We start from the raw sequence: 230,686 nt of genomic DNA, 5'->3' as shown, positions 1-230,686 counted from the left end.
ATCAGCCTATAATTGATTATCATTGCCATCTGCCGCCAGACCAGATTGCCGACGATATCAACTTTAAAAACATAACTCAGATCTGGCTTTATGGCGATCATTACAAATGGCGCGCCATGCGGGCAAATGGGGTTAATGAAGCCTACATCACCGGTAATAAAACCGACGAGGAAAAATTTACAGCCTGGGCGGCAACTGTACCATATACATTAAGGAACCCGCTATATCACTGGACACACCTCGAGTTACAGCGTTATTTTGGCATTACCGAATTGCTTTCGCCGGCATCTGCACAAAAAATATACGCTCAGTGTAATGAAAAACTGCAATCACCGGAGTTTAGCATCCGTAATATTCTTAAAAATAAAAACGTAGAGGTTGTGGGCACCACGGATGATCCGCTGGATAATCTCAGCCATCATCAGAAGTTAAAACAAGACGATTATAGCGTAAAGGTGTTACCGGCATATCGCCCGGATAAAGCCATGAACGCTGACGATATCGCATCACTTAACAAATACATCGACCAGCTGCAGGTTGTTGCTAATGTAGATATCTCAAACTTTGATGACTATTTAAAAGCACTTAAAAGCCGCCATGATTATTTTGCGGAGAATGGCTGCAAACTATCGGATCACGGTCTGGAGCAGATCTACGCCGAGGATTATACCGATGCGGAGATAGCTGCGATCTTTATTAAGATAAGAAACAATGAAGTGCTATTGCCGCTGGAGATCCTGAAATTCAAATCGGCCATGTTGTATTATTTTGCTATTTGGGATCATGAGAAAGGCTGGGTTCAACAGTTCCACCTTGGAGCGCTGCGCAATAACAATGCCCGTGCTTTAACAAATCTGGGCCCTGATACCGGTTGGGATTCAATCGGTGATTTTACACAGGGCAGGGCGTTATCTAAATTCCTGAACAGGCTGGATACTACCAATCAACTGGCGAAAACGATTATTTATAACCTTAACCCGGCCGATAACGAGCTCTTTGCTACCATGGTAGGCAATTACAATGATGGCTCGGTAGCGGGTAAAATGCAATTTGGTTCGGCATGGTGGTTTTTGGATCAGAAGGATGGCATGATCAAACAGATGAACGCCTTATCAAACATGGGCTTATTAAGCCGCATGGTAGGTATGCTTACCGATTCACGGAGCTTTATGTCGTTCCCGAGACATGAGTATTTCCGCAGGCTGCTTTGTAACCTTTTGGGTGATGATATTGAAAACGGAGAACTGCCAAATGATATTGAATGGACAGGGAAGATCGTGAGTGATATTTGCTATTTTAACGCCAAAAACTATTTCAATTTTTAAATGAGCAATATCGAAAATACAAAGGGGAGCATCCTGTCATTTGGCGAGTTGTTATTACGCATGTGCCCGGACGGTGAAGGTCAATGGCTGGCGAAAAACAAGCTGCCATTTTTCATCGGTGGTGCCGAACTAAACGTTGCCAATGCTTTGGCTTTATGGGAGCAGCCCATAAAATATTTTACCGCCCTGCCCGATAATGCATTGTCAGAACAGATCATCGGTTACCTGCAGGACAAAAACATCGACACATCTGCCATACATAAAAGCGGTAACAGGATAGGGCTTTATTACCTTACCCGTGGTAAAGATGTAAAGAACAATGCCATTGTATATGATCGTGCGGGTTCATCATTTGCAGATCTTAGACCAGGCATGGTTAATTGGGACGCTGTGCTTGAAGGCGTAAGCTGGTTTCATTTCAGCGCTATTTGCCCGGCCCTAAGCCAGCTGGCTGCCGATGTTTGCGAGGAGGTTTTACAGGCGGCAAGCAGGAAACATATCACCATATCCGTCGATCTTAATTATCGCCCCAAATTATGGCAATATGGCAAAAAGCCAGTAGAGATCATGCCGAAACTGGTTCAATATGCTGATATCATAATGGGCAACGTGTGGGCCGAAGAAACTATGTTAGGCATTCCGGTTACGCCGGATATCCACGAGTCGGGACAGCAAAGTATTTACCTGAAAGAAGGACTTTATTCCTCAGAAAAAATAATGGATGCTTACCCGCGTTGCCGTGCCGTTGCAAATACCTTCCGTTTTGATGCCGGTAAAGGTGTTGAATATTATACTTCACTTTTTACGGGAAACCGCTTTTATCACTCGGCAACCTACAATACCGAAACTGTGGTTGATAAAGTAGGCAGTGGCGATTGCTTCATGGCCGGACTTATTTACGGCTTTTACAACAAGCAGGATCCACAGCAATTACTGGATTTTGCTACAGCCGCCGCTTTTGAAAAGCTGTTTATTGAAGGCGACGCGACCACCAAAACAGTTGATGAAATTTATAATGCTATGAAACAATGAGTAAAAAAGATATAGTACTTGATGCCATATTAAAACAGGGAACATTGCCGCTGTTCTTTTACAAAGATCCGGAGGTGAGCCTGCAAATAACCCGTACACTGTATAAAGCTGGGATTAGGGTATTTGAATATACCAACCGCGGCGAAGCGGCCCTCGAAAATTTTAAAGTTTTAAAACAAGCCCTTGCTAACGGTGAAATGCCCGGCTTAGAATTGGGCATAGGCACTATTAAAAGTGTCCAGGAAGCTGAAGCCTTTATTACCGCAGGAGCTGATTTTATTGTGTCGCCAATTGTTAACCCGGAAGTGGGGAAACTAACGGCACGGCATAACCTTTTATGGATTCCGGGTTGTATGACGCCAACCGAGATCTATTTAGCCCAGCAAAATGGCGCAGCTTTAATAAAAATATTCCCGGCCAATATTTTAGGGCCGGAGTTTGTATCCTCTATCAGGGATTTGTTTGCCGGTCAGTTGTTCATGCCAACAGGTGGGGTTGATTTGAACCATGACAGCATCAGTACCTGGTTTAAAGCAGGGGTATGCGCGGTGGGTATGGGCAGTAAGCTCATCAGCAAAAACGTGCTCGAAAACCAGGAGTACGATAAGCTGTATAATGATACCTTGAAGCTGCTGGAGATAGTACAAACCATTAAATAGCCAGTTAACCTAAATTATAATGAGAGAAGAAAAAGTTGGGAACTACCGCTGGGTGATCTGCTCGCTGGTGTTTTTTGCAACAACTGTCAATTACCTTGACAGGGCAGTGATCAGTTTACTTAAGTCAGACCTTACAAAAGAATTTAAATGGAACGATGGTGACTATGCCAATATTGAGATTGCGTTTAAAATAGCGTACTCTATAGGCCTGCTTGCTGCCGGCCGCATCATCGATAAAATAGGAACCAAATTAGGATATTTCCTTTCAACGCTGTTATGGAGTATTTCGGCAGTATGCCACGCATTCGTCGGTAGCACGTTTGGGTTCGGTGTAGTACGTTCGGCATTAGGAATCAGTGAAGCAGGAAACTTCCCCGCAGCAATTAAGACTGTTGCCGAGTGGTTTCCCAAAAAGGAACGAGCTTTTGCAACAGGTATCTTTAACTCGGGTGCAAACGTAGGTGCAATAGTTGCCCCTTTAACAGTTCCGTTTATCGCGGTTACATGGGGATGGAGATGGGCCTTTATCATAACCGGCTCAATAGGTTTTATATGGCTTGTACTATGGCAGGTTATCTACCGCGCGCCTTCTAAACACAGCAAGGTATCAAAGGCCGAGCTTGATTATATTAACAGTGATCACGACAGCCAAGCAGAGATACTGCAACCCGCTGAGCAAAAGAAAATATCATGGGGCAAGCTGTTATCCTTTAAACAAACCTGGGCGTTTGTTATTGGCAAGTTTCTAACGGATCCTATCTGGTGGTTTTACCTGTTTTGGTTACCTGATTTCCTGGAAAGCCAGTATAACTTGAAAGGCACAGCAATAGCTATCCCCGTAGCATTGGTTTACACCATGTCTACTTTCGGTAGTGTTGGTGGCGGCTGGTTGCCCATGAACCTGATTAAAAATAACTGGCCGGTATTTAAAGCACGTAAAACATCCATGTTTATTTATGCGCTGGCGGTAATACCAATCATATTCGCACAAATTCTTGGCGGCATAAATATGTGGCTTGCGGTAATCGTAATCGGGATAGCTGCATCGGCACACCAAGCCTGGAGCGCCAATATTTTCACAACAGTTTCGGATATGTTCCCCAAACGTACAGTTGGTTCGGTAACCGGGTTGGGAGGGATGTTTGGCTCTATCGGCGGAGTATTCTTATCGCTTGCCGTGCAAAAAAACCTGTTTGTATACTACAGGTCTATCCATAAAATTGAGATAGCTTATTACATCATGTTTTTTGTTTGTGGCAGCGCTTACATTTTAGCCTGGCTCATCATGCACTTTTTAGTGCCCAAAATGAAACCGATTGAACTGGACTAAACAATAAGTTCTAAAAGAGAAAGCCGGGTCAAATGATCCGGCTTTCTCTTTTATCAAGCATGACTCGCTGCTTGTTCGGCAAGCTCATCAATCCAGCTTGACAGGTAAGGCTCGGTACCATCAATTCTTATCCATTCGCCATCCTGATCTTTTGCAATCACCAAATGCAGCGTGCCATCTATCGATCTAAATTCAAAGGCTTCTGAGTAATCAGCATGTGTTATTTGTTGGGCTGTGCCGTCAATTTCGCTGTCGGTTCCTGTTAGTGTAGCATCAAATTGCTGTTCCATGGTATCTATAATTTTTAAACTAACACAGTCGAGATAATTTCTGTTTGCATTGAAACTGTTCAGACAGGTATCTTATTTATTTTTAGGCTGATAAAAAATTGTTTTTAAATTTAATCCACCTAAAACTTTTAATATGGGAGTTATGTTTTGTTAACAATTATAAACCATGAACAGAAGGCTCAGTACAAAGTATTTCCAGGTATCGCAAAGGGTATGGGGAACCAAACTATTATTCGTTAACATTTACATGATAGCAAACCGTCCCGGCGCTGCCAAAGGCTGGGTTTTGGTTGATACCGGATTAAAAGGCTCGGCCAAAAAGATCATTGCCATGGCCGAAGAGCTTTTTGGCCCTGGGACGAGACCGGCCGCCATTGTACTTACACACGGACATGCCGACCACGCCGGAGGCCTTGAAGAACTTTTAAAAATCTGGAACGTACCGGTTTATGCCCATGCACTGGAACTCCCATATTTAACGGGTTTATCATCATACCCACCTGCCGATCCTTCATTGAGGGATGGAATGATGAGCCTGCTATCCGCATTTTTCCCCACTGCGCCAATAAACCTCGGTAACAAAGTAACGGTTATTGATATAGAAGAAGGGATTCCGGAACTACCTGAATGGAAGGTAATTCATACTCCCGGTCACACACCCGGACATATTTCTTTGTTTCTGCCGATAAATTCAACCTTGATAGCCGGCGACGCGTTTTCTACCACTAAAGCCGAATCCGCTTTATATTCTTTTAGTTCGCTCAAAAAGCTAACCGGTCCGCCTCGATATTTCACTACCGATTGGGAAGCAGCCGGCCAATCAGTTCGCAGGCTTACTGCGCTTGAACCACGTACGGTAGCGGCCGGCCACGGCCCGGTGATGCGTGGTCATGAGTTGCGCGACGAATTGCATGAACTGGCGGATAATTTTGAGCAGGTAGCAATACCATCTGACGGACGCTATGTTAAGCACCCGGCCGTTGCGGATGAAATGGGCGTAAAATACATCCCTCCATATGTAAGCAGCGGCATTTTAAAAGCGTCCGTTGGTTTAGCGGCAGCACTGGCAACATTTTTTATTATACGCGGATTTCAGGAATAGGATGTAACCATAGCGGTTTGTTTTTACCTTTACCCCGTGGAAAATTTACAACCAGACCCCAAAATTCTCATCGATATAGTGCAAACCCGGATGCCCTACGGTAAATACAAGGGGACTATTATAGCCGATATACCTGTATCATACCTGGAGTGGATGGCGGGCAAAGGTTTTACTAAAGATAAAATGGGGATGTTGCTTTCAACCACATTTGAGATCAAAACTAACGGCTTAAGCGAAATCCTTTTTATGGTGAAAAAATCGCTTATGCAACAGGCAAAAAGGCCCTAAGCTTGTTTACACGGGCGTGACCATCTGCCGGTGTCAATGCATCGTATATTAGTAAATTAATAGTGATATCCATTATGAAAAAGTTGCTTTTATACACTGCAGGCATATTTCTGTTTTTAAGCAGTTGTGCCGATGGACAAGCATCAAAAGGCGATAATTTTGCCGTGTTACCTGCGCCGAAAGCAGGAGAGGCCGTAGCAACCTTTGGAGGCGGCTGTTTCTGGAGTATGAGCGAGGCAATGGCTGAACTAAAGGGCGTTGATAAAGTAATATCCGGCTATGCAGGGGGAACTACCAAAAACCCCACTTATAGGGAAGTATGTTCTGATAACACCAATCACGCAGAAACAGTACAAGTGTATTACGATCCAAAGGTAATCAGCTATGACAACTTAGTTGAAGCATTCTTCTCAGCGCATGATCCAACTACACTTAACCGTCAGGGCCCTGATGAGGGTACGGATTACCGCTCAATAGCTTTTTACCGCAACGACGCGGAAAAAAGCACAATTGAAACAACCATAAAAAAGGTGAATGAATCAAAGCATTACGCCAATCCCGTAGTTACCCAGGTTGTGCCTTTCAAGGTATTTTATCCTGCCGAGAACTATCACCAAGGATATTACCGGTCTCATCCCGATCAGCCTTATATCCTTGCTGTTTCAGAGCCCAAAGTAATAAAGTTTAGAAAAGCCATGAAAGCGGAGCTTAAGCCCGGATTTGCCCCCTAACCGCCTAAAGGGGGGAACAACCCTCTGTTAGTTACCCAAATGTACTCCTTACTCTCCCTTTAGGGTTAGAGTAATATCCAAAAAACGGTTAGTAGGCTTTCAATGGGTGGGATTGTGCGATTCCCTCCCTTGGGAGGGTGTAGGGAGGGGTTTCAGCGAGATGCCTTGCCGTTGCAAAGACGTATAAACCCAGCCCCGCCAACGCGCAATCCTAACGCACCCCTCCCAAGGGAGGGAACCGTCAATTAATAGGTTACTCCCCCTTTTAGAAGCCGGGGGGCTACAAACGATTAAACCAGCCTTTTTTCCAGAATACAAAAACCTGTACCACCGCAATCAGAAGCATAAATACAATAGCATATACATAGCCATGACGCCAGTAAAGCTCGGGCATATTATCCGGAAGGACGTGGCCTTTATCGTCCTGGCGCGAAAAGTTCATGCCGTAAATACCTGCAATAAAGGTTAGCGGAATAAAGATCACCGAAATAATAGTAAGCACCTTCATGATCTCGTTCATCCGGTTGCTCACCATCGATAGATACAGATCAATGATGCTTGATGTTACCTCTTTATAGTTTTCGATAAGATCCATAGCCTGGATGCAGTGATCATATGCATCGCGCAAAAATAATTTAACTTCCGGCGTTATCAGCGGGCTTTCCGACCGGATCATATCATTGATCTTGTCACGCTCGGGCCAGCTGGCGCGGCGTACAACAATAAGCGTACGTTTTAGTTGCTGGGCATCAAACATGATCGTTTTATCGGCACTTTCATAAAGTTTATCTTCAAGCGCGTCCAGATGATCTCCGATTTGCGCCAGCAAAACAAAATAGTTGTCGATTATGGTATCGGTAAGTGCGTAGCACATGTAACCCGGCCCAGCAGTACGAATGGCCCCTTTACCGGCTTTCAACCGGGCCTTTACCGCATCAAAACGATCTGTGTGATCTTCCTCGAAGCTTACAATGATGTTATCTTTAATAATGGCCGAAAACTGGCAGTTGATGATCTCATTCTCTTTATTGAAATGAACTATCCTGCTGGTGCAAAAGGCATAATCATCATACTCATCAAATTTAGGACGTTGATGGGTATTGGCAATATCCTCCAAAACCAAAGAATTGATATTGCAGTGAGACCCAATTTGCTCGATCAGATCGGCATCGCCCAAACCATTTATCTTAATCCAGTGGGTGTGATTATCACATTTGTTGAGTTGTTTTAAGGCCGTTTTTATATCCTTGCCTTCACAAGTTACCAACTCATCCTTATTATACGAATAAACCGAGATTATGGGCTTAAGCGCATCACTGGGTACGTTGATAGTGCCCGGTCGGTCGCCTACATTGCCTGCACGTTTATGTTTTTTAAAGCGTAAACGCTTCAAGTTGCCATTCATTTACAAATAGTTTATGGTTTGCGGCCCCTGGTTAAACAGCAGGTCAATGATGCTCAGGTTTTTCATAAAGCCCTGGCGATCTTCAAATACCTGAAAATATGGTTTCTGCTGCATTTCGCTTTCTTTTTTTGGATGGATAGAAAACCGAAAATCGTGCAGGTTAGGATATTCGGCCTGGTATTCATCCGTAAAATTTAATTCTGTTTTTATTTTGGTGAGCTTTAGCAGCAGGTTTAAAAGCTCCTGATTATAATCAAATAAATAGGTAATTTGTTTTTCATAAAACGGCGCAAAATCGTCTTCATAAAATTCAAAATAAGCCGAGCGGCGATAACAGGCCTGTAAGCTTTGCCAATGCAGGCGCTGCCACATAAAGTCATAGCTTATTTTTACGTCTTTAACTTTCGTATGATTTTTTGAACCTTTAATCACCGGCACTACCAATGCCAGCACACCATCGGGCGAGTAGATATTTGCCCGGTTACGATAAGTTTGTTTAGGAAAATGCTCTTCTCTTTCAATCAGTATATCAGGCTTATACGTATTTATCTGTACAAAATAATCTACCGGTGGAAGATAAAACATCGGTAACACAGCGCCTTTTTCAATCATATATTTTATGTTTGTGCTCGAAATTTGCAAAAATAATGATAAAAAAGGGCTTTACTAACTTAGGTATATTAATTTTATACCTTATATCGCTGCTTCCCTTTTGGCTTTTATACATTTTATCTGATATAGCGTTTGTTTTCGTTTACTACATTGTTAATTACCGACGCGATGTTGTACAGCAAAACCTGCGCAATGCCTTTCCCGAAAAAACAGACCGGGAGCGTCATGATATTGAGCGAAAATACTACCGTTACCTGGCCGACCTGATTGTGGAAACCGTTAAAATGATTACCATATCAGAAAAGCAGATCAGGAAAAGGGTAGTGGCCACTAACTCCGACCTTGTATTTGAATACTTTGCTAAAGGTAAGAGTATTATTGCAGTTGCCGGTCATTATTGCAACTGGGAAATGGCCGCCCTCAATTTTAACTTTGTTACCGATAAAAGGTTCATGATTGTTTACAAACCTTTAAACAACCATACGTTTAATGATTTCTTTATCGAGATCCGGTCGAGGTTTGGCGGACAACCCATAGCAATGAAACAAACCTTGCGCAAAATGATCGAATACCGCAAGGAACTTACTGTTACTGTACTGGTTGGCGATCAAACACCGGTGGCGAGCGATACGCACTATTTCGCTAATTTTTTGAATCAGCCAACTGCTATGTTTTTGGGAATTGAAAAAATTGCTAAAACAATTGATGCAGCTGTTGTTTTTTACGACATGAAAAGGGTAAAGCGCGGGTACTATGAATATACACTCGTTCCGCTTACCGAAACACCAAAAGAAACTGCCGAATACGAAATAACAAATATGCACGTGAAATACCTGGAGGGGATGATTAAAAGAGAACCACAATATTGGTTATGGTCGCACCGGAGATGGAAGTTTAAGCCGGAGGATTTAAATAGATGACCCATACACCTAAAGTTGCTGTAGTTATTTTAAACTGGAATGGCCTAAAATACCTTAAACAATTTCTTCCATCGGTATTATCATCAACATATCCTAACCTGGAGATTGTGATGGGCGACAATGCCTCATCCGATGATTCAGTTGCATTTATGCGCGAAAACCATCCTTCGGTAAGGATCATCCAGAATGATAAGAACTACGGCTTTACAGGCGGTTATAACCGGGTGTTAGCCCAGGTTGATGCAGACTATTATATCCTCCTTAATTCGGACGTTGAAGTTATTCCCGGTTGGATAGAACCAGTTATTGAGCTCATGGAAAGCGACATCTTAATTGCTGCTGCGGCACCTAAAATCAGGTCATATGCTCAAAAAGATTACTTTGAGCATGCCGGTGCTGCCGGTGGTTTTATTGATAAACATGGCTACCCGTTTTGTCGGGGCAGGATCTTTTATGAACTGGAGAAAGATAATGGGCAATATGAGCAATCAGGTGAGGTTTTCTGGGCTTCAGGCGCTTCATTATTTATCAAAAAAAGCATCTGGGATGAGGTTGGGGGCTTTGACGAAAGCTTTTTCGCCCATATGGAAGAAATTGACCTTTGCTGGCGCTTGAAAAATATGGGCTACAAGGTGATGTATTGCGCGCAATCAACCATATACCATGTTGGCGGCGGTACGCTTAATGCCGAAAATCCTTTTAAAACTTACCTCAATTTTAGAAACAACCTGTTTCTTATAAAAAAGAACCTTCCTTTCGGGCGTGCCATCTGGGTGATCTGTATCCGTTTCATGATGGATTTGCTCGCCCTAATCCGTTTTTTAATGGAAGGTAAGCGCAAAGACGCCTGGGCGGTAAGCAGGGCACACCAAAGCTTTGTATTGAGCTTATTTAAGGCGGGAAGTCCGAAAGTCAGGAAGTCCGAAAGTCCGAAAGTTAAGAAGCAAAATACTTCAGGTATATTCAAAGGCAGTATTGTTTGGGCTTTCTTTGTGAAAAAGAAAATCCATTTTACTGATCTTGATCCTTCGGAGTTTTAGTATCGTCTATATCCTTTTGTTCTTCTTCGCCATTGCTTAAACCCGGTGCTTCTATTTTGATAGGAGGTAAGCCTTTAGGCCATATTACCCGCACATCCTGCTGGCGGAATGGTATATCAATACCTTCCCTGTTAAAAGCATCATAAATATTGCCCAATACCCGGCTTTTTAGTCCCAGCCAGGTATTAATATCGGCAGCCCAGAAAAACACCCGGAAATCAACCGAGCTTTCGTTCAGGTTATGCAGAAACACAGATGGTGAAGGCTGGGACATGATATCATCATGGTTGGTCAATACACTCAACAACACACCTTTTACTTTTTCAATATCCGAACCGTATGCTACCCCAATAATTAATTCAACCCGGCGGTTATTATTACTTAAGGTCCAGTTAATTACGTGATGCGAGATCAAGTCGCCATTTGGAATGATCACTTCCGCGCCATCAGCTGTAGCTATCTTGCTGGCACGAATACCGATATCCATTATAGTACCGGAACGACTATCTACTTCGATAATATCCCCAACCTGGATAGGTTTTTCAAAAGCCAATATCAAGCCCGATACCAGGTTGTTTACAATGTTCTGTAAACCAAAACCTATACCTATACCAAAAGCACTGATTATAATGGTGATTTTATCAATTGGCACCCCCGAAGCCGCAACGGCCAGGAAGAAACCTAAAGCTATCACTCCAATACGGATCAGCAGGGTAGAAGTTCGGTTCTTTTTCTTGGCTACATCGATATCATTGGCATGCTTGGCAGCAACATCATATAAATAGCTGATGATCTTTGAAGCGATAGAAGAAAGCCAGATCACAGCCACGAATATGATTACGCTTTGAAAGGTGAATTGCGTATTGGTACCACCTATGCTCCGACTCTTGGTCAGGAAATCGCCCAGGTAGTCAAATACAGTATCTTCAATATTGAGGTTTTGGGTGAGCATAACCAGCCAAAGAATGGTAGCCAGTATACTCAATACGCTTCTGAACTTATTTTGTAATAGTTTATAATCGATGAACGAGGTGAGGTTGTTGCTTTTTTTGCCTGCTTCCAGTTGCAGGAAAAGCGCCTCCATAATGATGTGGACAATGTAATACATTGCCAAGGCAAGCCAAAGATTGTATACTATGCTAACACCAATGATCTTAGCCAGGCTTACACGGCCAAAAACGTTACAAAAAAAGGAAGCACCCTGGAAAAATATAAAAACCTTAAGTATAAAGCTCGTATAGGGCAGATACTCATCCTTAGCCCTGCGCACTTTTGATAAAAACCTGAAACTTATTACCGATGCGGCAAAGCCTAAAATCAAAATAGCAACCCTGTCGAAATTAGTTACCTGAATATAAAGATTGCTCAGGCTGTAAAGGATAGTAATGCCGAATAGCTGCACCATAAAGCGGAACATAGTTGCCGGGCACGATTTTTTCACCATGTACAGTATGGCTATCATCAGGACCAGCAAAAACATTTCCAATACAACCACAGGCGGGTGGTCATAAAAATTAGGAAGCAACGTAAACGTAATGATAAGCGACGATACAAAAGGATGATTTACAACATAACTGGCCTGACTGAAGACGCTTTCGGGCGTATCATTATCACGTAGTATCCTGCGCCTGCTGGCACGTACCCAGGCAAAAAATGCAAATAACAGCACCAAACCTCCAATGTGGATCAGGATATCCCGGCCGATGAAAAAGTTAAAAAGCTTCGCGTTCATGTCGGCGGTAGCTTTGGTAGCTGTGCCAAAATCATTGCCTTCGTCGGCATTCATGTTCCAGATGTTGCTGTACTCCTGCGACATGGCCCTGATGCTGAAATCCCGGATTTTGGTATCAATCTGGTCTTTTAGGTCGAGTATCGAAATATAAACGGCCGAAGTACGGTTTTGAAGCAGCCCTATCTTTACCATCACCTTTTTATTGGTGGTATCCAAACGGTGATATTTACTGTCGATAGCTATTTTCTGAATAAGATAAGTAGTAGCCAGCGAACTATCAGCCGGCAGGATCTTTAAAACACTATCACGGGATATGGCATCAAGATCATTCTGGTTTTGGACAAGTTTGCTATTAATATCAGCAAGCTGCTCCTGCCACAGGTCAAGCTGGTCATCACTGCGGGTAAGCACATCCCTTATGGTATATAAGTACCTCAAGGTACTTGACTTATCGTTATCAATAAGCGATTTAATTAGGGTAACCCGCCTTTCAAATGATGGCAACTTGGTGCTGATATCGGCAGTATCTAACTTTTTTGAAAGATTGCCTTTAATCTGGTTAAAAGCAGATGTATAATATTCAACCTTTTGCAACAGGTTATTTACGGATGTATCAGAGCGTTTAAGCGCCCTCATCATCGAATCACGCGATAGGATAGAAGCGCGAAGCGAATCCCTTACCGAATGTGTTTTTTTCTTTTTGGTTTGAGCAAACGTATTAACACCGGATAACAGTGTAACAAAAAGTAAGGTTAGCGCGGCTACTCTGAATATTTTAGGCATCTGAAACTATAAGCTAAAAGCAATGTTTAAACGCTTTAATTGCAAAAGCGTTTTATCAAAATGATAAAATATTTTTACACTATTTAAGCGTCAGGTTTTCAAGGGCTAAGCGATAGCTATCCATCCCGAAACCAGCAATTACACCGCGACAGTTAGCCGCTATCATTGATTTATGCCTGAACTCTTCGCGCTTGTGAACGTTAGAGATATGCACTTCAATAACCGGTGTGTTGATAGCTGCAATGGCATCAGCAATGGCTATGGAAGTATGAGTATAGGCCCCGGCATTCATCACAATGCCATCATAACTAAAACCAATTTCATGCAGTTTATTTATAATTTCGCCCTCAATGTTACTTTGATAGTAATCAATGGTGATGTTTGCAAAGCGCTGGCGCAGGGTTTCAAGGTAGGTTTCAAAACTGGCATCGCCATAAATTGATTTCTCGCGAACGCCTAACAGGTTCAGATTTGGGCCGTTTATAATTTGTATCTTCATTAGTTCAAACTTAGCTATAAATCATCAAAACTAAAATCAATTGGATTGGCGTTCGGCAATAAAAGGTTTTCAGGCATATTTAAAATTAGAGAAGTCGCTGTCCGATAACTCCATCCAGGCTTATAGCAGGGATATAGAAAAACTATATCAATACTCAGATTCACAGCCTGTTAAATTAAAACCCGAATTAATTACTTTAACTAATTTGCGGGGATTTATAAACTGGATAAACGAGCTGGGCATGATCCCTTCATCACAGGCCAGGATCCTTTCCGGTATCAAAGCCTTTTATAAATACCTGCTGATGGAGGATGTTATCAAGGCCGACCCGTCAGAATTGCTCGAATCACCAAAGATAAGGCGTAAGCTACCGGATACGCTTAGTTATGAAGAGATCAACAAGATCATAGCGGCCTTAGATCTTTCGAAACCCGAGGGCATGCGGAACAAGGCCATCCTGGAAACCCTGTATGGCTCGGGATTACGCGTGTCCGAACTCACCGAGCTCAAACTCTCAAACCTTTATCTTGATATTGAATTTATAAAAGTAACCGGCAAAGGCAATAAGGAGCGGTTGGTACCCATAGGCAGCGAAGCTATAAAAGCGCTTAAACTCTGGATAGAAAATGTACGGGTGCATAACCCTATAAAAAAAGGAGAAGAGGATTACGTTTTCCTGAACCGCCGCGGTACCAGGCTAAGCCGGCAGATCATTTTTTTAACCATCAAGGATTTAGCTGAAATTGTGGGGCTAAAGAAAAAAATCAGTCCTCATACCTTTCGGCATTCCTTTGCAACCCATTTGGTTGAAGGCGGCGCCGATTTACGCGCTGTACAGGAAATGCTGGGCCACGAAAGTATTACTACAACAGAGATCTATACCCATCTGGACAGGGAGTATTTAAAAAGCACGATAAACCAGTTTCACCCCCGCAGTTAATGATCAGATCAGGTATTGGTCAATTACATCCTGCGGGATCTTCGCGCCACGACCGGTTGCCATATCAATCATTACATAATCAAACCAACCATCGCAACAGATCTTTTTAGTGGCTTTATTGGTGATGGTAAACTTTACACGGCAGCCTTTGTCGTCTATACTTTCGATACCGGTTTTCACAACAAAGTGATCGCCCATGGTTAAGGCACGCTTATAATCAACGTGAGCGGTGCGCACCACCCAACCGAAGCCACGTTCCATAAATTTCTCCATGGCCATGCCGTAACAGCGTTCCATTTGATCATATCGTGCAGCCAGTACATAGTCAAAGTATTTACTGTTGTGCACATGCTGAAACATATCTATGTCATCGGGGCGAACGCGAAATTCAGATTCGAAAGTGGAAAGTTGGAGTGGTGTATCCATACAGCAAATATAGTAATCCTATTTAAGCGAAAGGAAAGCTTCCAGTTTCTCATTAAAACTGTTGCCATGGTCACAATTAGTAAAAAACACATAGCCCGATTGCCGGGCTTTATCCATCAAAAAAGCGGATTGAAAGTTGCCGTTATTACCCGAATGGACATAAAAGGTATCTGATTGATTTTGCTCAATTGCTACACCCAATCCCCAGGTTGAATAACCGGCTTTACGGAAATCCACAGGAAGAGGAACATTCAGTTGCGGGCGATACATCTCCCTGATGCTTGCCGGGCTTAACCCTTTATCTTTCATCAATGCTATGATGAATGCAGCGTAGTCCAGGGCGTTAGTATGTAGTGAGGCCGCCGGGTTAAATGTATTTGAATCTATCCCCATAGATGGCAATACCGGCCAGTTTAATCCATTAGCCGGGTCTATGTGTCCGTCCTGGTGCCCCCTCACCTTATGCTTCAGAATATAAGGATTAGCGGTGTACGAACTGTGGGCCATCTGCAGCGGAATAGCCACTTCTTTTTCAAACACAGGCTCCATATTTTGTATTGACAGGTTAAGCAGATGCGCTACCACCTTGCCCAGGTAAAGAAAACCTTCACCCGAATACCCGAACGAAGTGCCCGGTTTAAAATTCAGGTAAAGCGCGCCCGGTTTAACGTGCAATGCAGAATCGGCAGTATTGAAACGCCAGTTCGGAAGCCCCGATTGATGGGAAAGCACCATGCGGGCAGTGATTAACTTGTATCGCTCATCCTGCGCGATATCCGGATAGGGAAGATATTTATACAAAGAGGTATCAAGACTTAATATCCCCCGGTCAACCAATTTCATAACCCAATAGGTAAATACCGGTTTTGAAAGTGATGCCGCCTCAAAAATAGACTGCTCGTCAATCGGTGTTTTTGTTTTAATATCCGTCACCCCAAAAGCACGGTGATAAACAATTTTACCTTTATTAATGAAAGCGATTGATAGCCCCGGAAGTTGAAGCGAATCCATCTGTTTTTGCAGAAAACTATCCATGGCAGCACTACTTATAACCTTTCCGTTTGGAGTTGTTATTTGAGCGTTCAGGCTACTACAAAAGGCGAATGAGGCTAATATGATAAGTAAAAATGAACGGCCGAATTTATGGTACAAGTATTGTATGCTATTTTTCATGGCGGTGTGTGGCATATGCTTTTCAACTAAGACGCAGAGATTAAAGATCTGGTTACAGATTTTAGCATACTTTCGCGACCGTGCAACTACTAAAGCAATAATATCGTAGAACAGGGTAATTTATGGGTAAACATATTGTATTAATAGAAGATGAGGCAGATATCCTTGACTCCACAACCTTATTGCTTGAGCACGCGGGTTTCCGGGTTTCAGGATTTAAAGCTTTTACCACGTTAGAAGAAATAGTTGCCCTGCAGCCTGATTGCTTTTTGCTTGATGAAAACCTGCCCGGCATAAGCGGGCATATCATGTGTATACTGTTTAAATCCAAGCCTCCAACAAAGGATATACCCGTTGTATTGATCTCAGCGAACCCGGCAATCAAACAAATGGCCGCCATTGGCGAAGCAGATGCCTATGTAGGCAAACCTTTTGAAATTAGAGAATTGATAGATGTATTGACGAGAGTGATGGTATAAAACCGGGAGATCTTTCAAATCCTTTATCGGTTATAATAAAAAGAGGCTGTCATTCCAACAGCCTCTTTTTATTATAATAAGTCTATTGATTCACCCGGAATGATTCCCATCCGCCAATAGTGGCACGGTTACAGGTCATGGCCTGTGTGCCATTCTCGCCTGAAATGTACTTGCCATTGCTTCCGCGGAAAGAAACAGTACCATCGGCGTTGCCCACCCAGTCAAACTGTTCCCACGGGCCTACAGATGTGCGGTTACAGTTAATAGCCTGGGTACCATTTTCAGATGATACATATTTACCCGAATTTAACAAGGCAACTTTACCGCTGCCTGCATTAACAATGGTAAATTGTTCCCAACCACCGGCTGTAGGCCGGTTACAGTTCATGGGCTGTGTGCCATTTTCACTGCTTACATAATTGTTATTTGAGCCTTTTAATGTTATAGTTTGCCCGATTGGAGGCGTGCCTGGATTGCTGCCACCCACCACCGGGGCTGTCGGGCGCACGGCAGTAAGCCCTATTTGTCCTTTTAACATCCTGCCGCCATCGCCTGTTAACCGCAGGTAATAATCGGCAGAACAAACGGTACCATCCTCATCCAGCGATAAGAAGTTTGATCCGGCAGGCACAAATGACGAGTTTTCGGAAGTTTTTGCAATCTGGTTGCCTTCATTATACTCATCAAACATGGATATATACAATCCCTGCGCCCCACCACGGATAAGGTTATAAAACTGTGTCCACATCAGGTCGCCGTGTACGCGCTGCCGTAACTGCAGATCGCCGGGCAAAACACAAGGCTGGTAATCAATACCATTGGCATTACAATACGTCTGATCTCCAACCTGTGTATTATTATAAAAGTTGTTAGCCTCAGTTATGGTACCAATCTTACCAATCATCCATGGCGAAATCATATTTAATGCATTAAAGGTTGGCAAAAAGTTAGGCCGTACTTCACTGGCATTAGGGTCGCGCCAATAAGCGGGTACGCCACCTATAACGTAGCACCCCTGGCTTTTAAACCAATTGATCACGTCAAGACAAACCGCTGCCGAAAATGGGTGATTATCATCATTAAAACCAAAACCCCAGATACAAACCACCGGTTTACCATTCTGTTTGGCATAAGCTGATGACGAGGTATAGGCGGACATTTTGGTAGTCCAGTCGGTTTTTATTTCCGATTGCATGTTTGTCCACCCGCCAACATCGTACATGATATAAAATTTACGGCCCGTAGCCTCGGCTGCGGTTTTTACTTTGGCAGTTATGGCATCGCGTACAGGACCTTCACCGCCGGTTGGGTTAAAACGCTGCAGCGCGGCGCAGTCGATATTATTTTGCTGCATCCACTGAAACTGCACATTTACGGTTTGATCATTAAAGGAAGAAAACAGTTTTGCCGGACTGCCGTTATTCAAATTGGCAAAACCGGTTTGATAGGTGCTGGTATACTCCCGTACATCGGGCCATGATTTTACCCCGATATTATTGGCATTAGGGGCCTGGTTATTGGGGTTTGACCAATGCCACCACAAATTAATGGGGGAACCATCGCCAATAGCGGCAAACCAGCCCTGGTAGCCTACGGTGATTTTACCCACAACATCACCGGCAGGTGAAGCGGCTGTTTTTATTTTGGATTGATTGCTATTAGCGTTAGCCGGATTTCCTGCCAGTTCTTTTTTTGAGCAGGCACTTACAAGGCCGATAATAAGCGCACAGCTTAAAACATAAAGTTTTTTTAAGTTCATAAATTCAGATGTAATTGTTTGATAGATTGGTTTGTTAACAGAATACAGGTATAACCTGCCATAAGCCTTAAGGGGGCTTAAAAACGAGTGAACGCATAAATAGCAATATTGGTTTAATGGTTAACCGCAGCCTTATAGGGCAGGCATCGGTTTAATTGGTTGGGAGCAAATAAAGCCTGACACTATTAAAAAATACTTAAAAAAAGCTTAATGATATTAGGTTTCAGTTAAATATTCTTCCAGGTTTTAACCATAGGATATTGCTATAAACAAAAAGCGGACGATCTTTTTGGACCGTCCGCTTTATCATAAAAAAGAAGATTATCTTATTGCCACCACTTAAGCGGGAAAACTATTTTGTCAACCGAGCTGGCTACCATGTCAGGTTTAAACGCGTAATGGCTTAACTGATCTTTGCTGGAAATGCCGGATAAAACCAGGATAGTTTTATATCCCATTTGCACGCCGCCCTGAATATCGGTTTCCATGGTATCGCCAATTACGGTTGTTTCGGCTGTTTCAAGGCCCAGGAATTTTCTCGCCGAACGCATCATCACCGGGCTTGGTTTACCCGTTACAAATGCCTTACGACCGGTTGCTTCCTCAATCATAGCGGTTGTTGCCGCAATACCCAGGTTATTCCATCCCGGTTTTTTAGGAGAAGGGTCCCGGTTGGTTGTTATAAATTTGGCACCAGCCAGGATCATATCAACCGCACGCTGTACCATCTCCAGGGTAAAGTTTCTGCCTTCACCTAAAACAACAAATTCCGGATCGGAGTCAACCAGTGTGATACCATTTTCATGAAGACTGGTCAACAAGCCACCTTCGCCCAATACAAAGGCGGTACCGTTTGGGCTTTGATCGCCCAGGAATTTGCCGGTAGCCATGGCGCTGGTATAAACATGCTTGGTTTCAACAGTTATTCCCAATCTTTTAAGCTTGCGTACAACCTCCAGGCTGGTGCGCTGGCTATTATTGGTCATAAAAGTAAACGGGATATCATTATCAATAAGATGTTTGATGAACTTATCAGCGCCGAATATCAATTCTTCACCGCTGTAAATCACCCCATCCATATCAATCAAAAGGCCTTGTTTCATGGGTATAAAGTATTTTGTTTTTAGATGTGTTAAGCGCCCTCAAAAAAGTCTATCAGGCCACCAAAGTAACTATCATTCCAGCCTTCAACAATGTCGTTATAATCATCGTCGGGTATGTTGGTATGCCTTAGCTCTGCAGATGTGCCATTTTTATCAGCATGCAGTTTGATGGTCACAATAGAGTTATCGCTTTGTCCCTCAAAATACCATTGCTGAACAACCTTTTTATTAGGTTCAAATTCGAGGTTTTTACCTACAATGCTGCCATCCCACATAGAAAATTCGGTGCCGGGTTCGGTAGACATTTGCGCTACTTCGCCAGTCCAAAGTTCGATGGTAATGGGATTAGTGATGGCCATATAGATCTCTTCGGGAGTGGCCGGTATGCTGTAATATTTTTTATAATCTTTCACCCACGCAATTTAGCTGAAAAAAATTAAACCTTCACCGGGCCAATAGGTAAAACAGTTTTTCCGTAAACTTCATTCAGCACATTGGCAATACCGGTATAGATAGCCGAAGCACCGCAAATGATACCTTCATATCCAGCCAGGTGCTTGATGCCTGCGTTTCCGGTAGCATCGCCTGCTACCAGCAGGAAAAACAACACAGTTAACGAAGCAAAAACAAACTGTAATGCACGGTTGAGCTTTAGCGTACCAAAAAACAACAGGAAGGTAAATACACCCCAGATGCTTAGGTAAGCAATCATGGCTCCTTCAGACGGAGCAGTACCCCAGCCAAGCTTAGGCATCACCAGCAAGCCAACTAATGAAAGCCAGAAAAAACCATACGAGGTGAATGCTGTAAGCCCGAAAGTATTATTCTTTTTCGCTTCGATAACACCGGCAATTACCTGTGCCAATCCACCATAAAATATACCCATGGCCAGGATCATGGTATTCATTTCAAAAAAGCCGGCATTGTGAATGTTTAATAAAACGGTTGTCATACCGAAAGCGCACAGGCCAAGCGGCGCCGGATTGGCAATGCCATCCTTCACCGGTACTGGTGTAGTAGGGATCATAATAGGTTTTAGTTTATTTGGTTTGTACCGCAAGCTAACTGATTTATAAATATTAAGCAAGTTTTTCACAACCCTTAACTTACTTTTGCGTTAACTAAATACCTATGCAAAAATTAGTATTAATCCGCCACGGCGAAAGTGTTTTCAATCAGCAAAACCGTTTTACAGGCTGGGAAGATGTCGACCTATCAGACAAAGGGTATGAGCAAGCCCACAACGCCGGAAAAATCCTGAATAAAAATGGCTATAACTTTGATATCGGCTTTACATCGTACCTGAAACGGTCGATCAAGACATTGCATTACATGCTTGAGGAGCTGGATCATCTTTGGATCCCGGTTGAAAAATCATGGCGTTTGAACGAACGCTTTTATGGAGCCTTACAGGGGTTAAATAAAGATGAAACTATTGCCCAATACGGGGAAGAGCAGGTACTAAAATGGCGCCGCGACCCTAATGAACATCCGCCGGCTATAACTAAAGAAGATCCCCGGTACCCGGGCCATGATCTTAGATATAAAGATTTAACCGAGCGTGAATTGCCCTTAACTGAAAACCTTAGTGAAACGATGGATAGGGTGCTGCCGTTTTGGAATGAAAGAATTGTGAGGGCTATGCGGCGCAATCAAAAGGTTATTATAGTGGCGCATGGCAACAGCCTACGGTCGCTGATAAAATATATTGATAATTTAAACGACGAAGAAGTAACTTCCCTGGAAATCCCTACCGCCGTACCCCTGGTTTATGAACTTGATGAGGGTTTGAACAGGATCAGGCATTATTACCTGGAATAATTACCCCCCGGACCTTCATTTCTCTTTTACTTGTGGTACAATTGTTTACCTTGTAAGCCATAAACCAATTAATCCCTAATTAAAGCGAATGAAAAAATCCGACATCTATGAGGTCGCCATTAAAGTATTGGGCATCTACCTGCTGGTAGCCGATATCTCTAAACTTCCGAACCTAATCACTTTTATAGGCAATCATACGGGTTCGCCTGGTGAACAGCCTACCGACCATGAAAATTTAGTACTTGTAAATTCTTTAAACTTTATTTTCCTGATGGTATTGGCTATACTGCTGATTGCCGGCACAAAAAGAATTACCCGCTGGATCACCCGGGAAAGTGATTATAAAGAAAATGCTAAGCTTTTTGCAGAGCGAAATATTATTTACGAAATATCCCTGGTGATAATTGGCGGACTTCTGTTAGTTAGCACCGCGCCTGATTTCTTATATCATATGTATACGCTTATTAATGGTAACGAACAAAGCAACATTATAGCTGAGGGCTCAAAAATATTCATCGGCATAATTACAGTAGCTTTTGCCAAAAGAATAGGAGCGTATTTTGCCAAATGAAATTAACCGGCATGTAACTAAAAAGGCTTCCCGTTTAGAGAAGCCTTTTTATATTAAAACAACCGAAGGAATCTACTAAAAAACTTCAGCTGTCTGTTTAGCTGCCGATGCTAAGCTGACCCCCGTAAGCTGATCGGCAAAGGCTACGAAAGCCTTGCTGTCAGATATACGTTGTTGGTTGGCGATCAGATTTTGTAAATTGATTTTTCCTATAACAAATTTGTAATTACCTGAATAGTAGCGCTCATTAATGTGTTCGAAGTTCAGCGCTTCAACCAGTTCTTCATCATCATAACGCAGATAAACCGTTAATTCAATGTTATTGGTAAAATTAAGATCTGTTTTTTCTTTTGCCTTTTTGTACTCGTACTGGTAATTATAGCGTAAAGCCGCTATATCCGACAGTACAGCAGAGCCGGTAGGGTGGCCACCAGCGCCTTTTCCGAAAAAGAATTGCTGATCGGCAAAAGCTGCCTGTACCGTTACGCCGTTGTATTCGTACTCAACGTTGTATAAAAACTCTTTATCGTTTACAAATTTTGGCAACACGAACAGGGCAACGTTGCGGTCGTCAAGTTCTTTAGCTACAGGCACCAGTTTAATTTTCAGGTTCTTTTCGCGGGCATATTGCAGATCTGCAGCGGCAAGATTCTGGATGCCAAGGTTAAATACCTCATCTGGCTGTACCACTACACCGTAAGCATGGGCAGCCGCGATAACCAGTTTATATTTAGCATCAAACCCGCCAACATCACTGGTTGGATCAGTTTCGGCAAAACCAAGGTCTTGTGCTTGTTTTAAGGCACTGTCATAATCTAAACCTTCAATAAAGCCTTTTGAAAGGATGTAATTTGATGAACCGTTGAAAATACCGCTTATCGAGTGTAATAATTCGTTGTCATAATATTCCTCAAGGTTACGGATGATAGGGATACTGCCGCAAACTGCACCCTCGTATAACAACGATGTTCCATATTGATGCTGGATCTCGATCAGTTCATCCAAATGCAGGGCAATCATTTTTTTACTGGCCGATACTACGTTCTTACCAGATTTTAAGGCCCTTGAAACAATTTCAAAAGCGGCTTCGGTATCATTGATCAACTCAACTATCGTGTTGATCTCCGGGTTATTAAGCAGTTCTTCTTTATCGGTAGTAAATAAATGAGCCGGTAAAGAACGTTTTTTGGTTGGATCTTTAATAGCAAATTTTACTATCTCAATGTTTAGCTTTTTTGTTTTTACGATATCATATAAACCCTGGCCCACAACTCCAAATCCGAAGAGGCCGATATTTAACTTTTTACTCATTACGCTGTACGTTGCAGTTCTATAATTTTTCCTTTCACATCGGTTTTAAAAAACGATGTAAATATGTTTGTTAATGCTTCTGTTTCAATTAAAAATCCGTCGTGCCCATAAAACGAATCCAGTTCGGCAAAGGCAGCTTTCGGGATATGCCTGAAAAGGTATTGTTGCTCCTCAATAGGGAATAACACATCCGATGAAATACCAATAACCAATGTTTTAGCTTTGATCAGGCTCAACGCCTTGTCAACCCCGTTACGGCCACGGCCCACGTTGTGCGAATCCATCACTTTTGTCAGGTACCAATAACTATAGGCATTATAGCGGTTCACCAGTTTCTCGCCCTGGTAGTTTTGGTATGACGATGAGCGAAAGCCATCTTTCACATCGTCGCTTTCTTCCTGCTGGGTGATACCATAGGTTTTATAAGTACGATAGCTTAAAAGCGCGATGCTCCGGGCTGCTTTTAAGCCTTTTTGACCACCTTCCGGCGTGTTACTATAGAAAGTACGGTCGGCAGTGATGGCTAAGCGCTGCGATTCATTAAAGGCAATGCCCCATGGTGAGTGCTTGGCATTGGTAGCAATCAGAATAAGATTTTTGATGCGTTCCGGCTCGATGATTGCCCATTCCATAGCCTGCTGGCCACCTAATGAACCGCCTATCAATACACTGATATTATTGATCTGCAAATGATCGGCAAGCAGTTGGTGTGCCTTTATCATATCCCTTGTAGTAAACTGCGGATAGGATAGGTAATACGGCTGCCCCGTAACCGGGTTAACACTTAGCGGACTTGTGGTACCATAAGGCGAACCCAAAATATTGGCGCAAACTATAAAATGCTCTTCAGGGTTAAAAAAATAACCCTCGCCAATAAGCCCTTTCCACCAGTCAAATACGTCGCTGTTGGCAGTAAGCGCGTGGCATACCCAAACAACGTTATTTTTTTCTTTATTTAACCTTCCATAGGTATGAAAGCCTATCTCTAAACCTTCAATCGCGCGGCCGGATTCAAATTCAAAAGTATCAGTGTATTTAAATATCTCTGCGTTCATTCTTCTATTTGTTATTCCGGGCGCAACCAGATTTTTTCTGGCCGCTGCCCGTAATAACGTTTACTATATCACTTAAAAAAACTATACATTTTTAAACTAACTCACCCTCACTTTGCTTAATTTTTGCAAAAGCTTGTTCAAAATCAGCTTTAATATCATCTATATGCTCAATACCAATGGCTACGCGTAATGATGTCGGCGTAACACCGGCAGATAGCTGCTCTTCATCAGATAATTGCTGATGCGTTGTTGCCGATGGCTGTATGATCAATGTTTTTGCGTCGCCCACGTTAGCTAAATGACTAACCAGTTTCAAATTATTGATTAACTGGCTGGCCTGCGCTTTATCACCTTTGATCTCGAACGATAATACGCCCCCAAAACCATTCTTTAAATATTTTTTTGCAAGGTCGTGGTATGGTGATGATTCCAGTCCCGGGTAATTTACCGTAGCCACTTGAGGATGCTGCTCTAACCATTTGGCCAGCTGCAAAGCATTATCTACATGGCGTTGCACCCTTAATGACAAGGTTTCCAATCCCTGGATATTCAGCCATGAATTAAATGGCGATTGCGATGGGCCAAAATCCCTTAAACCTTCCACACGGGCACGGATGATGAACTGAATGTTACCAAATGGGCCGCCGATGCCAAAAACATCGTTAAATACCAATCCGTGGTAACCTTCAGACGGTTCAGTGAACTGCGGAAATTTGCCGTTACCCCAGTTGTAATTACCGGCATCAATAATAGCGCCGCCAATACTGGTACCATGACCGCCGATCCATTTAGTAGTTGACTCAACAACAACATTAGCGCCATGTTCAATAGGGCGGAAGAGGTAACCACCTGCGCCAAAAGTATTATCGACAATTAAAGGAAGATCATGCCTTTTTGCAACTTCGCTAACCTTTTCAAAATCAGCAATGGTAAATCCAGGATTACCTATCGTCTCCAGGAAGATAGCTTTGGTTTTATCGTCAATAAGTGCTTCGATGTTCGCCGCGGTATCATCTTTGGCAAAACGCACCTCAATACCCAGGCGTTTAAATGCTACTTTAAACTGGTTATAGGTACCGCCATACAGGAAAGGAGAAGTAACAAAGTTATCACCTGCCTGCAGGATGTTATTTAATGCTATAAATTGTGCCGCCTGACCGGATGCTGTAGCCAGAGCAGCAGCGCCGCCCTCTAAAGCCGCAATGCGTTTTTCAAACACATCGGTAGTAGGGTTCATGATGCGGGTATATATATTGCCAAACTCCTTCAGCGCAAACAAATTGGCGCCATGTTCGGCACTGTTAAATACGTATGAAGTGGTTTGGTAAAGTGGTACTGCGCGTGAACCTGTTGTTGGATCAACTTCCTGACCGGCATGTAATTGTAAGGTTTCGAATTTTAAGGTAGACATAGTTGTAATTTTTAATGTGTTTAATTTAGATTTTTTTGTTAAGATGGATTTTGACAAAGCCGGTTTGATAAAACCGGTTTAACATCACACGCTTCTTTTCAGAGAAATGAAAACAGGGGCGTGCTAAGCATCAACAGCAGCAACACATACAAATACAGCCAATAGAGGAGCCAATATGTTGTATGTCACCGTTTAAGGCGTAAAAAGTGTTGTGTTGCGTAAATTTAATTAAACTTTTCATGGTTATAAATTTATATTCCCCGGTGTTATTTGCCGGGACAGGAATTGGCACCTTCTTCAACATTGAAGGGTTGCCAGCGGGTCATTGAGCCTGATCTCTCGCCGCTTCTTTATAAATCAAAACCCGAACTATGTGCGGAGTATTGATCGACGTTGGTATTGCTACCAAATAATGTTCCAAATATAAGGGGTTATTTGGGAATATGCCAAATTTTATTTTAGAAATGAGGTTAAAGGTCAAAGGCGAAAGGTTAAAGGTTTTTGAAATAGGGAATTTTTAACCCGCCTTCATGCTTCTACCTTTTGCCTTTGACCTTTCGCCTTTTACCTCAAGTGGCCTAAAGCGTTAAAGCCTGTTCCATATCAGCTATTAAATCATCTATATGCTCTAAACCAACCGAAACCCTTAGCAGGTTGCGGGGTGTCTTGGTATCCGGCCCTTCAACAGTAGCACGGTGTTCTATCAAACTTTCTACACCACCGAGACTGGTAGCTTTGATAAACAGCTTCAGTTTATTGATGATATTATGCGTGTCGTTTTCATCGCCTTTAATTATAAAGGATAGCATCCCGCCAAAAGCCAGCATCTGATCTTTTGCTATTTCATGTTGTGGATGCGATGATAAACCGGGGTACATAACCTGCTCAACATTAGGATATTGTTCCAAATATTCGGCTAACAACTGTGCGTTTTGTACGTGACCTTTTACGCGGTACGGCAAAGTTTTAATACTGCGTACCAGGTAATAGCAGTCCATAGGCGAGGGGATAGCACCTCCCATTTCCTGTACCTGACGGATCTTTGTCCACCAATCATTTGTTTCGCCTGTAATTAAGGCTCCGCCCATCAAATCGCTGTGGCCGCCAAAATATTTGGTGGCCGAGTGCATTACAATATCTACTCCCAAATCAAGCGGGCGTTGGCAAATTGGTGTTGCAAAGGTATTATCGCACAAAACTTTAATACCTTTTGCTTTGGCTATTGCTACTACTTTTTTTATATCAGTTATCTTAAGCAGCGGGTTTGATGGTGTTTCAATCCAGATCAAGCCTGTTTCGGGTTTAATATGCTGCTGCAATACATCGGTATCGTTTACATCGATAAAATCGAACGTTAATATCCCCGCAAACAGGTTTTTAAGCTGATTACGTAAGCCATGATACATATCATCTGGAGCAATAATATGAGTCCCCGGCTCAAGTGATTGAAATACGGACATCCCAGCCGCGTTGCCCGATGAAAACGAAGCAGCCTCAACGCCGCCCTCCAGTTTGGCCAGTAAATGTTCAAGCGCATGCCTGTTAGGATTGGCTGATCGACTATAGATATAACCTGCCGGGAAACCACCGTCTTCGCCGCGCTCAAACGTGGTTGACATAATAATAGGTTGTATTACGGCCCGTGTTGCTTCATCAACATGGTTACCGGCGTGTATAGCTATCGTTTCTGTTTTCATGGTTCGAAATATGATATCGCCCAAAGTAAAAAAGAATATTTGTTATTAGTTGTAGCGTTTTTTCATTTTTAGCCGAATAGATTATAAAACCTATCCGCATGAAAAGAACCTTTATCCTGATCCTGCTTGTTATAACCGGCTTTACAGCCTGCAAAAAAGATGCAAACGAAACAGCTTACGACAAAAGTTATAAGGTATGGCAAAGCTTTAAAACTGAAAGTAAAAACTCATACAGCTATACGGTTAACGCCGGGTCTGTATTTGGCTACGGCTCCGAAACAAAAATTACTGTGCAAAACGGCGTGGTGGTAGGGAGAGATTTTCTATCATATACTTTAGAGCAAAATCCTAACAGCGCTCCCACTAAAAAAATAAGGGAACAGTGGCAGGAAGATAAAACATCATTGGGGCAACATAATTCAGGTGCCGCATTACTTACGCTTGACCAGATTTATCAAAAAGCCAAAACCGAATGGCTTGCCGCCGATAAGAAAAAGAACACCATTTATTTTGAAACCCAAAATAACGGGATGATATCAGGTGCCAGTTATGCACCTAATGGCTGTCAGGATGATTGTTCGATAGGTATCTCTATAAGCGAGATCAAGGCTCTGTAACTTTAATGTAATTTACCATCAAATTTGGACGATATGTGTCATAACGCATATTACTTTTGTGCTTTTTTGTACATTTGGCCAAATTTATAATGATGCATAATTCAGATAATTTACAGGTATTGCTCCAGGATCCGAATTTATCTGCTGACTTAAAGCACATTGCCCAAAAGGTACTAAATAAACAACGCATCACATTTGATGAAGGCGTTTTGCTTTATGAGCAGGGCGAGCTTGGATATCTTGGCACTTTAGCCAATTACATCCGCGAGGAGCGCCACGGCGATAAAACTTATTTCAATCGTAACTTTCATATTGAGCCAACCAATCTTTGCGTTTATGACTGCAAATTTTGTTCATACTCACGCTTGCTGAAACAAAAATCAGAAGGCTGGGAGTACACCATGGACGAAATGTTTAATATGGTTGCCAAATACGACGGCGAGCCGGTTACCGAGGTTCACATTGTTGGCGGTGTATTGCCCCAATATGACGTGCCTTTTTACCAGGAACTTTTTGCCCGGATCCGGGCCCACAGGCCGGAGTTGCATATAAAAGCGCTTACCCCGGTTGAATACCATTACATTTTCAAAAAAGCCAAAATTGATTATGCCACTGGCATGCGCCTGATGCAGGAAGCCGGCCTGGATTCTATCCCGGGTGGTGGGGCCGAGATCTTTGATCCGGAGATCAGGGACCAGATCTCGAAAGATAAATGTACTGCCGATCAGTGGCTGGCTATTCATGAAGAATGGCATAAGTTGGGCGGCCGTTCAAACGCCACAATGCTTTACGGACATATTGAAGAATACAAGCACCGTGTTGACCATATGGAGCGCCTGCGCCAGTTACAGGATAAAACAGGAGGTTTCCAGACATTTATTCCGCTTAAATTCAGGAATAAAGACAACCAAATGTCGCATGTACCAGAGGTTTCAGTGATTGAGGATTTGCGTAACTACGCTGTAGCCCGTATCTACCTTGACAATTTCGATCATATTAAAGCTTATTGGGCGATGATCAGCCGTACAACCGCGCAGCTTTCGCTTAACTTTGGTGTTGATGATATTGATGGCACATTGGATGATACAACCAAAATCTATTCGATGGCGGGCGCCGAAGAACAACATCCGGGCATGAGCACCAAACAAGTAGTAGAGTTAATTAAACATGTTGGTCGCCAACCAATAGAACGCGATACCTTATATAATGTAATAACTGATTATACCAACTTCGAGTTTGGCGACGAACCGAAACCACAGTATTACAAGTTACCGGTTATTAATTAAGCTTAAAGCCGAAGGCTTAAAGCTGAAAGCAAAACAATAAATATAGCATAGATAAAGCAAAAAAGCTTTAAGCCTTTGGGCTCAAGAAAATGGCACAAAAAACCTTATATATAGTACGCCACGGCCAAACTGAGTTTAATAAACTTGGCATTATTCAAGGCCGCGGAGTTGATACCGATTTAAATAACGAAGGCCGCAAACAGGCCTGCCAGTTTTATGAAGCTTATAAAAACGTTCCGTTTGATAAGATCTATATATCGGCATTAAAGCGTACGCAACAAAGCGTCCAGCCTTTTATTGACCTCGGGCTCCCTTATGAAAAACTTTCGGGTTTGGATGAGCTGGCCTGGGGCGTTCATGAAGGACAAGCACCTACAACTGATAACAAAGCCGCTTTTCTGCAGATTATGCGGGATTGGCTGGATGGCAAGCTGGACAGCAAATTTGAAGGAGGCGAAAGTCCGCGGGAGGTTGAGGTTCGTCAGCGTGAAGCGTTAAAAGTGATCATGAGCCATCCCGAAGAAAAAAACGTGCTGATTTGTATGCATGGGCGTGCCTTACGCCTGTTGCTTTGCATCCTCACCGGTAAGCCTTTATCCGAAATGGATAGCTTCCCACACCAAAACCTGGTATTATATAAGGTAAACTATGATGGCGAAAAATTTGAGATCGCGGATTTCAATAACGCCGAACATCTAAAAAATTCCGAAGAACAGAAATAGCGCATTTGTGAACAAGATCAGAATATCAGCGGTAAGCTACACTAACACCAAACCTTTTTTATACGGCATTCAACATACCGACATCATTAATAAAATTGACCTGAGCCTGGATATCCCTTCAGATTGTGCTCAAAAACTTATCGACGACGTAGTTGATATCGGTCTTATCCCTGTCGCGGCTGCCTTAAGCCTGCCACAATGGGAAATTGTTTCTGATTACTGCATTGGCGCGGTAGGTGCCGTGAACTCAGTTTTCATTTTTAGTAATTGCGATATTAAGAATGTAAAAACCATCCAGCTTGATCCGCAATCGCGCTCATCAAACAACCTGGCCCGTGTGCTTATGAAAAACCGCTGGCAGGTAAATCCGGAACAAGTTATAAATGCACCGGATTACGCCCAGTCAACGGATGAGCATACCGCCTTTGTACAAATTGGCGACCGCACCTTCGGCAAAAAACAACAATATAAATACGTATATGACCTTGCCGAAGAATGGCAAAAATTAACCGGTTTGCCGTTTACTTTTGCAGCCTGGATTGCCAACAAGCCTATCCCGCAGGAGTTTATGGATGAGTTTAACGCTTCGCTGAAATATGGACTTGATCACCGGGAAGACTTGTTTAAGGAACTACCGATGCGTGATGATTTTGACCTGGTTGATTACCTCATGGTTAAAATAGATTATGATTTAACTGAAGATAAGAAGAAAGCTTTGTTCATGTTTCATGATTATATAAAGGCGCTATAATCTCTGAACCGGGATTTGGGCGATTTTTTTAAGATTACAGGACTATTGTTGTTTGATTATGTAATCCTTTAATCACATAAATCCCGGTTCAGACAAAAACAATCTTCCCATCAATTCAATTGCTTATATTAAACACAAAAACGTTTATCTATGAGCAATAACCCCCAACTATTAAAAGGACAAGCAGCTTTAATAACCGGTGCCGATAGTGGCATCGGAAAAGGCGTTGCATTGGCCATGGCCGAAGCAGGCGCCAAATTGCTGATCAATTATGCGCACAACAAAACCGCGGCTGATGATGTAGTCAGCCAGATCAAAGCATCCGGCGGCGAGGCCTTCGCCTTTCAGGCTGATGTGAGCCATGAGGATGAAGTAAAGGCCATGTTTGCCGAAATATTTAAGCAATATGGCACCATCGATATCCTGGTGAATAATGCCGGCTTGCAAAAAGACTCCAAATTTGTTGACATGACACTTGATGACTGGAATAAAGTGATCAGTATAAACCTAACCGGTCAATTCCTTTGCGCCCGGGAAGCAGCAAAAGAATTTATAAAAAGGGGAATTGTTGAGGAGAGAAGTAAAGCAGCCGGCAAGATCATTTGTATGAGCAGTGTGCATGAAGTTATCCCCTGGGCAGGGCACGTGAACTATGCGGCAAGTAAAGGCGGCATCATGATGTTTATGAAAAGCATAGCGCAGGAGCTTGCCCCGCATAAAATCAGGGTCAACGGCATCGGGCCGGGCGCAATTCAAACACCTATTAATAAGGAAGCCTGGGATACCCCCGAAGCGCTGGATAAACTATTGACACTCATTCCATACAACCGGATTGGCCAACCCAATGATATCGGAAAACTGGCAGTTTGGCTGGCTTCAGACGAGTCGGATTACATTACAGGGGTAACAATTTTTGCAGATGGAGGCATGACTTTATACCCTGGATTCGCAGATAATGGCTAAATGACATTTCAATGACAACATAAATCGGTTTAGCAAATCAAAAACGCCATTATTTGGCGTTTTTTCTTTTAGATATTGTAAAATATACACTAAGGTCATTGATAAAATTTAAATTTTGAGGCTATAAAACGCTATAATTATTAAATATTCATAAAAGTTTCAGAAAATTTTAAATATTGATAAGTCTACTGTATTTTTGTTGCAGGATTTAAAATTTAAACGAACATGAAAAAGATATTTTTAACAATAGCAACTGCAGCCTTATTTACCGTTAACGCTTTCGCCGATGGTGGCAAAAAATATGACGGTGGTACCAACGTTTCTTACATCGCTTTACACGGCTTTACTGCTGATTTCGCTGAAGCTACCAACGTTAACTGGACTGTAACTAAAAACGTACAAAAAGCTACCTTCACTGTTGATGGCGTTCAAAAAACTGCTTTCTACAACTTACAAGGTGAATTTTTAGGTACAACTCAACGTGTTGACAACAAAGCTATCCCAGCTAAAGCCCTTAAACAAATCAACAACGAGTACAAAGGTTACGAAGTAGGTGAAGTTATCGTTTACCAGGCTAACACTTCAATCAATGACGCTATCGAGCCAACTTCATACTTTGTTGACTTGAAAAACGACAAACACGAAGTTTTGGTAAGGATCACTCAACAAGCTAACATCGAGTTTTTCCAACAAGTGAAATAATTCCGAAAATTATAACAATTGAAAGCCGTCCTATATATCAGGACGGCTTTTTTTATGTCAAAAAACCACATTTTTACATACAAAAACGCCATTTTTTAAAACAAAAACGCTGTTTTCGCCTTTTAAATATTAATTAATATTTATTAGTATGTCGAAAACAATAATTGTATCAAACCGCTTACCTGTTAAAATTTCCAAAACTGATGGTGCTTACCATTCATCACCAAGCGAGGGAGGCTTAGCAACCGGTTTAGGTTCAATATATAAACAGGGTGATAATGTGTGGATTGGCTGGCCCGGCGTAGAAATAGCCGAGCAGGAAGATAAAGACCAGGTTACAAACGAATTAAAAGATTTAAGCTTAATTCCGGTTTTCTTAGATCAGGAAGAAATTAACCAATACTATGAAGGTTTTAGCAACGAGGTTTTATGGCCCGTTTTTCACTATTACGCTTCAACTTATGCAGCTTACAAACAATCAAATTGGGAATATTACCAGGCTGTAAATAAAAAATTCAGAGATACGATACTCAAGGTAGCCGAACCAGGTGATGTGATCTGGGTGCATGATTATCAGTTACTACTGCTACCTCAGCTTGTACGACAGGAAATGCCGGACGTATCTATCGGCTTTTTTCTGCATATTCCTTTCCCGTCAAATGAAATGTTTCGGTTAATCCCATGGCGTTCTGAATTATTGGAAGGTATGCTTGGAGCCGATCTGATCGGGTTTCACACCTTTGATGATGTTCGCCACTTTTTAGGAGCAGCCACACGCTTGCTGCCGGTGTCATCTAACTCCAACATTATAAGCAATGGAGAGCGTTCAATCGTTGTTGAATCATTCCCGATGGGCATCGACGAAAAAAAATATTCATCGTTGCCTTTACAAGATGAAGTGAAGGAGCAAATTGATTTAATTAAAGAAAATTTCCAGAACAAAAAGCTGATCCTTTCTATCGACAGACTTGACTACAGTAAGGGGATTTTGCAGCGACTTGAGGCGTTCGAGCTATTGCTTGAGCAATGCCCGGAATGTATTGAACATATTACCCTTTACATGATCGTAGTTCCGTCGAGAGATACCGTACCTCAATATGCGCATCTCCGCGATGAGATCGATAAAAAAGTGGGCAAGATCAATGCATTATACCGCACTATGGATTGGAGCCCGATCCATTATTACTATCGCTCGTTCCCAATTGAAACACTATCGGCACTGTATTATTCGGCTGATGTTTGTTTGGTTACGCCAATGCGCGATGGCATGAACCTGGTGAGTAAAGAGTATGTAGCCAGCAGAATAAACAATGATGGTGTATTGATTATGAGCGAGATGGCCGGTTCATCTAAAGAGCTCATCGATGCCATAATTGTAAACCCTAATAATACCGGCGAGGTTTGTCGTGCCATTTTACAGGCCATCAATATGCCGCTTGAAGAGCAGCGCCGCCGCATGATCCCCATGAGGCAGCTTGTTGCTAAATTTAACACATCGCACTGGGTTAAGATTTTTATGGACAAGCTAAAAGAGGTAAAATTGATGCAGCGTTCCATGCAAGCCAGGCACGTAAGCAACACTACCGAACAAAGCATTATTAACCGCTATATCAAAACTAAAAAGCGCATCATCTTTTTAGATTATGATGGCACACTGGTGAACTTCAAATCGAATATCGACCAGGCCAGTCCCGATAGGGAGTTATATAATATCATCAATAAACTTTCGGAAGACCCTGCAAACCAATTAGTTTTAATTAGCGGCCGCAAGCACGAAAACCTCGACGATTGGTTTAAAGACAATGATATCTACCTGATTGCCGAGCATGGATCCTGGTTTAAACAACAAGGAACTTCATGGCATAAAATAGGAGGGTTAAGCGATCAATGGAAACATGATATTTATCCTATACTGGAAACCTATGTCGACCGTACACCAGGCTCATTTATTGAGGAGAAAACATATTCATTAGTTTGGCATTACCGTAAGGCCCAGGCCGGATTGGGAGAGTTGAGGGCCAATGAACTCATGAACAACTTAAAGTATCTTGCAGCCGATAAAGGCTTACAGCTTTTAGCAGGAGATAAAGTACTGGAAGTGAAGAACATGGACATCAACAAAGGCAAGGCAGCTTTAACACTTACAGAAGGTAAGGATTACGATTTTGTTATTGCTTTTGGCGATGATTATACCGATGAAGATATCTTTAAAGCCCTGCCCGAAAGTGCCATTACCATTAAAGTAGGGAGCAATCTGTCTGCAGCAAAATTCTATCTGCGGAACCCAACTGAGGTAAGGAAACTGCTCACCAGCTTTGCAAAATATACCCCAGTGGAAGAAGGAACACAGGTGTAAAACATTATCTTTTTAAAAGAAGCCCTATTGATTGTACAAGTCAATAGGGCTTCTTTATTTGGTAATTAATTTAAGTTCCCCGCCATTGTTGGTGTTGTCACCAAAAGTGTTCGGAAGAAGCAGATCAGTTGAAAATATTGATTTAATTTAAAAGCCATGTCATTGCGAGGAGGAACGACGAAGCAATCTCGTAGCTATACAAATCGGACATGCATTGGCTACGAGATTGCCACGCTGCGCTCAATGACATGGTTTTATTTTTATGTGCTATCAATTTTTCTCGTAAAGGGTCCCAATAAGATCCTAAAACAACACCTTACAAAAATATTGGCCTGTCCAGTTTCATCGCTATCCTGTAGGCGGCATTCATCAAACCTACATGGCTGTAAGCTTGCGGAAAATTGCCCCATTGACTGCCATCTTCCTCATCAACGTCTTCACTGAACAATAGTAAATGATTTGAGTATTGTAGTAAATTACCAAACTCGCGCTGGGCGTCATCTATCCGGCCAACAGTCGCCAAAGCCTCAACATACCAAAAAGCGCAGATAAGGAAAGTGGTTTTAGGCTTACCAAAATCATCGGCGTATAAATACCTGTAGAATAATCCATTAGGCGTCCTTAGTTCTTTTTCTAATGCAGCTAAATGATCCTTGGCTTTTTGCGAAGCCGGGTCGAGATAATTCATCATGATCAGCTGCAATGTGCTGGCGTCAAGGTTACTGCTCCCGGCCGAGTTTGTATAAACCTTACGTACCGGATCGTAACAACTTTCGATATGGGCAGCCGCACGCTCCTTAAGGGAGATAGCCTTATCAATCAATTCCTGATTTTGGATGGTACGGGCCATCTTTTCTGCTGCAGACGCGCCTGCCCATTGAAACAGGTTGCTGTAGCAGTGAATATTAGCCATGTTCCTGAACTCCCAGATGCCAGCATCCTTTTCATCAATAGTGTGCTCTATCTTGCTCAGTAAAAACTCTATCCAGTGCACCGAATCCTTCCGTTCTGAAAAAACAAAGCGATGATCGGTATACAAAGGGAGCAGAGAGATAAGTACCTGGCCATAAATATCATTTTGAATGTGTTCTGACGCCTGATTACCAACCCGCACCGGCTGATTGCCCATATACCCGTCTAATTCATCTAAAATAACCTCCACAAGGTCTTTCTTACCGGTTATGCCATAAAGTGGCTGGTAGCGCTCCATTTCCGAAAAAGTGATATCGGTAACATAACTGAAATACTTTTCCATCTCTTCAAAATGACCGATGTGGTTTAACGCGGTTATCACATAATAGGTATCGCGCAGCCAGCAATAACGATAATCCCAGTTACGGCCGCTTCCAGGCGATTCGGGCAAGCTGGTGGTACTTGCCGCAATGATAGCACCGGTATCTTCGTACTGGTGTATTTTAAGGGCTAAAGCCGAGCGAATAACAAATGGCTGAAAATAAGTAGCTATTGATGAGTGCTTGATCCAGGTTCGCCAATATTGCACTGTTTCAGCTAAGAAACGGTCAGATGTGCTGATGAGCGGGGCTTCAAGGGGCTCCCCGTAGGTCATGGCCAGATATTTGGTTTCATTAAGCACAAAGGCCTGCTCATCAAAAATATAGCTTATCGGTATATTGGTAGTAAGACGAATATTTTCCTCGCCGCCCTGGTATTGAATATGATTGCTGCCACGGTTTACGCTGAGTTTAACCGCGCCATACTCGGACACGGGTTCGCATTTGACGATGATCCTTGGCGAACCTTCAATAACTTCAATTTTCCTGATCAGCATTAAAGGTTTATAGTAACGCTGGTGCTGGTAAAAACGTGGGGCAAAATCGGTTATGCGGTATTTACCTCCACTTGCGGGACTAATTTCGGTGATTAAAACATTGGTATTCTCCAGGTAATGCTGTTCGGTAGTATATTCCCCTTCAGGGCGGATCGAAAACTCGCCGCCTTTTTTCTTGTCCAGCAGTCCCCCGAAAATAAAAGTGCTGTCAAAACGCGGCCAGCAAAGCCAGTCGACATTCGTATTCTTATTAATATGGGCTAAAAAGGCGCAATTGCCAATTATGCCGGTATCATAGGTGTGTTTGCTCATGGATGTAGCTGTTATTTATTTCAAACTTCAACAACACAGCCTTTGTAATGTTGGCGTAAATAATGTGATTATTTAAAGTTTGTTTGCATTTGTTTAGGAATGTATAGTAACTTAGTAGTATTAATCTACAACAAAAATTCTATCAATTATGAGTTTAAGACTGGGCGATAAAGCGCCAAATTTCAAAGCAAAAACATCAGAAGGCGAAATTGATTTTTACGAATATTTAGGTGATAGCTGGGGCGTACTATTTTCGCATCCAGGCGACTATACACCTGTTTGTACAACAGAACTTGGCAAAACCGCAGCGTTAAAAAATGAATTTGAAAAGCGTAACGTTAAAGTTATCGCGCTAAGTGTTGACTCAGTTGAATCGCACCACGGCTGGATTAACGATATCAATGAAACTCAGGGCGTTGAAGTTAACTTCCCGATCATTGCCGATGAAGACCGTAAAATTTCTGAAGCTTATGATATGATCCACCCAAATGCTTCTGTAAATGCAACCGTGCGCTCATTATTTATCATTGGCCCGGATAAAGCAGTTAAGCTGATTATTACTTATCCTGCATCAACCGGCCGTAATTTCCAGGAAATTTTGAGGGTGATAGATTCGCTGCAGTTAACCGCTAATTACAGCGTTGCTACACCGGCCGACTGGAAAGAAGGAGAGGACGTAGTTATAGTACCTGCAATTAAAACCGAAGACATCCCCGCCAAATTTCCAAAGGGTTTTACAGCGGTTAAGCCTTATTTGCGGCTGACACCACAACCAAATAAATAATTTTATTTGGTTTATTTAATAATTTTATATATTTGAGGGAAGCGGGATATCTATTCCTTCTGAACATATAAACCTATTTTATTTTTCAGTTTGGTTTTAGTTGATCTTAACACGAATTTTTTATTACGATTATTATAATTATGAAAACTGGAAAAGTAAAATGGTTTAACACACAGAAGGGTTATGGCTTTATTATTACCGAAGAAGGTAAAGATCTTTTTGTACACTTTAAAGACGTTCAGGGTGGCGTAAATGCCATTAAGGATAACGACAGCGTTACATACGATGTTGAAGAAGGCAGAAAAGGATTACAGGCAGTTAACGTGAAAAAGGTATAAAATATATAAAGCTATTGAACAACATTTACTCTCAGAACCCCTGACCTCACAGGGGTTTTTTTGTGTCGATTTTTTTGCTTTTGTTTATACAAATCTCCTACATTAGCCAACCAATTTTTGCGCTTTATGACTGATACTACCAACGCCAAAACTACAAGGAACGCTATATTCTTAGTACTTGTTGCTTCACTTGGCTATTTTGTTGATATATATGATCTTTTGGTTTTTTCGATAGTACGAATCCCCAGCCTTACAGATATTGGCTTAAACGCGAAGGAAGTAACCGATAAAGGACAATTTATCATAAGCATCCAAATGTTTGGATTATTGCTTGGCGGGATCATATGGGGTATTGTGGGTGATAAGCTGGGGCGTATTAAAGTACTTTTTGGCTCTATATTGCTTTATTCCATCGCCAATTTTGCCAATGGGCTTGTACACGATGTAAATACTTACGCCATCGTTAGGTTTATTGCAGGCCTGGGGCTTGCAGGCGAGCTTGGCGCAGGTATTACTTTAGTTAGTGAAACATTGAGTAAGGAAAACCGTGGTTACGGAACCATGATGGTTGCTGTTATCGGATTGTTTGGGGCCACTGCCGCTTATGCCGTAGCCAAATTTGGCTGGCGCAATGCATACTTTGTAGGCGGTGGGTTAGGAATCTTATTGTTGCTGCTGCGTGTTGGTACTTTTGAATCAGGCATGTTCAAAAATGTTGAGAATAGCAACGTATCCAAAGGCAACATGCTCATGTTATTTACCAGTTGGGAACGGTTAAAAAAATACCTGTATTGTATCCTGATAGGTGCACCGCTTTGGTATGTGGTGGGCGTGCTGATCAGTTTTTCAGATAAGTTTGGTGTCGCGTTAGGCGCTAAAACTATTATCAAACCAGGTGACGGCATATTTTACAGTTATATAGGTATTGCCATTGGCGATATTGTTGCAGGCTTGCTGGCCCAGGTTACCAAGTCGCGGAAATTAACCATGGCTGTGTTTCTAATACTTTCATTGGTAAGTGTGCATTTTTATCTCAGTGACAACGGCATCACTCCGGAACGCTTTGCCCTATTAAGTTTCTTTATGGGTTGTACAGTAGGTTACTGGGCAACTTTTGTAACCATCGCCTCAGAACAGTTTGGTACCAATATCAGATCGACGGTTACCACAACTGTACCCAATTTCGTACGCGGCTCATTAATCCCTATAACCTTAGCATTCAACGCATTTAATGCCAAATATGGTTATATTAAATCCGGATATATCATGATGGGCATACTTACGGTAGTCGCTCTGTTTTCATTAAGCCAGTTAAAGGAAACTTTTGGTAAGGATTTGAATTATGTGGAGATAAGCTAAACCAGCCAGGTGTTCAATTTTTTTAAAAACGTGTGTTCCAAAATGCTCCGTTTATCATAAAGCGAAAAACATATGCATTGACTATCAGCAAGTTGCATTTTTACTGCAAAATCATGAACATATAAAGCACTGACTATCAGATAGTTTATTTTTAGCAGGTGTTCATACATAAAAAAGTTGAACACTTTCTGTTATCGTCTGCTGAATATAGAAGTGTGCATTCCGGCGTTAAAAAAAGCCCATCCACGGCAATTCCCAAAATTCATTACTTTTACAGCCTATGATCAGCAAAGAACAAATAGCCGAAGATTATAAGCAAATACAGGACGAGATCTGCGCCGCGCTTGAAAAGTTAGATGGTGTAGCAAAATTTGAGGAGGAGATTTGGGAGCGTGAGGGTGGAGGTGGAGGCCGTACCCGGGTTATCCAGAATGGTAAGGTCCTTGAAAAAGGAGGTGTTAATTTTTCGGCGGTTCACGGTCATTTACCTGATACCATGAAGCGTGCGCTTCAGGTTGAACAGGATGATTTTTTTGCTACCGGTGTTTCTATTGTGATCCATCCTAATCACCCGCTGGTGCCAATCATCCATATGAACATTCGTTACTTCGAAATGCCATCAACTATGGGCGATAGCCAAAAGCCCGTTCGCTGGTTTGGTGGCGGTATTGATTTAACCCCGCATTACGTATTTGAAGATGATGCCCGCTTTTTCCATAGCGGCTTAAAAACAGTTTGCGATAAGTACTACGAAGATTTTTACCCTCGTTTTAAAAAATGGGCCGATGATTATTTCTTCATCAAACACCGTAACGAAACCCGGGGCATAGGCGGCATATTTTATGACAGGCTCACTGCCAATGATGAATTGAGTTGGGAAGATATCTTCGAGTTCTCTAAATCAGTCGGTCGCTCGTTTGCGCCGCTTTATACAGAGCTTGTAAACCGTAATCGTGATAAATCATTTACTGAAGACCAGCAACTGTTTCAATATCAGCGCCGCAGCCGTTATGCCGAATTCAACCTGGTTTACGATGCAGGTACCAAATTTGGCCTGGAAACCAATGGCAGGATCGAATCGATATTGATGAGCTTGCCACCCACAGCTAAATGGCTTTATGACTACCATCCGGCTGGTGGCAGCGAAGAAGAAAAAACATTATCTTTACTTAAAAAAGGTATAAACTGGGCATAGTTAAAGCTTAGCCCGGTGCAAACATCATCTATGAAAAAACTTTTTTTACCTGCAGGTATAGCGCTGCTATTATGTTCCTTTAATTTGGCCGATAGTCCGCTGAAAGGCAATTGGGAATATCGGGGAGGAAAAATTAACGGCAAGCTTGACGCGGCACCTACAGCTTATAAACTACAACGGATTTATGACGATGAGCATTATAATGCTAAGGTGATGGAAGAGGGCGAAGAGACCGTGGTATATGAAAAAGGCGATTACCAACTCAAGGAAGATACCTGCTTTGAAACGCAAACCTATTGTATGCAGGAGTCAAAACTGCTTAACAAAACCATAAAATACAACTATACAATCAGTAACGACACCCTTAAACTGTTATCGGTTTTGCCCAATGGCAATAAGGTTGAAGATTATTGGGTAAAAGTTAAATAAACCCACATTAAAGTAACAAAATTGTTTGATCTGCGACCATACATTAGCATGGTTTATTGCTACTAAGTTGGCGCAATCCCAAGTATTTTTTTAACTTCGCAGGTCGTTGAAAAATCAATTTTAACACGCAATTATAAGAGAAGGTTCTACAAATAATCAAAAATGGCTGAAGGAACAGAAAACGATAATTCACACGCAGAAGACAGGATAATTTCGATAAATATTGATGAGGAAATGCGATCGGCCTACATTGATTATTCAATGTCGGTGATTGTTTCCAGGGCGTTGCCCGATGTCCGCGATGGACTGAAACCGGTACACAGGCGTGTGCTTTACGGTATGCTTGACCTGGGTTTAACCAATAACAAGCCCTATAAAAAATCCGCCCGTATCGTGGGTGAGGTGATGGGTAAGTATCACCCGCACGGTGATAAATCGGTGTACGACACCATGGTACGTATGGCCCAGGAGTGGAGCTTACGCTACTTACTGGTTGAAGGCCAGGGTAACTACGGTTCTGTTGATGGTGACGAACCGGCGGCAATGCGTTATACAGAAGCAAGATTGCAAAAGCTTGCTGAAGAGATGCTTGCTGACATTAATAAAGACACCATTGATTTCCAGTTAAACTTTGACGACTCGCTGCAGGAACCAACCGTACTGCCATCTAAATTCCCAAACCTTTTGGTTAACGGAGCTTCGGGCATCGCGGTAGGTATGGCTACTAATATGGCTCCGCACAACCTTTCGGAAGTTATTGATGCTACTATGGCATTAATTGATAACCGCCAGATAGAGATTAGCGAGCTAATGAAATATGTAAAAGGTCCCGATTTCCCTACAGGTGGTATTATTTATGGTTACGATGGCCCGCGCGAAGCGCTGGAAACCGGTCGTGGCCGTGTAGTTATCCGCGCCCGTGCCGAGATAGAAACTTATAATGGCGAACGTGAGCGCATTATTGTAAGCGAAATACCTTACCAGGTAAATAAAGCTTTAATGATTGAGCGTACTGCCGAGTTGGTGAACGAAAAGAAACTGGAAGGGATATCGGCCATTCGCGATGAATCAAGCCGCGAAGGTATCCGTGTTGTTTATGAGATTAAACGTGACGCCAACGCAGCTATTGTATTAAACAACCTGTTTAAATATACTGCGCTTCAAACGTCATTCAGTGTAAACAACATCGCCCTGGTTAATGGCCGGCCAATGCTGCTTAACCTGAAGGACCTGATCCATCATTTTGTTGAGCACCGCCATGAGGTTGTTGTGCGCCGTACTAAATTTGAGCTTAACGAAGCCGAAAAACGTGCGCATATCCTTGAAGGTTTATTGATCGCATTAGACCACCTTGACGAGGTTATCCGCCTGATCCGTGCTTCGCAAACACCAGATGAAGCAAGGGAAGGCTTGATGAGCAGCTTTGGTTTAACTGATATCCAGGCACGTGCAATTCTTGATATGACCTTAAGGAGGTTAACAGGACTTGAACGTGATAAGATCAAAGACGAATACGCCGCTTTAATGAAACTTATTGAGCATTTAAAAAACATCCTGAGCGATGAAGGTTTAAGGATGCAGATCATTAAGGATGAGTTGCTTGAAGTCAAAGAAAAATATGGCGATGAGCGCCGCACCGAAATGGTTCACTCTTCTGCCGAAATGCAAACTGAAGACTTCATTGAGGACGAGGACGTAGTAATCACCATCTCACGTGAAGGTTATATCAAACGTACGCCACTTACAGAATACCGCAGACAAAGCAGGGGAGGAAAAGGCGCCATCGGCAGCAACAGCCGTGATGAGGATTTCATTGAGCATTTACTTATTGCCTCAAATCACAATTACATGTTGTTCTTTACCGAGTCGGGACAATGTTTCTGGCTCAGGGTATTTGAAATACCGGAAGGCACACGGACATCAAAAGGCCGTGCAATCCAGAATATCATTAATATCCCTAAAGAAGAGAACATCAAGGCATACATCAAACTGATCTCGCTTAAAGATCAAAACTACCTTGAAAACAACTTCATTATCATGTGTACCAAAAAAGGTACCATCAAGAAAACCTCACTTGAGGCTTACTCGCGTCCGCGTTCAAACGGTATTAACGCGATCAACATCAATGAAGGCGATTCGTTGCTTGAAGCAAGCTTAACCAGCGGAAGCAGCGAGATAGTGATGGCACTTAAATCAGGTCGCGCTATCCGCTTTAACGAATCTACCGTAAGACCGATGGGACGTACCGCTACCGGTGTTCGTGGTATTACGCTTGACGACGAAAACGACGAAGTAGTTGGCATGATAGCTATCGACGATGCCGAAACAACAGTATTGGTGGTATCAGAAAAAGGCTACGGTAAACGTACCGATATTGAAGACTACCGTGTTACAAACCGTGGCGGTAAAGGTGTAAAAACACTTAATATTACTGAAAAAACCGGAAACCTTGTTGCCATAAAAGGTGTTACAGATAAGGAAGACCTGATGATCATCAACAAATCAGGTATTATTATCCGTATAGCTGTAAGCGAATTAAGGGTAATGGGCCGTGCAACACAAGGTGTAAGGCTGATAACGCTTAAAAACAACGATGAGATAGCTTCAGTAGCCAAAATTGAGCACGACGAAGACGAGGAAGTAAAAGAAGGCGATGAAAATGCTGAAGGCTCTGATACCGAAGCCGAAAATACAGGCGACGGTGATACAGCTGAAAATGGCGCGGAACCATCAACTGACAATACAACAGAATAACAAATATGCACTACCGCAAGATCATTTTATCGGTTTTAATTACAAGTTTTACTACAACTTTTGCCTTCGCACAAAAAGAAGCGCTTAAAGTTGTAGTAAATAACCTGGCTTTTTATAAACAGAAAAGCGACCTGAAGTATTTGGCAGCCGCCAAAAAATCTGCAGATAGTTTGATCATTACTAAGTCGGACACGGCTGATATTGAAAAGAACCTTTACAGGGCTATAGTTAATTCAAGTATCCTGTATATCGATTCGTTGAACAAACTTGGAATGCCGGCAGATATGCTTGATAAAACAACCAAACTGGTTGACAGGCTTTCGGGAATGAATAAAATTTTCAAATATCAATCAGAACTTGATTATACCAAGCGGTGCCTGGCAAATGTTTACATACGCAAAGGCTTTGAGGCGGTAAATAATTCGGATTTCCCAAATGCCAAAACTGCATTTGAAAATGCAAAGCGGTATGCTCCGGGGATGAACCAAATCAATACCTACATAGCCTTTGCTAATAACAAGGCCGGCAATTTGCAGGATGCGGCTAAATATTATACAACAATGCTCCAGGTTGATAGTGCCCGCACCGAGTATATCGAAACAGCATCCAATATCTATAAGTCGTTAGGGGATACGACCAAAGCTTTGCAAATCCTTCAAAAGGGAAGAAAGATTTTACCTAATGACAGGTTCTTATTACTTGACGAAGCCAATATCTACAACAATAAGAAAAACTATAAAGCGTTAGAGCCCCTAATTGGCCCTTTACTTGATATTAATGCAAATAACGCCGATATTGCGTTCGTTGCAGCAAATTGCTACGATCATTTAGATAAATTTGATCAGGCAGAATCTCTTTACCTGCACGCGATTGAGTTAAGCGGAACATATTTTGATCCGGTATTTAATTTGGGCTTATTATATTTAAAACAAAGCGCAACCACAAAAGGGGAGAAGAGCATCCAGGACCTGGGCAGGGCGATACAATGGCTTGAAAAGGCTAATGAAATTTCGCCAAACAATGCAAACAGCTTGCAGGCTTTGCAATTGGCATACGCGAAAACTAATAACCAGGATCAGTTAGACAGAATAAACAATAAACTAAAACAGTTAACCAATCAATAATAATCATGAAAATCAAATTTTTGATGGCGGGCCTGTTAGGCTTGGTTTCAGCGACAGCCTTTGCACAAAAAGGTGAATTAAACACGGCAAAAGAAGAATATGAAAAATATTCGGGCTTAAGGGGTCAAGCGGCAATGGCATCAATGGCAGGCAAAAGCCTTACTACTGCAAAAGAGTCAATTGACAAAGCATCAGCCAATGAAAAAACCGCCACATTGCCACTTACTTACGCTGTAAAAGGTTCAATTTATTCAGCGTTAGCTGTTCAGGACACTGTGCCAACTACCTCATTACCATTGTTTACCACTGCTGAAGAAGCTTTAAGAAAAGCTAAAGAAGTTGATACAAAAGGCGAGAACAAGAAAATGATTGATGAGGCGTATTTAAACCTGGCTCAATATCAATTAACTAAAGGTGTTAAAGAATACTCGGCGGGTAAATATGATCTTGCTTACAAATCATTTGACTTTTACCGTACTGTATTGCCCGAAGATACCAATGCTATTTATTACACAGGCCTTGCTGCTGCAAACGGTAAAAATTATCCTGCTGCAATTTCAAACTACAGCAAACTGGTAACCACAAAATATTCAAAAAATGCAGGTGTTTACCTTGATCTTTCTTCATTATACCTTGCAAGCAAAGATACTGCAGGTGCGCTTAAAACCGTATCGGAAGGTGTAAGCAAATATCCTGCAAACAGCGAGCTTCGTAAACGCGAAATTGAAATCAGCCTTCAAACAGGAAAAGAGAAAGAAGTTACCGATAAGATCCAGGCAGCTTTAGCAAATGATCCTAAAAACAAAACTTTGTATTATTACGCTGGCTTAACTTACTCACAAACAGCTGACAACTACGCAAGAGAAGCTGCTGCTACCAAAGATGCTGCTGCAAAAACAAAATTACAGGCATCAAAAGCAGAAGCATATACTAAAGCTGGTGAAATGTATAAAAAAGCTTTAGAAATTGATCCAAACTATTTTGAAGCTAATTTAAATTACGGTTACGTAATACTCAACCCGGCTATTGATGCTTATAACGCTGCTAATAAATTACCGGCCAACAAACAAAAAGAATATGACGCTGCAATTGCTAAAGCTAAAGCTCAGTTTGAGCAAGCTAAACCATATTTAGCAAAAGCTGTAGAACTTCAGCCAAAATCACTTGATGCGTTACAAAATTTAAGAACCTATTATTTAGGTGTTAAAGACGATGCTAACGCTTCAAAATTAAAGGCTCAGATTGATGCATTACCAGCCAATCAATAATCAAACAGATAAGAAATAAAAAGAGGGGCCTTTGAGAAAGGCCTTTCTTTTAAAAACACTATTTAACATAATGTTAATTATGTGAATTTTATTCAAGATGAATTTATAAGACATTCCTGATCCGACGTTTCGCGAGGATTTCACGTGTTCACACCTAAAATTTACACGCATGCACACGTGTGTAAACTAAATGAAATGTAGTTTACAATTTCAGAAGCAATCAGGCACGCGAGGCAATTAATGAATATCAATTAGATATATTTGATATAGCAAAATGCTGTATTAGCCGACTCGCAATTATTGATTTTGATCGAAGCTTAAGTGTAATTTGAAAGCCGTTTTGACATCATAAGCTTTCCCGATTAAACAAATAATGTGAGTCTTATGGCGAAGCACTGTGCAGTTCTCAAAGCAATGCATAACTAATTATTGCATCTAACCGCGATAGCAACAACGGTAACAAGAAAACCAATTATATAAGCCTAAATTATTTTTATTCCCTTTATGATTACAAGCCAGGATTTGATGGTTAGTGTTTGCTGTACTACATACAACCACAAAGATTTTATAGCTCAAACTATTGAAAGCTTTCTGATGCAGGAAACCAATTTTCGGTATGAAATTGTTATTGGCGATGATTGCTCAACAGATGGCACAACTGAAATAGTGAGATCGTACAAAGAAAGATACCCAGATAAAATCAAAATAATCTACCCCGAAAAAAACCGCGGTGCCCATCTGAATACTATTAATAGCTTAAGCGCTTGCGAAGGAAAATATATCGCACTTTGCGATGGCGACGACTATTGGACAAATCCTCAAAAGCTGCAAAAGCAAGTTGATTTTCTGGAAAACAATCCCGAATATGTCATTTGCTGTCATTATACAAGGGTGATTGATATCCATAACAACACGCTTAACGTGGAAGAAAATCCGGTTCCGCTTGAATACACTTATCATGATTTATTGGTTGGCAGACAGGCCGAAACTAAAACAGCAACACTTGTTTACCATAATATCCCTCAAGTGCACGAATTATTCCAGACAAATTGGTATTCGAGCTGTTACGCGGCAGATAAATTCTTCAAACTTTTCGCCACATTCAATACCGGTCGTAAAATATATGTGATGCCCGAGGTGATGAGTTGTTACCGGAATCATGTTGGAGGTGTTTGGAGCATGATCAAAAACGAAGCTCGTATGGAGATGGTTATCAGCGATTTCAATTTGATTATCAGGCGTTTTCATTACCGCGGGATACAAAAGAAAATGCTTCTGCTGTTATATATTAAAAGATATATCCTGTTTGAATTGAGCCGATATCGCTTACGCAAAGCTTTTGATACCGTAAAATATCTGCTTTAAACTAATTTCTTAATTTCCATTTACTGTCACATTAAAACCTGCTTGCGCCCTATTCGGCGCTTGGCCTGGACAAACCTTCTCCTTTTTTTTAAGCACCCCCAGCAGTCATTCACCATGACTGATCGATATACCCCTGCCCTCCCCCGGGCTTGTAATTAATACCCATTACAGACAACTAAAAATCTACACATGAGCTACCAAAATCTCACTATACGCGATAGAAAAGACTGGGACGAATATATTAACCGTTCATATGCGCACGAAGGGTTCCATACCTGGTATTATCATTCTCTAAATACCGAAGGTGAGCCGCTTTTATTTGTTTATGAAGAAAAAGAAATATTTATAGCGTTACCGGTAATTAAAAGAAAGATAGAGAACTCAGTCTATTTCGATATGACTTGTGTGTATGGTTATGCCGGGCCGATATCCAATATTAAGCTTACAGATTTATCAAATATAACCACTACACAGTTTAAAGCTGCGTTTCAAAAATTCATGGACGATGAGTCGTCAGTTTGTATCTTTTCAAGATTGCATCCTTTTCTAAATCAACACTATCTCCTGGAAAATATTGGCGGCATCAAAGATAATGGGACAACATTATATGTAGACCTTGCCATGCCTGTGGAAGATCAGAGAAACGGATATGACAAAAGACTTAGCCGGCAAATAAGAAGCCTGCGAAAAATGGAATACATTATAAAAGAAGCAAATAGCCTTCAGGAAATTGAAGACTTTGCCGAAATGTATTATAAAAACATGGACCGCCTGAATGCTTCAGCCGTTTACTACTTTGATGTTCAACATTTCGTAAATCTTCTTAATGAAGAGTATATGAAAAATAAACTCGTATTAATATATGACGGCCCCAATCTTATGTGCGGCGCAATCATTTTAATATCCGATGAAATTGTCAGAAATCATCTTTCCGCAACGTCACCAAATTATCTGAATATCTCTCCAAGTAAATTATTAACAGATGAAATAAGCCTTATCGGTAGAAGATTAGGTAAAAAAATCTTTCACCTTGGCGGCGGTGTTGGCGGCAAAGAGGATTCTCTGTTCAATTTTAAAAAGCTTTTCTCCACCCTGCAAGTGAAAGACAGGATCTGGTGTTATGTTAATAACGAAGCAGTTTATAATGACCTGGTTGCAAAATCAGGCGTTGATCCTAATGATGAAATTAAATTCTTCCCTCTATATCGTCATCCTAATAGAAAAATACAAGCAACCATTACAGAGCCTGAAACCACCACAATTGAAAACCTTAATTAACTGAGAAATGAAAAATAAGTTTAATTATTCCGATGCGAACCTCGACGTATTTGATCAGGTAATGAATGAATACGGATGGATTATATATGAAGATGCCCTGGATGATGCTTTCGTTAACGAGATAACGGATTCATTAGTGCCTGCGTATGATGTCAGGCGTAAAATTCAAATCGCAAACGGCATAGGCGACAATATGAACGGAACGCTGCACCACCTTGTTGAACGGGAAAGATTTTCGTTGAAGTTTCTTGAACGAAAATACTGTGCGGATCAGATACAACATTTCTTAAAGGGAAATTACATCATAAACTCTTTAGGAGCTGTCATTAACCTAAGAGACGAAAAACCCTATGTACAAAATATCCACAGGGATATCAGGAGTTTTACCGGAGATTTTAAAGTGATGATTCAGATGATGATAACTTTAGATGAGTTCACTCCCGAAAACGGATCAACCTATTTTTTAACAGGATCGCATAAAAGCGAAGAAAAACCGGAGAGTGATTTCTTTTACGCTAATGCGGATCGCGCTAACACAAAAAGAGGCAGTATTATTTTATTCGACTCGAATTTGTGGCATGCTGCCGGTAAGAACTATACTGATGCAACACGACGCACATTAACTATGGCCTTTACTAAGCCCTTCTTTAAACAGCAGCTTGACTATCCAAGATTTTTGGGCTATGATTTTGGGGAAGGATTGAGTGACGACCTCAGACAGATTTTGGGTTATAAATCCCGGGTACCGGAAAACTTAAATGAGTACTATCAGCCTGTTGAAAAAAGAATGTACCAGCCGGGCCAGGGTTAAATTCAATCAAACTCTGCCAATAACTACGTCAATTGTCAATGTTGTTTAATCTTTTGATTTTAAAAACTGCTAAAGCTAACAACGGTATTACACTTGTGTTATCAAAGCAAAAATAAAATCATGAACCTTAAACTTAATGACAAAACAGCGCTGGTAAGCGGATCAACAGCCGGTATTGGTTATGCTATCGCAAAATCTTTAGCCAATGAAGGTGCTGCTGTATATGTAAATGGCCGTAATCAGGCTAAAGTAGATGAAGTTGTTAAAAAGCTAATTACTGAAACTGGCAACGATAAAATTAAAGGTATTGCTGCCGATTTTTCAGATGTCAAGCAAATCGATGCGCTGATAAGCAGCTTACCTGAAGTTGACATCCTTGTAAACAACGTTGGTATTTTTGAGCCTAAACCGTTCAATGAAATTCCAGATGCCGACTGGCTAAGATTTTTTGAAGTTAATGTTTTAAGCGGCATCCGTTTGTCACGCGCTTATTTTGATAAGATGCTTAGCAAAAACTGGGGCCGTATAATTTTTATCTCCAGCGAATCTGCATACCAGATCCCTGAAGAAATGATCCATTACGGAACAACCAAAACCGCGCAAATTGCAGTTGCCCGCGGTTTAGCCGAGCTTACAAAAAACGCAGGCGTTACCGTTAATACTGTTTTACCAGGGCCAACTTTATCTGAAGGTGTTGGCGACTTTGTAGAAGCTTTAGCAAAAGGCCAGGGATTGACTAATGCAGAAGTAGAAAAAGATTTCTTCATCAATGTACGCGGCACTTCCTTATTGAAACGCTTTATCACAACAGATGAAATAGCCAATTTGGTTGCTTATGTGGCAAGCCCGCTGTCTGCTGCAACCAATGGCGCTACTTTGCGGGCCGATGGCGGCGTAATAAAAACGGCTTTCTAAAATTTAAGGTCAGAAACAAGCATAAAAAATCCCGGTTGGTGAAATACCCAACCGGGATTTTTTATGCCTTACCAAATTACATTTTTTTGGTCGTGTCTTTCTTGGTTGTGTCGGTTTTTGTGGTGTCTGTAGCTGCCGGTGCCGGAGCGCTTTGACTTGTTGAATCCATTTTTGTGCTATCAGATCCATCGCCGGCTTTTTTTTCTGAGCTACAGCCGGTTGCAATTGCGCCGACCATTGCCGCGACAAGTGCGAAACTTAAAAATTGCTTTTTCATAGTTATTTTGCTTTAGATTAATTTATTCTGAACCATACTATAAACCAAACTTTGGGCGTATTGTTTACCGCTTATTTTCTATTTTCTCATCTTTTTATTTATGCACATAGGTCCATTTGATCCACAATTAAGGTGCTTTAATTAAATTTTTTCTGATATTTAAGCGCTATGGTAGTATCCGAAGGATTATTAAAATGGATAATGCGCTTATATCCACCTCTCCTTTTCCAACGTATTTGGGTAGTTAAGTTTAACAGTGGCTATCGTGGTGTCCAGGTAAGAATCAGGAAAAGTTTCCTTAACAATAACTACAATAATACAATTTTTGGAGGCACTCTTTTTTCTGCTGCAGATCCTTTTTATCCCCTGCTCTTTCATCAGATATTTAGTCGCAAAGGCTACAAACTCATGGTTTGGTCAAAGTCGGCAACTATACGATACGCAAAACCGGCTGCAACAAATTTGTCATTTAGTATTAACCTGACAGATAATGATATAGCACACGCAGAACATGTTTTAAATACCGAAGGCAAATTTATTCGCTCCTTCCCTATTGACATTTACAATAAAGATGGCGAAATATGCGTATCGCTCATGAACGAGATTTATGTGCGAAACTTAAACTTTATTGATACTACTATATAAATATACTGATGACTGTAATTATGAATGACGAAGCTTTTGAAAAAAAAGGCTTTATGATCTCAACCGATAAAAATCTGCTTAATGTTGATGTTATTTATGATTACCTGAATAATGAATCGTACTGGGCAAAAGGTATTCCGCGACAAAAATTGGCCAGGGCCATCGAAAATTCTATGTGCTTTGGCATCTATCTTAATGGAGAGCAGGCAGGCTTTGCGCGTGTAGTTAGTGATAACGCCACGTTTGCCTATATCTGCGATGTGTTTGTGCTGCCTGCCTATCGTGGTAAAGGCCTTTCTAAATGGCTGGTGCAAACAATTGTTAAACACCCGGATTTAAAGGGCTTAAGAAGATGGTCGTTAGCTACCAAAGATGCCCACAACCTATACAGTCAGTTTGGATTTTCACCAATATCCCGCCCGGAAACCTGGATGGAAATCTTTACACCATATATTAAGCCTCAATAAAAACAAAATGGCTATGATCAAAACAAACGTTAAGAAGCTGATTTTTGATGGAGAAGGCGTAAGTGTCGACTTTAAAAAAACCATAACCAGCTGCGAAAAAATAGCCCGGACAATGGTATCCTTTGCTAATAACAAAGGTGGTAAACTGCTTATTGGCGTAACTGATGATGGCACAATAAAAGGTGTAAAATCTGACGACGAGGAACGGTACATGATTACAAGGGCGGCCCATTTTTTTTCCAGACCGGCACTTGAGCCAGTTTTTGAAGAGGTATATTTTGATGAAAAACTGGTACTTGTTGTAGAAATAGAAGCGAGCGACCTGAAACCTCACTACGCACTTGCCGAAGATGGAAAATGGTGGGCTTATGTACGCGTAAAGGACAAGAGTGTACTGGCCAGTAAAATTGTACTGGAGGTTTTAAAACGTTCGTCCAATGATCAGGGTGTTTTAATTGAATATTCTGACAGCGAGAGAACCTTGCTCGGCCATCTTGAAAAAGTTGGGCGCATCACGATAAAAGAGTGCAGCGAACTCCTTAAGGTCGGTCGCCGTCGTGCTCAGAATGTACTTGTCGATCTGATATTATCCGGCCTGATCAAGATTAACACAACCGAGAAGGAAGAATTTTATACAGCCTGCTGACTTTTGTGTGTTTGTGAATGGTTACTTTTGGGCTCCTGTTGCCTGAGTAATTATGAGATCCGTTTACCAAAAATACAAGCCTTATTATCTCGAAAGCCTTAAGCTGGCTATCCCCGTAATTATATCAAACGTTGGCCATACGGCCGTTCAAATGTCTGATACCATTATTGTGGGCCATTTTGCCGGCACTGTTTCACTCGCCGCGGTATCAATGGTAAACAGCCTGTTTATGGTTCCGCTGGTTATCGGGATGGGGATTTCTTATGGTTTAACTCCGCTTATAGCCCAAAACAACGGGCGCAAAAATCATAAAGAATGTGGGTTGTTGCTTTCCAATAGCTTATTTCTGAATATGCTGAGCGGCGTCATTCTGTTCTGTGGTATTTACTTTGGCACCATGCTGCTTATTGGTCATCTCGACCAATCGCCTGAAGTTGTGAAGGAAGCTAAACCGTATTTATTTCTGCTTAGCTTGTCCCTCATACCCTTGCTTATCTTCAATACTTTTAAACAATTTGCCGAAGGCTTGGGCTTTACCAAGCAAGCCATGATGATATCCATTTGGGGGAACATCATTAATATTTTATTAGGGATAACATTTGTTAAAGGCCTGTTCGGTATACAGCCCATGGGTATCAGAGGTGTTGGTTACAGCACACTTATCGACCGTTGTGTGATGGCCATTGTTATGGCGATTTATATTTTCCGGTCAAAGAATTTTAAAACTTACCTGACGGATTTTGCTGTAAAAAATATAGATAGGATCCGCGGCATTCAGATCATGAAAATTGGTGCGCCTGTTGCTATGCAATACACCTTCGAGATCAGCGCGTTTGGCGGTGCTGCTTTGTTAGTGGGCTCCATTGGCGTTGTTGCGCAGGCTGCACACCAGGTAGCTATAACTATGGCTTCTATGACATATATGATGGCAAGTGGCATTGCGGCAGCTGCGGCTATTAAATCGGGAAATTATTTTGGCGTAAACGATCATCGAAATTTAAGGCTGGCCGCTATTTCCAACTACCATATTGTATTGCTGTTCATGAGCTTTACCGCATTGATATTTGCATTGGCCAGAAATTTTTTACCATGGATAATTACATCAGATAAAGAGGTTATAGCAATTGCATCACAGCTACTTATCATTGCAGCATTATTTCAGTTATTTGACGGCGCACAGGTTGTTGGCCTGGGTGTATTAAGAGGCATGGGCGATGTAAATATCCCAACGGTAATTACCTTTCTGGCTTATTGGGTACTTGGATTACCTATCGGCTATCTGCTTGGCATAAAATTTAACCTGGGAGTTTACGGCGTTTGGTACGGCCTTGTACTTGGCTTAGCGGCAGCATCGATACTGTTGTTTATACGATTTAACCGGCTTAGCAAAAGCCAGAAAATAAAGCCTGCTGTGCCGATAATAGCAAAAGACTAAAAATAAAGATCGATGGCGGCTTTAAAGGTATTGCAGTGTGCGTCTACAATATCTCTTATTTGAGGCGAATAACCACCTCCCATGCTTACCTGTAGCGGGATGCTGTGTTTAATGCATTGTTCAAAAACAAACTGATCGCGGGCCTTGCATGCCTCTTTGCTCAAAGCCAGTTTTCCCAACTTATCGGTAGCCAAAACGTCCACTCCGGAAAGGTAAAAAATGAAGTCCGGCTTTTGTTGTTCAATTAACCGGGGCAAAGTATTTTTAAGAATCTCAAGAAATTCCTCATCGCTTACACCGTCCTGTAGTGGAATGTCCAGATCAGAGCGTTCCTTTCTGTAGGGGAAATTATTAGCCCCATGCATAGAGAATGTGAACACCCTTGGTTCCCTTTCAAAGATCTCGGCGGTGCCATTACCCTGGTGAACATCTAAATCAATTATTAAGATAGATTTAGATAACCCATTATCTAATAAATAATTAGCAGCTATTGCCTGGTCGTTCAATAAACAAAACCCCTCGCCCCAGTTACTGCCTGCATGATGGGTACCACCGGCTACATTAAACGCGACTCCACTCTCAAAAGCATACCGGCAGCCATCAATGGTACCTTTTGCAATCCTGATTTCACGCTCTACCAATCGTGCCGATAAAGGAAAACCTGTACGACGTTGCTCTTTGGGCGGCAGTGTTAAATCCCGCAATTGATGCCAGTAGTTTTCGTGATGGGTACGGATGATGAAATTTTCCTCAAGCACATCCGGCGAAAACAGATTCTCTTTATTGACCACCCCCTCATGCAACAACTGGGCAGGGATCAGCTCGTACTTCAGCATCGGAAAACGATGCCCTTCTGGTAGTGGATGAGCGTAAATTGGGTCGTAGGCTATCTTGAGCATAACGCTTATCCTATCAACTCTCCTATATGCTTTTGAATATTGTCACAAATGCTATCCAAAGGTAAGTCATTAGCATCGCGACCAAAGGGATCTTCAATTTCTTCAGCCAATAACTCAATACTTGCGAAAACAAAAAGCACAAAAGCAATTACGGGGATAATAAAATACTTCAGGTCAAAAGCCCAGGTAAAGGGCAGCGTCATGATATAGGTGAAGATAAACTTCTTAATGAACACATTGTACGAAAACGGAATAGGCGTTTTCTTGATACGCTCACAAGCACCACAAATATCTGTAAAAGAAGTAATTTCGGCAGTTATGCTAAATAATTGCTCCGGATTTATAACACCTTCTTTGTTGAGCCTGTATATGTTTTTGATCATCTCAGATGCAACCTGGTTAGGCACATGCTTTGTAGCGTCGATAGTAATGAACGACTGATCTTCGGGAACATATTCATCCCGTAAATGATCACGCAGTACCCTGGAATACCGAGGAATAGCGTAGTTAAAAAAGGCGAGATCATTTTCGCCTATCAGATGCTTTAACTTGATAGCAAGATTACGACTATTGTTTACCAGGCTCCCCCAGATCTTACGGCCTTCCCACCAACGGTCATAAGCCGAGTTGATCCGAAAAGCGAGCAGCAATGAAAACACGAAACCAATGGTTTGATGAATAAAGATTACCTTCCTGAGTATGCTTGTTTCGGGCAGATGCCAAAAATCAATAATTAAATAAGTGACTACACCAGAGTAAGCACCTACGGCAAGCATCAGTGGGAATAGCTCGCGAAGTGTCTCGGCTTTGTTTATTTTAAAGATGAATGAAAACCATTCCTTGGGATTGTAATAGACCATATTTGCAGGATTTTAAATAGCTTTAAGTGCATCAGCCATCAATCTGGCTGCTTTGTAAACGTCTTCAAATGTATTATAAAGCGGTACAGGGCTCAGGCGGATCACGTCGGGTTCACGCCAATCGCCTATAACACCATTTTGTGAAAGGTAATTAAAAATAACCCTGGCGTTACGCTTGCAAACTACCGAAAGCTGACAACCACGGGCAGCTGGATCAGCAGGCGTAATGATACTGTAAACCTCCTCTTCCTGCTGTTTATTGATCTCATGAATCAAAAACTCCAAATAGGCTGTTAAACGAAGACTTTTTTTGCGCAGGACATCTAACCCACCTGCATCGTCAAAAATAGCCATAGAAGCTTTAAATAGCGCGAGAAGCAAAATCGGCGCGGTACTCACCTGCCATCCGGCAGCGCCCACCTCCGGATCAAAGCCTGGTGCCATTAAAAATTGCTTATCACGGCGATATCCCCACCAACCTGCAAACCTGTTCAGCTCTTTATCGGTAAAATGTTTTTCGTGCACAAAAATACCGCTTATGCCACCAGGCCCTGAGTTCATATACTTGTACGAACACCAGCAGGCAAAATCAACGCCCCAGTCGTGTAGCTGAACAGATACGTTTCCCGCGGCATGAGCCAGGTCAAAACCAGCATAAGCTCCCGCTTCGTGAGCCGCATCCGTTATGGCTTTCAGATCAAAGAACTGACCCGTGTAATAATTGATCCCGCCAAACAGCACTAAAGCGAGTTCATTTTTATTTTGATCAATAACATTTAGAATATCTTCTGTGCTTAAAGTGAGTTCGCCTTCGCGTGGAAAAATTTCGATTATGGCATCTTTGGGATCGTACCCATGAAACCTCACCTGACTTTCCATTGCATACTGATCTGAAGGAAACGCCCCTCCTTCCATGATGATTTTAAAACGTTTATTGTCTGGTTTATAAAAACTTACCATCAATAAATGAAGATTTACTGTAAGTGAATTCATTACAGCAACTTCATTTTCCTGCGCCCCGACAATACGGGCAATTGAACCGGTAAGGGATTTATGATAGTTGAGCCATGGATCGTTGCCCTGAAACCAGCCTTCAACCGCGAGGTTTTTCCAGTTAGCTAACTGATCTGCCAAATATTGCTGTGCCGAGGCCGGCTGCAAACCAAGTGAATTACCGCAAAGGTAAACTGCATCTTCACCGTTATGCTGAGGGAGCAGAAAGCGGTTTCTGAAATCCCTTAACGGATCCTGCTCATCCAGTTGCCGGGCAAATGCCAGATCATTTTGATACTTCATTCGCCAATATTACAAAATTGAAGCTTATTTATTAGGCTTACTCACGTAAACATTCCCTTTTACATAGAAGCGATATGGTAGCAATGCATCTTCTGCCGCATAAGCCACGCCAATACGCGGGCCAGCTTTTATTTGTTCGTCAGGAAAGTGCAAACCACGATCTTCAATCCATATTGTATCGCCTTGCAAACTAAAAGCGTTAATGTTACGTGAAATTCCCAAAGCTTTAGCCACAGATCCGGGGCCAGCGGTAATGTTTGGCTTCAACACCGACATATTGCGCCGTGCCTGCATAGCTTCTATTCCATCAGTTGGCTGAATAGCCCTGATGAGAATAGCCTGTGGGCGCCCTTCAACAGAAGTAACGATATTGAACATTTCATGAATGCCGTAACAGAGATAAACGTAAGCAATGCCGCCCTGCATGAACATGGTTTTAGTCCGGGGCGTAAGGCGATTACCAAAAGCATGCGAAGCTTTATCTACAACACCATTATAGGCCTCTGTTTCAACAATATACCCACCAGTAGTTACACCATCGATACAGGTAAATAAATACTTGCCCAACAAATCTTTACTGATGCTCACAACATCATCACCGAGGTAATAACTTTCAGGTAATTTCATTTTTTCAGGATTCCCTTCAATAAAATATTGATCTCTTTTGCTTTGTCGAAGATCATGATATGCGTGCCGCCTTTAACAATGGTAGCACCTTTTATTCTTTTATAATCAAACACAAGGTCTTTATCGCCGGTGATATGATACAGATTTGGAGGGATAACTTCATTCTTCCAATGCAGAATAGCATACATAGCCCACTTCATAAATACGGGCGATGACTTTCTAAGCATATCGCCAAATAACCATGCATCCTCCTTGCTCATGTGTCCGAACAATGGCTTTACCATACCTCCCATTGAATTGAATACCTTGCCGGGGATAAGTTTGTAAATGGGCAGCGTCCGGAAGAGCTTAAAATACCGTGGAGCTTCGTCACTTGTCTTGATACTGGAGATCAAAATAACCTTTTCAACCGGGATAAGCTTAGCAATTTCTATCGCGACAACTCCGCCCAGAGAGTTACCTATCAGTACCGAATTTTCCTGTATATCATATTGATAAATAAGCTTTTGAGCATAGGTAATTAAAGTGTCATTTAGATCAGGTTCTACCCAATCAACCATAATTACTTCGTGCTCATAACCAAGGCCGATATTATTGTAAACGCGCGTATCCGCACCAAGACCGGCGATAAGGTAGATTCGGCTCATTAAAAATTGATAAGCTTTACAATTTGCCCAAGATACTGCGCGTCGGTTTCATTGAACTGATCGAGTAATTCGCTGTCTACATCAAGCACCGCAACAACACCGTCACCTTTAAATACAGGCACTACGATCTCCGAACGAGAAAGTGAACTACAGGCAATATGCCCTGGGAACGCTTCAACATCGGGCACAACCAATGTTTTTGCCTGTTGCCATGCCGATCCGCAAACACCTTTTCCTAAGCCAATACGGGTACAGGCTACCGGCCCCTGAAACGGTCCCAAAACCAGTTCATTTTCTTTAACCAGGTAAAACCCAACCCAAAACCATTTAAACTGCTCTTTTAAAGCTGCCGCAACGTTAGCCATGTTGGCCACCAGGTCAGACTCGCCGTATAGTAAAGCCTCAATTTGAGGGATAAGCGTAGTATATTGTTCAACTTTATCGGTTGATGTGTTTATTGATAGATCCTCTGCCATGATGCAAACTTAACTATATGGGGTCGAAAGTAAATAAGGCAAATATCATATTTAATGTTTTATTTAGCAGGTGCATGGTTGTTAGTCTCACTATAATCCGCTACCGAAAGCTATTTATTCCCTTCGCCTTGCTGGCCATGGCCATTCACCGCCTGCCCTTGCTGATGCAAAAAGGATGTAGCTTTTACAAATTGCTTGGCTCGGGCAAAAACGGAACTTTCGACCTTGAGCCCGACTGGCAGCAATGGGGCTTATTAGCATGCTGGGATAACCGTGATGATTTTGACGTATTTCACAAACAGTCATTTGTAGCTTCCTGGTGGAAAACATTGGGCACCGAAAGTTGGACAATGCTTTGTATCCCCCTGCAAAGTCATGGAAGCTGGGACGGCAAAGAGCCTTTCGGCAAGCCCGAAACGAGCGATATAAACGGCCCGGTCGCTGTACTTACGCGTGCCACTATCCGCTTTAGCAGATTAAAAAACTTTTGGGCTAACGTTGATACCGTTGCCAATATGATGACGTCAGCTCCTGGCTATGTAAATTCTTTCGGTATAGGTGAAGCTCCGGTATGCCGGCAGGCTACATTTTCTGTTTGGGAAAACCTGGATCACGTAAAAAACTTTGCCTATAAAAGTCCCGAACATGCTGAAGTTATAAAAAAGACAAGAAGTGAGGGCTGGTATAGCGAAGAACTTTTTGCCCGCTTTAAACCGATTGCCAGCTTTGGCACTATTAACGGAAAAGACCCGCTTAATGGCTTACTGAATAAATAAGAAAAACATGAGAATTATCGCAGAACTCCCTCATCCCGATTTTAAAATCTCTATCCTGAATATGAACAATAAGTTTATTGTAAAGGTAGAGCAGGGTTCGCTTGAGCAAAGTTACAAGATCCCTGAAATGGATTTGACCGATGGTGTAAACAGCGTTTTTGAATTGCTCGACGAAGAGTTTCTAAGAAAAATAGCAGCCCGGTTTATTGATATGCGCAACGACTACAAGGATGCATATTTCAGATATAATTACTAAGATAACTTATATAATAATCTAACAGTTAGATACTTATAACTCAAGTCAATCAAAAACAGAATTTAATTTGGCAAACAAAGGATTTAAAACGCTTTTTTCGGCCTGTCTTTTTCGTTTATCTAAATTTAAAATACAATTAAATCAATTCAATATATTGATAATTAGAACACTTATATGATTAAACAAAATTATATTCTGCGGAATTTTTCGCAAAATAAATGAGAACTTAGTCCAATAAAAGGTCACAATACCAAAAACCGGAAGGTTTTGGATCAGCGGCAGCTGCACAGGAATCATCGGCATTTTTAGGGGCGGCGTACTCCTTGAAAACTTTCGCACCCGTTTTATAATTTATCGGTTTGGTGAAAATCGGCCCTTTATAAGTGAAGGTATGGAACTCCCCGTTCTCGCCGCAAACATCAACATCATCGGGTAAAGCATCAATCAATTCGTGGCTTATTTCTTTCCCAACTATCCGCTCCAAACGTTGTTGAGTACAGGCTATAACAGTTCCAAAACCAAGATCCAGAAATTCATTAATCAGTTCGGATGTATCCCTTTTCCATAAAGGGTAAATACCTTTAAGCCCGGCTTCATTCAACCGAGCATCACGATAATCTTTCAGGTCCTGTAAAAATATATCTCCAAAAATGGAATGCGTTATACCCTCGTCTTTAAAACGAGTGAGGTGATAACGCATCACGTCATCATACTCTTTCATCCCCGGCATTTCGGGCAAGCGAATCTGGTATAATGGAATACCGATAGCTTCGGCTTGTTTTATCAGCAGCTCAGTTCTGACGCCGTGCATAGAAATCCTGTCGGCCGCGTCATTGATAGTAGTAACAAGATAAGCAATTTCAAGATCCGGATTCTGCAGGCAGTAGTATAACGCGAGGGCGCTGTCTTTACCGCCACTCCAATTGAAGATGCATTTCATGCTTATTATCTAATTAGTTAATCAGCGACTTTAATCTTTCAATAATTCATCCACCAATGCAGGTACGCCAATTGTTGCCTTTTCCTGGATCTTAATTACTTCACCCCTTACATTTACGGATGGAATATTCGGATCGATAATATATTTCGGAACATCACGATCAATATAACCTATCAGTCCTGCTGCAGGGTAAACGGCCAGTGACGAACCGATGAGGATAAAAATATCAGCACTGGTACAAATCATTGCTGCATGTTCAATCATGGGCACAGGCTCGCCAAACCATACCACATGGGCCCGCAATTGCGAACCTAATTCGCACATTTCACCCATTTTAATCTCCCAGCCATCAATAGGATAAGTCAACTCTGGATTAATGCTTGATTGCGACCGCGTGATGATTCCGTGCAAATGCACAACGGTGGATGACCCGGCCCTTTCATGAAGGTCGTCGATGTTTTGGGTAATGATAGTTACCTTATATTTTTCCTCAAGTGCGGCAAGCGCGTAGTGTGCAGCATTTGGCTTTGCCTCCAGTACTGTTTTGCGCCGCTCGTTATAAAACTGCTGCACCATAACCGGGTTATGTTCCCAGGCTTCGGGCGTGGCCACATCTTGAATGTTATAACCCTCCCATAGGCCGTCGCTATCTCTGAATGTTTTTAAGCCACTCTCCGCGCTAATGCCCGCACCGGTTAATATTACGATATTTTTCATGTTGATTTAAGTAGATGATAATTGCTTAGGTCACAAAAAAAGCGGACTGTTGTTCAACAATCCGCTTTAAATTTAAATGCTTTTATATTATAAAGCCAATTGCTTTTTATCCTGCAGAAAAGTGTACTTACTCTTAGCCAGCTCAAAACTACCGAAAAGTATACCGCTGAACACCAAAGTTCCAAGCGCCATATTTTGCTCAAACGGAATAGCTTTTACCAGCGATTCGCCATAACCAGCTAAGGTATGCGGGTAAAGCGTACCATATAACCATGGCAAATCGGTAATTAACCAGTGAATTAAAACCGCAGCTATCGATGCTAAAAGTACGTTGGCAACATTTACCTTTTCAAGCAAATTACCCACCAGTACCATTAACGCAAAGCACAAATACACCCACTCGGCACCGGAATACCAAAATGTTAGTTTTGAAGTATACAGGTAATTAATCACAATATCAGTTGAGAACAGGGCAAGCAACACCGTTACATAGCCTTTCCATTTTGATTTAAAATAAGCACCGCCAAATAATGCAATTGCACCTACCGGGTTAAAATTGCTCAATTCTTTATACTTAAATGCTAAAAGCCTGAATGCGGCAACAACCAGGATCATCAAAATCAGGATCAGGTTGCGGTTGGTGTTATCTTTTGCGCTCATCGTTTAATATATGGGGTAAAATTACTGATATTCTGTAAATAAAAACAGGGCTATATTATTTGTTTACGAAAACAACGCTTCCAGGGTTAATGCCGGTTGTAAGGTTGTATTCTTTTTTACCGTTTTTATCAAAAGCAAATACCAAACCGTTTGATTTATAATCTTTGGCATCGGTAACAAAAACTTCGCCTGTTTGCGTATCAGCTACTACGGCATAAGCACTGGTAAAGGTTGTGCCGTCGGTAACAAAATTTGACGACAGGGCTTTCAGGTTCTTTACATCGTATGTTTTCACTGTTCCGTCTGAAGCTATATAATAAGCAACATCGCCGTTGATTGAAAACGGACCACCTGCAAAGTCGTTTTTTGATTTAACTACATCTGTTTTGCTATCAATAATAGTCAGCTCAGGATTGGCCGGATATAAATTGTAAGAGTGAACAAAAACATCGCCATAGCTATCAACGCTAACAGCATACGGGTTTACGCCAACCTCAAGGGTTTTGGTAACGGCTAAAGTTGTCAAGTCGATAATTGATACCGTTTTATCTACATCAGGATAGCTTAAACCGCCGCCATTAACCACGTACAATTTGCCATTACTAACAGCCAGTTGCTCAGGGTTGCGGCCAACCGGGATATATTTACTCACTGTAAGCGTCGCAGTATCTAAAACAGCAACATTGTTATCATACAGCGTAACGTACGCATTGCCTTTATAAAAAGCTATTGAGCGTGGCTCGCGCGATGATTTATCTGCGTTTTGAAAAAGTACCTGTTTAATTGATTTTGCTGTTTTAGGATTAACCACCTCAACAGTGCCTGATTTATCCACCACGATATACATTTTGGCACCGTATATTTTAAGGTCGTTAGCTGTATTGCCCAAACCTTTGCCATTAGCCGACTGGAAAATATCGGCGGTTAAACTTTTAGAGGTGTAATCATAATAAGTTAAAGCACTATTTGGCGAACCAAGGTTACCCTGGTCTAAAACGTACAAGCCGGCTCTTTCTGCGGTTGGTTTATCATCGGGTACAACCTTTTTATCCTTATGGCATGATGCCAGGGTAGTAGCAACAGCACAGGCTATAAATAAATGTTGGAGTTTAAGTGATTTCATGTGTTATGTATTAAATAGTAATTTGAAATGTTAATCGGTATGATCTGCCGGGCATTGGGTAGCTGCTTATCACAGCATAGCTTTTATTAAATAGGTTGTTTACTTCAAAAGATGCTGCAACCGGCTTTAATCCCGCCAGGAAATTATACACAAATGAGGCATCGCTTACCGAATACCTGGGCAGATAGTATTCGGGGACGTTATTGCTGTTCTGGTATCTTGATGACGAAAAAATCTCATTATAATATATCCCAAACTGCTTATGCGTGAGTCCGGCATTTAACGCCAGGGTATGTTTTGGGGTATATGGAATCTGTTCCAGATAGTATAAATCTGTTGGATTGGTTACATCAAGCGCCTGTTGATAGGTATAAGCAACACTTAACAAACCTTTCCAATTGTAAAAAGGCTTAAATCCACTTTTTAAGATAACGTCAAGTCCTTTAATATCTACTCTACCTAAGTTAACAACCGAAGGTGTTTCCGGCGATCTTGTCGGGATGTAGGAGATCTTGTCTTTTACATGATTATAATAAGCATCGGCGCTAATGTTGATATAATCAAAAATACCTGTTAGGCTTTTGGTATAAGCTGCACCAATATTATACTGATCTGTGTATTCCGGCTTTAGAGATCGTGGTACAATGGCATAATAATATTGCTCAGCAAAAGTGGTATTGCGGAAGGTACTCTTGTAATAAGCCCTTAAAAGCAGGTTTTGACTTGTAAATGGTTTATATGTAGCGATAACCGCGGGAGTAAATGCCGACCGTGACGCCGCCGCTGGTCCGCTTTTAACCTCGTCATGTATATACGTATTCAGCAAATTAGCTTGCAAACGCCATTTCCCTATATTCAAATCTGTGGCTATAACATTGAATAAACTTGTACGGGTTGGGAAAGCATATTTATAAACATCAGATTGCAGGTTGCTGATATCAGCATCTGAAGAATAAGAGATTTTCCAATCAGACGTTAGATTGTATGCTAATGCTCCCGACAAATAAAAATCGTTTTGGCGATAATGCTCGTCAATTAAGCCACTGTTATTGTAGACACCTGTATCAAGATACCGTACATAGCTATGCGCGTATTTTGCATTAATCAATAACTGCAAACCACTAACCGCCTTATGCAAATAACCCGACTGGATAAAAAAGTCGCGGTTTTGCAGCCTTTGGTTGGTAGGAGCCGCGTAATAAACAACCGGCCCGGGTAATCCCCGCTTTGAATTATAAAAATTAAATTGAAGATTAAATTTATCGCTATCCGATTTTGCCCAGTATAAGCCCCCGTCTGCCTGCTGAACGTGCACATCGCCGTTCTTGCGGGTTGCCAGGGTATCAGAGCCATCGCCGGCCTCTCGATATTTATATCTCCCGTTAGCTTCCTGAACGGAACTGTTTATAACGAATGACCAATATTTGCTGAGCCTCTGCTGCCACTGCAAATAAGGGTTCACCAATCCGAATGAACCGCCTTTAATTCCGGCTATAATATTATAAGGCTTCCGTGCATCTAATACCGGATGGATAGTCCTAATAGCAAGTACATTGGCCGAAGCATAAGCACGGGCCGTTTGCAAAATATCAGTTGGCTGGGCGTTGTATAAAACAATTTCTTCAACATTGTTCAGGTTGAACTTACTCAGATCGATTTGACCATTCTGCGCATCATTAAGCTGCACCCCGTTGTACAAAACTGCCGTATTATCGGCACCAAGACTACGTACCGAAACAGTCTTCAAGCCACCGATGCCACCGTAATCCGAAATATTAACACCGGCGAAATTCCGGATGGCATCAGCCACATTAAATGATGCGGTTCGTTTAAAATCGTTTGTGGATATGGATTGCGCAGGGGCCGAGCTCTGAATTTGAGGAATAGCCGACGATGACACTTTAACCTCATTAAGTTTCTTTGTGGTATCTGATTGGGCCAAAGCCTTGCTGCCTAACGCTACCTGGGTAACTACCAATAACAAACAACCCCCTTTTATAGGTAAGCGTTGTTTGTAAAAAAATACAGGTAAGCGTTTTTTCATATCCGCGACAAAACTCAATTGTTGGAAGATTTTGAAATGAAAACACACCAAATGAAGAGCATTCACATTCAAGCTTCAATCCCCGAAAGCTATGAATAAATATAACGCCTTGGCAGGTCTTCTGACTTACTCCCCATTTTGCCTGGTCTTCCCTCCTGTTTACAGAAAGTGACTTTATAGATTGGCAACGGTTATGGAGCTTACAGCTGCGGGACAGTTACGGACTCACACCGTATTCCCTTTTAATTCATTAAAAAATAGTTTAATGAAACCTAAAGCGCCGTAAAAGTACAATAAGTATCTGTTAACCTCAAACTACATAGTTATATTTAGCAGAATGAAACGTTTCTTCTTTTTACTACTGCTGATGCAGGCTTTTTGCAGCTTTGCCCAACAGCCCGATACCGTTTTTCTAAAAAGCTTGCTAAACAATCATCCCGAGTTATTTTCTGGTATATTAAATCATGGTACGCAAAACGAAGTACAAATTATATATACCCGGATAGACAGGGACAAAAACAATATCCCACACTTTACAACGTATAGCTATCGCCTTAATCCTCATCACTATTTTTACCCCGCCAGCACCGTAAAACTGCCTACAGCCATATTTGCCCTTGAAAAGTTAAATGAGTTAAAAGCAAAAGGTTTAAACCGCAAATCGGTCATGATCACCGATAGTTCATTTGCTGGTCAAACTAAAGTTAAGGTGGATACGTCGTCTTCAACCGGTTTACCCAGTATCGAAAATTATATCAAAAAGATCTTGCTGGTAAGCGATAATGACGCTTATAACCGGCTTTATGAATTTGTTGGCCGGGCAGAGATCAACCAAAAGCTCAAGAAATACAGGCTGAACAATACCCGCATTGTGGGCCGCCTCGCCATTGGCGACGCGGGTGAAAGTACAAGGCACACCAATCCCATAGATTTTTTTCATCACGATAAACTGGTTTATCACAAGCCCGGGCTTTATGATGCTTTAAACTATCCCATGCAATTGGAAAATATGCTGCAGGGCAAAGCTTATTTAGATAGCAGTGACCGGCTGGTTAATAAACCACTTGACTTTTCCGAAAAGAACGTTTATTCCCTTGCCGATCAACAGATGGTTCTTAAACGGCTGCTGTTTCCGGAAACTTTTCCAAAAGCACAACAATTTAATTTAACCGCAGATGATTATCACTTCCTCTATCGCTATATGAGCACCCTCCCCACCGAAAATTTAAAACCTACCTATCATCGGCCCGAATACTTTCCGGCATTTTGTAAGTTTCTATTTTATGGAGGCGATAGTACGGCTGTAATAAATCCGGATATCAGGATCTTTAATAAAGTTGGCGACAGCTATGGTTATGATATTGACAACGCCTATATAGTCGACTTTAAAAACAAGGTGGAGTTTCTGCTCAGCGCGGTTGTGCAGTCAAACGAAGATGGTATATTGAATGATAATAAATATGAGTATGCAACGGTTTGCCTGCCTTTCCTGAAAAACCTTGGACAAGTCATATATCAATATGAATTAAAGCGCCCCAAAAAGCATTTACCCGATTTAACTAAACTTAAATTCAGCTATAGCAATAAGCAATAAAATTCACTTCAGGAAAACTTAGTAGCGCCAAAGGTGTTTTAAAAACGACAATTATTTAAAACCTATGGCAACTACGATAGTAAAATATACCGACAATTATCCCGTACTCTACGGCGATGACCGCATAAACCTGAACTGGCCGGAGCGTTTTACCTCCATAGCCGGTGGAATGAAGCTTGGTTTTTCGGGCTTTAAAAACATCTTTAAAAATCCGCTTGCAAGCATCGTAAAGATTGGAGCGGGTGGATACCTTTTAAACCGTGGCATTACCGGTCATTGCGAACTTTATAAACGTATTGGCAAACTATCAACCAATCCAATAAACGTTAATATCCGGTCGTCATTTACAGTCAATAAACCGAGGGAAAAGGTTTATCAATTTTGGCGCAAACTGGATAATTTACCGCTTTTCATGAAACACCTGGAAAGCGTGGAAGTAATTGATTCAAAATATTCACATTGGACACTCAAATTACCAAAAAATGTGGCTACAGTTAGCTGGCATGCCGAAATTGTGCATGATGAGCCTAACGAAATGATTGGATGGAGCTCACTTTCCGATTCCACGATCAATAACGCAGGTAAGGTTCGCTTTCAGGATACTATAGATGGTCAGGGAACCATTGTCGATGTTGTCATCAGCTATCAGCCGCCTGCTGGTGGTGTAGGCGCGGGCATAGCTAAAATACTAAACCCTGTATTCAAAAATATGGTTGATAAGGATATTCAGAATTTTAAGCAGTATATGGATATCAACAATGATCCCGAAGAATTTGTAAATGTTATTATTGTTGAATAGCGCGTTTATTGCAGCTAATTTTCAGAAAAGCCCGATAATTTTTTAATTATCAGGCTTTTTTATTTTATAACCTGTAATTAAAGCAATCATCTTTCCTTGACAATCCCTGCGACATTTAACATTTACGAAAATCATTTTATAAAGCACCGGTTAATTGTTAACCTACTTATAAAAGTCGGTGGCATGCTATCGCTATAACAACGGTTGATTGTATCATTTTTATCATTATCATTGTTCCTCAAAATATCAACGCCGGATCTTATCAGGTTTTTCAATCAATAACTTCGGGCTCATTGATAATTATAACTATATGAACGTTTTATCAAGGAAGATACTGCTTGCTTTTTTAGCCTTCACCATAATCTTAGTTATTGCGGCTCTTTTTGTAAGGGACAAGATTGCCGAAAGACTGGCCCATACGGCCCAGGTATCGCACCTCATGGATCTTAATAACTCCAGACCGCAACAGGCCCTTTTACTACTTCACCAGGCCGAGGATTTGTTTCAATCATCACTGGTAGATGGCGACCCGGCTAAAAGTAAAGCATATCAGGCGAAGCTTTCATTAGCTTTTGCCGAAATTGATACGCTATTAAATATGCAGCATGATACTGCAAAACTAAATCCGGAGCAGCGTAAACAACTTCACGCATGGCACGATCAAAAAATAAAACTATCTGCCGATCTGCTTTCCGCCCGGCACGATTTTGATTCCCTTTTAACAACCTCTTCTGATCTCGATCTTGCAACCGCTCAAAATAAGCTTGCCGTTAAGAGCAGCCAAAAAGTTCAAAACAGCACGGATACTATTAACCAGCAAGGAAAACTGAAAAGAAAAGGATTTTTTGCCAGGATAAAAGAGGCTATAAAAAACAAAAACGCTTATGCAGGCGGATCCGGAGGTGTTGTTATCAATCACCGTACACGGATTTATGTTGACTCGGTTACCCAAAAGCTTCGTACTAAAGATAAATCAAACTATCTGAATAAGCTGAAGCAATTACAACAAAGCAACTCTAAATTGCAGGAAACACAAAGGCAGCTTATTGCCCTTAACATGCGCATCACGCACAAAATGGAGCAGTTGATCAGTACCATTAAGGATATCAACTATAGCTTAACCGACGCCTTTAAAGGCCTGGCTTTTAACAGCTACCTGGAAACAACAAGCTTACTGAACAAACTTTACCTGAGCGCGCTTTTGTTATTGCTGGCTTTTGCCGTACTACTGATTGTATTTGTTATTAAACTGGGCCAATCTGAAGATCTTTTATTGAAAGAAAACGAACGTGCTGTAATGATAGCGCGCCAAAAAATGGATCTCCTGCTACATATGAGCCATGAAATCCGCAATCCGCTTACTTCTATCAATGGCTTCCTTTATATTTTCAGCAGAACCACGCTTACGCCAAAACAATCGGAAATGCTGGGTACTGTGCGGGCATCATCCGACTTGTTGCTGCAAACCCTTAATGATACGCTTGACGCCGCTAAAATGGAAGGCAGTGAATTGAAAATCCATAACGATCCTTTTTGCCCGGATAAAACATTGAAGGAAGTAATTGAAAGTATGGCATTCAGCGCAGACAAAAAGCAACTGCAATTAAGCTATGATTTCCAGGGTGACCCGGAAGCCGAAGTTTTAGGCGATAGTTTCAGGCTTAAACAGATCATCGTGAACCTTGTAAGCAATGCTATTAAATACACTGAAACAGGTAACGTTAAAATTAATGCTACGCTTAAATTGACTGGTGGTAAAGGCGGGTTAACTGTTAATATTATTGATACAGGAGCCGGTATCAGCCAGGAACAGCAGGTTAACCTGTTTTCAAAATACTATCAAACAAATTCGGCAAAAGGTAATACAGGCACCGGTCTTGGTTTGTATATCTGCAAGCAATTGATCGAACTGCAAAAAGGAAGTATCAGCGTAAAGAGCGACGCCGGCAAAGGAAGTACATTTAGCTTTGAGATTCCCTATGAAAAGTATGAAATTGATTAACCGGTTTTAGGCCCGAAAGCTTTTTAACTTCCAGCCAATTACTAAACATAGCAGGAGACCTAACAGCACCATACCCATACTAAACGGAAAAATATACAACATCCCGAAGTGACTTGCCACACCACCTACTAAAGGCCCGGTAAGACCAAGCGAAATATCCAGGAACAAACCGTAGGCGCCCAACGCAGCTCCTTTGTTTGAGCCTGGCACTAATTTTACAGCCTCCACTCCCAGCGCCGGAAAAACCAGTGAAAAGCCCAAGCCAGTTATGCCCGCGCCTATCAGCGCAACTTCAGGCATATTGGCCAGCCAAAGTACCATTAGCCCTACCGACTCCAATGCTATACACGCTACGGATGTTTTTAAACCTCCGTAATTATCAATTGCTCCGGCAAATATTAAACGGCCAAGGATAAAGAAAACGCTGAATACCGAAAGACAAAGCACCGCGTTAGTCCAGTTAAGATAGGCGTAATAGAGCGTTATAAACGTGGAAATAGTACCGAAACCCAAAGCAGCAAGGGTTAGACAGATGCCGTAGGGCGCAACAGTTTTAAGTACCGAAACGAATGATTTCCGTTGCTCGGAACTTTTGATCAATGCATCGGCCTTTCTTTTGGCCAATAAATAACCGCCAATTCCAAGTATAAAAACTACAATGCTGATACCAGCGATGCCGTAGTTATTATCAAGCAATATGCCTACGGGAGCACCTATTGCAAGCCCTCCGTAACTCGCAATACCATTATAAGATATCGCCTTTGCAGTATTTTGTTCGCCAACTGTGTTGATACTCCAGTTTATCGGGCTTGAGCCTATTAACCCTTCTGCAAAGCCTGTCACAAGTCGTGTAAGTGCTATTAACCCTAAGCATAGTTCGCGATGATCTTTAAATAAAAAGGCGACAAACAAAAACAGGCCACTAATTGCGAAGCCTGCCGTCCCGGAAAGCACAGCCGTTTTTGGGCCCTTTTTATCAATGATATTCCCGGCGTAGCCCCTGAATAAAAAGGTGCTCAGGTATTGCAGGCTGATAACCACACCAGCCATCATAGCATTATAGCCAAACTGATTGTGTATAAAAACCGGAAGCACTCCAAGACTTAATCCAATCGTAAAATATCCGATAAACGTAAACTTAACAAACCCGGCTATTTCTAATGCGATTGATGACGTTCGGTTTTTTATGCTTGACCCTGCTTCCATGCTGCAAAGATAGGCAGTTTAGGCACCCGCTTAAGTGTAAATTATACACTTTACTTTTAATTAACATTTCAACCGATAGCCTATTACTTCAGGCAAAGGATTATTCCTTCAACAACACGCTTGGTTTCTTCCGGATCGCGCACCTGGATACAATCCGCCCCGGTTGTACGAGCCGGGTGGTCATTACCTCCCTCAAACAAAGCATCACCTATAAAAATCATTTGCTTGATGCTGATCTCTAAAGTATGCTGCAACTTATGAATGCCATAAGCTTTGTCAATTCCGGGTTTTGTTATATCAATAGAGGTAGATCCTCCAATTTGTACCGAAAAGCCGGCGAGGGTTTTATCAAGTATGGCTTTAATCTTTTTACGTTTTGCGTATTTGGGGTCCCACTTTTTCTTTTCCTCCAACGGTGCATGCTGGCCTAATGCAGAAAAAGTAATCTGACTGCCGCGATCTTCTATCTGATCGCCCCATGTTTTCCTGAATTTAATCCCGGAGGCATCAATGGCTTCATTTAATTTACTGACAATCTCCTGCCTTTCTGTATCTGTAAAATCTTCTGAATAAAGTTTTTTCCAACTACCTTTTTTATACTGATAATATTTGGTACCACAGGTTGGTAAGATGGACAGGTTTTTAATTGATTTTTTGCCGGGCAGGTTCGACAGTACCTGCTTTTCAAACTGAGGCCAGTCGCCGCCCGATATAATGGCCACTTTTGCAACTTTCATCAAATTGGTCAAAAGCGTGGCCATTTCCTGATCAAGCGCGGCCTTACTTTCGGCAAGGGTGCCGTCCAAATCAAATATGATGAGTTTTTTCATTTCCGGTAGATATCAAACTAATATCCGAACAGCCATCGGCAGCACTTGTTTTATAACAATACTACTATAGGTTACACCAGTATGTCCACTTTAAAGTAAGCTGGCGGTTTTTTACTGTATAAGGAGATGGTGTGGTGTTATCGCCATAAACAATAAACAGGTCAGATGCAGGTTTATAACGCCATTGCAGGCGGGTGTTGATATTGATATTATCTATCTGCTGATTATATTGAACATAGGTGGTAAAATACAAGGTATTGGTGAAAGTAACATCAATCTTCGGGCCTACCAGCCAAAAAGTGTTATGTCCAAAGGGTTGGGGCAACCTTAAGTCATTAAATGAGGTATTGATAGCGATATTTACATAAGGCTGAAAGCGATAGCCTATTAAACTCGTAATGCTGTTACGGGTTCCTTTATCATAATACCCACCATGCGATGCTTCCAGCAAATAGGTAAATACATTTTGCGGCTTGGATACAAACTGAACATCGATAGTATTCCAATTATGTTCGGACCCGGTTGGCAACAGGCCTTTACCTATGTTAGTAGGATCATAAGGTTTTAACAACCTTACATAATCATTTAAGCCTGATACAGATAATGTAGCCCGGTTACGGAAAGTGATCAGGTACGACAGGATACTTTCATTATCTGTACGATGAAACGACTCATCAAAAAAGTAGTTAGAAGTAAGCTGAATGCCATGACTCAGAATATCCCCCTGCTTAGGAAAAAAATTACGAAGTAGCAACGGACTTAACTTGATATAACCAACGCGGGGCACATACCCCACTTCGGCATTATAGTTTTTGCCAACGTATTCTTCCTGCATGTACACCGTCCAGTATTTGCTCAGGTATTGAAAATGATCGGACACTACATAATCATGGCCGCTTACCCCCGGCGTAAACGACTTTAAGGCCAATACCTTACCCGTCCAGATATTGCTGCGGGACGCCAGATTGAACTCCGCGCCTATGTTACGGTTGTAAGCAGCCGATCCTGTATTGGTGCCGGGGATATTAGCTGTAGCATCTTTATTGATAAACAGGAAACCGATATTGGAACGATCAAGCACACGCCTTTGCAATGTGATAATACCATAATTTTCAGGAGCTTGCGATACGCTTCCTGAGCCACCGGTTTGAATATCCATAGCGCCAATACGCCAGTCTTTATCCAGCTTACCTGTCAGCCGCGCGCCAAAATCGATAGGTACATTTAAGCCTATCCGTCGTGAAAAAAACGGGCGGATATCTGAATAACCGAAATTGGCGAACAAATCTCCATTCTCTAAAAAGAACTGCCGTTTTTCGGGAAAGAACAATTCATATCTGTTCAGGTTAATTACCTGCTGATCAACGTCCACCTGCGAAAAATCAGGATTAACCGTTAAATCGAGGTTTAGCGATGGCGTCACCGAGATTTTAGCATCGCCCCCTATCTCGTGTTTATATTCGGTTTTGGTATTGTGCTGATAATCTTTGGATAAGCCAGTAAGCGCATACGGGATTATAGATACATTGCTACTTGCCGTTGGAGGGGCCTCATCCCAAACTAAGGTACCGGTATAGGCCAATGAAGCTGTGGGAAATTGCCTCGGGATTGGTGTCCAGCTCGATTTTTCGGCTGTCTTAAGGTCATTGCGACTAAAATTGATCCCCCACTCCTTGATCCCTTTTTTATAGCGGATACTTTTAAAGGGAATAGAAGCCTCCCAGATCCACTTGTCAGGATAATTTTTCACTGCCGAATACCAGCGGTTATCCCAGCTCAGGTCAACTTTCCCACCCTCGTACATGCTGCCGTCCCATTGCCCTCCTGCAGCATTTGCTCCAAAGCTAAAACCATCGGTTCGGGCATCAAAAGGATCCATGAAAATCAGGAAGTTGTCATTCTTCACAAAATTAAAGTCACGCTTCAGGGATTCAACCATATAGGGACCGGGTACAGAATTATAATTAATGGCTATGATGTACAGGTTTTTATCATCATAAGTCATCCGCACTTCGGTTTTAACGGTAGCCTTGCTGGTATCCATGGGTAGCACCATAAAAAAGTCGCCGGCAGAATCAGCTTGCATCCAGGCCTGCTCATTCATCACCCCATCAACATTAATAGCTGAAGCAGCCCTGCGGATGTGGTACTTATAGCCCGCGTTCTTTTTTTGTGCAGCTGCATAAAAACAGGTAGTTAAGCAAAACACAACAATTAATAACGTTTTTGCGGCAAGCAGACAGGGGTATTTGAAGGGCATTAAGATAAGGGTGTATAAGTTTATTGGTTACGGATTTTAAAACTACATTTTTTCCCCAAGAATCAATGCCATGTATCACATTATTTACGGCCTGGTTTCGTTTCTTGGCGCCGATAATTATATACCTACTAATCCGTATCACCTTTTGTTAAAAATGTATTAACCATCTCCCCTGCCGTTAAAAATCAAATTATTTTCCTACAGGACCACTTTTTTTCGCAATCGATTGCAAAAAAGTTCATAAAACCGCGTTTTTGGGCATTAATACGGCCTTTATTAATGTATTATTTATTTTTTATTAATGCCTGCTTGTTGTTTTGTACCTGAAATTATAAACTAACAACAGTGCTTTTCATCGCATAACCGCAACAAGGCGCTGCTTTAACCAACTCTTTTAAACCATGTATTACTACGACCCCAACCCGCCGTAAGGCCTGCCGCTGCATGCGCTATTTATTACCCTACATGGGTAACGATCAATTTAACCTTAAACAATCATCAAAGAGAGACGATATGAAAAAATATAAATACTTACTTATACTTTTCTTCCTTTTCCCGCTTAGTTTGTTAGCCCAGCAAACTACCATAAACGGAAAAGTAATAGACTTAACCGATGGGTCGACACTTCCGGGGGTAAGTGTAAAAATCAAAGGCACAAATACCGGTGCTATTACAGATGTAGCGGGAAAATTCCAGCTGCAGGTGCCCGGCCCGAACGCAATTCTGCAGGTATCATACATAGGTTATGTAACCCAGGAAATAGCGGTTAAGGATATTAAAGATGGTACCATCGCCTTAAAAACAACCAATAAAAGCCTTGAGGAAGTTGTAGTTGTTGGTTACGGTACGCAAAAGAGGGCCACCATTACAGGTTCAATCGCCACGCTGCAAAGCAAGGAGATCACCACAACCAAAAACGAAAGCGTTATCAATATGCTTACCGGTAAAATACCCGGTGTGCGCATTGTTCAAACTACTGCCGAACCGGGTTCATACGCAAACAACCTGAACATAAGAGGTTATCAAAGCGCTCCTCTGGTTGTTATCGACGGTATCATCGGCGGTGACCAATCAACCATTGGTCGTATGGACCCGAATGAGATTGAAAGCATTTCGGTGTTAAAAGACGCGGCGGCCTCTATTTACGGTATGCGCGCGGCTGGTGGAGCCATCATTATCACCACCAAAAAAGGCGGCAAAAATGGTAAGATCAATATCAATTACTCGGTTAACGACGCGATACAAACCTTTTTGGGCATGCCAGAAGGTGTTGGCGCGGTTGATTATATGTTGCTAACCAACGAAAAAGTAAAACGTGATTTCGCTAATAACTTTGTACACAATGTTACTCCGCAATTCTCCTATGCCGACATTAAACCATGGCTTGATGGCACTTACAAATCAGCCGACTGGATTGGGATGGTTTTCAAGAAAACAGCCAACCAGATACAGCATAACCTGAATATTGACGGAGGTAATGATAAGATCAGCTACTTCTTCAACTTCGGTTATCAGAAGCAGGATGGTGTATTTAAAACCGGTAGTCTGAATTATAATAAATACAACTTCCGTTCAAACGTTACGGCAACCATCACTAAAGGTTTAAGGGCACAGGTATTAACATCGGCCTGGATGGACGAGAAAAACCTTCCTTATACTGATGAATGGACCATTTATAAATATACCTGGAACCAGATCCCAACCCACCAGATCTATGCCAATGACAATCCACTTTATCCGGCTGTAATTGATGATAACATGAACCCCTCTATCATTACAGATGCCAATAAAGTAGGTTCAAAGCGTTTCCGGAACAAAAACATTACCAGTCAGTTAAATTTACAATATGACATCCCTGGAGTAAGCGGTCTTACTGCCAAGGCTTTGTTCAACATTGATTACGGTACTGCAGATAACAATATTGTCAGGAGATCATTCTCCCTGTATACTTACAAAGCCGATAATGATACATACATTCCAAGCTTAGTAAACTCACCTGCCGGTATCACCCGCCAGTATTACACGCACTTAAATACCTTAAGCCAGTTAACATTAAATTACGCGCATACTTTTGCTAAAGATCATAACGTAACCGCGATGGCTACCTATGAGCAAAGCCATGAAACTGCCGATAACTTTAACGCTTACAGGGATATAGAAATCCCGGTTGATTACCTGTTTGGTGGTTTGCAAAACTCTAACATGGCAGGTGGTATGGATCCTAACGCACTGCAAGATCGCGCACACAGAAGTATCATAGGCCGTTTAAATTACGATTACAAAGGTAAATACCTGGCAGAATTCAGTTTCCGCCGTGATGGTAACAACCTTTATAAACCAGGATCTGATCAATGGGGCTTTTTCCCGGGTGGGTCTATCGGCTGGGTTTTAACTAAAGAAAACTTCTTCCGCAGTCTGGTTTCCGAAAATATACTTACAAACTTAAAAATCAGGGCTTCTTATGGTCAAACCGGCGATGAAGCGAATGCTCCTGCATTTAACTATGTAAATGGTTATACCTATCCGGTAAACAGCTACATCTTCGGTTCAAGTGCCGTTAACGGCTCGGCCCCCAAATTGGGTAACGCCGGCTTAACCTGGTCTGTAAATACCATAAAAAACATCGCTGTTGATTTTGGCCTGTTTGGCGGTAAAGTAGACGGTACAATCGAGGTTTTCAGGAACGACAGAACCGGTTTGCCTGCTCAGCCATCAGTTGCATTACCAGGCACCGTAGGTGCGGCTGTACCACAAATCAACTATAATAGCGACAGGGTTCAGGGTTTGGATTTTAACCTGTCATACCGAAATACCTTTGGCCAGGTTGGCTTAAATGTATCTGGTAACATCGGTACAACCCGCTTAAAAGCTTTAAAAGTACTTCGTGGCCAATCAGGTAACGAATACCTGAACTGGAAAGAAAATCAAACCAACAGGTATCAAAACGTATGGTGGGGCCCTGAATATGCAGGCCAGTTTACCTCATACAACCAGATCTACAACTATGGCGTAAATACAGGCGGCGGTAATAACAACACCATCCCTGGCGATTACTACTACAAGGACTGGAACAATGACGGTGTAATTGACGATAAAGACAGTCACCCTATTGCCACCACCGATATCCCGTTGTATAACTACGGCCTTACTATAGGTGTAAGCTACAAAGGCTTTGACCTCAACATGCTTTTGCAGGGAGCCGCAGGCGTTTATGTACAATACGGCGAGCAGTTTGCCGAGCCATTGATGTACAACAGAAGTGCCTTAACCCGCTTCCTGGATAGCTGGCACACGCTTGATCCTTCAGCAAACGTATTTGATCCGAACACGCAATGGGTACCCGGATATTATCCGGCTATGGGTTCTCCATCTGCACAGGGCACAAAGGCCATCCAAAATGCCAGTTACCTGCGTGTTAAAACACTTGAATTAGGTTATTCCCTGTCTCCTGCTGTATTGAAAGCCATTGGGGTTAAAAAATTCAGGGTTTATGTAAACAGCTACAACCTACTAACATTCACCGGATTAAAGAATTACGATCCAGAACACCAGGGACCTAATCCGAGAGATAACAATGATTTCAGCAAAGCCCTTGGCGGTTACACCTACCCAATGAACAGGACCTTTAACCTGGGTGCTAACGTTTCATTTTAAATCATTTAACACATGAAAAAATTACATAAACTCATTATAGCAATTTCTGTCGGTGTAGGTACCTCGGTAACTTCCTGCCAAAAATTAGACATCCCACCTACCAATATTTTTACGCCAAACATTATTTACGATAGCGAGGCTGGCGTTAAATCATTTTTAGCAACCATTTATACCAATTTGCCCATCGAGGATTTCAAATACCGGCCCGACCAAGGATTTAAAACGGGAAGCAACGACTGGGAAAACTTTTATAACTCGGCCTCTGTTACCGGCGAAGAGGTTGGTCCGTTTGGTGGCATGGATATAGGCGGAGGCTTTGGCTACTGGCCATACGGCGACATCAGGAATGTGAACACTCTCATTGCCGAGCTACCCAAACATACGGCAGCCTTAACTCAAAACACAGTAAACGCGCTACTTGGCGAAGCACACTTTTTAAGGGCTTACTATTACTTCGGATTAGCAAAACGCTATGGAGGTGTGCCAATCATTAAAGAACCTCAGGACCCGGCGGCCCCGTTATCTGAATTACAGGTACACCGCGATAAAGAAGAAGCTACCTGGGATTTTATAGGTGCGGAGCTTGACCTGGGGTACCAAATGATGCCCGAAACAAGCGACGCGGGCCGCGCAAACAAATACGCAGCTGCCGCTTTAAAATCAAGGGTAATGTTATATGCGGCTTGTATTGCCAAATATGGTTCAACCAATTTTGTTGACGGTCCGGCACGCGCGCAAGGTTTGGTTGGTATTCCGGGAAGCAAGGCCAACACCTACTTTCAGGCTGCTTATGATGCCGCTAAACTGTTGGATGGTCATTATTCGCTTTATAATGCCAATTCGGATAAGGTACAGAACTATGTAGATCTGTTTTTAAAACCAAGTCCCGAAAACATCTTCATTAAGCAATATTCAATCGCCAATCACACGGCGCATAGCTGGGATGATACCATGTCGCCGCGTTATTTTACAGCCAATGCACTGTCACGCTCATATCCTACGCTTGATCTTGTGCAGTTATGGGGAAATTTGAATGTAACCAATGATGATGGTACACCTAAACGTTTCAATGACCGTGCTGAATTGATGCAAGGCCTGGAGCCAAGGTTAGTGGCAACTATTTACTTTCCGGGCGCTATGTTAAGGGGCTTGATGTTTGATATGCAACGCGGTATTTACCCTTCGTTCAGTGGTACCGCTGCTTCTGAAGTTGCCAAACAACCAAACTCACGCTCCTACATCCTTGCAGGCGATACTAAAACCCTTTACCAGGGCAAGCAGGTTATAGGTTTTACCGGTCCGTGGACTGGTGGTGACGAACTTACCCGTACAGGTTTTTATGTTCGCAAATATGTTGACTATAACAAGCCACAGGCATCTGTTGACCTGAACCGCAGCGAACAACCATGGATTGACCTACGTTACGGGGAGATTCTGCTGAACCGTGCCGAAGCCGCTGTGGAATTAGGCAATAACGGTGATGCCTTAACCTCTATCAACCTGCTCAGAAGCCGTGCCGGTGCAACGCCGTATGGTTCTATCGATCTGGATAAAGTACGCAAAGAGCGCCGTATGGAGCTTGCTTTTGAAAACCAATACTATTGGGATTTAAAAAGATGGCGCATTGCCGATGTGGTACTTGACCGGGCACACTTTAAAGGTTTGATGCCATACTATGTATTAAACGAAAACAAATACATTTTCCTGGCCGAGCCCGAACTGTTTAACAGGGAATACACTTTCCAAAAGCAGTTTTATTATGAGCCTATCCCTGGTGGCGAAATTGGCAAAAACCCTAACCTGCTTCCTAACAACCCTAATTATTAAGAATTTAAAAGTTAAAGATATGAAAAATCTGATTGGTAGAATTTTGGTGGGCATAGCTATACTGGCGAGTTCTGCATGTACAAAAACAGATAACTATGATGGCCCCAATGCTTCGTTGCAAGGCAATATATTATCATCTGAGGGAGGTAACCTGCTTACCTCGGGCGGCAGCACTACTATCAAGCTACAACAAATAGGCTGGACAACGCCGCAAACCATCCCAAGCAAATTTGATGGTACTTATGAGGATAGTAAATTGTTTAAAGGCGGATATAAAATTGTGCCTACCGGTGGTGCATTCTGGCCCGTTACGGATACTGTGACAGTTAACATTGATAAAGGTACCAAACACGACTTTACAGTTACGCCATACATAGTGATCAAAAACTTCACCCATACATTAACCGGTACCACGCTTACCCTCACATTTGATATAGATGCACCTATTATTGCCGGTTTACCAACCATCAAAGATGTGCAGCCATATGTAAATACCACCAAACTGGTAGGTACAGGCGCTTCTATCCGTGACTTTTCGGATGTGAACGCCAAAACCATCAACAAGGCATTTATTGATATGAGCGCTGCCGAAAAATCGATGACACTTACCGTTCCTAATCTTATTCCGGGCCGTACCTTCTTCGTACGTGTGGGTGTGCGTTTAAGTGATAGCTTCAATAGCTCAAATTTTTCGGAGATAGTACAGGTAGATATTCCTAAAAGTTAACCTAAAACCAAAAAGGAAATGAAATTCAATAAAACAATGATGGCTTGCTCCATCCTCATGATAGGCCTGATTGCTGCAGGCTGCAAAAAAGAAAAATATGTATCCCGTGATACTTCATACCTGAAGCCGCCCCCACCGGATACTACTGCTCCGCCTGCAGTAGATCCAACATTGATATCCTTTGACAACGCTGATAAAGCTGATGGCTGGCAAACCGTGGGTACACCCAACATCGCTACCAGCGGACAAAAGGAAGGTGCAGGCTACCTGAAAAATACGATTGCCAACGGCAGCGATTTTATGCAGTTCATCAAAGACCTGTCTACCCCTCTTGATACTAAGCTAACCGGCAATAATGGCCAGTTTAAATTCTGGTGGTATGTATCGGATGTTTCATTGCTGAAAGCCGATGGTTCTATTGAGATCACCAGCTCAGGAAAATCAGATGTCAATGAATCTGCCTGGGATGTAGCCCCTTTAATACCAACACTTAAAAATGGCTGGAACGAAATTGCCCTGAATTTCAGCAAAGCCATCAAAACAAACGATGGCGGCGCCGATTATTCGGCTATCAATCACTTCAGGATCTTCTTTTTTACAACAAGTAAAGATCATGGCGATCTGGTTACCGGGGTCGACGACCTGGTGTTCAGAGCTGCTCCTGCCCCGCCTCCGGTAGTATTTGATAACGCCGATAAGCCGGACGGCTGGCAAACTGTTGGCACACCAACTATAGCTACCAGCGGGCAAAAAGAAGGCACTGGCTATCTGAAAAACACCATTGCCAACGGTAGCGATTTCATGCAGTTCATTAAGGATATCGACCCTCCTGTTAATAGCAGTTTTAGTGCCGCCGATGGCAGGTTCACTTTCTGGTGGTATGTATCTGATGTTTCGTTACTAAAAGCAGACGGTTCTATCGAAATCACCAGCTCTGGTAAATCAGATGATCATGAATCGGCGTGGGATGTAAAAGATTTGATCCCAACGCTAAAAAATGGTTGGAACCAGATCACACTGGATTTTGATAAGTCCATCAAACCCTCTGGTACTGACCCGGGCGCTGATTACACCAAGATCAACCATTTCAGGATCTTTTTCTGGACTCAAAACAAGGATCATGGCGACCTGGTAACCGGTATCGATGATCTGAAGTTCATCTCCAAATAGTTATTCCCCAATCCTAATTAATAAAAGCCGGCTGTTGGTAAAACCTTCGGCCGGCCTTAATAACAGTAATATCATAATGAATTTAATCACTTTATTCAAACCATTAACAATAAAAGCTTTGCCCGCCACGCTTGCCATAGCATTTGTGCTTACCGGAACCAGCTGCACCAAAGCCCAGGAAAAAGCCAAACAACAGGAAAAAGCTGCGACCGATACCACCGGCAACCCATTTATCAGGAGCATGTACACCGCCGATCCGTCCGCGCACGTTTGGGCTGATGGCCGCCTTTATGTTTATGCATCGCACGATATCTTTCCGGCACGCGGCTGCGATCTGATGGACCAATATCATGTTTTTTCGACAGATGATATGGTACACTGGAAAGATCATGGTGAAATACTTCGCGCAGCCCAGGTGCCATGGGGCCGTAAAGAAGGTGGCTTTATGTGGGCTCCTGATTGTGCCTACAAAAACGGCACTTATTACTTTTATTTCCCGCATCCAAGCGATACCAAATGGAACGAGAGCTGGAAAATTGGCGTAGCAACAAGCAAAAGTCCAGCAAGCGGTTTCACTGTTCAGGGCTATATCAAAGGACTTGAATCAATGATAGATCCATGCGTTTTTATTGATGATGATGGTCAGGCATACTTTTATTACGGTGGCGGCGGTACCTGTAAAGGTGGCATGCTAAAAGATAATATGATGGAAATTGACGGCGAAATGAAAACCATGGAAGGCCTTAAAGATTTCCATGAAGCCAGCTGGGTACATAAACGCAACGGCGTTTACTACCTGTCGTACTCAGATAACCATGATGTAAACGGTAAACATAACCGGATGAATTACGCCACCAGTAAAAGCCCCCTTGGCCCCTGGACATATGGCGGCATTTACATGGATCCAACCGATAGTTATACCAATCATGGTTCTATTGTGCAGTACAAAGGTCAATGGTATTCATTCTATCATACCAGCGCGTTATCGCATGAGGATTGGTTAAGGTCTATCAGTGTAGATAAGCTTTACTACAATGCCGATGGTTCCATTAAAATGGTCGAACCTACATCTTTCAAAAAATAGCAAACTATATCATGTTATTAATCAATATTCTATGAAAAATATCATAAGTAAATATCCAACAAATCTTTGCCTTGTTGTAGTCGTGGCGCTGACGTTGAGCTGCTCAAAAAAAGGCGGCAGCGGAGGCGGCGATGTTACACCGGTAGATAAACCCAAAGATACGATAGATCTTACCCCATCGCCGGTTGGCGATGTGGTAGGAAAAGTAATTGTTGGATACCAGGGCTGGTTTGCAGCCATAGGCGACGGATCTCCTATTAACCGTTACTGGCATTGGGCACAAACCTGGGAAGAACAACCGTCGCCAACCAACACGGCCATCAAATCATGGCCCGACGTACGTGACTACACCAAAACCTTCCCCACCAAATATGCCAACCTGAATAACGGTCAACCAGCCAATGTATTTTCATCATTTTCTGATCAGACCATTGATGTACAGTTTAAATGGATGAAACAATATGGCATTGACGGCGCGGCACTGCAACGTTTTAATCCAAGCGGTCTGGAAGGCCCCGTACGCGACGCTATGGCAGCGAAAACCAAAATAGCTGCAGAAGCAAACGGCGTTAAGTTTTACATTATGTACGATATAAGCGGCTGGAAAAACATGCAGTCGGAGATAAAAACCGACTGGACGAGCAAAATGTCGGTTTACACTTCGTCTACAGCCTATGCTAAGCAAAATGGCAAACCTGTTGTATGTATCTGGGGTTTTGGCTTCAGCGATGAAAACCATCCCTTTACCGCCGCTCAATGCCTGGATGTGATTAACTGGTTTAAAAGCAAAGGTTGTTATGTTATCGGAGGCGTTCCTACACACTGGCGTACTGAAGACAGTGATTCGCGACCGGCCTTTTTAAGTGCTTATAGCGCACTTGATATGATCTCGCCCTGGATGGTTGGGCGTATTGGTAATAAAAGCGAATCGGACAATTTTTACGGAACAGTTAACCGCCCGGATGTTGCTTATTGTAAGGCCCATGGTATGGATTATCAGCCATGTATCCTGCCCGGCGACTTGCAGGAACATCAGCGTGTGCACGGCGATTTTATGTGGCGTCAGTTCTTTAACATGAAAAGCGTAGGTGCGCAAGGCCTTTATATTTCCATGTTTGACGAATATAACGAAGGAAACCAGATAGCCAAAACAGCCGAAAGCCAGGATTTTGTACCTGCAGGATCATCGTTTGTTACTTTGGATGAAGACGGAACAGCTTGCTCATCTGATTATTACCTAAGGCTTACCGGCGACGGTGCCAAGATGTTCAAAGGGTTGATCCCCCTTACTCCGACGAGGCCGACGCCTGTTAAGTAGTTAATAGGAACCATATAATCAAAACGGCGTCATTACTTGTTCCTTGTAATGACGCCGTTTTGATTTTTAAATCTTCTTAATTAATTTTCTCCAGCATTTTTATATAGAGCTCTATCCCTTCACGGATCTCATCCACATAAACAAACTCATCGGCAGTATGCGAGCGGGCAGAATCACCGGGGCCCACTTTTATTGATGGGATATCCAGTAATGATTGATCGGAAGTTGTTGGCGAACCGTAAGTGATACGGCCAAGTGATATGCCAGCCTGAACTATTGGATGCTCTTTAGGGATAGATGATGGCTTTAACCTGATAGAGCGTGGTTGTACATCACTTACAACGTGCTCGCGAATAATTTCCAATACTTCCTCATTACGGTAAGCGTCGGTAACACGCACGTCAACAGTGTAAACACAGCTTGCAGGCACAACGTTATGCTGAGAGCCGGCATTGATAATAGTAACCGACATTTTTATCGGCCCAAAAACTTCCGATTCCTTAGGGAACTTAAAGCTGCGGAACCATTCAATATCCGTTAAGGCTTTGTAAATAGCGTTCTCTCCTTCTTCACGCGCGGCATGCCCGGCACGACCGTGAGCAGTACAATCCAATACCATTAACCCACGCTCGGCGATGGCTAACTGCATCAGGGTTGGTTCGCCTACAATACCAAATGATAACTGGCCGAGTTCAGGAATGATCAACTCCAGGCCATTTACACCGGAGATCTCTTCTTCGGCAGTTGTAGCTAAGCAGAAATTATATTTCAGGTTTTCCTTATCATGAAAATACAGGAAAACCGCTATAAGCGATACAAGGCAGCCTCCGGCATCGTTACTGCCAAGACCATATAGTTTACCATCTTCAATTTTGGCATCATAAGGATCGCGCGTATAGCCCGAATTAGGCTTAACCGTATCATGATGTGAATTAAGCAGGATAGTTTCTTTAGCAGGGTCAAAATGTTTATTCCATGCCCAGATGTTATTAAGCTTACGATGAGTAGTTACTCCATGCGATTGCAAAAATTCATTGATCAGATCGGCAGTGCGGTCTTCTTCTTTGCTAAACGATGGAATAGATATCAGTTGTTGCAGTAATGTTACCGCCAGTTGAAATAAATTACTTGTTTCAGTCATAAATTTAAGGGTTGTCCCTCGTGATGAACGGGCAAAATTAATACTTTTTATTAACAAGTGTCAGGATCAGAATTTACAGAACTCAAGAATTAGTAGAATTATTATTTAGAATTCTGTGTTAAACAGTATATAAATATTTAATTAACAATGGGATAATATTTAGTTTACTAAATACCTGTCTTCTATTCCATTTTGTCAATTCTAAAACTCTGTAAATTCTGATTCAGATTACTCATCCTCTATTTTCGAGTGCTTATGCGTATCATTCATGGTAATATACAAAATCAACGACAGTGCAATACAGATAGTTACATACCAGTAAAACCATTGCGCATGATGCTCATTTTTGAACCACAATGCAATATATTCGGCAGTGCCGCCAAACAGCGATACAGCTATTGCATAAGGAAAGCCTACACCCAGTGCGCGCACATTGGCCGGGAACAATTCGGCTTTAACAACGGCATTGATGGACGTATATCCGCTTACTATGATCAGCGCGCAAAGAATAAGTATAAAAGCCCCCCATACATCTTTGGTATGGCTTAACGTTGTCATAATAGGAATAGTGCAAAGTGTTCCCAAAACTCCAAAGCCAATGAGCAAAGGCTTACGGCCAATTTTATCTGACAGTAAACCGAATAAGGGTTGTATCACCATAAATACCGCCAAGGTTAACGTCGAGATTAAAGTAGCGTCGCCTTTACTGAAGCCAGAGGTATTAACCAAAAACTTCTGCATATAAGTAGTGAACGTGTAAAACGCCAATGTACCGCCAATTGTTAATCCAATTACCGTAAATACAGCTTTGGGGTGTTGTGTTAAAGCTTTTATAGTGCCATTCATAGCGTTGGCTTTAGTCCCCTCCTTTTCAAATGAGGATGATTCCTGTAAGCTCCTCCTTAAATACATAGTAGTAACGGCCAGTATCGCTCCTATAAAAAAAGGAATGCGCCAGCCCCAGTCATGCAATTGTTTTTCAGATAAAAACGCCCGTTGTAATAAAACCAGCACACCTAAAGCAAGCAGTTGCCCCATAATGAGCGTCACGTATTGAAAGCTTGAGTAAAAACCACGATGTTTTTTAGTAGCCATTTCGCTCAAATAAGTGGCGCTGGTTCCGTACTCTCCTCCTACGCTCAATCCCTGGATAATACGGGCTAATACCAATAATATTGGCGCCGCAACACCAATTGACTTGTAGCCCGGCGTTATGGCAATTATTAATGAGCCAACGCTCATGAGCAAAACAGAGAATGTAAGTGCTGTTTTACGCCCACGTTTATCGGCAAATGTTCCCATCACCCAGCCACCAATCGGCCGCATCAAAAAGCCGATAGCAAAAATGCCTGCCGTGTTTAAAAGCTGTACCGTTTGGTTATCTGATGGAAAAAAAGCATCCGAAAAATAAAGGGAAAAAGCGGTATAAGCATACCAATCGTACCATTCAACCAAATTACCCAGCGAACATCCAATGATAGATTTAATGCGCCCACCAGTTGTTTGAGGTAATGGTGATTTTATTTCATTCATAGGTTTGGCAGATATTGTTGGTTTCCGTAATATTAGGGATTTTAAAATAGAGCTGCAATACCGGTGTAATAACTATGATATTCAGCCTGGATTAAAAAGCAAATCATAATAATCTAACCCTGTCATTCACAACAATATGCTGTTCACCGAGGATTTTTTGCATTACATCTGGAAGTTCAGGCTTTTTGAACGCGATGACCTAAAGACTACAGATGACGAGGAATTAGAGATTTTCTCTGCCGGATTGCATAATTCCGATTCGGGGCCCGATTTTCATAATGCAAGAATTCGTATTGGCGAAACAGTTTGGGCCGGTAACGTTGAAGTGCACCTCTCCGCATCGGACTGGCAAAAGCACGGTCATACTAATGATGGAGCTTATGAAAATGTGATATTGCATGTGGTGTATCGCAACGATGTGCCGCTGTTTTTAACAAACGGGCGCAAAGTGCCAACGCTCGAACTGCAAAGTCGCATCAGCGAGGAGCTTTATAACAAATACCACAAACTTATTTTCGGCAATCAAACCTTCATACCTTGCGAAGCCGGCATTACTACAGTTGATGGTATCACCATGCAAAACTGGCTTACCCGCGTACTGGTTGAGCGAATGGAAAAACGGTCGGCCAATGTTGCCGATGCCTTGGCGCTTAATAAGGGCGACTGGGAAGAAATCTTCTATCAGTTTCTGGCTGCAAACTTCGGCTTTAAAGTTAACGCGCTACCGTTTGAATTGATGGCAAAATCACTGCCTCAGCTTACCCTCGCCAAAAACAAAAACAATGCGATGCAAATAGAGGCGCTGATATTTGGTCAGGCTGGTTTTTTGGAAGGGGAATTTAAAGATGAATATCCCTTGAAACTTCAAAAGGAATATGAATATCTCCGCAAAAAATATAATCTTAAACCGATAGAGAACCATCTGTGGAAATTTATGCGCTTGAGGCCTCAAAATTTTCCAACCATCAGGCTGGCGCAATTTGCGGCATTAATTGTAAAATCAAACCATTTGCTATCCAAAATATTGGAAATTAAAGAAGTTAAAGCTTTGCGCGGTTTATTTACCGAGATTAAAGTAAACGAATATTGGGAAGATCATTACCGGTTTGACGTACAATCAAAGCCCTCATCAAAAAATATGGGCGATGGCTCTGTCGATATTTTATTGCTCAACACGGTGGCTTTGTTTCTGTTCAGTTACGGTAAACAGCACCAGCAGCAATATTATATTAGCCGTAGTCTTAAATTATTAGAAAATTTACCTGCCGAAAAAAACAATATTATCACTGATTTTGTTAACTTAGGAGTGAAAATAGATACTGCGTTTGAATCACAAGCATTACTTGAGTTAAAAAATAGTTACTGCAACTATAAGAAATGCCTGCAATGCGGCGTTGGTAATAAGATACTAAAACTGGCCTGACACCATGCTACAGCGAATACTAACTTTTTTTGAACGGTACTCTTTTGGTGTATGCACCTATCTTGGCGAACGCTTTAATATTTCGATCTCTAAGATCAGGCTTTTCTTTATATACTCTTCATTTTTGGCTGTCGGTTTCCCGCTGGTATTTTACTTTTTTGCAGGCATAGTGCTTGATATCAGGAATTTCATCAAGCGAAAACATACCGGAGTGGCTGATTTATAATTTGTGTTTGATTTTATTTGCTCAAAGACAAATGTACAACCTGTCCTCCACCCGACGCCAGTATCATATCTAAAATTGACGCTTTAGTAATACGTTTAGTTTCTTTCAGTAAATTATCAGGGTATTGTTCAACATCTTTTGCATCGCTGTATATTTCAGCGTTATAATTGCCGTCCGATAAAAAATCAAGTTTCGGGTTTAACCTTACTCCATCATGGTCAGTTATCGCCCCAATGTACCAATCGGCACCTTTACGACGGGCAATAGCCAAATACTTACCTGCTTTAGCGGCGATAACACGAGTTTCGTCCCAGGTAGTAGGCACCTGCTGTAAAAATTCAAAGCCGGGCTGCCCGATATAAACTTCCGGGGCGTCACAGACCATTCCTAATGCGTTTTCAAGCACCACATACATAGCCAGCATATGGCAGCGGGTACCCAATACATACGGACGCGTGTAATGCACCTTAAAAGTTTTCTTATTGGCAGCATGAAAACCACCAAGATGATAATCAGTAGATCCGGCAAGCATCCGGGTAAATGGTATATTAATATCGGCGTCAGGCGTCACATTGTCATTCCATTTGTCGTTCTCATAGTTTAGCGTTCCTTCTCGCGTAAACTCGTTTGGATAGGTACGACTTAAACCTGTAGGCTTATATGCTCCATGAAACTGAATATGTAGTTTATGTTGGGCCGCTTTCTCCAGGATTTCTGTTTGGATATTCACCATTTCCTGATCATCACGATCCATAAAATCGCACATCAGGCCACTTACACCCCATTTTTCGAGCTGAGTAAATGTTTCATCCAGTTTCGGATACAAAGCCTTCCAGTGTATCCAGACACGAATGCCCACTCCCCTTTTCTTTGCTGAATCACATACAGCCTGCATATCTAAACCAGGCACCGCCTTTGACGGATCGGCATTAGGCCCCGGCTGAAAACCCGCACTATCATTCACATACCATTCATGTAGCCCATATTCAACTACCGAATGATAATCGATACCATATTTAGCGCACCAGTTCACGTAATACATATTGGTTTCGTAATTATTACCTGGAGCAAAAGAAGTATCGGGAATGGCATTGCCATTCCACCATGGGAAAGTAGTTTTACCTGGCTTAATCCATGAAACATCCTTAATTCTGCAGGACGGACTGAGGCTCGTGAGTATATTTGATTCTATAAGCGTTCCAACCCTGTCCCCAATCATCATTACCCTCCATGGACTGCTATGCGGTAAAACTGCTTTTACTTTAATATCAGCCTGCCCCGGTAACGGAGATAACCGGCTTTCCAAAACTCCATTATGCTTGATAAGGTACATGCCTGCATAATCAAGCAAAGCAGCTTCTGTTATGGCCATGTAGTTACCATTTGGAAATTCAAATAGCGTGGGCATGTCCATCAGCGAATCCGCTTTAAGTTCATTCAGTTTTGCCCTGGTATAGATTCCTTCATGAGATGTTGTGTAGTTTTCACGAAACAAGGTAGTCACTTCCGGATTTTGCGTTAAGTTAAATGTATTTAGTTCATCTGTTATCTCTACGCTTTTCAACTGATGCTGTTCGGGTATTATATATCTAAAAGCAATTCCATCATTAAAAACTCTAACCTCGATACTAAGCATTCGTTTGATTCCCGATTGCTCTGTAACGGCAATAACTGTACGGTTGCATTCACTATGTGCCTTACTGGTTTTGCCAATAATGAGGTTATAATCATCTATAAGCCTATCTGTTGTAGAAGCTGATATTACAAGGCTATTTTTAAACAAACCTCCCTGTTTAAAGCTGATATTAAGCCGGGATTTATCGGCCATCAGAATCCCTTTAAATCTTATTTGATAAAAAAGCCCGTTTTGATCAGTATTTAATAAGAATTTGATCTTTCCATCGGGCGAAGAAGTATTGATGAATTTTGCCGCGAATGATGACATAGAAAAAAGCAAAGTCATCACTGTGCATAACAGGCTACGAAAAACTGGCATATATTGAGGGTTTACCTTGGCGGTTAAAAACCTAAATATAAAAAAGTCAGATAGATAAAGCAATTAATCAAACCAGCTTGCCGGTTTTAACTGCGTCCTGCAGGTTGCGTACCTTAAACTTTGGTGTATAACAATATTGGGCAAGTTGCTTAGCCCAGGTGGTTTTGTCGCCAAACATCAGCTTAATAACTTTTACCCGGGTTGAGCCTTTAGGGTAACCGTATTTATACCAGCTGAATTTAGATTGATCTACATTGAACTGTTCGATAAAATCGGCGAGGAAAAGATCTATCTCAATATCAAAAATATCCAGATCAAGATCTATACTGGTATCAAGGTTAAGGCTGTGCGGGTCAACCTTGCGTATCTTATACCTGTTGCAATAATCAACTATAAATTCTTTTAAGGGTGGCAGTATCTCTTCCATTTAAACGAATATTAATTTGACCATTTAAGTTATGAGACGTAGCTTTTGAAATAAGGTTGCATACAAATTTACTTTATTTTCAAATCGCTTAAATTCAATTCGATAGTTAATAAATGTTAAATTTTTATTACTGCTAATGCAGGCTTTATGCCGTTAAAATGAACCTGATGTGCTATAATTGCATCAGGTAAATAATATACTTCAAATGAACCTAAAAGTAATTGCCTTTGATGCCGATGATACCCTTTGGGTAAATGAACCTTACTTTCAAGCTACGGAGGAAAGATTTTGCAGCCTGCTCGAAAACTTTTCGCCCCAGCATACCATTTCCAAAGAACTTTTTAAGGTGGAGGTCGATAACCTGTCGCTTTACGGCTACGGGATAAAAGGCTACATCCTCAGCATGATAGAAGCCGCGCTGAGTATCTCTGAAAAAAACATCAGTGTTGAAGTGGTTGAAACCATTTTGCAATACGGTAAGGATATGCTTAATCAGCCTATAGAGATACTAAACGATGTGGAGCATGTGCTATCTTCTTTAAAAGACCATTACCGGCTGGTTGTTGCCACTAAAGGCGATCTGCTTGACCAGGAGCGTAAGCTCAAAAAATCGGGCCTGGCGCACTACTTTCACCACATCGAGATCATGAGCGACAAAAAAGAGGATGACTACATTAAGCTGATCAAGCACCTTGATATTAATCCCGAAGAATTTATGATGATTGGTAACTCCCTGAAATCTGACGTAATGCCGGTGATCAACATTGGCGGACACGCCGTACACGTTCCGTTTCATACCACATGGGCACATGAACATGTAGAAACCGTTTTAACCCACGAAAACTTCAGGCAGGTTGATAAGATCAGCGAGGTGCTGGAATTTGTTTTAGAGCCAGGAAGTCCGAAAGTCGGCAAGTCCGGAAGTTAATATTGCATGTATAGCAATTTATGAGGTGTTGTCATCTTTCGAACATCCGACTTCCGGACTTTCCCGACCGACTCAAATACTCTTTTCCATCACAATCAGCTCAATATGCTGTTTGGCATCGCCAAAACGGCCGTGCGCATGAAACGGCTGAATCTCACCGGTTGGTTTATAACCGCGGCGTTCATACCAGCTTATCAGTTCAAAACGGGTGCTGATCACGGTCATGGTTAAAGTATCGCAATTATATTTCCGCGCGTAAACCTCGGCTTCTTCAATCAGGGCACGGCCTACTCCTTTATTTTGCAGTAACGGCGACACGCTGAACATACCAACGTACAATTTGGGATGCCTTACCTCAAGATATACCGTACCGGTTATGTATCCGTCTTCATCGGTATGTTTCAGGATGATTGTCTTTTCATCCTGCATATATTGGTTAAGCGTTTCCTCATCAATGCGGAGGCCACCAATCAAATCTGCTTCAGTTGTCCATCCCTGTTTCGAACTTTCGCCGCGGTAAGCACTATTCACCAAAACATTTAGCTCGGGCACATCAACAAGGGTAGCCTGGGTAATAACGGGCATATTATAAAAATTAAGGACGCTAAAGGTAGTACTTGCTAATTTAAATTAAAGAGTTTAAATCATAATTTTAAAGCTTGTGCCTATCCCCAATTCGCTTTTTACCGTTACAGTGCCATTCAGCCTGTCTATAAACTCCCTTACCAATAATAAACCTAAGCCACTACCCTTTTCGTTGTTGGTACCAAGGGTTGAATTATGATCTTCCTTCGCGGCGCTCAAAAGCTTCCCGACTTTCTCCGCATTCATACCAATACCGGTATCTGTTACCTCAATTACCATGTGCTTGTCAACGTAGGTCATGTTCACCGTGATGGAACCGTCTTGAGTATATTTATTAGCGTTGCTTACCAGGTTGCGCAAAACAAATTCAATAGCCTGCATATCTGAATTTACCAGTGTATCTATAAAAACATTGTTCACCAATGTATTATTCTTAGCGTAAGCGTTTAACGATTCCAAGGCAAAAACGCTTTCTACAAGTTGATAAAGGTTAAAGTCAGTATAATTAAAGCGGGCAAACTTCATTTGCAGCTCACCCCAACGTACCACGTTATCAACCATACCAATGGTGTTATCCAGCTGGTCTGATACCATCTCAATCATTTCAGTCGCATCCTCGGTATCAATAATATCAGACTGCTTAAACCCGATTATAGATTTAATAGACGCCAGGGGATTACGCACATCATGTGCTAAGATGGATATAACCGTTTTTTGAGTTTCCGACAAATAATGCAACCGTTTATTCTTGATCCGAAGCTCGGCTATTTTGATAACGTTATCCGCCAGTACTTTAAGGCCAAATTTTTGTAAATCCGTCAACACACGTGGTTCGTTATCAATTACACAAAGCGTACCCAACCTGTTACCGCTGCCTGTTACCAGCGGCATTCCTGCGTAGTACCTGATAGCCGGGAAATCTGTAACCAACGGGTTGTCAAAAAATCTGTTGTCCTGTAAAGTATCTGGGATTTCAAAAAGATGATCCTGTAATATGGCGTGGCTGCAAAAGGAAATCTCCCGATCTGTTTGCGGCGCTTCCAAACCAATGCGGGCTTTAAACCACTGCCGGTCGGAGTCAACAAGACTTATAAGGGAAATTGGCATATCACACAGGACGGATGCGAATTTAACAATGTCATTAAACTCATCTTCCTGTGGCGAATCAAGTAATCCGGTACGGTACAGGTCCTGTAACCTGGCCTCCTCATTTTCGGGCAACCGCGCTTGTAACATCAGTTATATACGTTATATCAGCTAATAAATTAAAAGGCGGATGCTTAGTAAAGATGCAAAAAAAATTAAGCATACAAATAAAACCTACCCATTTTCAGGTAGATTTCTTATAATCCAATACTGTACTTTAAGTATTAATTAAGCGATGCGCATCGATGGAAATTAATTATCCTTAATTTATTCGTAAACACCGGTTACACAATCATCAAATGACGTAAAAAAAGCCATGGTTTTAAAACCAAGCTGTATATTTAGTAGTTAATAACACATCTGTTTATATTATACCCCGCCATGGCTTTTATAGATTATTACAAAGTATTAGAGCTTGATAAAAACGCGTCTGAAAAAGATATAAAAAATGCTTATCGTAAACTGGCCCGCAAGTATCACCCCGATCTAAATCCGAATGATGAAGAGGCCAACAAAAAATTCCAGCAGTTAAACGAGGCCAACGAAGTATTAAGCGATCCGGAAAAGCGAAAGAAATACGATAAATACGGCGAAAACTGGCAGCATGGTGAAGCGTACGAACAACAGGCCCGTCAGCAAGCGGGTGCACAGGGCAGCGGTTACGGTGGCTATAGTGACTTCGGCGGAGCGGAAGGTTTTGGAAGTGCCGAAGGATTTGGAAGCGAGGATTTTTCGGACTTCTTTCAATCGATGTTTGGCGGTGCAGGCGGTTCACGTAGCGGCAGGCAGGCAAAGTACCGCGGACAGGATTATAATGCTTCTTTAAGCTTAAACCTGCGTGATGTTATTGAAACGCACAAACAAACGCTTACTGTTAACGGTAAAAATATCCGCATAACCATACCTGCCGGTGTTGAAAACGGACAAACGATTAAAATAGCTGGGCACGGCTCCCCTGGCGTAAACGGCGGCCCTGCCGGCGATCTTTATATTCAGTTTAACGTTGCCCCCGATCCGGATTTTAAACGCGACGGTAATAATTTATACACCTCACAAAAGCTTGACCTGTACACCGCTGTATTAGGAGGAGAAGTAACAGCAGAAACCTTGACGGGTAAGGTAAAAATTAAAGTAAAGCCCGAAACACAAAATGGTACAAAGGTAAAACTGAAAGGCAAAGGTATGCCTGTATACAAAAAGGACAATGAGTTCGGCGATCTTTACCTTACTTACGATATCCAAACCCCAACCAATCTTACCGAAAAGCAAAAACAGTTATTTGAAGAATTAGCTAAATCTTCAGCCTAAATTAAGAGCATTATGAAAACAGCAGAATTAATAGCAGCAAACGATTTTTGTGTATATCATAATGTTGAATACACTTTTATTACTTCATTACATGAAGCAGGATTGGTTGAGGTTACTATCATTAACGAAACTACCTTCATCCCTCAAACCGAATTACAAAAGCTGGAAAAATTGATAACCCTGCATGAACTGGATATCAATATAGCCGGCATTGAGGCTATCTCCCACCTGCTTGACCGGGTTGAAAAATTACAGCAGGATATGAGGTACCTGAAAAACAGGCTGAGTTTATACGAATAAGCAGTCTTCTATTTAGAAAACAAGCCTTGATGAAATTTACACCAGGTACTTATTCATCATTCGCTCGCTTATGATATTGGCTTCATCAATAACAGTTTCAGGATATCCCATTGACTTAAGTATGGCGATACCATTGGTGCTTTTAAGCAGGCCACGCTTCAGGAGATAGTCAAATACAAGCACACGCCCATCTTTTGAGTCGGTGAACGAGTATACTATAAAATCTTCGTCAAGCAATTCGGCCAGTTCAAGATCGTGGGTAGATACAAACACGAAATTCTGCTTAGCGGTGATATATGACAGTACCGATTTTGCTGCTGCGATACGCTCGATGGTATTGGTACCTCTGAAAATTTCATCGATAATAACCAGGCTTTTTATTTCTTCCTTTTGCGAACTGTTATCGATAATATTTAAAATTGCCGAAGCTTCCGCCTGGAAATAACTTTTTTGCTCGTCGATATTGTCGCCGGTTTTAATACTGGTTTGTATTTTTAGTACAGGTGCTTTGTACACCTTTGCACAACTGGTAAATATCGTTTGTGACAATAGTGTATTTAATGCCAGCGCTTTAATAAAAGTAGTTTTACCCGACATATTTGACCCGGTGATCAACGCTCCCCTATCTGCATCTGTTGTATAAAGGGAATTGGCCACACAGTTTTCTACCAGCGGATGAAAAAGTTCCGTAATTTCAATTTTACCATCAGCACCCGTAAACTCCGGTTTAGCATATACCGGCAAGCCATCTCGTATTGATTGAATGGCTATCAGCGTATCAGCCCAACCAATAAATTTATATACTTCTTTAATATCGTCACGGTATTTACTGATATGTTTTAATGATGAAGTGTAAGTATTGGGCTCAATTACAAAAAGCAATTTAAATAGCTGAAAAGCTGCATACCCAATATCACTTGAGCCACTTATAAAGCTACTTTCTATATCCACAAATTTAAGCGCCCGTTTTAAACCGGTTAAGTTGGTAAGCGATTGTTTTACCCCCGGAACCTGGCCAAACTTTCCGCTTTTTACCAGCGTCACCGCAACTTTATGCATGATCAGCATTTGGGGCAATGATTTGGTATATGTAGAAATTGTTTTTTGACTGGTAAAATGGATCGCGATATTGTAAGCAAACAACAACACTAAAAAGATAAAGCTGAAAATATTGGGGATTACTGCCAGTGATATTAAAGCAGCGATGATCAAGAAGGGAGACATCCTGATGTAAAAATTCATCACCGGGGCAAATACAGGCTTATGTTCTTTCAGAAAAAGATCGGCTATAAAGTAAGCATCCGGACTACTAAGTTTTGACAACTCAACTTCCAGCTTTTCTCTGCCCGGTATGTCTAAATTGAGATCCTCAACACTGTTATCAAGTTCATGTAAGGCATCAATATCGGTTGTTGGATGATGCAGCAAATTATAGAAGTATTGTTTACCTGGTTTACTGTTTGTACGGTCGATATAATTAAAAACACTATTGAGGTCCAAATCGTTAGCTGTCTGGGCCGAGAGCTTATCCTTACTATCTATCGCGTCTAAGTAAATCCTGATCAGGTCAAAGTTACGGCGGGCGTTCACAGGCTTCCCCCACTTACCTTGAACCTTCGCCAACCTCTTTTTTGCCAGTCGTAATTTATTATAATATGACTTGATAAACAGCAACCCGATTATGATAAAAACAACTATTGCAGAAAAGATAAAGTAATACATGCCTTAAAAATATAAATTTTTAATTAAACCTCCCTGCCCGTTAACAGTCATATCTATGTATCGCGATTGAGGTATTAACTAAAATTTATAACCATGAAATTTATCCGATTTTCAATAATAGCTTTAGTAATGGTGTTTTCATTCCAGTTTGCAAAAGCACAAAGTGTATATGTAAGCGCCCATTTTGGACGTCCGTACCACAGGGTAGTTTATACAGATGGATATTACGGAAGGCCTGCTTATTACGGTAGGGATGCATATTACGGGCGTCCTTATTATTACAGGGCAAGATATTATCGATCAGGTTATTATGCACCTGCCTATTACCACAGACATTACAGGGTTCATTCTTATTACAGGCATTGGTAATTTCAAATGCAACATAAAAAGCCTCCGCAAACCGGAGGCATTTTTTTTAATCGTGGCTGGCTGCATCACTGGCCATTTCAATAATTACATTGTCAAGGCGTTCGAGTTCGGCTATCATGTAATCAAGGGTTTCCGTATCGGTGGGATTATCTTTTAATAGATCTGCAAGGCCTTTTAAATTGGCTACCGGGCTCCGCATGTAGTGCGATTGCTTCCATGCCATGTTTTTTATCCGGTTAATGTGATTATGGATCCTTTCGTAGGCAAGCTGCAGGTTATTTTCAATGTTTTTTCTTTCTGTGATGTCATAAAGGGCCATCATCAAACCTAATATATTCTCCTGGCTGTCCTTTATCGGAAAAAGGCGCACATAAAACCAGCATTTTGAGCCGTCAGCCTGCGGGTAATCTACCTCATAGCTTACATTTTGTCCGTTTAAAACCTGCCCGGTAAATTCAAGAAGTTGTGAAAATCGCTCCCTCGGAAAAAAATCGGATAGCTTATTACCATTTTGAGGATCGTGATGAAACTGGCTTTTCACAAATCCAACTGCTTTATGATTAAAAGCCTGCACCTTAAAATCTTTATCAAACAGGGCGTATGCCGTATCGGTGGTGTTTAAAATGGTCTGCAGGTTTGCTTCTGATTTTTGAAGCAATTCTTCCGACCGGAGTTTTTCCGTGATATCATTAGCAATTGAAAGTCGCACTAAACGTCCTTCATAAACTATATCCTGCCCAAAGATCTGCACATTGATCATCGATCCGTCCTTTCTGCGATGCAACGTGGTTATGGTATTGCCCCAATTTGGCGCCGTTTCCGAATAGCCCTTGTACATCGCATCCCATTGTTCGGGAGGCCTCACATCCTTGATGGTCATGCTCAAAAACTCATCAGCCGTATAGCCGTAATGTTTTATTGCTGCATGGTTTACAGCTATGATCGACAGATCGTTTTTGGCAATCATCCACATCGGTAAAGGATTGCTGTCAAAAAGCAACTTATATTTCTGTTCAGATTGTCTTAACTCTTCTTCAATCTTTTTCCGCCCGGTAATATCTATCATCGAACCAATGATTGTTGGCACTTCATCAATCCGCGCCCTTGTTCCGTAAAACTCAATCCAATTATTGGAGCCATCCTTACAACGGCCCATCACCTCGTAATTAACGCTTTCTACTTCACCCGACAGTCTTGCCCTTACATGTTCCAGCACCATATCTTTATGGTGTTCGCTAACGATAACATCAACTGATGAAACACCGATAAGCTCATCCGGTTGATAGCCAAAAACCTGGGCAAACCGCGGGTTAACATAGGTAAAGGTCCCTTTTTGTACAATGTAAACCCCTACCATTGATTTTTCGGCCAGGGTGCGGAATTTAAGTTCGGCTTCCTTAAGCCCGGCCTGCATAATTTTGCGGTTAGTAATATCACGGGCCATAACCAGTACGCTATCCTTTGTAAATCTTTTTACATTGATCTCTACATCAAAAACCTGCCTGTTTTTCCTGATAAACCTGCGCTCACGCATTACGGCTACATGCAAATCGTCCGGGCCAAGCGTTACTGGTTCGGCCTTTAAATTCTCAGGATCGATAATTTGTTCAATCTTAAGCTGCAACAACTCTTCACGACTGTATCCTGTCATCCTGCACATACTCGCGTTCACTTCGGTAAAACGCCCTTCAAAATCAATTACATATATGGCATCAGACGCCTGTTCAATAAGGGAACGATATTTTTCTTCGCTAACTTCGAGTTTAACAACGGTATTAACAAGCTCGGAGGCATGCTGCTGCATCCTTTCGGTGAGGGCATTGTTAAGCTCGATAATCTTATTTTCATTTTCAACCCTCTTTTTTTCAATATAACTTAGCAGCATCAGGGCGAAGCCGGCAACAACTATACTTACCATCAAGTTTAACAACCAACCTGTTAGCAGCCAATTAAAAACAAGCATGATAATCAGGCTTATAATAAAAACAACCTTGTTTTTAAGCGGATAGTTCATTCAAATTCAATAGTAAGCTAATCCCAGGGTAAAACGACTATCTAATTGGTTATAGGTGTATAATTGTAAATTACAACTAATCTATTAAAAATGAGAAGTATCAGTGAAATTATATGAAAATAACGGCAAATATTACGCAATAGGAACACTATTATTGTTACTTAGCTCGGTCTTTAAAAAAAGCGTTTAAAGCCTGCTGCGTAAAATCAGATAGCACCAACTCACCGCTAACTGCAGCACGTTGTTTGAGTAAAACATCCCAATCGGCGGTACCATCCCAAAGTAGCTGTTTTAAAGAACTCAGGGCTTCTGGGTTATAAGAAGCAAGTTTTTGAGCAAGTTCGGATACGGCTGCGTCAAGAGCCGGAAAATCTTCATGAACCTCATGGTATAAACCATTTTGTTTGGCCCATTGCGCCGTTTGAAAATCAGTGGCTTTAATAGTAAGTTGCGAAAATGCGGATAACCCTATTTTACGAATTACCGCCGGTGCTATCACAAACGGCCCTATGCCTATAGTTAGCTCGCTTAACTTTATTGAAGCCGCCTCGCTGGCCAAACAGTAATCTGCCGCGGCGGCAAGGCCAACACCGCCCCCTACAGCCTTGCCTTGCACCCTTGCAATAATTATTTTAGGGCATTTGCGACAGGCGTTTATCACGTTAGAAAAACCTTCGAAAAATAAAGCACCGGTTTCCCTGTCTTTAATCTGTAATAACTCGTCAAAGCTTGCACCTGCGCAAAAAGTGCGGTCGCCACTACTTTTTAATATAACTACTTTTGTTTGCGGATCATTACCTGCACTATGCACGGCATCAGCCAGTTGCTTCAAAAGTGCCGAAGGCAATGAATTTTGTGCAGGATGATAAAAGCTTATGATAGTAATTCCGTCAGGTTCCGTTACAATCGATATATTTCCGTTTTCGGCAGACATAAATTATTAGGTTTTACAGGCAATATACAGAAGTATTTATGTCAAATGCAATTTTAAGCGGGCACAAGCCGAAGCTTACTTTTCGAGCAGAGGCAGTTCAAAATAAAAAGTAGCGCCTTCTCCAAGTTCACTTACTACACCTATGCTCCCTTTATGATTATTAATGATCTCGGCCGAAATATAAAGGCCCATGCCGAGACCGCTCGCCATAAACTTCTTATCCTCAACACGATAAAAGCGTTCAAAAATATGATCTATTTGTTCAGCAGACATCCCTATGCCAAAATCGGTTACAGATACGCGTACTTTTTTGTTGTTTTGCTCTGTTTTAATGATGATCTTTTTGTTATCGGTAGAGTATTTTACCGAATTGTTGATCAGGTTTACCAATACCTGTTCCAGGCGCCCGGCGTTGCCTTCAATAAAAAACTCACTTTTGGATAAATTAATGAACTCAAATTCGGGATAAAGGTGAACCGCGTTTTCCAGGGTTAGACTTATTAACTCGGAAAGATTTACTTCAGCCATGACGTACTCAAGTCGCCCGGCATGTATTTTACTTACGTCAAGCAAATCATTCACAAGGCGTTGAAGCTTATTTAACGCCCCGCTCGCCTTTTCAACGTATTGTTTTATCATTGGAGGTACTTCCTCCCTTTTATAAACCGAAATAAGTTGTAAATAACCTTTTAAACTCGTTAAGGGTGTTTTAAGTTCATGACTGGCAACACCGATAAATTCATCCTTCAGATCAAGTTGTTTTTTCTGCTCTTCAATATCGGTAGCAGTACCCACCCAAAAAAGAATTTCCCCCGTATCATCTCTTAAAGGCACAGCCCTGTTAAGATGCCAGCGATAGGTGTTATCCCAACGCAGATACCTGTTTTCCAGCTCAAATACCTTCCCGGTTTTTAATGAGTCGAGATAAACGTCCAGCGTTCTTTGCAGATCGTCCGGATGCACAATCTGCTGCCAGCCCCAACCCGCGGTTTCCCCATACCTCAGCCCTGTATAATCAAACCAGCGCTGATTATAAAAATTAACCTCCCCGCCGGGCAGATTTGTCCAGGTCATTTGAGGAATGTTGTTGGCAAGCAATTTAAAATGTTCCCTGCTTATCAATAAATCACTGGTGCGCTCTCTAACTGTATCCTCAAGCTCATTATTCAGCCTTTCGGCAATATTCTGGGCTTCTTCCAGTTGATCATTCTTAATTTTCAGTTCCCACTCAGTTTCTTTTTGACTTGTCAGATCGGTTAGGATCAAACTTAACGCTGTTCCCTCGTCAAGATCGAGTGTGGTGCATGATAGCAAACACGGTGTTAACTTACCTTCAAGACTTGATAACAATATTTCGCCTTTACAATCATTGTTCCAACCATCCTTTATTACTTCCTTATATTTTCCGGCCGAAACCTCCGCGATAAAAACATCAAAATGTATACCGATCACTTTCTCAAGTGGCTCATTAACCATACTCGCAAAACGCGAATTACTGTAAAGTATAATACCTTCCCGGTTCAGCGTAACGGCCCCTTCGTTCATTTTTTCAATAAACACACGATAGGTTTGATCAGCCGTTTTTAGCGTATAAAGTTGATGACCTTCATCGCCTTTAACCACAAGCGCGTCAACCTGGCCGCTGCGAATAGCCTCGATGGTGTCATTTGCTTCTTCTAACAGAAAGCGAAGTTCATCATTTTCTGTCTGTAATTGCTCATATGTAGATTTAACTGACTCCATGATTAACTCTCCGAATATATACCAAGCCCCTTCAAAACCTTGGCGGTGTTTGACATATCCCCTATCAGTTTTCGTTCGGTACCGGGAGATTTTTTGATCAGCAGCGGCAGTGCCACAATCTGTTCTGCTTCGGCTATAAGTGGTTGCTGGTATACATCAATTATTTCCAGCTCGTAATTAGCTTTAATATGTTCTTCACAAATGTTTTTAAGGTTGGTAATAGCCCGGATAGAATTAGGCGATGCCCCAATCACAAATAAACGCAATCGAAAAAGCTGGCTATCCCCCTCACTTAAATTATCATCGGCATTTAAAGGCAATTGGTTGTGCTCCGTCATTATATATTTTTTACAGGCCTAATGTTTAATCCCACTAAAACTTTTTCCTCGTTACTTAAATCGCCTATTATTTTGCGAATTGGTTCAGGTACTTTTCTTACCAGCGTAGGTACAGCAAAAATCTGATCACCCTCCGCCAGTTGTGGTTGTTGCAGCAAGTCAATCACTTCAATAACGTATTGACCTTTTAAATGTTCTTCACAATATTTTTTAAGATTTGTGAGGGCCGTAACAGATTTAGCCGTTTTACCTGCTACATATAATCGCAACTCGTATTTTACTACTTCTCCCAGTTCCATTACTTTTTAGTTTTTGCTTTACTTTTGGGCGCATCTACATTTCCGCGACGGATATTAGTTATCTCCTGGCGATTTTTTTCGATGATCTCCTGTTTTAACTCATCTTCAAGGTACATCTTATTGAGCTCTTCCTCTGCCGATTCAAACTCAGCCTGCAGGCTTGCAATTTTTGATTCAAGCATCATACGTTTGCGCAAGATCTCTTTATCTTTCCGGGATACGGCAAAGTCCCTGAGGGCCACTCCTGTTTTCTCTTTTAGTTTTTGTGCTTCACGAGCCGAGCCGGTAAGTACACCTTCCGGACCAAGATAAACATCAACCAAATTTAAGCCATTATCAGTTATTGTAAATTCCCGCACCTGGTTTGAGTGGCTCATACCCCGCGATTTCATAATGTAAAGGCCCCTGTTACGTTCTCCGTTTGATTCAATGTCACGCACAAGCAACCAGGCATCAACTAATGACGAAACACCTTCATCAGTTTGCTCATTAACCACAGTATTTAAACTAAGGGCAGTAAACATAACTGTGATCTGTTCATCCTGTAAAAAATCTATCAGCCTGATGAGCATTGATTTTACCTCACTTACAGAACCTACCGTAATAAGGTTTGTGATAGGATCAAGTATTACCGTTGAAGGCTTAAACCGTTTGATGATCTTATAAATTGCTACAAGATGCATTTCGAGCCCATAAAGTGTAGGGCGCGACGCGTGAAATTCAAGTAAGCCACTATCAACATGTTTTTGCAAGTCTATATTGATGGATTGCATATTACGAAGAATCTGTTTGGGTGACTCTTCGAATGCGAAATAGAGACATTTCTTTTTATTACTGCATACTTCATTGGCAAAACTGGCAGCAATACTTGTTTTACCTGTACCGGCTGTCCCCGAAACCAGGATACTACTACCCTGGAAAAAACCTTTGCCACCAAACATGCTGTCAAGCGAAGGAATACCTGATGAGATCCGTTTTGACGATACTTCCTTTTCAAGTTTTAAAGATGTGACGGGCAATACTGAAATTCCTTCCTCATCTATTAAAAAAGGATACTCATTGGTGCCATGTTGTGAGCCGCGGTATTTGACCACACGCAAGCGCCGGGTTGAAATCTGGTTGATCACCCTATGGTCAAGCAGTATCACACAATCGGAAACATACTCCTCAAGTCCCTGTCGCGTTAACGAAGCTCCTTCTCCCTTTTCACCGGTTATGACTGCAGTTACACCTTTATCTTTTAAGAAATTAAAGAGCCTTCTCAATTCGGCACGCAGTATAACCTGGTTCGATAATCCGGAAAAAAGATTCTCCAGTGTATCTAAAACCACTCGCTTTGCACCTATGCTATCAATAGCATAGCCTAAACGGATAAATAAACCCTCCAGATCATACTCTCCTGTTTCTTCTATCTCGCTCCGGTCTATATGCACATGGTCCAGTCTCAGTTTTTTATTTTCCTGAAGTTTGAATAAATCAAAGCCGAGCGATGCAACATTAGCGGCGAGTTCATCGGCTTTTTCTTCAAAGGCCATAAATACGCCTGGCTCATTAAATTCGGTAGCTCCCCTTATTACAAATTCAAGGGACATAAGTGTTTTACCACAGCCAGCTTCCCCGCATATTAATGTAGGTCTGCCTTTTGGTAAGCCCCCGCCTGTTATCTCATCTAAACCGGTAATGCCCGTAGGGGTTTTAGGCAATTGATCAAATGTTGTTAACTGTTGTTTTTTATGCAATTTGGTCATAAATGCTATTTGTTTTTAAGCTACCTGTCTGCTATAACCATCATGCATACAGGATTTTGTTTTCATAGGTAAGTTAATAGTAATAGCGGTAAAATTGTTTTGCCTTTTTGACTTTCTGCCGGTAAAAATTATGAAACAGTATTGAATTGGTAATGCTAATAATACGGATAAATAAATCTTTATTAAGCGCATCCCAATTAAAACATCCACAACCTACAGCTCTAAAAAAACACAACTAAACATTTACGCAGGTTTTCTGTTTCAATAACTAAAATTCATATCACGGCGGTCTGGATATCGTTCATTGTAACCCGCTCTCAATACAGGGTCTGAGCTTTAGTATTTTCAATCATTATGGATTATATTTATATGTTTTATCTGTGCAATGAATAACCAGGCCGATCTGCATCAACAATTAAACGAAGATATATTCCGTATCCTGATCAGGGAGTCACCTACGCCGGTAGCTTTGTACATGGGCGAAGGCATGGAGATCAGGATAGCCAACAAAGCTATTATTGATATTTGGGGCAAGGGTGACAATGTTGTAGGGCGCACCTACTTCAACCTGTTGCCAGAGCTTGAAGAACAGGGTTTTCACGCGATATTATTAAACGTTTATAAAAGCGGCATCACTTACGAAGGAAAAGAAGAAAAGGTAGACCTTTTGGTTAACAATAAACTTGAAGAGTTTTACTTCAATTTTACTTTTAAACCTTTACGTGATGATAAGGGCGAAGTTTGGGGCGTGCTAAATACTGCCGCGGATGTAACCGAGCTGGTAACTACCCGGCAAAAATTGGCCGAAAGTGAGCAGCGTGTTCAATATGCACTTCAGGCGGCAGAACTGGGCACCTGGGATTTAAACCCCAAACTACAAACCGTAATATGGGATGATCGCTGTAAGGAACTGTGCGGCTTTCGGAAAACCGATGATATAAAATACGCCGACTTATTAAAATTTGTACACCCGGAAGATGCCCAACGACTGCGCACCGCGGTATTGCAGGCATATGATCCTGCGAGTGGTGGTAATTATGACCTTATTGTGCGAACCATTAATGATTTTGGTAATTTAAAATACTGGATACATTTAAAAGGTAAGGCTTATTTTAATGATAACCATGAGCCTATCCGTTTTGCGGGTACGGTACAGGACATCACCCGCGAGATATCAGATAAACAGGAACAACAAAAATTACTCGCGCTGATTGACAATACCGCTGATATAGTGGCTGTAGGAAATATGGACGGTTTTGTTACTTATATCAATAAAACCGGCTACGCAATACTCGGTGTTGAAAACACAAAATCTGTCTTAAAACCAGGCGTTGATTTTTTTATACACGACGAGGCAAACAAAGTAAACAATGATATAATTCCAACAGTACAACAATATGGTAAATGGGAAGGCGAAATGCATTACCGGCATTTTAAAACTGGAGAAAGCATACCGGTTTACGTGAGTTGTTTTAGAATAGATGATCCTTTAAATAACCTGCCTATTGGTATGGCTTCTGTAGCCCGTGACCTGCGCCCGGAAAAGGCCGCGAGGAATGAGCAATATAAATTACTATCGCTCATTAACCACAGTTCGGATTTTGTAAGCCTGTCGGATCTGGATGGCAATGTTACTTATGTAAATACTGCCGGTAGGAAGATGCTGGGGATTGCAGGAATTAAAGAACATCGAAGGCATAATAGCGAATTTATAATGCCCGAAGAGATAGCCAAGCTAAAAGATACGGTGAATACCACCTTAATGAAGCATGGCAAATGGAGCGGGGAAATACATTACCGTCATTTTCAAACCGGAGAGGCCATACCGGTATACGGAACTACTATGCTGGTTTATGATTCTGTAACCGGTGCACCACAGGGCCGGGCTTCAATAGCCCGGGACCTGAGAAGAGAAATTGCTGATAAAAAGGCGCTGACTGATAGTGAGCAATTGCTTAAAAACATCACTAACGCCTCGCCAACGGTGCTGTGGATGGCCGATGCCGAGGGAAATATCACTTACGTAAATCAAACCTGGGTTGACTGGACCGGCATTGAATATGAAAAGCACATGGGAAGTGGGTGGGCCAATGCTATTGTGGAAGAGGACAGGCCGCGTGCTGCCGAAAAGTTTTTATCTGATTTAAGCGCTCGCAGGTTTTACGAAGTTGATTTTAGAATAATCAATAAAGATGGTGAAACAAGATGGTGCATTGCAACCGGCAATCCGCAATATAATGAACAGGGAGAGTTTACAGGTTACATAGGGGCCTGTACCGATGTTACCGATAAGACGGTTGCCGAACGTGAAATAAAATTACGTAACAGAGAGCTAAGTGACCAGATCAGTCAGTTTGAGTTTGTTACCGATTTTATGCCGGTACAACTTTGGACAGCCCGTACCGATGGGGAGCTCGACTATCTAAACAAACGGGCAGTTGATTACTTTGGCATCGCCACAAACAAGATAGCCGGCCCCGATTGGCTTGACGGTATTCATCCTGATGACAGGGCCGGATGTATTGAGGCATGGAATAACGCTGTAAATACCGGCGCTATTTTCCAGTACGAGTTTAGGCTGAAAGATAAAGATGAAAATTATAAATGGCACCTGGTTAGGGCATTGCCTTTTACCATTGACGATAAGATCATTAAATGGTTTGGCACCAATACCGATATTGATGAGCAGAAACAATTACAGCGTCAGAAAGATGATTTCTTGGGCATTGCCAGTCATGAGTTAAAAACACCGGTTACCAGTATAAAAGCTTATGCACAGGTGCTTGGCGCCATGCTTACCCGGGAGGGCGAGCATAAAAAGGCCGAAATGGTGCTCCGGATGGATGCACAGGTAAACCGCCTCACCAACCTCATTGGTGATTTACTTGATGTTACCAAAATAAACTCGGGCAGGTTGCAGTTCAATAAATCATGGTTTGATTTTAATGAAACGGTGCTGGAAACCGTTCAGGACCTGCAGCATACGACTCAAAAACACCAGCTCATACAAAACTTCTCTCAAACAGGTAGTATCTACTCCGATAAAGACCGCATAAGCCAGGTTATTACCAACCTTATCACAAACGCCATTAAGTATTCGCCGCATACCGATAAGATCATCGTTAGCACCCGCCGTGAAAACAATGAGGCTATTGTTTGCGTACAGGATTTTGGTATCGGCATCCCCGAAGATAAGAAAGACCTTGTGTTTGAACAGTTCTACCGCGTGAGCGGGAATAAGCAGCATACTTTCCCCGGTTTGGGGTTAGGATTGTACATCTCTTCAGAAATAATTAAGCGCGAAGGCGGCAGAATGTGGGTAAACAGCGTTGAAGGCAAAGGGTCTACTTTTTGCTTTGCATTACCTGTAGATGAAACCAACAGTTAATTTTTTGCTGGACCGTTTACATTTAGGTTAGGTTTATCACTTATAATTTCAGAGGGTTTAACCAAGCCCTTACGCCTAAGATGAATGCTAAGAATAAAAAAATCATGATTGCAGATGACGATCCCGGCATTGTTGATGCCGTGGCAATGCTGCTTGAGTTTGAAGGTTACGATGTAAGTTCAACTGTTGATGGATCTGCAGTACTGAAAATCAAACAGGATGATCTTCCCGATCTGTTGCTCCTGGATATCTGGATGAGCGGTGAGGATGGTAGAGATATCTGCAAGAAATTCAAAGCCGCCGAATTAACTAAAGATATTCCTGTTATCATGATATCGGCAAGTCATGACATACGCCAATCGGCCATAATAGCCGGTGCCGATGACTTTTTAGCGAAACCGTTCGACATGAACGATCTGCTGAAAAAAGTGGCCTATTTTACACAAAAGCAAAACGTTGTATAATAACAAGCTTAACTGATCAACTAAATAAATTTTACCCCTCTTCGGGATGAACCCTGACGGTGGCTGTCTCACCCGGCCACCGTTTCCTCCCGTTGTTTGATAAAAATGAAGTTGATGATAATTTGATGAATTTTACCCCCTCCTCGGGATGAGCCCTGACGGTGGCTGTATTACTCGGTCGCCGATTCATCCCGTTGTATAGTTAAAACATCTTAGATTAGCTTATTATCCGACCAACCAATATCTAACTAACAAATAAAAACATTAACCCATATGCTATGTTATTTACTATAACAAAACAATAGCAACCATGGGACTCTTACAACACGTACAGCACCAGATCTCGGCATTGAATGATCTGATCAAAATAAATAACGACAGGATAGCCGGTTATCAAAAAGCAAATGAGGCAACCGACGAAACAGGGCTGAATTTACTTTTTAATGAATATATTGATCAAAGCATAAGTTACGTTAATGAATTGCGCGACTATATTCACGTTTTAGGCGGGGACCCGGCAGGCGGCACTACCCTTTCGGGCAAATTTTACCATGCCTGGATGGATGTGAAAGCGGTGTTTGTAAATAAAGATCGCCATGGTATCTTATCCGACTGTGAATATGGCGAAGACATAGCTAGAAAAGCTTATCGTGCCGCGCTTGATGATAAAGAATTAATATGGGAAGATGAGCAGGTTGTCGCCTTGCTCAATAACCATTTGGATGGTTTAAAGAAAGCGCATGACACCGTAAAATCGTTACGGGACGCGGTTAATGCCTGATGATAATTTTGTAACAACAAACACAGATGAACAATTCTAATCAATCATTTTTTTCAGCATGTAACGTCCCTGATCGTTATGCAAAGGTTTCATGCACACAGGATAAAGTAATTTACACGCTTTCGCAATTAAAGCAAGCTACTGTGGCTGATATCGCATTAAAACTAAGGGAATACGAACCATCAGTAAACGCGTTTACTCACGAAAAAAATGCTGCTGAAATACTTGATTATTTGTTTGCCCGCGGCATGGTAAAAATCACCAGGCTAAACGGCGAATTAAACTACAACCTGGTTAGCGCTTAAACAGGTTGTAGTTTCAATAAATTACATACCCGGCGCAAGTGGTTTAGCAGAAACTATACTATCAACCACAAAAACGCTTACGCCACGCCATGGCAAAGTGTGCAGGTATTCTTTATAATGCAGTTCAAGAAATGAACCGGCATTGCTGCTCAGTTGCTTAGCCACCTTTTCGTCGGTTACAGAAAACATAAACTCATTTGAACCAATTGTGCCCCCGGCTACCTGACTGCGGATTCCGCTTTGAATTAACCGGCCTTCATACGTTTTAAAAACATAGCCTTTCTTCACAAAGTAATTCATTGTGCCGGCCTTTGTTCCTTCGCCAAAAACAAAACAATAGCGGTAGTAAAAAAAGCCAACTAAAATTAGCAGCAGTATAAGGATAATAATGACTTTGGTTTTTGTTTTCATTGGAAGATTTTATTTGCTAACTAAGCTACAAAAACTTAACAGCTAAGCAAATATTTATATGCTCCATCAGCTCCGGTCAATTAGCCTTCTTCTCGCCTTCCTTAATTTTTGTGAGGTTCACTTTTCTGAATGATTCTACTAAAAAATTCACCAAACCTGTTAGGTTAAAAGGAGGATCGTTAGTGGTTAGCGTAAGCTTGTCCTTACTATTTTCAAAGTCGATATCCAGATGATAATTCGGCGCATCGGTAACCTGGCTAACCTGTTTCCAATCATACATCTTTTTCAACTCGCTGTGTTTAAGCCAAAAGTTAAGACTATCCAGCTGTGCGCCCGTAAGCCTACCTGCATAATCCCCTTTAAATGGTTCGGTAAATTCGCCTCCTTTTAAACGGTAAGTACCATCGGCCCATATATTGATCAGTAATTGAGGACAATTGCCATAACAGGTTGAAGACAGAAACCGAAGCTTTGAAAACTTAACCCCGTTATCGAAGCTCGCTTTATAATTTTTAAACTGTAGCGGAGGCCGACCTGCCAACTTCACAGCATTTTCATTAACCGCTTTAATGGTCAGTTTTTTTCCATCAAAATAGTTGATGATGAATTTAGAAATGTCGGTGTGTTGTTGTCTGAAATTATCAGCGCTGGTGGTATAGCTATCAATTATTTTAATAGTGTCGTGCTCTATTTTATATTTGTTTTCATGCTTCTTATATCCGTCGAAGTTAAAATAAGCTTTTCCACCGTTAAAATAAAGGTAGCCGAGATCTTCGGTAAGCCATTCTTCAGATTCGACGGTAGCATGCTGGCCCGATGCCGAACCGCACAGGATAATAAGAAATAAAAGAAGCAGTGATACGCTTTTCATGTAAACTAAACTTACAAACTCAAATAATATTGGGTCAGCGATTCAAAATCATCAAACTTATTATCATAATCATCTGTGTTGCCAAACCCATAGCTAACAAATGTAAAGGGAATGCCTGCCAGACGTGTTTGCTCGGCATCGCCATTGGTATCTCCTATATAAACCGGGCTTTGTAAATTGTGCTTATCCATCAGCAAATGCATGTTGTGGTTTTTAGGCATTTGATTGGTTCCGTAAGCCATGCTATCGGTAATAAACTCATTAATATCTGCCCAGGCTAAAAACAACGGAATAATGCCAACCGCGCAATTGCTCAATACAAACAATTTATACTTGGATGACAATTGCTGCAAACCGTCTTTCACGCCTTTATACATAATGCCGCCGCTGGTGGGTAATATCTCGCGTCTTACCTGGTTTACGGCGTAATATACTTCCATTCCTTTTTCATCATCAAGTTCGGGCAGTAAAACACGGGTTAGTTTTTGTCCTTCCATTCCTATTACATGAAGCAGATCGTCGCGTTTTATTGTTCGCGGAATATCAAGCTTTTGAAATATAAGGTTCCATGATTGGGCGTAAGTGTCAACGGCATCCCAAAGGGTTCCGTCCATATCAAAAATGAGGCTGTCTGGTTTCTGCATCAGCTAAAATTATGTATTTCGCTAAGATGAAGAATTAGCAGCAATTAATGTTCATGTTTTCTTCATTATTAATCCTCACCTTAGCATTGTGATAAGGTTAACGCGGGTCGGCTTAGCAGGAGGCTGAGCTCGCAAAGAACCCCCGCCTCTCGGCGGGGGTTTCTTTTTTTATAGAGGTTTTTTAAAGTTCACAGTCGGAAGTTCTAAGTAGCAATTATCGTGTCCAGATACACTTAGCTATACTTACTTTTGACTTAAGACTTTGAACTAAAGACTTATCCCGTCTCCTACTTTATAAATTTCATGAAACTTAATGCCCAGTTTATCAAAATGCTTTTTATAAGCGGCATAACGCTGAAGAATGAAAAAATCCTTTGCATACCCGTCATGCACAGGCAAAATTTGTTTAGGGTGTAATTCATCTGCAAAGGCCGAAATTGTGGGCTCGTTGGCAAAGGGCGCCATCGATACCATGATCAGTAATTCGATCCCTTTAAAATTGAATAGCTTTTCTTCCATCGAGTCAACCGGATGTAAGATTTTATTATTGATCAGGAAACCGGTCATCTGGGGCAAGGGATTATCCATGATCAACTCATGCTTAACCGGAAAGGCCTGTAATTTAAAAGGCCCCGCTTTGTGAGTGCCTTCTTCCAGCAATGTGTACTTTAGATTTGCCTTTTCCAATTCCTTACCTACCTGCGAATTTGTAATGACCTCTGCTTTGTTTAATTCAACGATGCTTTTTAAAATATCGATATCAAAATGATCGGGATGGATATGCGTAATCACGATACTCTTTACATCAGCAAACATTTGTGGGGTAACCAAACCTTCGGCAAAAGAAAACTTACCCGGATCAAATAACAGCTGATAATTATCCAATTCAAAAAGCAGGCACGAATGCAGGTATTTTGATATTTTCATGAGCAGAGGTTTATTTCCTAAAGATACACAGGAAAGCGTTATGAAGTTTTAGAAAATATGTTTATTCGGGTACTTCAAGAAGCGATGAAAATAAAAAAGCGTCATTGCGAGGCACGAAGCAATCCCCGATTTGCAAGTCCGCCCTGCATAGTTTGGGATTGCTTCGTATCTCGCAATGACGTATTGAAGATACCCTACAACAACTCCGTAGCTAAATTGGCCAATTCGCTTCTTTCCCCTTTTTGCAGAGTGATATGCGCATAAAGCGGGTGACCTTTCGCCTTATCTATTAAATATGATAATCCGTTACTTTCTGCGTCAAGGTAAGGAGTATCTATCTGGTAAATATCCCCGGTAAATACAAACTTGCTGTTTTCACCAGCGCGGGATATGATGGTTTTCACTTCATGTGGAGTGAGGTTTTGCGCTTCATCAACAATAAAGAAAATCTTGCTGAGCGTTCGCCCGCGGATAAAAGCCAGTGGCGCTATCGAAATCTTATCGTTGTTGACCAGTTCATCAATTTTGGCCTGCATCTTTTCGTCATCAGCAAACTGGTCTTTGATGAATTTCAGGTTATCCCATATCGGCGCCATATACGGGTCTATTTTTGATTTAATATCACCGGGCAAAAAGCCAATATCTTTATTACTTAAAGGAACTATCGGGCGGGTTACAAAAATCTGGCGGTAATATTTTCGCTGCTCAAGGGCGCTGGCCAGTGCTAACAAGGTTTTGCCCGTCCCCGCGTTGCCTTGTATGGTTACTAATTTAATATCCGGATGTAAGAGCGCATGAATTGCAAACGATTGCTCCAGGTTGCGGGGATAGATATTTAAAACAGGCTGCTCTGTAACTTTTTCAAGCTGTTTGCTCTGCGAGTTATAAAAGCCTACGGTATCTCCTTTTTTACCTTTTAAAACATAAAAATGATTATTGGTGTATGATTCTATCTTCAAATTTTCGGCCGGAACATTCTCATTTTTATTCAGCGTGGCGATGAGCTTCTCTGTCACCTTCTCTACATCCGTTTTGCCGGTGTAAAGTTCGTCCAGGTTTTTGATCTTACCTGTTTCATAATCTTCGGCGTGGAGGTTGAGGGCTTTGGCTTTAAGGCGAAGACAGATATCTTTTGAAACCAGCACTACCTTTTTACCTGGATTCTCTTCCTGTAAACCCAAGGCCGCGTTCAGGATCCGGTGGTCTGTTTTATCGGATCCAAAAACCTGCTCGGCATCCAGACCGGTGGTTTTGGTATCCATTGCCACTTTAAAACTGCCTTTGGTTTTGCCATTAAGCGGAACCCACTCATTGATTAATCCATTATGGGAAAAATCATCCATGAGCCGGATAAAGCTCCGGGCCTCAAAGTTGCGGGTATCATTACCGTTTTTTTTGTTGTCGAGCTCTTCCAATACCTGGATGGGTATGGCTACGTCATGCTCCTGGAAGTTTTGAAATGCATTGTGATCATACAGGATCACGGAGGTATCTAAAACAAATATTTTTTTCTTCTGGTTACGCTGGCCGTCCTTCATATCCGTCTAAAATAACGATTTTAACATTTGAAGAAAAATTTCTCCTCAAACAAAAAACCTTCAAAAACGAAAACGGGAGTCATTTCTTTCGATTTGAACTCCCGTTTCCAAACTGCCTCTTAACCGTAGTTGCCAGACAGCATCAAGTTTTGTGTATCTTTAACCGACATGATCGTTGTCCGTTGCTCTCACGAGCGGTCGACTATGCTCAATATCACCGGTTTCTGTTGGTTCCCTCCGTAGAGTTCTTCTTCTTAATTCCGGTACCTCTTTTAACCACTTTCTTTTTTCTAAAGACTTTCGCCTTCTTCATTTTTTCTTGTGACTCAGGGACTTCCCTTGATCTTTAGTTCCCCCGGAGGTTCACCCGATTCAATTTCTGTTTTCCTGAAAGGCTATCAAAGTACGTCGTTCTTGATGATTTCAATATCGGGACATTGGCTGAATTTGGCAAATATTTTTATTTGTTTTTATTAACAGGTTATCAACTTGAAAAAACCAGTTATCAACAATGCAAAAATATCAATTTCAAGTATAAATACTGACAATCAACTAAATAAGCATCACAGTTATTAACATCATCCTTTTCAACAAAGCCTACCAAAAATACTATTCAGACCAAAAAGGAAAATGCGCAAAACCGTCAAAACGCTAAATTTTCTCTGTTAAATGCCGCCAATATCGCTTAGGAATATGACGCACATGAAGCTTTGTATTTTTACGCGAAACTATGTTTACGCTGTTAAAATAATTCTTCCAAAGGGTTTGATAAATACCTTCATCCTCGCTATAAGCCGCAATGACATCAACCGGTTTATTTAACTCGTCGAAATTCATTTCGATAAACTGCGTATCATGGAGATCATAATATAACCCGTAATTCCTTTTGATATCATAGATCATCCACTTTTGATCGGCATACCTGCTTTTAAAATGCTTGATGAGCAATGGCAACACATTAAAATCCGGCTCAATAGCGGCATAAAAAGTACCGTCATTTAATTTTTGAAACCTAACAAAGGCTTCCATTCTGTGTTTTTCGCGCCGGACCATTTTTAAAATTTCCGAAAGGCGCATTACATACCTGTTCGCGTAATCTTCTTCTATATTTTGCTCACTGTCAAAAGCATGCCGTATAAACCCAAGAACATTACAATCCTCACCTGCAATTTCGGCCATATGACTTATGTAAAGGCGTTGCACCCCCGCTGCCGAAAGCTTTTTGCGCAATCCTTTCAATACCCGGCCAGCGCGGTTTTCATCGGTAATAATGGGAATTACCTCCTCAAACAAAGCGCTGTTGCGCCACTCCCCGTTTAACAATTTAACAGGATACAACTTACGCTCATAAATTTCATATACAGCGGTAAGCAGCCCCTCAAATGTTCCGTCGTAAACCAGTGTATGCATTTTCAAAACAGGTTAAGTTGGGTTTGCGTATTTTTAATGTATTTACTTTGCGATTGGGCCATGATAAACTGCTTGATATTTTGCCCGGTTAAATCACGTCGTTCAAACTCATTGCTTTTGCAGGTAATAAAATACTTAGCCCGATTAATAGCCACTCCTATTACTTTAAGTTGCTCCCAGCCCAACCCGGCAAACTTTCGCGCAGCAACTATTTTTTGTGCCGATAGTAAACCAATACCCGGTACACGAAGAATCAACTGCAAGTCGGCTCTATTAATATCAATGGGAAAAACCTGCATATTCCGGATTGCCCAGCTCAGTTTAGGATCGATATCCAGATCGAGCAGCGGATTTTGATTATTGACGATCTCGTTTACATGGAAACCATAAAAACGCATAAGCCAATCGGCTTGGTAAAGGCGGTTTTCGCGCACCAAAGGGACAGCGGTATTCAACGCTGGCAAGCGCTGGTCTGCCAGCACAGGTACATAGCCCGAATAATACACCCGCTTTAAATTGAAATTCTTATAAAAATAATTGGCCGATTGCAATACCTGCTGATCACTCTCCCGTGTAGCACCAACGATTACCTGTGTACTTTGACCTGCAGGCGCAAACATTGGTGTATTTTTAAAAAGCTTCTTCTCTTCTGTATTCTGAATAATTTCCTTTTTCAAAAACTGCATTGGATCGATCATGTCCTGCCGGTTTTTATCGGGAGCCAGCAGTTTCAATCCGGCTTCTGTTGGCATTTCCAGGTTCACGCTGAGCCTGTCGGCATATAAACCCGCTTCGCGCATCAACTCTTCACTTGCACCGGGAATGGATTTTAAATGAATATACCCGTTAAAATTATGCTCGGTCCTTAACTTTTTTGCTACACGAACCAGGCGCTCCATTGTATAATCGGCATCTTTAAAAATACCTGAGCTTAAAAACAAACCCTCGATATAATTGCGCCGGTAAAAATTAATGGTAAGGTCAACCACTTCCTGAACCGTGAACGCGGCCCGTTTGATATCATTGTTTTTCCGGGATACACAATAGGCACAATCGAATATACAATGATTGGTAAGCAGGATTTTCAGCAACGATACGCATCGCCCATCCTCAGTATAACTATGACAAATACCATTACTGGCATTTCCCAGTCCTTTGTCTTTGTTTTTCCTGTCGCTCCCGCTCGACGCGCATGATACATCATATTTTGCCGCATCGGCTAAAATATTGAGCTTTTCCGTTATCCTATCCACATTCATATCAATTCAAAAATACTAATATTTTTAGCAAAACATAACTCAGATCAAAATTTTTTATTTTATAAATCAATAAATGATCGCGATACAATAATTTACATAGGGCCCCCATGTCCATAAATCAAAGAACAGGCAAACACTATCCTATTTCAAGAGTTAACTATTAAAACAAAGATTAAACTCATGGAAAAATTATATACCGCTGTGGTAACAGCAAAAGGTGGCCGGGAAGGCCATATTAAATCAGAAGATGGTGTAATAGATATGGAACTTAAACTCCCTACAGCACTTGGTGGCGAGGATGGCTATGCCAACCCCGAATTGCTATTTGCTGGTGCCTGGGGAGCTTGCTATCTGGGAGCGCTGGGTTCTGTTGGTAAACGTGATAATGTAGATGTAACGCAGGCAACAGTTGACGTACATATTTCGTTCAACAAAGAGAGCGAGGCCGCATTCGCTTTGTCGGCCGAATTGCATGTACATATCCCGGGCGTGGATTGGGATATTGCTCAAAAAATGGCTGATGCAGCCCATAGGGCCTGCCCTTATTCAAAAGCCACAAGAAACAACATTGAGGTAAAAGTGCTGGCTGATTAATTAGCTACCAAAAAAGGCCGCCCCATTACAGGGCGGCCTTCAAACCAAACTAACTACTTTATGAAAACAGTCTTTAATTATTTTACAGCTATTTCTCTTGTTTGAAATTTAGCTTCTTCTTTTTTTGCTATAGTAAGTTTCAAAATACCATCAGCATAATCCGCATCAATTTTTGATTGGTCGGCGCTTTCAGGCAAAGTGAATGATCTTACAAATGAATTGTAGCTATATTCACGTTTACTAATTTTTTTACCTTCCTCAACGTTCTCAGCTTTTTTTTCAGCAGCTACACTTAATACGTTTTTATCAAGATTGATCTTGAAATCTTCTTTCTTTAAGCCAGGAACAGCCAGCTCAACATGAAATTCGTTTTCGGTTTCTGCAATGTTTACAGCAGGTACACGAGCGATTAATTTATCGCTTAAAAACGAATCATTGATCAGTGAATCAAATACATCACTAAAAAATGGGTTAGCTGAAGTATTTTTAAGGCCGTTGTTGAATTTTACTAATGTCATTTTTATATCCTCCTAAAGTTTTGTTTTTTATTAACTTCGTAACCTATTGATCAACTGCTGTACCAACGGCAAAAAAGCCTAAAACAGGCGACAAAAAGTCACCAATAATATTTTTAGGCAGACAAAATGACCGAAAATGACTGAAAAACTTACCGATTACAAATATAAAACCCCTATCCCTATCCGTTTTTCGGATATCGATTCATTCGGACACGTAAACAACGCAGTGTACCTTACCTACTTTGAAATAGCCCGTATTGGCTATTGGAAAGAAATTATTAACTGGGATTGGAGCAATACCGGGATCATTCTCGGCCGTTCAGAAATCAATTACCTGAAGCCTCTAACCGTTCAGGATAATATTGCATGCTATGTACGTACTATACGTATAGGCAATAGTAGTTTTGACATGATGCACGTATTAGTGCGGATAACTCCCCAGGGTGAAGAAATAGTAACTACAGGCAAAACGGTTTGTATAAGTTATGATTACTCGGCTAACAAATCGGTGCCTATCCCATCGCCCGAAAGGCACAGGATGATCAATTATGACGAACCAAGATTGATCCTGAATACGAATTGATTGTTAGATGGCAGATATTTATCTCTCAAATCCTCATTGCGAGGCACGAAGCAATCCCTAACTTTTCAGAGCGGCTCTGCTAATTGGGGATTGCTTCGTGCCTCGCAATGACGCGCGGTTTTTCTTGACTAAAAAATCTTCCCTGGATTCAGGATCCCTTTAGGGTCAAATACTTGTTTTATACCTTTCCAAAGCGCAAAGTGTATGTCCGAAAATTTTATCGGCATAAAATCCTTTTGTACAAGACCAATACCGTGCTCGCCCGATAGTGTACCACCAAGGGATACCGTAAGCTCAAATATTTCCCGGATACCGAATTTTAGTTTGTTGTTCCAATCCTCATCGCTCATGTTGGCTTTGATGATATTTACATGCAGGTTTCCATCGCCGGCGTGGCCATAACATACTGATGCAAAGCCGTATTTGGCCCCGGTTTCTTTTATACCTTTAATTAACTGAGGTAACGCCGCACGCGGAACAACTGTATCCTCTTCTTTATAAACCGAGTTTGATTTTACCGACACCGCCATGGTACGCCTTAAGCGCCAAAGCTCTTCCTTTTGAGCCGACGAATCTGCAAACAGAACATCGCGACAATCAAACTCTTCAAGTACTGAATTTATCTTTTCGCAATCACTAAAAATCACATCCTGATTGGTACCGTCAACCTCAATCAAAAGAAAAGCTTCAATGCCGTCCTGAAGATCAAAGGCAATATCATCATGCTCCTTTACCCACTCTACACCTTTTCGCTCCATAAACTCAAGCGCTGATGGAACGATTCCTGCCCTGAATATAGCCGAAACAGCTGCACAGGCCATTTCATTTGTAGGGAACGACGCCAGCATTAAAGCATCAAGCGTTGGGGCCGGAATAAGCTTTACCACTATTTTGGTAACAATACCCAAAGTGCCCTCCGAACCGATCATCAGTTGCGTAAGGTTATAGCCCGACGCGTACTTTAAGGTATTAGCCCCGGTCCAGATGATCTCGCCCGAGGTTAAAACAACCTGCAGGTTAAGCACATACTCCCGAATGGTGCCGTATTTAACAACCCGCGGGCCACCAGACCCATGCGACACATTGCCGCCAATAAAGCAACTACCTTTGCTGGCCGGGTCAACCGGGTAAAGCAAGCCTTTGGCAGCTACCGCATTCATAAATTCTTCGGTTACCACACCCGGCTCAACGGTCGCCTGTAAGTTTTGCTCATCAATATCAAGTACTTTGTTGAAGCGCTCCATAGCAATCAGCAAACCACCTTTTATGGGCAAAGCACCACCACTAAGACCAGTACCTGCACCACGCGGCGTTACCGGGATCAGGTTTTCATTACAGATTTTTAATAATGCGGCAACTTCCTCAGGAGTTTGCGGGCGTGCTACTACTTCGGGATAATAAACCAAATCCTCAGTTTCGTCGTGGCTGTATTTTTCGAGGCTTTCGTGACTGGTTAATACATTGCCCTCTCCTACAACTGCAGTAATGGCATCTAATATTTGAGCCGATATTTTATTGAATTCCATGATTAGGATTTCTTATAGTTTATAATAACAGCCGAATGGGCCACTTTACCGCTCAATGGCGGAGTAAGCTTTTTGATGGTAACCTCAATGCTTTCCGCAAACGGATATTTCTTTTTGATACGATCAATTATCGACTGCCCAACAGTTTCGATCAGTTTGCGCGGATGCTTCATCTCTTCACATACTATGATATACACGCGCTCATAATCAACTGTTTTACTCAGATTGTCTTCCAGCAGATCGCCAGGAGGCACAAAACCTACGTTTACATCAACTAAAAAACGGCAACCTATTTTTTGTTCTTCAGGATAAAATCCGTGATACGCGAAAAACTCCGCACCTTGCAAGGCTATATTGATCATCCTCAAAAGTAACAAAAGCCATATCTAAATCTCATCCTGAGGGAAAAGACTTTTCAAAATATTTTTAATCATACAGATTTTCAGCCCGTAAAAATATTTTTTTGTCAAAAACATGCTTTAAACCGTTTAAACCTACTTTTTGTAATAAAGTGGCCTCACACATCAAAAAACGGCCTTTTTGACTTGCTTTTACCGGTGATAAATGCTTTATATTTGCCCACCAACTATAACGTTATGGCCAAAACAGATCTGTACGAAGCCCCGGACTATTACTTGTTAGATGAATTACTCACCGACGAACATAAGCTCATCCGTTCATCGGTACGGGATTGGGTAAAAAAAGAGTTAAGTCCGATTATTGAAGACTATGCTCAAAAAGCTGAGTTCCCTTCGCAGCTACTGAAAGGCCTCGCCGAAATTGGTGCATTTGGCCCCACTATCCCCGTTGAATATGGCGGTGCGGGTCTGGACTATATGTCATATGGTATCATCATGCAGGAGTTAGAGCGCGGTGATTCAGGCATCCGTTCCACAGCCTCGGTTCAGGGATCATTAGTAATGTACCCGATTTATGCTTATGGTAGCGAAGAACAACGCAAAAAGTATCTGCCCAAGCTTGCTACAGGTGAGTTAATGGGCTGCTTTGGTTTAACAGAGCCAGATCATGGATCAAACCCCGGTGGTATGACCACCAACATAAAAGACGCGGGCGACCACTATATCCTTAACGGCGCCAAAATGTGGATCTCCAATTCGCCTTTTGCCGATATTGCCGTTGTTTGGGCTAAAGATGAAGAGGGCAAAATTCGCGGCTTGATAGTTGAACGCGGCATGGAAGGTTTTACTACACCAACCACCCATAACAAATGGTCGCTGAGGGCATCGGCTACCGGCGAACTTGTTTTTGACCATGTTAAAGTACCTAAAGAAAACCTATTACCAAATGTTGCCGGCATTAAAGGGCCATTGGGATGCTTAAACCAGGCACGTTATGGAATTGCCTGGGGCGCCTTGGGTGCCGCGATGGATTGCTACGATACTGCTCTTCGTTACACTAAAGAACGGGAACAATTTGGCCGCCCTATTGCAGGTTTCCAGCTTCAACAAAAAAAACTGGCCGAAATGATAACAGAGATCACCAAAGGTCAGCTATTGGTTTGGCGCTTAGGCACACTTAAGAATGAAAACCGGGCTACCCCGGCCCAGATATCAATGGCCAAGCGAAACAGTGTTGAAACAGCTATCACTATTGCGCGCGAAGCAAGGCAAATGCTTGGAGGTATGGGCATTACAGGCGAATACCCTATTATGAGGCATATGATGAACCTGGAATCGGTAATTACTTATGAAGGTACACATGACATCCATTTGCTTATTACAGGGATGGACATTACCGGCCTGGATGCTTTTAAGTAACAGATAATCAACGCGCTTTAACTTTTAGTAACATACGTGTTATTCTGACGCAAAAATATTGTTCGTTATAATTATGAACATTATATTTGTTGCGTAAACACTCAAAGTTGGCGCCCCCTGATAGCCCTGTTAGTTTAAACAAAGTGCTGCTCAATCATACTATATGGTTGGCGTTCGCATGTTTATTGGCTTTTAATTCCTGCGCAAATAACACCCGTGATACCGGCAACTATTCCAAACAGTTTAAGCCGATATTTGATACGGTAACGTCATATAACGGCGAAAAATCCCAGCCTCACAGGGCCATTGAATACCTCGATTCTGCATATAAAACAGTAAGCCGTCCTTATGTAAGTGACAGGTTCCGTTTTTACGCTTTTCATTTTCTTTATAATTTAAAAGCATTGCATGACCCTAAAAAGGCCATGCCCTATGCTGATACGATGCAGGCAGTAGCAGCAGAAAGCGTTACCCCCGATCAGCACATAGCCTTAGCATCTGAAGCGGATTTCGCGACTGGCGATGCCTATTCGGATATGGTGAAATACGATCAGGCTTACCGGTACTTTTACAAGGGCTATTCTATTGGCAAAAACGCCATTGACGACGCCATATTAGCCGAATACACCTACCGCATGGGTATGATTATGTTTAAACAGGGGCATTTTAAGGAAGCCGCTAATTATTTCAAGATCAGCCACAGGCAAAGCTACGCCTATACCGATGATTTTCGCGCCTTTTACCAACGTCAGGAACTTTTGGATAATATCGGCGAGAGCTATAAAAACAGCGGTGATATTGATAGCTCAAGGCTTTACTTAAACAAAGCACTAATTTACATTAACGAAAACAGCACAAGATTTGCTGAACGCGCAAACCTGCTTGAAGTTGCCAGAGGTGTAGTATACGGTAACCAGGGCGATTTAGCTATGCTTGTTCATGATTACCCCCAGGCAAGTGAGTTATTGAAGAAAAGTATCGCTATTAATTTAAAGCCCGGCAATGATAACCGCGATGCCGAATTAACCGAGATAAAACTTGCCCGGTTATACCTAAGCACCAATAAGCCAGCCGAACTCTATGAATTACTGAAAAGCCTGCGTCTCCAGCTTGATATTATAAATAATGACGACGCAGAAACCAGTTGGAACGGTTTAATGAGTACATATTACCTGCAAAGAAAGGACTATCAGAACAGCCTGTTTTATCTAAAAAATTACTCCGCTTTAAAAGACTCAGCACTGAAAAGGACATCCTCTTTGAAACGGACGGATGTAAACCAGCAACAGGCTAATTTCGACAAGGAAAATCAGATAGAAAACCTTAAAGGGCACAACAAACTGCAATTGGTATACATCTGCCTTGCTGTACTTTTTTCGGTGATGGCGGTAATTATTATCTTCCTTGTTTTCCGCAACCTGAAAAGATCTAAGCGGGATATCGTTGCGATAAAAAAGCTGAATGACCAGATCCAACTACAGAAAAACGAATTGGAGAACACCCTCGAAGAAGTAAACCGCGGAAGCCGTGAAAAAGACCGGATCCTGCGCGCCGTTGCTCACGACCTCCGCAACCCTCTTGGTGGCATAGCATCATTGTCAGCAGCAATGGTTGATGACGCACAAGATGAAGAACAAACAGACCTGATCAATCTCATTAAAGAAACTTCATACAATTCGCTCGAGCTTATTAATGAGATTTTGGAGGCTGCAAATACGGCTAACGTCTCCTTTAATAAGGAATGGGTTGAGATTAACAGCCTTATCAGTAATAGCGTCGACTTGTTGAGATTCAAGGCGGCTGAAAAAGATCAAGATATCATGCTTAGCCTGCTCGATACCCCTACAGAGCTATTGATAAACCGGGAAAAAATATGGCGCGTTATCAGTAACCTCATCAGCAACGCCATTAAATTTAGCCCAAGAGGAGCGGTTATTTATGTAATTGTAAACCAAAAGCACCAGGGGGTTGAAATATGTGTTAAAGATTATGGCATTGGTATTCCTGATAAATTACAGCAACAGGTGTTTAATATGTTCACCGAAGCCAAACGTCCCGGTACCGACGGCGAAAGATCATTTGGCCTTGGGCTTTCAATTTGCCGGCAAATAGTTGAAAAACATAGCGGCAGGATCTGGTTAAAGAGCGACCTAAACAACGGCTCCAGTTTTTACGTATATCTTCCTGCCGAAGTAGCATAATTTATTAATCAATCAAACGGCAGCCATTAGTCCTTGACTCGATTAATTAAATTTCATTTTAGGTAATTAATTAACAATAATCATAAAAGCAGTATAGTTATTTTGAAGAAATTTCATAGTTTAACCCTGTTTTAAAACCAACACTAAACCTGACGTAACTTAATCTTTGATGTTTATATACAAAAGCTTTAAACAAACAATACAATCTGTTATTACACAGGTATGCTTGTTTTTTGCTTCCTTGTTGCTCATCATCAGTTCCTGCCAGCAACAACCTAAGGGTTTTCTTTCATCATCGGCTTACAATAAGGCTGTTGATACAGCTACGTCGATGTATGATAATGGTCATCAGAAAGCGGCTGCAGATTATCTTGATTCGGCCTTTCACCATTCCAACAATCTCGGCTTTAAACAGGTATATAATTATTACTTTTTTATTTATACCTACGCAGCTCATGTAAAGAATGATCGTAAAATGGCGTTGCTATATGCAGATAGCATGCTCAACATTTTTGACACGCCTGAAAAGAAGTTAAAATTCACCAGTGAGTACGGCCAGGCTCATCTTTCTAAAGGAGATGTGTTGTTTGATGAACGCCGCTACAACGAAGCATATAGCTATTTTTATGAGGGAAAAGTAATTGCCAACAACAACCTGGACGATTGTACTATGGGCGATTATAGTTACCGTATGGGCATGATCCTTTACAAACAGGAACACTATGGCCGTGCAGCTTCGTTTTTTAAGAAAAGTTTTGAGGAAACAAGTTCGTGTGAGGGAAACTTCAACTATTTTTATCGCCGCCAGGAGTTGCTGAATAACATTGGATTAAGCTACAGCAAGCTGCAAAGAAACGACAGCGCGATGTACTTTTATAACAAAACACTCGACTATCTTAAGGCTAACGCGGCCAGGTTTAAAGACCGCCCTGAAATGGGTGAAGTATCAAAAGGTGTTGTGTATGGTAACATCGCCGATGTTTATATGAGGCAGCGGAAATACGATGAAGCTAAAGACCTCTTAAAAAAGAGCATCGCTATCAACTTGCGTAAAGGCAATGATAATAATGATGCCCAGTTTTCTGAACTTAAACTTGCTGCGATATATGATAAGCAAAATGCTAATGACTCTTTATTAAACATTCTCAACGTTATAAAGCTACAGTTTGACAGCGTAAAAAGTCCTGACGCTATACAGGATTGGCATCTGTTAATGTCGAATTATTTTGAGAAACAGAATGATCATCAGCAGGCAATGGCGCATTATAAGCAATATGATGAGCTTAAGGATACCATCACAAGTGAAAACAGGAAACTAAAGGAAGCTGATGTAGCGGAACAGGTTAAAAGTCTTGAAAAAGACAATGAGTTTAATAACCTCAAGAAAAACAACGAATTACAACACGTCTACCTTAGGGTAACCGTTGTTTTTGCGTTGATGCTCATTATTATCATTTCCCTGATATTTTTGAATTGGCAAAAATCAAAAAAGAATATTAAGACGCTCGGAAGTCTTAACCACCAGATAAACCACCAAAACAATCACCTGGAAAATGCCCTTAATGATTTAAAGCTCAATAACCAGGAAAAAGACCGCATTTTGCGTACCGTTGCACATGATCTGCGTAACCCTATAGGCGGTATAGCATCGCTTACGAGTATAATGAGCGAGGAGAATTACAGCGACGAACAGAAAGAGCTCCTCGGCATAATCAGGGAAACCTCGTTTAACTCCATTGAGCTGATCAATGAAATACTTGAAGCCACCGAATCTACTTCAACAACATTCAATAAAGAAGCAGTTGAGATTAATTCTTTATTGAGTAATAGCGTTGAGCTTATGCGTTTTAAAGCCGCTGAGAAACAACAGGAGATCAATCTCGCTCTATTAAACACTCCGGTTGAGATCTGTATCAGTCGTGAAAAAATATGGAGGGTGATTAGCAACCTTATTAGCAATGCCATTAAATTCAGCCCGGAAGGATCGGCTATTTTAGTTATGGCGCTTGAACTGGAAAATGAAATACAAATTTCAGTAAAAGATCACGGCATCGGCATTCCTGATAAGCTGAAAAGCCAGGTATTTAATATGTTTACCGACGCCAAGCGCCCCGGTACTTCCGGCGAAAAATCGTTTGGTCTTGGGCTTTCCATCTGCAGGCAAATTATTGAAGATCACAACGGCCATATCTGGTTTGAAAGTGATACCGAAAATGGCACATCATTCAATTTCACACTGCCTAAAAATTAACTTTTATTTTAAAAATTCGGCGTACCACTTGCCCGAAGCCTTAACCGTGCGTTGCTGGGTAGCATGATCAACATGGATCAATCCAAAACGCGGATGATACCCTTCGGCCCATTCAAAATTATCGGTAAGGGTCCATACAAAATAGCCTTCAATTTTATGGCCTTCATTTTTCGCTTTTAGCACTTGCGCTAAATTATCCTTGAGATATTTCAATCTTTTGGGGTCGTTCACTTCGCCATCAGTAACAGTGTCGGGAAAAGCAGATCCATTTTCTGTGACGATTATCTTTTTAACGTTAGGATAAGCATCATACTTTTTGATCATATGATAAATTGAAGGCGGATAAATTTCCCAGCGCATAGCAGTAAGCTCAACGCCCCTGTTCTCGGCCTTAACCATACTTGCGTTGATATAAGGCGTGAAGAATGAATATTTTACAATCTCGCGGGTATAGTTCTGGATACCTATAAAATCAAAATCAAAACTTAGTTTATCCTCGTCGCCGGGATAAAAATATTTTCTGAGGTCTTTAAGGGCGGGGAGATCATTTATAGGGTACCCCATCCCCAGCAAAGGTTCAATGTATAAACGATTGATCAGGGCATCGGCACGAACAGCCGCAGCTATATCTCTTGGTTTGTTTGAGTAAGGTTCTATCTGTGAACACGAAAATGTTGTGCCTATTTGCGCTGTTGAGGGTAAAAGTCTTCGTAATATTCTACCTCCTTCGGCAATACTCATGGTTACGTGATGTATGGCGGGTACAAAGTTTTTCATACCACTGCGGCCGGGTGCATGAATACCGAAAAAGTAACCTGCGCCGGTAAACACTACCGGCTCGTTCATCACCATCCAATGTTTTACGCGGTCGCCGAAGTTTTGGGCGCAAATGGTTATAAACTCGCTAAACCAGCTAATAGCTTCGCGATTTGTCCATCCGCCCTGAACCTCAAGTATGTGGGGTAAATCCCAATGGTAAACAGTTAGCCAGGGCTCAACACCTTGTTTAATACAATAATTGATTACCCGGTTATAATAATCGATACCCGCCTGGTTAACTGTCCCGGTACCATCGGGCAGGATGCGGGTCCACGAAATAGAAAAGCGAAAATTGGGAATATTGAGCTCTTTGATCAGATCGATATCGCGCTCGTATAAGTTATAAAAATCGCAAGCGGTTTGGGCATGGTCGCCGTTCAGGATCTTTCCTTTTTTGGTGGTGAAAGTATCCCATACAGACAATCCTTTTCCATCGGCATCATGAGCGCCCTCTATCTGAAAAGCAGCGGTTGAAACGCCCCATTCAAAGTCGTTACCAAAAAGATCTTTGCTTAAATGTATTTCCCGGTCAGTAAGTTCCATTAATTTGAGCTACAAAAGCCCAAAAGTGCGATTATATTTATAAATGAAGAATTATAAGTGATAACTTAATGTATGAACGATGAACGCATACTTTTAAGCATCATCCACTGACGGAAGTTGATCAGCAGTTTTGAAATATTGATGATAAATTTCATAACCTTATGTTTTAGCTATAAAATAAAGGTAACAAGCAGATGTTTGCTGAATATGACAACTATGTTATTTAATTGTTAACCAGCATTGTTATAAATATACAAAATTGCTTTAATACATTAGCCGCTAATTTTACTAACACCATGAAAACATACTTTTTGAAAATGTTTGGCTACAATCTTTTTGCCAGTAATCTCATAATACAAGCCATGGAAACAGCCGGTTCGCCGGATATTGCACTTAAGCTCATGGGGCATCTGCTGGCGGCCGAACAGGCCTGGCTGGAAAGATGCAAGCTCGTGCCTCCGTCTATGCCAAACTCGTGGCCCGAAAATGTTACAATTGAGCAATGTAAAATACAGGTATCTGAGCGTTATGAAGCATGGCTAACGTTTTTAAACGAAATAAATGAAGAGGATATAAATAAGTTAATCCCCTATCATAACTTTACCGGCGACTATTTTGAAAACCAACTGGGCGATATTGTAACCCAAGTGCTTAATCACGGCACACATACCAGGGCGCAGATTGGGCAGCAGCTTAAGCTTGCAGGCGTAAAAACTTTACCTATAACAGACTATAGTTATTATTTAAGAGTATTAAACAGCTAAACATTTAGCATATTTGCCAAGTTTTATCACGCTATCAAAAACCATGAAAAAATATCTATTCATTGCAGCAGGAGCTGCTTTATTGTTCGGCTGTGCCGACACTCAAAAACAGGAAAAAGATCTTTTAAACCAGGTAATTGCAGTGCATGATAAGGTAATGCCAAGCGATGTTAAGTTAACCGAAAATAAAATGCTGTTGGATAGCCTTTTAAAACACGGCGCTCCTACCATCAACAAAGATTCGGCCCAGGCGTATATAAAACTGGTTGACGACGCGGACAATGCCATGAATGACTGGATGCATAAATTTGATCCGGAGAAAAAGGATAAATCGCACCAGGAGTTTATGGAGTATCTTGAGGCCCAGAAAAAACAGATCAATAAAATAGACACCCTGGTAACCGTAGCAGTTACCAGTTCAACAAAATATATCACCCAAATACCGGTAAAATAATGAGGAACTTGTGGATAGGCATTATCATACTAACGCTTTTTAATGCCTGTAAATCAAATACTAAAACTACCCTGCCCATATTGGGATATAAAACACCGGTAACTAAAACTGTTAATGGCAAAACTGTAACCGATACGGAGTACGCCACTATCCCACCCTTTAAATTTGTAAACCAGTACGCTGATACTATTACAGAGAAAAGCCTGGATGGCAAAATTTACGTTGCAGATTTCTTCTTCACCACCTGCCCTTCTATATGTCCTGTGATGCACCGAAATATGCTTAACGTATATAAGGAATTTAAGGATGATAATAACTTCAGGATCATTTCGCATACCATCGATCCTAAATATGATACTGTGCCTGTATTAAAGCGCTATGCCGATAAATTAGGAATCGCGGGCAATACCTGGTGGTTATTGCATGGCGAAAAAGGCGACACCTATAAAATTGCTAAAAGCTACCTGCAAAGCGTATCCGAAAAAAATCCTAAAGGTGAATATATTCATGATGGATTTTTTATTCTGATAGATAAGCAAAAACGTCTTCGCGGTACTTACGAAGGCACAGATCCGGCAGAGGTAACCAAATTGATTGCCGATATAAAAACGTTAAGAGCCGAACCGGACCAAATTGCTGCTAAATGAAATTAAAGGTAATTGGTGCAATAACTGTTTTATTGATTGTAATTGGTGCATCATGCCAAAGCGACGATCAAATTGAGTTTAAACGCTATTATTCGGCAGGCAGCCTTGTTTATCAGCAACATTGTCAAAACTGCCACGGCGATAAAGGCCAAGGGCTATCATCACTTATCCCTCCATTAACAGATTCAACATATCTGAAAAACAATAAAACTGCGCTTGCCTGCTTCATCAAGAACGGTCTAAAAGGAAAAATAACTGTTGCCGGCAAAACATTTGACGACCAGATGCAGGCTGATGATATAGCACCGCTCGAAATTGCTAAGGTGCTTACCTATGTTACCAATTCTTTCGGTAATAAAATGGGAACTATTACGCTGCAACAGGTTCAGAACGACCTGAAAAACTGCAAATAGATTTTAAGTTCATAGATCATAGTTGATGGGCCATTATTCATAAATCATGATTAACGGCAATCAAAACAATTTAATTACAACGCTGCTATGATCCATGAACTATCAGCTGTGATCTATTAACAATGAACCGCAAAAATTTCCGTACCTTTATGCCGCAAAACGTTCTATCGCTGCCAGCTTGTTTGGCGGAGGAAAGTCCGGGCAACATAGAGCATCCTGCTTCCTAACGGGAAGGCGCCGGCAGCCGGCGACAGCAAAGTGCCACAGAGAAAATACCGCCCGCTTAGGTGGGTAAGGGTGAAAACGTGAGGTAAGAGCTCACGGCATAACCGGGCGACCGGCTATGACGGTAAACCTCAGGAGTTGAAAAACCAAATAGGTCCTGAAAGCGGAGTTGCTCGCTCCCGTATCTGCCGCAAGGCAGGTCGTTAGGATGGGTAGGTTGTTTAAACCTGTTAGTGATAACAGGGCCAGATAAATGATAGAAGTTGCCCTTTAACAAGGCAAAACAGAACCCGGCTTACAGATTTGCTGCTGTACAACCCCTTGCTGTAAAGTGAGGGGTTTTTACTTGAATGCGTTTTATTTTTTAATAAATTTAAAAACATTGCAAACATTTATCTGCCTTAAACCTTTATAGCACATTAAAAGTGTTTGTTTTTCTATACAAACTCATATATTAGCGATATAACAATTACTACCTGTACATAACTATATAACATGGCTAAAATTTTAATAATTGATGATGAGCGGTCGATACGTAATACGCTTCGCGAAATTTTGGAGTATGAAGATTACGAGGTTGAAGATGTAGATAATGGTGTTGACGGACTTCAGTTAATTGAAAAAAAAGACTATGACCTGGTGCTATGCGATATTAAAATGAACCGCATGGATGGCATGGAGGTACTTACCGAAGGCCTCGCCATTAAACCCGATCTTCCGTTTATCATGATATCAGGCCACGGTACGGTTGAAACCGCTGTGGAAGCCAGTAAAAAAGGCGCGTTTGACTTTATCTCCAAACCACCTGATTTGAACCGCCTGCTCATTACCGTTCGTAATGCGCTTGACAGGGGGAGCCTGGTTGTTGAAGCCAAAGTACTTAAACGTAAAGTATCAAAAGTACGCCCTATTCTGGGTGAATCGCAGGCTATTATTAAGATCAAAGAAACCATTGACCGCGTTGCTCCTACCGATGCCCGCGTGTTAGTTACAGGTGCCAACGGTAGCGGTAAAGAGTTGGTAGCACGTTGGCTGCACGAAAAATCAAACCGCTCAAGCGCGCCTATTATTGAGGTAAACTGCGCGGCTATCCCTTCTGAATTAATTGAAAGTGAACTATTTGGCCATGAGAAAGGTTCATTTACTTCGGCCATTAAACAACGTATAGGCAAATTTGAATCGGCAAACGGCGGAACGCTATTCCTTGACGAGATTGGTGACATGAGCCAATCGGCCCAGGCTAAAGTATTACGTGCTTTACAAGAAAATAAAATTACCCGTGTAGGTGGCGAAAAGGAAATTGATGTTGATGTACGTGTAGTAGCCGCAACAAACAAAGACCTGCTTAAAGAAATTGAAGCCGGTAATTTCCGTATGGACTTATACCACCGCCTAAGTGTAATATTGATTCACGTACCGCCACTTATTGAGCGCAAGGATGATATCTCGCTGTTAACGCAAAGCTTTTTGGATGAGATCTGTAATGAATACGGCATGCCGGTTAAAAAGATCTCAGATGCAGCGTTGGAAGCGCTTAAATCTCTTCCGTGGACAGGTAACATCCGTGAGCTTCGCAACATGGTTGAGCGTTTGATTATCCTGAGCGATAAAGTTATCACCGATAATGATGTACGCGCATTTGCCAATCCATCGGCTCCTGTTGCCGTTACGGCTGCTGGCTCAGCGGCTCCCGCGCCACAAACAGACTTTGATCAGTTTAATAACTTTCAGGAATATAAAGATTTTGCCGAGCGTGAATACATCAAATTCAAGCTGGAAAAAAACAATTGGAATGTTTCAAAAACAGCTGACGATATTGATATTCAACGCAGCCACTTATACAGTAAAATTGAAAAATTTGGCCTGAAACGCGGCGAATAACATAAACTTTTGAAATTATTTTAAAAAGCATCGGCAATTATGATTGCCGATGCTTTTTTTATGCTATTATTGTATATCAATAACCTTTATTAACACCATGAAAACCTACTACTTAGCTTCTTTTTTGTTGCTCGCGCTATGCTCATGCGGCAATCCGCCAAAGGCAACAACAGAAACAACTGAACCTGCAGGCAAACTTGACGGAACCTGGCACCTGATATCAAGTAAAAGTATCGTGAAGAATGATACCACGGTAACTACGCCACCAAAAGATCAGGAGATGTTCAAGATGTTTAACGCCACTAACTTTGCCTTTTTTACGCATGATCTGGTACATGGCAAAACAGCCAAACCTGTTTATTCATCAGGCGCGGGCACCTATACCCTATCTGGCGACGACTATACCGAACATCTGGCTTATTGCGACGCACGTGATTGGGAAAACAGGGATTTTAAATTTAAGCTCACCGTAAAAAATGACACCCTGGTTCAAAAAGGGATTGAAAAAATAGATAGCCTCAAGGTTGATCATGAAATTATTGAAACTTATGTTAAAGTGAAATAATTCATCATATTAAAATAACATTATAATATGTAAAGCCCGGACCGGATGGTTCGGGCTTTTTTTTGAACTTATCGATATCATCCGGAAAAAGGCCCTGTTGATATATTAAATAAAGGTTATATAATTTTTAACCTATTTCAGCAATAATGATAGATCGCTATCAAACCCAAACGCAACATATTAATAAACAGGAACTTAAAAATTTACTCTAAAACTTTAAAGAGTAACGAAACCCGAAGCCTAAACTATACGTTAAAACACCCATAACTACACTACTACTCATATTCCTGAAACTTTAATTAAAAAAACAACTCCGAAAGGTTCATGGGATAGTTATGCGGTTTCCGCTGCCTCTGAAAACATTAAATATGTTTTTTATTAAACTTTATTAATTGTAGCTTATGAGCGCAAAATTACAACGGGGCATGCAAATCGTATTTCACAGTAAAATACTGGCAGTCATTCTGTTTTCTACCTTTTTATTCAGCAGGTGTCGCCCGGAAAGGCTTAGTCCACCTGCACCAAACTCTGAAAAAATGTCTGCCGGTGTCATTGACGCTTCCGGCAAATTTAAATTAAACTCGTACAGCGGTGTCGGCGTTCAGTTAAAAGATATGTTTGGCATTAACGCATATGAATGGAATTTTTTGCAGGATCCGGCTAATCCCAATCTGAAAAGCACCATTTATGAAACCAATATGGCGCTCATCAAATCATTCAGCGGGGTTAGGCATTACCTGGGTTGGGCCCGGATGGAAAGTACCAAAGGCAATTACACCTTCAGTCCAACACATGAAGGCAGTTGGGATTACGACCTTATTTATAACCGCTGCAAGCAGGAGGGTATATTGGTTTTGGCCGATATAAAAAATTGTCCACCGTGGTTGGTTAGCACCTACCCCAATGATATGCAAGACCTTGAAAACGCGCCGCTTCTTTATGGTTTAAGCAAGGCCGATCCTGCAAGTTATATTGAACAGGCACGTATGGCATTTCAATTTGCAGCCCGCTACGGCTACAATGCCAATGTGGACAGGTCGTTGGTAAAGGTTGACTCAAGCGTGCGTTGGACTAACGATCCACCTAACCAGGTAAAAGTAGGAATGAGCGTTGTATCATATGTTGAATGCGATAATGAACGCGACAAATGGTGGAAAGGCCCGGCAACGCAACAAACAGCCGAAGAATACGCGGCCAACATGTCAGCCTTTTATGACGGAGATAAAGGCAAACTTGGCAAAAATGCCGGCGTAAAAAATGCCGATCCTAACATGAAAGTTGTGATGGGTGGTTTAGCTACCTGCAACGTAGATTTCGTGAAGAAAATGGTAGAATGGTGCCGTACTAATCGCGGTTACCGTGCTGATGGAAGTGTAGATCTTTGTTTCGATATCATCAATTACCATTATTACAATAACAACGGCAACATCTTAACGCATCAATCAGCAACAATTGGTCTGCCACCTGAGCTGTCAATGGCCGGCCAGATCGCCGATTCATTTGTTCAATACGCTAACTCATTAACTAAACCCCTCCCTGTTTGGGTAACTGAATCAGGTTATGATATAAACCAGGGAAGCTACCAGAAAGCGTTATATGTTGGCGATAAGTTACCGAAAGACACCCAGGCGGATTGGATCTTAAGAACTTCATTACTTTATATCCGCCATGGTATCCAGCGCGTATTTTACTACCAGCTTTTTGATGATACACCTAATGTTGATGTTCAGTATGCTACATCAGGCCTGGCAGAAAATGGAAAACGCAGACCGGCAGCAGATTTTATATTGCAAACATCAAAATTAATGGGTAGCTATACCTATTCGGCTACCTTGAATGCGGACCCGCTGGTGGACAAGTATGTATCAGACTCACAAACCATGTACGCCCTTACCATTCCTGATTTCAGGGCACGTACAGGCACTTACACACTTGATTTGGGTACTCCGAAAGCAAATATCTACACGCTAAAAACAGGTGCAGACCAGGCAGTGAAAACCCAGGTTAATACAGTTGATGGTAAGCTAACCGTAACTGTATCTGAAACACCAATCTTTGTACAAGGCACCAACTAAACAAATACCGAAAGATTATCCCTTACCTGTTTGGCGTACATACCGCCAAACAGGTTTACATGAACCAATAGTGGATATAAGTTCCAAAGTTGAAGCCTTTGCTGCCAACCGTTCTGAAACGGAAATTCCGCATTATAGGCTTCATAAAAAGCACGGTCAAAACCACCGAAAAGTGTAGTCATTGCAATATCAAACTCGCGGTTGCCATAACAAACGGCCGGATCAATCAAATAAGGCTTTCCTTCTACATCAATTAAATAATTACCTCCCCAAAGATCGCCATGTAATAATGCGGGAGGTTCTTCTGTAAACAAACCCGGAAGTTTCTTATACAGCTCATCAAACTTGCGCACATCGCTTTGGTTGAGTTCTTTTTTATTTACAGCCATTTTAACCATGGGTTGCAATCTTTCCTCAACAAAAAACTGAGTCCAACTGCCATGTCTTTTATTGCTTTGATGGAGCGATCCCATATAGTTATCAGTATAAAAGCCAAATTGAGCATCGCTGTTCTTATGCATTCGGGCAATCTCCGTACCTAATTTAGAAGATGACAAAGCGTTTCCAGAACCTGCATTAATCCACTCCAATACAAGATAACTCTCATTGTCCACCTCTCCTTTAAGAATAACATCAGGAACCGATATTGTATTAGTCTTACCGATAGCGCATAAGCCCTCCTGCTCTCTTGCAAACATATTGGGATAATTGTACCTGTCGTTTACTTTTAGCAAATAACAACTACCGTCCCCCTGCAAACGATAAACTTTGTTTATGTCGCCACCAATCACTGCACTAACATCCGTAATGCATAAATTAAGTTTGCTTTGTATGTGATTAAGCACGCTATTAAAGATTTCGTTTTTAAACATATGGGCCACAAAAAAGTCATCGATCCTGGTAAACTAAAATTATATGATTTGTAACACAATTAAATTTTCAATAATTATATTCGTGTAACATTTAAGTCCTTATCACAAAAATTCAATGGAAAATCAAATTCCTGTAGCCGTTCAATTAACGGAGAAATGCGCACACTGCAACGCCGATTCAAAAGCCGAAGATACATTTTGCACCCAATGCGGATACCCACTTAAAGGTACTGAAGCCGAACAAAACAAATTTATTTCAGAGCGCCAGGTTGAGGAAATAGATATGTTTACTTATAACAAAACGCTCAGGCAGGCAAGCAATACATTATATTACCTGGCAGGCGTTTTCATTTTCGCAGGTCTCATATATTTTTTCATACACAAAGATGAGGTTGACGTAGTATCTGTAGTGGTAACCAATATCATAATGGCGGCTATATTCTTAGTTTTAGGTGCTTACAGCAAGCGCAAGCCTTTAGCCTGTCTCATATCAGGTTTATCGTTGTACGTGATTGTACAGGTATTAAATGCCATAATTGAACCTATATCTATTGCTCAGGGTATCATTATAAAAATTGTGATCATCGGCTACATGATTAAGGGTATCAAATCGGCAATGGAAATAGAAAAAATCAGGAAAGAAAACAATATAGCTTAGTTTTTTGGTGTTCAACGAACAAGAAACAGTCAGAACAAGTCTCTGTACACAATGCGGGGCCTCAAATGGTGTTAATGTAAAGTTTTGCAGTAGCTGCGGCCACAAACAAACCGAAACATTTAACAGTCAAACTGCACATAACTGGGAATTACTGAAACAGACCGCCCTGTTTTACTGCATTTATATCCTGGTATGTGCATTATCATCGTTTGTTGATTATTTTAAGACGATAGGTTGGTTCCTGGTTATCGAAATTATTATAGCCGGTACCGCGGTCATATTTTTCGCATATAACTGGGCCAATTGTAAGAAACTACTCCGCTGGCCTTCATTTTCATTCCCCAAATTAGCGGCCTACGGTGCATTTGCCATGACAAGCGCTTTGTTGATCCATTACATCGCAAACTGGGTCAACGTTATTGTTTTCTCCCGCGATTATTATTACTACTCTATTTTTGCCGATTCGCCCGGCTCAGCCTATTTAATCATATTTTTCACAGCCATAACGCCCGCTTTATTTGAAGAACTTGGCTTTAGGGGCTATCTGCTACAGTCATTACTAAATATTGCAGATACCGGACAGGCTGTTTTTATTTCGGCTTTCTTATTTGCCATTATCCATCTTAGCTTCATTTCCTTGTTTTGGTTAATTCCATTCGCCTTATTTCTGGGTTATACCCGGGTTAAAGAAAATACCATCTGGTATGGCGTATTCTTTCATTTTTGCTTTAATTTAACCGCTTGTTTATTTGAGTTGCTATAGTGTTAACGAAATAAAAAGCCAATTAAAAAACTCAATACCAAATTATCATCCTAAAAAGCTATTTTTGCGGTTCAATGGAGCACATTCGTAATTTTTGTATCATAGCACACATCGACCACGGCAAAAGCACACTTGCCGATAGGTTATTAGAGTATACTAACACTATAACCCAGCGCGAATCGCAGGCACAGCTGCTTGACGATATGGATTTGGAACGCGAGCGCGGTATTACCATAAAAAGCCATGCCATACAAATGGATTACGAGCTTGATGGTCAAAAATACGTACTCAACCTAATCGACACACCCGGACACGTGGATTTCTCGTACGAGGTATCACGCTCAATAGCTGCCTGTGAAGGTGCTTTGCTGATTGTTGATGCTGCACAGGGTATTCAGGCACAAACCATTTCAAACCTGTACCTGGCTTTAGAGAACGACCTGGAGATCATCCCTATTCTGAATAAAATGGACCTTCCGGGCGCTATGCCAGAGGAAGTAAAAGATCAGATAGTTGACCTCATTGGCTGTAAACGCGAAGAAATCCTTGCCGCATCAGGTAAAACTGGTATGGGCGTACACGACATACTTCGTGCTATTGTTGAGCGTGTACCAGCGCCTGTAGGTGACCCGAAAGCTCCGCTGCAGGCACTAATTTTCGATTCGGTATTTAACTCGTTCCGCGGTATCATCGCTTACTTTAAAGTTGTTAACGGCGAGATTCGCAAAGGCGACAAAGTAAAATTTGTCGCTACCGAAAAGCAATATCTTGCTGATGAAGTTGGTACATTAAAACTGCGTCCGCTGGCTAAGGATGTGATCAAAACCGGCGACGTAGGTTATATCATCTCGGGTATCAAAGAAGCTAAAGAGGTTAAAGTAGGTGATACCATCACCCAGGTTGACCGCCCGTGCGAACAAGGTATTCAGGGATTTGAAGAGGTAAAACCAATGGTATTTGCCGGTATCTATCCTGTTGATACTGAAGATTACGAAGAACTGCGTGAATCAATGGCCAAACTACAGTTAAATGACGCTTCATTGGTTTTTGAACCGGAATCATCAGCTGCCTTAGGTTTTGGTTTCCGTTGCGGTTTCTTAGGGATGCTGCACATGGAGATCATCCAGGAACGTCTGGAACGCGAGTTCAACATGACGGTAATCACCACGGTACCCAACGTATCCTATTTGGCCCACACCACTAAGGGTGATTCATTTACTGTAAATAATCCATCAGACCTTCCGGACCCAAGTAAAATTGATTTTGTTGAAGAACCATATATCAAGGCCACTATCATTACCAAATCTGAATTTGTTGGCCCGGTAATGTCGCTTTGTATCCAAAAACGTGGTACCATAACTAATCAATCATACCTTACATCCGAGCGTGTTGAGTTGATTTTTGAGATGCCAATGGGTGAGATCGTATTTGATTTTTATGATAAGCTGAAAACCATTTCAAAAGGGTATGCATCGTTCGATTATCACCAGATAGGTTACCGCCAGTCAGACCTGGTAAAATTGGACATCCGCCTAAACAGCGAACCTGTTGATGCTTTATCGTCCCTGATCTTCCGTGGTAACTCTTACGACTTTGGTAAAAAAATCTGCGAGAAATTAAAAGAGCTTTTACCGCGTCAGCAATTTGAGATCATTATCCAGGCTTCTATCGGTGCCAAGATCATCGCTCGCGAAACAGTAAAAGCGCTACGCAAAGACGTTACCGCCAAGTGTTATGGTGGTGATATCTCCCGTAAACGTAAACTGTTAGAAAAACAGAAACAAGGTAAAAAACGCATGCGCCAGGTAGGTAACGTTGAGATACCACAATCGGCATTCATGGCAGTTTTGAAGTTGGATTAATCCCTCAACTCCTTTGAAGGGAAGCGAGGGTGAGTAAATTGATATATTCTGTACAGGTTAGTTACATATTTTACAGCAACCGGGTTTGTTAAACATATTCATTTAGGAGACTTTGTTTATGGCAAATGGATTGTGTACGATGCCGGCCAACCGAAATATTACATTGATGCTTTCAATAAAGATGTGCGCTCAAATAAAATTATATTTGAAATGCTCCTGAATAATAAAACAGAAACCATCGAAAGTATCATCAGCAAGATCAATCAAAATCACGGATTAAAATTATCCCTGGATAACAGGCCTTTTATAAAAGTACGAGTAAAGTCAGAGCCGGTAAATTTGAGTTTACCCCCATTGCCTGATCAATTCGTTAAACACATTTAACAATGCAGCTTTTAGACGGAAAATACGTTTCAGAAAAACTTAAGGTTGAAATAGCTGAAGAAGCAGCTAAAATATTAGAGAAAACCGGTCGCAAGCCCCATTTGGTTGCAGTATTGGTTGGTCATGATGGCGGCAGCGAAACTTACGTTGCCAGCAAAATGAAAAATTGCGAAAAAGTTGGCTTCAAATCATCATTGGTACGTTATGAAGATGACGTTACCGAAGAAGAATTACTAAAGAAAGTTGAAGAGCTGAATGCCGACGCTGATATCGATGGTATCATTGTACAGCTTCCGTTACCAAAACATATCGATCCTGAAAAGGTAACTGAGCGTATTGACCACCGCAAAGATGTGGATGGTTTTCACCCGGTTAACCTGGGCCGCATGCAGCGCAACCTGCCGTCATTTATTCCGGCAACACCTTATGGTATTACTTTAATGCTTAAGGAATATGGCATTGAAACAGCAGGTAAACATTGTGTTGTTGTTGGCCGCAGTAATATCGTTGGGTCGCCTATGAGCATCTTGATGGCGCGTAACACTACTCCGGGCAACTGCACGGTAACCATTTGCCACAGCCGCACTCCTGATATCAAAAAATTCACGCTTGACGCCGATATTCTGATCGTAGCTATTGGCAAAAAGAATTTCATTACTGCCGATATGGTGAAAGATGGTGTTGTAGTAGTTGACGTAGGTATGAACCGAGAAACATCAGCAACAACAAAATCGGGCTTTAAGCTTTACGGCGATGTTGATTTTGAAAACGTGGCGCCAAAATCATCATGGATCACCCCTGTACCGGGCGGTGTCGGCTTGATGACCATTGTTGGTTTGCTTAAAAACACCTTAGCTTCGGCTAATAAAGAGGTTTATAAATAGTCTCAGCTTTATCGTCATTGCGAGGCACGAAGCAATCCCCGATTAGCAGGCTCGCCCTGCATAGTCCGCGATTGCTTCGTACCTCGTAATGACGGCCTTATAACGCAACCACTCACTTAAACCCCAATCTTAACTTATCCCAAAGTGAGTTTACTCCGATGTAAACACCATCTTCTCTTATTTCAACCGGATAAGTTTCAATAAAATCATTTTGTCCTTCGCCTCCTTTGCCTGTTTCCAAATCGTAAGTATAGCGATGATAAGGGCAAACAATTAGTTTTCTGACACATAAGCCCTCACTTAAATCTGCGCCTGCGTGTGGGCATTTAGCTGATACAGCATAAAGTTTTCCTTCAAAACCTACCAGGCAAATACTTTTACTACCAGCCTTAACCTTTTTTATAAATGGACGCGAAAAATCAGGAGTATGGTCAATTTTATGCCAGGTCATAAATAATTCAGAACAAACACAGGTGGTTAAAAATCAATTTTCAGATTCATCACATTAGGATTTTTGATAACCTCATCCATACTGGTAACAAGGGTTACTTCCCTCCTGTCGGCCGAGAGCATGGCTTTTGAATTATTGATTTTTTTAACCGGATGAGCAAACCTCAAAATCACTTTATAAGGCATATCAATGAGCATAGCCTTGGCCATCATGAATGTAGCCTGGGTTTTCTTTAAAAAAGCATTGAACTTCGCCTTATCAATAATGCGGTAAAATTTATGGGGAGTTATATCGTACGAGTAATAGTCCTGCCCACCCACCATTTGCCGGGCGTCAAAGGGCTTATTTGCTTTATCTGTAGTTGTTATTGCACTGATTTGGGTATTGAGCGCTATTTTCGATACATTTTGCAAATAGTACTGTAAATCGGCAGCATTTTTTGCAGTATGGTTAAGCGTTACTTTCATAACACTTTTTTTAAGGTTCATATTTACAGTAAGCTCGCTGCTCTTGGCCATCTCAATTTCTTCGGCTTTTAGCTTTTGCTGCGCACTATCGGGTATGGCGCTGTAAAAATTAAGTGTAGTGTCCTTAACTAAACTGAATTGCGGGGTTTGCTTAACCGAGTCAGACATCAAATTAACCAATACCGACACCGCCCTGCTCATATCAAAAGCATAGGCAACCTTACAGGTTCCGTCGCTTTTAAAATCGTAATGCTCTTCAATATCCACGCATGAACTAAAACAAAGCATTACCAGTAATAACAAGGGAAGGTAAAGTTTTTTCATACCCAGATAAAAATTAAGCGTTACCGAAACAGTTAAATCATTTTTACGAATTTCAGGTTAATTGGTTATCTTAAAATTACAGTAATAATACCAATTATTAATGAAAGGATAAAGGTAAAAGGAAATTTCGCGTAGTAGCCTGTCAAAAATACTACCACGCAAGCTTATATCCAGAACTCCACTTCCATATTAGTGTAACCTTTTGCCTTTCACCTTTCTGCTTTCACCTATCTTTCAGTACCTTTGCACCCTTAAATAACTATGGCACACCAAATACCAGACGACGGCACGTTGCTTCCCCTAATGGAAGAGTTTTACACGATACAGGGCGAAGGATACAATACAGGCAAAGCAGCGTATTTTATTCGGCTGGGCGGCTGCGATGTAGGTTGCCATTGGTGCGACGTTAAAGAAAGCTGGGATGCCGAGTTACATGCGCTTACTGCTGCCGACACTATTGTAAACAACGCGACATTGCACCCTGCAAAAGCTGTGGTAGTAACCGGTGGCGAGCCCCTAATATATAATCTCGACTATTTAACCCACCAACTACACGAAAAAGGAATAAAAACCTTTATTGAAACTTCAGGTGCTTACCCGCTTTCGGGCGATTGGGACTGGATCTGCCTTTCACCTAAAAAATTCAAGGCACCAACGCCACATGTTGCCGAATGTGCCCACGAATTAAAAGTGATCGTATTCAATAAATCCGACTTTGAATGGGCCGAGTATCATGCCAAAATGGTATCTCCCGATTGTAAACTATACCTGCAACCGGAATGGTCAAAAGCAAAAGAAATGACCCCACTTATTGTTGATTATGTGAAAGAAAATCCGCAATGGGAAATTTCTTTGCAAACACATAAGTATCTGAATATCCCATAATCTTTGTAACTTACGGATATAAATTATCCTAAGTTATAAATGAGAATAGCAATTTTATTGGTGCTTGCATTGTGTTTGCCTGCTTTGCTTCGTGCCCAGCAGCCTGCCCGGTATTCATCGTCCAATAAAGAAGCTATAAAATATTTTGCTTTAGCCTATCAAAACCTGGATCAACATCTGTATGATGAAGCCATCCAAAACTCACTAAAGGCCGTCGGCGAAGATCCCAGATTTATAGAAGCTCACTTATTACTTGGCGACCTGTACCGGATGAAACGCCTGTATAAGCCGGCTGTGGAACATTACGCGAAAGTTATTTCCTTAAGCCCGGAATTTAACCGGGGCGCATATCTTAAAGCTGCCGAAATGGAAATTCATGATGCCAATTATGCGCCGGCACAGCAGCATCTCGAAAAATACCTTACTTATCCTGACCTTAGTCCCGAAAATATCACTTATGCAAAAAAAATGCTTGCTGATGCCAAGTTCGGAATCGTGGCTATGGCTCATCCTGTACCTTTTAAGCCGATAAATATCGGAGCTGAAATAAACACCGCCAACGATGAATACCTTCCCGTTGCCACAGCTGACGAAAGCACTCTGATATTTACCCGGAAAATAAATAACAACGAAGACTTTTATAAAAGTGAGAAAGTTAATGGCCAATGGGGCACAGCTACATATTTAAGTAACCAGATCAACACCGAAAAATACAATGAAGGAGCGCAATCCATATCACAGGATGGCAAGTACCTGTTTTTCACAGGATGTAACCGCCCGGATGGCCTGGGCCGTTGCGATATTTACATAGCGCAAAAAAAAGGTAACGACTGGGGGAAACCTATTGATCTGAACCCACCTGTAAATACCGCGGGCTGGGAATCTCAACCATCAATAAACGCAGATGGCCGCACGCTTTACTTTGTAAGTAACCGTAAAGGTGGCTATGGCGGGTATGACATCTGGAAAAGTACATTGGGCGAAAAAGGCTGGGGCGAGCCTGAAAACCTCGGCCCAAACATTAACACTCCGTATAACGAGCAATCCCCATTTATACACCCCGATGATAGTACGCTTTATTTTAGTAGTGATGGCTGGCCCGGTTTAGGGGCAAAAGACCTGTTCGTAAGTCGCTTGGGCAAAGATGGCAAATGGCAGAAACCCGAAAACCTGGGATATCCAATTAATACCAATGGAGATGAGGGCGGCTTATCATTAACGGCAAATGGCGATTACGCTTTCTTTTCGTCAAATAACCTGAACGGATATGGAGGATACGACATTTATAAGTTTGAGCTTCCTGTAAACCTGAGGCCGCGAATGGTTACTTATGTCAAGGGATTTGTAAAAGACATTAAGACCAAACAGCCGCTTGAGGCCGCCATTGAAATTATCGATCTGGAAAGCAATCAGGTGGTTTACCAGGATTACAGTGACGAAGAAAAAGGCGATTTTTTAGCCACGCTCACCTCTGGTAAAAATTATGGCTTGAATATTTCAAAAGGCGGATACCTGTTTTACTCTGAAAACTTTTCGCTTAAGAACTATAAAACCAAGAATCCCTTCAACATTGTAGCATTGTTATCGCCGATTGAAATTGGGAATAAGGTGATCCTTAAAAATATCTTTTTCGATACTAACAAGTATGATCTTGAAAAGGAATCTAAAGCCGAGCTGGCCAAGCTTATTGAATTTCTGGGGGTAAACCAAGCTATACGCATTGAGATATCCGGCCATACAGATAACGTTGGTAACCATCAAAGTAATCAGGCACTATCCGAAAACAGAGCCAAGTCAGTTTATCAATATCTTGTATCAAAAGGTATAGCGCCTGGCCGCCTTGTATACAAGGGCTACGCAGAAACGCAGCCTATAGCACCTAATACAACGGACGAAGACAGGGCCAAAAACAGGCGTACGGAATTCATGATTATAGCTAAATAGTGCTTTAATATTGTTATAGACCAACCTATCATTTGTAAATGAAAAAGAACCTAATAATCTTAACTGGAGTAGCAATAATTTCATGTGCTTTTATTTTAAACAACGGCGGCAAGCCATGGCAGGGTAAAATGCAACAGCTCCCGGGCAGACTTGAATGTGAGTATTATGACGAAGGTGGAGAAGGGATAGCTTATCATGATACCGATAGCATAAACAATGGCAGCGGAAAATTAAACCCGGCAAACGGCTCGTTTTTGAATGAATTCCGGATGAAAGAAGGTGTTGATATTTCCTATACCAAAACGGGTAACATTGATAACAATCCTTACAATAAGGTTCCGCGCGATCTTAATAAACTATACGTTGGCTGGACACAACCCGGCGAATGGATCAATTACACAGTTAAAGTAAATAAAGCCGGCACCTACCCTATTGGCGTTTTGTATACATCTAACGGTAATGGAACCATCTCGGTTGATATCGATGGTAAAGATGCAACAGGCCCTTTAAACATCGCATCGACACATGATGACCGAGATACGGTTGCCTGGCGGCAGTGGCATCATTGGAATGCATCTGATTCCATTGGCTCAATAACCTTGAAAAAAGGAGCTCACGTACTTACCCTGCACATTCTTACCAATGGCAACATGAATCTTGACCATCTCAATTTTGGAAAGAGCCTTAAATAAAACAGCCTTCAGAATTCAATCCAAAGGCTGTTTATAGTATAAAATCTTATATAGTTAGTTTCCTAACTCTGACATAAATTTGATACGCATCAGTTGCACTTCTTCGCGCGTGTAGTCATCGCTTCCCAGCTCCGCTAAAGCTTCATCAATCGAATCAGCTTCGGCCGTTCGGAAATAATCAAACACTTCTTCCTGCTTATCCTCGTCAATTACCTCATCAATGTAATAATTCAGGTTAAGCTTAGTACCCGAGTTAACAATAGTTTCAACTTCTTTCAGGATTTCCTCATACGTAAGACCTTTGGAAGCCGCAATATCATCAAGATTTAAATGCCTGTCGATGTTCTGGATAATAAACACTTTAAGCGCTGATTTATTGGCCGCGCTTTTGATCACCATATCAATTGGGCGATCAATATCATTATCCTCTACATATTTCTGAATCAGATCGGTAAAAGGTTTACCGAATTTCAAAGCCTTACCTGCACCAACACCCGAAATCTGTTTCAGTTCTTCTGTGTTGATAGGATAATGGGTACACATCTCTTCCAAAGACGGATCCTGGAATATTACAAACGGAGGCAATCCTTTTTGTTTGGCCAGCTTTTTACGCAGCTCTTTAAGCATTTGTAGCAACTGCGTATCAAGCGCACCTCCACTTTGTTTCGGCCCATCATCGTCGCTATCGTCATCGGTAGCTTCCATAAGCTTGTTCAAAACAAAACGGATGCTGTGCGGATTGTCGATAAAGGCATTCCCGCTTTTGGTAAGCCTCAACAGCCCATATTGGTCAATATCTTTTGAAATATAGTTATTGAGCAAAGCCTGCCTTAAAAGCGAGTTCCAAAGGTTTTTACCCTGCTCTTTACCAGCGCCATAATAATCCAGCTGATCATGCTCATAATTTTTGATCTGCGCGTTTTCTTCGCCCATCAATATGCTGATGATGTGGTGATCATCAAACTTCTCGCCTATGTGCCTGATCAGGCTTAGTGCCCTGTGCAGGTGTTCTTCAGCATCAAAATGATCTTTGTGCGTGCAGCAGTTATCGCACATATTGTTACAGCCCGCCTCATTAAAGTTTTCACCAAAATAATGAAGCAATTGCTTACGGCGACAAACTGAAGATTCACAGTAATCAATAACCTCTTTAAGTATCTGGGTACCTATTTCGCGTTCTGAAACAGGTTTATCCTTCATGAATTTCTGAAGTTTATCAATATCTTTTTCTGAATAAAAGGCAACGCAAACACCTTCGCCTCCGTCGCGCCCAGCCCTTCCGGTTTCCTGGTAATACCCTTCCATACTCTTAGGTACATCGTGGTGTATTACGTAACGAACATCGGGTTTGTCGATACCCATACCGAAGGCGATAGTAGCAACAATAACGTCAACATCTTCCATCAGGAATTTATCTTGAGTATCGGCACGTACTTTAGGATCAAGCCCGGCATGATATGGCAGGGCCTTCACGCCATTAAGATTGAGCACCTCAGCCACTTCCTCCACTTTTTTACGGCTAAGGCAATACACTATACCAGATTTTCCCTGATTTTGCTTAACAAATTTTACAATCTCTTTTATAACGTTGCGCTTAGCCCTTACTTCGTAAAAGAGGTTACCACGGTTAAAAGATGATTTAAATACAGTAGCATTGTTCATTTGCAGGTTTTTCTGAATATCCTGCTGAACTTTTGGAGTAGCTGTAGCTGTTAAAGCAATGATAGGTATATTTTCGCCTATATTACTGATTACCTGACGTATTTTACGGTACTCGGGCCGGAAATCATGGCCCCATTCCGAAATACAGTGAGCCTCATCCACAGCAACAAATGATACGTGGTTCAGACGTAAGAAATCGATATTCTCTTGCTTGGTTAATGATTCAGGTGCAACGTACAGCAGTTTGGTTTTACCGGCAAGTACATCTTCCTTAACCCTGGCTATTTCTGATTTTGTAAGTGATGAGTTTAAAAAGTGGGCTATACTATCTGATCCTCCAAACGCCCTGAGCTGATCTACCTGATTTTTCATCAAGGCTATCAGTGGTGAAATTACGATGGCGGTGCCATCGCTCATCAAGGCTGGTAACTGATAACACATCGATTTGCCTCCACCGGTAGGCATGATAACAAATGTGTCATTGCCGGCCAGGATGTTGGTTATTATCGCTTCCTGTTCTCCCTTAAAATTATCAAACCCGAAAAAATTCTGGAGATTGTCAAATAGCGATTTCTTTGTTTCTATCATTATTTTAACAAATTCTTAAATTGTATTTAAAAGTTTAAAGTAACAAAATTTTCTAAATAAACGATGGATTTACTTTTAAATTTTGTGTAAAAATGATGATTAAATGAAAAACAATTTCTTTGATTGCTCATTTAAAATATCAGTCAAATTGGCGTTTAACTATGCTGTTAAATTATTTAGCAACACTTAATGGATAATTAACAAATTAATACACATTTTTACGGTCGATATACCAAATTTAAATTCTTTACTTTCTCATGAATAAAAACTATTATGCGATAATTATGGCTGGAGGGATTGGAAGCCGCTTTTGGCCGATAAGTCGTACATCGCACCCTAAACAGTTTATCGATATACTTGGTACCGGTAAAACTTTAATACAAAATACCTACGAACGATTCCTGAAAGTATGTCCTAAAGAAAATATTTATATCGTTACTAACGAAAACTATACTAAGCTTGTAAAACACCAGCTACCGGATTTGGAGGATCAGCAGATCCTTACAGAACCTGTAATGCGTAACACTGCACCCTGCGTTGCGTACGGTTGTTTTAAAATTGAAAGCCTTAATCCTGACGCAGCCATTGTTGTGGCCCCTTCTGATCAGCAGATCCTCGACGAAGACGCCTTTGTATCAGCTATTGAAAAATCATTACAAACAGCAGCTTCAAATGATTACCTGATAACCCTTGGTATTAAACCATCAAGGCCCGATACCGGTTACGGGTACATCCAATATACCGACAATGTTATCAATGATGAGTTTCATAAAGTAAAAACCTTTACCGAGAAGCCAACCCTTGAGATAGCCAAAACCTTCATTCAAAGCGGCGACTTTTTATGGAACGCCGGTATTTTCGTTTGGTCGGCAAAAGCTATTGTGAAAGCCTTTGGCCAGCACCTGCCCGAAATGCACGAGATTTTTGCGGATGCCAGACCGGTTTATAACTCAGACGATGAAAAACCTTATGTGCACAAAGCATATCAGCAATGCGTTAACATCTCGATAGACTACGGCATCATGGAAAAAGCCGATAATGTGTACGTGTTACCTTCGGATTTTGGATGGAGCGATCTGGGTACCTGGGCTTCTATTTATGACCTTGCCGAAAAAGATTATGTAGGGAACGCCGTGATCCCGGCCGAAAAAGTGATCATGTACGATTCATCAAACTGCATGGTAAACGTACCGGGCGAGAAATTGGTGATACTACAAGGTCTGCACGACTTTATCGTAGTAGAATCAAATAACTCCCTGCTCATTTGCCCGCGCAACCAGGAGCAAAACATCAAGCAGGTTGTCGCAGATGTAAAAAGTAAATTTGGTGCTAAGTATATTTAGTATTTAGTGAGTTGTTGATTAGGTGAATGGAGAGTAGTTACTTCTTGTTCATCTAATCAACAACAATATTCAATGGTATTGGTGCATTGATAACTACTCACCCAATCCAACCAACCACTACTCACCTACGCAGTGCGCTGCCTTATCGCCTCGTATAAAATAATCCCTGTTGATACCGAAACGTTCAACGATTCAATTTCGCCAAACATAGGGATCTTGGCCAGATGATCAGAAATGCGTATGATCTCGTTACGGATACCGTCTTCTTCCGACCCCATAATTATAGCCGTTGGTACGGTGTAATCAGGTTTGTAAATATTATCCTGTGTTTTTTCGGTACAGCAAACCAACTGCAAGCCCGATTCCTGCAAAAAGCGTACGGTCTGCATAAAATTATCATGCCTGCAAACAGGAATTTTGTACAACGCACCTGCCGATGTTTTAATGGCATCGGGATTAATCTGAGCAGAACCTTTAGCAGGGATTACTATGGCATGTACGCCAGCACATTCGGCTGTACGGGCAATAGCGCCCATGTTACGTACATCGGTAATGCTATCTAAAACTAAAATTAAAGGCGTTTCGCCCTTTTCAAACACCTCTGGTATAATGTTCTCGATCTTCTGATAAACAATGGGCGAAATTACAGCAATAACTCCCTGGTGGTTTTTCTGGGTAATGCGGTTCAGTTTTTCAACCGGCACCTGTTGCGCGGTTATCTGGTACTCGTTCATCAGCTCTTTAAGCTCCTGGATCAAGCCTCCGCTAATACCCCTTTGTATAAATAATGCCTCGATCTCTTTACCCGAACGAATAGCTTCTACTACAGCCCTGATACCAAAAACCATTTGATTGCTTTCGCGCTGAGGCCTTGAATTAAATGCCATTTTATGATTTGAATTTTGGCAAAAGTAGCTATATTAATTGATTAAGCCGTTATTGAACTGATAACCCTTTTCGGTTTATCGCCGTTTACCCACTTATGCTATCAACATCGCAAAACTTTATTAACATCGGTTCAAATATCTGAAAATCAATCCATCCAAGTTTTCTTAAAAAGTTATCCACACCCGGGTGTTTATTAAAAAGCTTTAAATTATCACCCTGTGTATGATTATTTTAAAATGTCGATACACTATGTTAGGTGTTTACTTTGCCCGGCGAAACATTTTTTGTATATTTTTGTACCCTTATGAGTTTTGAGAATAACAACCAGTATAACAAGCCGAACACATTTGAACGCCGTAGCCGGATCACCAATCCAACTCCATTTATTGGGGGTGGCAAATTGCAGCCTCAGGCTACGGATTTGGAGGAGGCTGTTTTAGGTGCGCTCATGCTGGAGAAAGATGCCCTTTCATCAGTTATAGATGTTTTAAAGCCAGAAGTTTTTTACCAGACCAATCACCAGAAGATCTTTTCTGCCATAAAAATCCTGTTTGAAAAAACACAACCGGTAGATATCCTTACCGTTACTGCCGAATTGCGCAGGTTAGGCGAGCTTGAAATGGTTGGCGGCGCCTACTATATTACCGAACTTACCAGCCGTGTTGCATCGGCAGCAAATATCGAGTTTCACTCACGTATCATCATTCAAAAATTCATCCAGCGGGAGTTGATCCGTATCTCTACAGAAGTGATCAACAATGCTTACGAGGATACAGCCGACGTATTCGACCTGTTGGATATGGCGGAAAAAAACCTGTTTGAAATTGCGCAGAGTAACTTACGCAGGGATGCCCGTAACATGGACGACCTTGTACATGAAGCCTTGCGTGATATTGAAGCACTAAAAGATAAGAAAGATGGTTTAACAGGTGTCGCATCCGGCTTTACAGGCCTTGATCGTATGACCTCGGGGTGGCAGAAATCAGACTTGGTGATCATCGCGGCACGTCCGGCGATGGGTAAAACGGCTTTCGTACTTAGTTGCGCCCGTAACGCGGCGGTTGACTTTGATAAACCAGTGGTTGTGTTCTCGCTCGAGATGTCGTCGGTACAGTTGGTTAATCGTTTGATTGCCGGTGAAGCCGAAATTGAGCAAGAAAAGATCCGTAAAGGCACACTTGAAGAATGGGAATGGCAGCAGGTCCACTCTAAAATTGGCCGACTTGAAAAAGCCACTTTTATTATTGATGATACCCCGGCACTAAACATCTTCGAGTTCAGGGCAAAATGCCGTCGTTTAAAATCACAATATGATATCCAGTTAATCATCATCGACTACCTGCAGCTGATGCACGGCAAAGCCGAGGGCAAAGGTGGTGGCGGTAACCGTGAGCAAGAGATCAGTAGCATTTCACGTGCATTAAAATCGGTTGCCAAGGAACTTAGCGTGCCTGTTATTGCACTATCGCAATTAAGCCGTGCCGTAGAGAGCAGGCCGGGTAACTCAAAAAGGCCAATGCTTTCAGACTTACGTGAATCGGGCGCTATTGAGCAGGATGCCGACATGGTACTGTTCCTTTACCGTCCGGAGTATTACGGTTTAACTGAAGACGAGGACGGTAACCCAACCCAGGGTGTAGGTGAAGTCATCATTGCCAAACACCGTAACGGTGAAACAGGTACTGTGCGGTTGAAATTCGTAGGTAAATACGTTAAATTTGCTAACCTTGAAGAAGGTATAGACGGTTTCCCTCCTCCTGCAGGTAACGCTTTCGCAGGCCTTGCTCCTTCACAGGATTTTGAAAAACAAAGCAACTTTATCATCCGTCCATCAAGAATGGATGACATGGATGATGAGCCACCGTTTTAATCTAATTTCGGAATTTGGATTTTCGATTTCGGATTTATTAAACGCCAAAATCGAAAATTCCAAATACCCAATCAAAATATCATTCCCAAAATCACACCGATAATAATCACTATCGGTGTTTTGATTTTGGTGAAATGCAATACGAGGAACGTGCCTGTCATTAGTACGTAGGCTATCCAATTTAAACCAAAAGGCCTAACCAGCAAGATCAGGGCAGTCGCCATAAAACCTACAGCTACCGCATTAATACCACTTAATGAATTTTTGATCCGGGTTATCTTTTTTAGGTCTTCCCAAAAAGGCACTATAAATAATATCAATATCAACCCGGGAGTATTGATACCAATAACAGCAACCAGGCTACCAATCACCTGTCCCCAAATGTTATAACCTTTATTACCAAGGGTTATCCCCCCTAAAAACGAGGTAAAGGAGAAAGTTGGCCCCGGTAAAGCCTGCTGTAGTGCATAACCCGATAAAAACTCCGACCGACCTAAATAATGCTTCACCTCAACAAATTCGGTGTACATTAATGGAACAAGCACCTGGCCTCCGCCAAAAATTAAGATACCGTTACGATAAAAGTTCTCGAATAAGCGGATTGGCAAGCTGAAAGGAGATGTTTGATTAACCAAAGCACCCAATGCAGCAAAAAACAATAATATACCCACAAAGTACCCGACTTTATTGGGGTTTACATTTGAATAAAGCTTAACCCGCAACTCGTTTTCATGCTGCTGAGTTTCCATCGCTGATGAAATAATTCCTCCAAGCAATATCAAAAGCGGGAAAGCATAAGCATTTTGCAGGATTAGTGTAACAATTAACGAACCGACCGCAAGCATTCTGCTCACCTTTGTTTTTAAAAACTTATTCGCAAATGTATACGTTGCGTAAGCTACAATGCCCACGGCTATTGGCTGTACATAACTGATTACATGGGCAAACTTAGCCTTATTGGCAAACATATTATAGCTGATTGCAGCCATGCACATAATGGCTGCCGAAGGCAAAATCCAAATCAGGAATGTAATAATTGCCAGTCGTAGCCCCCCCACCTTCCAGGCTATGCCAACCAATGTTTGGGTTGATGAAGGGCCGGGCAAAACCTGCGATAAGGCATTGAGCTCCATTAGTTCATCTTCGGTAATATATCTCCGCTTTTCAACAAACTCGCGCAGCAAAACAGCTATGTGGGCTTGAGGGCCGCCAAAAGCGGTAAAAGTATAGATCAGCACATCCCGTAGGAATACAAGTTGCCGTTGTTTCATTTGCTAAAGCTGTTCATAGTTCATAGACGATGGTTCATAGGGACAATATTATAGCGGAAACATTATAGTTATTTCAAACAATTCACAAAAGAATGAAATGGTTAAGAAATACCCAAAAATTGCTGTTAACTATCAACCCTGGACTAAAAATCAATAATCGTCATCGTCTTCTTCAAAGCCCATTGCCTGCCTGTATACTGCCTGCAATTCAGAAAAAGCATGATTATCGCGCTTTTCTTTGGTCACTTTCATGCCGGTTTCATAGGTTTTAATGGCATCATCCTTTCGGTTTAGCGCTTCATAAAGCTTACCTAAATGATAATAAGTGCCCACATAACCGGGGTGGTTATTTACCAGATCTTCATAGTAGGCAAGCGCCTTATCTGTCTCATTCAGACGCAGATATTCTGTTGCAAGGGCATATTTCAGAAACTCGTCATCCGGTTCATTTTTTATAAATTCCAACAGCTTATTCAATCTGCTCAACTCCATTTTAAACTCTATCTTTTTTAATTAAATTTGCAAAAACCTATTGATATGAAGATTCTGGTATGTGTAAGTAATGTTCCTGATACCACCACAAAAATAACTTTTACTGATAACAACACGCAATTTAATACAAACGGGGTTCAGTTCATACTCAACCCTTATGATGAAATAGCTCTTGCACGCGCCATTGAATTAACCGATGGCGGTAAAGGTACGGTGACAGTGATTAACGTTGGTGACGCGAGTACAGAGGCCACTATTCGTAAAGCTTTGGCAATTGGCGCTACTGATGCGGTACGTGTAAACGCTAAGCCTCACGATGCCTGGTATGTAGCGCATCAGATTGCTCAATATGTAAAAGCAAATCCATTTGATCTGATCCTGACTGGCCGTGAATCTATCGATTATAACGGATCGAAAGTTGCCGGGATGCTTGGCGAATTGCTTGATATTCCATCTGTGTCTATCATCAAAAAATTAGATGCCGGTGACAGTGAAGCTACAGTTGAACGCGAGATTGAAGGCGGTAAAGAAGTGTTGACTATCCCTTATCCTTTTGTAGCTGGTGCTGCCGAGGGTGTAGCTGAACCCAAAATACCTAATATGCGCGGCATCATGTCGGCGCGTACCAAGCCGCTTGCTGTTATTGAGCCGACCGAAGTTAAAACCTTTTCGGAAATTGTTAGTTATGAAACACCAGCCCCTCGCGGCCAGGTTAAACTTGTAGCTGCCGATGACACCGCCAAACTGGTTGAACTGCTGCATGCCGAAGCACGTGTAATATAAATTATGATCTAAATCACTAACAGATAACTATGTCAGTTTTAATATACGCGGAAAATGCCGGGGGCAAATTCAAAAAATCAATTTTTGAAGCCATTTCTTATGCCCGCGCCATTGCCGATCAAAATAATACTTCTCTTACCGCTGTTTCTATAGGTAACGTTGATGCCGCTGAATTAGCTTTATTGGGCAAATACGGCGCTGATAAAGTGCTTAACGTATCTGGCGATAAATTGAAAGATTTTGTAAACCAGGCCTACGCCTCGATAATTGCCGAAGCCGCGAAAAAAGAAGGTTCGGCTGTTGTAGTATTATCCAATACGTTTTCTGGTCGTGGGTTGGCGCCAAGGGTTGGCGTAAAACTTGAAGCCGGTGTAGCAGATGGCGTTGTAGCATTGCCGGTACAGGAAGGCGGCTCTTTTAAAGTTAAAAAAACTGCCTTTTCGGGTAAAGCTTTTGCTATCGTTGAGCTTACTTCTGCAATTAAAGTTATCGCGCTTGTACCTAATTCATACAAAGTTGTTGAAACAGGCGGCACAGCCCAGGTTGAAGATTTCAGCGTTGAAAGCAAAGCGTCTGACTTTAAGGCCATGATCAAAGAAATCGTTCGCTCAAGCGATAAAGTTTCCCTGCCTGATGCGGAGATCGTTGTTTCCGGTGGCCGTGGTTTAAAAGGCCCCGAAAATTGGGGAATGATAGAAGAATTGGCAAGCCTTTTAGGTGCTGCTACGGCATGCTCAAAACCTGTATCAGATGCTGGTTGGAGACCACATAGCGAACACGTTGGACAAACAGGTATAGCTGTCAGTCCAAATTTGTATATTGCAGTAGGAATTTCAGGTGCAATTCAGCATCTGGCCGGGGTAAGTTCATCAAAAGTTATTGTAGTCATAAACAAAGATCCGGAAGCACCGTTTTTTAAGGTAGCAGATTACGGAATTGTGGGCGACGCTTTTGAAGTACTCCCTAAATTAATAGCAGCCGTTAAAGAATATAAAGCTTCAGCATAAATACAGGGTGATGGGGAATAACATGAAAAAAATAAAGCTTGATATTGTCGGCTTATCCTATAGTCAAACCCAATCGGGTGCTTACGCTCTTGTTTTGGGTGAAGTAAGCGGCCGTCGTCGTCTGCCTATTATTATCGGTAGCTTTGAAGCCCAGGCCATTGCTATTGAGATAGAAAAAATGACACCAAGCCGTCCGCTTACACACGACCTGTTTAAGAGCTTTGCCCAGGCCTACCAGATTGAGGTGCAGGAAGTGATCATTTACAATTTGGTTGATGGTATATTTTATGCAAAACTGATCTGCAGTGATGGAAAGCGCTCGGTGGAAATAGATGCACGTACTTCTGATGCCATTGCTGTAGCAGTACGTTTTGACTGCCCGATTTTCACCTATGAGTTCATCTTGTCAACCGCAGGCATTGTAATAGAAGGTAATGACTTTGTTTACCTGGAGAATATTAATGAAGCTCCCGAAGAAAAATCAGTTAGCGCCTCGGTAAGCGGTTATGCTTCTATCAGCACTGAAGAACTTAAAACTAAGTTACAGGAAGCTTTGGCGGAAGAATCATATGAAAAAGCTGCCAAAATTCGTGACGAACTTAATAAGCGCAAAGCCTCCTGATTTCGGAATCCGGATTTTTGATTTCGAATTTACTTGAATGTTCTATTTTAAAATACAACTTTAATAGCCTCAACATTATATAAACAGAAACCTGATCCCGGGTTTCTGTTTACTAATAGTAATTTCTGCAACGGTAGTTTTCTCATTTACATTTATTTCACTACTTTCCGTTTTTAATTTAACACTGACTAAATTTATTTAAACCCGTTACCGTATGAATATTAAGTTCCGCTTAATACTGATGAATTTTATGCAATTCTTTATCTGGGGGGCGTGGTTGCTAACCATCGGTGCGTACTGGTTTCAGGATAAACATTGGTCGGGGGCACAATTTGGTGCTATATTTAGTACGATGGGTATTTCGGCTATATTTATGCCGGCCCTTACAGGCATTATAGCTGATAGGTTTATCAATGCCGAAAAATTATATGGTATCATGCATATCCTCGGTGCCTGCTCCCTTTTTATCTTGCCGCAAATAACTAATCCTTCTGCTTTTTTTTGGGTGATGCTGGTTAATATGGTGTTTTATATGCCAACTCTTTCACTTTCAATTACAGTAGCATATTCAGCATTAAAAAGCAGCAATAAGGATGTAGTAAAAGACTACCCTCCTATCAGGATTTGGGGAACTATCGGCTTCATCGCGGCCTTATGGACGGTGAGCTTAACACATAACGAAACGTCTCCGAATCAGTTTTATATTGCTTCGGCTGTGGCGCTTGCACTTGGGCTTTACTCATTTAGTCTTCCAAAATGTCCGCCACTTTCTTCAAAAACAACCAATAAATCATTTGTTGATTCCCTGGGGCTCAACGCCTTTAAATTATTCAAAGATCCTAAGTTTGCTATTTTCTTTGCTTTCTCCATGTTATTGGGAGCAGCGTTACAGCTTACCAATGCCTATGGCGATACATTTATTCAGGATTTCAAAAATATAGCCATTTATAAAGATTCTGTTGGCGTTAAGTATCCGGCCATCATCATGTCAATATCTCAGTTTTCTGAGACTTTCTTTATCCTGGCCATACCATTTTTCTTAAGAAAGTTCGGCATCAAGTACGTGATGCTGTTCAGTATGTTGGCCTGGGTGTTAAGGTTCGGTCTTTTTGCGTTTGGCGATCCTGCGGGCGGTTTATGGATGATCATTTTATCATGTATTGTTTACGGTATGGCTTTCGATTTCTTCAATATATCAGGCTCCTTATTTGTGGAAACACAAGCTACTCCTGATATCAGGGCGAGTGCACAGGGCTTGTTTATGATGATGGTAAACGGCTTTGGTGCCTTTTTCGGAAGTATTGCCAGCGGCCTTATTATAGATCACTTTTTCCTGTTGCCAGGCGGCGCCAAAGACTGGCATGGCATCTGGCTTACGTTTTCAGGCTACGCTTTGGTAATTGCAATTGTTTTTCCGTTTGTATTCAGGTACAAACATAACAAAGCATTGGTTGAGGCAATACAACATGCATAATCTGAAATCTATGCTTTCATAATAATTCCCTTTATCAATCTCCTACAAAGAATATTCATTCATATGAAACCCGCTTTAGATACATGCTAAAGCGGGTTTATTTTTGAAAACAGTCTAATTATATATCCTCTTGCCAAAATTCAATTTGGGGGAATTAAAATAAAACCGATTAGGACTATGTCGTTGAACTTACTATCCTGATAAGCTAAAGCTGTTCCCGCTTCACAGAAATAAAAAATAAGAGTAAAACAAAAAAGGCCGCAAATTGCGGCCTTTTTCATGCATTTATAATGCGATATTATTTTACTGCATCAACAACTGCTTTGAAAGCGTCTGGGTTGTTCATCGCTAAATCAGCTAATACCTTACGGTTTAAGCCAATTTCTTTAGCGGCTAATTTACCCATTAACTGAGAGTAAGAAATTCCGTGCTGACGGGCACCAGCGTTAATACGTTGGATCCATAAAGCCCTGAACTCTCTCTTTTTGGTTTTACGGTCGCGGTAAGCGTATTGTAAACCTTTTTCAACTGTGTTTTTTGCAATGGTGTATACCTTGCTACGTGAACCCCAATAACCTTTGGCGAGGTTCATGATCCTTTTCCTGCGTCTTCTCGACGCTACTGCGTTAACTGAACGTGGCATCTTGTGTGTTTTTTGGTAGTGAGTGCCTGCATCTCGTGTGCCGGACTTAAAACTCTAATACCTGGTTTTAAAATTTGTGAATTACTTTCCGATACAAAGCATACGTTTTACGTTACCCATATCAGCATCAGATACTAAGCTGGTGTGACCAAGGGCACGCTTACGTTTAGTCGACATCTTGGTTAAGATGTGGCTTTTGTATGCGTTTTTTCTTGCGATTTTACCGGTTCCAGTAAGCTTAAAGCGCTTTTTAGCACTGGAATTGGTTTTCATTTTTGGCATAACTCTATTTATTTGTGTTAGATATTAACGTTTCTCAACGTTTTATTTTCAAGCAGATGCGCATTTGCACACCTGCCTATTTTAATTACTTTTTAGCTGCCTTAGGTGCAAGGGTTAAAAACATCCTTTTTCCTTCAAGCTTAGGTAACTGCTCCACTTTACCAACTTCTTCCAATGCCTGGGCAAAACGAAGAAGTAAAATCTCACCTTGCTCCTTGTAAACAATGGCACGGCCCTTAAAGTGTACATAAGCCCTTACCTTTTCGCCAGATTCCAAAAACTTAATGGCATGCTTTAACTTAAATTCAAAGTCATGATCATCAGTATTCGGTCCGAAACGAATTTCCTTGATAACCGTTTGCTTGGCATTGCTCTTTATCTCTTTAAGCTTTTTCTTCTGCTCGTAAATAAACTTATTGTAGTCAGTTACTTTACAAACCGGCGGCACCGCGTTTGGAGATATTTCAACCAAATCCAATTCCTGCTCCTGCGCTATTGCAAGGGCATCTCTTAATGAGTAAACACCCTGCTCAACGTTATCACCTACAAGGCGAACTTCCTGAGCCCTAATGAATTGGTTTATGTTATGTTCGGCTTCTTTTTTCTTAAAAGGAAGCCTTGGTCCTCTATTGAAAGGTTTGTTTAATGCCAAGTTATACTGTTATTTCTTTAGTTATCTGTTCTTTAAAATCTTCAATGCTCATACTTCCCAAATCGCCGGTACCATGTTTACGTACAGAAACCTGCCCTTCAGCAGCCTCTTTTTCGCCTACAACCAGCATATAAGGGATTTTTTTAACTTCAGCATCACGTATCTTTCTGCCTATTTTCTCGTCCCTGAAGTCGATTAGCCCGCAAATATCGGAATCTTTTAATATATCAGAAACTTTTTTTGCATATTCTTCATATTTTTCTGATATAGGAAGTATAATGAACTGTTCGGGGGATAACCACAGCGGGAAATTACCCGCGCAATGCTCAATTAATACTGCTATAAAGCGTTCCATCGAACCAAACGGGGCCCTGTGGATCATCACCGGGCGGTGCTTTTGATTGTCGCTGCCTGTATACTCCAGTTCAAAGCGCTCAGGCAGGTTATAATCAACCTGAATAGTGCCTAATTGCCATTTACGACCAAGCGCATCTTTTACCATAAAGTCGAGCTTAGGGCCATAAAACGCTGCTTCACCATATTCAACAACGGTTGGCAAGCCTTTTTCTGCCGCAGCTTCAATGATAGCGTTTTCGGCTAATGCCCAATTTTCATCGCTGCCGATGTATTTGGCCCTGTTTTCAGGGTCACGTAAAGATACCTGCGCAATATAATTATCAAAGCCCAAAGCCTTAAATACATACAATACCAGGTCAATTACTTTTTTAAACTCATCTTTAACCTGGTCAGGGCGGCAAAACAAGTGAGCATCATCTTGAGTAAAACCTCTTACACGTGTTAAACCGTGTAACTCGCCGCTTTGCTCATAACGGTACACGGTACCAAATTCAGCAAAACGAACCGGCAGGTCTTTGTATGAACGCGGTTTTGTTTTGTAGATCTCGCAGTGGTGCGGGCAGTTCATCGGTTTTAAGAAGAACTCCTCTCCCTCCTGCGGTGTTTTTATCGGCTGGAACGAATCGGCGCCATATTTCTCGTAGTGGCCTGATGTTACATACAGGTTTTTATGACCGATATGCGGCGTAATTACCTGCTCGTAACCGGCTTTTACCTGTGCTTTTTGTAAAAAGTTTACCAGGCGTTCGCGCAAAGCGGTTCCTTTAGGTAACCACAGTGGCAAACCCATGCCCACCTTTTCTGAAAAAGCAAACAGTTCCAATTCCTTACCTAATTTACGGTGATCGCGCTTTTTAGCTTCTTCGATCATGTGCAGGTATTCGGTAAGTTCACTGGCTTTGGGGAAAGTTACGCCGTAAATACGGGTTAACTGCTTACGGGTTTCATCACCACGCCAGTATGCACCGGCAAGGCTCATTAACTTAACCGCTTTTATAAAACCGGTGTTAGGGATATGTGGCCCACGGCACAAGTCGGTAAAGTTACCTTGTGTGTAAAAAGTAATAGCACCATCAGGCAGGTCCTTGATCAGGTCAAGCTTGTACTCATCACCTTTTTCAGTGAAATATTCAATAGCATCGGCCTTGCTGACAGGCTTACGGATGTACTCTTCTTTGGTTTTGGCAAGTTCGATCATTTTATCCTCTATCTGCTTAAACTCGTCAGAAGATAAAACCTTATCGCCAAAATCAACATCGTAATAAAAGCCGGTTTCAATTGCCGGACCGATACCAAATTTTGTACCCGGATAAAGTGCTTCTAAAGCCTCGGCCATTAAGTGGGCCGATGAATGCCAGAAAGTTGATTTACCATCGGCATCGTTCCAGGTTAATAATTTAACATGGGCGTCCTGCTCAATTGGGCGACTTGCATCCCAAACCTGGCCGTCAACTTCGGCGGCTAATACGTTACGTGCTAAACCTTCAGAAATCGACTGGGCGATTTGCATGGAAGAGATCCCCTTGTCATACTGACGAACGGAACCATCGGGAAGTGTAATGTTAATCATCTACAACTATGATTTTAAATTTATAAAATTACGTTTAAACGGTCACCTACAAAGTGACCCTCATTTTGTGGGTACAAAAATAGAATTTTAAATAGCAATTAGCATCAAAGCAATTTCAATTTTTATCGAAGGGCATAAAAAATGGGATATCCCTACTTCATACCAATTGAAATAAAGATATCCCACCTGATTTAATGAGGCATTTAAACTATCTGAAAGCCTCGTTTGCCGGATTGGAGTTAACCGATGTTTCTTTAACCTTAAACTCGACAGGCTGCCCAACCAAAATAGTTTTTATCGAGAAAGGGATCTTGATACCTCCATTTATACCTTCATAATTACCATATTCAACAGCTAATTCATTTGCACCCTCAATGGTTTGCTTGAGCTTTAATCCAGTTTTTTGGCTGTAATAATTATGAATATGTATATCGGTACCAATATTAACGTCAACCTCGTAGGCGAGTTCATTGTTCACAACCCGCAAAATAGGCTGCAAGGTCATATTTTGATTTATGCGCTCATAGTCAAGTTCGGGGAACGGACGACTTTTAAGTTTAACTAATTTCTTGCCGGCATCGTCAAGTTGCACATCCCTGTTAACCTGTTTTGCTTTAATGCTATCGCCATTGAGCGTAACATGCGATACAACAAGGTTACTGTATGAAGGCACCATTGCTTCCTGAAAATACTTATCGGGCATTTTATAGCGTGTAACCAACTGAACTTCTGCGCCCTGTATGCTACCTGTTGCAGATGTTTGCAGATCTCGAACATTCTTCAATTTATCGGCACCGCCAATAGCGTCTAAATAGGCTTTAATAACAGAACCTGCAGTTGTACCCTGCGGAACTGGCAAACCACTGTATGAGTTATTTTCGGGATTAATATCCGGCAAGGTATGGTCAGGGTCAATAGTTGCAAAGGCAATTTTTGAAGTTGACTTATACGGGAATGTCCAGGTATCTCCACGCTGCCAAATCTCGGCCGGAAGTTTTACAATGCCTGTTTTGCCATTCTCTTCTTTAATTGAGATCGTAACAGGCAATGCCATTTCCTCGAGGTTCTCGATAGTGATCATAGCACCTTTTGAAGCATCGTTATCAGGATAGGAAATATCTTTTATACCTTGATCAAGTTTCCAGGTTGTAAAAAACCACTCGTTCCAAAACCAGCTCAGGTCTTCGCCGGCGGCGTTATCCATCGTATGGAAAAAATCCCATGGCGTTGGGTGTTTAAAAGCCCAGCGTTTGATATAGGTTTTGAAAGCATAATCAAAACGCTCTTCACCTAAAATCTGCTCACGCAAAATAGCCAAACCCAATGCTGGTTTTTCATAAGCGGCTACGGCCAAAAAATCCTCCTGAATTACATCAGGCGTATTCATGATGGCCTCTGCACCGGGAGCAAACAAATAGCTGGCACTTTTTTGCTGATCGGGTTTCTCGTAATATTCACCTTTATTGAATACTTTGGTATCAACATTATTTATAAACGTGTTAAAGCCCTCGTCCATCCAGGCGTATTTGCGCTCGTTTGAACCAACAATCATCGGGAACCAATTATGGCCAAACTCATGATTAGCAACCTCCCACAAACCTCCGTTTTGGTTGTTTGATCCGCAAAATACAATGCCAGGATATTCCATCCCCCCTACAATACCCGCTACATTGGTTGCAACGGGATAAGTATATTCAAACCACTTGTCGCTGTACAGTTCAATCGCTCCTTTAACATATTCGGTTGAGCGGCCATACGAATCATTTCCTTTTGCTTCAACAGGATAAACCGATTGCGCAAGTGCCTTTTTTCCGCTCGGCAGGTTGATCCGGGCAGCATCCCAAATAAATGCCTTTGAAGCGGCCCAGGCTACATCACGCGCGTTTTTACAAATGAAATGCCAGGTAAGCGTCGGCTTTTTCGGATAATCGTTATTGCGTGAAATATCTGTTGAATCTTTGATGATAACCGTTTTATCACTCTTTTTGGCTTCGGCCAAACGGCTCATTGTGGTTGGCGATAGTACTTCTGCCGGGTTAACGAGTTCGCCTGATCCTGCTACAACCAAACTCGCGGGAGCAGTAATACTGTAGTCAAAGTTGCCATACTCCAGGTAAAACTCACTTGCGCCAAGGTAAGGAATGGTATTCCAACCCGTTACATCGTCATAAACCTCCATGCGGGGATACCATTGTGCAATTTCATAGATCCAGCCATTTTTGGTATGCTGACGCCCCATCCTGTCTGTTCCATATTCCGGCACATCAAAAGCGTAATCGATCTTAATCTGCAATTTGCTGCCGGCCGCACGCAGGGAATCTTTCAATTTGATCTGCATCCGGGTATCGGTGATCAGGTAATCGGCTTTCAGGGTTTTACCTTTATTGATGACATAGACTGATTTTATTTCGGCACCTTTTGTATATGATTTGTTTACAAATCTGCCACCCGAAACATTACTTGTAGCTTCGGCACGTGAATCCTCTTTGTATATATTCTGATCTACCTGGAGCCATAAAAAGCCAAGCGCGTCGGGACTGTTATTGGTATAAGTGATTAATGTTGTTCCCTCAATGCGGTGTTTAACGGTATCAAGTGTAACGTCGAGCTTATAATCGGCCCGGTTTTGCCAGTATTTAGGGCCAGGGGCTCCACTGGCCGATCTGAACTCGTTCCCTCTTTCGGGATAAAACATGGGGTTAAATACTTTATGCTGATCATACTTAGGGGTAGCCTGATCTGCATTTTGCGCTTTTAATTTACTGGCATAAAAGCCTAAAAACAATAGCAACGCGGCTTTGTAGAATTTCATTAACTGTGTTTTAATTGTGAGGGAAAGATATTAAAATATATTTGAGTTGAAACGTAATTGCTTGGTTACGTAGTATCCAACATGCTTTTTTATAGTGATAATGAATAAACTATTTACGCTAACAACACCGTTAATACATTATTGCAAACCATTCCCTATTTTTTATATTTTTGCGGATGATTTTCGGCATATACCGTTAATCGCAGCCCAATAAATGGATATATCAGTTGTAGTACCTCTTTACGATGAAGTAGAGTCGTTACCGGAGTTAACCTCATGGATTAGCCGGGTGATGGATGAAAACCGTTTTACTTACGAGATAATTTTGGTTGACGATGGCAGCAAGGACGGATCATGGGAAATGATCAGGAAATTGCAAACGGATAACCCGTTTATCAAAGGCATTAAATTCAGGCGTAATTATGGTAAGTCGGCTGCCTTAAATACAGGCTTTATAGCTTCCAAAGGTAACGTTGTGATTACTATGGATGCCGATCTGCAAGACAGCCCTGATGAAATTCCGGAACTATACCGCCGCATAGTTGAAGAAAACTTCGATCTTATTTCGGGCTGGAAAGCTAAAAGGCACGACCCTTTAAGCAAAACTATACCGACCAAATTATTCAACGCGGCTACCCGGAGCATGAGTGGCATCCATAACCTTCATGATTTCAATTGTGGCCTAAAAGCTTACCGTGGCACCGTTGTAAAAAACATTGAGGTATATGGCGAAATGCACCGTTATATCCCGGTAATAGCCAAATGGGCTGGGTTTACTAAAATTGGTGAGCAGGTTGTTGAACACCGGCCACGTAAATATGGCAAAACCAAATTTGGCCTGAGCCGATTCATCAACGGCTTTCTGGATCTGCTTTCCATATTTTTTGTAGGTAAATTTGGTAAGCGCCCGATGCACTTTTTTGGTACCATGGGTACTTTAAGTTTTTTTACGGGTTTGGTAATGGCCATCTGGATCATTGCCGAAAAGCTCTACAACATAGCACACAACTTAAAATACAGGGATGTAACCACCAGCCCGTTGTTTTATATAGCACTGGTAGCCATCATCTTAGGTTCTCAATTGTTTTTAACCGGCTTTGTGGCCGAACTGGTATCCCGCAGCGCAAGCGAACGAAACCACTATCAAATTGAAGAAACAATTTAATTGGATTAGAGATGTTAGATATGAGATTTGAGACTTATTAAATATTTACCCTCGTCTCATATCTAACATCTCAAATCTCACATCTATCTAAAAGCATGTTTTTTTCCATCATCATTCCATTATATAACCGTCCGCAGGAGATCAAAGAACTGCTGGAAACCCTCACGCTGCAAACCTATCGCAATTTTGAGGTTTTGGTTATTGAGGATGGTTCTGTAAATGATGCTGAAGCCATAGTAAACACTTTTGCCGATAAGCTTAACCTCCGGTATTTCAAAAAGCAAAATGAAGGCCAGGGCTTTACCCGCAACTTTGGTTTTGAACGCGCTAAAGGTGATTATTTTGTAATTTTTGATTCGGATTGTTTGATCCCTTCCGACTATTTGCAAATTGTAAATGATTCGCTGGCAAAAAACTATCTTGACGCTTATGGCGGACCTGATGGCGCGCACGCATCTTTTACACCTACCCAAAAAGCCATAAGCTATTCCATGACCTCGCCTTTTACCACAGGCGGCATCCGCGGTAATAAAAAAGGTATCGGTCAGTTTCACCCGCGTAGCTTTAACATGGGAGTTTCAAGACAGGCCTGGGAAAAAGCCGGCGGCTTCATTATTACCCGACTGGGCGAGGATATTGAATACAGCATCCGGATCCATTCATTGGGCTTCAAAATAGGCCTGATCCCCGATGCTATTGTTTATCATAAACGGCGTACTAACTTTTACCTGTTTTACAAACAACTGCACTTTTTTGGCAGGGCGCGCATTAACATATCCAAGTTTTTTCCGCAGGAGCTAAAATTGGTTCATTTTTTCCCGGCGGCTTTTACCATAGGGGTTATCCTTACTATTATATTAAACCTGCTTGGCTCACCATTAGCAGCAATAGGTAATTTTATATTATTGATTTTCACTTTGTTAATATTTTTCCATGCCTGGTGGAAAAATAAATCGGTAAAAATCGCATTTTTGAGCATTGTAGCTGCCTTCACACAACTTATTGCCTACGGGTTAGGATTTATACAGGATTTTTGGAAGCGGAAAGTTTTAAGTAGATCATAAGCAATATGTACCACACCTTTTCTGTAGCGGAAACCATTAAAACCGCATGGAATATTTTAAAAAGAAATTTTGTACCGCTGGTGGTTTACTCGATCATATCGTTGTTTATAAACGAGTTTGTTGAGTTTTTAAAAGCATTCATCATCGATAACGATGACCGTTTTATTGAGATGGGCTTTGTAATTGTACAAATGATAGTACAATGTTTTATTGGTCTAAGCTTTTACAAACTGATACTTACACTCATCGACAAAGAATATTACGAATTTGACTTTAAAGACATTTTGCCGACGTTCAAAATGACATTCAATTTCGTAATCATCGGGATAATGACCGCTTTCTTTGTAGCAGCGCTGGTTTTTCTATACGTATTGGCTAAACGTAACATCGGATACGACAGCGTTTTTGAGGTTATTGAGCTATTGTTTATTCTCTACATAAGTCTTAGATGCATATTTTGCATCTGTTTCATTGTTGATGACGATTCATCTCCTATCGAATCGCTGCGTCAAAGTTTTGAAATCACCAAAGACAATTTCTTCAAAACTTTAGGCGTTTTCGCTATCATCATACTGATATTGGTTGCTGTATTGCTGCCGGTTGTGATTACCATGGGGCTGTTTGGTTTCGATCAGGAAAAGGATGGCTTTGCATTCAGGCTTGCATTTTATTGCTGGTTTATTCTTTGCTTTCCGTTTACCCAAGTGATAATAATGGTTACTTACCGCAAACTGGTTTATAGCCATCAGGATGTGGATGATGACCTATCTGAAACCAATTAAAAATGGGACTTAAAGCTGCATTAAGTAAGGTATTTGCATCCTTTGTTGACAGGGAATTAAATAAGGTTCGTAAAAACGCGGTTGCACTACAACAAAAAGCGTTTACAGACTTGATACATGCGGCAAAAAGCACAAGTTTTGGAAAAGATCATCAATTTGAAAAGATCAACAATTACGAAGACTTTAAGCGCCTTGTACCTGTACATGATTACGAGGACCTTCGCTCCTATATCGATCGTGTAGTTAACGGTGAGGAAAATGTGTTATGGCCGGGCAAACCAGCTTACCTGGCTAAAACATCGGGCACAACATCGGGTGTAAAATATATCCCCATCTCTAAAGAAAGCATGCCCGAGCATATCAAAGCGGCGCGCAATGCTTTATTAAGCTATATCCACGAAACAGGCAATGCCGATTTTGTGGATGGTAAGCTGATATTCCTACAGGGTAGTCCAATTCTGGCTCAAAAACATGGTATTTCAACAGGTCGGCTTTCGGGTATTGTCGCTCATCATGTGCCGGCGTATCTGCAAAAAAACAGGTTGCCGAGCTATGATACCAATTGTATTGAAGACTGGGAGCAAAAAGTTGACGCCATTGTAGAGGAAACTTTTAACGAAGATATGCGCCTCATCAGTGGGATTCCGCCATGGTGCCAGATGTATTTCGACAGGCTTTCGGCTAAGGCAGGCGGCAAAAAAGTAAAAGACATTTTCCCTAACTTTAAGCTTTACGTTTATGGTGGGGTTAATTACGAACCCTACCGTGCCCGCATTGAAGAAAGTATTGGCTTTAAAATCGACTCAATAGAAACCTACCCTGCTTCTGAGGGCTTCATCGCTTTTCAGGATTCGCAAAAAGAGAAAGGGTTACTTCTTTTAGTAGACTCGGGGATCTTTTACGAGTTCATACCATCTGAAGAATACTTCAACGCAAACCCAACCCGTATCAATATTAAAGATGTTGAGCTGGATAAAAACTACGCGCTTATCATGAATACCAGTGCGGGTTTATGGGGATATAGCATAGGTGACACCATTAAATTTGTTTCTAAAGATCCATACCGAATCGTAGTTACAGGCCGCATCAAACATTATATCTCTGCTTTTGGAGAGCACGTAATAGGCGAAGAAGTGGAATACGCGTTAATGAGCGTAGCCAAAGAAGCAGGAGTTGACGTAGTTGAATTTACAGTCGCCCCGCAGGTTAATCCGCCGACCGGGCAATTACCTTACCATGAATGGTTTATTGAGTTTGGCACGCCACCTGCCGATCTTCATGCTTTCGCCATAAAAGTAGATAAAGCACTCCAGAATAAAAATATTTACTATTTTGACCTGATTGAAGGTAACATTTTACAACCTTTGGTAATCCAAAGCCTGCAAAAAGATGCCTTTATCAATTACATGAGGTCGGAAGGTAAACTTGGTGGACAAAACAAAGTACCGAGGCTTTCAAATGACAGAAAGATAGCTGAAGGATTAAAGAGTTTTATAAAATAAAGATACTTGAGTAATCAAATTAAAAACATTGCCATCCTTGGCTCAACAGGCAGCATCGGTACACAAACACTTGATGTAATAAGGTGGAACAGCAATTTATTCAGGGCATTTTTGCTCACTGCACATTCAAATGCCGGGCTGCTCATCAGCCAGGCTATTGAGTTTGTGCCGGAATATGCTATTATATGTGATCAAAGCAAATACAAGGAAGTTAAAGACGCTTTAGCGCACTTGCCTATACAAGTACTTGCCGGCCACCAGGCTATCATTGATACGGTAACCCACCCTGAAATTGCGGTTGTATTAACTGCAATGGTTGGCTTTGCCGGTTTAGAGCCTACAATAGCGGCTATTAAAGCCGGTAAAGATATCGCCCTTGCCAATAAAGAAACGCTGGTTGTTGCCGGAGATATCATAACAGCACTGGCTAAACAACATGAGGTTCAGATCTTACCTGTCGATTCAGAACATTCGGCTATATTCCAGAGCCTGGTGGGCGAGGATTATAAATCGATAGAAAAGTTGATCATCACCGCTTCTGGTGGCCCATTCCGGGGGCGCAGCCTTGACTTTTTAGCTAATGTAACCCGCGAAGATGCCCTTAAACACCCAAACTGGGTTATGGGTGCCAAGATCACCATCGACTCCGCTTCATTAATGAATAAAGGGCTCGAAGTTATTGAAGCCAAGTGGCTATTTGACGTTGAAGCCGATCAAATTGAAGTAATAGTTCACCCGCAATCCATTATTCATTCACTGGTACAGTTCAGGGACGGATCTATCAAAGCGCAATTAGGCGTACCCGATATGAAGTTGCCTATTCAATATGCACTAACTTATCCTGAGCGGGTGCAAACCAATTTTAAACGCTTTAGCTTTGCAGATTATCCAAACCTTACATTTGAAAAACCGGATATGGAAACTTTCCGTAATCTAAGTTTAGCATATGCTGCTTTAAGACAGGGAGGTAATATGCCTTGTATCATAAACGCGGCAAATGAAATAGCAGTTGCAGGTTTTCTGGATCGTAAAGTCGGCTTTTTAACCATGAGCAGCATCATTGAGGAGTGTATGCAGAAAATTAATTTTATCGCAGCCCCTACCTTAACCGACTATTTGAATACTGATAAAGAAACACGCATCTTTGCGCAAAATTATATACAGCAATTGCCCTCAAAGGCATTACAATTTTAATATTACACATAGAAATAGATAATGAGTATAGTGATCATGGTGGGCCAGCTTATACTGGGCCTTTCAATTTTAATCATCCTGCACGAACTGGGACATTTCCTGGCGGCACGAGCTTTTGGCATTAAGGTAGAAAAATTCTACCTGTTTTTTGATGCCTGGAACGTGAGCCTTTTTAAATTTACATATAAAGGTGTTGAATATGGTATTGGTTGGCTTCCGTTAGGCGGCTACGTTAAAATAGCCGGTATGATTGATGAGTCGATGGATACCGAGCAAATGGCTGGCCCGCCGCAGCCCTGGGAGTTTCGTTCAAAACCAGCCTGGCAGCGCCTTATTGTTATGCTTGGCGGCGTTACCGTAAATGTTGTACTGGGTATTTTAATATTCTGGGTATTAACCATGCGTTTTGGCGATAGCTATATCCCAAATTCGGCTGCTAAATATGGTATTGTACCTGGCGAGGTTGGTAAAAAGATCGGCCTTCAGATTGGCGATAAGGTTGTAGCCATAAATGGCAAGCCATTCGAGCGCTTTGATGACCTTACAAGTCCGCAGGTACTGTTGGATAACACGGTATTTACCATACAACGTGGTACGCAAACTTTGCAAATCAGCATCCCCCGCACTATCTTAAATGATCTGAATGATCATGATATCGAAGGATTTATCAGTCGCCTGCCGCGTTCTAAATTTGTGGTCGACTCGTTAGAGCCGGGCAGCAACGCTGTTAAAGCGGGTCTGAAAAAAGGTGATAGTATTGTTATGGCCAATAATCATCCTGTTGTATTTTGGGACGAGTTACAGACTCAGTTAACTGGTAACAAAGGCAAGCAAATTGATCTGGGCGTAAGGCGCAATCACGAGCTGGTTACTTTAAAAGCACAAGTTACCCCAGAAGGTAAATTAGGTTTCTACCGTGCAAAAAGCGATTTCCCGGACATCAAAACAATTAAGTATGGCTTTTTTGAAGCCTTCCCTATTGGAGTAGAAAGAGCCTGGGGTACTTTCAGGGATAATGCCAAAGGTATTGGTAAAATATTTAAAGGAGACGTTAATCCTGGTAAAGCGGTAAGCGGACCGGTAGCGATAGCGAGCCTGTTTGGCGGTACTGTTGATTGGGGGCACTTCTGGACATTGGTAGGTTTCCTTTCGATGGTATTGGCGCTGATGAACCTCTTGCCTATCCCGGCGCTTGATGGCGGTCATGCGGTGTTCCTGATCATTGAAATGATAAAAGGCAAGCCACTAAGCGATAAGTTCCTGGAACGTGCACAAATTGTAGGTTTTGTAATATTGGTTAGCCTTATGGTATTTGTTTTTGGCAACGATATTGTAAAGCTGGTCATGAAGAAATAGAAACGAGAGATTAGTGATTAGAAGTTAGAGATTAGTTATCTCTTCAATACCAGTAATTAAAACAAGAAGGCCTTTCAAAATGAAAGGCCTTCTTGTTTTAATTACTTTATTATTGATTTATACCGTTGGATCTAATGGTTTTGGCGCGTCAAAATTATCAACCGCGGTATCAAAAGGAGAACGTTCATTTTTAAATACAGCAGCCGAAATTAAACTTACAATTGCACCAAAGATGGCATACGCAAAAACCACGCTAACTGTAGCAATAACTGCGAAATACTTGGTTGCTATACCCATCGCGGTATCAATCTGATCTTGTGACATAGTTCCCTTCGCTTCCATTTGCTTCCGCGAAACATCCATTATCTTATCAATCATTTCCGGGCTTAGAATGGTAAAATACACATAAGTGAAAATAGCTATAAATACACCGGTGAAAATAGAATATAAAAAGCCCGATAAAAATCCCTGCCCATAAGTGAGATAACCACCAAGCTGGTCTTTAAACTCTTTTTGAGTTAACAGTAAAAAGGCGATAAACGGCAGGTAATTTAAATACTTAAGTGATGAAGTTTGATCAACATTTAAAAATTGAAAGGCGTAAGTAATTACGATAGAAACAATCAGGTTAATTAATGCCCACTTAAGGGCCGGTTGCGATGGACTCGCTTTTTTTACTTCCATGGTACAAGTGTTTAGTGTTTAGTTAAAATTAACCAAATATTTAATATTTATATCACCGATGCCTTTATTTTCAAATCTCGTGAGATCATAAACAAAATAGGCCTTTCAGAATCTGAAAGGCCTATTTTGTTTTACAATAATATCATGCTTAGGACGTGTGTCCGACAGGCTCCCGCTTAAAGAACGCCGCAAAAATTATGGATAGAACAAACAAAAATATAATGCTTATACCCAGCGACTGAATTTGCTGTCCTATAGTAATACCTTTTCCGGCTTCAAAGCTTTTCTCCATTTCCTTTATTTTTGCGTCGGCTTCCTTTTTTTCTTCAGGTTTTGTAGCACTATCTTTCAATTTATTCAAAGCGGTAACCATGGCTGTTTTGGTTTTTTGAGCCATCTGAGGTTCAATAGCTTTTGCAAATACCTGATCACGTAGTATAAATATGGTCAGGTTTGAAATGAAAAACATAATGAAAATTCCGGTAGCGGCTTGCCTCATTGTCCAGTATCCGCCTACCTTGTTCCTCAGATTGATGCAAAACAAAGCAGCAATAGCTATCGGAATTATGTATGTAAAAAGTATGGCGCCAACTGTTATCGCAACAGCCGATGCTACACTTACCATAAAATAAAAATAAATAATACTTACCAAAGCCAATACTGCACCTAAAATCAATCCCTTGATAAGTCCTTGTATTTTTATGGTCTTTTCTAATTGTGCGCTCATTTAAGAGGGTTATTGAAAACTAACTAAAATTTCTAAAACTGCCATATCAAACTCTTTATTGATGGCATTATCGGCAATCTCCTTTTTCTCTTCATCCGATGGATCGATATTTTGGAAAAAGCACATCATTGGGTAAAACAATTCTGCAAGTTCCGAATCTTCCGGAAGCGTTGCAGCTACTTTGCTGATCTCAGATACCGGGCTTTCAATCAGGATTTGATTTGCGATAACCGGTTCGTAAATACGATACTCGTCCTGAAATTCATCCTCATCAACCAATAAAAACTCTTTTAAGTAGTCTTCCAGTTCAGGTTCAATTTCTTCGTCTTCGCATTCGTTAAGGTACAGTAACAGGTTAAGCAATTCGGTACCACGGTCTAAGGTTTCCTCTTCAATACTCTCCCATTCCGGCGTATCAAGATAATCTTCTTCCAGTTTCTTAACGTCGGCACTAAAGAAGTTGATCATCAACAAATCGAAGAAGATCTCGCGCAATCCCTCTACTTCAGGGTTCTCGTCAAAAACCGCGTCAAGTTCATCTACTTTTGATAAAAAATCTTCGTCAGATGCAAATACATCGGCAAACTCATCGGTTAGCTGTGTTGCATCAAAGCTGTTGTATTTTGAAAAGGCCTCGAGCGCTGCTACAAAGGCGATTTCTATTTTTGGATCGATCATAGGTATGTTATTTAAAGATTTGTTGATTGTTGTAAGTTAACAATACTTTGCCTTTTAATTGCTGCCCGATATAAGGCGAATTTGCAGATTTAGATTGGTTATTAGCTGCGGTATATTCCCATTCGGCGTCAGTGTCGAAAACTATAATATTTGCCTTTTCGCCTTCTGCAATAACTGCTGTTTCTATACCGAGTATTTCACGGGGATTGATCGACAGTTTTTCAACTATCAGCTCGGCAGGTAAACCCGCTTTCAAAGCCAAAGAAAAAGCGGTCTGCAGGCCAACTATGCCATACTCAGCCACTTCAAACTCCACATCTTTAAATTCAATTTCGTGTGGGGTATGTTGCGACACTATAGCGTCTATAGTACCATCTTCTAAGCCTTTTATCAGCGCAGCAACATCATCGGCAGTACGCAGTGGAGGTTTTACTTTATATAAGCTATCAAAGCCTAAAAGGGCTTCGTCAGTTAAAACCAGGTGATGCGCGGCAACATCGCAGGTAACTTCAATACCTTTACGTTTAGCCTCGCGAATCAATTCGACCGAACGGGCGGTTGATATCGTAGTAAAATGGATGCGTGATACTGTATATTCAGCCAGGTAAAGATCACGGGCTACCATCAGTTCTTCTGCCAGCGAAGGGATCCCCTTCATACCCAACAATGTGCTGATCTCGCCTTCATTAACTTTAGCTTTACCAGCTATAGCGGTATCTTCCGGATAAGAAAAAACCAGCGCGTCAAAGCCTTGCGCATATAACAAAGCCCTTTCCATTAAACCAGCATCCTGTACGGGGCGGCTACCGTCAGTAAAGGCCTTAGCTCCGCTTTGATACATATCGTACATTTCGGCGAGGTCTTTTCCTTCTCGTTTTTGAGATATGGTTCCCAGTGGATAAACATCCACCAAATTACCTTTTGAACGGTTAAGCAGATATTCCACTTCCGATTTGGAATGCACCGGGGGCTGGGTGTTCGGCATCAGTGCTATGCCTGTAAAGCCACCGGCAGCGGCAGCAACCGTACCTGAGCGGAGGTCTTCTTTGGTTTCAAGGCCCAGCTCGCCTATGTTACAGTTAAGGTCGAAAAAACCGGGCGAAACATATTTGCCTTCGGCATCAAAAAGTTCGGCATCGGCTTCAATATCTTCGGCTATTTTGGTGATAACACCATTTTCAATTAAAATATCGGCAACTTGTTGATGAAAGGATGATCCGGGATCAAGAATAGTGGCTGATTTGATAAGCAAATTCATTAGCACTGCTTTATGTGTGGATTTGAATCGAACTACACCGCTTGAATAACACCTTGTTTATCAGGATTATAAAACCTAATTAACAATGTTTCTGCAAGCAGGAAGATCAACGCCAAAATTATACAAAGTTTCCATAATTGTGTGCCAAAATTTGATTCGGCAACAACGCTTTTTAACGAGCCGTTACCTGCTGTTAATAAGGGCTTTGCATTTGGCAGTAATTTTTCTAAGTCTGCTGCCGTAAAATAACTCATGTCAGATTCTGCCCGGTTATCATTAAAAGCAAGCATGGCCAGCGTACTGTCTTGTTTCCGGAGCGAATAAATTCCGGGAGCATTTAATTGATCCGAAACATATAACAACGTACTTCCCTCCTGCTGTTTTACATCAGGAATAATGCTTTGATCGCCTTTAGTAAGTTTAAGCAATTGTTTTTCGGTAGTTTGGACTGGCGGCACTTCAAAATTTTCGTCGGCACCGAGGGTATAAAACAAAGGCTGATCATGCCCGCTTAACAAGGCCATCCTAAAAAGCACCGGTACAAACAAAGCATGCCTTGGCAAACTGCTAAAATCTTCATCAAGCGGCACAGCACATAAGTAAACATTTCCTCTTCCGTTGCTGTAACCTGTCCAAAATGATTCACCGGTAGCCAGGTTCATCAAGCTTTCCTGTTTAGTGCCGCTTTTACTCAGCCGATAATATTTTTTAACCAGTGGCAGGTCCGGGTTTTGAGGAAAATTCTCAAATACGTTTTTAAACACCTGGCTTTGCCTGTTGATAGAGGCTACTTTTACATCCTGGGTTACCAGCTTTTCAGGATACCCCGCATTTAATGCCAACAAAAAAGACTTGTAATTGGCAAGATCGGCATCGACCGATGGAAATACAACCAGCGTACCTCCTTTTGCCACATAGGTTCTTAACTGTTGTGCCAGACCGGTAGCTATCGTTTTAACATCGCTGATAACAACTATGGGATAGGTATTAAGTGCCGCGTAATCAACGTTGCCGTCATCTACCCTGTTTGCTGCAAAGAAAGCATCGGAAGCAAAAACTGCCTTCAGATAGGGATTTGGCGTACCGCCGTCTATCACTAAAACAGGCATTTGCTGCTTTACATTAAAACTGAAATAAAACTGGTTGTCAAACGTAACCGGGTTATCCTGCAATTGGATTTCGCAGCGTTGCCATCCTGCTTTTAAACCCGAAAATGATAAAGTATCGTTTTGAACTTCGTGCGCGTTTATACTAAAGCTACCAAGCGCTTTCTGCTCTCCATTGATCAAGATCTTCAATGGAATCTTTTCGGCTTTTTCAGCAGCATAGTTATGCAGGCGTACAACAAGTTTCTCATTTTCGCCCGGGCGATGTACCGCACTTAGTAACCAGGCTGAATCTACAGCCACATTAGGCAAATTTCCCGCTTTAAGCTGAACCAGATTAACTGAGATGTTACTATCAATTTTTACAGATTTATCATTTTTATTTTTCTGGAAATCAGAAATGATAAAGATTGATTTTACCCCGTCCGGTTGATTTTCCAACAAGTTTTCCTGCCTGCTGACCACCTGCTGCAGATTCCGGCTCTGCGGACTAACCTTTACCGCGTCTACAGCATCATTGAATTCATCACGGCTCAGCAAACGTTGATGTTTACCTTCAAAATCCTGTGTAAGCAGCTGGAACCGATCATTAATATTATAAGCGGAAGCTATCTCCTTAGCTCTCCGTTTAGCTTCATCAAGCAATGAACCCTCGCGGTTAAGCGTTTGCATGGAGTATGAATTATCTACAAATATACTGATCACCTGTTGTTTACCTGTATTAACGCTCTGAGCGCCGGGAATATAAGGGCGGGCAAATGCCAGGATCAGGAACAGCAAAGCAAGTAAACGCGAAGCCAGGATCAACCGCTCTTTTAAGTTGCGACGCGAAGCCTGCTGCTCCTGTACCTCCTTTAAAAACTGCACATTGCTGAAGTATACCTTTTTGTACTTACGAAAGTTGAACAGGTGGATCACAACCGGTATAGCGAGGCTCAATAACGCGAATAAAAAAGCAGGATATAAAAAATACATATTTTATATAGGTGGTTGTGCTATTTACAAATGTGGTAATTAATTTTTTAAATATGCAGCTATGGTGATTTCATTTAAACTGCGAGATATTTCTATTAATAGTAATCGTTTAAAGCGATAACATTATTATCGATAAACGATAGCACTTTCAAATAATGTTTAAATAAATATATTTGGTGCGTACAACAACAATCTACTCTTAAAAATGGAATACAGAAAATTAGGTGAAAGTAAACTAAGCGTATCGGCAATAACCTTTGGTGCATGGGCAGCAGGAGGCTGGATGTGGGGCGGCAATGACGACCAGGAAGCTATTGATGCTATGCGCGCTGCTTATGATCACGGAATAACTTCAATTGATACAGCCCCCGTTTACGGACAGGGCAAAAGCGAAGAACTTGTTGGCAAAGCCATCAAAGATTTCCCTCGCGATAAAGTGCAGATACTTACTAAATACGGCTTGCGCTGGGACCTTGCCAAAGGCGAATTCTTTTTTAAAAGCAAGGATAATAACGGTAAGGACATCGATGTTTATCGATACGCTGGTAAAGACAGCATTATTGCCGAGTGCGAAAGTAGCCTAAAACGTCTTGGCACCGATTATATCGACTTGTACCAGATCTATTGGTCGGACAAAACCACTCCTATCGAGGAAACCATGGAAGCAATTTTACGTTTGAAAGAACAGGGTAAGATTCGCGAAGCCGGTGTTTGCAATTATGATGTAAGCCAAATGCAAACTGCAGCAAAGAGTATTAAACTGGCTGCAAACCAGGTTCCGTTCAGCATGGTTAACCGCGATATTGAGGATGAGTTGATCCCTTATTGTATCGAGAGCAGGAAAGCTATTTTGGCTTACAGCTCGCTTGAGCGCGGTTTGCTGACCGGTAAAATGAAGGCGGGCCAAAATTTCGGCGAAGGTGATCATCGTGCAGGCGTTAAATATTTCAAGGATCAGAACATCGAAAGTACCAATGCTTTCCTCGCCAAAATAAAACCCTTAGCCGATGAAAAAGGCGCTACGCTTGGGCAATTGGTAATTCGCTGGACAATCAACCATCCGGGTATAACCGTGGCCCTGGTTGGAGCGCGCAATGCCGAGCAATCTGTTCAAAATGCAAAGGCCATCAACATTCATATTAATGGCGAGGAAATGGAATTCATCAATAATCAGTTGAGTGACCTGGTAATTATCGGATAAAACAAGATTATTTTTCTATCTTCCTAAATGAGAAAGTCGCTCTTAATTTTCCCTTTACTACTGGCGTTGAGATTATCAGCCCAAAATGCTCAGCAAATACATCAAAAGGCTATTTTAATTGACACGCATAATGATGTTATTTCAAACGAACTGATAACTGGGGCTGATTTGGGTAAACGACAAAGCGAAGGAAATTTTGATTTGGTTCGCGCTAAAGAAGGAGGCCTCGATGCGCAGATTTTTTCCATCTGGTGCGGCGAAAGTTATGGCAAGGGAACGGCGTTTGCTTTTGCCAACCGGGAAATTGACTCATTATACGCGCTCATCAAACGCAACCCCGATAAAATAGCCCTTGTTCGTAACACAACTGAACTGAAGAAAGCAGTCGCTGCGAAAAAGTTGGCTGCGTTGATAGGCGTTGAGGGTGGTCATATGATTGAGGACAGGATAGATTACATTGACAGCCTGGCAAAGCGTGGCATGCGCTACCTTACACTAACATGGAACAACAGTACTTCATGGGCAACTTCGGCACGCGACGAGGTCACTAAAAAAGACAGCCTGACACATTTAGGTCTAACAGATTATGGCAAGCAAATAGTAAAGCACCTGAATGATCTTGGCGTTATGGTTGATGTATCACATGTTGGTGAACGCACTTTTTATGATGTGCTGGCAACTACATCAAAACCTGTTATAGCCTCACATAGTTGTGCCTATAGCATTGACCCTAACCGCCGTAATTTAAAAGATGATCAACTGAAAGCGCTGGCAAAAAATGGCGGCGTGGTATGCATTAATTTTTATAGTGGTTTTGTTGATAGCACCTATACACCAAAAGTGCTTAAGTTTTTGGGCCAACACAAGGCAGAACTCGACTCATTGACAAAAGTTTACCATGATGTCGATCTGGCCAATATCAAGATAAATGCCTTGTACAAAACCGAATCGGACAAACTAAGGCCGCCACTTGACCTGCTGATTAAACACATTGATTATATAGTGAAACTTATTGGGGTTGACTACGTAGGCATAGGATCAGATTTTGATGGTGCCGAATCTTACCCACTGGGATTGGATAGTGTTACCGATTATCCTAAAATAACCGAGGAGTTGCTAAAACTGGGCTATACCCAAAAGGATATTGATAAAATATTGGGAGGTAACGTAATGCGGGTACTCGCGGCAAACACGGGCAAATGATGTCACTTTGTTGACGATATGCGCTTTGCCTTATGCGCTTAAAATCGTAAATTCGCAACTCATTTATAATAAAATGTCTCAAGAAACTGAACACGTAAAATGCCTGATCATTGGATCAGGTCCTGCAGGTTACACTGCAGCTATATATGCTTCCCGTGCTGATCTTAAACCTGTTATGTACACCGGTTTACTGGCCGGCGGTCAGCTTACACAAACTACCGAAGTTGAAAACTTCCCTGGATACCCACAGGGAATTATGGGCCCGGAGTTGATGGAAGATTTCCGTAAACAAGCTGAACGCCTGGGTACCGAAATCCGTTTTGGTTATGTAAGTTCTGTTGATTTTTCAAGTTTGCCCCATAAAGTTGTAGTAGATGATGTAAAAACCATCACTGCCGATACTGTAATTATTTCAACAGGAGCTTCGGCTAAATGGCTTGGTTTGGAGTCAGAGCAAAAATACAGCGGTTTTGGTGTTTCTGCCTGTGCTGTTTGCGATGGCTTTTTCTTTAAAGGCCAGGATGTAGCTATTGTTGGCGCCGGTGATACCGCTGCCGAAGAAGCTACCTACTTAGCTAAATTGGCCCGTAAGGTATATATGATTGTTCGCAGGGATGAGTTCCGCGCTTCAAAAGCGATGGTTCACCGTGTATTGAATACGCCGAACATCGAAATTTTATATAATACCGAAACCAAAGAAATTTTAGGTGACGGCCAAAGCGTTACCGGTGTTAAAGTGATCAATAACCAAACCAATGCCGAAACTGATCTTGATGTTACCGGCTTCTTCGTAGCAATTGGTCACCATCCTAATACCGATATCTTTAAAGGCTGGTTACACATGGACGAAACAGGTTATATCATTACCCGTCCGGGTTCGACCGAAACCAATGTTGAAGGCGTATTTTGTGCCGGCGATGCCCAAGATCACATTTACCGTCAGGCTGTAACAGCAGCAGGCACCGGTTGTATGGCCGCCATTGACGCAGAGCGTTACCTGGCAGCCAAAGAGCATGTGGTAACAGCGTAATTAGTGGTTAGAGATTGGAGGTAAGAGATTAGTTTCTTAGCCTCAAAAAGCGATAGTTAACACTATCGCTTTTTTTATTAGGGGCAATATCATTTATCAAACTTTCGGCACTTGCGTTAGGGATGGCAGCGGATACCGGCCAAGTGGCTAAGGCCCTGTGCAGTATGAGCGTACAGCCCGGGCCGCAGGTAACGCCCAAATTCAGAACCGGGATTTGGGGCGATTTTTCGTATGTACAGTATTTCACTTTGGATACTGTTGTCTAAACTCGTATCAAACGTGTACAAGGTTCTTTTGAATTTACTTAGAGCGTTCTATTAATTCCAGTAATTATGCAAATTCGAGTTCAGACAAATACCTAATGAATTATTGAACAAACTTTTTACTCGCCAAAACTTTTTATATTTTTTTAAAAAGTTTTATCTTACGGGCTCACACTAACCTGATTTATAAATTATGTATAAGAAGGCCTCTTTGATACTGCTTGCCGCGCTTGCAGTTAGTACAGCCACTGTAAACGCGCAAAACAGCGACCCAAATCTGGGTATCATCCCCGCCCCTGTTTCATTAAAAAAAGCTCCCGGACAATTTGTTTTGAGCCAGGAAACCACCATCCAGGCGGACACGCCTTCAAACAAAGCCGTTGTATTCTTCAAAGACTACCTGGCTAATAACCAGGCTTATAACAAGCCTGTTATTGTTAAAAGCGGTACAAGCACAAACGTTATCACCCTTACCACCGCCGGTACCGACGGCTTACCCGCCGAAGGATATCGTTTAACCATTACACCGCAGCAGGTCATTGTTGCAGGCAAAGGTGCCGGACTATTTTACGGCGTACAAACCCTGCTTCAGTTGATGCCGGCCGAACACGCTGCAACTATTAAGCTGCCATGTGTGCAGGTTGAAGATTACCCGCGTTTTGGCTACAGGGGTGCTATGCTTGATGTTGGGCGTCACTTTTTTGGCGTGGAGATGGTTAAGAAATATATTGACCTATTAGCGGCTTACAAATTGAACACTTTTCACTGGCACCTGACCGAAGACCAAGGCTGGCGCATTGAGATCAAAAAATATCCTAAGCTTACGCAAATCAGCAGCATGCGTGCACAAACGCTTATTGGCGGTTACCATGACCGTACACCGCAGCAGTTTGACGGAACTCCGTATGGAGGCTTTTATACACAGGATCAAATCAGGGAAGTGGTAAAATACGCATCCGACAGGTTCATTACCATTGTTCCGGAAATTGAAATGCCTGGCCACTCGCAAGCTGCACTTGCCGCTTATCCTGAGTTAAGCTGCGACCCGTCAAAAACATACAAACCTGCCGAAACCTGGGGTGTATTCAATGACATTTATTGCCCTAACGAAAAAACATTTGCCTTTTTACAGGATGTGTTGACGGAAGTAATGGCACTTTTCCCGAGTAAGTATATCCATATTGGTGGTGACGAAGCGCCAAAAGATGCCTGGAAGAACTCTGCTTTTTGCCAGCAATTAATCAAAAAATTAAAGCTTAAAGACGAGCACGCGCTGCAAAGCTATTTCATACAACGTATAGAGAAGTTTTTAAACTCAAAAGGCAGGAGCATTATCGGTTGGGATGAGATTTTAGAGGGAGGCCTTGCCCCTAACGCTACGGTAATGAGCTGGCGAGGTGAAGACGGTGGTATAGCGGCAGCGCAACAAAAACATGATGTGATCATGACGCCGGGAAGTAACGGTTTATATATTGACCATGGCCAGGGTAAACCAAGCCAGGAGCCATTGAGCATTGGTGGAAACGAACCGCTTTCGAAAATTTACAGCTATAACCCTACCCCTGCTGTATTATCACCAGATGAGCAGAAATACATTAAAGGTGTGCAGGCTAATTTATGGACAGAATATATAGCTACAGATGCCAAGGTAGAGTTTATGCTATTACCGAGGTTACTCGCTCTATCGGAAGTGGCCTGGTCACCGATGGCTAATAAAAACTATACTGATTTTGCCGATACCCGTTTACCGGGCCATTTAGCATGGCTGGATAAAAACGGTTTTGATTATCACGTACCAACTGCCATTGGCGCAAAAGATACAGTAATGATAGGTAGTAAATTGACATCTGTATTAAAACCATCAGTTGAGGGAGCTAAAGTTCACTATACTATTGATGGTTACACCCCTCGCGAAACAGACCTGATTTATACAACTCCGTTAAATTTTGATGTACCTGATGGTCAATACCGCGAATTACAAACTATTGTAATTACCCCATCAGGCAAGCGCAGTAACGTTACCCGTACATTGGTTTATAATAAAGCGCCAATGGCCGCCGTTACTTATACAGGTGCTGCAAACGGAGTTAAGTACCAGGTTTATCCCGGATTATATACCAGCACCAATCAATTAGGTGGTATGCCTGCCGATAGCGGAGTAACCAAAACCTTTAATACTGCCGATCTGAGAAAAAATAAGAGCAAATACGGTGTAATTTATACAGGATTTGTTAATATTGATGCTGATGGAGTTTACGGCTTCTCGACGTTGTCTGCAGGTGGTTCGGTTTTATTAATTGACGATCAGCCAGTAGTTAACAACGATGGAAAACATGGGATGAATGAGGAAATGGGTGCCGCTCCGTTATTAAAAGGCTACCATAAAGTAACCGTAAAATATTTTGACCAGGGAACCGGTCCTGTTTCGCTGAAGCTGTTTATAACCGCTCCGGGCAAAACAAAGGCCGAGTTAACGCCGGATACATTGTACAACTAAGTTGAACTATATAAAATATGACTAACAGGCTTTACCTTTTTGCGTTTGCGATGAGCGCATTAATGGCAGGATGCGGCAGGCAGGAAACAAAAACGCCAGCCGCTCCCACGGCACCTAAAAAGCCGGAATTGATGGCGCCTTTCAGGTTTCACAAACTGATAGAGGTATCGCCTGGGCAAAGCTATGATGTTTTAAGCTGGGGGCGTGGTGCCGAAGAAGCCGGGTCATTCATGATATTACATTCGGATTCTGCAGCTATTAAATACACCACAACCACCGGTGACCTGGATGGTGCTATTGTTGATGTTTACAATTCGGACATGGATGTGGATGGTAACCCTGAGATCCTAATCCAGGCTAAATCAAAAGACACAACAAATTACGCATCAATCTATGCCTTTGAATTTAACAACAACAAAGCAAACAAGCTCGACTTTCCAAAGCTAACAAGTTCACAGCGTAAGGGCTATCGTGGTAACGATAACTTTTATATCAGGGATGGTAAGCTGATGCGTGAGTTCCCGATATTCAATGGCACCGGTAAGGAGGCAAAGCCTTCGGGCGCTAAACGGCAGTTGGAATATGGCTTACGCGGCAATGAATTCACGGTAAAACAACTGAGTAAAGACTCGACTGATGTAAGCAATAAAGCATCCGACAATCAACCTGCTAAAACTGAGGAGAAAAAATCATCCGAAAAGCAAAGTTCATCGTCCTCAAGCTCTTCAAAGAAAAAGCATAAAAGACATAGAGGATAAAACAAGATTTCAAAAAAGCGCCATTCCGGGATCCAGAATGGCGCTTTTTCTTTTACTAATCTCTTATCTCCAACCTCTAATCACTTAAAGTTACGTCTGTATCACACCTACATTAAAAGCCTTTTCGATAGGCGCGTGATTAGCAGCTTCAATCCCCATTGATATTACCTTGCGTGTTTCAAGCGGATCGATAATCCCATCAACCCAAAGACGGGCGGCGGCATAATATGGTGTAGTTTGGGAATTATATTTATCTGTTATTTGTTTCAATAGTTCAGCTTCTTTTACTGCATCAACTTCTTCTCCTTTGGCTTTAAGACCAGCAGCCTGGATCTGTAACAGGGTTTTAGCAGCTTGACCGCCTCCCATTACCGCGATTTTTGCTGATGGCCAGGCATAAATCAATCTCGGATCATAAGCTTTGCCACACATAGCATAATTGCCAGCTCCATAACTATTACCCACTACAATGGTAAACTTAGGGACTACAGAGTTTGCTACGGCATTCACCATTTTAGCCCCATCTTTTATAATCCCTCCCTGCTCCGACCGGCTGCCTACCATAAAACCGGTAACATCCTGTAAAAACACCAACGGAATCTTTTTCTGATTACAGTTCATGATAAACCGGGTAGCCTTATCTGCCGAATCAGAATAAATCACGCCGCCAAACTGCATCTCCCCTTTTTTTGATTTGATTACCTTACGTTGATTAGCGACAATCCCCACAGCCCAACCATCAATCCGGCCCAACCCGCAGATAATAGATTGGCCGTAACCATCTTTATAAGGCTCAAATTCTGAGTTATCCAACAAGCGAAGGATAATCTCCATCATATCGTACGCTTTCTCCCTGTTATCCGGCAATATGCCGTAAATCTCTTTTTCGTCAAGTTTCGGAACCGATGAATGGATCCTGTCGAAACCGGCTTTGGTATAATCGCCGGTCATGCTCATAATATTGCGAATAGAATCAAGCGCCGCTTTATCGTTAGGTTGCTTATAGTCGGTAACGCCCGAGATCTCGCAATGCGTAGTAGCACCGCCGAGTGTTTCGTTATCTACATCCTCACCAATAGCCGATTTTACAAGATATGACCCCGCCAGGAAAACTGAACCAGTCCCCTCTACAATCATCGCTTCATCGCTCATGATGGGCAGGTAAGCACCGCCGGCAACGCATGAACCCATAATAGCGGCAATCTGGATAATACCCATACTACTCATTACGGCGTTGTTACGAAAAATCCTGCCGAAATGCTCTTTATCAGGAAAAATCTCATCCTGCAAAGGCAAATAAACGCCAGCCGAATCGACAAGATAAATGATAGGTAATTTGTTCTCGATAGCTATTTCCTGGGCGCGAAGGTTCTTTTTAGCTGTTATAGGAAACCAGGCACCGGCTTTTACAGTGGCATCGTTAGCCACAACAACACATTGCCTGCCTGCTATATACCCGATACCGCAAACAACTCCGCCAGATGGGCAACCACCATGCTCTGCATACATTCCATCGGCAACAAAAGCGCCAACCTCCAGCCATGGTTTATCTTTGTCAATCAGGTAACTTACCCGCTCACGGGCAAGCATTTTTCCTTTTTCCTTTTGTTTGGCAGCTGCTTTTTCGCCGCCGCCCTGGTATACTTTGTTTAGCCGGGTGTTTAATTCATAAACAAGCTGCTTATTAATATCTTCATTTTTATTGAATTCGATATTCATAATTGGTTTTAGATAGGAAATGTAATTTAGAAAATTTCCTGTCACAAAACCGCAAGTAGGGACTGATTTGTTTTGAAGATGTATTCAGGCAAACTAAGTAAGATTCTTATTCTTAAACCAAACCTCTTCAGGTGTGGCTTTGAAGTTATCCATCAGGTTTACCAATTCAATAGCATCTCCTGAGGTTATGATCAGATCGCGGTTCACCGATTTAAGAAAGCGTTGCTCAACCATAAAATCAAGCTGCTTCAATAACAGATTGTAAAAACCGTTCACATTAAGCAAACCTACCGGCGACGAATGCAAGCCTAATTGAAGCCAGGTTAATACCTCAAAAAACTCTTCAAGCGTACCAACACCACCAGGAAGTGTGATGATACCATCGCTCATGTCACTCATCATTTTTTTACGCTGATGCATGTTCTCTACTATATGCAACTCAGTTAAACCGGTGTGCCCAACTTCTTTATCCATCAAAAACTGAGGGATAATTCCGATGGCTTTTCCTCCCCGGCTTAAAACAGCATCGGCTATTAAACCCATAACCCCAACTTTGCCTCCGCCGTATACAAGCGATATGTCCCGGCCTACCATCACCTCGGCCAGTTGTTCAATAGCTTGTTTTAATGCAGCATCGCCATTAAAATTAGCGCCACAGAATACACAAATAGATTTCATGCCCAATGATAACGAAATTTGTTTAAAGCCCAATTAAGCTTTTGTTACCTGTTAATTGCGCGATTTATTGCTGTGTTAAAAACTCCACCAGCGGCTTCCGGTATTCTTCGTCTTTTTCGGCAAACTCCATCACCTTTTCATCGTTACGGATGTTTAAATAAAGTTCCGCCAGGTTTCCTTTATCCGACTGGAAAAGCAATTTCAATTCAGTTGAATATGGACTATTTTCGATACTTTTTTGGGTATAGCTTTTGGCAAATTGGTGAAGATCTACATAGGAAACGTTTACCTTTTCCGGAAACTTTTTAGCTGATATACCCAATCCATAGATATCACTCAGCGCATTTCTGAAATCATCACTTTGTTTGCCAAGGGTTTTTATGGTAATCCCGTTTCCAAATCCCCGTTCGTTTTGCTTGCCTTTGTCTGGGATCTCAATTTTAAAGCCTACAAGCTTATTTTTATATGTCGCCTTTAAATCATAAACGGTAGATGAATCGAGTTTTGTTTTATGATCGATACTTAGATTAATATCTACAGCGCCATTGTCATTTTCTGCGGGATTAACGAGCAACCCAACAGAACCGGAACTTTTTGCCCGGGCAGATTTGCGTACAATAATGATAACAACTAACAACAACAGGAATAAAAAAGCAGGGACAAGAAATTTCATTTAATTACAAGCAGATAAGGTTCGGTAAACAAATACGCCCTAAAGTTCGCAAATAAATTGAACTTTAGGGCGTATGAGATTTTACTTTTTATAGAATTACCTGCTTGTATAGTTAGGTGCTTCTTTAGTAATTGTAATATCGTGCGGATGGCTTTCGCGCATACCGGCAGCAGTGATACGAACAAACTTGGCTTTTTGCAAATCCTCGATATTAGCAGCACCGCAGTAGTGCATACCTGCACGTAAACCGCCAATGTACTGGAATATAACTTCGGCCATACTGCCTTTAAATGGCACGCGACCAACAATACCTTCAGGAACCAATTTGGTTACAACATCAGTCTCATCCTGGAAATAACGGTCTTTTGAACCTTTTGCCATGGCTTCAACAGAGCCCATACCACGGTATGATTTAAATTTACGGCCTTCGTATATAATAGTTTCGCCTGGTGATTCTTCAACTCCGGCAAATAATGAACCCGCCATGATTGAACTTGCACCGGCAGCTATAGCTTTTACAATATCACCTGTTTGTTTGATACCACCATCGGCAATTACCGGGATACCACGGCCTTCAAGCGCTTTGGCACACTCATATACCGCATATAACTGAGGTACACCAACACCGGCAATGATACGGGTAGTACAAATTGAACCCGGACCAATACCAACCTTAACAGCATCAGCACCGGCATCGGCAAGGGCAAGGGCAGCATCGCCAGTGGCTATGTTACCGGCAATTACCTGAAGGTTTGGGTAAAGCTTTTTAACCGCTTTAACCATATCAATAACTCCTTTTGAATGGCCGTGAGCTGTATCAACCGTAACCACATCAACACCAGCGTTAACCAGTGCGGTTACACGGTCAATATTGTCAGCAGCTACACCAACAGCCGCACCTACGCGTAAACGGCCAAATTCGTCTTTACAGGCGTTAGGAAAGTTTTTAACTTTTTGAATGTCTTTATAAGTGATCAGGCCTACCAGTTTCCCATCTTTATTAATTACAGGTAGTTTCTCAATCTTATTACTTTGCAATATGTTGGCAGCATCAACTAAAGTAGTGCCTTCCGGTGCAGTGATCAGGTTAGTTTTGGTCATTACCTCGGTTACCGGAACGCTCATATCTTTTTGAAAACGAAGATCGCGGTTGGTGATAATGCCTTTCAGGTTTTGATCTGCATCAATAACCGGGATACCGCCAATGCTGAATTCTTTCATCAGTTGAAAGGCATCTGCTAACAAAGCATCTTCGCGTAAGGTAACTGGGTCCTGGATCATTCCGCTTTCTGAGCGTTTCACCTTGCGCACCTCGTCTGCCTGGGCCTGGATAGTCATGTTTTTGTGTAACATACCAATGCCACCCGCCTGAGCAATGGCAATAGCCAGCTCAGCCTCGGTAACGGTATCCATGGCGGCCGAGATGATTGGAATGTTTAAACGGATGCTCTTAGTTAAGTAAGTTCCGGTATTCACTTCGCGCGGTAAAACTTCTGAATAAGCCGGGAGTAGTAAAACGTCGTCGTAAGTTAATCCTTCGGCAACAAATTTTGATGGGTCTAACTGCATAGCAAATAATTATTTTGGAGTTATTATTTGCCGGGCAAAGGTAATAAAATATTTCGAATTTAAGAATTAAGATTTAATATTTGGCTAAAATTGCCTTAAGATGATAATTCAGAATTTCGGATTTGGGATGTTCGATTTCGGGTTTTGGTATGAGTATTTACAATTTTGATTTGAAATGCTCAATCTTTTTAGTACAACCCTAAAAATTGAACATTTCAAATCAAAAATTAAAACAAATCCGAAATTCCGAAATCCGACATCAAAAAATCAATACTTCCCTACTATAACCTTATAAAACTGGTCGAAGTTAAAATAAGTGTTAGCCAGCTGGATCAGCTTATCTGATGTTATATTTTTTACCGTTGTAGTATACCTGTCGTAGTAATCATAATCCAAACCGGCAAAATAGATACTCTTGAACTTGTCGGCATGTGAAAATACATTTTCGAGGCTGCCCAATAACGATCCCAACATATAGTTGCGCACCAGGGATAACTCTTCTTCAGGTACCAGTTCAGTTTTCAGCATATTGATTTCCTTTTCAATTTCTGCAACTGCCAATTTACAAACGTCCGCACCTACTTCGGTAGCTATAAAAAACGAGCCTACTTGTTTAAATGAAGCTAATCCCGAACCTATGCCATAGGTATAGCCCTTATCTTCACGTATATTGGCCATTAACCGCGATCCGAAATAACCACCCAATACAGTATTCAAAACCTGCAACGGATGAAAGTCTGCGTGCGAACGGTTGATGATAGGCGTACCTATTCTGATTGCGGATTGCAATGCTTCCGGTTTCTCTGTAAAATAAAACAGATCGGCAGCAGCTTTAATATCAGGCTGAATTGTTACACCAATCTCTGATGTATTTGGCCAGCTTTTGTCAAATGTGTCTGTCAGCAACGTTAGCGTTTCAGATTCTATTTTACCCGCTATAACAATGGTACAATTTGCCGGCTGATACATTTTTTTGTAATGGGCCAGCATATCATCCTGCTGTAGTGTTTGGTAGTCGCCCATTTCTGCCGCATAGCCAAAAATAGTACTACCGTAAACAGCCCTGTTAAACGCACGGCGAGCCACCACGTCATTTTTCTGAAGACTAACCTGTAGTTTTTGCTGCTGATTACGTTTAAATGTTTCCAACTCCTTTTCGGGGAAGATAGAGTTATTCAAGATATCGGCAATAACGGGCAGTGTATGATGCAGGTGCTTATTCAAGCTGTATAAAGTTACCTGCGAATTTTCATACCCATAGTCTACCTGCAAAAAGGCGCCGTAAAAATCAATTTTATCGGCAATTTGCGCGGCGGTTAAAGTTTTGGTACCATCCGTAAGCATGGAGTTTACAGCCATGTTTAACAATGGTTTTGCCGGATCAAAAGTCAGGTTACTGAAGATCCATTCGATGCGCACCAACTCCTGATCGCCGGAGTTGAAGCAAAAAATGTTAACGCCATTATCAAGCGGCAGATGTTGCGGCCTGATCAGGCTAATATTATCGATAGCCCTGAACTCAGGAGCTAATTGTCTGTTGATCATATGAATGTTATATCTTTAACCGTGATTTGCATGATTTTGGAATTTCCTGATATCATCATAATAGATCCATCAAGACAATCCTAAAATCCCATAAATAAAGGTTCTGTTTTACTTTTCGGCTAAATAAATAAGCGTTGACGAATTATCTTGCCTGAACAGTTTATTAGCCTGTTCTTTCACCTGCGCGGCACTTACAGCAAGGTATTTGGCTGTTTCATGGTTAATCAGATCGGCATCACCCAGTAACTCAAATGAGGCCAGGTTCATGGCTTTATCCAGCAAAGACATTTCTGAAAATATCATTGTGGATTCAGTTTTGTTCTGCACTTTGGTAAGCTCATCAGCCGGGATCTCTTCAGCTTTTATTTTCTCCAGCTCTTCCCATAATGCAGCTTCGCCCTGTTCAATGCTGATACCATCAAGCGGCTTGCCTTCTAACACAAACATACCTTTATCCAGGCTGCCGGTGATGTAAGCATGTACTTCACTAAAGATCTGTTTTTCTTTGATCAGCGATTTATACAGTCTTGATGAATTACCTCGTGAAAGGACATCAGAAAGCAATTCAACAGCATAGTAATATGCATCGGTACGCGCGCCCATCTGGAAAGCTATATAAACATCATTAAGCGGCACTTTGGCGGTTACCGTTTCACGCCGGGCTTCCGTTTGCTCCGGCTCCTGCGGTAAGTCGCGGAGATATTTTTCGCCCGCAGGGATAGCGCCAAACCATTTTTCGGAAAGCTCTTTTACCTGTTCGGTTGTAACGTTACCCCCTACTACCATAATAGCATTTTGAGGGTTATAATGCTTTTTGAAAAAGGCTTTTACATCTTCGATCTTAGCATCTTCAATATGCTTGATGGTTTTCCCAATTGTGGCCCAGCGATAAGGGTGCGTTTTATATACCAACGGACGAAGCTTCAGCCAAACATCGCCATAAGGTTGGTTCAGGTAACGCTGCTTAAACTCCTCAATAACTACGTTGCGCTGTACCTCAAGGCTTTTTTCGCTAAACGCAAGGCTCAGCATACGGTCGCTTTCCAACCAAAAGGCTGTTTCCAGGTTGGCAGATGGTAGGGTGATATAATAGTTGGTGATATCGTTACTGGTAAAGGCATTATTTTCGCCGCCTACCCTTTGCAGCGGCTCATCATAAACAGGAATGTTTACAGAGCCACCAAACATCAGGTGCTCAAATAAATGGGCGAAACCGGTTTGTTCAGGATCTTCATCGCGTGCGCCAACATCATATAAAATATTGAGCACGGCCATAGGTGTGGTATTATCTTCATGCACAATAACCCTGAGGCCATTGTCAAGTGTAAATCGGTTGAATTTAACCATGTATCTATTAAATTGTTAGTACGGATAGCAAATGTATAACTTTTGATGACATTGAAAGTGAGCATCAAAAATGAATAAGTGTTTTAGGTTAGGTACCGGTATTTTTTTACTTTTAAGCTACCAATGACCCGCGACGAACTTACCCAAAAAATTGCGAATACCATAGGCAAACTTAAGGTACTTGAGTTGAGCCGGATTTTAAGGGAAAAGCAATTTGATTTACATGATTTGATTGACATTACCTTTCATCCTGATAAACCGCTCGCCTTCCGCGCTGCATGGTTGCTGGAAAATATGTTCCTGCAAGATCCCGGTGTTTTTACTCAAAACCTTGAGTATTTAATCGAACGCATTCCGCAGGTAACCAACCCAGGCTGTCAAAGGCACTATGCCAAAATACTGATGCACGCTACCGAAGAGAAGGAACAATCGCCTGTAAAACAAAAACTGAACACGCTTAACCTTGAGCCAGCCGTTGAGCAGCTTTTTGACTGGATGATAAATTCCAAGGTAAAAATAGCGGTGAAAGTATTTGCAGGCTGGGCTTTACTTAATTTAAGACACCGCTATCCCTGGGTGGCTGATGAGTTACCGGCCCAATTGGAATTTTTAATGCGCGATGGTACTGCCGCTATACAATCGGCAGGAAGAAAAATGCTACAGGAGCTAAACTCCTAAAAAAGCCAAAAGCCGACAACAAATATTAAGGCTGTCCCTACCACAATATCTGTTACCGACTTTTAACTTAAGACTTTAAACTAATGACTTAAGCGGTTGGCCTGTCTTCGCCATGCAGGTTATGGCTTACCATGTAATGATGCAATTTGGCATCAATGGCCGATGTGCTGTCATTAGCATAGGTGCCGTAGGCGTTTACAAGCACCCCTTTTAAGTTATATTTTGATGATGACACCGCGTACACTATCGACATATCTGACGGATTACTCGCGCCTTCAAAGCGGTAAAACTCGTCTATCTCAAAATCATCAGCTGTCATTTGTATATCTTTCTCCTTATCGTCAATGGTATCGCCATCGAGGCTAAGGTTGGCAGTATATCCTCTCTTCAGGAGGTCGTTAGTGGCATCCACTAAAGTTTCGTAATTTTTCATGGTGACGTTTTTGTATAGGTAAATAAAAAACGATCTGATTGATCACCTTTTAATATATAACCTAAAAGGCAACTGACTTGTTTGAACCAGAGAAATAAAAAAGTCCCGCTGCCATTGGCAACAGGACTTAAACTAACAATTGAAACTTACCCTTTCGGGAAAACGTTTATTAATTTATTGAGCTTTAGCCAGCCACAATGATGCATTTAAGTGGAATGATGAGTGTGAGGTGTAACCCGACGGAGCATCACCAGACCAGCCATTAAACAAACTATCACCTGTATCGCCAGTGCCGTCATCAGCATCAGAGCTATCACCAATCCAAACTACACGACCGCTTCCGTAGGTAGCCAATAAAGCCATTGCATTAGCATTGCCACCATTGGTAGCACTATTACGCCAGAATAAGCCCTGTACGCTTGAGTTATTGCCTGGGAACAACGTTGCTGTTGAACCATCATAGAAAGCCATTTTTGAGGCTGTACCAGCTGCGCCGTTCAATACTTTTTGAGCGTCGGCATTTGAACCGGTATACACGTTAGTCGATGGGCTTTCATTGATATCAACGTAGTTAATGTTAAAACCAAAAGGGTTATTGTTGTTGATACCATTGTTGGTCATCAAATCGTTCCAAACCCTTGGCGAGTCATAACCATCACCATCACGGTCTGATGGATTATAGCCATTAGCATCTGTACCGGCTGTAGTAGCCGCGGTATGATCTGCAATCATGAATAAACCGCCGCCGTTAGCAACAAAGTTCATGAGGGCAGTTTTTTCGGCCGCAGTAAATAAACGATTAGGTTCGCAAACCACAAATACATCATAGTTGCTCAAATCCTGAGCACCACCGCCACCGTAAGTAATAGCTGTACCTACAGGTAACGATTCAACCAATTCACCACGTTTTACCAGCTCAACTGCCCAGGCAGAAAGTGCACCTTTCCAATAGGTTTCTGTAGTAGTAGAGGTAATGCCGGTGTATGATGGTGTAGGGATACGCTGAGCTTTGGTTTCGGTAGTAGTGCCGCCAGTGTAGATAGCAACTTGCTCGGTGCCATCGGCATCAATCTGCCAGTCGGCGCTGCCTGCATTTTCCAGGTGGCTTGCATCAAACAGGAATTTTTTACCTGTAAGTACAGTACCGCCGCCACCGCCTGTACCACCACCGGCGTTATCATTGATAGTGATATCATCTATGTTGATACGATTGCTACCGCCTGTAAGCTTACGAATTTCTAAACGAACGTTACCGGTTTGAGTAATGGTAAATGTTGATGTGGCAAGTGTTGCAGTAGTAGTAATTGCCGAACCTGATTGCGTCCATAATGAACCACCATTGGTTGAATAGAACAAGCCCCAGGTACTTGGAGTATCGCCATTGTAAGTGGCACTTTTAATAGTTACCGTACTGATGCCTGTAGTAACATCAAACAACATGGTAATTTTACCGGTGTTACGCACGCGGGCGCTCCATGAACCAGCTTTTTGATCGGCAGCAAGATTACCGATCAGGGCGTCGTACATGTTCCATGAACTGCCCGATAAAGTAACATTGTCGCCGCTTGATGAACCGGTTGGAGATACGTCATAAGCAGTTTTAGGACTGGTTGAACCAACTTCAAACCCCTGTGTTAAGGACACAGCTAAGGTTTTGATTGTTTTTGTGCTGGTAGTTTGATCAGCGTCTGTTAGTGCAGGCATCTGACCATTTTTTTGGCAACTTGCCAGCATGCCGGTTGCGGCAGCGGCCAATACCCACACACGCAGGTTAGTAAGCTTTAGCATAATGATTTTTTAGGTTTTAATGTATAAGTTAACAATATTAAATTATACGGTAACCCATTAGAAATGTTAGGCATAGTTTGTTTTCATTTCATTAACTTATCGTTAATCAAAAAAGTTACAACAGCTATCCCTCACCATTTTTATTAATAATACCAAATAAAAAAAGAGCGACCTGTAGGACGCTCTTTTCATTATATATAGAGTTATTGATAGTTGTTTTTATTTAGCTGCTTCGGCAACCTTTGGCGTGTTCAGGAACACAAACTGGTTATCAAACGTATCTATTTTGATGGTGCTGTCTTTATCAACTGTACCAGCCAAAATCTGTTTACTCAACTCGTTCAGGATCTTTTTCTGAATAACGCGTTTCAACGGACGTGCGCCAAATTGCGGATCATAACCTAACTGAGCTAACCAATCCAAAGCTTCGTCAGACGCTTCAATAGTTACACCCATTTCAGCAAGGGTATCCTGAACCTGTTTAAACTGCAGCTTAACAATGTCATGAATCTCGTCTCGATTAAGCGGAGTAAACATGATGATCTCGTCTATCCTGTTTAAAAATTCCGGACGGATAGTTACCCTTAACAGGTTAAACAACTCGTTCTTGGTTTTTGCTACCAGTTCATCACGGTTGGTATCTTCCAGGTTCTGGAAGTTTTCCTGGATGATGTTTGAGCCAATGTTTGAGGTCATGATAATAATGGTGTTTTTGAAATTCACCACACGACCTTTGTTATCAGTTAAGCGACCATCATCCAATACCTGTAACAGGATATTAAATACATCGGGGTGAGCTTTTTCAATTTCATCCAGTAGAACCACGCTGTAAGGCTTACGACGCACGGCCTCCGTTAACTGCCCACCTTCATCATACCCAACATAACCCGGAGGCGCTCCTATCAGCCTTGATACAGCATGGCGTTCCTGGTATTCACTCATATCTATCCTCACAAGCGCACCTTCGTCATTGAACAGGTACTCGGCCAAAGCCTTAGCCAGCTCAGTTTTACCTACGCCGGTTGTGCCTAAAAAGATGAACGAACCTATTGGCCTGCGCTTATCCTGCAAACCTGCGCGGCTGCGGCGGATAGCATCACTTATTGCTTCTATCGCTTCTTCCTGTCCGGCCACACGTTTATGTAGTTCGGCTTCAAGATTAAGCAGTTTCTCGCGTTCGCTCTGGATCATTTTGCTAACCGGGATGCCTGTCCAGCGGCTTACTACACCGGCAATATCGTCGGCGGTAACTTCCTCTTTCAGCATGCGGCTGTCGCTCTGATTTTCAAGCAGGGCAGCTTTCAGCTTTTCAACTTCGGCCTGTGCCTGTACTATGGTACCGTAGCGTAATTCGGCTACTTTACCATAATCACCGGCGCGTTCGGCCTGTTCAGCTTCCAGCTTATAATTTTCTATCAGCTCAACCTTGGCGTTGATGCCATCAACAAGATCTTTTTCACCTTTCCATTTGGCACGTAGCGAATCGCGTTGTTGCGACAGGTTGGCAATTTCTTCACTTAGTTCGGCAACCTTGCGGTCGTCTTTTTCACGCTTGATGGCTTCGCGCTCAATTTCAAGCTGCATGATGCGGCGCTCCAGTTCATCAACCACTTCCGGTACCGAATCCATTTCCAAACGAAGTTTTGAAGCTGCTTCGTCCATCAGGTCGATAGCTTTGTCCGGTAAAAACCTGTCGGAAATATAGCGTTGTGACATTTCGACAGAAGCGATGATCGCTTCGTCTTTGATCCTCACTTTGTGGTGGGTTTCATAACGCTCTTTCAAACCGCGTAAAATTGAAATGGCATCAGCTGCATCTGGTTCTTCAACCATTACTTTTTGGAAACGGCGCTCCAAAGCTTTATCTTTTTCAAGATATTTCTGATACTCGTTGAGTGTAGTTGCACCAATGGAGCGAAGTTCGCCACGCGCTAAGGCTGGTTTCAGGATATTAGCAGCATCCATAGCGCCTTCTCCCCCGCCAGCTCCAACTAATGTGTGGATCTCATCGATAAACAGGATAATCTCGCCATCACTCTGGGTTACTTCTTTTACAACAGCCTTCAATCGTTCTTCAAACTCACCTTTGTATTTGGCGCCTGCTATCAGTGCGCCCATATCCAGCGAGTATACCACTTTGGTTTTCAGGCTCTCAGGCACATCGCCCTTAATGATCCTGAATGCGATACCTTCGGCGATGGCTGTTTTACCAACACCCGGCTCGCCAACCAAAATAGGGTTGTTTTTGGTACGGCGTGAAAGGATCTGAATTACACGGCGAATTTCATCGTCACGGCCAATAACCGGATCTAATTTGCCGGAGCCCGCATATTCATTCAGATTACGAGCGTATTTGTTAAGGGCATTATAAGTAGCTTCGGCGTTTTGATCGGTCACCTTGCTATCGCCACGTAATTCGACGATGGCTTTTTTCAGGTCTTTTTCATTCACACCCGAATCTTTAAGCATGGTGCTCACTGCACCACCGGCTGCCAAAATTCCCAGCAGCACGTGCTCAACCGATACAAATTCATCCTTAAATTCTTTTAAATATCCTGTAGCTTTTTGCAAAGCCGAATTTGCTTCAGACGAAAGATACACATTACTCCCGCTCACTTTAGGGAACGATGCAATCTGCGCATCAAGCGTATCATTTAACCTGTTCAGATTAACGTTTAATTTCTTTAATAAGTAGGTAATTACGTTTTCATCAACCAGCAACAAGCCTTTAAGCAGATGTGCGGTCTCAATTGCCTGCTGTTGGTTACCAACAGCAATTTCAGAAGCCTTCTGCACGGCCTCCTGAGCTTTTATGGTAAAGTTGTTAAAATTCATAGTGATTAGTTGTGATCAAATAATCTGCCATTTAACCTATAGTGAAAAAATGTCATTCAATTACAAAACCGAATGGCGTTTTGTCATATCCCTGTTACATAAACCAGAAATAAATTCATAGTTTTGTTATAATCTATGCTATAATATCAGGTGAATACCCATTTCTTTTTTAACAGCCTTCCGATAAAATACCGTTCGCAATACCGCGACTACTATACCTACCAAAACCTGGTGGCTATAAGAGGCGCCAGTATGATATTTTTGGTGCTCAACGTAATTATCCGCGCCCTTTACCTCGTGTTCCCGGTTAGTTTAACAAAGGCTCAAAATTTCCCCGAGTTTAGTTTCAGTAATTGGGTTTTCATTATAGTTACGCCTATTTTTCTGATAGCGAGCAATCTTTTTATAGCAAGTTTCAAAAGCCACAAAAAAGCAACAACAGGTATGTCGCTGCTTGTGTTTTTGTTTTCGCTTTATATTATTGTTTGCGGAATGTATTCGAGCTTTATAGCTACCTCTGATCCAAGCAACGCGCTCACGTTATATCTTGTTGCTTTGAGCCTGATCAGCGTAATATTTGTTTTTGAGTACTATGAAACTATATTGCTGCTTGTAGCCGTTGAGGTGTTTTTCACTTCCCTGCTATTTTACAGCCAAACCCCGGCTACGGATATGCTGTATAACCAGTTAATATCCGCCATTTTACTTTCTGGCTTTTATTTTACCTCAAGGTATTTTTTCACTTACAAAGCCAATTACTACTTACAGGTGATCGAGATTCGTGAGAAAAATGCCGAGATAGAAAAAGCCAGCGAATTTAAAAACCAGGTATTAGGATGGTTGCCCATGACCTGCGTAACCCTATAGGAGCGGTTGAATCTATAGCCATGATGATGGAGCTTGATGAGGTGGATGAGGACACCCAAGATAACATCAATATGATGAAGGCATCATGCGTAAAAGCAAGGAGCATCATTGATGACTTACTGGAGGCTGCCAAAAATGAAAATATAGCTGTTTTTCTAACCCAAAATACTGAACTGAACCAGTGGCTAAACAATATTGTGAGCCAATGGAACTTACAACAAGGAAACAAGGTTAATGTGCTGTTCATTAGTCATACAGCTGCTGTAAACGCGCACATCAATCACGAAAAATTCCACAGGGTTATTGACAACCTGATCAGCAATGCTGTAAAGTTTTCGAAAGACCGTGACCGTGTAGATATACGCCTGGCTAAACAAACAGATGTAGTGACTATCGAGGTTCAGGATTACGGTATGGGCATTCCGGCCGACATGCTTCCAGAGATCTTCAATCGGTTTTCAAAAGCGGGCCGTACTGGTTTACGCGGCGAAAAGTCAACGGGGCTTGGTTTGAGCATAGTGCGCCAGATTATCGAAAAACACAATGGCATTATTACTGTTACCAGCACCGAGGGACAGGGATCAACCTTCAGAATCACGCTGCCGGCAACTAATCCATTTTAAGGGCCTGCGTAATTATTCTTCCTTTAATTTATAAAACCTGTTATCAAAGTTTACCAAAAACAATTCGGTAGTGGCGCGGGTGAGCGCGGTATAAAACCAACGCAGAAAATCCATATTGATCATCTCGTCTGTTACATAGCCCTGATCAACAAAAACCGCGTCCCATTGTCCGCCCTGAGCTTTATGACAGGTGATGGCATAAGCAAATTTTATTTGTAAGGCATTGTAATAAGGGTTAAGCTTCAACTCGTTGTGCATGGCCCGTTTATTGGGCAAATGCTCATAGTCCTTCATTACTTCCTGGTAAAATAATTTTTGATTTTCCTGGCTCAACGCCGGCGAATCGGCATAAAGGGTATCAAGCAGCACCTTACAATCAAGCGTAGGATCTTCGGCATAATCAATAAATTCCAATTGAACATCGGCAAAGCGTAAGCCATACATCTCTTCGGTGCGCCGTACTTTCACTATCCGGGCAATATCACCATTGGCTATAAACGCGGTACTATTTTCATCCTTATCCTGCAGCCAAAAGTAATTGTTCTTAACAATCATGATCTGATCGCCGCCGGTAAGTTCTTCCTCACGATACAAAATACGGTTACGGATCTGCCCGTTGTACAGGTTGGCATTTTTATTTGACCGGCAAATGATAAGTGTACGATCATGCCCATATTTACGATATGCATATTCTAAACCCTCGGGCAAACGCTCGCCGGTCATCCTGAACACATCCTTAAACCCTTTGGTGACAATTTGGGGAGCTTCAATAGTTTCTGTGCGAATAAGGTCGCGGATGTTTGTAGCATTAAATAATATGCCCGAATCCTTTTGTTGCCTTAATACCTCAGTAAGCTCATATTTAAATATGGTAATACCAAATTTCCCATTCATGACCTGCTCATCAAGCGCAGGGCTGTTATCGGCACCTACAGGAGGTAATTGTGCTGTATCTCCTACTAATACCAGCTTACAGTTTTTATCGTTGTAAACGTACCTCAGCAAATCAAACAATAACGAAACATGGTTGCTCCCCATTGCCTCATCCGAAATCATGGAAGCTTCGTCCACAATAAAAAGGGTATCGCTGGCCAGGTTATCAGCAAGGGCAAAACCGTCATCAATGGTTAACGCCGATTTTTTACGGTAAATACGTTTATGGATAGTAAAAGCTTTGCGCCCCGAATAATTGGTAATAACCTTAGCTGCCCGCCCCGTTGGAGCCAACAGTACTGCTTTGTAGTTATAATGCTTTAGCGCTTTTACCAGGGCCCCTACTATCGTTGTTTTACCGGTACCGGCATAACCTTTCAAAATAAAGCATTCGTCGCCATCGGTGCTTTTTAAAAAAGCATGAAGCTTGCCAAAAAGTTCGGTTTGCTGGCCTGTTGGCTCGTGCGGAAATGACTGACGGATATGATCGGGAGTTGACACCCTGCAAAAATGATGATTAGTAATTTAATTCAGTAAGATTAGTTTTACATTTGAGCCATGGAATTTGACGAAAACAAAGAGGAAAGCTACCAGGAAGACGATTTTGTAGATATATATTCAAAGCGGGCCATATTTTGGTTTTCCTTTTTCAATTTTATATTCGGAGGAGTACTGCTCATTATCAATTTATACAACGCAGGTTACAAAAGGGCTATTCCACCGGTTATAGCTTTCATGGCCGTGTTTTTTTACGGATCAAACCTGGCTGTAGCATACTCCGGCATTAATTTAAAACTTGTTGTTGATGCCTTAAATGTAGCTTCAAAAGGCGGCCAGCCTACCCCCGACCAGCTTAAAGCAACATTTTTGTTAGCCGGTTTAAACATTGCAATTGGAATTATAGGAGCATTGATACTTACACAATATTTCTTCAAAAAATCATTCCCCGATAATGATTATTATCCAAAGCCCGTTTTAAAACCGATATTGGTTATGATAACACTCTATTTTTTGCTTAGGGTGGTTATGTAAGTTATTTATCTGTTTCGGATTCCATACGCCCGGAAACACTAATATTACTTTGTGTTGAATTGTACATATTTCGGCTTTCCAGTTTATAATTGGCGGGAGTTTGACTATCATTCATCACTATTTGAGCATATTTCTTACAACTATCAACACTATGCATTCTACTATAACATAAAGCTATGTAATACGCCGTTTTATAATTGCGGTTAATCTTATATGAATATTTAAACTTTGCTATTGCACTCTGGAAATTCCTGGCTTGTAAAAAAGCAAATCCTTCCTGATAACTTTGCTCAAAAGTTTCAGTTTGCCAAGCAGAATAAATGATCAATAAAACTAAAATTAACGTTTTCATTTTTTATCAGGTTTTGGTAAAGGGTCGAAATCAGTTGGTATAGCCGGCGCATATAAGTTAGATGGAGCAGAATTTTTATTAATCTCATAAGGCTTTTCTACTTTAATAGCAAAAGCAATAAGTATTATTCCTAATAAAACAAATAGTAATCCGGGAGATGAACTGACTAATCCGCCTTTAACTCCGTGATAGCCTGCTGAAAATTTAAACTCGCCCTTTACTCCGCTATTTATTAATTTGTATCCTAACCTGATTGTTAAATAGCCGAAAAGGAAACAAGCCATTTTCATTGTAAAAACCAGTATAACCGGCAGATAAGGCAGTATATCCATAACTATAGCGTGTTTTATAAATATAAGCATAATTTACTGATAGTCAACACCAAAACAAAACAAGAAAATATACTGATATAGTAAATTCATTGTTGCAGAATAAAGCTGTGACATAATATTATTGCTTTTTGAAAAGGAATAATTATGCTTGAAGGATTAATATTTTACCGATTTATACTCCTACGTTTTCTGAAAACCGCGCAGGAATTAAAAAAATGCTACTTTTGTTAAACAGGCATGAACGAACACAATTATACCTACCACGACGATAACTTTAGTTTAGATAAAACTGAAGACTATGTTTTATTAATTCAGGTTGAAAACAATTCGTTTTCATATGCAATCACCGAAAATGGCAAACTAATAGCCTGGGCCGAAAATTACCCTTTTGACGAACTGAGCGATCCGCAGGAATTGCTTGATCTTTTATCTGCCAAATACAGGCAAATGATTATCGGCTTGCCTGCCCATAGCTTTACCCTTGTACCAACAGCACTATTTTCGGACGAACGGTTACCGAACCTGGCCCGTTTTCTGGATACGAAGCCCAACAGTAAAGTTTTAGCTCAAATATTAGACAAGGAAAATATCATTATATATAACACCAGCGAAACCATTGTAAATGCCGCCGATGAATTTGGTATCCGCAATACTGTTTACACATCAAAAGGCTGGTTAACTGCTATCGCGCAGAACAATCCTGGCAATAACTACCTCTACCTCAATATTGAAAAAGACAAAGTTGAGATAGCGCACTTTTCGCAAGATAAACTGCGCTTTTACAACTCGTTTGATTTTAATGGGGATGACGAACTCCTTTACTTTGCCGTGCTGGTAGCTAATGAGCTTAGCCTTGATGCCAAATATACCAGCCTATATGTTAGCGGAAACATTGAAGCCGATAGCAAAAGCCTGACTCGTCTGGCAGAGTTTTTTGGGAAGGCCGAGGTAAACAGCTTACAGGTATTACAATTACCATCGGAGGTTATAGCACACAGGGTATTATCTATATCGGCTCTTTCATTATGCGCATTATCGGAGGTAGTTTAAAAGGATTGAGGCTTAATCCGCCAAAAAATCTTCCTGTTCGCCCCACAACCGACCTTGCAAAAGAGGCCTTGTTTAATATCCTGCTTAACCAAATTGAGTTTGAAGGTATTAAAGTACTTGACCTATTTAGCGGTACAGGTAATATTTCGCTTGAATTTGCTTCGCGCGGTGCTTCTGAAGTTATCTCTGTTGACAGGAGCGTTCATTGTGTTAATTACCTTAAAGACACATCGCGCCAGCATAAGCTTACGCAGATAAAAACTTACCGGGAAGATGTATTTAAATATCTGAATGTAGAAACCGAGCAATACGACCTGATATTTGCAGATCCGCCGTATGATTTAAACAGGATCCCTGATTTACCGAAAGTTATTTTTGAAAAGAATTTGCTTAAGCCTGATGGCCTGCTGATAGTTGAACACCAATCGTTGCAAAATCTGAGCAATCATCCTGCATTTGTTGAACAAAGGAAATATGGCCATTCGTCTTTTTCTTTTTTTCGATACCCATAACCTAACCCTCATCCATGAAAAAAACCTTAACCTTCATTTTAGTTTTATCCGTAGTAAGTTGTTTATTTAGTTGCCGTTTCGGTGCCTGGGGAAGCTGGAAAAACGACAGAATTGACCCAGATTTGAGGGAAGAAATGGCTACGTTAAATAAAAAGCTTATTAAGGCCATGGCGGAAAACAATGCTGCGGGAGTAAAGCAACTTGCATCACCCGCATTGCTCCAAAAGTCGGAAGCCGGCTTAGATTCTGTTGTTGCACAATACCATACCGCGGTTAAGAATGATAACTATGAGATCATTGATGAATATTACACCAGAAACGTTGCTGCCAACAATAAAAACACCTTGGTTACAAGTGACAAGGCCGAAAACAACTACACTGTAGACTATCTGGCTTTGAACGCGGAGATGTACGTATCCGTATTAAAGGTAAAGCTACCCACTTTTAGTGCCTTAGTACTCGCCGTTTATGGGCGATACGATAACGGCTGGAAACTTAATATATTAAACCTGGGCAATTACGAAGTACTTGGAAAAACTGCCCCCGAATATTACAGTGAAGCCTTTACGCATTATCAACAAAAGGATATTATCGATGCCATAGATATGATATCAATTGCATCTGAAATTGCGCAGCCAGGTGGTAAGTTCTTTAAATACAAAGAAGAAGATGTGATGAAGAACTTTTATAACAAAATTTTAAAGGAAGCTAACAATCAATACAAACTACCATTAGCAGTAAAACAACTAAAAACTGCCCCGCAGTTATTTTCAGTAAGCCCTCAATTTATTAACGATCCTGCAAAAGCTGGTGTATTTCCACTAATAAAATATAAAAGCAATATTAAACTTACGGATACCGTTGCCTTAAAAGCCGAGAATCAGGAATTGCAAAAAGTGATCGGTTCAGTATTTAAAGGAATTGATAAAAACAATAAACATATTTTTTACTTCGCTTTTAACGAGATACCCACCGGCAGTGCACTTGCCAAACGCTATGGCTTTGTGCAAGACATTAAGTAAAAAACTAATTGCACATTTACCTTTTTGTACTTAGCACAGTTACACCATTTCTTTTAAGAAAAAGCAGGCTATCCTCGTCTCCATTAGTAATAATGGCGCTAATCAAATTTAATCCTGCAAAATTAAGGTAGGTTTCTTTTCCGATTTTGGTGGCGTCGCACAAAATATAGGTATAAGCGCTATTAGCGGCGAAAGCAGAAGTAATGGATGCTTCGTGTTCGCTATTGGCAAACAGCCCGGCTTCTGAAATACCATCAATACCTAAAAAAGCCTTGGTTGCCCGGTATTTGTTGATATGCTCAATGGCTGTTGTGCCGTGTACGGCTTGTCGCTCTTTGTCCAGTTCCCCTCCTATTATATTGACACTTACGGCGCAATCCTGAAGCTCATATATTACAGGTAATGAATTTGTTATCACCTTTATCTTCTTGTTTTTGATGAACTGACAAAGTCTGAAAACCGTGCTGCCACAATCCATAAAAATAATATCGCCATCGTTGATCTGCGCTGCAGCCAGGCGGCAAATAGCATCTTTAACGCCTGCATTTTGTGCGCTTTTATTCACAAAACTATGCGGCCTTTCAAGAGGGTTAACTTTGGTAGCTCCGCCGTGGGTGCGATAAAGCAAACCGTCCGCGGCCAATTGGTTTAAATCTCGTCTGATAGTGATCTCTGAAATATCCAACTCGGTTGCCAATTGTTTAATATCAACCTCTCCCGTTTGATTGAGTTGCTCAATTATTTTTTGTTTTCTTTTAGGAAAGTTCATTTTATTTATCTTAATTCGTTCAAAAATAATCATTATTAATCAAAAACAATCAAATAAAAATGAATCAAATAGAAATTCTTAGTACCGATATTTTATCAGATAACTGGTATACACTAAAAAAAGTAACTTATCAGGTTAAGGAAAACAATGGAAATACTTCGGTTCAAAGTCGCGAGGCTTATGACCGTGGTAATGGCGCAACTATTTTGCTTTACAATAAGGCGCAGCAATCTGTCATATTAACAAGGCAATTCAGGTTACCGACCTATATTAATGGTAATCCGGATGGGATGCTGATTGAATGTTGCGCGGGCCTGCTTGATAAGGACAATCCGGAAGACTGCATCCGTAAGGAAACTGAAGAAGAAACTGGTTATAAAATAACTGATGTGAAAAAGGTTTTTGAGGCATACATGTCGCCTGGCTCTGTTACCGAAATCCTTTACTTTTTTGTAGCCGAGTACAATAAAGCAATGAAAGTTAGTGACGGCGGTGGCCTTGCACATGAAAATGAAAATATCGAAGTTTTGGAATTACCCTTCAGCCAAGCCCTACAAATGATGCAAACCGGAGAAATAAAAGATGGTAAAACAATTATGCTCCTGCAATATGCGCAATTAGCTTCGCTGGTTTAGTGATGATACAGTTGATTGGATAAATGGTCGTTTTTAAGATAAGTCTGCCTCTTGTTAAATAATAGCGATAACATGCAAAAAAAATAGATTTTCACTTGAGCAACCAATCAACAATTCACTAATTTTACTGCATGAAGATAGCCCTTTTTCCAGGTTCCTTTGATCCCATCACAAAGGCACATGTTGATATTGTTAAGCGATCTGTTGAGTTGTTTGATAAATTCTATATAGGTATAGGCGTAAACAGCAGCAAGAAAGGGCTCTTAACTATCGAACAGCGCGAGCAAATGATCAGGGCTGTTTTTGAGCATGACGAACGGATCCATGTAATAGCCTACGAAGGGCTTACAGTAAATTTCTGTAAAAGCATAGGTGCTGCATACATGATCAGGGGCATCCGTACCGTATCCGACTTTGAATACGAAAAGGCTATAGCGCAAATGAACCACTCTTTGGCTCCCGATATTGAAAGCATATTTATAGTAAGTAAACCAGGCTATTCGTCCATAAGCTCAACCATTGTACGCGAAATCATCAGGTATAATGGAGATGTAAGCCAGTTTATTCCGAAAGAGGCATTACCTTATTTGTAACCAGCTTTTCTTCATGGAGTACGTCCATTATAGATGGAAATGTATTTTCAATTATTGGCTCAATGTGCTCATGCTCAAACCAGCGCACATCGGTAATACCTTCTTCTTTTTGAGGTTTTAGTTTTTCTTTGCCTTTGCTTTTCATAGCAAACCAATGTGTTTTCTTTAGCACAACCTCGCCACGGTTCACGTAAACGTGGTAAGTTTTGCAAATTTTTTCTCCCAGTTCACTGACTTTTATGCCACACTCCTCTTCTACTTCGCGTACCGCTGCTTCTTTTACCTTCTCATCTTTTTCTATTTTGCCTTTAGGTAAATCCCATTTATCGTTGCGATAAATGAATAAATACTGCCCCTTAGTGTTCATAACCAGGCCACCGGCCGCTTCAATAAGTGTAATATTCTTCTTAATCGCTTTTAAATACACCTTGGCGTTAGGCGTTTTTATGTAAAACAGTTTATTAGGATTAGCGAGGATCCAGGTGTATATAATTTTCAAGTCAAAGGTCTCTGCATCAAGCCTTTCAAAATTATCTGCATGCTTTGGTTCAGATTCTGTGAGCAGGATAACCTTTTCGTTAATATAAATTCTGTATTTTTGAGCCATGTTTACTAATAATGAGATCGAACAACAAGTAGCCGAATTCCTGCTGCAAATTAAAGCAATTAAATTACAACCCAATAATCCTTTTACATGGGCATCGGGCTGGAAATCTCCAATTTACTGCGATAACCGCGTTACGCTTTCTCATCCAACCATCCGCACCTATATCAGGCAGCAGCTGGTTGCAGCCATCCATGACAAATTTGGTTCGGTTGGCTGTATAGCGGGTGTAGCTACTGCAGGTATCCCCCAAGGAGCTTTGGTAGCTCAGGAATTAGGACTTCCTTTCATCTACGTACGCTCAAAACCTAAAGAGCATGGTACAGGCAGCATGATTGAAGGTGATGCTCCTACTACATCAGGCAAACGTGTTGTGGTAATTGAAGATTTGCTTTCAACCGGCAAAAGCAGCTTACAAGCTGTTGAAGCTTTGCGTGCTGCTGGTTATGATGTTGCCGGTCTTGCCGCCATCTTCACTTATGGCTTTGATATTGCCGACGAAAACTTCAAACAGGCTAATTGCCCATATGTAACGCTGTCAAACTACAATGCGCTAATTAAATATGCAGAAGAGCACCAATTCATCAACGAAAAAGATGTAAACCTGCTTAAACAGTGGCGCGAAAGCCCATCAACCTGGGGCGAAATAGCAGCAAGTTAAGACCGCAGATTTTTTTGATTTCGATGATTTTGGTTCATTGTTAATAGTCAGCCGAATTTGTCTCAAATCTCACATCTACCAAAATGAATACATTCACAAGTACAATAAGCATTAACAAACCTTTAGCTGAGGTTTATGATTTTTTGGCCGATTTTAATAATCATCAGCAGCTAATGCCCGATAATATCCAGGAATGGATGTCTACCCGTGACGAGGCGCGGTTTAGTATCCAGAATATGGCCAAACTTGCTTTGAAAATTGAGGAACGTATTCACAATCAATTGGTAAGAATTATCCCGGCAGAAAAGCCCCCATTTGATCTTGAACTAAAATGGTCGTTATCTTTCAATAACGACCATACAGATATTTTATTCACCATTAATGCTGAGCTTAGCATGATGATGAAAATGCTGGCGTCAGGTCCGCTACAAAAACTGGCCGACCATGAAACACAAAGTTTACTTAACATTTTAAGCTAACACCAGCTTTATTGCAAAGCTTGTATTTAGTATACTTTGCGTTTTTGAGTATTGTTGATGGCTATTACCACATTGATGATAATTAAACCTATAATTAAAGCTCCCATGACCATTGTTAAATAATTTAAATAAATTGTTATATCAGTTGTTAGTCAAAGGCTGTACCACTATAGTATAATTGGTAAAATGTACCTTTAAAACGCTCCAAACGCGCTTTTAGTTTACATTCAATTATCATTTCTGTGTAATTGTATGCCCATCAGTTAATTTTGTGGGGAAAATTGCTGCTCAAAAAAATCCCCATCCATAATATCGGCGCCGTATGTCGTAAAAATGAAGTTTTTAGCTTACTTTTGCGCCAAATTAGAGGTGCAGCATGATCACGGTATCCAATCTTTCTTTACGTTACGGTAAGCGGACTTTATTTGAAGACGTTAACCTGAAATTTACACAAGGCAACTGTTATGGTATTATCGGCGCTAATGGCGCAGGTAAATCTACATTCCTGAAAATTCTTTCGGGCGATATTGATCCAACCAGCGGTTCGGTTAGTTTTACTCCGGGCGAGCGCATGGCGGTATTAAGCCAGAACCATTACGCTTTTGACGAATTTACAGTTCTTGAAACTGTGATGATGGGTCATAAGGAAATGTATGCCATAATGAAGGAGAAAGACGCCATTTACCTTAAAGAGGATTTCAGCGATGCCGACGGAGAACGTGCCGGCGAACTGGAAAACCTTTTTGCAGAAATGGACGGCTGGAATGCCGAAAGCAATGCTGCTACCCTATTGAGCAACCTTGGCATTAAAGAAGAATTTCACTATCAACTGGTTAAAGACCTTGATAATACCCAAAAAGTACGTGTGTTATTAGCGCAGGCGCTTTTTGGAAAACCTGACATCCTGTTACTGGATGAGCCTACCAACGACTTGGACATCCACACCATCAGCTGGCTGGAAGATTTCCTTGCCTCATATGAAGCTATTGTATTGGTTGTATCGCACGACAGGCACTTCCTTGATACTGTATGTACCCACGTGGTAGATATCGACTTTGGTAAGATGACCATTTATACTGGTAACTATACCTTCTGGTATGAATCAAGCCAATTGGCATTGAAGCAACGTGCCGAGCAGAACAAAAAGGCTGAAGATAAAGTTAAAGAGCTTCAGGAATTCATTCGCAGGTTTAGCGCTAACGCGTCAAAATCAAAGCAAGCTACCAGCCGTAAAAAGGCTTTGGATAAGATCAACCTTGATGAGATCCAGCCATCAAACCGTAAATATCCTGGCATTATCTTCAACAACCTTGGTCGTGAGGCCGGTGACCAGATCCTAACCGTTGAAAACCTGGGTAAAACGCTAAATGGTGAAGTGTTGTTCAACAATATTACTTTTACAGTAAATAAAGGCGATAAAATTTCCATCCTGTCGCAAAACAGTTTGGCAACCACTGCCTTCTATAATATTTTAACCGGACGAGATAAAGATTTCACAGGTACTTTTAAATGGGGCGTAACCATCAATGCTGCCGATATCCCTAACGATAGTAGCGAATACTTTGACGGCAAGACTGATAACCTGATAGATTGGCTGCGCGAATATTCACCAGGCGAAAAGGACGATCAGTTTATCCGCGGCTTTTTAGGCCGGATGCTGTTCTCGGGCGAAGAGGTTATGAAAAAGTGCAGCGTACTTTCGGGTGGCGAGAAAATGCGTTGCATGTTTAGCCGCATGATGCTGCAACAAGCTAACCTTTTAATGTTTGATGAGCCAACCAACCACCTCGACCTGGAATCAATCACTGCCCTCAATAATGGTATGAAAGATTTCCGTGGCACCATACTCTTCACCTCGCGAGATCATGAATTGGTTGAAACCGTTGCAAACCGCATCGTTGAGCTAACCCCGGGTGGCTATATTGATAAGCTCATGACCTACGACGAATATATTAACAGCGCTGTAGTTCAAAAGCAACAGGAAGAACTTTACGCTGCGGTGTAATAATCAATAAAGAATTAAAGAGGGCCGATAGTAAATACTATCGGCCCTTTATATTTTATACTTTATTAGCTAATCCTTGTAGCCTGTGTTTCAAGTTGATTTATGGTAGACTCGTCGCTAAACAAGTAAAAATGATCTTTAGTATATGAATACTGAACGTTTAGGCCGTTTTGGGCGATAAAGTCCTTAACTAAGCTTTCATACTGAAGCTTGTTAATTTTGAGCAATTTTCTTTTTTCCATGGGAGTAGATGTTAAGTTCCACAATTTAAGCAGCATTTATTAAAATTACAACAACAAAATCAATACATTGTTGCGAAATTTTAATTTACCACCAGGACTTATCTGTTAACATACAAATAACAATAAAACAATTTTCTTTTAAGTAAAAAACGACTGGCTTTTCCAAAGCGCTTTGCTATATTTGCCTCAAACTTAAACCGTTCTCGTTAAAAAACAACCAAACGTTTTGATAACAGAGAACCTATCACAACTGCATGAATAAATCTTTACCTAAACTCCTCGAAATATCAATAACCCATTACATTAAACATTGTATTGCTTTCTTTATCCTGACGCTTTTCGGAATACAGTTACATGCGCAAGCGCCTATAATTGCCAGTATTTCACCGGCCTCTGGACCGGCGGGCACTATAGTTACCATTAGTGGTAAAAACTTCAATGCCAACGCGGCGCTGAATGCCGTATTTTTTGGCGCAGCCAAAGCAACATTGAAATCAGCTACTAATAGCGCTATAACTGCTATTGTACCTGCCGGGGCAACGTTTCAGCCGGTTGCCGTTACTACTAATAACCTAACAGGATACTCGGCCAGGCCATTTATTGTTACTTATGATAACGGCGGTAACGTATTTACAACCCACAATGCATTTGCCCCCAAATTAAACCTCCCGGTAGACGATAATAATTATACAGGATCGGTTACTACTGCCGATATCAATGCCGATGGCAAGCCCGACCTTGTAGTAACCACAACAGGCCTGGGCGGTGGCGTACGTATCTATAAAAATAACGGCAGCAGCACAAAGCCCTTTGGCCCTAATGCTGATTGTTTCATCAGTAATGACATAGATCCTATAAAGGTAATAGCCGCAGATTTGGATGGTGACGGATTGCCCGATCTGTCTGTTGCTAATTATCGGTCACCAACATTCACCACATACCTTAACACAAGCAGCGGTGGCCAGATTTCATTCGCTAAAGGCATTACTTTTGGTAAGGAACCGATAAGCGCCTTCGGTCTCCAGGCGGGCGACTTTGACCTTGATGGCAAACCCGATATCGCAGTGATTGACCAGGTAGGCGATGTAGTTTCTGTATATAAAAACACAAGCAAACCAGGCGCGCTTTCTTTTGACCCTAAAGTTGATTTTGTAACCGGTGCTGCTCCATTTGATGTTGAAATTGTTGATATGGATGGTGACGGGCGTGCTGATATTGTTACCGGCAATCATGAAGGTGCTACAATTTCCGTTTTAAGAAACACCACATCCGGGTCATCTATTTCATTTGATACAAAAAAAGATTTTCTTGCTGGCGATTCGCCCTATAATATAGCTGTTGGCGATATGAACAACGATGGCAAGCCAGACGTTGGAGTAGTCAATCATCCTTTTTTTGGTGAAATGAAAACGGGTTGTGGCCTACGCAATACAAGCACTCCAGGCAATATATCGTTTGATACAAAAGTTGATTTTTATACCGAATTATATTCCGACGATCTGGTAATGAACGACATGGATGGCGATGGCCGACCGGACCTTGCTTTTCTTGATCACGATAGCGGTACAGCAAAATTGTTATCCAATAAAAGCACGGGCACCGCCTTAGTATTTAGCGGCCCAATAAGTTTTGATGCCGGCCAATACCCGCTGGGCATTGCTGTAGGCGATGTTAATGGCGACGGCAAACCCGATATCGTCGAATCCAATACTTATTATGTTTCGTTATTAATCAATCAGTCAGGATTACTTACCCCGGGCATTACATCATTTACCCCACAAATTACCGGCGAAGGCAAAACCGTTACCATTACCGGTGTTAACCTTACAGGGACATCGGCAGTTTACTTTGGGGGCGTGCCTGCCACAAGTTTTAACGTTGAATCGGCCACAAAGGTCACGGCAGTAGTTGGTACAGGGCGCTCGGGCGATATTACACTTACCACGCCTTATGGTACAGTAGCACTCAACGCCTTCAATTTTTTACCTAAACCGGTTATTCAGTCATTATCAACAACCTCTTCGGGTGGTACATATACCGTAGTCATCAACGGCTCAGATTTTACCGGTACTACTGATGTGAGTATAGGTGGAACGCCTGTAACATCCTTCAAAATAAATTCGCGGAGCATGGTTACTGCTGTTACCAGCAAAGCACCTACTGGTAACGTTGTACTAACCACGCCAGGAGGCACGGCCACTTTTGCCTATATTGTACCGCCAACCGTTACTGCCTTTACGCCCAATACAGCGCCTACAGGTGGTGTAGTAAATATAACGGGGACTAATTTTACAGGTGCAACCGCAGTTACTTTTGGAACCTATAAGGCGCAATCATTTACCGTAAACAGTGCAACAAGCATTACCGCCACAGTAAATACAGCGGGCAGCGGCAACGTAGCTGTTACCACACCGGGAGGCACCGGAAGCCTGGCTGGCTTTACCTTTATAAGCGCGCCTGTTGTATCTTATTTTACCCCCAACAGTGCAGGTGCTGGCGCTACAATTACCATTACAGGTAGTAATTTCTCAGGAGCCACAGCGGTAAGCTTTGGTGGCGTACCTGCAAAATCATTTGTGGTTAACTCTGCAACAAATATTACGGCAATAATCGGCCCATCTGCCAGCGGTGATGTAGTGGTAACAACCCCCGGCGGCACAGCCAAACAGACGGGTTTTACTTTCATAGCACCACCTGTTATTACTTCGGCCGATGCCACAGGCTATGCAGGTTCAACAGTTGTAATTAACGGCAGCAATCTGAAAAGTGTCACCAGCGTAAGCTTTGGTGGTATGCGGGCAAAATCATTCAGTATACTTAGTGATACCAAAATAACTGCCGTACCGGGCAGTACAGGTGCAAGCGGCGATATCACCCTTACTAACGACGGCAATACAGTAAGTTTTCCGGGCTTTACCTATTTGTATCCGCCAACTGCAACTTCTATAAACCCTACATCGGGTACAGTAGGCACTCCGATAACCATCACCGGAACTAACCTAACCGGGACTACCGACGTTCGCTTCATGAGTAGCCCGGCAACTTCTTTTACAGTAAACAGTCCTACCAGCATTACGGCTGTAGTTGGCGCGGGTAGCAGCGGTACGGTGTATATAACCAACCCGGCAGGCACCGCTAATATCAACGGCTTTACATTCATTCAGCCGCAGCCGGCACCAACACTGGCCTCTTTTGTTCCCGCTCAGGGCTTTATAGGCTCAAGGGTGTACTTAACAGGCACAAACCTTACCAACGTTACTTCGGTAACAATTGGCGGCGTGCCCGCAGCATCATTTTCAAGCGAATCCGCAACGGGACTATTTGCATATGTGGGCCGGGGTGCTGTCGGTGGAGATATAGTAGTAACCACACCAATCGGTTCGGCCATTATAAAGGGCTTTGTGGTAGTACCACCAACCGCCATAACAGGGTTTTCACCAAAAGTGGCTGTAGCGGGAACAGTTGTTACCATTACGGGCCATGGCTTCCTCAACACTACCCGCTTAGGGTTTGGTTCGGTACCAGCCAAAGCATTTGTTGTGCAGGGCGATGACCGGATCACTGCAACCGTTGGCGACGGAGCCGAAGGTGATATCTACCTTGAATCGCCTGCCGGCGCCGGTTCTATCACCGGCTTCTTATTTACACCTAAACCTAAAGTTACAGCCGGTGGCCAAACAACTTTTGTAAGCGGTGGTAGTGTTACACTTTATGCCACTATCGGCAGCGATTATGCTTATCAGTGGATGAAGAACGGTAAAAATATCAATGGAGCAACACAACAAACCTTTAAGGCTACCGAATCTGGAAATTACAGTGTTACACTCACTCATGCCGGTATTAGCTTAACATCTGATGAAATTACGGTTACTGCCATTTATACCTTACCGGCAAGTAACTTCAAAGTATCGGCAACAAGCGCTACCTGCAAAGGCGAAAGCAACGGCGTTATCGGTATTACAGCGGTACAATCGCTTTCCTACCAGGCTGCGCTAACCGGCAACGGGTTAAATAAGCAATATACATTTACCAATAATTTAACCATCGATAATTTAGCCGCAGGAACTTATAACGTTTGTATCACCGTTGATGGCCAGCCCGACTATAAACAATGTTATGATCTTGTGATCACCCAACCTCAGGACCTGTCGGTATTTTCATCTGTTAATAAAGCGACACAAACTGTTAACCTAAGCTTAAACGGCAGCGATAATTACGCGGTTGAATTGAATGGTACGGTTTATCATACTACCGATAATTCTATTTCATTACCATTACGCAAAGGCAATAATAAGCTTGTAGTAGCAACAGATAAGCTTTGCCAGGGAATCATTGAAAAAACCATCGCGGTGAGCGATAACGCACTGCCCTATCCAAATCCTTTTCTGGATATTTTGAATGTTAACCTTGGTGATACCGTTGTTGCCAACTGCACCATCAGGGTATTTAACATTGCCGATGGCCGGTTATTATATCAGCAAAAATTCCATAACCAGGCAGGGGTTGTTCAGCTTAGCCTGGCAGGATTAAAAAACGGAACCTATTCTTTAAACATGCTGGCCGACAACGTTGAGTCGGTTTTCAAGATCATCAAAAAATGAGAAAATTACTTACCTATATAACCATATTATTGATAGCAACAGGCTGTGGCAAAAGCGGTGGCGGCGATACTCCACCGCAACCTCCTCCAGTACCCGGTGTTTCGGCATTGCTGTTTCCGGCAAAAGACGAATTGTGTAACCAAGGCACCGTCGTATCCGCTACTCAAAGCAAAGTGGTATTTAAATGGGGAAGCGCCAGTAACGCCGATAGTTACTCGATCAGTATAAAAAACCTGCTTACCGGCGCAAGCGTCTCACAATCGGCCACGCAAACGCAGTTAGAAGTAACGCTTGATCGCAACACCCCTTATTCATGGAATGTTGTTTCCTTGTCATCAAAAAACACTGATGCTAAAACGCTAAGCGATACCTGGAAATTTTACAATTCGGGTCCGGGAGTAGTATCATATGCACCCTTCCCTGCCGAAGCCGTAAGCCCCGCTGTAGGCGCAAGCGTTGCCACCTCAACCGAACACACGTATAACGTAGTTTGGAAAGCCAGCGATGTAGATAATGATATCCTGAATTACGATTTGTATTTTGGCGATAGTACTACGCCGCCTTTGGTTGCAGCCAAAATAAAAGACAGCTTTTACAACAAACTGCCTGTAAAACAGGCAACCACATTTTACTGGAAAGTGGTTACCCGTGATTCAAACGGTAATACATCTGAATCGGGGGTGTTTCAATTTAAGGTACTTTAGTGGATATAATTTGCAACAAAAAAGCCTTGCGAGTTTTCGCGAGGCTTTTTTGTTGATTTTAAGTGACCCCGGAGAGATTCGAACTCTCGACCCAATGATTAAGAGTCATTTGCTCTACCAGCTGAGCTACGCTAAAAAGGGCGTTTTTTAAGAGTTCCGGTGAAAGTGCGCCACTATATGCGCCAAATCAATGTTCACTGAGCCAAAAATCGTTACCACTACTGACTTAAATTATCGGTCTTACATCCAGTATTCTTTCAACGGCACCCGGTACCGGGAATACAATGCTAAAAAGCTTGACTTGAAGATAAACCCTAACCGGGCAAAATCCCTTAAAGAGAAAAATCGCTTGTTGGCAAAATTACTTTTCGAATTTAAGAAAGCACTGGACAATAACTGGAACCCGAATGAAACTAAGATTGATGTTACACCTGTTTATGAAAGTGAGATAACAGTACAGGAAGCCTTTCAACAATTTGAAGCACATAAACTATCAAGCCCCTACAGTATATTCTATAAACGACAACTAAGCAGCGTTAGTAACCAGTTTTTAAATTTTCTTTCAGATAAAGAAAAGGTTAGTACTATTAAGAACCTGAATCCTTTTAGTGCAGAACGTTTTCTAAATCAGTTCAAAGGAACCCCTACACAATACATGAATAAGCGTCGTGCGTTGGGGGTTTTCATGGCGGAATTTGTTCGTAAAAAATATATACCAGTAAACTACGCCAAATCAGCACCCCGGCTAAAAACTAAAGCTACACTTCATAAAACTTACACCAAAGAACAACTCACAGCATTGTTAAACCACTTAAAGGCTACCAATTATGAGTTGTATCTGTGCTGCCTTATTTCTTATGGTTGTTTGCTACGCCCACACCATGAAATCAGATTTTTGAAAAAGAAACATTTCAATCAGGATTACACTCAAATATCCCTTTCAGGCTTTGAAAACAAGAGCGCACGAATTCGTGTAGTGGGCGTACCTGAATATGTACGCAAAGACCTCATTGAACGGTTAACTAAAATATCCAACCCGGATGCAAATATATTTTCATTAACCGTCGAGCCTTACAATGAGTACTATTTTAGTTTGAACTGGACACGTGCAAGACCTGCATTATTAGCAGACGGCTTACTGCAACCCGACCAAACAATTTACTCCTTTCGTCACACTGCCGCCGTTGATGTGTACACTCGTACCAAAGATTTGCATATAGTTCAACAGCTTATGGGGCATTCTACAATGGTTGTTACCCTGAAATATCTACGTGGTTTAGGCGAGATTAATATTGAGCAATTGAAAGACGTTTTGCCGATGTTGGAGATTTAGCCCCGCCCTAAGGGGGAGCGTACCCCCCTTTAGCCACCATGCTTATCCGCCCCGACCAACCATCTGACACCCTCCGATAATCGGTGGCAATTTTTGAGTGGAAATATTTCACTTTTTAAAATTCTAACACTTCCCTCTCTTTATGGCGAATAAAAAAAAATTTTTTTTTTAAAATTAAATTTGAAAACTTTTCAATTATGCTGCCTGCTTCAACGATCCCCCTCCTGACTTTTTAAATGTAGGTTTCAAATCATACTTTTTTAATGCATCAGTAATAGCGATTTCGGCTGTAAGTAAATCATCAACGGTAGTAGTAACTATTGAGTCGTGTATTGAAAATGCGGTTATATTCATGCTGTATAGTTCTCGCAATACCTCATCAATAAATATACTGGCTTCTAAACGTTGCAATTGTATTGCAAACTGGCGATAATCATGACGCTTGATATGTCTAATTATCGCAGCAACGGTAGGAAAAGCCAAATTAAAAGCGTGTTTTAATTGAGTTGCTCTGTTGCTGTTTTTTGAATAAAAAATCTCTTTAAAGAACATTTCCTTAAACTTACTTCTTAATTTCTCATTGGTAATATCTACACCAATTCTATTAGCCATGTATTCGTAAAACTTACCAGTTTCGGCTAAATGCTTAAAATCACGTATATCTGTTGTAAGTGGTTCGATATCTCCATATTCTGCTCGGAATTCTTCAATAATTTTCGAGACACTCAAAAGTATCTGAGCATTTTTTAAATCTATTTGATATAATGTCAACCCCTCGAACTCTAAAAAATCACGATATCGCCCCGGCATACTGGTCACTGATGAATATACTCGGTGCGTATTTCTGTTACGTCGGCAATAGGTGTCGTTCAAGTAAAAACAAAGTAGATCGTAATGGCGTGGATCTGCCACAGCATATTCGAGTTCACCCCAATCCAATAAATCCATATATCTTTTTTCTAAATATTCCCGACCAGCCGCACTGAGATTTATTCGTGACATTAAATCGAACTGGTGATCCGTGATTACACAAGGCATAGAAAAAGAATTTCTATGCTCTTTCATTTTCTTTACCAAACCGGACTCGGTGCTTGATAAAGACAATGTGTCAATAGGCATATTTTCAACTAAAGGGTGGAGTTTGTAAAGCGAGCTGCTGTACCCAACGGAATAGTTTTTAACTTTTTCTATAATCTTATTGTTAATTAACCATTTGAATATTTTTTTTAGTTTGGTTGGCTTAACCGAAAGTATATCTTGCAGTATATTATAGTTCATTGGTACACCTATTTTATATTCTTCCGATCGGTAAAGACGCATGTAATTTAACCTGTGTACTATATAAAAATATTTGGTGTTTTGGACGTCTGATTTACGCCCTGTTGGTGTGGTAATCCCATTGATTACCTTAAAGTAAACATTGTTTTGTAATATAAAATTCATTCTCACATCTCCTGCCCCATGATTATAATGTTCAAGTGCAGGTACATGGGCATACCTACTCCTTGTGTGTAAATATTGTTTTGATTTTCAATACTCTGCGCATAGTCTGAATTTCATTTAATGTGTTACATGCATGTGTTATCACTACTGCAAACATAGTTCAGCTTCTAAAAAAAGCAAGTTTTATTTAAAAATTATCATGAAGTCTTTTAGTTATTTTTCGACTCCCTTCAACGATACCGATAGTGTGTTTACCTACTGCAAACATAGTTCAGTTTCACTCAAATGCAAGTGTCATTTCAATATACGGTTATTGTGACTTTTGTCCTGTAATAAATAGAGGAGGTGGTATTTTGTTTAATATATCACAGGGCAAAACTTATTTAATATTTCAATTCATTAAATTTTCTAATTTTAGTGAACTTAGCCGTATTATAAAATAACATGAAGAACTTTAAAGAATACGCAAACTTTATTTGGTCAATAGCCGATCTTTTAAGGGGAGATTACAAGCAAAGTGACTATGGTAAAGTCATACTTCCCTTAACAGTATTGAGAAGGTTGGACTGTGTACTTGACCCTACAAAAGAAGCGGTACTTGATAAATATAAATTTGTAACTGCCTCTAAAATTCAGAACATTGACCCAATCCTCAATAAGGTATCGGGGTACAGCTTTCACAACCGCAGCCAGTTTAGTTTTGAAAAGCTGATTGCAGACCCGAATAACATCGCCGCTAATCTAATAGAGTACATTAACGGTTTCTCAACGGATGCACGTGAAATTATTGAGCAGTTTGAGTTTGAGAACCAGATTACCCGGATGGATAATGCCGACCTGCTGTTTATGATAATCAAACGGTTTCAGGAAGTAGACCTTCACCCTGATAAGGTAAGCAGTATGGAGATGGGGTATATGTTTGAAGAACTAATACGCAAGTTTGCAGAGCTTTCAAACGAAACGGCCGGGGAGCATTTTACGCCACGTGAGGTAATACGCCTGATGATTAACTTGCTGTTTTACGATGATCGGGACATACTTGCACGTAAGGGCACTATTAAGACCATATATGATTGCTGTGCCGGTACCGGTGGGATGCTAAGTGTTGCAGAAGAATACCTGCATGAACTTAACCCTGATGCACGTTTACAGGTATTCGGGCAGGAGCTTAACCCTGAGTCTTACGCTATCTGTAAATCGGACATGTTGATCAAGGGGCAGAACCCTGTTAATATCAAACGAGGTAATAGCATATCAGAAGACCAGCTATCTACTGAGAAATTTGATTACCTGATTACCAACCCACCTTTTGGTGTTAAGTGGGAGAAGATAGCTAAAAAGGTTAAAGCTGAGCATGACGAGAAAGGTTTTGGTGGTCGTTTTGGTGCAGGCTTGCCGGCTTCGAGCGACGGTTCGTTTTTGTTCCTGATGCACCTGATTTCTAAAATGAAGCCGGAAGGTTCCCGGTTGGCTATTGTGTTCAACGGTTCGCCTCTGTTTGCGGGTAGCCCAAGCTCCACTAAGAATGAAAGCAGCATACGCCAATGGATAATTGAGAATGACCTGTTAGAAGCTATTGTAGCCCTGCCTAATCAACTATTTTACAATACTGGCATCGGCACCTATATATGGATAATAACTAACCACAAGCCTGCTAATAGAAAAGGCAAGGTGCAGTTGATTAACGCAGTAGACTTTTCTAAGAAGATGGGTAAATCCCTTGGCGACAAACGTAACGAGTTAAGCCCCGACCACATAAAAACCATCACCAATATATACGGCGACTTCCAGCCGGGGGAATACAGTAAGATATTTGACAACAAGGATTTTGGGTACTATAAGGTTACGGTAGAACGCCCTGAACGTGATGCTAAGGGCAATATCAAAATGGACAAGAACGGTAAACCAAAAGCAGATAGCAGTTTACGGGATACTGAGAATATACCGTTGAAAGAAGACATAAATACTTACATGCAGCTTGAGGTACTGCCGCACGTGCCCGATGCTTGGGTTGATGAAACTAAGACACGTACTGGTTATGAGATAAACTTTACCAAGTATTTCTATCAGTATAAACCGCTACGCACATTGAATGAAATACGCCGGGACATATTGGCTTTAGAAGAAGAAACAGCGGGCTTGATTAATGAGGTAATTGCCTGATGGAAAAATACTCAAATTATAAAGATTCAAGCGTTGATTGGATTGGAGATATACCTCAATACTGGGACATTAAGAAAGTAAAATTTGTCGGTAATGTCATGCCAAGTAACGTAGACAAAAAGACTGTTGAAGGCGAGCAGCAGATAGATCTATGCAATTATGTTGATGTTTATAAAAATGACTTTATCACCGCTGACATGGCATTTATGACGGCAACCGCCAGCGATAGTCAAATTGAAAAATTTTCACTTAAAGCTGGGGACGTTATTGCAACTAAAGATAGTGAAGACCCGACTGATATTGCTGTACCGGCATTTGTGCCAAAGGATATACAAGGTGTTATATGCGGTTATCACCTTACCTTGATGCGTCCAGACGCCAATCAACTTAACGGTAATTTTTTGTTTTGGCTAATTAAGTCAACATACTACAATCAATTCTTTTCAACACAGGCAAATGGTATAACAAGATATGGAATAGGAACTTACTCGTTTAAAAATGTTCCGATTATATTGCCTTCAATAAACGAACAAAAACATATAGCGCATTATCTTAATACAAAAACCGCTAAAATAGATAAACTCATTAGCGACAAAGAAAGGTTAACAGAGTTACTGAATGAAGAGTGCATCGCAATCATTAATCAGGCCGTTACCAGAGGCATAGACCTTAATGTACCTATGAAAGATAGTGCAATTGATTGGCTGGGTGACGTGCCGAGACATTGGCAAGTGAAAAGAATGAAATATCTATGCGACATTGGAACGGGTGATAAAGATACTGAAAACCGTGAAGACGATGGTGCTTATCCGTTTTACGTTCGCTCTCAAACGATTGAAAGAATTTCGAGCTACTCATTTGATGGTGAGGCAATTCTTACCGCAGGCGATGGCGTTGGAGTATGTAAAGTCTGGCACTACGTAGATGGTAAATTTGACTACCATCAACGTGTATACAGAATGAGTGACTTTAAAGAAGTTTCGGGTAAATATTTATATTATTATTTGAAATATAACTTTGAGAAAGAAGTAAAGAAGCTATCAGCGAAGTCAACGGTAGATTCTTTAAGACGACCAATGTTTCAGAACTTCTTAGTCTCGTTTGGTTCTATCACAGAACAGGCTTCAATTGTCAATTACGTTGAGGCAGAAGAAAAAAGAATTGAAAATATAATTGATAAAACAAAGCAAGAAATTGAATTGCTAAAAGAGTATAAAACTTCCCTGATTTCAGAAGTAGTTACTGGTAAAGTAGATGTGCGTAATGAAGTAATACCTGAAACAGGATACCTAACCTTAGCATCATAAATTATGGCAAACGGTATCCATACTGAACAAACTTTTGAAGCCGCTATTGAGCTGGCGCTACTTAATGGCGGCGGGTATGTAAACGGATACTCCAACGATTTTGATGTTAGCTTAGGTATTTTCCCCGGTTATGTTACCAATTTCCTAAAAACCACACAGCCTAAAGAGTGGCAGAAAATAAACACTATTCATAAAACAGAAGTTGAGAAAAAAGTATTAAACCGACTACTGAAAGAATTGGACTTGCGTGGTTCACTGGATGTGCTACGAAATGGGTTCACCGATTATGGCGTAAAATTTAAGATGGCTTATTTTAAGCCGGAGTCCTCCCTTAATCCAACCGCAGCGGAGCTTTACAATAAGAACCATTTATCAGTAACCAGACAGCTGTTTTACGAGCGCAAGGGCAATAATTCCATTGATATGGTATTATCCCTCAACGGGCTGCCAATTGTTACTATAGAGCTTAAAAATCAGTTTACTGGTCAAGATATTACCAACGCTAAGAAGCAGTACGTCTATGACCGGGAGCCAACTGAGCCAATATTTCAATTTAAGAAACGTACACTGGTGCACTTCGCTGTAGATACTGATGAGTGCTACATGACAACCAAGCTGGATGGCAAGCACACTCGTTACCTGCCTTTCAACTTAGGCAACAACAATGGTGCTGGTAACCCTACAAATTATACCAGTTACAGAACTTCTTATTTGTGGGAGTATGTATGGGCTAAAGATAGTTTCATAGACATAATCGCCAAGTTCTTACACCTGAGCGTTGAAGAATTTGAGTTTAATGGTGTTACCAAAGTAAAAGAAACAATTGTATTCCCCCGGTATCATCAAATGGAGGTGGTACGTAAGGTAAGTGACAACGCCCGGATGTTGGGCACAGGCCATAATTACTTGATACAGCATAGTGCAGGTTCCGGCAAAAGTAATAGTATTGCTTGGTTATCTTACCGCCTGTCCAGCCTCCATGATGCTAACAACAACCGCATATTTGACTCTGTTATCGTTATCACCGACCGCAAGGTGCTGGATAACCAATTGCAAAATACCATTTACCAGTTTGAACATAAACAGGGCGTGGTGCAAAAAATTGATAAGGATTCGCAACAATTAGCCGATGCCATTACATCCGGCTCAAATATCATTATAACCACGCTGCAAAAATTTCCGTTCATTTTAGATAAGATTGGGGAGTTGCCCAAACGTAAGTATGCTGTTGTAATAGATGAAGCGCACAGTTCACAAGGCGGCGAAGCTACTAAAAAGATGAAGGAAATATTGGCGGCAAAATCGCTGGAAGAAGCCGAGATAGATGAAAGTTTTTCAGGCTTGGATGAAGATGCCGAGGATGCTATCCGTAAATCAATGGAGGCAAGAGGTAAGCAAGAGAACCTGAGTTTCTTTGCGTTCACGGCTACACCCAAAGCTAAGACGGTAGAAGTGTTTGGTACCCCCGGCGCTGATGGTAAGCCTAAACCGTTTCATCTGTACTCTATGCGGCAGGCCATTGAAGAAGGATTTATATTAGACGTATTGCGCAATTACACTACCTACAAAACCTTCTATAAACTATCCAAGCAGATTGAAGATGACCCGGACGTAAATAAGAAACAGGCAGCAAGGGCAATATCAAGGTTTCTATCATTACACCCGCATAACCTCGCCCAAAAAACAGAAGTGATGGTAGAACACTTCCGGCAGGTGGTCGCTAAGAAAATCGGCGGAAAGGCTAAGGCAATGGTGGTAACCAGTTCACGTTTACACGCAGTTAGATACAAGGAAGAGTTTGATAACTACATCGCTATACGTGGGTATAACGACATTAAAACAATTGTGGCGTTCTCTGGTAAGGTGGTTTACGATGCTTACCCGGATGGTGTTACCGAAGTGGACTTGAATGGTTTTAAGGAGAAGGAACTACCTAAGAAGTTTAATACTGATGAATACCAATTATTATTGGTTGCTGATAAGTACCAAACCGGGTTTGACCAACCACTACTGCATACTATGTATGTAGACAAAAAGCTTTCAGGGGTTAAGGCAGTACAAACCCTATCCCGCCTAAACCGCATGTGTGCAGGTAAGGATGATACATTTGTGCTGGACTTTGCGAACGAGACAGAAGAGATACTTAACTCATTCCAACCTTATTACGAACTAACAACGGTTGAGAGTACCACCGACCCAAACCACTTGTACGACTTGGAGACAGAGATTAAGAAAGCAAGGGTAATATGGGACACAGAGGTAGACAACTTCTGTAACGTATTTTTTAAGCACACTAAGGCATTATCTCCGGCAGAGCAGGGCAAACTAAACGCCTATGTAGACCCGGCTGTTGACCGGTACAAACAGTTACCAGCTGAGCAAACTAAGAATGACACACTAAGTGCGGAGGCAACGCAGGAGGGCTTTAAAAATGCTCTACAATCGTTCGTGAGGTTATATTCATTTCTTACTCAAATAATGCCCTTTACAGATGTTAACTTAGAAAAACTTTACACTTACGGTAAATTCCTATTGCGCAAGCTCCCCCGTAATGCAAATGACCGGTTTCAATTGGGGGATGAGGTATCATTAGAGTACTATCGGCTGCAAAAGGTTGCTGAGAATAACATCTTAATGGAACCGCAGGGCGAGTACGGCTTAGACGGTAAGAATGAGGCCGGTATCCGCATGAGTAAAGAAGAGCGAGCGGCACTATCGGAAATTATTGAGGTGCTTAACAAGCGTTTCTCTACTGAGTTCAACGATGCCGACAAGCTTTATTTCGACCAGATAGAAGAAGCGGTAGCCAGCGCAGATAAAATAGAGCTACAAGCCCAAACTAATACGTTTGAAAATTTTTTGTTTGCTTTCGATGATGTCTTTATGGATAGCTTGATAAGTCGTATGGAGCAAAATCAAGATATTTTTTCAAAAATATTGGATGACAAAGAGTTCGGAGAATTGGTAAAGAAAATGATTGCACGAAGGGTATATAACCGTTTCAATAAAAAGGTAGCTTAGAAAATTAAAAATGTCCTGTCATAATTAGAGGGGATGGGGATTTTTATAATATATCACAGGACAAAAGTTATATTTCATGAGTCTAATTCAGCAAGTAGAATCTTATTATAATGATATATGCTATCAATTTGATCTACTAAAAAAATATAGTTCTCAAAGTCAACTGTATTTATCAAGTGAGTTTAACGTTTTCGATTACATTAACCCTAATGAAAACAGATTATCAGATATAGTTGCAGAGTTGCTAAATCCTAAAGGGAAACATGGACAAGGCGATGTATTTTTATTAAAATTCTTAGAGTTGTTAGACCTACCCAACAGAGAAAAGCTCAGAGCCTCTATTCCCTTAATTTACAGAGAAGCGAGTACTTCTTTAATAAAACATACTCAAAAACGTATAGATATTTTGTTAGACTGGCGTGAGTTCGGTATGGTAATCGAAAACAAACCATGGGCTACTGACCAAATAGAACAGATCTCAGATTACCGGAATTACATGCGAGCACGTTATGGTAATAACTTCTTAATAGTTTACTTATCTAAAAGTAATACCACTCCAAATGAACTAAGTATATCAGCCGGGGATTTAGATATACTCAAAATGCAAGGTCAATATATAAATGTATTGTTTGCATACGGCTTTCTCAATTGGTTAATATCGTGCCGAAATATATGTCAGTCGGATAAATACAGATGGTTTTTAAGAGATTTTATTGATTATATTAAGTATGATTTATGAATGAAGATTTTGATAACTTGATAGTTACGCAAGCTATAAAGAACGCAGGTAATTTAGAGGTTGCATTTAAAACATATCAGCTATGGCAGGAGATATTAAATCATTTGGTCAATGATTTCTTTGTTAAGTTAAAACCAAAGCTTTTAAGCGAACTACCAAATTTTGGCGGGGAGTGGTTTATCGAATTGGCGAAACCATCAAACATGAGGACTGCGATGAACATTCATTTACATAATTCGCTATGGCAAAATTTAATTTTTGGTTTAGGCGATTATGACGGAGATAGAGTCCATTTTTTTGTTCAATATCAGTATCATAATAGGATGAATCTATACCAATTTGTTGCAGATAAGCTTAATGGAAAAGCCAATCTGGATATTTGGTACCAAAGGTTCGTGATGCCATATAATACTTGGAATTTAACAATCGATGGCATTATGGCGGTTTACGAACCTACGCAGCTCATTGATTACTGCACATCCAAGTTAGTAGAACTTGCAATTATTATTAATGATTATTTTAATCTTAACTCATAGCCAGTAGAAATTCAACCTCTATCTCTAACCCCTTAGCTATTTCATAAAGATAATAAACGGATGGGTTGACACGGCCGGTTTCCAACCGTTGTACCGACTGCTGGTCTTTACCAATAGTGTGGGCAAGTTGTTTTTGAGTAATCCCCTTTTGTTCCCGGATTTTACGGATACGTTCACCAAGATTTTTAAGAAGTACTTCCTTTTCCATTTCGTGGAATAATTTTAGTACTACTTAGAGGAAAACAATACAACGGATTTGTTGTAAATTCGGATCGTTTTTACTATCTTCGACGTACTTTAATCCTTATTTGCATGAAGTCCTATAAAATCAGATTTTATCTTATCCCATCCGGCGCTCTTGAAGTTGTGATCCAAGCAAAAAATAGTTACGAAGCTGAAAGAATTGTAAAAGCTCAATATGGTAGTAAATTCAAAGCAATCGCATCTACACGAGAAATTTAAATCATAAGCAGTAAAAACAAATATGATTTTGCTTTTAGTATTTGTACTGATAATCGGAGCGTTGATATATATAATAGCATTGCCAATAAACAGCCTCAGGAGTGGACGGATTGGGAGTTTTGGAGAAATGCGCCTCCTAAAATAACTGTGCTGTCAAACGGAGAAAGGCGCTTCCAGCATCAAGAGTATTGGACGAGATACAACAATTTCACAAAAAAATGGGAAACAAAGAAAGTTGTTGATCCTGAACTTTTAAAGTTTATTGAAGCTACCCACTGGGAGGATTCACACAGCTTACTATATTTATAAAACCTAAAATCTATCAAATGGCAACCCTATCCGAATATGGAGGAATCAAACCATCAATTATAACATATCAACCCTATACACAAACCATTGAAACCATTAGTGGATTGCTTCTGCTTTACCCGATAGTTGAACAAGAGTATATCAGGGACGGTATCATCTTTCATTTTTTTAAAAAGAACTTCTGGGGTAAAAAACAACTTGGATACTTAAAGATGGAGTTTATCCCCGGTAACCACACAGACACCTCCCTGAAAGTGGATCATGATGGAAATATCTTACCTCCATATACTGATATTGTTATTGGCGTTGAATATGGATCGGAATTTAAATCTGTTCATTGGACTGATGAACATCAAATTTACAATCTCGAATCACCGGCCAAACAGGTTTTAAGCCTTGGTTTTTTATTTAGCAACATCAATGTTAAAATAGACGCAATAAATAAAGTACGATTTGAAGAGCTTGAAGCAAGGGTTGATTTCTTGTCATTGAACATGACTCGTTTAGCTTTTGGTGAAAAAAGAGTCGACCTTTTGCAAAGAGTCAAAGGTATGTTTAATGTTTTTGATAAATTTTTGAATCGATCAGATTATCAACCTATCGAAAATGAGCAACAATAGCTATAACGATTTTAAAAACGGTTTTAAAAACGATATTAAAGAAACAGGTGCGAGCTTGTTTCTTGTCGGTGGCCTAATGCTTTTGGGGTGTGTATTGTTTGCAGTTTTAATGGTTGCTATAAAAAGTACCAAGATAGATTTGTCAACACGTTTTATTCTCGGTAGTGGAACTATCCTAATAACAGCGCTGTTGATTTTCAGCAAGAGCATGAGAACCCGGATAGCGCAAATCTGGCTGGTTGGCCTAATAGCAATACCTATTCTCTTTCTATTATTTATAGTGGGATGACTGTTTTACATATTGTTCACTGAACCTTTAAATTAATGCCCCAAATTACTATCGGGACAACTTTATACAACACGCAATCTCTAACTGAACTGATTACTTACAAATTCCCAATACTTCCAGTTGTTGGTGATATGATTGAAGTGATTAATCAACGCACTATGTTTGTGGTCAATAGCAGGTCATTTCATCCACATTACGAAACTGGCCTTATTGAGTTAACCTTATATGGAGTATTTGAAAATGGCGAGGATATTAGGTTGCATACATTTGATAAAATCAAGATTGCTATTCGTGATGAAAAACAACGGTTGAGCAACATGGATTGGTCAACTGAAAATCGTACTCTTCCAAGTAGCTTAGACTGATAAATTGCTGTACCGAAACCTTTGATTATTGGTTTAATAAGTCTTTGAAATCACCCCTTTTGTACTCGCTGGTCCAAGAATCCGCCTTGAAGGCGCACAAAAAGCTTGATTTTGTTATTAAAATCGGGATAATGGGTTCAAAAGATACATGATTACGATAAAAAGTGAGTTGAAGCGACAATTAAGGCATTAAAAAATTTGAAAAATTTTCAACTGCACATTTTTGAGGGGGAGATTTTATAATACAAAAATCTTTGTGATTGCCACAATATGGACATGGTAAGTTATCCAAATAGTTGAGTGGTATAAAATGATCAATTTATGTTACTAATAAAAATAGATACAAATGATTCTAATTTAAGATTACCTTAGTTACTGCAATTTGCCTTGCTTTTAAGCACAAATTTTCATTACATTCGTAGACGACAACCTTAATTCACAATGGACAAAATAACTAAAAGCCTAATCACCGAGTTATTAACAAATCAAGAATTGGCTTCTGAGGGAGATTCTAAAGACTTCGAAAAATTAGTTAACTATTCTATTGTATCTAACGAATATTCAAAAACATTTGATATAAATACTTTAACAGTTGGTGATGGGAATGACACTGGAATAGATGGAATAGCCATCATCGTAAATGGCCAACTAATAGAATCTACTGAAGAGATAGATGATCTATTAGAGACTAATAGCTCTTTAGAAATTACTTACATATTTATACAATCTAAAACATCGTCTAACTTTGACGGAAGTGCTATAAATAGTTTTATTTTTGGTGTAAACGACTTTTTTGACGAACAACCAAAACTTGTTCGTAATCTTGACATTCAGAAATTTGCTGAAATCTCAGACTATTTATATAGTAAGGCGCCCCGATTTCGAGATAACCCGACATTAAAATTGTTCTATGTAACCACTGGAAAATGGTCTGACGATGCTAATCTTTTAGCCGTTATAAATTCTGGATACAATAGCTTAGAGCAAAAAAATTTATTTGATAGCGTTAGTATTGTACCATATGGTGCAAGGGAGATAGCGAACGCCTATAGAAAGACTAAAGAATCTATTAGCACTACTATCAATTTTTCGAACAGAATTACGATGCCGTCAATAAACGGTGTATCTCAGGCGTATATAGGACTTCTTCCTTTTGAAGAATTTAGAAAAATAGTATCCGATGATGAAGGAAACTTATTAAACGTTTTCGAAGATAATGTTAGAGACTTCCAAGGCGAAAATAATGACGTCAATGGTGGTATTGCCAAGACATTAAAGAGCCCTGATTCTGAGATATTTAGTGTTTTAAATAATGGTGTAACTATTGTAGCAAGTTCAATATCTCCAACCGGGGATAAGTTTACAATTTTTGATTATCAAATTGTAAATGGCTGTCAATCAAGTAATGTTCTTTATAGCAGTAGAGATAGTGAATATATCAGCAAAGTTCAAGTTCCAATTAAATTGATAGCAACTAATGATGATGATGTAAAAACACGTATTACACTTGCTACGAACAATCAAACGCCTATTAAAAAAGAGCAACTCGCTGCTTTGACAGAATTTCAACGGGGATTAGAACAATATTTTAATGCTTATTCTGGTGATGAAAGACTTTACTATGAACGAAGGGCTAAACAGTATAACAATGATAATTCTATACCTAAAGCTAAGATTATCACTGTTCCATATCAAATAAAATCATTTGCTGCGATGTTTTTGAATGAACCGCACAATGTTACCAGCTTCTTTGGATTAATCGTTAGGAGACTAAATGAGGGTAAGCACCAGATTTTTATCGCTGACCATGCCTACGCCCCTTACTACACCAGTTCTTTTGCTTATTACAAATTGGAAAGCCATTTTAGAAGACGAACTATCGATTCTGCTTATAAAAAAGTGAGATTCCATATTTTAATGTTGTTTAGAATACTATTTGAAGGAGAAAGTCTACCACCTTTAAATAATGGAAGGAAAATTGAAAAGTATTGTGAATATCTTTTAAATATTCTAAATGATGATACAGCATCGCTTGAAGCATTTAATAAGTGTATCGAAGTGATAGATAGCGCTGACTTCAATAAAGATGATAAACAAGATTTGAAACTTGTTTCTAAGACTCGAAACTTAACGGAATACGTTGCATCTATTAGTTCGCTTTAATCTTGCTAATTCTGTTGAAGCAATTATTGATCTCATTAGGTGGATGAGTTTTCAGAATAATCAATTCAAGTTCATCGTCTAAAATCACAGAGGTTATTGAATGAATAGATTTAGAGAGAAGTGGCTTGAAGAGAAAGAACAGGCCGATTTAGATTTATTTGAACGAATCAAAGACAACGCTAAACCAGAAATTGCGGATCTTTGGGCGTTGTCAGAAAGCAGGTTTATCGAGTGGCGAAAACTGCATGACTTTCCAGAATTATTGAACCACTTTGATAAGACTTTAGTTCTATTTAAAGAATGGAAAGTAGATAATAAACTTACAAACGAAATAATTATAGCTACAGGGAAAATCACGCCATTTCTTGCACATAAAAAGGTCTCAAAGAGCAGTAAAAATCTTTTTTTAACAAAGCAAAGTTCGGGAAAAAAGGAAAAACTTTTTGTTACTGATGGAAAAATTGAAGGAGTAAGGGTTCAATTTGGACAAACTTTTAAGTTTGAGTTCTTACAACAATTTATATCCTATTTAGACTGGCTCAAAGAAAGGAATAAGTATCAAGAAATCCTATATGTAAATTTGAGAAGTGCCCCTAATCATGATTCGGAAAGAGTTTGGATTCATGCGAATGTATATGCAAATGAAACTGAATTTGAACTTTTAAAAATGGGAGGTATTTCTGCACCTGTAAACGGCTTTGGGATTTTGTATAGGGGTAAGTATATCGAATTTGCCAATTTATGTGGATTAAAGTTTGACGGAAACATAAATTTTGGAGAAGAAGGAAATCTTCACTGTTCCTATTGTGTATGTGACAATTGGATCGCCGAAGATTTTAGCATGCCACTCCTCAAACTTGAATATTGTAAAGTCATTAATCTTACATTAAATAAGTCCAAACTTCAACAGTGGCTATTTTTTGACTGTGACGTAAGCGGCGATTTTTCGAATTCAAAACTCTATCAAGTAAAGATTTATAATGGAAATTTTAATCCTGTTATACGAGATTGTACTTTTTTCGAAACAAATATACTCGTAGATCCTAATCTTCAAGATAGTAACTTTGGTGCTTATAAAACCTTCAAAAAAATTTATCAAAGCCAAGGTGACGATGATATTGCAAGAATGTATTTTATAAAAGAGAATGAACTTGTAAGAAAAGAGTTAACAGGTTGGAATTATCTGACTAAGTCTTTAAGTTATTATTATTGGGTTTATGGAAGTAAACCACATCGAATAATTTATTTATCAATTGCCATCATACTAATTTTTGGTGTTATTTATTGGGCCGATAGTAATTCTATTTCTGCTAATACTACCAATAAAACTTTTAATTTAGGCGACAGCATATACTTTAGCACTATTACTTTCACGACATTGGGTTACGGGGATTTTAGCCCTAATGGCTGGTTAAAGGCTCTAAGCGCAATCGAGGCATTTTCGGGTGTCGTTAACATGGGATTTTTGATAGCTGGATATTCGAGCAATAAATATTAATGAACGTCGTTAACAAATTGCTTGTTTTCTTTATGCCACTAAATAATTTTCACCAAATACAATTTTTTAGTTGGATTTTGTTCGGCTGAGCCTCATGCAAATAAATGCTAAAGAACTATTTGTAAATAATGTCGTTGTTTACCGACTCCGTAGCTCAGCTGGTTAAAAGGTAGAAGCCACCCTAAAAAAATGCGCCATAAACTGCGCCAAAGAATGCGCCATTTTGACCTCACTGATTAATCAAAAAACTTGTAGATTCCGCAAAAAATGCTTATATTTATTGTAAGCATTTTCACACGGCAAACGGAAAAATGCCCTTTTAAAAGCAATAGAGCATAAAAAAAGTCCCTAAACAAATGTTCAGAGACTTAAGATTAAGGTGACCCCGGAGAGATTCGAACTCTCGACCCAATGATTAAGAGTCATTTGCTCTACCAGCTGAGCTACGGAGTCGGGTATTTGATTTTTATCGGGTCGTAAATATGCGAATTATTTTCTTTTCCGCGCTAAAAAATACCCTGCGTTCGCAATTATTTTAATCTGTTAGTTGTAAAATTTTTTCAAGCAGTATTATCCATTTTAATTTAGACTATAAACCGCAAGTTTTAGATCTCCGATAATAGCGATTGAATTTTCAGCTTGACAAATAAAACACCTCTGAAAATGTTTTCAGAAGTGTTTCTTCGTTCCAAATCTATTTCACAAGCTTATCGAAAAGTTCATTAAGCTTGGCGTTGCGAAGCGCCTTTTCATCAGCAAGTTCGCCTGCCTTTAAAAACCCGCCGTTAAGCCGGTTAAATTTTTCATCAAGTTTAACGGATTGATCCTTCAATGCAACTGCAGTGGCACGGTATTTCCCTTTTACGCTTTCGTTAAATTCGTCGCTGTTCATAGCGGCTTCCAACCGTAGCGTGTTTAGGTAAAACAACCTGATTTCGGCCATTAAACGGTAATGCTCAAACTCCTGCTGGTTTTTCTGTGGCTTCAGTTTATTCAAGGTATTTAACGCGGAACGCGTACTGTCAACTAAATTATCAAGCGATAAATCTGTTTTCCCTTTTACCTTACCAAACGCAACAGGATAAGGAGCCGTAAACAGGGCTGTTCTGAACAGTTCTGCATCCGTCAGACTAAAGCCATAATTGGTTTTGCAGTAACCACGGATAAAAGCGGATATATCCAATGGCTGATTACTTTTAACCGCCTCAGTGTAGGCTGTAATGAGTAGATTAAATGCTGATAAGGGATAAACACGACGGATGGGATATAAAGCCACCGGATCATCATTAGAGTCAAATACCGTTGAGTAAGCTCCCGAGGTTG

The 230,686-nt window shown here is 41.3% G+C and carries 210 protein-coding genes, 1 tRNA gene, 1 other RNA gene, 1 pseudogene and 2 riboswitches (2 of these 215 cut by a window edge); of the genes and pseudogenes, 120 read left to right on the top strand and 93 right to left on the bottom strand.

Annotation, left to right across the window (positions count from 1 at the left end; genetic code table 11):
* The 4 genes in view from uxaC to DEO27_RS10170 are tightly spaced (at most 19 nt apart) and all read left to right on the top strand, a layout consistent with a single transcriptional unit that may run on beyond the window.
* A protein-coding gene (gene uxaC, locus DEO27_RS10185; protein WP_112575559.1) for a glucuronate isomerase crosses the window boundary here: on the top strand, positions 1 to 1,325 show its 3' portion. Its footprint begins 76 nt before the window's first position; only the last 1,325 of its 1,401 coding nucleotides appear in the window; its start codon lies beyond the left edge, outside the window; it ends in the stop codon at positions 1,323 to 1,325.
* Positions 1,326 to 2,357 carry a sugar kinase gene (locus tag DEO27_RS10180; protein ID WP_112575558.1) on the top strand — a complete coding sequence of 344 codons (1,032 nt, stop codon included), beginning with the start codon at positions 1,326 to 1,328 and terminating at the stop codon, positions 2,355 to 2,357.
* Positions 2,354 to 3,016: a bifunctional 4-hydroxy-2-oxoglutarate aldolase/2-dehydro-3-deoxy-phosphogluconate aldolase gene (locus DEO27_RS10175; protein ID WP_112575557.1), complete on the top strand. Its 663-nt coding sequence runs from the start codon at positions 2,354 to 2,356 to the stop codon at positions 3,014 to 3,016. Before DEO27_RS10180 ends, DEO27_RS10175 begins: the two co-directional genes overlap by 4 nt.
* A 19-nt stretch (positions 3,017 to 3,035) precedes the next feature.
* The gene (locus DEO27_RS10170) at positions 3,036 to 4,346 is read left to right on the top strand and encodes an MFS transporter (protein ID WP_112575556.1); all 1,311 of its coding nucleotides are present in this window, start codon (positions 3,036 to 3,038) and stop codon (positions 4,344 to 4,346) included.
* A gap of 53 nt (positions 4,347 to 4,399) precedes the next feature.
* Here DEO27_RS10170 and DEO27_RS10165 read toward each other — a convergent pair whose 3' ends face one another.
* Entirely contained in the window at positions 4,400 to 4,636 is a 237-nt protein-coding gene (locus DEO27_RS10165) for a hypothetical protein (RefSeq protein WP_112575555.1), read from the bottom strand.
* A 166-nt stretch (positions 4,637 to 4,802) separates the two neighbouring features.
* Here DEO27_RS10165 and DEO27_RS10160 point away from each other — a divergent pair, with 166 nt between their 5' ends.
* The 3 genes from DEO27_RS10160 to msrA all read left to right on the top strand — a co-directional run bounded on the left by DEO27_RS10160 (position 4,803) and on the right by msrA (position 6,757).
* On the top strand, positions 4,803 to 5,738 hold the full coding sequence (locus tag DEO27_RS10160; RefSeq protein WP_112575554.1) for an MBL fold metallo-hydrolase: 936 nt from the start codon (positions 4,803 to 4,805) through the stop codon (positions 5,736 to 5,738).
* 36 nt (positions 5,739 to 5,774) lie between these two features.
* Positions 5,775 to 6,026 (top strand): DUF3820 family protein, encoded by a 252-nt coding sequence (locus DEO27_RS10155; protein WP_112575553.1) that lies wholly within the window; start codon positions 5,775 to 5,777, stop codon positions 6,024 to 6,026.
* Between the two features lie 74 nt (positions 6,027 to 6,100).
* Positions 6,101 to 6,757 carry a peptide-methionine (S)-S-oxide reductase MsrA gene (msrA, locus tag DEO27_RS10150; protein ID WP_112575552.1) on the top strand — a complete coding sequence of 219 codons (657 nt, stop codon included), beginning with the start codon at positions 6,101 to 6,103 and terminating at the stop codon, positions 6,755 to 6,757.
* A 280-nt stretch (positions 6,758 to 7,037) separates the two neighbouring features.
* On the opposite strand, the gene corA is transcribed toward msrA, so the two are convergent.
* Positions 7,038 to 8,162 carry a magnesium/cobalt transporter CorA gene (corA, locus tag DEO27_RS10145; RefSeq protein WP_112575551.1) on the bottom strand — a complete coding sequence of 375 codons (1,125 nt, stop codon included), beginning with the start codon at positions 8,160 to 8,162 and terminating at the stop codon, positions 7,038 to 7,040.
* Positions 8,163 to 8,774 carry a WbqC family protein gene (locus DEO27_RS10140; RefSeq protein WP_112575550.1) on the bottom strand — a complete coding sequence of 204 codons (612 nt, stop codon included), beginning with the start codon at positions 8,772 to 8,774 and terminating at the stop codon, positions 8,163 to 8,165.
* A 35-nt stretch (positions 8,775 to 8,809) separates the two neighbouring features.
* Between DEO27_RS10140 and DEO27_RS10135 the strand changes: the two genes are divergently transcribed.
* Positions 8,810 to 9,694, top strand: a complete 885-nt coding sequence (locus tag DEO27_RS10135) for a lysophospholipid acyltransferase family protein (protein ID WP_112575549.1) — start codon at positions 8,810 to 8,812, stop codon at positions 9,692 to 9,694.
* On the top strand, positions 9,691 to 10,734 hold the full coding sequence (locus DEO27_RS10130) for a glycosyltransferase family 2 protein (protein WP_112575548.1): 1,044 nt from the start codon (positions 9,691 to 9,693) through the stop codon (positions 10,732 to 10,734). The genes DEO27_RS10135 and DEO27_RS10130 overlap by 4 nt, the downstream gene beginning before the upstream one ends.
* Here DEO27_RS10130 and DEO27_RS10125 read toward each other — a convergent pair.
* Positions 10,706 to 13,249, bottom strand: coding sequence for a mechanosensitive ion channel family protein (locus DEO27_RS10125; RefSeq protein ID WP_112575547.1), 2,544 nt, complete (start codon positions 13,247 to 13,249; stop codon positions 10,706 to 10,708). The genes DEO27_RS10130 and DEO27_RS10125 overlap by 29 nt on opposite strands.
* A gap of 79 nt (positions 13,250 to 13,328) precedes the next feature.
* On the bottom strand, positions 13,329 to 13,748 hold the full coding sequence (gene aroQ / locus DEO27_RS10120) for a type II 3-dehydroquinate dehydratase (RefSeq protein WP_112575546.1): 420 nt from the start codon (positions 13,746 to 13,748) through the stop codon (positions 13,329 to 13,331).
* Between the two features lie 40 nt (positions 13,749 to 13,788).
* Here aroQ and xerD point away from each other — a divergent pair, with 40 nt between their 5' ends.
* Positions 13,789 to 14,688, top strand: a complete 900-nt coding sequence (xerD, locus tag DEO27_RS10115; RefSeq protein ID WP_112575545.1) for a site-specific tyrosine recombinase XerD — start codon at positions 13,789 to 13,791, stop codon at positions 14,686 to 14,688.
* 3 nt (positions 14,689 to 14,691) lie between these two features.
* Here xerD and DEO27_RS10110 read toward each other — a convergent pair whose 3' ends face one another.
* Both DEO27_RS10110 and DEO27_RS10105 read right to left on the bottom strand, forming a co-directional pair.
* Positions 14,692 to 15,114 carry an acyl-CoA thioesterase gene (locus DEO27_RS10110; protein WP_112575544.1) on the bottom strand — a complete coding sequence of 141 codons (423 nt, stop codon included), beginning with the start codon at positions 15,112 to 15,114 and terminating at the stop codon, positions 14,692 to 14,694.
* Between the two features lie 18 nt (positions 15,115 to 15,132).
* Positions 15,133 to 16,287, bottom strand: coding sequence for a serine hydrolase domain-containing protein (locus DEO27_RS10105; RefSeq protein WP_190295368.1), 1,155 nt, complete (start codon positions 16,285 to 16,287; stop codon positions 15,133 to 15,135).
* 122 nt (positions 16,288 to 16,409) lie between these two features.
* Here DEO27_RS10105 and DEO27_RS10100 point away from each other — a divergent pair, with 122 nt between their 5' ends.
* Positions 16,410 to 16,766 (top strand): response regulator, encoded by a 357-nt coding sequence (locus DEO27_RS10100; protein ID WP_112575542.1) that lies wholly within the window; start codon positions 16,410 to 16,412, stop codon positions 16,764 to 16,766.
* A gap of 82 nt (positions 16,767 to 16,848) precedes the next feature.
* On the opposite strand, the gene DEO27_RS10095 is transcribed toward DEO27_RS10100, so the two are convergent.
* The 4 genes from DEO27_RS10095 to DEO27_RS10080 form a co-directional block, all read right to left on the bottom strand.
* Positions 16,849 to 18,525 carry a lectin gene (locus DEO27_RS10095; RefSeq protein ID WP_112575541.1) on the bottom strand — a complete coding sequence of 559 codons (1,677 nt, stop codon included), beginning with the start codon at positions 18,523 to 18,525 and terminating at the stop codon, positions 16,849 to 16,851.
* A 326-nt stretch (positions 18,526 to 18,851) separates the two neighbouring features.
* A complete protein-coding gene (locus DEO27_RS10090) occupies positions 18,852 to 19,628 on the bottom strand; it encodes an HAD-IIA family hydrolase (RefSeq protein WP_112575540.1) in 777 nt (258 codons plus the stop codon).
* A 29-nt stretch (positions 19,629 to 19,657) separates the two neighbouring features.
* Positions 19,658 to 20,041 (bottom strand): SRPBCC domain-containing protein, encoded by a 384-nt coding sequence (locus tag DEO27_RS10085; RefSeq protein WP_112575539.1) that lies wholly within the window; start codon positions 20,039 to 20,041, stop codon positions 19,658 to 19,660.
* Positions 20,042 to 20,064: 23 nt separating this feature from the next.
* Positions 20,065 to 20,655: an acetate uptake transporter gene (locus DEO27_RS10080; RefSeq protein WP_112575580.1), complete on the bottom strand. Its 591-nt coding sequence runs from the start codon at positions 20,653 to 20,655 to the stop codon at positions 20,065 to 20,067.
* Positions 20,656 to 20,759: 104 nt separating this feature from the next.
* Between DEO27_RS10080 and gpmA the strand changes: the two genes are divergently transcribed.
* Positions 20,760 to 21,449, top strand: coding sequence for a 2,3-diphosphoglycerate-dependent phosphoglycerate mutase (gene gpmA, locus DEO27_RS10075; protein WP_112575538.1), 690 nt, complete (start codon positions 20,760 to 20,762; stop codon positions 21,447 to 21,449).
* An 88-nt stretch (positions 21,450 to 21,537) separates the two neighbouring features.
* Entirely contained in the window at positions 21,538 to 22,020 is a 483-nt protein-coding gene (locus DEO27_RS10070; protein ID WP_112575537.1) for a hypothetical protein, read from the top strand.
* 75 nt (positions 22,021 to 22,095) lie between these two features.
* Here the strand turns inward: DEO27_RS10070 and DEO27_RS10065 are convergent, their stop codons facing one another.
* The 4 genes from DEO27_RS10065 to DEO27_RS10050 all read right to left on the bottom strand — a co-directional run bounded on the left by DEO27_RS10065 (position 22,096) and on the right by DEO27_RS10050 (position 27,494).
* On the bottom strand, positions 22,096 to 23,331 hold the full coding sequence (locus DEO27_RS10065) for a homoserine dehydrogenase (RefSeq protein ID WP_112575536.1): 1,236 nt from the start codon (positions 23,329 to 23,331) through the stop codon (positions 22,096 to 22,098).
* Positions 23,331 to 24,386, bottom strand: coding sequence for a homoserine O-acetyltransferase family protein (gene metX / locus DEO27_RS10060; RefSeq protein WP_112575535.1), 1,056 nt, complete (start codon positions 24,384 to 24,386; stop codon positions 23,331 to 23,333). Before metX ends, DEO27_RS10065 begins: the two co-directional genes overlap by 1 nt.
* 91 nt (positions 24,387 to 24,477) lie before the next feature.
* Positions 24,478 to 25,797, bottom strand: coding sequence for an O-acetylhomoserine aminocarboxypropyltransferase/cysteine synthase family protein (locus tag DEO27_RS10055; RefSeq protein WP_112575534.1), 1,320 nt, complete (start codon positions 25,795 to 25,797; stop codon positions 24,478 to 24,480).
* Between the two features lie 248 nt (positions 25,798 to 26,045).
* Positions 26,046 to 26,156, bottom strand: a riboswitch (SAM riboswitch).
* Positions 26,157 to 26,375: 219 nt separating this feature from the next.
* The gene (locus DEO27_RS10050; RefSeq protein ID WP_112575533.1) at positions 26,376 to 27,494 is read right to left on the bottom strand and encodes a trans-sulfuration enzyme family protein; all 1,119 of its coding nucleotides are present in this window, start codon (positions 27,492 to 27,494) and stop codon (positions 26,376 to 26,378) included.
* A gap of 98 nt (positions 27,495 to 27,592) precedes the next feature.
* Between DEO27_RS10050 and DEO27_RS10045 the strand changes: the two genes are divergently transcribed.
* The 7 genes from DEO27_RS10045 to DEO27_RS10015 all read left to right on the top strand — a co-directional run bounded on the left by DEO27_RS10045 (position 27,593) and on the right by DEO27_RS10015 (position 34,891).
* Positions 27,593 to 28,111, top strand: coding sequence for a hypothetical protein (locus tag DEO27_RS10045; RefSeq protein ID WP_112575532.1), 519 nt, complete (start codon positions 27,593 to 27,595; stop codon positions 28,109 to 28,111).
* A gap of 92 nt (positions 28,112 to 28,203) precedes the next feature.
* Positions 28,204 to 29,397 carry an aminofutalosine synthase MqnE gene (mqnE, locus tag DEO27_RS10040; protein ID WP_112575579.1) on the top strand — a complete coding sequence of 398 codons (1,194 nt, stop codon included), beginning with the start codon at positions 28,204 to 28,206 and terminating at the stop codon, positions 29,395 to 29,397.
* Positions 29,398 to 29,486: 89 nt separating this feature from the next.
* Positions 29,487 to 30,119: a histidine phosphatase family protein gene (locus tag DEO27_RS10035; RefSeq protein ID WP_112575531.1), complete on the top strand. Its 633-nt coding sequence runs from the start codon at positions 29,487 to 29,489 to the stop codon at positions 30,117 to 30,119.
* A 7-nt stretch (positions 30,120 to 30,126) separates the two neighbouring features.
* The gene (locus DEO27_RS10030; protein WP_112575530.1) at positions 30,127 to 30,870 is read left to right on the top strand and encodes a menaquinone biosynthetic enzyme MqnA/MqnD family protein; all 744 of its coding nucleotides are present in this window, start codon (positions 30,127 to 30,129) and stop codon (positions 30,868 to 30,870) included.
* A 150-nt stretch (positions 30,871 to 31,020) separates the two neighbouring features.
* Positions 31,021 to 31,833, top strand: a complete 813-nt coding sequence (locus DEO27_RS10025) for an SDR family oxidoreductase (protein WP_112575529.1) — start codon at positions 31,021 to 31,023, stop codon at positions 31,831 to 31,833.
* A gap of 225 nt (positions 31,834 to 32,058) precedes the next feature.
* Positions 32,059 to 32,535, top strand: a complete 477-nt coding sequence (locus DEO27_RS10020; RefSeq protein WP_112575528.1) for a hypothetical protein — start codon at positions 32,059 to 32,061, stop codon at positions 32,533 to 32,535.
* A gap of 148 nt (positions 32,536 to 32,683) precedes the next feature.
* Positions 32,684 to 34,891, top strand: a complete 2,208-nt coding sequence (locus DEO27_RS10015; protein ID WP_112575527.1) for a bifunctional alpha,alpha-trehalose-phosphate synthase (UDP-forming)/trehalose-phosphatase — start codon at positions 32,684 to 32,686, stop codon at positions 34,889 to 34,891.
* Between the two features lie 316 nt (positions 34,892 to 35,207).
* Here DEO27_RS10015 and DEO27_RS10010 read toward each other — a convergent pair whose 3' ends face one another.
* Positions 35,208 to 36,992 (bottom strand): glycoside hydrolase family 15 protein, encoded by a 1,785-nt coding sequence (locus DEO27_RS10010; protein WP_112575526.1) that lies wholly within the window; start codon positions 36,990 to 36,992, stop codon positions 35,208 to 35,210.
* A 148-nt stretch (positions 36,993 to 37,140) separates the two neighbouring features.
* On the opposite strand from DEO27_RS10010, the gene DEO27_RS10005 reads away from it, so the two are divergent.
* From DEO27_RS10005 to DEO27_RS09950, 12 genes are all read left to right on the top strand, one after another.
* Complete coding sequence (locus tag DEO27_RS10005) at positions 37,141 to 37,776, top strand: peroxiredoxin (RefSeq protein ID WP_112575525.1); 636 nt, start codon at positions 37,141 to 37,143, stop codon at positions 37,774 to 37,776.
* 140 nt (positions 37,777 to 37,916) lie between these two features.
* Complete coding sequence (locus DEO27_RS10000) at positions 37,917 to 38,114, top strand: cold-shock protein (protein WP_091207011.1); 198 nt, start codon at positions 37,917 to 37,919, stop codon at positions 38,112 to 38,114.
* Between the two features lie 126 nt (positions 38,115 to 38,240).
* Positions 38,241 to 39,473, top strand: a complete 1,233-nt coding sequence (locus DEO27_RS09995) for an MFS transporter (protein WP_112575524.1) — start codon at positions 38,241 to 38,243, stop codon at positions 39,471 to 39,473.
* 280 nt (positions 39,474 to 39,753) lie between these two features.
* On the top strand, positions 39,754 to 40,668 hold the full coding sequence (hemF, locus tag DEO27_RS09990) for an oxygen-dependent coproporphyrinogen oxidase (protein WP_112575523.1): 915 nt from the start codon (positions 39,754 to 39,756) through the stop codon (positions 40,666 to 40,668).
* A gap of 30 nt (positions 40,669 to 40,698) precedes the next feature.
* Positions 40,699 to 41,097: a hypothetical protein gene (locus DEO27_RS09985; RefSeq protein ID WP_112575522.1), complete on the top strand. Its 399-nt coding sequence runs from the start codon at positions 40,699 to 40,701 to the stop codon at positions 41,095 to 41,097.
* 162 nt (positions 41,098 to 41,259) lie between these two features.
* Entirely contained in the window at positions 41,260 to 43,851 is a 2,592-nt protein-coding gene (gene gyrA, locus DEO27_RS09980) for a DNA gyrase subunit A (protein ID WP_112575521.1), read from the top strand.
* Positions 43,852 to 43,856: 5 nt separating this feature from the next.
* The gene (locus tag DEO27_RS09975) at positions 43,857 to 44,975 is read left to right on the top strand and encodes a tetratricopeptide repeat protein (RefSeq protein WP_112575520.1); all 1,119 of its coding nucleotides are present in this window, start codon (positions 43,857 to 43,859) and stop codon (positions 44,973 to 44,975) included.
* A 5-nt stretch (positions 44,976 to 44,980) separates the two neighbouring features.
* Positions 44,981 to 46,243, top strand: coding sequence for a tetratricopeptide repeat protein (locus DEO27_RS09970; RefSeq protein ID WP_112575519.1), 1,263 nt, complete (start codon positions 44,981 to 44,983; stop codon positions 46,241 to 46,243).
* A 504-nt stretch (positions 46,244 to 46,747) separates the two neighbouring features.
* Positions 46,748 to 47,608, top strand: a complete 861-nt coding sequence (locus DEO27_RS09965) for a glycosyltransferase family 2 protein (protein WP_223818204.1) — start codon at positions 46,748 to 46,750, stop codon at positions 47,606 to 47,608.
* A 189-nt stretch (positions 47,609 to 47,797) separates the two neighbouring features.
* A complete protein-coding gene (locus DEO27_RS09960) occupies positions 47,798 to 48,886 on the top strand; it encodes a GNAT family N-acetyltransferase (protein ID WP_190295367.1) in 1,089 nt (362 codons plus the stop codon).
* A gap of 7 nt (positions 48,887 to 48,893) precedes the next feature.
* Positions 48,894 to 49,697 (top strand): phytanoyl-CoA dioxygenase family protein, encoded by an 804-nt coding sequence (locus tag DEO27_RS09955; protein WP_112575518.1) that lies wholly within the window; start codon positions 48,894 to 48,896, stop codon positions 49,695 to 49,697.
* 120 nt (positions 49,698 to 49,817) lie between these two features.
* The gene (locus tag DEO27_RS09950; protein ID WP_112575517.1) at positions 49,818 to 50,612 is read left to right on the top strand and encodes an SDR family NAD(P)-dependent oxidoreductase; all 795 of its coding nucleotides are present in this window, start codon (positions 49,818 to 49,820) and stop codon (positions 50,610 to 50,612) included.
* Positions 50,613 to 50,688: 76 nt separating this feature from the next.
* On the opposite strand, the gene DEO27_RS09945 is transcribed toward DEO27_RS09950, so the two are convergent.
* Positions 50,689 to 50,889, bottom strand: coding sequence for a hypothetical protein (locus DEO27_RS09945; protein ID WP_146750144.1), 201 nt, complete (start codon positions 50,887 to 50,889; stop codon positions 50,689 to 50,691).
* A gap of 168 nt (positions 50,890 to 51,057) precedes the next feature.
* Here DEO27_RS09945 and DEO27_RS09940 point away from each other — a divergent pair, with 168 nt between their 5' ends.
* Genes DEO27_RS09940 through DEO27_RS09925 form a run of 4 tightly spaced genes read left to right on the top strand, consistent with a single transcriptional unit; the run spans position 51,058 to position 54,082 of the window.
* Positions 51,058 to 51,534 (top strand): DUF4442 domain-containing protein, encoded by a 477-nt coding sequence (locus DEO27_RS09940; protein ID WP_112575516.1) that lies wholly within the window; start codon positions 51,058 to 51,060, stop codon positions 51,532 to 51,534.
* An 8-nt stretch (positions 51,535 to 51,542) separates the two neighbouring features.
* Complete coding sequence (locus DEO27_RS09935; protein WP_190295366.1) at positions 51,543 to 52,001, top strand: GNAT family N-acetyltransferase; 459 nt, start codon at positions 51,543 to 51,545, stop codon at positions 51,999 to 52,001.
* A gap of 13 nt (positions 52,002 to 52,014) precedes the next feature.
* Positions 52,015 to 52,647 (top strand): ATP-binding protein, encoded by a 633-nt coding sequence (locus DEO27_RS09930; RefSeq protein WP_317132981.1) that lies wholly within the window; start codon positions 52,015 to 52,017, stop codon positions 52,645 to 52,647.
* 52 nt (positions 52,648 to 52,699) lie between these two features.
* Positions 52,700 to 54,082, top strand: a complete 1,383-nt coding sequence (locus DEO27_RS09925) for an MATE family efflux transporter (protein ID WP_112575514.1) — start codon at positions 52,700 to 52,702, stop codon at positions 54,080 to 54,082.
* Here DEO27_RS09925 and DEO27_RS09920 read toward each other — a convergent pair.
* From DEO27_RS09920 to DEO27_RS09895, 6 genes are read right to left on the bottom strand one after another with little or no spacing between them, the layout of a single operon-like run.
* A complete protein-coding gene (locus DEO27_RS09920) occupies positions 54,079 to 54,981 on the bottom strand; it encodes a histone deacetylase (RefSeq protein WP_112575513.1) in 903 nt (300 codons plus the stop codon). The two genes, DEO27_RS09925 and DEO27_RS09920, sit on opposite strands and share 4 nt — an antisense overlap.
* A gap of 5 nt (positions 54,982 to 54,986) precedes the next feature.
* A complete protein-coding gene (locus DEO27_RS09915) occupies positions 54,987 to 55,841 on the bottom strand; it encodes a bestrophin family protein (RefSeq protein WP_112575512.1) in 855 nt (284 codons plus the stop codon).
* 12 nt (positions 55,842 to 55,853) lie between these two features.
* Positions 55,854 to 57,137, bottom strand: a complete 1,284-nt coding sequence (gene kynU, locus DEO27_RS09910) for a kynureninase (protein ID WP_112575511.1) — start codon at positions 57,135 to 57,137, stop codon at positions 55,854 to 55,856.
* Positions 57,138 to 57,161: 24 nt separating this feature from the next.
* Positions 57,162 to 57,764 (bottom strand): DNA-3-methyladenine glycosylase, encoded by a 603-nt coding sequence (locus DEO27_RS09905; RefSeq protein ID WP_112575510.1) that lies wholly within the window; start codon positions 57,762 to 57,764, stop codon positions 57,162 to 57,164.
* On the bottom strand, positions 57,761 to 58,411 hold the full coding sequence (locus DEO27_RS09900; protein WP_112575509.1) for an alpha/beta hydrolase: 651 nt from the start codon (positions 58,409 to 58,411) through the stop codon (positions 57,761 to 57,763). The genes DEO27_RS09905 and DEO27_RS09900 overlap by 4 nt, the downstream gene beginning before the upstream one ends.
* Positions 58,411 to 58,887 carry a GAF domain-containing protein gene (locus tag DEO27_RS09895; RefSeq protein WP_112575508.1) on the bottom strand — a complete coding sequence of 159 codons (477 nt, stop codon included), beginning with the start codon at positions 58,885 to 58,887 and terminating at the stop codon, positions 58,411 to 58,413. Before DEO27_RS09895 ends, DEO27_RS09900 begins: the two co-directional genes overlap by 1 nt.
* Before the next feature lie 74 nt (positions 58,888 to 58,961).
* On the opposite strand from DEO27_RS09895, the gene DEO27_RS09890 reads away from it, so the two are divergent.
* A complete protein-coding gene (locus DEO27_RS09890) occupies positions 58,962 to 59,663 on the top strand; it encodes a DUF3291 domain-containing protein (protein WP_112575507.1) in 702 nt (233 codons plus the stop codon).
* Positions 59,664 to 59,670: 7 nt separating this feature from the next.
* Entirely contained in the window at positions 59,671 to 59,919 is a 249-nt protein-coding gene (locus DEO27_RS09885; RefSeq protein WP_112575506.1) for a hypothetical protein, read from the top strand.
* 226 nt (positions 59,920 to 60,145) lie between these two features.
* On the opposite strand, the gene DEO27_RS09880 is transcribed toward DEO27_RS09885, so the two are convergent.
* From DEO27_RS09880 to DEO27_RS09860, 5 genes are all read right to left on the bottom strand, one after another.
* Complete coding sequence (locus DEO27_RS09880) at positions 60,146 to 60,859, bottom strand: diphthine--ammonia ligase (protein ID WP_190295365.1); 714 nt, start codon at positions 60,857 to 60,859, stop codon at positions 60,146 to 60,148.
* 30 nt (positions 60,860 to 60,889) lie between these two features.
* The gene (locus DEO27_RS09875; RefSeq protein ID WP_112575504.1) at positions 60,890 to 61,576 is read right to left on the bottom strand and encodes an SIR2 family NAD-dependent protein deacylase; all 687 of its coding nucleotides are present in this window, start codon (positions 61,574 to 61,576) and stop codon (positions 60,890 to 60,892) included.
* A gap of 87 nt (positions 61,577 to 61,663) precedes the next feature.
* Positions 61,664 to 62,236 (bottom strand): DUF6580 family putative transport protein, encoded by a 573-nt coding sequence (locus DEO27_RS09870; RefSeq protein WP_112575503.1) that lies wholly within the window; start codon positions 62,234 to 62,236, stop codon positions 61,664 to 61,666.
* 55 nt (positions 62,237 to 62,291) lie between these two features.
* Positions 62,292 to 63,359 (bottom strand): YncE family protein, encoded by a 1,068-nt coding sequence (locus tag DEO27_RS09865; RefSeq protein ID WP_112575502.1) that lies wholly within the window; start codon positions 63,357 to 63,359, stop codon positions 62,292 to 62,294.
* A 10-nt stretch (positions 63,360 to 63,369) separates the two neighbouring features.
* Positions 63,370 to 65,403: a TonB-dependent receptor plug domain-containing protein gene (locus DEO27_RS09860; RefSeq protein WP_112575501.1), complete on the bottom strand. Its 2,034-nt coding sequence runs from the start codon at positions 65,401 to 65,403 to the stop codon at positions 63,370 to 63,372.
* A 93-nt stretch (positions 65,404 to 65,496) separates the two neighbouring features.
* Positions 65,497 to 65,694, bottom strand: a riboswitch (cobalamin riboswitch).
* Positions 65,695 to 65,740: 46 nt separating this feature from the next.
* On the opposite strand from DEO27_RS09860, the gene DEO27_RS09855 reads away from it, so the two are divergent.
* The 3 genes from DEO27_RS09855 (at position 65,741) to DEO27_RS09845 (ending at position 69,798) form a co-directional block, all read left to right on the top strand.
* Positions 65,741 to 66,997, top strand: a complete 1,257-nt coding sequence (locus tag DEO27_RS09855; RefSeq protein ID WP_112575500.1) for a serine hydrolase — start codon at positions 65,741 to 65,743, stop codon at positions 66,995 to 66,997.
* A gap of 64 nt (positions 66,998 to 67,061) precedes the next feature.
* Positions 67,062 to 67,796, top strand: a complete 735-nt coding sequence (locus DEO27_RS09850; protein WP_112575499.1) for an SRPBCC family protein — start codon at positions 67,062 to 67,064, stop codon at positions 67,794 to 67,796.
* Between the two features lie 310 nt (positions 67,797 to 68,106).
* Positions 68,107 to 69,798 carry a sensor histidine kinase gene (locus DEO27_RS09845; RefSeq protein ID WP_112575498.1) on the top strand — a complete coding sequence of 564 codons (1,692 nt, stop codon included), beginning with the start codon at positions 68,107 to 68,109 and terminating at the stop codon, positions 69,796 to 69,798.
* Positions 69,799 to 69,804: 6 nt separating this feature from the next.
* On the opposite strand, the gene DEO27_RS09840 is transcribed toward DEO27_RS09845, so the two are convergent.
* The 3 genes from DEO27_RS09840 to DEO27_RS09830 form a co-directional block, all read right to left on the bottom strand.
* Positions 69,805 to 71,004 (bottom strand): MFS transporter, encoded by a 1,200-nt coding sequence (locus DEO27_RS09840; protein ID WP_112575497.1) that lies wholly within the window; start codon positions 71,002 to 71,004, stop codon positions 69,805 to 69,807.
* An 83-nt stretch (positions 71,005 to 71,087) separates the two neighbouring features.
* Positions 71,088 to 71,834, bottom strand: coding sequence for an HAD-IIB family hydrolase (locus DEO27_RS09835; protein ID WP_112575496.1), 747 nt, complete (start codon positions 71,832 to 71,834; stop codon positions 71,088 to 71,090).
* Between the two features lie 64 nt (positions 71,835 to 71,898).
* Positions 71,899 to 74,094: a carbohydrate binding family 9 domain-containing protein gene (locus DEO27_RS09830; protein WP_112575495.1), complete on the bottom strand. Its 2,196-nt coding sequence runs from the start codon at positions 74,092 to 74,094 to the stop codon at positions 71,899 to 71,901.
* 513 nt (positions 74,095 to 74,607) lie between these two features.
* Here DEO27_RS09830 and DEO27_RS09825 point away from each other — a divergent pair.
* From DEO27_RS09825 to DEO27_RS09800, 6 genes are all read left to right on the top strand, one after another.
* Positions 74,608 to 77,748: a SusC/RagA family TonB-linked outer membrane protein gene (locus tag DEO27_RS09825; RefSeq protein ID WP_112575576.1), complete on the top strand. Its 3,141-nt coding sequence runs from the start codon at positions 74,608 to 74,610 to the stop codon at positions 77,746 to 77,748.
* A 12-nt stretch (positions 77,749 to 77,760) separates the two neighbouring features.
* Positions 77,761 to 79,575 (top strand): RagB/SusD family nutrient uptake outer membrane protein, encoded by a 1,815-nt coding sequence (locus DEO27_RS09820; RefSeq protein ID WP_112575494.1) that lies wholly within the window; start codon positions 77,761 to 77,763, stop codon positions 79,573 to 79,575.
* A 19-nt stretch (positions 79,576 to 79,594) separates the two neighbouring features.
* Positions 79,595 to 80,302, top strand: a complete 708-nt coding sequence (locus tag DEO27_RS09815) for a DUF3823 domain-containing protein (protein WP_190295364.1) — start codon at positions 79,595 to 79,597, stop codon at positions 80,300 to 80,302.
* Positions 80,303 to 80,320: 18 nt separating this feature from the next.
* Positions 80,321 to 81,472, top strand: coding sequence for a hypothetical protein (locus DEO27_RS09810; protein ID WP_112575492.1), 1,152 nt, complete (start codon positions 80,321 to 80,323; stop codon positions 81,470 to 81,472).
* A 76-nt stretch (positions 81,473 to 81,548) separates the two neighbouring features.
* Entirely contained in the window at positions 81,549 to 82,556 is a 1,008-nt protein-coding gene (locus tag DEO27_RS09805) for a family 43 glycosylhydrolase (RefSeq protein ID WP_112575575.1), read from the top strand.
* 31 nt (positions 82,557 to 82,587) lie between these two features.
* On the top strand, positions 82,588 to 83,874 hold the full coding sequence (locus DEO27_RS09800; protein ID WP_223818203.1) for a glycoside hydrolase family 71/99-like protein: 1,287 nt from the start codon (positions 82,588 to 82,590) through the stop codon (positions 83,872 to 83,874).
* Positions 83,875 to 83,950: 76 nt separating this feature from the next.
* Here the strand turns inward: DEO27_RS09800 and DEO27_RS09795 are convergent, their stop codons facing one another.
* Together DEO27_RS09795 and DEO27_RS09790 are read right to left on the bottom strand one after the other, a co-directional pair.
* Entirely contained in the window at positions 83,951 to 85,015 is a 1,065-nt protein-coding gene (locus tag DEO27_RS09795) for a M20 family metallo-hydrolase (protein WP_112575491.1), read from the bottom strand.
* Positions 85,016 to 85,243: 228 nt separating this feature from the next.
* Entirely contained in the window at positions 85,244 to 86,548 is a 1,305-nt protein-coding gene (locus DEO27_RS09790; RefSeq protein WP_112575490.1) for an MFS transporter, read from the bottom strand.
* 136 nt (positions 86,549 to 86,684) lie between these two features.
* On the opposite strand from DEO27_RS09790, the gene DEO27_RS09785 reads away from it, so the two are divergent.
* Together DEO27_RS09785 and DEO27_RS09780 are read left to right on the top strand one after the other, a co-directional pair.
* Positions 86,685 to 87,971: a DUF2851 family protein gene (locus tag DEO27_RS09785; protein ID WP_112575489.1), complete on the top strand. Its 1,287-nt coding sequence runs from the start codon at positions 86,685 to 86,687 to the stop codon at positions 87,969 to 87,971.
* 4 nt (positions 87,972 to 87,975) lie between these two features.
* A complete protein-coding gene (locus DEO27_RS09780) occupies positions 87,976 to 88,197 on the top strand; it encodes a PspC domain-containing protein (RefSeq protein WP_112575488.1) in 222 nt (73 codons plus the stop codon).
* A 13-nt stretch (positions 88,198 to 88,210) separates the two neighbouring features.
* Here the strand turns inward: DEO27_RS09780 and DEO27_RS09775 are convergent, their stop codons facing one another.
* Together DEO27_RS09775 and DEO27_RS09770 are read right to left on the bottom strand one after the other, a co-directional pair.
* Positions 88,211 to 90,193, bottom strand: coding sequence for a glycoside hydrolase family 97 protein (locus DEO27_RS09775; RefSeq protein WP_112575487.1), 1,983 nt, complete (start codon positions 90,191 to 90,193; stop codon positions 88,211 to 88,213).
* Between the two features lie 67 nt (positions 90,194 to 90,260).
* Entirely contained in the window at positions 90,261 to 90,620 is a 360-nt protein-coding gene (locus DEO27_RS09770) for a DUF1493 family protein (protein ID WP_112575486.1), read from the bottom strand.
* Positions 90,621 to 90,825: 205 nt separating this feature from the next.
* Here DEO27_RS09770 and DEO27_RS09765 point away from each other — a divergent pair, with 205 nt between their 5' ends.
* Positions 90,826 to 91,548, top strand: a complete 723-nt coding sequence (locus tag DEO27_RS09765; protein ID WP_112575485.1) for an HAD family hydrolase — start codon at positions 90,826 to 90,828, stop codon at positions 91,546 to 91,548.
* A 72-nt stretch (positions 91,549 to 91,620) separates the two neighbouring features.
* Here the strand turns inward: DEO27_RS09765 and DEO27_RS09760 are convergent, their stop codons facing one another.
* Positions 91,621 to 92,133 (bottom strand): GNAT family N-acetyltransferase, encoded by a 513-nt coding sequence (locus DEO27_RS09760; protein WP_112575484.1) that lies wholly within the window; start codon positions 92,131 to 92,133, stop codon positions 91,621 to 91,623.
* 54 nt (positions 92,134 to 92,187) lie between these two features.
* The gene (locus tag DEO27_RS09755) at positions 92,188 to 93,369 is read right to left on the bottom strand and encodes a GAF domain-containing sensor histidine kinase (RefSeq protein ID WP_112575483.1); all 1,182 of its coding nucleotides are present in this window, start codon (positions 93,367 to 93,369) and stop codon (positions 92,188 to 92,190) included.
* A gap of 291 nt (positions 93,370 to 93,660) precedes the next feature.
* Here DEO27_RS09755 and DEO27_RS09750 point away from each other — a divergent pair, with 291 nt between their 5' ends.
* Positions 93,661 to 94,587 carry a DnaJ C-terminal domain-containing protein gene (locus tag DEO27_RS09750; RefSeq protein WP_112575482.1) on the top strand — a complete coding sequence of 309 codons (927 nt, stop codon included), beginning with the start codon at positions 93,661 to 93,663 and terminating at the stop codon, positions 94,585 to 94,587.
* Positions 94,588 to 94,599: 12 nt separating this feature from the next.
* Positions 94,600 to 94,887 carry a chaperone modulator CbpM gene (locus tag DEO27_RS09745; RefSeq protein ID WP_112575481.1) on the top strand — a complete coding sequence of 96 codons (288 nt, stop codon included), beginning with the start codon at positions 94,600 to 94,602 and terminating at the stop codon, positions 94,885 to 94,887.
* Positions 94,888 to 94,923: 36 nt separating this feature from the next.
* Here the strand turns inward: DEO27_RS09745 and DEO27_RS09740 are convergent, their stop codons facing one another.
* Positions 94,924 to 96,609, bottom strand: coding sequence for a MutS-related protein (locus DEO27_RS09740; RefSeq protein ID WP_112575480.1), 1,686 nt, complete (start codon positions 96,607 to 96,609; stop codon positions 94,924 to 94,926).
* Positions 96,610 to 96,702: 93 nt separating this feature from the next.
* On the opposite strand from DEO27_RS09740, the gene DEO27_RS09735 reads away from it, so the two are divergent.
* On the top strand, positions 96,703 to 96,978 hold the full coding sequence (locus tag DEO27_RS09735) for a hypothetical protein (protein ID WP_146750143.1): 276 nt from the start codon (positions 96,703 to 96,705) through the stop codon (positions 96,976 to 96,978).
* Between the two features lie 46 nt (positions 96,979 to 97,024).
* Here DEO27_RS09735 and DEO27_RS09730 read toward each other — a convergent pair whose 3' ends face one another.
* The 6 genes from DEO27_RS09730 to kaiC all read right to left on the bottom strand — a co-directional run bounded on the left by DEO27_RS09730 (position 97,025) and on the right by kaiC (position 104,054).
* Positions 97,025 to 98,941, bottom strand: a complete 1,917-nt coding sequence (locus tag DEO27_RS09730) for a PAS domain S-box protein (RefSeq protein WP_190295363.1) — start codon at positions 98,939 to 98,941, stop codon at positions 97,025 to 97,027.
* Positions 98,942 to 99,149: 208 nt separating this feature from the next.
* Complete coding sequence (locus tag DEO27_RS09725; RefSeq protein WP_112575478.1) at positions 99,150 to 99,926, bottom strand: enoyl-CoA hydratase/isomerase family protein; 777 nt, start codon at positions 99,924 to 99,926, stop codon at positions 99,150 to 99,152.
* 75 nt (positions 99,927 to 100,001) lie between these two features.
* Positions 100,002 to 101,669: an ATP-binding protein gene (locus tag DEO27_RS09720; protein WP_112575477.1), complete on the bottom strand. Its 1,668-nt coding sequence runs from the start codon at positions 101,667 to 101,669 to the stop codon at positions 100,002 to 100,004.
* A 2-nt stretch (positions 101,670 to 101,671) separates the two neighbouring features.
* Positions 101,672 to 102,007, bottom strand: coding sequence for a circadian clock KaiB family protein (locus tag DEO27_RS09715; RefSeq protein ID WP_112575476.1), 336 nt, complete (start codon positions 102,005 to 102,007; stop codon positions 101,672 to 101,674).
* Positions 102,007 to 102,306: a circadian clock KaiB family protein gene (locus tag DEO27_RS09710; protein WP_112575475.1), complete on the bottom strand. Its 300-nt coding sequence runs from the start codon at positions 102,304 to 102,306 to the stop codon at positions 102,007 to 102,009. Before DEO27_RS09710 ends, DEO27_RS09715 begins: the two co-directional genes overlap by 1 nt.
* Entirely contained in the window at positions 102,306 to 104,054 is a 1,749-nt protein-coding gene (gene kaiC / locus DEO27_RS09705) for a circadian clock protein KaiC (protein WP_112575474.1), read from the bottom strand. The genes DEO27_RS09710 and kaiC overlap by 1 nt, the downstream gene beginning before the upstream one ends.
* A gap of 385 nt (positions 104,055 to 104,439) precedes the next feature.
* On the opposite strand from kaiC, the gene DEO27_RS09700 reads away from it, so the two are divergent.
* From DEO27_RS09700 to DEO27_RS09685, 4 genes are all read left to right on the top strand, one after another.
* Positions 104,440 to 107,442 (top strand): PAS domain-containing sensor histidine kinase, encoded by a 3,003-nt coding sequence (locus tag DEO27_RS09700; protein ID WP_112575473.1) that lies wholly within the window; start codon positions 104,440 to 104,442, stop codon positions 107,440 to 107,442.
* A gap of 104 nt (positions 107,443 to 107,546) precedes the next feature.
* Entirely contained in the window at positions 107,547 to 107,906 is a 360-nt protein-coding gene (locus tag DEO27_RS09695) for a two-component system response regulator (RefSeq protein WP_262714164.1), read from the top strand.
* Positions 107,907 to 108,216: 310 nt separating this feature from the next.
* Complete coding sequence (locus tag DEO27_RS09690) at positions 108,217 to 108,687, top strand: ferritin-like domain-containing protein (RefSeq protein WP_112575471.1); 471 nt, start codon at positions 108,217 to 108,219, stop codon at positions 108,685 to 108,687.
* Positions 108,688 to 108,713: 26 nt separating this feature from the next.
* A complete protein-coding gene (locus tag DEO27_RS09685) occupies positions 108,714 to 108,992 on the top strand; it encodes a hypothetical protein (RefSeq protein ID WP_112575470.1) in 279 nt (92 codons plus the stop codon).
* A 21-nt stretch (positions 108,993 to 109,013) separates the two neighbouring features.
* On the opposite strand, the gene DEO27_RS31710 is transcribed toward DEO27_RS09685, so the two are convergent.
* The 8 genes and pseudogenes from DEO27_RS31710 to DEO27_RS09650 form a co-directional block, all read right to left on the bottom strand.
* The gene (locus DEO27_RS31710; protein WP_223818257.1) at positions 109,014 to 109,358 is read right to left on the bottom strand and encodes a hypothetical protein; all 345 of its coding nucleotides are present in this window, start codon (positions 109,356 to 109,358) and stop codon (positions 109,014 to 109,016) included.
* Positions 109,327 to 109,416: pseudogene (locus tag DEO27_RS31960) on the bottom strand (hypothetical protein); the annotation flags it as partial. The gene DEO27_RS31710 and the pseudogene DEO27_RS31960, both read right to left, overlap by 32 nt.
* A 63-nt stretch (positions 109,417 to 109,479) precedes the next feature.
* Positions 109,480 to 110,274, bottom strand: a complete 795-nt coding sequence (locus DEO27_RS09675; protein ID WP_112575469.1) for a DUF6438 domain-containing protein — start codon at positions 110,272 to 110,274, stop codon at positions 109,480 to 109,482.
* Positions 110,275 to 110,285: 11 nt separating this feature from the next.
* Positions 110,286 to 110,918: an HAD family hydrolase gene (locus tag DEO27_RS09670; RefSeq protein ID WP_112575468.1), complete on the bottom strand. Its 633-nt coding sequence runs from the start codon at positions 110,916 to 110,918 to the stop codon at positions 110,286 to 110,288.
* 267 nt (positions 110,919 to 111,185) lie between these two features.
* The gene (locus DEO27_RS09665; protein ID WP_112575467.1) at positions 111,186 to 111,845 is read right to left on the bottom strand and encodes an MBL fold metallo-hydrolase; all 660 of its coding nucleotides are present in this window, start codon (positions 111,843 to 111,845) and stop codon (positions 111,186 to 111,188) included.
* Positions 111,846 to 112,039: 194 nt separating this feature from the next.
* Complete coding sequence (locus tag DEO27_RS09660) at positions 112,040 to 113,383, bottom strand: PhoH family protein (protein ID WP_112575466.1); 1,344 nt, start codon at positions 113,381 to 113,383, stop codon at positions 112,040 to 112,042.
* 651 nt (positions 113,384 to 114,034) lie between these two features.
* A complete protein-coding gene (locus DEO27_RS09655) occupies positions 114,035 to 114,793 on the bottom strand; it encodes a TIGR03915 family putative DNA repair protein (protein WP_112575465.1) in 759 nt (252 codons plus the stop codon).
* A gap of 2 nt (positions 114,794 to 114,795) precedes the next feature.
* Complete coding sequence (locus tag DEO27_RS09650) at positions 114,796 to 116,052, bottom strand: putative DNA modification/repair radical SAM protein (protein ID WP_112575464.1); 1,257 nt, start codon at positions 116,050 to 116,052, stop codon at positions 114,796 to 114,798.
* 180 nt (positions 116,053 to 116,232) lie between these two features.
* Here DEO27_RS09650 and DEO27_RS09645 point away from each other — a divergent pair, with 180 nt between their 5' ends.
* Positions 116,233 to 116,646, top strand: a complete 414-nt coding sequence (locus DEO27_RS09645; protein WP_112575463.1) for an Ohr family peroxiredoxin — start codon at positions 116,233 to 116,235, stop codon at positions 116,644 to 116,646.
* A gap of 77 nt (positions 116,647 to 116,723) precedes the next feature.
* Here DEO27_RS09645 and DEO27_RS09640 read toward each other — a convergent pair whose 3' ends face one another.
* Positions 116,724 to 117,164: an Hsp20/alpha crystallin family protein gene (locus DEO27_RS09640; RefSeq protein WP_112575462.1), complete on the bottom strand. Its 441-nt coding sequence runs from the start codon at positions 117,162 to 117,164 to the stop codon at positions 116,724 to 116,726.
* Positions 117,165 to 117,300: 136 nt separating this feature from the next.
* Between DEO27_RS09640 and DEO27_RS09635 the strand changes: the two genes are divergently transcribed.
* Entirely contained in the window at positions 117,301 to 117,747 is a 447-nt protein-coding gene (locus tag DEO27_RS09635; protein ID WP_112575461.1) for an acyl-CoA thioesterase, read from the top strand.
* Positions 117,748 to 117,875: 128 nt separating this feature from the next.
* Here the strand turns inward: DEO27_RS09635 and DEO27_RS09630 are convergent, their stop codons facing one another.
* Positions 117,876 to 119,273 (bottom strand): FAD-binding oxidoreductase, encoded by a 1,398-nt coding sequence (locus DEO27_RS09630; protein ID WP_112575460.1) that lies wholly within the window; start codon positions 119,271 to 119,273, stop codon positions 117,876 to 117,878.
* A gap of 2 nt (positions 119,274 to 119,275) precedes the next feature.
* Positions 119,276 to 119,635: a dihydroneopterin aldolase gene (folB, locus tag DEO27_RS09625; RefSeq protein WP_112575459.1), complete on the bottom strand. Its 360-nt coding sequence runs from the start codon at positions 119,633 to 119,635 to the stop codon at positions 119,276 to 119,278.
* A gap of 234 nt (positions 119,636 to 119,869) precedes the next feature.
* Between folB and DEO27_RS09620 the strand changes: the two genes are divergently transcribed.
* The 3 genes from DEO27_RS09620 to DEO27_RS09610 all read left to right on the top strand — a co-directional run bounded on the left by DEO27_RS09620 (position 119,870) and on the right by DEO27_RS09610 (position 125,503).
* Positions 119,870 to 121,051, top strand: coding sequence for an acyl-CoA dehydrogenase family protein (locus tag DEO27_RS09620; protein ID WP_112575458.1), 1,182 nt, complete (start codon positions 119,870 to 119,872; stop codon positions 121,049 to 121,051).
* Positions 121,052 to 121,194: 143 nt separating this feature from the next.
* Entirely contained in the window at positions 121,195 to 123,252 is a 2,058-nt protein-coding gene (locus DEO27_RS09615) for an ATP-binding protein (RefSeq protein ID WP_146750142.1), read from the top strand.
* A gap of 169 nt (positions 123,253 to 123,421) precedes the next feature.
* A complete protein-coding gene (locus tag DEO27_RS09610; protein WP_112575456.1) occupies positions 123,422 to 125,503 on the top strand; it encodes a tetratricopeptide repeat-containing sensor histidine kinase in 2,082 nt (693 codons plus the stop codon).
* Between the two features lie 3 nt (positions 125,504 to 125,506).
* Here DEO27_RS09610 and DEO27_RS09605 read toward each other — a convergent pair whose 3' ends face one another.
* Positions 125,507 to 126,865 (bottom strand): GH1 family beta-glucosidase, encoded by a 1,359-nt coding sequence (locus DEO27_RS09605; protein ID WP_112575455.1) that lies wholly within the window; start codon positions 126,863 to 126,865, stop codon positions 125,507 to 125,509.
* Between the two features lie 296 nt (positions 126,866 to 127,161).
* Here DEO27_RS09605 and DEO27_RS09600 point away from each other — a divergent pair, with 296 nt between their 5' ends.
* The 8 genes from DEO27_RS09600 to DEO27_RS09565 all read left to right on the top strand — a co-directional run bounded on the left by DEO27_RS09600 (position 127,162) and on the right by DEO27_RS09565 (position 133,889).
* Positions 127,162 to 127,629, top strand: a complete 468-nt coding sequence (locus tag DEO27_RS09600) for a DinB family protein (RefSeq protein ID WP_146750141.1) — start codon at positions 127,162 to 127,164, stop codon at positions 127,627 to 127,629.
* A gap of 43 nt (positions 127,630 to 127,672) precedes the next feature.
* A complete protein-coding gene (locus tag DEO27_RS09595; RefSeq protein WP_112575453.1) occupies positions 127,673 to 128,083 on the top strand; it encodes a succinate dehydrogenase assembly factor 2 in 411 nt (136 codons plus the stop codon).
* Positions 128,083 to 128,730 (top strand): SCO family protein, encoded by a 648-nt coding sequence (locus DEO27_RS09590; protein ID WP_112575452.1) that lies wholly within the window; start codon positions 128,083 to 128,085, stop codon positions 128,728 to 128,730. The genes DEO27_RS09595 and DEO27_RS09590 overlap by 1 nt, the downstream gene beginning before the upstream one ends.
* Positions 128,727 to 129,143: a c-type cytochrome gene (locus tag DEO27_RS09585; protein ID WP_112575451.1), complete on the top strand. Its 417-nt coding sequence runs from the start codon at positions 128,727 to 128,729 to the stop codon at positions 129,141 to 129,143. Before DEO27_RS09590 ends, DEO27_RS09585 begins: the two co-directional genes overlap by 4 nt.
* Positions 129,144 to 129,294: 151 nt before the next feature.
* An RNA gene (gene rnpB, locus DEO27_RS09580) (RNase P RNA component class A) lies at positions 129,295 to 129,682 on the top strand.
* Between the two features lie 181 nt (positions 129,683 to 129,863).
* Entirely contained in the window at positions 129,864 to 131,249 is a 1,386-nt protein-coding gene (locus DEO27_RS09575) for a sigma-54-dependent transcriptional regulator (RefSeq protein ID WP_112575450.1), read from the top strand.
* A gap of 97 nt (positions 131,250 to 131,346) precedes the next feature.
* Entirely contained in the window at positions 131,347 to 131,814 is a 468-nt protein-coding gene (locus tag DEO27_RS09570; RefSeq protein WP_112575573.1) for a hypothetical protein, read from the top strand.
* A 401-nt stretch (positions 131,815 to 132,215) separates the two neighbouring features.
* The gene (locus DEO27_RS09565) at positions 132,216 to 133,889 is read left to right on the top strand and encodes a hypothetical protein (protein WP_146750140.1); all 1,674 of its coding nucleotides are present in this window, start codon (positions 132,216 to 132,218) and stop codon (positions 133,887 to 133,889) included.
* On the opposite strand, the gene DEO27_RS09560 is transcribed toward DEO27_RS09565, so the two are convergent.
* The gene (locus DEO27_RS09560) at positions 133,886 to 134,734 is read right to left on the bottom strand and encodes a fructosamine kinase family protein (protein ID WP_190295362.1); all 849 of its coding nucleotides are present in this window, start codon (positions 134,732 to 134,734) and stop codon (positions 133,886 to 133,888) included. The two genes, DEO27_RS09565 and DEO27_RS09560, sit on opposite strands and share 4 nt — an antisense overlap.
* A gap of 142 nt (positions 134,735 to 134,876) precedes the next feature.
* Between DEO27_RS09560 and DEO27_RS09555 the strand changes: the two genes are divergently transcribed.
* The 4 genes from DEO27_RS09555 (at position 134,877) to DEO27_RS09540 (ending at position 139,312) form a co-directional block, all read left to right on the top strand.
* Entirely contained in the window at positions 134,877 to 135,419 is a 543-nt protein-coding gene (locus tag DEO27_RS09555; RefSeq protein ID WP_112575447.1) for a zinc ribbon domain-containing protein, read from the top strand.
* Between the two features lie 7 nt (positions 135,420 to 135,426).
* Positions 135,427 to 136,182 carry a CPBP family intramembrane glutamic endopeptidase gene (locus DEO27_RS31705; RefSeq protein ID WP_223818202.1) on the top strand — a complete coding sequence of 252 codons (756 nt, stop codon included), beginning with the start codon at positions 135,427 to 135,429 and terminating at the stop codon, positions 136,180 to 136,182.
* A gap of 74 nt (positions 136,183 to 136,256) precedes the next feature.
* A complete protein-coding gene (gene lepA, locus DEO27_RS09545) occupies positions 136,257 to 138,044 on the top strand; it encodes a translation elongation factor 4 (protein WP_112575446.1) in 1,788 nt (595 codons plus the stop codon).
* A 386-nt stretch (positions 138,045 to 138,430) separates the two neighbouring features.
* Complete coding sequence (locus DEO27_RS09540; RefSeq protein ID WP_112575444.1) at positions 138,431 to 139,312, top strand: tetrahydrofolate dehydrogenase/cyclohydrolase catalytic domain-containing protein; 882 nt, start codon at positions 138,431 to 138,433, stop codon at positions 139,310 to 139,312.
* 112 nt (positions 139,313 to 139,424) lie between these two features.
* Here the strand turns inward: DEO27_RS09540 and DEO27_RS09535 are convergent, their stop codons facing one another.
* Together DEO27_RS09535 and DEO27_RS09530 are read right to left on the bottom strand one after the other, a co-directional pair.
* Positions 139,425 to 139,763, bottom strand: coding sequence for a Rieske (2Fe-2S) protein (locus tag DEO27_RS09535; RefSeq protein WP_112575443.1), 339 nt, complete (start codon positions 139,761 to 139,763; stop codon positions 139,425 to 139,427).
* Positions 139,764 to 139,789: 26 nt separating this feature from the next.
* Positions 139,790 to 140,554 carry a hypothetical protein gene (locus tag DEO27_RS09530; RefSeq protein WP_112575442.1) on the bottom strand — a complete coding sequence of 255 codons (765 nt, stop codon included), beginning with the start codon at positions 140,552 to 140,554 and terminating at the stop codon, positions 139,790 to 139,792.
* Between the two features lie 261 nt (positions 140,555 to 140,815).
* On the opposite strand from DEO27_RS09530, the gene DEO27_RS09525 reads away from it, so the two are divergent.
* The 3 genes from DEO27_RS09525 to DEO27_RS09515 are packed head-to-tail and all read left to right on the top strand — an operon-like array spanning position 140,816 to position 144,075.
* A complete protein-coding gene (locus DEO27_RS09525) occupies positions 140,816 to 141,439 on the top strand; it encodes a 7-carboxy-7-deazaguanine synthase QueE (RefSeq protein WP_112575441.1) in 624 nt (207 codons plus the stop codon).
* Positions 141,440 to 141,478: 39 nt separating this feature from the next.
* Entirely contained in the window at positions 141,479 to 143,383 is a 1,905-nt protein-coding gene (locus DEO27_RS09520; RefSeq protein ID WP_112575440.1) for an OmpA family protein, read from the top strand.
* Positions 143,384 to 143,421: 38 nt separating this feature from the next.
* Positions 143,422 to 144,075: a carbohydrate-binding protein gene (locus DEO27_RS09515; RefSeq protein ID WP_223818201.1), complete on the top strand. Its 654-nt coding sequence runs from the start codon at positions 143,422 to 143,424 to the stop codon at positions 144,073 to 144,075.
* A gap of 54 nt (positions 144,076 to 144,129) precedes the next feature.
* Here the strand turns inward: DEO27_RS09515 and recQ are convergent, their stop codons facing one another.
* A complete protein-coding gene (gene recQ / locus DEO27_RS09510) occupies positions 144,130 to 146,322 on the bottom strand; it encodes a DNA helicase RecQ (protein WP_112575570.1) in 2,193 nt (730 codons plus the stop codon).
* Positions 146,323 to 146,582: 260 nt separating this feature from the next.
* Between recQ and DEO27_RS09505 the strand changes: the two genes are divergently transcribed.
* A complete protein-coding gene (locus DEO27_RS09505; protein ID WP_112575439.1) occupies positions 146,583 to 147,668 on the top strand; it encodes a mannose-1-phosphate guanylyltransferase in 1,086 nt (361 codons plus the stop codon).
* 125 nt (positions 147,669 to 147,793) lie between these two features.
* Here DEO27_RS09505 and rlmB read toward each other — a convergent pair whose 3' ends face one another.
* Complete coding sequence (gene rlmB, locus DEO27_RS09500) at positions 147,794 to 148,555, bottom strand: 23S rRNA (guanosine(2251)-2'-O)-methyltransferase RlmB (RefSeq protein ID WP_112575438.1); 762 nt, start codon at positions 148,553 to 148,555, stop codon at positions 147,794 to 147,796.
* A 305-nt stretch (positions 148,556 to 148,860) separates the two neighbouring features.
* Here rlmB and dnaB point away from each other — a divergent pair, with 305 nt between their 5' ends.
* Positions 148,861 to 150,426, top strand: coding sequence for a replicative DNA helicase (dnaB, locus tag DEO27_RS09495; RefSeq protein WP_112575569.1), 1,566 nt, complete (start codon positions 148,861 to 148,863; stop codon positions 150,424 to 150,426).
* A gap of 71 nt (positions 150,427 to 150,497) precedes the next feature.
* Here the strand turns inward: dnaB and chrA are convergent, their stop codons facing one another.
* A complete protein-coding gene (chrA, locus tag DEO27_RS09490) occupies positions 150,498 to 151,697 on the bottom strand; it encodes a chromate efflux transporter (protein WP_112575437.1) in 1,200 nt (399 codons plus the stop codon).
* Positions 151,698 to 151,847: 150 nt separating this feature from the next.
* Positions 151,848 to 152,162 (bottom strand): tetratricopeptide repeat protein, encoded by a 315-nt coding sequence (locus DEO27_RS09485; RefSeq protein ID WP_410505373.1) that lies wholly within the window; start codon positions 152,160 to 152,162, stop codon positions 151,848 to 151,850.
* A gap of 72 nt (positions 152,163 to 152,234) precedes the next feature.
* Between DEO27_RS09485 and DEO27_RS09480 the strand changes: the two genes are divergently transcribed.
* The 4 genes from DEO27_RS09480 to DEO27_RS09465 all read left to right on the top strand — a co-directional run bounded on the left by DEO27_RS09480 (position 152,235) and on the right by DEO27_RS09465 (position 156,075).
* A complete protein-coding gene (locus DEO27_RS09480) occupies positions 152,235 to 152,972 on the top strand; it encodes an electron transfer flavoprotein subunit beta/FixA family protein (RefSeq protein ID WP_112575435.1) in 738 nt (245 codons plus the stop codon).
* A 29-nt stretch (positions 152,973 to 153,001) separates the two neighbouring features.
* On the top strand, positions 153,002 to 153,979 hold the full coding sequence (locus tag DEO27_RS09475; protein ID WP_112575434.1) for an electron transfer flavoprotein subunit alpha/FixB family protein: 978 nt from the start codon (positions 153,002 to 153,004) through the stop codon (positions 153,977 to 153,979).
* A gap of 22 nt (positions 153,980 to 154,001) precedes the next feature.
* Positions 154,002 to 154,601: a bifunctional nuclease family protein gene (locus DEO27_RS09470; RefSeq protein ID WP_112575568.1), complete on the top strand. Its 600-nt coding sequence runs from the start codon at positions 154,002 to 154,004 to the stop codon at positions 154,599 to 154,601.
* A 214-nt stretch (positions 154,602 to 154,815) separates the two neighbouring features.
* Entirely contained in the window at positions 154,816 to 156,075 is a 1,260-nt protein-coding gene (locus tag DEO27_RS09465) for a nucleoside permease (RefSeq protein WP_112575433.1), read from the top strand.
* Positions 156,076 to 156,373: 298 nt separating this feature from the next.
* On the opposite strand, the gene rplT is transcribed toward DEO27_RS09465, so the two are convergent.
* From rplT to DEO27_RS09440, 5 genes are all read right to left on the bottom strand, one after another.
* Entirely contained in the window at positions 156,374 to 156,718 is a 345-nt protein-coding gene (gene rplT / locus DEO27_RS09460) for a 50S ribosomal protein L20 (protein WP_022829871.1), read from the bottom strand.
* Between the two features lie 81 nt (positions 156,719 to 156,799).
* On the bottom strand, positions 156,800 to 157,000 hold the full coding sequence (rpmI, locus tag DEO27_RS09455; protein ID WP_022829872.1) for a 50S ribosomal protein L35: 201 nt from the start codon (positions 156,998 to 157,000) through the stop codon (positions 156,800 to 156,802).
* An 85-nt stretch (positions 157,001 to 157,085) separates the two neighbouring features.
* A complete protein-coding gene (infC, locus tag DEO27_RS09450) occupies positions 157,086 to 157,652 on the bottom strand; it encodes a translation initiation factor IF-3 (RefSeq protein WP_091207084.1) in 567 nt (188 codons plus the stop codon).
* 1 nt (position 157,653) lies between these two features.
* Complete coding sequence (gene thrS / locus DEO27_RS09445) at positions 157,654 to 159,579, bottom strand: threonine--tRNA ligase (protein WP_112575432.1); 1,926 nt, start codon at positions 159,577 to 159,579, stop codon at positions 157,654 to 157,656.
* Between the two features lie 208 nt (positions 159,580 to 159,787).
* Entirely contained in the window at positions 159,788 to 162,391 is a 2,604-nt protein-coding gene (locus tag DEO27_RS09440; protein WP_190295361.1) for a M1 family metallopeptidase, read from the bottom strand.
* A gap of 214 nt (positions 162,392 to 162,605) precedes the next feature.
* Here DEO27_RS09440 and DEO27_RS09435 point away from each other — a divergent pair, with 214 nt between their 5' ends.
* The 6 genes from DEO27_RS09435 (at position 162,606) to rseP (ending at position 169,454) form a co-directional block, all read left to right on the top strand.
* On the top strand, positions 162,606 to 163,556 hold the full coding sequence (locus tag DEO27_RS09435; RefSeq protein WP_112575431.1) for a glycosyltransferase family 2 protein: 951 nt from the start codon (positions 162,606 to 162,608) through the stop codon (positions 163,554 to 163,556).
* A gap of 95 nt (positions 163,557 to 163,651) precedes the next feature.
* Positions 163,652 to 164,620 carry a glycosyltransferase gene (locus tag DEO27_RS09430; protein ID WP_112575430.1) on the top strand — a complete coding sequence of 323 codons (969 nt, stop codon included), beginning with the start codon at positions 163,652 to 163,654 and terminating at the stop codon, positions 164,618 to 164,620.
* A gap of 5 nt (positions 164,621 to 164,625) precedes the next feature.
* Complete coding sequence (locus tag DEO27_RS09425) at positions 164,626 to 165,402, top strand: glycerophosphoryl diester phosphodiesterase membrane domain-containing protein (RefSeq protein ID WP_112575429.1); 777 nt, start codon at positions 164,626 to 164,628, stop codon at positions 165,400 to 165,402.
* A gap of 2 nt (positions 165,403 to 165,404) precedes the next feature.
* Positions 165,405 to 166,904 (top strand): GH3 auxin-responsive promoter family protein, encoded by a 1,500-nt coding sequence (locus tag DEO27_RS09420; protein WP_112575428.1) that lies wholly within the window; start codon positions 165,405 to 165,407, stop codon positions 166,902 to 166,904.
* A 6-nt stretch (positions 166,905 to 166,910) separates the two neighbouring features.
* Positions 166,911 to 168,098 carry a 1-deoxy-D-xylulose-5-phosphate reductoisomerase gene (locus tag DEO27_RS09415; RefSeq protein WP_223818200.1) on the top strand — a complete coding sequence of 396 codons (1,188 nt, stop codon included), beginning with the start codon at positions 166,911 to 166,913 and terminating at the stop codon, positions 168,096 to 168,098.
* 21 nt (positions 168,099 to 168,119) lie between these two features.
* Complete coding sequence (gene rseP, locus DEO27_RS09410) at positions 168,120 to 169,454, top strand: RIP metalloprotease RseP (RefSeq protein ID WP_112575427.1); 1,335 nt, start codon at positions 168,120 to 168,122, stop codon at positions 169,452 to 169,454.
* Between the two features lie 117 nt (positions 169,455 to 169,571).
* On the opposite strand, the gene DEO27_RS09405 is transcribed toward rseP, so the two are convergent.
* The 5 genes from DEO27_RS09405 to DEO27_RS09385 form a co-directional block, all read right to left on the bottom strand.
* Positions 169,572 to 170,138: a DUF4199 domain-containing protein gene (locus tag DEO27_RS09405; RefSeq protein ID WP_112569067.1), complete on the bottom strand. Its 567-nt coding sequence runs from the start codon at positions 170,136 to 170,138 to the stop codon at positions 169,572 to 169,574.
* A gap of 148 nt (positions 170,139 to 170,286) precedes the next feature.
* Entirely contained in the window at positions 170,287 to 170,865 is a 579-nt protein-coding gene (locus DEO27_RS09400) for a DUF4199 domain-containing protein (RefSeq protein WP_112569069.1), read from the bottom strand.
* 9 nt (positions 170,866 to 170,874) lie between these two features.
* A complete protein-coding gene (locus DEO27_RS09395; protein ID WP_112569071.1) occupies positions 170,875 to 171,543 on the bottom strand; it encodes a hypothetical protein in 669 nt (222 codons plus the stop codon).
* 7 nt (positions 171,544 to 171,550) lie between these two features.
* Positions 171,551 to 172,801 (bottom strand): dihydroorotase, encoded by a 1,251-nt coding sequence (locus DEO27_RS09390; RefSeq protein WP_112569073.1) that lies wholly within the window; start codon positions 172,799 to 172,801, stop codon positions 171,551 to 171,553.
* Positions 172,802 to 172,833: 32 nt separating this feature from the next.
* Positions 172,834 to 174,882: a BatA domain-containing protein gene (locus DEO27_RS09385; RefSeq protein WP_112569075.1), complete on the bottom strand. Its 2,049-nt coding sequence runs from the start codon at positions 174,880 to 174,882 to the stop codon at positions 172,834 to 172,836.
* Between the two features lie 205 nt (positions 174,883 to 175,087).
* Here DEO27_RS09385 and DEO27_RS09380 point away from each other — a divergent pair, with 205 nt between their 5' ends.
* The 3 genes from DEO27_RS09380 to trxB all read left to right on the top strand — a co-directional run bounded on the left by DEO27_RS09380 (position 175,088) and on the right by trxB (position 178,316).
* Positions 175,088 to 176,083, top strand: a complete 996-nt coding sequence (locus DEO27_RS09380; RefSeq protein ID WP_112569077.1) for an aldo/keto reductase — start codon at positions 175,088 to 175,090, stop codon at positions 176,081 to 176,083.
* A 27-nt stretch (positions 176,084 to 176,110) separates the two neighbouring features.
* Positions 176,111 to 177,286, top strand: a complete 1,176-nt coding sequence (locus tag DEO27_RS09375) for a dipeptidase (protein WP_112569079.1) — start codon at positions 176,111 to 176,113, stop codon at positions 177,284 to 177,286.
* A gap of 73 nt (positions 177,287 to 177,359) precedes the next feature.
* Positions 177,360 to 178,316, top strand: a complete 957-nt coding sequence (gene trxB / locus DEO27_RS09370; RefSeq protein WP_090526227.1) for a thioredoxin-disulfide reductase — start codon at positions 177,360 to 177,362, stop codon at positions 178,314 to 178,316.
* A gap of 28 nt (positions 178,317 to 178,344) precedes the next feature.
* Here the strand turns inward: trxB and DEO27_RS09365 are convergent, their stop codons facing one another.
* Positions 178,345 to 178,563: a hypothetical protein gene (locus DEO27_RS09365; protein WP_146749990.1), complete on the bottom strand. Its 219-nt coding sequence runs from the start codon at positions 178,561 to 178,563 to the stop codon at positions 178,345 to 178,347.
* 209 nt (positions 178,564 to 178,772) lie between these two features.
* On the opposite strand from DEO27_RS09365, the gene DEO27_RS09360 reads away from it, so the two are divergent.
* Both DEO27_RS09360 and DEO27_RS09355 read left to right on the top strand, forming a co-directional pair.
* Positions 178,773 to 181,076 carry a family 20 glycosylhydrolase gene (locus DEO27_RS09360; RefSeq protein WP_112569081.1) on the top strand — a complete coding sequence of 768 codons (2,304 nt, stop codon included), beginning with the start codon at positions 178,773 to 178,775 and terminating at the stop codon, positions 181,074 to 181,076.
* A 17-nt stretch (positions 181,077 to 181,093) separates the two neighbouring features.
* Positions 181,094 to 181,834 (top strand): hypothetical protein, encoded by a 741-nt coding sequence (locus tag DEO27_RS09355; protein WP_112569083.1) that lies wholly within the window; start codon positions 181,094 to 181,096, stop codon positions 181,832 to 181,834.
* 90 nt (positions 181,835 to 181,924) lie between these two features.
* Here DEO27_RS09355 and DEO27_RS09350 read toward each other — a convergent pair whose 3' ends face one another.
* From DEO27_RS09350 to DEO27_RS09325, 6 genes are all read right to left on the bottom strand, one after another.
* Positions 181,925 to 183,553: an acyl-CoA carboxylase subunit beta gene (locus DEO27_RS09350; RefSeq protein WP_112569085.1), complete on the bottom strand. Its 1,629-nt coding sequence runs from the start codon at positions 183,551 to 183,553 to the stop codon at positions 181,925 to 181,927.
* 93 nt (positions 183,554 to 183,646) lie between these two features.
* Positions 183,647 to 184,231, bottom strand: a complete 585-nt coding sequence (locus DEO27_RS09345; RefSeq protein ID WP_112569086.1) for a TIGR00730 family Rossman fold protein — start codon at positions 184,229 to 184,231, stop codon at positions 183,647 to 183,649.
* Positions 184,232 to 184,295: 64 nt separating this feature from the next.
* Positions 184,296 to 184,904, bottom strand: a complete 609-nt coding sequence (locus DEO27_RS09340; RefSeq protein WP_112569088.1) for a hypothetical protein — start codon at positions 184,902 to 184,904, stop codon at positions 184,296 to 184,298.
* A 96-nt stretch (positions 184,905 to 185,000) separates the two neighbouring features.
* Positions 185,001 to 186,473 (bottom strand): IMP dehydrogenase, encoded by a 1,473-nt coding sequence (gene guaB / locus DEO27_RS09335; protein ID WP_112569091.1) that lies wholly within the window; start codon positions 186,471 to 186,473, stop codon positions 185,001 to 185,003.
* Positions 186,474 to 186,740: 267 nt separating this feature from the next.
* Positions 186,741 to 188,018, bottom strand: a complete 1,278-nt coding sequence (locus DEO27_RS09330; RefSeq protein WP_112569093.1) for a M16 family metallopeptidase — start codon at positions 188,016 to 188,018, stop codon at positions 186,741 to 186,743.
* Between the two features lie 108 nt (positions 188,019 to 188,126).
* Positions 188,127 to 189,365 (bottom strand): M16 family metallopeptidase, encoded by a 1,239-nt coding sequence (locus tag DEO27_RS09325; RefSeq protein ID WP_112569095.1) that lies wholly within the window; start codon positions 189,363 to 189,365, stop codon positions 188,127 to 188,129.
* 123 nt (positions 189,366 to 189,488) lie between these two features.
* On the opposite strand from DEO27_RS09325, the gene DEO27_RS09320 reads away from it, so the two are divergent.
* Positions 189,489 to 190,043 (top strand): hypothetical protein, encoded by a 555-nt coding sequence (locus DEO27_RS09320; protein WP_112569097.1) that lies wholly within the window; start codon positions 189,489 to 189,491, stop codon positions 190,041 to 190,043.
* Between the two features lie 88 nt (positions 190,044 to 190,131).
* On the opposite strand, the gene DEO27_RS09315 is transcribed toward DEO27_RS09320, so the two are convergent.
* From DEO27_RS09315 to clpB, 3 genes are all read right to left on the bottom strand, one after another.
* Positions 190,132 to 190,476, bottom strand: a complete 345-nt coding sequence (locus DEO27_RS09315) for a phosphoribosylpyrophosphate synthetase (protein WP_112569099.1) — start codon at positions 190,474 to 190,476, stop codon at positions 190,132 to 190,134.
* Between the two features lie 174 nt (positions 190,477 to 190,650).
* Complete coding sequence (locus DEO27_RS09310) at positions 190,651 to 192,264, bottom strand: hypothetical protein (protein ID WP_223818199.1); 1,614 nt, start codon at positions 192,262 to 192,264, stop codon at positions 190,651 to 190,653.
* A 219-nt stretch (positions 192,265 to 192,483) separates the two neighbouring features.
* The gene (gene clpB, locus DEO27_RS09305) at positions 192,484 to 195,099 is read right to left on the bottom strand and encodes an ATP-dependent chaperone ClpB (RefSeq protein ID WP_112569101.1); all 2,616 of its coding nucleotides are present in this window, start codon (positions 195,097 to 195,099) and stop codon (positions 192,484 to 192,486) included.
* A gap of 150 nt (positions 195,100 to 195,249) precedes the next feature.
* On the opposite strand from clpB, the gene DEO27_RS09300 reads away from it, so the two are divergent.
* Complete coding sequence (locus DEO27_RS09300) at positions 195,250 to 195,966, top strand: hypothetical protein (protein ID WP_112569103.1); 717 nt, start codon at positions 195,250 to 195,252, stop codon at positions 195,964 to 195,966.
* The gene (locus DEO27_RS09295) at positions 195,936 to 196,589 is read left to right on the top strand and encodes a sensor histidine kinase (protein WP_112569105.1); all 654 of its coding nucleotides are present in this window, start codon (positions 195,936 to 195,938) and stop codon (positions 196,587 to 196,589) included. Before DEO27_RS09300 ends, DEO27_RS09295 begins: the two co-directional genes overlap by 31 nt.
* A gap of 12 nt (positions 196,590 to 196,601) precedes the next feature.
* Here DEO27_RS09295 and DEO27_RS09290 read toward each other — a convergent pair whose 3' ends face one another.
* Positions 196,602 to 198,023, bottom strand: coding sequence for an ATP-dependent RecD-like DNA helicase (locus tag DEO27_RS09290; RefSeq protein WP_112569107.1), 1,422 nt, complete (start codon positions 198,021 to 198,023; stop codon positions 196,602 to 196,604).
* 57 nt (positions 198,024 to 198,080) lie between these two features.
* Here DEO27_RS09290 and DEO27_RS09285 point away from each other — a divergent pair, with 57 nt between their 5' ends.
* Positions 198,081 to 198,554, top strand: a complete 474-nt coding sequence (locus tag DEO27_RS09285) for a hypothetical protein (RefSeq protein ID WP_112569109.1) — start codon at positions 198,081 to 198,083, stop codon at positions 198,552 to 198,554.
* Position 198,555: 1 nt separating this feature from the next.
* On the opposite strand, the gene DEO27_RS09280 is transcribed toward DEO27_RS09285, so the two are convergent.
* Both DEO27_RS09280 and DEO27_RS09275 read right to left on the bottom strand, forming a co-directional pair.
* A complete protein-coding gene (locus tag DEO27_RS09280; RefSeq protein ID WP_112569111.1) occupies positions 198,556 to 198,906 on the bottom strand; it encodes a hypothetical protein in 351 nt (116 codons plus the stop codon).
* The gene (locus DEO27_RS09275; RefSeq protein WP_146749991.1) at positions 198,903 to 199,238 is read right to left on the bottom strand and encodes a hypothetical protein; all 336 of its coding nucleotides are present in this window, start codon (positions 199,236 to 199,238) and stop codon (positions 198,903 to 198,905) included. The genes DEO27_RS09280 and DEO27_RS09275 overlap by 4 nt, the downstream gene beginning before the upstream one ends.
* A 237-nt stretch (positions 199,239 to 199,475) precedes the next feature.
* On the opposite strand from DEO27_RS09275, the gene DEO27_RS09270 reads away from it, so the two are divergent.
* The 3 genes from DEO27_RS09270 to DEO27_RS09260 are packed head-to-tail and all read left to right on the top strand — an operon-like array spanning position 199,476 to position 201,822.
* Entirely contained in the window at positions 199,476 to 200,288 is an 813-nt protein-coding gene (locus DEO27_RS09270; protein ID WP_112569115.1) for a DUF3822 family protein, read from the top strand.
* Positions 200,264 to 200,800, top strand: coding sequence for a 16S rRNA (guanine(966)-N(2))-methyltransferase RsmD (gene rsmD, locus DEO27_RS09265; protein ID WP_112569117.1), 537 nt, complete (start codon positions 200,264 to 200,266; stop codon positions 200,798 to 200,800). Before DEO27_RS09270 ends, rsmD begins: the two co-directional genes overlap by 25 nt.
* 14 nt (positions 200,801 to 200,814) lie before the next feature.
* On the top strand, positions 200,815 to 201,822 hold the full coding sequence (locus tag DEO27_RS09260; RefSeq protein ID WP_112569119.1) for a hypothetical protein: 1,008 nt from the start codon (positions 200,815 to 200,817) through the stop codon (positions 201,820 to 201,822).
* A 16-nt stretch (positions 201,823 to 201,838) separates the two neighbouring features.
* Here DEO27_RS09260 and DEO27_RS09255 read toward each other — a convergent pair whose 3' ends face one another.
* The gene (locus DEO27_RS09255) at positions 201,839 to 202,591 is read right to left on the bottom strand and encodes a DeoR/GlpR family DNA-binding transcription regulator (RefSeq protein WP_112569217.1); all 753 of its coding nucleotides are present in this window, start codon (positions 202,589 to 202,591) and stop codon (positions 201,839 to 201,841) included.
* 59 nt (positions 202,592 to 202,650) lie between these two features.
* Between DEO27_RS09255 and nudK the strand changes: the two genes are divergently transcribed.
* Together nudK and coaD are read left to right on the top strand one after the other, a co-directional pair.
* Positions 202,651 to 203,226, top strand: a complete 576-nt coding sequence (nudK, locus tag DEO27_RS09250; protein WP_112569121.1) for a GDP-mannose pyrophosphatase NudK — start codon at positions 202,651 to 202,653, stop codon at positions 203,224 to 203,226.
* A 131-nt stretch (positions 203,227 to 203,357) separates the two neighbouring features.
* Positions 203,358 to 203,819: a pantetheine-phosphate adenylyltransferase gene (gene coaD, locus DEO27_RS09245; RefSeq protein WP_112569123.1), complete on the top strand. Its 462-nt coding sequence runs from the start codon at positions 203,358 to 203,360 to the stop codon at positions 203,817 to 203,819.
* On the opposite strand, the gene DEO27_RS09240 is transcribed toward coaD, so the two are convergent.
* Complete coding sequence (locus DEO27_RS09240) at positions 203,788 to 204,426, bottom strand: NUDIX hydrolase (RefSeq protein WP_112569125.1); 639 nt, start codon at positions 204,424 to 204,426, stop codon at positions 203,788 to 203,790. The two genes, coaD and DEO27_RS09240, sit on opposite strands and share 32 nt — an antisense overlap.
* On the opposite strand from DEO27_RS09240, the gene pyrE reads away from it, so the two are divergent.
* The 3 genes from pyrE (at position 204,425) to DEO27_RS09225 (ending at position 207,568) form a co-directional block, all read left to right on the top strand.
* On the top strand, positions 204,425 to 205,084 hold the full coding sequence (gene pyrE, locus DEO27_RS09235) for an orotate phosphoribosyltransferase (RefSeq protein WP_112569127.1): 660 nt from the start codon (positions 204,425 to 204,427) through the stop codon (positions 205,082 to 205,084). The genes DEO27_RS09240 and pyrE overlap by 2 nt on opposite strands.
* A gap of 83 nt (positions 205,085 to 205,167) precedes the next feature.
* Positions 205,168 to 205,563: an SRPBCC family protein gene (locus DEO27_RS09230; protein WP_112569129.1), complete on the top strand. Its 396-nt coding sequence runs from the start codon at positions 205,168 to 205,170 to the stop codon at positions 205,561 to 205,563.
* Between the two features lie 376 nt (positions 205,564 to 205,939).
* A complete protein-coding gene (locus DEO27_RS09225) occupies positions 205,940 to 207,568 on the top strand; it encodes an ABC-F family ATP-binding cassette domain-containing protein (protein ID WP_112569131.1) in 1,629 nt (542 codons plus the stop codon).
* Positions 207,569 to 207,633: 65 nt separating this feature from the next.
* Here DEO27_RS09225 and DEO27_RS31385 read toward each other — a convergent pair whose 3' ends face one another.
* Positions 207,634 to 207,810, bottom strand: a complete 177-nt coding sequence (locus DEO27_RS31385) for a hypothetical protein (RefSeq protein WP_154402355.1) — start codon at positions 207,808 to 207,810, stop codon at positions 207,634 to 207,636.
* A 254-nt stretch (positions 207,811 to 208,064) separates the two neighbouring features.
* Between DEO27_RS31385 and DEO27_RS09220 the strand changes: the two genes are divergently transcribed.
* The 3 genes from DEO27_RS09220 to DEO27_RS09210 all read left to right on the top strand — a co-directional run bounded on the left by DEO27_RS09220 (position 208,065) and on the right by DEO27_RS09210 (position 214,448).
* The gene (locus DEO27_RS09220) at positions 208,065 to 212,411 is read left to right on the top strand and encodes an IPT/TIG domain-containing protein (protein WP_112569135.1); all 4,347 of its coding nucleotides are present in this window, start codon (positions 208,065 to 208,067) and stop codon (positions 212,409 to 212,411) included.
* On the top strand, positions 212,408 to 213,115 hold the full coding sequence (locus tag DEO27_RS09215) for a hypothetical protein (protein ID WP_112569137.1): 708 nt from the start codon (positions 212,408 to 212,410) through the stop codon (positions 213,113 to 213,115). The genes DEO27_RS09220 and DEO27_RS09215 overlap by 4 nt, the downstream gene beginning before the upstream one ends.
* A 301-nt stretch (positions 213,116 to 213,416) precedes the next feature.
* Positions 213,417 to 214,448 (top strand): tyrosine-type recombinase/integrase, encoded by a 1,032-nt coding sequence (locus DEO27_RS09210; protein ID WP_190295360.1) that lies wholly within the window; start codon positions 213,417 to 213,419, stop codon positions 214,446 to 214,448.
* A 195-nt stretch (positions 214,449 to 214,643) separates the two neighbouring features.
* Here the strand turns inward: DEO27_RS09210 and DEO27_RS09205 are convergent, their stop codons facing one another.
* Complete coding sequence (locus tag DEO27_RS09205; RefSeq protein ID WP_149301871.1) at positions 214,644 to 215,726, bottom strand: hypothetical protein; 1,083 nt, start codon at positions 215,724 to 215,726, stop codon at positions 214,644 to 214,646.
* Positions 215,727 to 216,335: 609 nt separating this feature from the next.
* On the opposite strand from DEO27_RS09205, the gene DEO27_RS09200 reads away from it, so the two are divergent.
* The 5 genes from DEO27_RS09200 (at position 216,336) to DEO27_RS09180 (ending at position 223,657) form a co-directional block, all read left to right on the top strand.
* Positions 216,336 to 218,054 (top strand): class I SAM-dependent DNA methyltransferase, encoded by a 1,719-nt coding sequence (locus DEO27_RS09200; protein ID WP_112569143.1) that lies wholly within the window; start codon positions 216,336 to 216,338, stop codon positions 218,052 to 218,054.
* On the top strand, positions 218,054 to 219,361 hold the full coding sequence (locus DEO27_RS09195; protein ID WP_112569145.1) for a restriction endonuclease subunit S: 1,308 nt from the start codon (positions 218,054 to 218,056) through the stop codon (positions 219,359 to 219,361). The genes DEO27_RS09200 and DEO27_RS09195 overlap by 1 nt, the downstream gene beginning before the upstream one ends.
* Positions 219,362 to 219,364: 3 nt before the next feature.
* Complete coding sequence (locus DEO27_RS09190; protein ID WP_112569147.1) at positions 219,365 to 222,382, top strand: type I restriction endonuclease subunit R; 3,018 nt, start codon at positions 219,365 to 219,367, stop codon at positions 222,380 to 222,382.
* A gap of 76 nt (positions 222,383 to 222,458) precedes the next feature.
* Positions 222,459 to 223,121, top strand: a complete 663-nt coding sequence (locus DEO27_RS09185) for a PD-(D/E)XK nuclease family protein (protein WP_112569149.1) — start codon at positions 222,459 to 222,461, stop codon at positions 223,119 to 223,121.
* The gene (locus tag DEO27_RS09180) at positions 223,118 to 223,657 is read left to right on the top strand and encodes a hypothetical protein (protein ID WP_112569151.1); all 540 of its coding nucleotides are present in this window, start codon (positions 223,118 to 223,120) and stop codon (positions 223,655 to 223,657) included. Before DEO27_RS09185 ends, DEO27_RS09180 begins: the two co-directional genes overlap by 4 nt.
* On the opposite strand, the gene DEO27_RS09175 is transcribed toward DEO27_RS09180, so the two are convergent.
* Positions 223,647 to 223,865 carry a helix-turn-helix domain-containing protein gene (locus tag DEO27_RS09175; protein WP_112569153.1) on the bottom strand — a complete coding sequence of 73 codons (219 nt, stop codon included), beginning with the start codon at positions 223,863 to 223,865 and terminating at the stop codon, positions 223,647 to 223,649. The genes DEO27_RS09180 and DEO27_RS09175 overlap by 11 nt on opposite strands.
* 104 nt (positions 223,866 to 223,969) lie before the next feature.
* On the opposite strand from DEO27_RS09175, the gene DEO27_RS31380 reads away from it, so the two are divergent.
* The 6 genes from DEO27_RS31380 (at position 223,970) to DEO27_RS09150 (ending at position 229,363) form a co-directional block, all read left to right on the top strand.
* Entirely contained in the window at positions 223,970 to 224,119 is a 150-nt protein-coding gene (locus DEO27_RS31380; protein WP_190295359.1) for a hypothetical protein, read from the top strand.
* Positions 224,120 to 224,445: 326 nt separating this feature from the next.
* Complete coding sequence (locus DEO27_RS09170) at positions 224,446 to 225,048, top strand: hypothetical protein (RefSeq protein WP_112569155.1); 603 nt, start codon at positions 224,446 to 224,448, stop codon at positions 225,046 to 225,048.
* Positions 225,035 to 225,337, top strand: coding sequence for a hypothetical protein (locus DEO27_RS09165; protein WP_112569157.1), 303 nt, complete (start codon positions 225,035 to 225,037; stop codon positions 225,335 to 225,337). Before DEO27_RS09170 ends, DEO27_RS09165 begins: the two co-directional genes overlap by 14 nt.
* Before the next feature lie 35 nt (positions 225,338 to 225,372).
* Positions 225,373 to 225,702 carry a hypothetical protein gene (locus DEO27_RS09160; protein ID WP_112569159.1) on the top strand — a complete coding sequence of 110 codons (330 nt, stop codon included), beginning with the start codon at positions 225,373 to 225,375 and terminating at the stop codon, positions 225,700 to 225,702.
* Between the two features lie 441 nt (positions 225,703 to 226,143).
* Positions 226,144 to 227,865 carry an AIPR family protein gene (locus tag DEO27_RS09155; protein ID WP_112569161.1) on the top strand — a complete coding sequence of 574 codons (1,722 nt, stop codon included), beginning with the start codon at positions 226,144 to 226,146 and terminating at the stop codon, positions 227,863 to 227,865.
* 100 nt (positions 227,866 to 227,965) lie between these two features.
* Positions 227,966 to 229,363, top strand: a complete 1,398-nt coding sequence (locus DEO27_RS09150; RefSeq protein ID WP_112569163.1) for a potassium channel family protein — start codon at positions 227,966 to 227,968, stop codon at positions 229,361 to 229,363.
* Between the two features lie 380 nt (positions 229,364 to 229,743).
* Here the strand turns inward: DEO27_RS09150 and DEO27_RS09145 are convergent.
* Positions 229,744 to 229,816, bottom strand: a tRNA-Lys gene (locus tag DEO27_RS09145).
* Between the two features lie 241 nt (positions 229,817 to 230,057).
* On the bottom strand, positions 230,058 to 230,686 hold the 3' portion of the coding sequence (locus DEO27_RS09140) for a beta-N-acetylhexosaminidase (RefSeq protein WP_112569165.1). 931 nt of this gene lie beyond the right edge of the window; 629 of the gene's 1,560 nt are visible here — the last part of the coding sequence; its start codon lies beyond the right edge, outside the window; the stop codon is at positions 230,058 to 230,060.

Origin of the sequence: Mucilaginibacter rubeus (assembly GCF_003286415.2) — a bacterium.
Taxonomy (GTDB): Bacteria; Bacteroidota; Bacteroidia; order Sphingobacteriales; family Sphingobacteriaceae; genus Mucilaginibacter; species Mucilaginibacter rubeus_A.
This window is presented reverse-complemented; position numbering and strand designations above follow the sequence as displayed.

Coding starts and splice junctions, on each gene's coding strand:
- DEO27_RS09355 (WP_112569083.1), top strand. CDS start 181,094: ATGACTAACAGGCTTTACCTTTTTGCGTTTGCGATGAGCGCATTAATG.
- DEO27_RS09730 (WP_190295363.1), bottom strand. CDS start 98,941: ATGCTTGTTTTTAATTGGCTGCTAACAGGTTGGTTGTTAAACTTGATG.
- DEO27_RS10045 (WP_112575532.1), top strand. CDS start 27,593: ATGAAAAGAACCTTTATCCTGATCCTGCTTGTTATAACCGGCTTTACA.
- DEO27_RS09275 (WP_146749991.1), bottom strand. CDS start 199,238: ATGGATATACTGCCTTATCTGCCGGTTATACTGGTTTTTACAATGAAA.
- DEO27_RS09930 (WP_317132981.1), top strand. CDS start 52,015: ATGATCAAAACAAACGTTAAGAAGCTGATTTTTGATGGAGAAGGCGTA.
- DEO27_RS09765 (WP_112575485.1), top strand. CDS start 90,826: ATGAACCTAAAAGTAATTGCCTTTGATGCCGATGATACCCTTTGGGTA.
- DEO27_RS09750 (WP_112575482.1), top strand. CDS start 93,661: ATGGCTTTTATAGATTATTACAAAGTATTAGAGCTTGATAAAAACGCG.
- DEO27_RS09900 (WP_112575509.1), bottom strand. CDS start 58,411: ATGAGCCGAATCTACCTTATCGCCGGTCTTGGTGCGGATACGCGCGTT.
- DEO27_RS09285 (WP_112569109.1), top strand. CDS start 198,081: ATGGAATTTGACGAAAACAAAGAGGAAAGCTACCAGGAAGACGATTTT.
- rplT (WP_022829871.1), bottom strand. CDS start 156,718: ATGCCACGTTCAGTTAACGCAGTAGCGTCGAGAAGACGCAGGAAAAGG.
- DEO27_RS09825 (WP_112575576.1), top strand. CDS start 74,608: ATGAAAAAATATAAATACTTACTTATACTTTTCTTCCTTTTCCCGCTT.
- DEO27_RS09820 (WP_112575494.1), top strand. CDS start 77,761: ATGAAAAAATTACATAAACTCATTATAGCAATTTCTGTCGGTGTAGGT.
- DEO27_RS09315 (WP_112569099.1), bottom strand. CDS start 190,476: ATGAAAAATTACGAAACTTTAGTGGATGCCACTAACGACCTCCTGAAG.
- DEO27_RS10140 (WP_112575550.1), bottom strand. CDS start 8,774: ATGATTGAAAAAGGCGCTGTGTTACCGATGTTTTATCTTCCACCGGTA.
- DEO27_RS10080 (WP_112575580.1), bottom strand. CDS start 20,655: ATGATCCCTACTACACCAGTACCGGTGAAGGATGGCATTGCCAATCCG.
- hemF (WP_112575523.1), top strand. CDS start 39,754: ATGATCAGCAAAGAACAAATAGCCGAAGATTATAAGCAAATACAGGAC.
- rlmB (WP_112575438.1), bottom strand. CDS start 148,555: ATGGCATTTAATTCAAGGCCTCAGCGCGAAAGCAATCAAATGGTTTTT.
- DEO27_RS10055 (WP_112575534.1), bottom strand. CDS start 25,797: ATGTCTACCTTAAAATTCGAAACCTTACAATTACATGCCGGTCAGGAA.
- DEO27_RS09995 (WP_112575524.1), top strand. CDS start 38,241: ATGACTGATACTACCAACGCCAAAACTACAAGGAACGCTATATTCTTA.
- DEO27_RS09515 (WP_223818201.1), top strand. CDS start 143,422: ATGAAAAAGAACCTAATAATCTTAACTGGAGTAGCAATAATTTCATGT.
- corA (WP_112575551.1), bottom strand. CDS start 8,162: ATGAATGGCAACTTGAAGCGTTTACGCTTTAAAAAACATAAACGTGCA.
- DEO27_RS10070 (WP_112575537.1), top strand. CDS start 21,538: ATGAAAAAATCCGACATCTATGAGGTCGCCATTAAAGTATTGGGCATC.
- DEO27_RS09790 (WP_112575490.1), bottom strand. CDS start 86,548: ATGAATGAAATAAAATCACCATTACCTCAAACAACTGGTGGGCGCATT.
- DEO27_RS09220 (WP_112569135.1), top strand. CDS start 208,065: ATGAATAAATCTTTACCTAAACTCCTCGAAATATCAATAACCCATTAC.
- DEO27_RS09385 (WP_112569075.1), bottom strand. CDS start 174,882: ATGTATTTTTTATATCCTGCTTTTTTATTCGCGTTATTGAGCCTCGCT.
- DEO27_RS09835 (WP_112575496.1), bottom strand. CDS start 71,834: ATGAAAAAACTCATCATATTTGATTTGGACGGCACCCTTGCCGAAAGT.
- DEO27_RS09470 (WP_112575568.1), top strand. CDS start 154,002: ATGAAAAAAATAAAGCTTGATATTGTCGGCTTATCCTATAGTCAAACC.
- DEO27_RS09295 (WP_112569105.1), top strand. CDS start 195,936: ATGGTTGCCCATGACCTGCGTAACCCTATAGGAGCGGTTGAATCTATA.
- DEO27_RS09280 (WP_112569111.1), bottom strand. CDS start 198,906: ATGAAAACGTTAATTTTAGTTTTATTGATCATTTATTCTGCTTGGCAA.
- DEO27_RS09535 (WP_112575443.1), bottom strand. CDS start 139,763: ATGACCTGGCATAAAATTGACCATACTCCTGATTTTTCGCGTCCATTT.
- DEO27_RS09400 (WP_112569069.1), bottom strand. CDS start 170,865: ATGAGCGCACAATTAGAAAAGACCATAAAAATACAAGGACTTATCAAG.
- DEO27_RS10095 (WP_112575541.1), bottom strand. CDS start 18,525: ATGAACTTAAAAAAACTTTATGTTTTAAGCTGTGCGCTTATTATCGGC.
- DEO27_RS09870 (WP_112575503.1), bottom strand. CDS start 62,236: ATGAGCGCAAAAGATAACACCAACCGCAACCTGATCCTGATTTTGATG.
- DEO27_RS09525 (WP_112575441.1), top strand. CDS start 140,816: ATGGCACACCAAATACCAGACGACGGCACGTTGCTTCCCCTAATGGAA.
- DEO27_RS09945 (WP_146750144.1), bottom strand. CDS start 50,889: ATGAAAAAGCAATTTTTAAGTTTCGCACTTGTCGCGGCAATGGTCGGC.
- DEO27_RS09855 (WP_112575500.1), top strand. CDS start 65,741: ATGAAACGTTTCTTCTTTTTACTACTGCTGATGCAGGCTTTTTGCAGC.
- metX (WP_112575535.1), bottom strand. CDS start 24,386: ATGAACGCAGAGATATTTAAATACACTGATACTTTTGAATTTGAATCC.
- DEO27_RS09420 (WP_112575428.1), top strand. CDS start 165,405: ATGGGACTTAAAGCTGCATTAAGTAAGGTATTTGCATCCTTTGTTGAC.
- DEO27_RS09530 (WP_112575442.1), bottom strand. CDS start 140,554: ATGAAAAAACTTTACCTTCCCTTGTTATTACTGGTAATGCTTTGTTTT.
- DEO27_RS09895 (WP_112575508.1), bottom strand. CDS start 58,887: ATGGCAGAGGATCTATCAATAAACACATCAACCGATAAAGTTGAACAA.
- DEO27_RS09935 (WP_190295366.1), top strand. CDS start 51,543: ATGACTGTAATTATGAATGACGAAGCTTTTGAAAAAAAAGGCTTTATG.
- DEO27_RS10135 (WP_112575549.1), top strand. CDS start 8,810: ATGATAAAAAAGGGCTTTACTAACTTAGGTATATTAATTTTATACCTT.
- DEO27_RS09575 (WP_112575450.1), top strand. CDS start 129,864: ATGGCTAAAATTTTAATAATTGATGATGAGCGGTCGATACGTAATACG.
- DEO27_RS09860 (WP_112575501.1), bottom strand. CDS start 65,403: ATGAAAAAACGCTTACCTGTATTTTTTTACAAACAACGCTTACCTATA.
- DEO27_RS09915 (WP_112575512.1), bottom strand. CDS start 55,841: ATGGTCTATTACAATCCCAAGGAATGGTTTTCATTCATCTTTAAAATA.
- DEO27_RS09800 (WP_223818203.1), top strand. CDS start 82,588: ATGAAAAATATCATAAGTAAATATCCAACAAATCTTTGCCTTGTTGTA.
- DEO27_RS10065 (WP_112575536.1), bottom strand. CDS start 23,331: ATGAGTAAAAAGTTAAATATCGGCCTCTTCGGATTTGGAGTTGTGGGC.
- DEO27_RS09610 (WP_112575456.1), top strand. CDS start 123,422: ATGTTTATATACAAAAGCTTTAAACAAACAATACAATCTGTTATTACA.
- DEO27_RS10100 (WP_112575542.1), top strand. CDS start 16,410: ATGGGTAAACATATTGTATTAATAGAAGATGAGGCAGATATCCTTGAC.
- DEO27_RS10050 (WP_112575533.1), bottom strand. CDS start 27,494: ATGAAAACAGAAACGATAGCTATACACGCCGGTAACCATGTTGATGAA.
- DEO27_RS31380 (WP_190295359.1), top strand. CDS start 223,970: ATGAAGTCCTATAAAATCAGATTTTATCTTATCCCATCCGGCGCTCTT.
- DEO27_RS09875 (WP_112575504.1), bottom strand. CDS start 61,576: ATGAAAAATATCGTAATATTAACCGGTGCGGGCATTAGCGCGGAGAGT.
- DEO27_RS09755 (WP_112575483.1), bottom strand. CDS start 93,369: ATGTTACAAGCGCGGTTGCCCGAAAATGAGGAGGCCAGGTTACAGGAC.
- DEO27_RS09225 (WP_112569131.1), top strand. CDS start 205,940: ATGATCACGGTATCCAATCTTTCTTTACGTTACGGTAAGCGGACTTTA.
- rpmI (WP_022829872.1), bottom strand. CDS start 157,000: ATGCCAAAAATGAAAACCAATTCCAGTGCTAAAAAGCGCTTTAAGCTT.
- DEO27_RS09715 (WP_112575476.1), bottom strand. CDS start 102,007: ATGACGGAGCACAACCAATTGCCTTTAAATGCCGATGATAATTTAAGT.
- DEO27_RS09690 (WP_112575471.1), top strand. CDS start 108,217: ATGGGACTCTTACAACACGTACAGCACCAGATCTCGGCATTGAATGAT.
- DEO27_RS09700 (WP_112575473.1), top strand. CDS start 104,440: ATGAATAACCAGGCCGATCTGCATCAACAATTAAACGAAGATATATTC.
- DEO27_RS09710 (WP_112575475.1), bottom strand. CDS start 102,306: ATGGAACTGGGAGAAGTAGTAAAATACGAGTTGCGATTATATGTAGCA.
- DEO27_RS09505 (WP_112575439.1), top strand. CDS start 146,583: ATGAATAAAAACTATTATGCGATAATTATGGCTGGAGGGATTGGAAGC.
- DEO27_RS09230 (WP_112569129.1), top strand. CDS start 205,168: ATGAATACATTCACAAGTACAATAAGCATTAACAAACCTTTAGCTGAG.
- DEO27_RS09890 (WP_112575507.1), top strand. CDS start 58,962: ATGGTTGTTAGTCTCACTATAATCCGCTACCGAAAGCTATTTATTCCC.
- DEO27_RS09475 (WP_112575434.1), top strand. CDS start 153,002: ATGTCAGTTTTAATATACGCGGAAAATGCCGGGGGCAAATTCAAAAAA.
- DEO27_RS09160 (WP_112569159.1), top strand. CDS start 225,373: ATGCCCCAAATTACTATCGGGACAACTTTATACAACACGCAATCTCTA.
- chrA (WP_112575437.1), bottom strand. CDS start 151,697: ATGAAACAACGGCAACTTGTATTCCTACGGGATGTGCTGATCTATACT.
- rsmD (WP_112569117.1), top strand. CDS start 200,264: ATGCGCATTATCGGAGGTAGTTTAAAAGGATTGAGGCTTAATCCGCCA.
- DEO27_RS10000 (WP_091207011.1), top strand. CDS start 37,917: ATGAAAACTGGAAAAGTAAAATGGTTTAACACACAGAAGGGTTATGGC.
- DEO27_RS09585 (WP_112575451.1), top strand. CDS start 128,727: ATGAAATTAAAGGTAATTGGTGCAATAACTGTTTTATTGATTGTAATT.
- DEO27_RS09320 (WP_112569097.1), top strand. CDS start 189,489: ATGACCCGCGACGAACTTACCCAAAAAATTGCGAATACCATAGGCAAA.
- DEO27_RS10090 (WP_112575540.1), bottom strand. CDS start 19,628: ATGAAACAAGGCCTTTTGATTGATATGGATGGGGTGATTTACAGCGGT.
- DEO27_RS10165 (WP_112575555.1), bottom strand. CDS start 4,636: ATGGAACAGCAATTTGATGCTACACTAACAGGAACCGACAGCGAAATT.
- DEO27_RS09435 (WP_112575431.1), top strand. CDS start 162,606: ATGGATATATCAGTTGTAGTACCTCTTTACGATGAAGTAGAGTCGTTA.
- DEO27_RS09340 (WP_112569088.1), bottom strand. CDS start 184,904: ATGAAATTTCTTGTCCCTGCTTTTTTATTCCTGTTGTTGTTAGTTGTT.
- DEO27_RS09310 (WP_223818199.1), bottom strand. CDS start 192,264: ATGCTAAAGCTTACTAACCTGCGTGTGTGGGTATTGGCCGCTGCCGCA.
- DEO27_RS10005 (WP_112575525.1), top strand. CDS start 37,141: ATGAGTTTAAGACTGGGCGATAAAGCGCCAAATTTCAAAGCAAAAACA.
- DEO27_RS09785 (WP_112575489.1), top strand. CDS start 86,685: ATGCTGTTCACCGAGGATTTTTTGCATTACATCTGGAAGTTCAGGCTT.
- DEO27_RS09810 (WP_112575492.1), top strand. CDS start 80,321: ATGAAATTCAATAAAACAATGATGGCTTGCTCCATCCTCATGATAGGC.
- DEO27_RS09255 (WP_112569217.1), bottom strand. CDS start 202,591: ATGAACTTTCCTAAAAGAAAACAAAAAATAATTGAGCAACTCAATCAA.
- DEO27_RS09190 (WP_112569147.1), top strand. CDS start 219,365: ATGGCAAACGGTATCCATACTGAACAAACTTTTGAAGCCGCTATTGAG.
- DEO27_RS10110 (WP_112575544.1), bottom strand. CDS start 15,114: ATGGATACACCACTCCAACTTTCCACTTTCGAATCTGAATTTCGCGTT.
- DEO27_RS09725 (WP_112575478.1), bottom strand. CDS start 99,926: ATGTCTGCCGAAAACGGAAATATATCGATTGTAACGGAACCTGACGGA.
- clpB (WP_112569101.1), bottom strand. CDS start 195,099: ATGAATTTTAACAACTTTACCATAAAAGCTCAGGAGGCCGTGCAGAAG.
- DEO27_RS09215 (WP_112569137.1), top strand. CDS start 212,408: ATGAGAAAATTACTTACCTATATAACCATATTATTGATAGCAACAGGC.
- DEO27_RS10020 (WP_112575528.1), top strand. CDS start 32,059: ATGAAAAAGATATTTTTAACAATAGCAACTGCAGCCTTATTTACCGTT.
- DEO27_RS09480 (WP_112575435.1), top strand. CDS start 152,235: ATGAAGATTCTGGTATGTGTAAGTAATGTTCCTGATACCACCACAAAA.
- DEO27_RS09880 (WP_190295365.1), bottom strand. CDS start 60,859: ATGAAATGCATCTTCAATTGGAGTGGCGGTAAAGACAGCGCCCTCGCG.
- DEO27_RS09885 (WP_112575506.1), top strand. CDS start 59,671: ATGAGAATTATCGCAGAACTCCCTCATCCCGATTTTAAAATCTCTATC.
- DEO27_RS09955 (WP_112575518.1), top strand. CDS start 48,894: ATGAAAAATAAGTTTAATTATTCCGATGCGAACCTCGACGTATTTGAT.
- DEO27_RS09465 (WP_112575433.1), top strand. CDS start 154,816: ATGAATATTAAGTTCCGCTTAATACTGATGAATTTTATGCAATTCTTT.
- DEO27_RS09260 (WP_112569119.1), top strand. CDS start 200,815: ATGAAAAAAACCTTAACCTTCATTTTAGTTTTATCCGTAGTAAGTTGT.
- DEO27_RS09200 (WP_112569143.1), top strand. CDS start 216,336: ATGAAGAACTTTAAAGAATACGCAAACTTTATTTGGTCAATAGCCGAT.
- DEO27_RS09695 (WP_262714164.1), top strand. CDS start 107,547: ATGATTGCAGATGACGATCCCGGCATTGTTGATGCCGTGGCAATGCTG.
- trxB (WP_090526227.1), top strand. CDS start 177,360: ATGTCTCAAGAAACTGAACACGTAAAATGCCTGATCATTGGATCAGGT.
- DEO27_RS09745 (WP_112575481.1), top strand. CDS start 94,600: ATGAAAACAGCAGAATTAATAGCAGCAAACGATTTTTGTGTATATCAT.
- DEO27_RS09380 (WP_112569077.1), top strand. CDS start 175,088: ATGGAATACAGAAAATTAGGTGAAAGTAAACTAAGCGTATCGGCAATA.
- DEO27_RS09605 (WP_112575455.1), bottom strand. CDS start 126,865: ATGGAACTTACTGACCGGGAAATACATTTAAGCAAAGATCTTTTTGGT.
- DEO27_RS10035 (WP_112575531.1), top strand. CDS start 29,487: ATGGCACAAAAAACCTTATATATAGTACGCCACGGCCAAACTGAGTTT.
- msrA (WP_112575552.1), top strand. CDS start 6,101: ATGAAAAAGTTGCTTTTATACACTGCAGGCATATTTCTGTTTTTAAGC.
- guaB (WP_112569091.1), bottom strand. CDS start 186,473: ATGCAGTTAGACCCATCAAAATTTGTTGCCGAAGGATTAACTTACGAC.
- DEO27_RS09425 (WP_112575429.1), top strand. CDS start 164,626: ATGTACCACACCTTTTCTGTAGCGGAAACCATTAAAACCGCATGGAAT.
- DEO27_RS09150 (WP_112569163.1), top strand. CDS start 227,966: ATGAATAGATTTAGAGAGAAGTGGCTTGAAGAGAAAGAACAGGCCGAT.
- DEO27_RS09270 (WP_112569115.1), top strand. CDS start 199,476: ATGAACGAACACAATTATACCTACCACGACGATAACTTTAGTTTAGAT.
- DEO27_RS10175 (WP_112575557.1), top strand. CDS start 2,354: ATGAGTAAAAAAGATATAGTACTTGATGCCATATTAAAACAGGGAACA.
- DEO27_RS09555 (WP_112575447.1), top strand. CDS start 134,877: ATGGAAAATCAAATTCCTGTAGCCGTTCAATTAACGGAGAAATGCGCA.
- DEO27_RS09845 (WP_112575498.1), top strand. CDS start 68,107: ATGAACGTTTTATCAAGGAAGATACTGCTTGCTTTTTTAGCCTTCACC.
- DEO27_RS09805 (WP_112575575.1), top strand. CDS start 81,549: ATGAATTTAATCACTTTATTCAAACCATTAACAATAAAAGCTTTGCCC.
- DEO27_RS09240 (WP_112569125.1), bottom strand. CDS start 204,426: ATGGCTCAAAAATACAGAATTTATATTAACGAAAAGGTTATCCTGCTC.
- DEO27_RS09720 (WP_112575477.1), bottom strand. CDS start 101,669: ATGGAGTCAGTTAAATCTACATATGAGCAATTACAGACAGAAAATGAT.
- DEO27_RS09635 (WP_112575461.1), top strand. CDS start 117,301: ATGACTGAAAAACTTACCGATTACAAATATAAAACCCCTATCCCTATC.
- DEO27_RS10105 (WP_190295368.1), bottom strand. CDS start 16,287: ATGAAAAATAGCATACAATACTTGTACCATAAATTCGGCCGTTCATTT.
- DEO27_RS09950 (WP_112575517.1), top strand. CDS start 49,818: ATGAACCTTAAACTTAATGACAAAACAGCGCTGGTAAGCGGATCAACA.
- DEO27_RS09175 (WP_112569153.1), bottom strand. CDS start 223,865: ATGGAAAAGGAAGTACTTCTTAAAAATCTTGGTGAACGTATCCGTAAA.
- DEO27_RS09775 (WP_112575487.1), bottom strand. CDS start 90,193: ATGCCAGTTTTTCGTAGCCTGTTATGCACAGTGATGACTTTGCTTTTT.
- DEO27_RS09640 (WP_112575462.1), bottom strand. CDS start 117,164: ATGACATTAGTAAAATTCAACAACGGCCTTAAAAATACTTCAGCTAAC.
- DEO27_RS09675 (WP_112575469.1), bottom strand. CDS start 110,274: ATGAAAAGCGTATCACTGCTTCTTTTATTTCTTATTATCCTGTGCGGT.
- DEO27_RS09650 (WP_112575464.1), bottom strand. CDS start 116,052: ATGAATGTGGATAGGATAACGGAAAAGCTCAATATTTTAGCCGATGCG.
- DEO27_RS10170 (WP_112575556.1), top strand. CDS start 3,036: ATGAGAGAAGAAAAAGTTGGGAACTACCGCTGGGTGATCTGCTCGCTG.
- nudK (WP_112569121.1), top strand. CDS start 202,651: ATGAATCAAATAGAAATTCTTAGTACCGATATTTTATCAGATAACTGG.
- DEO27_RS10125 (WP_112575547.1), bottom strand. CDS start 13,249: ATGCCTAAAATATTCAGAGTAGCCGCGCTAACCTTACTTTTTGTTACA.
- DEO27_RS09865 (WP_112575502.1), bottom strand. CDS start 63,359: ATGAAATCACTTAAACTCCAACATTTATTTATAGCCTGTGCTGTTGCT.
- DEO27_RS09670 (WP_112575468.1), bottom strand. CDS start 110,918: ATGCAGAAACCAGACAGCCTCATTTTTGATATGGACGGAACCCTTTGG.
- DEO27_RS09570 (WP_112575573.1), top strand. CDS start 131,347: ATGAAAACCTACTACTTAGCTTCTTTTTTGTTGCTCGCGCTATGCTCA.
- DEO27_RS09655 (WP_112575465.1), bottom strand. CDS start 114,793: ATGCATACACTGGTTTACGACGGAACATTTGAGGGGCTGCTTACCGCT.
- aroQ (WP_112575546.1), bottom strand. CDS start 13,748: ATGAAGATACAAATTATAAACGGCCCAAATCTGAACCTGTTAGGCGTT.
- DEO27_RS10015 (WP_112575527.1), top strand. CDS start 32,684: ATGTCGAAAACAATAATTGTATCAAACCGCTTACCTGTTAAAATTTCC.
- DEO27_RS10010 (WP_112575526.1), bottom strand. CDS start 36,992: ATGAGCAAACACACCTATGATACCGGCATAATTGGCAATTGCGCCTTT.
- DEO27_RS09830 (WP_112575495.1), bottom strand. CDS start 74,094: ATGCCCTTCAAATACCCCTGTCTGCTTGCCGCAAAAACGTTATTAATT.
- DEO27_RS09440 (WP_190295361.1), bottom strand. CDS start 162,391: ATGAAATTCTACAAAGCCGCGTTGCTATTGTTTTTAGGCTTTTATGCC.
- DEO27_RS10160 (WP_112575554.1), top strand. CDS start 4,803: ATGAACAGAAGGCTCAGTACAAAGTATTTCCAGGTATCGCAAAGGGTA.
- mqnE (WP_112575579.1), top strand. CDS start 28,204: ATGCATAATTCAGATAATTTACAGGTATTGCTCCAGGATCCGAATTTA.
- DEO27_RS09405 (WP_112569067.1), bottom strand. CDS start 170,138: ATGGAAGTAAAAAAAGCGAGTCCATCGCAACCGGCCCTTAAGTGGGCA.
- DEO27_RS09645 (WP_112575463.1), top strand. CDS start 116,233: ATGGAAAAATTATATACCGCTGTGGTAACAGCAAAAGGTGGCCGGGAA.
- DEO27_RS09325 (WP_112569095.1), bottom strand. CDS start 189,365: ATGGTTAAATTCAACCGATTTACACTTGACAATGGCCTCAGGGTTATT.
- DEO27_RS10130 (WP_112575548.1), top strand. CDS start 9,691: ATGACCCATACACCTAAAGTTGCTGTAGTTATTTTAAACTGGAATGGC.
- DEO27_RS09205 (WP_149301871.1), bottom strand. CDS start 215,726: ATGAACTATAATATACTGCAAGATATACTTTCGGTTAAGCCAACCAAA.
- DEO27_RS09520 (WP_112575440.1), top strand. CDS start 141,479: ATGAGAATAGCAATTTTATTGGTGCTTGCATTGTGTTTGCCTGCTTTG.
- DEO27_RS09735 (WP_146750143.1), top strand. CDS start 96,703: ATGAAATTTATCCGATTTTCAATAATAGCTTTAGTAATGGTGTTTTCA.
- dnaB (WP_112575569.1), top strand. CDS start 148,861: ATGAGTTTTGAGAATAACAACCAGTATAACAAGCCGAACACATTTGAA.
- DEO27_RS09345 (WP_112569086.1), bottom strand. CDS start 184,231: ATGAAATCTATTTGTGTATTCTGTGGCGCTAATTTTAATGGCGATGCT.
- DEO27_RS09595 (WP_112575453.1), top strand. CDS start 127,673: ATGAAAAAATATCTATTCATTGCAGCAGGAGCTGCTTTATTGTTCGGC.
- kynU (WP_112575511.1), bottom strand. CDS start 57,137: ATGAAGTATCAAAATGATCTGGCATTTGCCCGGCAACTGGATGAGCAG.
- DEO27_RS09180 (WP_112569151.1), top strand. CDS start 223,118: ATGAATGAAGATTTTGATAACTTGATAGTTACGCAAGCTATAAAGAAC.
- DEO27_RS09350 (WP_112569085.1), bottom strand. CDS start 183,553: ATGAATATCGAATTCAATAAAAATGAAGATATTAATAAGCAGCTTGTT.
- DEO27_RS09540 (WP_112575444.1), top strand. CDS start 138,431: ATGCAGCTTTTAGACGGAAAATACGTTTCAGAAAAACTTAAGGTTGAA.
- DEO27_RS09795 (WP_112575491.1), bottom strand. CDS start 85,015: ATGACTGAAACAAGTAATTTATTTCAACTGGCGGTAACATTACTGCAA.
- folB (WP_112575459.1), bottom strand. CDS start 119,635: ATGATCAATATAGCCTTGCAAGGTGCGGAGTTTTTCGCGTATCACGGA.
- DEO27_RS09330 (WP_112569093.1), bottom strand. CDS start 188,018: ATGATCAACAGACAATTAGCTCCTGAGTTCAGGGCTATCGATAATATT.
- DEO27_RS09660 (WP_112575466.1), bottom strand. CDS start 113,383: ATGAAGGACGGCCAGCGTAACCAGAAGAAAAAAATATTTGTTTTAGAT.
- rseP (WP_112575427.1), top strand. CDS start 168,120: ATGAGTATAGTGATCATGGTGGGCCAGCTTATACTGGGCCTTTCAATT.
- DEO27_RS09965 (WP_223818204.1), top strand. CDS start 46,748: ATGATTACAAGCCAGGATTTGATGGTTAGTGTTTGCTGTACTACATAC.
- DEO27_RS09905 (WP_112575510.1), bottom strand. CDS start 57,764: ATGAAATTACCTGAAAGTTATTACCTCGGTGATGATGTTGTGAGCATC.
- DEO27_RS09620 (WP_112575458.1), top strand. CDS start 119,870: ATGGCCAAAACAGATCTGTACGAAGCCCCGGACTATTACTTGTTAGAT.
- DEO27_RS09600 (WP_146750141.1), top strand. CDS start 127,162: ATGAAAACATACTTTTTGAAAATGTTTGGCTACAATCTTTTTGCCAGT.
- DEO27_RS09360 (WP_112569081.1), top strand. CDS start 178,773: ATGTATAAGAAGGCCTCTTTGATACTGCTTGCCGCGCTTGCAGTTAGT.
- DEO27_RS09395 (WP_112569071.1), bottom strand. CDS start 171,543: ATGATCGATCCAAAAATAGAAATCGCCTTTGTAGCAGCGCTCGAGGCC.
- coaD (WP_112569123.1), top strand. CDS start 203,358: ATGAAGATAGCCCTTTTTCCAGGTTCCTTTGATCCCATCACAAAGGCA.
- DEO27_RS09630 (WP_112575460.1), bottom strand. CDS start 119,273: ATGGAATTCAATAAAATATCGGCTCAAATATTAGATGCCATTACTGCA.
- DEO27_RS09155 (WP_112569161.1), top strand. CDS start 226,144: ATGGACAAAATAACTAAAAGCCTAATCACCGAGTTATTAACAAATCAA.
- thrS (WP_112575432.1), bottom strand. CDS start 159,579: ATGATTAACATTACACTTCCCGATGGTTCCGTTCGTCAGTATGACAAG.
- DEO27_RS10180 (WP_112575558.1), top strand. CDS start 1,326: ATGAGCAATATCGAAAATACAAAGGGGAGCATCCTGTCATTTGGCGAG.
- DEO27_RS09685 (WP_112575470.1), top strand. CDS start 108,714: ATGAACAATTCTAATCAATCATTTTTTTCAGCATGTAACGTCCCTGAT.
- kaiC (WP_112575474.1), bottom strand. CDS start 104,054: ATGACCAAATTGCATAAAAAACAACAGTTAACAACATTTGATCAATTG.
- DEO27_RS09565 (WP_146750140.1), top strand. CDS start 132,216: ATGAGCGCAAAATTACAACGGGGCATGCAAATCGTATTTCACAGTAAA.
- DEO27_RS09940 (WP_112575516.1), top strand. CDS start 51,058: ATGGTAGTATCCGAAGGATTATTAAAATGGATAATGCGCTTATATCCA.
- DEO27_RS09185 (WP_112569149.1), top strand. CDS start 222,459: ATGAGTCTAATTCAGCAAGTAGAATCTTATTATAATGATATATGCTAT.
- DEO27_RS09780 (WP_112575488.1), top strand. CDS start 87,976: ATGCTACAGCGAATACTAACTTTTTTTGAACGGTACTCTTTTGGTGTA.
- DEO27_RS09970 (WP_112575519.1), top strand. CDS start 44,981: ATGAAAATCAAATTTTTGATGGCGGGCCTGTTAGGCTTGGTTTCAGCG.
- DEO27_RS09375 (WP_112569079.1), top strand. CDS start 176,111: ATGAGAAAGTCGCTCTTAATTTTCCCTTTACTACTGGCGTTGAGATTA.
- DEO27_RS09760 (WP_112575484.1), bottom strand. CDS start 92,133: ATGCCCGTTATTACCCAGGCTACCCTTGTTGATGTGCCCGAGCTAAAT.
- DEO27_RS09170 (WP_112569155.1), top strand. CDS start 224,446: ATGGCAACCCTATCCGAATATGGAGGAATCAAACCATCAATTATAACA.
- lepA (WP_112575446.1), top strand. CDS start 136,257: ATGGAGCACATTCGTAATTTTTGTATCATAGCACACATCGACCACGGC.
- gpmA (WP_112575538.1), top strand. CDS start 20,760: ATGCAAAAATTAGTATTAATCCGCCACGGCGAAAGTGTTTTCAATCAG.
- DEO27_RS09920 (WP_112575513.1), bottom strand. CDS start 54,981: ATGCTCAAGATAGCCTACGACCCAATTTACGCTCATCCACTACCAGAA.
- DEO27_RS09665 (WP_112575467.1), bottom strand. CDS start 111,845: ATGAAAATATCAAAATACCTGCATTCGTGCCTGCTTTTTGAATTGGAT.
- DEO27_RS09815 (WP_190295364.1), top strand. CDS start 79,595: ATGAAAAATCTGATTGGTAGAATTTTGGTGGGCATAGCTATACTGGCG.
- DEO27_RS09925 (WP_112575514.1), top strand. CDS start 52,700: ATGAGATCCGTTTACCAAAAATACAAGCCTTATTATCTCGAAAGCCTT.
- DEO27_RS09770 (WP_112575486.1), bottom strand. CDS start 90,620: ATGGAAGAGATACTGCCACCCTTAAAAGAATTTATAGTTGATTATTGC.
- gyrA (WP_112575521.1), top strand. CDS start 41,260: ATGGCTGAAGGAACAGAAAACGATAATTCACACGCAGAAGACAGGATA.
- DEO27_RS09390 (WP_112569073.1), bottom strand. CDS start 172,801: ATGAATTTGCTTATCAAATCAGCCACTATTCTTGATCCCGGATCATCC.
- DEO27_RS10025 (WP_112575529.1), top strand. CDS start 31,021: ATGAGCAATAACCCCCAACTATTAAAAGGACAAGCAGCTTTAATAACC.
- DEO27_RS31385 (WP_154402355.1), bottom strand. CDS start 207,810: ATGGAAAAAAGAAAATTGCTCAAAATTAACAAGCTTCAGTATGAAAGC.
- DEO27_RS09840 (WP_112575497.1), bottom strand. CDS start 71,004: ATGGAAGCAGGGTCAAGCATAAAAAACCGAACGTCATCAATCGCATTA.
- DEO27_RS09430 (WP_112575430.1), top strand. CDS start 163,652: ATGTTTTTTTCCATCATCATTCCATTATATAACCGTCCGCAGGAGATC.
- DEO27_RS09195 (WP_112569145.1), top strand. CDS start 218,054: ATGGAAAAATACTCAAATTATAAAGATTCAAGCGTTGATTGGATTGGA.
- DEO27_RS09165 (WP_112569157.1), top strand. CDS start 225,035: ATGAGCAACAATAGCTATAACGATTTTAAAAACGGTTTTAAAAACGAT.
- DEO27_RS09850 (WP_112575499.1), top strand. CDS start 67,062: ATGGCAACTACGATAGTAAAATATACCGACAATTATCCCGTACTCTAC.
- DEO27_RS09960 (WP_190295367.1), top strand. CDS start 47,798: ATGAGCTACCAAAATCTCACTATACGCGATAGAAAAGACTGGGACGAA.
- DEO27_RS09975 (WP_112575520.1), top strand. CDS start 43,857: ATGCACTACCGCAAGATCATTTTATCGGTTTTAATTACAAGTTTTACT.
- DEO27_RS09740 (WP_112575480.1), bottom strand. CDS start 96,609: ATGTATTACTTTATCTTTTCTGCAATAGTTGTTTTTATCATAATCGGG.
- DEO27_RS09985 (WP_112575522.1), top strand. CDS start 40,699: ATGAAAAAACTTTTTTTACCTGCAGGTATAGCGCTGCTATTATGTTCC.
- DEO27_RS09590 (WP_112575452.1), top strand. CDS start 128,083: ATGAGGAACTTGTGGATAGGCATTATCATACTAACGCTTTTTAATGCC.
- pyrE (WP_112569127.1), top strand. CDS start 204,425: ATGTTTACTAATAATGAGATCGAACAACAAGTAGCCGAATTCCTGCTG.